Genomic DNA, 223912 nt, shown 5'->3' with positions numbered 1-223912 from the left:
CACCGCGGCGAAGATCGTGCAGCCGACCACGTTGGTGTGCAGAAGCCCCCCCGGCAGCCGCGCCATCCAGGGGCTGAGCCCGCGGAACATGTCCTCGGACAGGCGCGTGCGGTAAAGGATCTCGCCCATCCAGATGAACAGCGGCAGCGCCGTCAGCGTCCAGCTCGATGCGCCGGTCCACACGGTGGTGATCATCGCGTCGCCCGCCGGGCGCGTGGTGAACAGCGCCATGCCCGCCCAGGCCGCGCCCATCAGCGCCAGCCCCACCCACACCCCCGCGCCCAGCAGCCCGAAGAGCGCGAAGAGGAACACCGCCGTCAGCGCCAGATCGCCGCTCATGGCTCAAGCCCCTCGGGCGCGTCGGCGGCGGGGTCGCCCCCGGCCGCGATCCAGATCAGCCGGTCCCACAGCGCCAGCGCCAGCAGGATCGTTCCCGCCGACATGGCCAGCTGCGGGATCCACAGCGGCGTCGCGTCCTGCCCCTGGCTGACGTCGCCCAGCTTCGCGCTCCAGATCGTGGCCTTGACCGCGTAGCGCGCGAAGAAGGTCGCCACGATCGCGCCGATCAGCGTGCAGGCCAGCTCGCCCCAGCGCCGGCGCGGCCCCAGCGCCCCCAGCAGGATCGAGACGCGCACATGCGCCCCGCGCCGCAGCGCATAGGCCAGCGTCAGAAAGGACGAGGCCGCCATGCAATAGCCCGCATAGTCGGTCGCGCCCGGAAAGGTCTGGCCCGTCCAGCGCGCCAGCATCTGCAGCACGATCAGACACAGAATGGCCAGCAGGAACATCGCCCCCAGCGCGCCCGCGGCCAGATAGAGGCCGTCCAGCGCCTTGCGCAGCGCCTTCATCGCATCGCTCCCGATCATTGCCCGGCGGATCGTTCGGGGGCGGCGCCGCCGCGCCCCGCAAGGTGGCGCGCCCGCCGCCGAGGGCGGGCGCGGCGGCCGTCACCTGGCCGCGGCGAAGGCCTCGAGGATCGCCTTGCCGTCGGCGCCGGCGGCCTCGGCCCACTCGGCGGCCATGGTCTTGCCGATCTTCTCGAGATCCGCGGCCAGCTGCGGGCCGGGCGCCTGCACCTTCATGCCGTTCGCGGCCAGCTGCTGCAGATACCAGCCCGACAGCTCGCGCGCGCGGGTGGTGCCGGCGACGCGCGCCATCATCGCCGCCGAGCGCAGGCAGTTGCGGTTGTGCTCGGACAGCCCGTCCCAGGCGTCCTTGTTCACGAAGACCGTGTTGCGCGGCAGCCAGGCCTGGGCGTCGTAGAAGTGGCTCAGATGCTCCCACACCTTGCGGTCATAGCCCGTCGATCCCGACGAGATGAACGCCTCGGCCACGCCCGTGGCCAGCGCCTGGCTCAGCTCGGCCGCCTCGATCTGCACCGGCACCATGCCGGCCAGCTCGGCCAGCCGCGCCGTCGCGGCGTTGTAGGCGCGGAACTTCAGGCCCTTGAGGTCGGCCAGCGACTCGACGGGCTTGTTGACGTAAAGCCCCTGCGGCGGCCACGGGACCGAGTAGAGATAGACCAGGTTCTGCGCCTCGAGCGCGGCCTCGATCCTGGGCAGCGCCACGTTCCACAGCTTGTCCGACGCCTCGAAGCTGGTGGCCAGGAAGGGCACGCTGTCGACGCCGAAGAGGGGGTTCTCGTTCTGATGGGCCGAGAGCAGCCGCTCGCCGATCTGCGCCTGTCCGGTCTGCACGGCGCGCTTGATCTCGTTGCCCTTGAACAGCGAGCCGCCGCCATGGACGGTGATCTTCAGATCGCCCCCCGTGCACAGCCCCACCGCCTGGGCGAAGAGCTTGCCGTTCTGGGTGTGATAGTTGCCGTCGGCATAGGCCATGGGCATGTCCCAGGTCTCGGCCGCGGCCGCCGAGGCCAGAAGCATCGCGCCTCCGGCGGCGAGAAGAATGCGCTTCATCGTCGTCTCCCTGTCGTTGTTCCGGCCTTTTCGGCCCTTGTCGCGAACCGCGCGCCCGCTGGCGGCGCGGCGGGCGCCTCAACGCTCATGGGCGCAGGCGCGCTTGTCAAGACGCGGGGCCGAAGCGCTCGGGCGCCAGCGCGCGCAGATCGGCGTTCGGCGCCCGCCCGGCGGCAAGGTCGGCCGCCATGCGCCCCAGCCGCGGGCCGATGGTCAGCCCCACATGCTGGCCGCCGAAGGCGCAGATGACGCGGGGCGCGCCCGGAACGGGGCCGAGCGCGGGCAGGCTGTCGGCGGTCGAGGGGCGGCGGCCCATCCAGCTGCGCGCCTCGTCCCAGCGCAGCTGCGGATACAGCCGCGCCGCCCCGCGCCGCAGCAGCCGCACGGGCGCGGCCGAGGGGGGCGCGTCGGCGTCGGCCAGCTCGACCACGCCCGCGCAGCGCAGGCCGCCCTCCATGGGCGTGGCGACGAACTTGCCGTCGGCGATCATGTAGGGGATCGGCGGCGCCGGGCGCGCGCCGCGCAGCTCCAGATGGTAGCCGCGCTCGGCGATCATGTTGATCTCGAGCCCCAGCCCGCGCGCCAGCTCGCGCGAGCGCACGCCCGCCGCCAGGATCACCCGGTCGGCGCGCAGCGTGCGCCCGTCTTCCAGCGTCACCGTGCCGTCGCGGGCGATGGCGCGCGCGCGCGCCTTCACATGCGCGCCGCCCTGGCGCAGGAAATGGCGCGCCAGCGCGGCGACGTAGCCGCCGGGCGACGCGATCCAGCCGTGATCCTCGAAGATCGCCGCGAAATCGTAGCGCGGGTTCAGCGCCGGATCGGCCGCGCGCAGCGCCGCGCCGTCGGCCTCGCGCCAGGCGAAGCCCAGCTCGCGGCGCAGGGCGAAGCCCCAGGCGTCCTTCTCGAAGGCGGCGCGCGAGGCGTAGAGATAGGCGTATTCCCCCGTGCGGATGAAGGGCGCGGCGGGCGTGCCCGCGGCCAGCTCCTGGTGCTGGCGCACGCTGTCCTCGGTCAGCATGGCCAGCGCGGCGGCGATGCGGCGGGCCTCGGCCTCGCGCCCGGCGCGCAGGAAGGGAACCAGCCAGGGCATGAGCCGCGGCAGGTCGCGCCAGCGCAGGAAGAGCGGGCTGCCCGGGTCGAGCAGCATGCGCGGCGCGCGCAGCGCCAGCCCCGGCGTCGAGACGGGCACGACCGCGCAGCGCGCCAGGATGCCGCCATTGCCGAACGAGGCCTGCTCGGGATCGCCGGGCTCGACCGGATCGACCAGCGTCGCCCGCCAGCCCTCGCGGCGCAGCCGCTCGGCCGCCGCCACGCCGGTGATGCCCGCCCCGATCACCAGCGCCGAGGGCGCTTCGCCGCCCCCCTTCGCCTCTTCGCGCATGTCTTCGCCCTCCTTCGCGCGGCCTTGCGCGCGCCGCGCGCCGCCGGCAGACTGCGGGCAGGTTTTCGCCGCCCGCGCGGCTTGTCAACGCGCCCGCCCGGGCGCCCCTGCACGATCGGGCCGTCCATGCCGTCGATCCCGCCTCCCGAGGCCGTCCGGCCGCCCGGCCCGGCCGCCGGCCCCCTTCCCGACGCGGCCGAAGGCGCGCCGGCGCTGGGGATCATCGTTCTCGACACCCGTTTTCCGCGCATTCCCGGCGATGTCGGCGCGCGCGCAAGCTGGCCCTTTCCGGTGCGCTTGGCCGTGGCGCGCGGCGCGACGCCCGAGGCGGCGGTGCTGCGCGGGGCGCGGGGCGCGCCGCCGGCCCTGCTCGAGGCCGTGATCGAGGCCGGGCGCGCGCTGACGGCGGCGGGCTGCGCGGGGGTGGCGACCACCTGCGGCTTTCTGTCGGTGTTCCAGGACGCGCTGGCGGCGGCGCTGGAGGTTCCGGTGGCCAGCTCGTCGCTCATGCAGGCGCGGCTCGTGGCGGCGACGCTGCCGCCGGGGCGCGTTCCGGGCATATTGACCGTCAGCGCGCGAAGCCTGACGGCGGCGCATCTGCGCGCCGCCGACGTGCCGCCCGGCGCGCCGGTGGGCGGGCTCGATCCGCGCTCGGCCTTCGCGCGCACGCTGCTCGAGGACCTGCCCGAGCTGGACCGCGAGGCCGCGCGGGCCGAGATGATCCGCGCCGCGCGCGCCCTGGTCGCGGCGCATCCGCGCGTCGGGGCGCTGGTCCTGGAATGCGCGAACATGTGCCCCTATGCCGCCGACGTGGCCGAGGCGACGGGCCTGCCGACCCATTCGGCGCATGATTTCCTGACCTGGTTCCATGCCGGGCTGCGCCCGCCGCGCTTTCGCGCGCCCTGAGGCGCGGCCCTCTTTTGCGCTGCGGCAAGCCGTGCTATGGCCCGCCCGGACGGCGCCGCGACCGGCTCGGGGCGCCCGCCCTCATCACCGCCTCGACAAGCCCCGCAGCGGGCCCGGACAAGCAGGAGCGAGCATGAACATCGACAAGATCCCCGCCGGCAAGAACCCCCCCTCGGACATCAACGTGGTGATCGAGATCACCGGCGGCGCGGGCGGCGGCGCGCCGGTGAAATACGAGATCGACAAGGACTCGGGCGCGGTCTTCGTCGACCGCATCGTCAACACGCCCATGTTCTACCCCTGCAACTACGGCTTCGTGCCCAACACGCTGCACGCCGACGGCGACCCGACCGACGTGCTTGTGCTGTGCGACTTCGACCTGGCGCCCGGCGTGGTCATCCGCTGCCGCCCGGTGGGCGTGCTCAAGATGGAGGACGACGGCGGCATGGACGACAAGCTGATCGCCGTCCCGGTCGAGAAGGTCGATCCCTTCCAGGCGGGCATCCGCGACCTCGAGGACATTCCGCTCAAGACCCGCGACCGCATCAAGCACTTCTTCGAGCACTACAAGGATCTCGAAGAGGGCAAGTGGGTGAAGGTCATCGGCTGGGGCGACCGGGCCGAGGCCGAGGCGATCCTGCAGGCCTCGGTCGAGGCCGCGCGCAAGTGACGCCCCGCGGGGCGCCCGGCCCGGCGCCCCGCGCGACCGCTGCAACGGCAAGGCCCCGCCGGAGCGCTCCGGCGGGGCCTTTTCGCATGCGCCTTGCGACGATGGGGCGGCTTACGAGCCCTGCAGCTTGACCAGCCGCAGATAGGGCAGCTTGGCGTCGAAGCCGCCGAACTTCTGGCGCGCCTCGTCGTCCGACAGCGACAGGGCGGCAATCACCTCCTCGCCCGGGCGCCAGTTGGCGGGGGTGGCGACGGGAACGCCCTCGGACAGCTGCAGCGCATCGACGGCGCGCAGGATCTCGTCGAAGTTGCGGCCCACGGACATGGGATAGATCATCATCAGCTTGATCTTCTTGTCCGGCCCGATGACGTAGACCGCGCGCACCGTGGCGGTGTCGGCGGGGGTCTCGGTCTTGTAGGCCTCGGCGGGCAGCATGTCATAAGCCTTGGCGATCTTCAGGTCGGGGTCGGCGATGATGGGAAAGTCCACCTTCGCGCCCGAGAAGGATTCGATGTCGGCCGCCCATTTGCGGTGCTCCTCGACCGGGTCCACCGACAGGCCGATCACCTTCACGCCGCGCGTCGCCCACTGCTGCGACAGGCGCGCGACGGCGCCGAACTCGGTGGTGCAGACCGGGGTGAAATCCTTGGGGTGCGAGAACATGATGGCCCAGCTGTCGCCGATCCACTCGTGAAAGCGGATGCGGCCCTGGGTGGTGTCCGCCTCGAAATCGGGGGCGATGTCGTTGATGCGAAGGCTCATGACTCTCTCCTTGTCTGCGGCGCTTGTCTGCGGCCCGGCTTCGCAGGCCTCGCCTGCGTCGTCCGGCAGAAGATGGGCCGCGGCGCGCCCGGTTGCAACCGCCCGCGCGCGCCACGTCGCCGCACGACCGCCGCGCCGCCGGCGCGCCGCCGCCATGCGCCTGAAGGGCGGACGCGCCCCCTCGCCCTTGGCGGCGCGCGAGGGTAGGATCGCGGCCCGACTCGGAGCACGCCATGCACGACGACATTCCGCCCCCCGCCGCCGACCCCATGGCCGGCGCCTATCCCGATCCCGCCGGCGCCGGCGACGCGGGCGCGCGGCCCCACGACGATTCGGCCCCCGATCCGGCGGCGGTTCCGGCGCCCCCGGCCGCCGCGGCCGCGCAGGGCCTGCCCGCCCCGTGCAACATCGAGGCCGAGCAGGCCGTTCTGGGCGCCCTGCTGGTCAACAACGAGGTGTTCGACCGCATCGCCTCGATCATCGAGCCGCACCATTTCTACGACCCGGTGCACCAGCGCATCTACGAGCTGATCGCCAGCCGCGTGAACAAGGGCATGCTGGCCACGCCGGTCACGCTCAAGGCCTTCATCGAGCAGGACGAGGGCATCCGCGAGATCGGCGGCGCCGAATACCTGCTGCGCCTGGCGGGGGCGGCGGTGTCGGTCTCGGCCGCGCCCGACTATGCGCGCACGATCCATGACCTGGCGGTGCGGCGCGACCTGATCCGCATCGGCGAGGAGATCCGCTGGAAGGCGGCGCGCATGGACCTCGAGACCGAGCCGCGCGAGCAGATCGTCGAGGCCGAGCAGGCCCTCTACGCCCTGGCCGAGAAGGGCAAATACGAGGGCGGGTTCAAGAGCTTCCTGTCCGCCTCGATCGAGGCGATCCACGTCGCCAACCAGGCCTATCAGCGCGACGGGGGGCTGGCGGGCATTCCCACCGGGCTGATCGACCTGGACCGCAAGCTGGGCGGTCTGCACCCGTCGGACCTGCTGATCCTGGCCGGGCGCCCCTCGATGGGCAAGACGACGCTGGCCACCAACATCGCCTTCAACGTCGCCCGCGCCTTCCGCGAGGGCGAGCGCCCCGACGGCACCTTCGGCACGATCGACGGCGGCAAGGTGGGGTTCTTCTCGCTCGAGATGTCGGCCGAGCAGCTGGCCACGCGCATCCTTTCCGAGGCCGCGCGCGTGCCCTCCGAGAAGATCCGCCGCGGCGACATGGAGGAGGAGGAGTTCCAGCGCCTCGTGGACGCCAGCCGCGAGCTCGAGCGCATGCCGCTCTACATCGACGACACGCCGGCGCTGCCCATCTCGACCCTGGCGGCGCGCGCGCGCCGGCTCAAGCGCCAGCACGGGCTGGACCTTCTGGTGATCGACTATCTGCAGCTGGTGCGTCCGGCCAGCGCCAAGGACAGCCGCGTGAACGAGGTGTCCGAGATCACCCAGGGCCTGAAGGCCATCGCCAAGGAGCTGAACATCCCGGTCATCGCCCTCTCGCAGCTTTCGCGCCAGGTCGAGGCGCGCGAGGACAAGCGCCCGCAGCTGTCGGACCTGCGCGAGTCGGGCTCGATCGAGCAGGACGCGGACGTGGTGATGTTCGTCTTCCGCGAGGAATACTACAAGGAGCGCGAGAAGCCCTCGGAGCACGACGTGGAGGCGATGATGAAGTGGCAGGAGGTGATGGAGCGCGTCGCGGGCAAGGCCGAGGTCATCATCGGCAAGCAGCGCCACGGCCCCATCGGCACGGTCGAGCTGGCCTTCGAGGGCCGCTTCACCCGCTTCGGCAACCTGGCCCGACCCGAGCAGGCGCCCGATGGCGGATTCTGATCCCGAGGCCCCCTGGTCGCAGACGGCGCGGCTGACGATCGACCTCGACGCCATCGCGCGCAACTGGCGCGCCCTGGCCGCGCGCGCGCCCGGCGCCGAAACGGGCGCGGTGGTCAAGGCCGACGCCTACGGGCTGGGCATGGCGCGGGTGGCGCCGGCGCTGGCGCGGGCGGGGGCGCGCAGCTTTTTCGTCGCCAATGCGCGCGAGGGCGCGGCGCTGCGGCGCATCCTGGGGCCGGGGCCCGACATCTGGATCTTCAACGGCTTCACCCCGGCCGAGCGCGAACTCTTCGCCAAGGCGCGCCTCTTCCCGGTGCTGTGCTCGCTGCGCCAGCTGCGCGAGTTCCGCGCCGCCCTGCCCGATCTGCCCGAGGGGCTCGAGGTCGGGCTGCACATCGAGACCGGCATCAACCGCCAGGGCTTCGGCATGCACGAGCTGGACGCGCTGCGCGCCGAGGGGATGGGCGAGGCGCGCGCGACGCTGCTGCTCTCGCACCTGGCCTGCGCGGACGAGCCCGAGCACGGCATGAACCTGCGCCAGCGCGGCGCCTTCGCGGGGCGCTCGGCGCTGCTGGCGGCGGCGGCGCCGGGGGCGCGCATGTCGCTTGCGGCCACGGGCGGCATCCTGCTGGGCGAAAAGTTCCACTTCGACCTCACGCGCCCGGGGATCGGGCTTTACGGCGGCCTGCCCTTCGGCCAGGCCGAGCCGGTGGTGCGGCTCGAGGCGCCCATCCTTCAGGTCCGGCGCATCCTGCGCGGCGAATCCGTGGGCTACGGCGCTAGCTGGACCGCGCCGCGCGACAGCATGATCGGGGTGCTGCCGGCGGGCTACGCCGACGGCCTGCCGCGCGCGCTGCGCGGGGCGAAGGTGTGGCTCGACGGGCGCCCCGCCCCGCTGGTCGGCCGGGTGAGCATGGACATGCTCACCGTCGATCTGACCGACCATCCGCGCGCCGCCCCCGGCCGCATGGTCGAGATCCTCGGCCCCAATCAGAGCGTCGACCAGCTGGCCGCCGCCGCGGGCACGATCGGCTACGAGATCCTCACCTCTCTTGGCGCGCGCTACGAACGCCGCTACACAGAGGCCGATCCGCACGAGGCGGCGGGCTGAGCCCCGCCCCAGGCAAGAAAGGACGCGGCGCGCGCATGACCGTGATGACCTCGATCCAGGGCTTTCTGGCCGCCATCGGCGCGGCGACGCTCGAGCTGTGCCGCGCCATCGGCGCGCTGGCGCTCTTCGCCGTCTCGGCCGTCGCCCATGCCGCGCGCCCGCCCTGGTATCCGGCCGAGCTGGGCCGCCAGATCCTGCGCATCGGCTATTTCAGCCTGCCTGTCGTGGGGCTGACGGCGCTGTTCACCGGCGGCGCGCTGGCGCTGCAGATCTATCTGGGCGGCTCGCGCTTCAACGCCGAGTCGGTCGTGCCCTCGATCGTCGCCATCGGCATGGTGCGCGAGCTGGGCCCGGTGCTGGGGGCGCTGATGGTGGCCGGGCGCGTCTCGGCCTCGATCGCGGCCGAGCTGGGCACCATGCGCGTGACCGAGCAGATCGACGCGCTCACCACCCTGTCCACCGACCCGATGAAATACCTGGTCGCGCCGCGCATCCTGGCGGCCGTCATCGCCATGCCCATGCTGGCGGCGGTCTCGGACGTGATCGGGGTGATGGGCGGCTATCTGGTCGGGGTCGAGCGGCTGGGCTTCAACCCCGGCGCCTATCTGCGCAACACCGCCGACTACCTGCTGCTTCAGGACGTGACCTCGGGCCTGATCAAGGCCGCGGCCTTCGGCTTCATCGTCGCGCTGATGGGCTGCTATCACGGCTACAATTCGGGCCGCGGCGCGCAGGGCGTCGGGCGCGCGACGACCAACGCGGTTGTTTCGGCCTGCATCCTGATCTTCGCGGCGAACTACATTCTGACCGAGGCGCTGTTCTCCTCATGAGCGACGCAGGCACCCCCATGATCGAGCTGCGCGGCGTCTCGAAAAGCTTCGGCGCCAAGCATGTGCTGCGCGGCGTGGACCTGGCGGTGGCGCGGGGCGAAAGCCTGGTCGTCATCGGCGGATCGGGCACGGGCAAGTCGGTCACGCTCAAATGCATCCTCGGCCTGATCCCGCACGATTCGGGGCAGATCCTGCTCGAAGGCCAGCCCCTGACGCCCGAGCGGCGCGCGCGCATGCTCGAACGCTTCGGCATGCTGTTCCAGGGCGGCGCGCTGTTCGACAGCCTGAGCGTGTGGGAGAACGTGGCCTTCCGGCTGCTGCGCGGCCCCGCGCGGCGCCCGCGCGCCGAGGCGCGCGCGCTGGCGGTCGACAAGCTGCGCCGCGTGGGGCTGGGGCCGGACGTGGCCGACCTTTACCCGGCCGAGCTGTCGGGCGGCATGCAAAAGCGCGTCGGCCTGGCGCGCGCCATCGCCGCCGATCCGCAGATCATCTTCTTCGACGAGCCCACCACCGGCCTCGATCCCATCATGGCCGGCGTCATCAACGACCTGATCCGCGAGCTCGTGACCGAGATGGGGGCCACGGCCATCACCATCACCCACGACATGACCTCGGTGCGCGCCATCGCCGACACGGTGGCCATGCTGCACGAGGGGCGGATCCGCTGGCGCGGCCCGGTCTCGCGGCTGGACGACAGCGGCGATCCCTATGTGGACCAGTTCATCCACGGCCGCGCCGAGGGTCCGATCGAGGCGGTCAGATGAGCCCGCGCGCCGCCGCGCCGCGCGCGCGCCCGCGGGGCTGAGGGCGATGGCCAAGGCCCGGACCCCCGCCGCCTTCGTCTGCCGCGAATGCGGCGCGGCGCACCGCAAATGGGCCGGGCGCTGCGACGCCTGCGGCGCGTGGAACGCGATCGAGGAGGAGACCGCCCTTTCCGCCGCCGGGCCGGCCTCGCGCTCGCTGGGCGGGGCGCGCGGGCGGGTGCTCGAGCTGTCGGCGCTGAGCGGGACCGAGCCCGACCCGCCGCGCCTCGCCGTCGGCGTCGAGGAGCTGGACCGCGTGCTGGGCGGCGGGCTGGTGCCGGCCTCGGCGATCCTGGTCGGGGGCGATCCGGGCATCGGCAAGTCCACCCTTCTGCTGCAGGCCGCCGCCGCCTTCGCGCGGCGCGGGGCCAAGACGATCTACGTCACGGGCGAAGAGGCCTCGGCGCAGGTGCGCATGCGCGCCGCGCGTCTGGGCCTGGCCGAGGCGCCGGTGCTGCTGGCGGCCGAGACCAATCTGCGCGACGTGCTGACCACGCTCGAGGCCGAGCGGCCGGCGGTGGCCATCGTCGACTCGATCCAGACCATGTGGGCCGACAACGTCGACAGCGCCCCCGGCTCGGTCAGCCAGGTGCGCGCGGCCGCGCACGAGCTGACCAGCTTCGCCAAGCGCCGCGGCGTGTCGGTGATCATGGTCGGGCATGTGACCAAGGACGGCCAGATCGCCGGCCCGCGCGTGGTCGAGCACATGGTCGACACGGTGCTCTATTTCGAGGGCGAGCGCGGCCATCAGTTCCGCATCCTGCGCGCGGTCAAGAACCGCTTCGGCCCTGCCTCCGAGATCGGCGTCTTCGAGATGACCGGAAAGGGGCTCAAGCAGGTGCTCAACCCCTCGGCGCTGTTCCTGTCGGACCGCGAGACGACCGCGCCCGGCTCGGCGGTGTTCGCCGGGCTCGAGGGCACGCGCCCGGTGCTGGTCGAGTTCCAGGCCCTGGTCGCGCCGGCGCAGCCCGGTTCGGCGCGGCGCGCGGTGGTGGGCTGGGATTCGAGCCGCCTCGCGATGCTGCTGGCGGTGCTCGAGGCGCGCTGCGGGGTCTCGCTGGCGCAGCACGACGTCTATCTGAACGTGGCCGGCGGCCTGCGCGTCAGCGAGCCGGCGGCCGACCTGGCCGTGGCGGCGGCGCTGCTGGGCGCGGTGCGCGGCGCGGCGGCGCCGGCCGATGCGGTGGTGTTCGGCGAGATCAGCCTGTCGGGCGCGCTGCGTCCGGCGCCGCAGCCCGACCTGAGGCTGCGCGAGGCCGAGAAGCTGGGATTTCGCACCGCGCTGACGCCTTCGCAGGTGAAGCTGGCGGCGAAATCTGGCATGACGGTCCGGCGATTCGACGACCTGGCCCAATTCGTCGGCCAGGTCTTCGCCGAGGGCTGAGGCGCGGCGCGCGCGTGGCGTTGAAAGGCATGGGGGCGACCTGATGGAGTATACGATCGCGGACGGGGCGGTTCTTGTGGTGACGCTGGTCTCGGGGCTGCTGGCCTTCACCCGCGGCTTCACGCGCGAGGCGCTGGCCATCGGCGGCTGGATCCTGGCCGCGATCCTGGCCCTTTACGGCGCGCCGCTGGTCGAGCCCATCCTCAAGGAGACCCCAACCGTCGGCGACATCCTGCAGCGCAACTGCAACCTGTCCAAGCTGGTGGCCTTCGCGGTCGTCTTCGCCATCGCGCTGATCTTCCTGTCGATCTTCACGCCGCTCTTTTCCTCGGCGGTGCGCGAGTCGCCGCTCGGCGCGGTGGACAAGGCGCTGGGCTTCCTGTTCGGCCTGGCGCGCGGCGTGGCGCTGGTGGCCGTGGCCTGGCTGATCTACGCGCAGATCATGCCGCCCTCCGAACGCCTGCCCGCCATCGAGAAGGCGCGCTCGGTCGCCCTCATCAAGGAGGCCGCCGCCATCATCGAAAGCAACGCCCCGCGCACCGTGCCCGACTGGATCCGCCGGCCCGTCAACCAGCTGACGGCCGAGTGCGGCGGCTTCTTCGAGCTGGACGCCCCCGGCGCCGGCGGCGGCGCGCTGACCCCGAACGGCCGCGCCGCGCCCGCCGAGCGCTGAGCCTGCGCCCGCGGCGGGTGACAGCGCCGCGGGCGGCCGATATAAGGCCACCGAACCTTCCCCGCGCCCGCGCCGCGGGCCGCCCGCCAACGCCGACCGAGGGCGCATCGACCATGACCGACGCCGACATCGCCTCCCGCTTCCCGCGTCACCCCTTCGACGGCGACGACCCGGACAAGCTGCGCGAGGAATGCGGCCTGTTCGGGGCGTTCAACGTCGCCGACGCCGCCAGCTTCGTGGCGCTGGGCCTGCACGCGCTGCAGCATCGCGGACAGGAGGCGGCGGGCATCGTCACCTACGACCCCGAGATCGGCTTCAGCTCGGTGCGCCGCCTGGGCTATGTGCGCGACAACTTCACCCAGCGCGAGACGATCGAGGCCCTGCCCGGCCGCAGCGGCATCGGCCATGTGCGCTACTCGACCTCGGGCGCCAAGGGGCAGACCGCCATCCGCGACGTGCAGCCGCTTTACGCGGACCTGGCCATGGGCGGCTGCGCCGTCGCGCACAACGGCAACCTGACCAACGCCCGCGCCATCAAGAAGGAGCTGATCGAGCGCGGCTCGATCTTCCAGTCCTCGTCGGACACCGAGGTCATCATCCACCTCATGGCCCGCAGCTTCCAGAAGAACATCCCCGAGCGCATGAAAGAGGCGCTGCGCCGCGTCGAGGGCGCCTTCTCGATCATCGCCCTGACGCGCTCGAAGATGATCGGCGTGCGCGACCCGCTGGGCGTGCGCCCGCTGTCGCTGGCGCGTCTGGGCGAGGGCTGGGCGCTGGCTTCCGAGACCTGCGCCTTCGACATCTGCGGCGCCGAGTTCGTGCGCGAGATCGAGCCGGGCGAGATGGTCATCATCTCGGAGAAGGGCGTCGAAAGCTTCCGCCCCTTCGAGCCGGCGCGCCCGCGCTTCTGCATCTTCGAGCATGTGTATTTCTCGCGCCCCGACAGCGTGATCGGCGGCCGCTCGGTCTATGAGAGCCGACGCGCCATCGGCGTCGAGCTGGCGCGCGAGGCGCCGGTCGAGGCCGATCTGGTCTGCCCCATCCCCGACAGCGGCACCCCCGCCGCCATCGGCTACAGCCAGGAAAGCGGCATTCCCTACGCCATGGGGATCATCCGCAACCAGTACATGGGCCGCACCTTCATCGAGCCCTCCGAGCAGATCCGCAACATGGGCGTGCGGCTCAAGCTCAACGTCAACCGCGCGCTGATCCGCGGCAAGCGCGTGGTGCTGGTGGACGATTCGGTGGTGCGCGGCACCACCTCGCGCAAGATCCGCGAGATGATCGTGGACGCCGGCGCGGCCGAGGTGCATTTCCGCATCGCCTCGCCGCCCACCGCCTGGCCCTGCTTCTACGGCGTGGACACGCCCGAGCGCGACAAGCTTCTGGCCGCGCGCATGACCGAGGAAGAGATGCGCGCCTATCTGGGCGTGGACAGCCTGCGCTTCATCTCGCTCGACGGGCTTTACCGCGCCGTGGGCGAGGAGAAGGGCCGCGACCCCTCGGCGCCGCGCTATTGCGACGCCTGCTTCTCGGGCGAATACCCGGTGCCGCCGTCGGACGCGCTGGCCGAGGGCGCGCTGACGCTGGAGGACGCGCGATGAGCGCGCCGCTGGCCGGCAAGATCGCCCTGGTCACGGGCGCAAGCCGCGGGCTTGGACGCGCCCTGGCCGAGGAGCTGGGCGCGCGCGGCGCGCATGTGATCGCGCTGGCGCGCACCGTCGGCGGGCTCGAGGAGCTGGACGACGCCATCCGCGCCCGCGGCGGCGAGGCGACGCTGGTTCCGGCCGACGTGTCTGACGACGACGCCCTGCCCCGCCTCGGCGCCGCGATCCATCAGCGTTGGGGCAAGCTCGACCTGTGGGTGAACTGCGCCGTCCATGCGCCGCCGCTCACCCCCGCCTCTCATCTGAACGTCAAGGACTGGGACCGCGCCATGGCGGTCAATGCGCGCGCGCAGGCGCAGCTGGTGCGCATGCTCGAGCCGCTCTTGCGCGCCGCGCCGTCGGGCGTGGCCGCGCTGATGGACGATCCGCGCAATGACGGGGCCTTCCACGGCGCCTACGCCGCCTCGAAGGCGGCGGCGCGCGCGGCGGCGCTGTGCTGGGCCGAAGAGTGCCGCCGCCTCGGGCCGAAGGTGCTGCTTCTGACGCCGCCGCTCATGGCGACGGCGGTGCGCGCGCGCTTTCGCCCCGGCGAGGACCGCGCCGCGCTGGCGACGCCGGCGGCGGCGGCGGCCCGGCTGTTGCCCGAGATCCTCGACGCGCTGGGCTGAAGGCGGGCGCGCGGGCGAAGGCGGCGCGGGGCCGGCATCCCGGCCCTGCGGCCCGGCCCCCCGAGGTTCAATCCTGCGGCGGCCTCAGGTAGTCGTCCTGCGAGACCTGCTCGAGCCAGTGCGCGGTCACGCCGTCGACGGCCTCCTGCATCGCCAGATGCGTCATCGGCTGATCGGGCGCGGCGCCGTGCCAGTGCTCTTCGCCCGGGGCGAAGCGCACCACGTCGCCCGGCCCCAGCTCGCGCACCGGACCGCCGCGGCTTTGCACCCGGCACCGCCCCGACAGGATCAGCAGCGTCTGCCCCGCCGGGTGCGTGTGCCAGGCCGTGCGCGCGCCCGGCGCGAAGGACACCGTCAGCGCCGACAGGCGCGAGGGCGCCTCGGGCGCGGCGACGGTCTGCATCCAGACCTCGCCGACGAAATAGTCCTCCGGCGCCCGGCGGGCGGCGCGTTCGCGCAGGGTCTCGATCTTCATGGCGTCCTCCTTCTGGCCGGCCGGCGGGCCGGCGGTCAGCCGCGCGGTTTGCCGCGCGCGCGCGCCTTGCCCTCGAAGGGGTTCTCGCCCTTGCGGTAGGTCAGGCGGATGGGCGTGCCCTCAAGCCCGAAATCGCGCCGCAAGCCGTTGATGAGAAAGCGCGTGTAGCTTTCGGGCATCTCGTCGGCGCGCTGGCAGAAGGCCAGGAAGCTGGGCGGGCGGCTCTTGATCTGCGTCATGTAGCGCAGCTTGATCCGCCGTCCGCCGGGCGCGGGCGGGGGGTGGGCCTCGGTCTGCTCGCGCAGCCACTGGTTCAGCTGCGAGGTCGAGATGCGCGCGTTCCAGACCTCGTGCGCGTCCAGCACCGCCTGGCGCAGCTTGTCCAGCCCCTTGCCCTGGATGGCCGAGACCGCCACCAGCGGCGCGCCCTTGAGCTGGGGCAGAAGGCGGGCGAACTGCTCGCGCAGCTCGCGCAGGCGCCGGTTCTTGTCCTCGACCAGGTCCCACTTGTTCACCGCCACCACCACCGCGCGCCCCTCGCGCTCGGCCAGGTCCGCGATGCGCAGATCCTGCGTCTCGAAGGGGTTCTGGGCGTCGACCAGCAGCACCACCACCTCGGCGAAGCGCACTGCGCGCAGGCCGTCCGAGACGCTGAGCTTCTCGAGCTTCGAGACCACGCGCGCCTTCTTGCGCATGCCCGCGGTGTCGAAGATGCGAAAATCGGTCCCTCCCCACGACACGTTCACCGAAATGGCGTCGCGGGTGATGCCGGCCTCGGGGCCGGTCAGCAGCCGGTCCTCGCCCAGTATGGCGTTGACCAGCGTCGACTTGCCGGCATTTGGGCGCCCGACCACGGCCAGCTGGATCGGGCGGTCGGGGCGCGGCGCGTCCAGCTCGCGCGCGGCGTGCTCGGCCACCAGCGGCTCGAGAGCGGCGTAGAGGTCGCCCATGCCCTCGCCATGCTCGGCCGACAGGCCGATGGGCTCGCCCAGCCCCAGGCGCCAGGCCTCGAGCACGCCCGCCTCGCCCTGCGCGCCCTCGGCCTTGTTGACGCCCAGGATCACGCGCCCGTTCCTGCGCCGCAGGATGTCGGCGAAGACCTCGTCCTGCGGGGTCACGCCGGCGCGCGCGTCCAGAAGGAACAGGCAGGCGTCGGCCATGTCCACGGCGCGCTCGGTCAGCGCGCGCATGCGCCCGGGCAGGCTTTCGGGGTCGGCCTCCTCGAGGCCGGCGGTGTCGATGACCGTGAAGGTCAGATCGCCCAGCCGCGCCTCGCCCTCGCGCAGGTCGCGGGTGACGCCCGGCTGGTCGTCCACCAGCGCCAGGCGCTTGCCCACGAGGCGGTTGAAGAGGGTCGATTTTCCAACGTTCGGTCTTCCGACGATCGCCAGCTTGAATGACATGTCATGCTCCATCCGCGCTGCGCGCGGAACCAGTTCGCGGCCCGCGCCCGGCGGGCGGGGCCCAATGCGGCGGCGGGCCGCGCCGCCCGCGCCTTGCGCGGCGGGGCGGCCCGCGGCGTGTCTTGCGCGCGCTTCAGCGCAGCGCGGTCAGGCGACCGTCGGCGGTGTGCACATAGATCGCGCCGCCCGCCGCCAGCGGCTCGGAATACGCGCCGCCGCTCAGCCGCGTCTCGGCCAGCTGGGCGCCAGTGACCGGATCATGCGCCAGCATGCGCCCGTCGGACGAGACGGTCAGCAGCCGCCCGCCGGCCAGGATGGGGCCGCGCCAGGCGATGGGCCCCTCGCGGTCGTCGGGGTCGGCGTAGCCCGGCAGCTCGACGCGCCACAGCGTGCGGCCCGTCTGCGCGTCGAGGCGCATGAGCGCGGGTTCGGTCGAGGCGACGAAGACGCTGTCGCCCGCCGGCCAGACCGGCGAGAGCGCGCCGAAGGCGCGTGTCCACTTGCGCCGGCCCGTGCGTCCGTCGATGGCGGTCAGCTGCGCGCCCGCCCCGCCGGCATAGATGTCGGTGCCCACGATCACCGGCGCCGAGGTCACGTCGGGAAAGGCCGCCAGCCCCGAGGCGCCGAGCCCCCCCGCCGCCAGGTTCGCCGTCCACAGCTGCAGCCCGCCCGAGGCGCGCGCCAGCGTCAGCTCGCCCGAGCCGAAGGGAAGAACCACCACCGAGCGCAGCGTCGCCGGCGGCGCGCCCGCCAGCGCGCCGGCGCGGGCGCTGGCCGCGTCCATGCGCCACAGCTCGGCGCCGTCCTCGCCGTTCAGCGCGTGGGCCGTGTTGGCGCGCGTGACGACGAAGACGCGCCCGTTCGCCGCCGCGGGCGCCACCCGCACCGGCCCGTCCACCCGCCGGCGCCAGACGATGCGCCCGTCCCGGGGGTCGAGCGCCAGCGCCTCGCCAAAGCCGGTCGTGGCGTAGACGCGCCCGTCGGCCGCGACGACGCCGCCGCCGAAGCCGGCCTCGGGGTCCTCGCCCTCGGGGGTCAGGTCCACGCGCCAGAGCTGCGCGCCAGAGGCGGCGTCGAAGGCCAAGAGGGCCGCCTCGCCGTCGCGCACGAAGACGCGCCCGCCCGCCGCGGCCGGCTGGCCGGGGGCGGGCATGTCCTCGAAGGCGGCGCCGGCGTCGACGCTCCAGACCGCGCGCGGCGCGGCGGGCGCGGCGACGTGACCGGCCCCGTCGAAGGCCGAATGGGCCGCGTCGCCGTTCACATGCGTCCAGTCGGCGACCGAGATGGCGGGCGGGATCGGGCGCGTCTCGGGGCTTGCGGGCGCCTGCTCGGCGGCGCCGGCGGGCAAGACGGGCAGCCGCTCGCCGGCAAGGCGCGCCTCGTCGTCGGACGCGCACGCGCCCAGCGCCGCAAGCGCGCAGGCCGCCCCCCCGATGCGCAGCGCGCGGCGAGCGAGATCAAGGCGACGGGTCATGCGTATCCTCCTGACTGCAAGGCGCGGCGCGCGGCGCGCTCAGGCGCCGTCCTCGCCAGAGGCGGGCAGCGCCTCGGCCAGAGCGCCCAGCCGCTCGCGCAGCTCGGCGGTGGCGCGCGGGTCGGACATCGCGGCGGCCATGTCCTCGCGCGCGCCCTTGGCGTCGCCCGCGCGCAGCCGCGCGACGGCGCGCGCCTCGAGCGCCAGCGGCCGCAGCGTCGCCCCCTCGGCGGCGAAGGGCGCGATCGCTTCGGCCAGCGCCTCGGGCTTCATGTCGGGGGCGCGCAGCATCAGCGCCTTCCAGCCCGCGAGATCGCGCCAGAGGGGATCGGCGCCCGCATCGGCGGCGATCGCGTCGAGCAGCCGCGCCGCCTCTTCGGGCTTGCCCGCATCGGCCAGCGCGCCCGCCTCGCTCATGCGCGCCAGCAGCGCGGCGCCCGGGGCGGCCGCTTCGGCGACGGCGGCGAAGGCTTCGGCGCGCCGGGCGGGGTCGTCGATGCGCGCGGCGGCGATCAGCCGGCCGCCGGTCTCGCGCGCGGCCTCCTCGCGCCGGTGCTCGCGCCAGCTGAACACGGCCGCGGCCAGGACGATCAGCGTCAGCCCCGCGATCACCGCCGGGCCGAAGCGCCGCCACAGCCGCAAGAGCCGGTCGCGGCGCAGCTCTTCGGTGACCTCCTGGATGAAGCTGTCGGTGTCGCTCAACTGCCTGCACTCCCGTCTCGCGCCGCGCGCGGGCGGCTGCGCGAAAAAATTCCGTCTGTCCTGCGACCGAAAGGCGCTGATCGGGCGTATATTGTCAAGGCCGCCCGCGCGCAACCTTGCCGCCCCGCGCGTGCAGGCCATATTGTGCCCCCGCATGCGCCGCCGCGGCCGCATGCGTCGAACGGAGCTGGTCATGCGCCTTGCACATCTTCTGACCGCCGCGCTGGTCGCGGCCGGGCTTTACTGGTGGGTCGTCGCCACGCCCCCCCGCGGGCAGGAGCCGCCGACCCCCGCCGGCGCCGCCCAGGCCGCCCCCCGCGCCGAGGAGAAGCCGATGCGCGTGGCCGGCTTCCTGTCGCGCGCGCGCCCGGTGGAAAGCGAGATCGCGCTGCGCGGACGCACCGAGGCGCAGCGCCGCGTCGAGGTGCGGGCCGAGACCTCGGGGCTGGTGATCTCGGACCCGCTGCGCGCCGGCGCCGAGGTGCGCAAGGGCGACGTGCTGTGCCGCATCGAGATGGGCGCGCGCGCCGCCCAGCTGGCCGAGGCCGAAGCCGCGCTGGCCAGCGCCGAGGCCGACGACCGCGCCGCGCAGACCCTGTCGCGCAAGGGCTACGCCTCGGACATCGTGGCCGCCGCGCGCCGCGCCCAGCTCGAAGCCGCGCGCGCGCGCCTGGCCGCGATTCGGCGCGACATCGAGAAGCTGGTGATGACCGCGCCCTTCGACGGCTTTCTGGAAACGGACGCGGCCGAGACCGGCGCGCTCCTGCGCAACGGCGACGTGTGCGCGACGGTCATCGCCCTCGATCCCATCAAGCTGGTCGGCTTCGTGCCCGAGGTGGACGTCGACCGCCTGGCCCCCGGCATGGAGGCGCGCGGGCGCCTGGCCTCGGGGCGGCCGCTGGCGGGGCGGATCAGCTTCGTCTCGCGCTCGGCCGATCCGGCCACGCGCACCTTCCGCGTCGAGGTCCAGGCCCCCAATCCCGACGCCGACATCCGCGACGGCATGACCGCCGAGATCGCCGTGCCGCTGACGGGCGAGCGCGCGCACATGCTACCGCAGGCGGCGCTGACGCTGGACGATTCGGGCCGGCTGGGCGTGCGCGTGGCCGAAGGCGGGCGCGCGCGCTTCGTCCCCGTCGAGATCCTGCGCGACGAACCGGTGGGCGTGTGGGTGCGCGGGCTGCCCGACGAGGCCATGGTCATCGTCGTCGGCCAGGAATATGTCGGCGAGGGCCGGCCCGTCCTGGTCACCGAGGTGAGCTGGACGCCCGAGGACGGGGGCGTGGTCTCGCCGCCCGCGCACGCGCTGGCCGGCGACGCCGCGCGCGACGCCGCGGGCGCCGAGGCGGGCGACGCGCGATGACGGGCATGGTCGACTGGGCCGTCGCGCGGGCCCGCATGATCCTGGCCTTCATCGCCCTGTCGCTCGGCGCGGGCTGGATCGCCTATGTCTCGCTGCCCAAGGAGGGCGAGCCGGACATCGACATCCCGATGATCTTCGTCTCGGCGCCCTTCCCCGGCATCTCGGCCGAAGACAGCGAGCGGCTTCTGGTCAAGCCGCTCGAGCAGGAGCTGCGCGGGGTCACAGGTCTCGACAAGATGACCTCCTTCGCGGCCGAGAACTACGCCGGCGTGCTGCTGCAATTCGAATTCGGCTGGGACAAGAGCGCCACCATCGCCGCCGTGCGCGAGGCGGTGGACAAGGCCCGGACCGAGTTCCCCGCCGGCGCCGAAGAGCCCAGCGTCGACGAGTTCAACTTCTCGGAATTCCCGATCCTCGTGGTGGCGCTCTCGGGCGACGCGCCCGAACGCACCATGCTGCGCCTGGCCAAGGACCTGCAGCGCGACATCGAAAGCCTGCCGCAGGTGCTCGAGGCGGGCCTTGCGGGCCAGCGCGACGAGATGCTCGAGGTGGTGATCGACCCGCTCAAGCTCGAGGCCTACGACATCACCGCCCAGGAGCTGACGCGCGTGGTCACCGCCAACAACCGCCTGGTGGCCGCCGGCGCGCTCGAGTCGGGCTCGGGGCAGTTCTCGATCAAGCTGCCCGGCAGCTTCGAGACCCCGCGCGACGTCTACGCCCTGCCGGTCAAGACCAACGGCGACCGCGTGGTGACGCTGGGCGACGTGGCCGCCATCCGCCTGACCTTCGAGGACGCCAAGGGCACCGCCCGCTACAACGGCAAGCCCACCGTCGCGCTGCAGATCGTCAAGCGCAAGGGCCAGCCGGTGATCGACACCGTCGCGGCCGTGCGCGCGCGCGTCGGGCAGGCCGTCGCCGCCTGGCCCGAGCCGTTGCGCCAGGCGGTCAAGGTCAGCTACGCGATGAACGAATCGACCAAGGTGGCCGGCATGGTCAGCCAGCTCGAAGGCTCGGTGCTGACGGCGATCGCGCTGGTGATGGTGGTGGTTCTGGGGGCGCTGGGGCTGCGCTCGGCGCTGCTGGTGGGCTTCGCCATCCCGACCTCGTTCCTCCTGACCTTCGCCTTCATGGCCATCTTCGGCATGTCCATCACCAACATCGTGATGTTCGGCCTGATCCTGGCGGTGGGCATGCTGGTGGACGGCGCCATCGTGGTGGTCGAATACGCCGACCAGCGCATCAAGGAGGGGACCGGCCCCATGCGCGCCTACGCCGAGGCGGCGCGGCGCATGTTCTGGCCCATCGTCTCGTCCACCGCGACGACGCTGTGCGCCTTTCTGCCCATGCTGTTCTGGCCGGGCATTCCGGGGCAGTTCATGGGCAACCTGCCGGTGACGCTGATCTTCGTCCTGTCGGCCTCGCTGGTGGTGGCGCTGATCTACCTGCCCGTCCTTGGCGGCGTCGCCGGACGCATGAGCCGCGCGGTCGAGCGCGCGGGCGCGGGCCTTTGGGCGATGCTGGGGCGCGCGCCGCGCCGCGCGCCGCGGCCCGTTCCGCAGGCGGGCGTGCGCCGCACGCCCTTCGGGCGCTTCACCGCCTTCATCGTCGGCAACCCGGTCATGCCCTTCGTCGCCATCGCGCTGACCTGCGCGGCGGTGTTCTCGGCCTTCACCTGGTATGGCGCGAACAACAAGGGCGTCGAGTTCTTCGTCAAGACCGAGCCCGAGCGCGCCAACGCCTATGTGCGCGCGCGCGGGAACCTGTCGCTGGCCGAGCGCGACCGCCTGGTCAAGGCGGTCGAGGACCTGATCATCGGGGTCGACGGCGTGGCGTCGGTCTTCTCCTTCGCCGGCGAGGGCGGGCTGAACCAGCGCGGCGGCAACAAGCCGCTGGACGCGGTCGGGCAGATCCAGATCGAGCTGGCCCCCTGGGGAACGCGGCGCCCGGGCGACGAGATCCTGGCCGAGATCAACGAGCGCATCTCGATCTATCCCGGCGTCTTCGCCGAGATCGAGCAGCAGCGCCAGGGCCCGCAGCAGGGCAAGCCCGTGCAGCTGCGCCTGACCGGGCAGGACTGGGACGCGCTGCTCGAGGCCGCGCGCATCGCCCGCGCCCGCTTCGAGGCCACCCCCGGCCTTGTCGAGATCGAGGACACGCGCCCCCTGCCCGGCATCGACTGGAAGCTGGACGTGGACGTGGCCACCGCCGGCCGCTTCGGCGCCGACGTCAGCACCATCGGCGCCATGGTCAGCCTGGTGACGCGCGGCGTGCTGCTCGACACCATGCGCCCCGACGACTCGGACGACGAGATCGAGATCCGCGTGCGCTACCCAGAGGATCAGCGCACCCTGTCCACGCTCGACGGCATGCGCGTGCGCACGCCCCAGGGGCTGGTGCCGCTGAGCAACTTCGTCTCGCGCGCGCCCGAGCCCAAGCTGGGCCAGATCCAGCGCTACAACGGCGAGCGCTTCTTCTTCGTCAAGGCCGACGTGGCGCCGGGCGTGAACGCCAACCAGAAGATCGCCGAGCTGAACGAGTGGCTGAAGACCAACCCGCTGCCCGCGGGCGTCTCGGCCGCCTTCGCCGGCGATCAGGAAGAGCAGGCCGAAAGCCAGCAGTTCCTCATGAAGGCCTTCGTCGGCGCGCTGGGGCTGATGTTCGTGATCCTGCTGGCGCAGTTCAACTCGTTCTACAACTCGACGCTGGTGCTGACGGCGGTGGTCATGTCGGTGGCCGGCGTGCTTGTGGGCATGATCGTGATGGAGCAGCCCTTCTCGATCATCATGACGGGAACGGGCATCGTCGCGCTGGCCGGGATCGTGGTGAACAACAACATCGTGCTCATCGACACCTACCAGGAATTCTCGCGCATCATGCCGCCGATCGAGGCCATCGTGCGCACGGCCGAGCAGCGCATCCGCCCGGTTCTGCTGACCACCATCACCACCATGGCGGGCCTGACGCCGATGATGTTCGGCGTGTCGGTCGATTTCCTCAACGGCGGCTACACCATCGACGCGCCGACGGCGCTGTGGTGGAAGCAGCTGGCCACGGCGGTGGTGTTCGGCCTGGGGCTGGCGACGGCGCTAACGTTGATCTTCACCCCCGCCGCCCTGGCCGCGCGGGTGTGGGTCGGGCGCGGGCGCGAGGCGGCGGCGCTGCGGCTGCGGGCCCTGTTCTCGGCGCGCGCGCGGGACGATCTGCGCCTGGCGCGCGCGGCCCGGCGCGCCGGCGCCGGCGATCTGATCTGGAGCGCCGCGGCCCCCCTGGGCGCGGCCGCCATCCGGCCCGACGCGCCCCCCGCCCCCGCCAGGGCGCCGCGCCGCCCGACATCCGAAGCGACCCCGGAAACGACCCCCGAACCGGGGCGCGACAAGGACGGCGGCCCTCCGGCCGAGGCCGCCGAGTAGGCCCGCCAGGACGCGGCCGGGGCGCCGCGCCGCCCCTTGGCGCGGGGGCGGCGGGGAGATCGCCGCCTCGCCGGGCGGCCTCGGCGTCGCAAGCGGCCCGATGGGCCGCCCATCCGCGACGCGACGGCTTGACCCGGGGCGCGCGAAGGAACCCGAGGGGACCCCGGCAGGCGGCTCCGGCATGTCGCCCGAGGCATCGGACGGATCGCCAACCAGGCTGACATCGCGCCGGGCGCCTAATGGCGCCGAGTGCCCAGCCAGGCTGGCATTCCGGCGGGCGCCTCAGGGCGCCGAGTGCGCCGTCCAAAGGCGGCGCGAGGGGTTGAGCCGGCGCGCAAGTGCGCCGGGCGGGTTCTGCATGGCTTGGGCGGCGCGTCGTCGCCGACGCGCCGCGCTCAGCGCGCCTCGTCCGCCGGGGCGGCTTCGGCGTCGCCCTCGCCCTCGCCCTCGCCCTCGCCGCTTTCCTGACGCTTCCACAGCTGCGCGTAGCGGCCGCCGCGGGCCAGCAGCTCGGCATGGGTTCCGCTTTCGACCACCTCGCCGTTCTCGAGCACCACGATCCGGTCCGCATCGACCACGGTCGAAAGCCGGTGCGCCACCACCAGCACCGTGCGCCCCCGGCTCAGCCGCCGCAGGCTGTCCTGGATCTGGCGTTCGGTCTCGGTGTCGAGCGCCGAGGTCGCCTCGTCCAGGATCAGGATCGGCGGATTCTTGAGGATGGCGCGCGCGATCGCCACGCGCTGCTTCTCGCCGCCCGACAGCTTGAGCCCCCGCTCGCCCACCATGGTCTCGTAGCCCTGGGGCAGCGAGGCGATGAAATCGTGGATCTGCGCGGCGCGCGCGGCCTCTTCGATCTCGGCCTGGGTCGCGCCCTCCTTGCCGTAGCCGATGTTGTAGCCGATCGTGTCGTTGAACAGCACCGTGTCCTGCGGCACCACGCCGATGGCGCGGCGCAGGCTGTCCTGCGCGACCTCGCGCACATCCTGCCCGTCGATGGTCACGCGCCCGCCCTGCACGTCGTAGAAGCGATACAGAAGCCGCCCCAGCGTCGACTTGCCCGAGCCCGTCGGCCCGACCACCGCCAGCGTGCGCCCGCCCTCGGCGCGCAGGCTCACGCCCTTGAGGATCGGCCGGTCGGGCTCGTAGCCGAAGCGCACGTCCTCGAAGGCGACCTCGCCGCGGGTCACCTTCAGATCGGGCGCGCCGGGGCGGTCGACGATCTCGGGCGGCTGGTCGAGCAGTTCGAACATCTCGGACATGTTGGTCAGCGCCTGGCGGATCTCGCGATACACCGTGCCCAGAAAGTTCAGCGGCATGGTGATCTGGATGATGAAGGCGTTGACCATCACGAAGTCGCCCACCGTCAGCCGCCCCTGCATCACCCCATGCGCGGCCATCGCCATCACGACGCCAAGCCCGGCGGTGATGATCAGGCTTTGCCCCAGGTTCAGGAAGGCCAGCGAGACGCCCGTGCGCACGGCCGCGCCCTCATACGCCGCCATCGATCGGTCGTAGCGCGCGGCCTCGCGCCGCTCGGCGTTGAAATACTTGACCGTCTCGTAGTTGAGCAGGCTGTCCAGCGCCTTCTGGCTGGCGCTGGCGTCCTGGCGGTTCATCTCGGCGCGGATCTTCACGCGCCATTCGGTCACGGCGAAGGTGAACCAGACGTAAAGCGCGATGGTCGCGGCCACCACCAGGAAATAGCGCAGGTCCAGCTCGACCGCGAACACCGCCGCGACCATGGCCAGCTCGAGCGCCAGCGGGCCGATCGAGAAGACGAGAAAGCGCAGCAGGAACTCGACGCCCTTCACCCCGCGCTCGATGATGCGGCTGAGCCCGCCCGTGCGCCGCGAGACGTGGTAGCGCAGGCTGAGCGCGTGAATGTGCGAGAAGGTCTCGAGCGCCATGCGCCGCAGCGCCCGTTGCGCCACCCGCGCGAACAGCGCGTCGCGCAGCTGGGCGAAGCCCACCCCCATCAGCCGCGCCATCGCATAGGCCGCCACCAGCCCGATCGGACCGACCGCCAGCGCAAAGCCCACGGCCTGGGGCGCGTCGGGCGCCGGCGCCAGCGCATCGACCGCCGCCTTGTAGAAGAACGGCGTCGCCACCGTCGCCACCTTGGCCAGCGCCAGCAGGATCAGCGCCGCGACCACGCGCCGCCGCACCCATGGCGCATCCGCCGGCCACAGATAGGGCGCGACGCGCGCGATGATGCGCAGGCTGGCGCGCCGACGCGCCTTGCCCGAGGCGGGATCTTCGGCCGGGGGCCGGGCGCGCGCAGAGCGGCGGAATGCGGACATGAGGGCGGCTCCTGCCAGAATGCGGGGTTGCGGGCGGCCCGGGGCCGATGGCGCAAAGGAAGGGCGGCGCGCTCAGCGCGGCGCGCCGGGCAGGTCGAACACCTGCCCCGGATAGATCAGGTCGGGGTCGCGGATGCGCGCGCGGTTGGCCTCGTAGATGACCACATAGCTTGCGCCCGCGCCGTAATGCGCGCGGGCGATGCGCCAGAGGCTGGCGCCCGGCTGCACGACCACCTGGCCGGGGGTCAGCGCCTGGGCGGGCTCGCGGCGGAAGGGGGTCTCGAGGCGGCTGCGCACCTTGCCCGCGCGGTCCACCTCATCGACGCGCAAGGTGTAGTCGCCCGGCGCGTCCAGCGCGTCGAGCTGCGCGCTCCACGCGCCGGCGCCGTCCACCGCCGCGTCGCCCAGATGCGCGCCGTCGGCGTAGACGCGCGCGACCGCGCCCGGGCTGCCCCTGCCCGAGACGGTGACCGCGCCCTTCTCGTCATAGCTGACGAGGTCGAGCGTCACCGCGCCGTCGGCCGGCGCCTGCGGCTGCACAAGTCGCGCGCCCTCGGGGCCGAGCGCGACCACCGCGGGCGCAGCCTCGGCCTTCGCGGGGGGCGGCGTCGGGGCGCCGCCCGCGACCGCCGCCGGCTCGGCGCCGGGCGCGCCCGCGCGTGGCGCGTCCTCGCGGCCGGGGGCGGCGGGGGCCGAGGGGGCCAGAACGATCACCTCCTGCGCGCCGGTCGCGGCCGTCCCGTCCGGGCCGAAGGCGCGCAGGCCCAGCCGCAGCGCCCCGCCGGGCGCGCGGACGGGCAGATCGGCCATCAGCACGAAGGCGCCGTCGGCGCCGGCGCGCGCGCGGGCCACGGGCGCGCCGTCGGCCGTCAGCTCGACCTCGGCGCCCGGCGCGGCGCGGCCGGCGATCAGCGCGGCGCCGTCGGGCTCGACGCGCGCGATGTCGAAGCTGGGCGCGGCGGCGGCTACGCGCCCTTCGGCCGGCACGGCCTCGGACCCCGTGGCCAAGGTCGAAGCCGGGGCCGATTCAGCGGCGGACTGATCGGGGGCGGGAGCGCTGGCCGGAGCCGGCGCCGGCGCGGCGGGCGATGCCGCGCCCGGTTCGGGGCCTGGTCCGGGACCCGGTTCGGCGGCGGGCGCGGCGGCCTTTTCGGGCGCCGCCGCGCGCTCGGGCGCGGACGCGGTCTCGACGGCCGAAGGCGCGCCCCCGGCCGGCCTGTCCGGCGCGGCCAGGCGCAGTTCGGGCGGCGCGCAGCCGCGCAGCCCCGCCGCGCCAACCGCCGCCAGCGCCGCCAGGACGACCGTCGCCCGCAGCGCGCCCCGTCTCATCGCGCCCTCATCGTCTGGAAAACCTTCATGACACCGATATATAGTCGCCGCCGCGCGCCGGCAATCGGCGCCCTTCGCGGAGCCTCCCCATGACCGACAGCCCTGCCCTTTCCATCTGCGTCTATTGCGGCTCGCGCATGGGCGACGACCCCGCCTATGCCGAGGCCGCGCGCGCCTTCGGCGCCGCCCTGGCGCGGCGCGGGCACCGTCTGGTCTATGGCGCGGGAGATGTGGGCCTGATGGGCGAGGTCGCCCGCGCCGCGCAGCAGGCGGGCGGCTGGACGCTTGGCGTCATCCCCGAGCATCTGCGCGCGCGCGAGGTGGGCAAGGCCGATCTTTCGGCGCTCATCGTCACCGAGACCATGCACGAGCGCAAGAAGGTGATGTTCATGAACGCCGACGCGGTCGTCGCCCTGCCCGGCGGCGCCGGAACGCTGGACGAGCTGTTCGAGGCGCTGACCTGGCGCCAGCTGGGCCTGCACCGCAAGCCGATCGTGGCGCTGAACGTGGCGGGGTTCTGGGATCCGCTGCTGGCGCTGATCGCGCATCTTCACGCGCGCGGGTTCTGCGGCGCGGACGTGCCGGCCTCGCTGGCCGCCGCGCCCGACGCCGAGGCCGCGCTCGACCTGGTCGAGGCGCAGGCGCGCTGAAGCTCGGCCACCGCGCGGCGCGCGCGCCGCTCCTGCGCCAGCCCGTCACGGGTGTAGATCGCCAGGCCAAGCCAGATCAACGCCAGCGCCGGACCATGCCAGGGGCTTAGCGGCTCGGCGAAAAGCAGCGTTGCGCAAAGGAATTGCAGCGTCGGATTGAGGTAGCTGATCAATCCCACCGTCGCATAGCGCAGCCGCCGCGCCGCCAGCGAGAACAGGATCAGCGGCGCGCCCGTCAGCACGCCCGAAAAGGCCAGCATGGCGCTGTCGCGCCAACCCTCTGCGAACAGGCCGCCCGGCTTGCCCGTGAAGTCGCTCCACCCCCACAGATGCGCCCCCGCCAGCCACAGCGCCGCGATCGGCGCCAGCAGCGCGACCTCGGCCGCCACGCCCGCGATCGGCCCGACGGAAAGTCCCTTTTTTGCAATGCCGTAGAGGCCAAAGCTGAAAGCCAGCGCGAGGGCGATCCAGGGCGGGCGCCCGATCCCCCAGGTCAGCAACCCCGTCGCCGCCAGCGCCAGCGCCAGCGCCGCCGCCTGGGCGCGGTTGAAGCGCTCGCCCAACCACGCCGCGCCAAGCCCCGCCGCCACGAGCGGAAAGATGTAATAGCCGAGGCTGGCCTCGACCGCGCGCCCCGACTGCACCGACCAGATGAACAGCAGCCAGTTGACCGAGATCATCGCCGCCGCGAAGGCCAGCGCCCGCGCCGAGGCGCACTCGGCCAGCGCGCGCAGCGCCTCGGGGCCGCGCCCGCTCAGCGCCGCGAAGCCGCCGATGAAGAACAGGCTCCAGAGCGTGCGATGCGCCAGGATCTCGATCGGCGGCACATGCGAGAGCGCCTTGTAGTAGATCGGCGACAGCCCCCAAACCGTGGCCGCCGCCACGATCGCCGCCGCCGCCGCGCCGGGGCGCGGAGGCTGGGCGTCGCGTCGCCGACTCGTGCCCGCGCTCATGGCCGTCCTCGCAAGAAAGGCCCCCGCGATGGGCGGGGGCCTTGCGTCTTTGCGCCGTCCGCGTCAGCCGCCGGCGGCGGCCAGACGCTCGGCGACGTTCTCCCAGTTCACCAGGTTCTCGAGGAAGTTCTGCAGATAGGCCGGACGCCGGTTGCGGTAGTCGATGTAATACGAGTGCTCCCACACGTCGCAGCCCAAGAGCGCGGTCTGGCCGAAGCAGAGCGGGTTCACGCCGTTCTCGGTCTTGGTGACCTTGAGCGCGTCGCCCTCCTTGACCAGCCAGCACCAGCCCGAGCCGAACTGCGCGGCGCCGGCGGCGGCGAACTCTTCCTTGAACTTCTCGACCGAGCCGAAGGCATCCTTGAGCCGGGCTTCGAGCTCGGACGGCATCGCGCGGCCCTTCGGCCCCATCATCTGCCAGAACTGGGTGTGGTTCCAGTGCTGGGCGACGTTGTTGAAGATGCCGTTCTGGGCGACCGCGCCGGGCTGGTAGTTGCCGCGGATGATCTCCTCGATCGGCTTGCCTTCCCACTCGGTGCCGGCGACCAGCTTGTTGCCGTTGTCGACATAGGCCTTGTGGTGGATGTCGTGGTGGTATTCGAGCGTCTCGCGCGACATGCCAAGATCGGCCAGCGCGTCATGCGAATACGGAAGATCGGGAAGTTCGAAAGCCATCTTGGTCCTCCTCGGAGCGTTGTCGTCTTGAGCGGGCGCTGCGGAATCGGGCCGCGCCCCCGTCGCTCATCTAGTCCGACAAAAAGCGGATGGAAGCAAAAGGTTTCAACCCTTTCCCATCCGGCGGATCAAACGGGCAGGAGCGCCGCGGCCACCCGGCGCCCCTCGGCCAGCAGCACGTTGTAGGTGCGGCAGGCGGCGCCGGTGCCCATGATCTCGACGCCGATGCCGGCCTGCTCGAGCGCGGCGCGCGCCTCGTCCGGCAGGGGCGCGACGTCGGCGCCCATGCCGACCAGAAGAACGTCGATCTCGGCCGCCTCGGCCAGGACGGGCGCGAAGACCTCGCAGCTCAGCTGCGCGGCGGCGGCGGGCGCCTCGGGCCAGGGGCGCGGGCCCGAGGGCAGCAGCGCCAGCGCCCCCTCGTAGCGCGCGCCGCCGACGCGAAAGCCGCCGGCGCCATAGGCGTCGATGGGCTGGCGGTCCTCGAAGTCGATCTCGGTGATGCGCATCGCGCCCTCCGCTGCGCTCAGACCTGCGCGCCGTTGAAGTTCACCCCCGTCGGCCCCTTGGCCGCGCCGCCGGCGCCGCCCGACCAGTCGCGCTTGACGTCAAGGCGCAGCACCGCCGCCGCGGCGATGAAGATCGACGAGTAGGTGCCCACCACGATGCCCCAGATCATGGCGAAGGTGAAGCCGCGCATGGTCTCGCCGCCAAGGAAATACAGCGCCAGCAGCGCCAGGAGCGTGGTGCCCGAGGTCATCAGCGTGCGGCTCAGCGTCTCGCCGATGGACAGGTCCAGCAGCTTGTCGAGGGGCATCTCCTTGTATTTGCGCAGGTTCTCGCGCACGCGGTCGAACACGATCACCGTGTCGTTGAGCGAATAGCCGACGATGGTCAGCAGCGCCGCGATGGTCGACAGGTTGAACTGCAGCTGCAGCGCCGAGAACACGCCCATGGTCAACACCACGTCATGCACCAGCGCGATCACCGCGCCCAGCGAGAACTGCCACTCGAAGCGCAGCCAGATATAGACCAGCACCGACAGCACCGACAGCGCCACCGCCAGCGCCCCCTGCACGATCAGCTCGCCCGAGACCTTGGGGCCGACCACCTCGACGCGGCGGATCTCGACGCCGGGGATCTCGGCCTCGAGCGCCTCGCGCACGCGCTTGACGGTCTGCATCTGGTCGCCCTCGGCGTCCGAGGGCTGGGCCTCGACGCGCACGAGGATGTCGCGCGGGTCGCCGAACTCCTGCACCTGCACGTCGCCCAGCCCCAGCGCGCCGACCGCCGCGCGCACGCGCGCGATCTCGGCCGGCTGCGGGGTGCGGGCCTCGATCATCGTGCCGCCGCGAAAGTCGATGCCGAAATTCAGCCCCGCCGTGAAGAGCAGCACGATCGAGGCCAGCACCGCCGCCGCCGACAGCGTCACCGCAAGGCGCGTCCAGCGCATGAAGGGAAAGCGGACCTCGTCGGGAACCAGCTTGAGTCTCATTGCGCGCTCCTCAGACGGTCAGCGTTCGGGGACGCCGGGCGGCGAACCAGATCGAGATGATGAGCCGCGTCACCAGCACCGCGGTGAAGACCGAGGTCAGGATGCCGATGCCCAGCGTGACGGCGAAGCCCTTGACCGGGCCCGAGCCCATGGCGAACAGGATCACCGCCGCGATCAGCGTGGTGACGTTGGCGTCCACGATGGCCGAGAAGGCGCGCTCGTAGCCCAGCTCGATGGCGCGGGCGGGGCCCTTGCCGGCGCGCAGCTCCTCGCGGATGCGCTCGAAGATCAGCACGTTGGCGTCCACCGCCATGCCCACCGTCAGCACGATGCCGGCGATGCCGGGCAGCGTCAGCGTGGCCCCCAGCGCGCTGAGCGCGCCGATCAGCATGGCCAGGTTGAACATCAGCGCGATGTCGGCGAAGACGCCGAACAGGCCGTAGGCCAGCACCATGAAGACCAGCACGGCGACGAAGGCGACGACCACCGCCCGCTCGCCGGCGGCGATCGAGTCCGCGCCCAGATCGGGCCCGACGGTGCGTTGCTCGAGCACCTTGATGCGCGCGGGCAGCGCGCCGGCGCGCAGCAGGATCGCGAGGCGCGTGGCGCTTTCGACGGTGAACGAGCCCGAGATCTGCCCGGCGCCGCCGGTGATCGGCTCGCGGATCACGGGGGCGGTGATGACCTTGCCGTCCAGCACGATGGCGAAGGGCCGCCCGACATTGGCCGCCGTCACCTGGCCGAAGCGGCGCGCGCCGGCGGTGTCGAAGCGGAAATTGACCACCGGCTGGCCGGTCTGCTGGTCGAAGCCGGGCTGCGCGTCGGTCAGCCGGTCGCCGGTGATGAGCGCCTCGCGCTCGAGAATGTAGAAGCGCTGGGGATCGTCCGCGTCGGGAACCTTGATCTTTCCCGGGCCCGGGCGCGTGTTGGCGTCGGCCGAGGCGCTGTCGACCAGGTGGAAGGTCAGCTTGGCCGTGGTGCCGATCAGCGCCAGCACCTCTTCGGCCGAGCCGACGCCGGGCACCTGCACCAGGATGCGGTCGCGGCCCTGACGCTGGATGGTGGGCTCGCGCGTGCCGGCGGCGTCGATGCGGCGGCGGATGATCTCGAGCGACTGCGCCATGGTCGACTCGTCGATCTGGCGGCGCGCGGCCTCGGTCAGGCGCACCGCCACCTCGTCGCCCTGGGCCTCGACCTCGATGTCGGGCCCGCCGGCGCCCAGAAGCCCGCCGCCCACCGGCGTCGCCAGCGCCTCGAGCGCCTTGACCGCGTGCGGCATGCCCGCCGGATCGTTCAGGCGGATGCGCAGCTCGGGGCCGCCCTGATCGACGCGGCGAAAGCCGCCGATCAGGTCGCGGATCTCGCGCAGCGCCTTGCGCGCCTCGGGCCAGAGCGCGTCCATGCGCTCGGCATAGACGTCGGCCAGCTCGACCTCGACCAGCAGATGGGCGCCGCCGCGCAGGTCCAGCCCCAGATTGACCAGCCCCGAGGGCAGCCAGGCGGGCCACAGCGCCGCCTGTTCGGCCAGCCCCGGATCGGTCCGGCCCGCCTCGAGCGCCTTGCGCGCATCATTGGCGCGCTCGACCCGGTCGTAGAACAGGTTCGGCAGCGAGAACAGCACGCCCGCAAGGCATGCCAGGATCACGACCGCCTTCTTCCAGGCAGGGAAATAAAGCATGGGCGCCTTTCCTGAACGACGCGCGGCCCAACGCGCGGGCGCCGGGCCGCCAGATCGAGGCGCGGCCTCAGGCTTCCTTCGCCGGCTCGGTGCGCGAAACCACCGTGGCGATGGTGTTCTTGACCACGCGCACGCGCACGCCGTCGGCGATCTCGGCCTCGACCTCGTCGTCCTTGACCTTGACCACCTTGGCGATGATGCCGCCCTGGGTGATGATCTGGTCGCCGCGGCGCAGCGCGGCCAGCATCTCGCGGTGCTCCTTGGCGCGCTTCTGCTGCGGACGGATCAGGAAGAAGTAGAAGATCACGAAGATCAGGATCAGCGGGATGAAGGAGCCGAAGCCCCCCATCGGCGCGCCGCCCGCCGCCTGGGCGTAGGCCGGGGTCACGAACATGGTCTCTCCATATGCCGGGGGCGCTCGGGCCCCGCTTGCTTGAACTCGGCCGGACTATAGCCCCGGGCGCGGCCGATGCAAGGCGCGCCGCGTTAGCGCGCCCTTAAGGAAAGCGCGCTTAGCTGAGCGCGCAACCCGCCCACGCCCCTGTGCCGGAGCCCGCCATGCGCGCAAGCCTGATCGCCGCCGCGTCCGTCGCCATCGCCCTCGCCGCGCCGCTGGGCGCGCTGGTGGCGGCGCCGACGCCCGGCTCCGGCCCCTACGTCGCCGTCGTGCCGCCCTGGCGCGACGCGGACGCGGTCATCGCCAGGGCCGGCGGGGCGCCGCTTCTCCCCTTCCGGGCGCCCTTCGGGGCCTTGGTCGAGGGCGGCCCGGACCTGCCTCGCCGCCTCGTGGCGGCGGGCGCCTGGACGGTCCTCGACGGCGCGACGCTCGCCATGATCTGTGGAGTTTCCAAATGACGCACCCATCCGATTCCTCCTTCGCCGCCGGTCAGGAGCGGGCGGCGCGCAAGCTGGCCACCGCCAACTGGGCGCATGCGGCGCTGCTGCCCGCGATCGCCTGGATGGCCGGCGGCCCCGCGCTGTGGGTCGGCGCGGCGGCCGTCGCGCTCTGCCTCATGGCCGAGGGCGCGGCGCGCGTGGGCGGGCCGGCCGGCCGCGCGGCGCTGGCGCTGGCGATCATGGGCCAGGCCTGCGCGCTGGTCGCGGCCTTCACGGGCCATCCGTGGCAGATCGACGCGCACATGTATTTCTTTGCGCTCCTCGCCGCGCTCTCGGCCATGGCCGACGCGCGCGCCCTGCTGGCGGGCGCCGGTCTGGCCGCGGTCCATCACGCGGTCTTCGCGCTTGCCGCGCCTCAGCTCGTCTTCCCGGGATCGGCCGATCTTGCGTCCACTCTTGCCCGCGTGGGCGTGCACGCGGCGATTCTGGTCATCGAGACGATCGTCCTCGTCCTTGCCGCGATCGACCGCAAGGCGCTGCATGAAAGCGCGCAGCGGGCGCAGGCCGAAGCGGCCGAGCAGGCGCGCGCCGCCCAGACCGCGCATGAAGAGGCTCGCGCCGCCGAAGCCCGCGACGCCGCCCGCCGCGCCCAGATGCTCGAAACGCTCGAGAAGGAATTCTCGGCCGCGGTCGCGCGCGGCCTCGAGGGCGACCTTGGGGCAAGGATCAAGGCGCGCTTCGACGAAGAGACGCTGAACAAGCTGGCCGAGGGCCTCAACCAGCTCTACGCCGAGATCGACGGCGTGTTCGAGGACATCGAGACCCAGGCCGAGGCGATGGCCGCCGGCAACCTGAACGCGCGCATGGAGCGCCCGCGCCGCGGCCGTTTCGAAACCCTGCGCAACACCCTGAACCGCACCGCCGAGCGGCAGCGGGCCATGATCGCCGAGATCGTCCAAACCGTCGCCGCCGTCCGCGACGCCTCGCAGGAGATCGAGCAGTCGGCCACGGGCACCGCCCGCCGCGCCGAGGAGAACGCCGCCTCGCTCGAGGAGATCGCCGCCGCGATGGAAGAGATGGCCGCCTCGGTCGCCTCGAACGGCGCGCGCCTCGACGAGGCCGAGGGCATGGTGCGCGACGCCGCCTCGGCCGCCGAAACCGGCGAGCGGCGCATCGCCGACGCCATCGGCGCCGTGCGCCGCATCGAGGACGGCTCGGCGCGCATCGCCTCGATCATCGACGTCATCGAGGCGATCGCCTTCCAGACCAACCTGCTGGCCCTGAACGCGGCGGTCGAGGCCGCGCGCGCCGGCGAGGCGGGCAAGGGCTTCGCCGTCGTCGCCACCGAGGTGCGCGCCCTGGCCCGCCAGTCGTCCGACGCCGCGCGCGACATCTCGGCGCTGATCTCGGAAAGCTCGGCCAGCGTCGCCGACGGCGTGCGTCTGGTTGGCGAAACCGGCGACACCCTCAAGCTGATCGCCGAGCGCGTGCGAGGCCTCGCCTCCACCGTCAGCGCCATCGCCGAAGCCGGCCGCGAGCAGACCGCCAGCGTCGCCGCCACCTCGGCCTCGGTCTCGCGTCTCGATCAGGCCACGCAGGCCGACGCCGCCGAAGCGGAAAAGGCCGCCCGCGCCGCGCGCCATGTGCGCACCGAGGCGACGTCGCTGTCCGAGCTGGTCTCGGCCTTCGATCTGGGGGCCGGCGGCCGCGCGGCGGCCGCCTGACCGGCCCGCCCCCGCCGCGCGCCGGCGCGGCGGGGCTCTTTTACATTCGCGTCCGTTCGGGCATAACCGCGGCTCTCAGGAAACCACCGGAAACGCGAGCCATGCACGACATCCGCCAGATCCGCGAAAACCCGTCCGCCTTCGACGCCGCCCTGGCGCGCCGGGGGCTCGCGCCGGTCGCGGCGCGCATCCTCGAGCTGGACGCCGCGCGGCGCGAGAAGATCGCCGCCGCCGAAGCCGCCCAGGCCGAACGAAACGCCGCATCCAGACGCGTCGGCGCCGCCAAGGCCGCCGGCGACGAGGCCGAGTTCGCCCGGCTGCGCGAACTGGTGGCGCAGAAGAAGGACGAGATCGCGCGCCTGGAGGACGAGGCGCGCGCCTTCGACGAGCGCCTGCGCGCCATGCTGATGGAGATCCCCAACCTTCCCTACGACGACGTTCCGGACGGGACGGACGAGAACGACAATGTCGAGATCCGCCGCTGGGGAACGCCGCGCGCCTTCGACTTCGCGCCGCTCGAGCACTACCAGATCCCGGCGGCCGCAGCCGGCCTCGATTTCGAGACCGCCGCGCGGCTGTCGGGCAGCCGCTTCGTGATGCTGCGCGGCGCCATGGCGCGCCTGCACCGGGCGCTGGCGCAGTTCATGCTTGATCTTCACACGCGCGCGCATGGGCTCGAGGAAACCTGGACCCCGGTTCTGGTCAAGGACGAGGCCATGCTGGGCACGGGTCAGCTTCCGAAATTCGCCGAGGACAGCTACCGCACCGAGAACGGCTGGTGGCTCATCCCCACCGCCGAGGTGACGCTGACCAACACGGTCGCCGGGCAGATTCTGGAACCCGGCGCCCTGCCCCGGCGGCTGTGCGCGCACACCCAGTGCTTCCGCTCGGAAGCCGGAAGCGCCGGCCGCGACACCGCCGGAATGCTGCGCCAGCATCAGTTCGAGAAGGTCGAGATGGTCTCGATCGTCCGCCCCGAGGACAGCCGCGACGAGCTCGAGCGCATGACGCGCTGCGCCGAGGCCGTGCTCGAGGCGCTCGAGATCCCCTACCGCACCGTCGTTCTGTGCGCCGGCGACATGGGCTTCGGCGCCCGCCGCACGCATGACGTCGAGGCCTGGCTGCCCGGTCAGGGCAAGTATCGCGAAATCAGCTCCTGCTCGGACTGCGGCGACTTCCAGGCGCGGCGCATGAACGCCCGTTTCCGCCGCGAGGACGGCGCCAAGCCCGAGTTCGTCCACACCCTCAACGGCTCGGGCCTGGCGGTCGGGCGCACGCTCATCGCGGTGGCCGAGAACGGCCAGCAGGCCGACGGCTCGATCCGCCTGCCCGAGGCCCTGCGCCCCTACATGGGCGGCGCCGCCGTCATCCGCCCCGACGGCGCGCTGGCCTGATCCGGCCGCCCGCGCGCGGATCGGAGCCGAGATCGCCGCGGATCATCCTCGCCGCCCGCGCGCGGACCCGACATCCGCGCGCGGGCGCTGGACGCGCCCCGATCAAGCCGCTAAGTCTTCGCCGACAAGCGAAAAGAGGGCGCATGCGTATTCTCATCACCAATGACGACGGAATCACGGCCGAGGGGCTTGCCGCGGCCGAGGACATCGCGCGCGAGGTCGCCGGACCGAACGGCGAAGTCTGGGTCGTCGCGCCGGAAATGGAGCAGTCCGGCGTCGCGCACTGCATCTCCTACACCAAGCCCATGCGCCTCGTGCCGCTGGGCGCGCGCCGCTGGGCGGTCGACGGCTCGCCCGCCGATTGCGTGATCGTGGCGCTGCGCCGCCTGATGGCCGAGGCGCCGCCCGATCTGGTCATTTCCGGCGTCAACCGCGGCCACAACGTGGCCGAGGACGTGGTCTATTCGGGCACGGTCGGCGGCGCGATCGAGGCGGCGCTGCAGCGCGTGCGCGCCATCGCGCTCAGCCAGTATTACGGACCCGAGAACATCGACGCCGCCGATCCGTTCGAGGCCGCCCGGCGCCTTGGCCCGCGCGTGGTGCGCCGGATCCTCGAGCTGCCCTGGGACGAGAAGGCCGATTACGGCCTGTTCTACAACGTGAATTTCCCGCCCCTGCCCGCCGACAAGGTGCGCGGCGTGCGCGCCGCCCGCCAGGGCCGGCGCCCCGGCGGCGCCTTCGAGGTGCGCGAGCACATCGCCCCCAACGGGCGCACCTATTACTGGCTGGCCCATGGCCGCGGCAACCGCGAGGCCGCCGCCGGCGTCGACGCGCGCGAGGCTTCGGAGGGCTGGATCACCGTCACGCCCATGCGCGCCGATCTCACCGCCGCCGACCGGCTGGACGAGATCGCCGCCGCGCTCGGCTGAGGAGAGGGGTCCATGAGCGCGGCGCCCGAGCATGACGACGCCAACGCCCCCGACGCCCTGCGCGAGGGGCGCATGAAGCTGGTCTTCGCCCTGCGCTCGCGCGGGGTGACGGATGCGCGCGTGCTCGACGCCATCGAACGCACCCCGCGCGAGCTGTTCCTGGACCGGGCCTTTCGCGATCGCGCGCTCGAGGACGTGGCGCTGCCGATCGCCTGCGGGCAGACCATCTCGCAGCCCTCGATCGTGGGGCTGATGACGCAGGCGCTCGAGGTCACGCCGCGCTGCAAGGTGCTCGAGGTCGGCTGCGGCTCGGGCTATCAGGCCGCGGTTCTGGCGCGCCTGGCGCGGCGCGTCTACACGATCGAGCGCCACCGCCCGCTGGCGCGGCGCGCGCGCGCCCTGCTCGAGCGCGAGCTCGACCTGCACAACGTCACCGTCATCGCCGGCGACGGCGCCTCGGGCCTGCCCGCGCAGGCGCCCTTCGACCGCATCATCCTGACCTGCGCGGCCGAAGACACGCCCTCCGAGCTGCTGGCGCAGCTCAGGGTGGGCGGCGTCATGGTGCTGCCCGTCGGGCAGAGCGACGAGATCCAGCAGCTGATCCGCATCCGCCGCACGCCCGAGGGGCTGGACTATCAGGACCTTGCGCCCGTGCGTTTCGTGCCCTTGCTCGAGGGCATGGCCGAAGACCCGGACGAGGGCTAGACCGCGGCCGCGGCCCGCACCCAACCGAACGAGGACGCCATGACCAAGCCCAACGCCTTTTCGCTGCGCGCCGGCCCCGTGGCGCTGAGCCTGCTGGCGCTGACCGCCTGCGGCTGGGACGAGCCGCGCGCGCCCGTTCCCGGCGCGCCGACCGCCGTCGCGCCAAGGCCCGTCGCGCGCCCCGAGGCGCCTCGCCCCCAGCCCTTGTCCGAGGCGCCCGCCAGCGATTCGCGCGGGGTGATCGACTATGGCGACTACGCCGTGGTGCAGGCCCGGCCCGGCGACACGCTCGAGGCGATGGCCGCCCGCGTGGGCCTGCGCCCGTCCGAGCTTGCCGCCTATAACGGCCTGCCGACGGGCTATCGCCCCCGCCCGGGCGACGAGCTGGTCTTGCCGCCCCGCGCCGAGGGCTATGCCGCCGCCGCGCCCGCGCCCGAACCGGCGCCGGCGCCCGCCGCGGCGGCGCCCGCGCCCGAACCCGCCCAGGGCTGGAACCCCGCCGCCATCGGCGCGGCCATCGAACGCGCGCCGGGCCCCGACGCCTCGGGCCAGAGCGCCCCGGCCGCGAATGCGCCCGGCGCGGCGCCCGCCGCCGACGTCTCGGATGGCGGCACGCGCATCGTCTACCGCACGGTCAAGCCGGGCGAGACCGTCTATTCCATCGCGCGCGAGACCGGCGTGCCCGCCGATGCGATCATCTCCTGGAACGGGCTGCGCGCGCCCAGCTACGCGGTCATGCCCGGGCAGGTGCTGGCCCTGCCCGCCGACGCGCCGCAAAAGCCCCGCGACGAGGCGCCGGCGCGCGTTGCGGCGCCCGGCGCCGGCGCGGGCGCGCCGCCGCCCGCCGTAGCGGGCGCGCCGCTGCCGGCCGACACGGTTCCGCCGCCCAGGCTGAAGTCGCCGCAGCTCAGCCGCTACCAGACCCCGGCCGAGCGCGCCGCCGAGGCGGACGCCCGGCCCGAGCCGGCGCCGGCGCCGCGGCCGGCGGCCGAGGCGCCCCCCGAAGCGCCGGGCGCGACGCCGCCCAAGACGGCGAGCGAAACCGCCGCGCCGGGCGCCTCGCAGACCGCCAAGGCCGCCGAGGGCAAGCTGATGCGCCCCATCGACGGTCCGATCGTGCTGCGCTTTGGGCAAGGCGGCCCGGCCGGGCGCAATGACGGGATCGAGATCGCCGCCAGGCCGGGCGATCCGGTGCGCGCCGCCGCCGATGGCGAGGTGGCGCTGGTGTCCAAGTCGCTGGGCGATTGGGGCACCATCGTGCTGGTGCGCCATCCCGACCGGCTGATGACCGTCTATGGCCGCCTGGCCGATGCGCGCGTCTCGAAAGGACAGCGGGTGACGCGGGGGCAGACCATCGGCACGGTGGCCGAGGGCGATCCGACGACGCTGCATTTCGAGGTGCGGCGCGGCGCCTTCTCGGAAGATCCCGAGAAGTTCTTCTGACGCCGCGCCGCAACCCGCGCGCCCGCGTCAGGCGGCCGGGCGCGCGGCCCGCGCCGCGGCAAGCCGCTCGGCCGCCATGCGCTGGGCCACCTCGTCGGTCGTCAGCCCCTCGGCTTCGGCGCGGGCGAAGATCGCGTCCAGCGTCGGGCCGATCCCCTCGATCCGCCGCATGGCCGCCGCGCGATCGGGGCCGCCCCAGATCGGGGCCGAGGCGCCGATCACGCCCCCGGCATTGGCGATGAAGTCCGGCGCGTAGAGCACGCCGCGCGCCTGCAGGGCCTGCGCGTGGCGCGGCGCCTCGAGCTGGTTGTTGGCAAGGCCGCAGACGGCGCGCGCGCCCAGCTCGGGGATGGTGCGGTCGTTCAGCACCCCGCCAAGCGCGCAGGGCGCGAAGACGTCGGCGGGCGCGGCGTGAATGCGCGCGGGATCGACGGGCTCGGCGCCCAGCTCCTCGACCACGCGGCGCAGGGCGGCCTGGTCGATGTCCGCCACGACCAGATCGGCGCCCGCCTCGCGCAGCAGGCGGCACAGCTCGCGCCCCACGCCGCCAAGACCCTGAACGGCGATGCGCCGCCCGGCGGGGCTTTCGTCGCCGAACAGGCGCCGCAGGACGGCCTTGACGGCGACGAAGCCGCCCCAGGCCGTGAAGTTCGAGGGATCGAAGCCGTCGGGATATTCCGACGCCTTGCAGAAGACGTAGTCGCAGCTGCGCGCGATGGCGTCGGCGTCGCGCGGGCTCACGCCCACGTCGATCGCGGTCCAGTAGCGCCCGCCAAGCGCCTGCACATGCCGGCCCATGGCCTCGAGCAGGCGCGCCTTGTCCGCGCGGGCGGGGTCGGCGACGATGACGCATTTGCCCCCGCCCAGAGGCAGGCCGGCGGCGGCGTTCTTCAGCGTCATGCCGCGGCTCAGGCGCAGCACGTCGCGCAGCGCCTCTTCATGCGAGGCGTAGGGCTGCATCCGGCAGCCGCCCGCCGCCGGGCCCAGCGTCGTGTCGTGCAGCGCGATGATGCCGAACAGGCCGACCTCGGCGTCGCGCACGAAGATCACCTGCTCGTGATCGTCGAATTCGGGATGGTCGAAGGGCGTCATGGCGTTCCTCCCTCTTTCGCCTTTACCTAGCGTAAAGGGTAACGCCGGCGTCCGAGGCCGGTTTTGCGCATCCGCCGCCCCGGCGGGCCGGGCGTAGGATGCGCGCCCCGCTGCGGGGCCATCGGCGCAATCCTGTCCCAATTCTCGCGCCGGCCGGAAAATGCGCCGATTCGCGTCGCCCGCCGCCGCGCGGCTCAGCCCGGCAGGCGCACGCCCTTGCGCCCGGCCAGGTCGGTGATGAACTGCCAGGCCACGCGCCCCGAGACCGCGCCGCGCGTCTGGCGCCACTCGATGGCCTCGGCGCGCAGCGCCTCGTCGTCGATCTCGATGCCCAGCGCGTCGCGATAGCCGCGCACCATCTCGAGGAACTCGTCCTGCGAGCAGGGATGGAAGCCCAGCCACAGCCCGAAGCGGTCCGAGAGCGAGACCTTCTCCTCGGTCGCCTCGGAGGGGTTGATGGCCGAGGAGCGCTCGTTCTCGATCATGTCGCGGGGCATCAGGTGGCGGCGGTTCGAGGTGGCGTAGAAGATCACGTTCTCGGGCCGCCCCTCGACGCCGCCGTCCAGAACGGCCTTGAGCGACTTGTAATGGGCGTCGTCGTGGTCGAAGCTCAGATCGTCGCAGAACAGGATGAAGCGGCGGTCCCCGGCGCGGCGCAGCAGCTGCATCAGGCGGCCGATCGAGGGGATGTCCTCGCGCTGGATCTCGACCAGGATCAGCCGCGGCGGCGTCGCGCCGGCGTTGACCGCGGCATGCGCCGCCTTGACCAGCGAGGACTTGCCCATGCCCCGAGCGCCCCACAGGAGCGCGTTGTTCGCCGGCAGACCCTGCGCGAAGCGGCGCGTGTTCTCGAGCAGCGTGTCGCGCGCGCGGTCGATCCCGCGCAGCAGCGCCAGATCCACCCGCGCCACCCGGCGCACGGGTTCGAGCCGGTCGGGCGAGACGTGCCAGACATAGGCCTCGGCGCTCCAGTCGGGCATGGCGGCGGGCGGCGGGCTGATGCGCTCGAGCGCCTCGGCGATGCGCGTCAGCGCGTCGGCGTTCGCGAAGGCGGCTTCGCTCATGCGTCGTCCTCGTCCTCGGGGTCGATGAGGCCGTCGGCGATGTCCTGCTCGCGGCGTTTGCGCTCGGCGGCGCGGACCAGGAAGATCGAGATCTCGTAAAGCAGGTAGATCGGGATGCCCAGGCCCAGCTGGCTGATCGGATCGGGCGGCGTCAGCACCGCCGCCGCGGCCGCGATGCCGACGATGGCGTAGCGGCGCATGTTGGCCAGCCCGTCGGCCGTCACCAGCCCCGCCCGGCCCAGCAGCGTCAGCAGCACCGGCAGCTGGAAGCAGATGCCGAAGGCCAGGATGAAGGTCATGACGAGGCTCAGATACTCGTTGACCTTGCCCAGGAACTCGATGCCCGTATCGGCGTCCGACCCCGGCGCCTGGAAGTCCAGGAAGAAGTCGATGGCCATGGGCATGACCAGGAAATACACCAGCGAGGCGCCCATCAGGAACAGCACCGGCGTGGCGATCAGGAAAGGCAGGAAGGCGCGCTTCTCGTTGGCGTAAAGGCCCGGGGCGACGAAGCGCCAGACCTGCATGGCGATGACCGGGAAGGCCAGGAAGAACCCGCCCCACACGGCGATCTTCAGATGGACGAAGAACTTTTCGTAAAGCTGGGTGTAGATCAGCTTGGCGTCCTGCCCGCGCGCGATCAGCTCGTGGCGCAGCGGCGCGGTGAGGAAATCGTAGATCTCGCGCGCGAAGATGCCGCAGATCACGGCCGCCACCGCCAGCGCGATCAGCGAGTAGATCAGCCGCTGGCGCAGCTCGGCCAGGTGCTCGATCAGGGGCGCGGTCGAGGCGTCGATGTCGTCGTCGGTCATGTCTTGCGTGGCCTTCAGGGCGAGCGGCGGGCGAAGGGCCGCGCCCGGCCGGCCGCCGGGGCGACGGCGCGGGCCTGGCGGGCGGTCAGGCGTCGGGCGCAGCGGGCGGAACGGCGGGGCGCGCGCCGGACGGGTTGTCGGCCGGGGCCCGCGGGGCGGCGTCGCGCGCGGGCGCGGGGGGCGTTTCGCCCCTGGCCTCGGCCTCGAGCGCGGCGGCGTCCGCCTCGATCTGCGCCAGCTTCTCGGCGCGGGCCTTGCGCGCGGCCTGCTCGGCCTGCCAGGCGGCGTTCTCGGCCTCGTCGGCGGCGTCGAGCGAGCCGGGGGCCGGCTTGGCGGGCTTTCTGTCCTCGCCCAGCCGGTCGGCATAGGCGCGCGCGCTCGAGCCGATGTCGCGCGACAGGCCCGAGACCTGCCGCTGCACGTCGCGCAGCTCGGGCAGGTCGGCCTCGCGCGCGGCGTCCTCGAGCGTGCGCTGGAACTCGCGCGCCATGCCCCGCGCCTTGCCCACGTAGCGGCCCAGCGTGCGCAGCATGACCGGCAGGTCCTTGGGACCGACCACGATCAGCGCCAGCGCGCCGATGACCAGCAGCTCGGACCAGCCGATGTCGAACATGCGCGGACCTCCGTGGCGGCGGCTGGGGCGGCGGCCCGATCAGCCTTCCTTCTTCTGCGCCTCGGCGCTGGGGGTGACGTCGATCACCTTGCCGTCCTCGGCGCGGCGCTCGTCGGCCACCTTCTGCGGCTCGTCATCCTCGGCCAGGCCTTTCTTGAAGCTCTTGATGCCCTTGGCCACGTCGCCCATCAGGCCGGAGATCTTGCCCCGACCGAAAAGGACCACGACCAGAAGGACGACGATGAGAATCTGCCAGATGCTCGGGCTCATGCCGGATACTCCCAATTCCGCGGGCGCCTCGCGCCCGGCTCCGCTTCACACATATTGAATGCCGCGCCCGGGCGAAAGGGCCAAAACGGCGCGCGGGCGCGACCGGGCGTCCCGGCGCGCCCTCACGCGCCCGCCCTGGGGCGCGCGGGGAACAGAAAGCAGCGGTCGCGGCGCATCGACAGCCACAGCCCCGTTCCGCGCTCGGGCAGGAAGGCGCCGGGCGTGGTGGCGCGCAGGATCGCGCCGTCATGCTCCATCCGCGCCTCGATCAGGCTTTCCGAACCCATGAAGCGCGCGCGCTCGACGCGGCCATAGGCGGGCACGCCATGCTCGGCGCTTTCGCGCGGGGCGGGCTGGCCGCGGTCGAGCTCGATGCGCAGGTGCTGCGGGCGGATGACGATCTCGACCTCGGCCCCGTCGGGCAGGTCGGGCGTCAGGAACAGGCCGAAGGGCGTGTCCGTCTGGCGCGAGCGCACCACCGCGCGGATCACGTTGACGTCCGAGAAGAAGGCCGCCGCCTCGAGATCGGCCGGGTGGTTGTAGATGTGATAGGGCGCGCCCACCTGCACGATGCGCCCCCCGCGCATCAGCGCGATCCGGTCGGCCATGCGCATGGCCTCTTCAGGCTCGTGGGTGACGAGCAGCACGCCCGTCCCCTCTTCCTTGAGCACCGACAGCGTGTCGTCGCGGATCTCGTCGCGCAGGCGCTGGTCGAGGCCCGAGAAGGGCTCGTCCATCAGCATCACCCGCGGCCGCGGCGCCAGCGCGCGCGCCAGCGCCACGCGCTGCTGCTCGCCGCCCGAAAGCATGTGCGGGAACTTGTCGCCATACCCGCCCAGGCCCACGCGGCGCAGATAGGTCTCGGCCTCGGCGGCGCGCGCGCGCGGCAGGCCGAAGGCCACGTTCTGCGCCACCGTCAGATGCGGAAACAGCGCGAAATCCTGGAACATGAGCCCGATCGATCGCGCCTCGGGCGGCGCGTGCCGGACGCCGTCGGAAACGACGCGCCCGTCCAGCGCGACCGTGCCCGCGTCCTGCCGCTCGACGCCGGCGGCGATGCGCAGCGTGGTGGACTTGCCGCAGCCCGAGGGGCCGAGCAGGCAGACGAGCTCGCCCGGCTCGACCTCGAGCGAGACGTCGTCGACCACGCGCCGCCCGTCGTAATCCTTGCGCAGGCCCGCCAGCGCCAGGCGCGGCGGCGCCAGAAGGGGCGGCGCCGCGGGGCGGGCGGGCCGCCGGGGGGCGAGCTCGTGCGCCGGCTTGCGCGCGGGGGGCTCGGGGCGCGGATGCGCGCGCGTCTGCGGCCCCGCTTCGGAGCGCGCGCGGGCGGCGGGCGCCTCGTCCGCCCGCGCGTCCTGCGCCTCGCGCTCGACCGCGCGGGCCGCCGCGCCCGAGGCGCCGCCGGTGTTCTCGATGTCGTGCGTCACGGCCGCTCCCGCCTCGTCGCTCGGCGACGATATTGCCGATGATTTCTCTCAGGTTGACATGGCAGATAGCAATCCGAGGGCCCCGGGGCAAGGCGCGAGCGCGCAAGCGACGTCATCGCGCCTCCAGATCGCGCCGCATCGCGATGCGCGCCGAGGCGTCCAGCCCCGCGCGGCGCAGCGCGGCGAGGTCGGCGCGGCATTCGGGGGTCCACTCCTCGGGCGGGATCGGCGCGAAGCCCAGGCGCGCATAGACCGGCGCGTTCCAGGGAACGTCGGCATAGGTGGTCAGCGTCAGCGCGGCGCGGTCCATGGCGCGCGCGCGCCGGGCCAGCGCCGCGATCAGCGCGCGCGCCACGCCGCGGCGCTGGAAGGCGGGGTCCACGTCCAGCTCGCACACATGCAGGCTGTCGCGCTCGACCTCCCAGACCAGGAACCCCGCGACGCGGCCGCCGATGCGCGCCACCAGGAGCCGCCCGGCCTCGGCGCAGTCGGCGAAGGCGGCGGCGGGGGCCGGCCCCTCGGCCGCGGCTTCGGGATGGGGGCTGTCGAGGAACATGCGCGCGCAGGCGTGTTCGATGCGCGCGCAATCGGCGCCGTCGGCGCGCCGGCCCGCCTCGACGCGCGGCGCGCCTCGGCCGGGGCCGGGGCCGCTCATCGGGCGCTCACATCGTCAGATTGGCCGCGCCGCCGTCCAGAAGGATGTTCTGGCCGACGATGAAGCCCGCATGCTCGGAGCACAGGAAGGCGCACATGGCGCCGAACTCGCGCGGCGTGCCGTAGCGGCGGGCGGGGATGGTCGCGGCGCGGCGCGCGCGCGCCTCCTCGATGGTGATGTTCTCGGCCGCCGCCACGGCCGCGTCCAGCGCGTCGGCCCGGTCGGTGGCGTGGATGCCCGGCAGCAGGTTGTTGACGATGACCCCATGCGGCGCGACTTGGCGCGCCGTCCCGGCGACGAAGCCCGTCAGCCCCGTCCGCGCCCCGTTCGACAGGCCCAGCTGCGGGATCGGCGCGCGCACCGACTGCGAGGTGATGTTGACCACCCGCCCCCAGCCGCGCGCGATCATGCCCGGCATGAGCGCCTTCATCAGCATGATGGGCGTCAGCATGTTCGCCTCGATGGCGGCCAGCCAGTCCTCGCGCTCCCAGTCCGACCACAGGCCCGGCGGCGGCCCGCCGGCGTTGGTGACGAGGATGTCCACGCCCTCGGCCGCCGCGATCAGCTGCGCGCGCCCCTCTTCGGTCGTGACGTCGCAGGCCACCTCTTCGACCTTCACGCCATGGGCGGCGCGGATCTCTTCGGCCGCGCGCGCCAGCGGCCCCGGGCTGCGCGCGTTCATGATCAGATCGACGCCCGCCTCGGCCAGCGCCTCGGCGCAGCCGCGCCCCAGACCCTTCGACGAGGCGCACACCAGCGCCCGCCTGCCCCTGATGCCCAGATCCATGACTCGCTCCCTGCCTGGCGATGCTTCGGGCGCCGAGCCTAGGCCGCGGCGCGCGCCTTCGCAACGCCCGGCGCGCTTGGCCCTTTCCAGCGGCGCGGCGCGGCGCTACATAGCCGCCATGCTGGACCAAGGACACATATCGCCCCATCTGCCGCCCGAGATCGCCCGGCGCCGGACCTTCGCCATCATCTCGCACCCCGATGCGGGCAAGACGACGCTGACCGAGAAGCTGCTGCTTTACGGCGGCGCGATCCAGATGGCCGGCCAGGTGCGCGCCAAGGGCGAGGCGCGGCGCACGCGCTCGGACTTCATGAAGATGGAGCAGGAGCGCGGGATCTCGGTCTCGGCCTCGGCCATGTCCTTCGAGCATGAGGGCCACTGGTTCAACCTGGTCGACACCCCCGGGCACGAGGACTTCTCCGAGGACACCTACCGCACGCTGACCGCGGTGGACGCGGCGGTGATGGTCATCGACGGCGCCAAGGGCGTGGAAAGCCAGACGCGCAAGCTGTTCGAGGTCTGCCGCCTGCGCGACATGCCCATCCTGACCTTCTGCAACAAGATGGATCGGGAAAGCCGCGACACCTTCGAGATCATCGACGAGATCCAGGAAAGCCTGGCCATCGACGTCGCCCCCGCCAGCTGGCCCATCGGCAAGGGGCGCGACTTCATCGGCTGCTACGACCTCATCTACGACCGCCTGGCGCTGATGGACCGCGCCGACCGCAACGTGCGCGCCCAGGCGGTGCAGCTCGACGGGCTGGACGATCCGCGCGCGGCCGAGCATGTGCCCGCCGACCTGCTGGCCGAGCTGCGCGAAGAGGTCGAGATGGCCCGCGGCCTGCTGCCCGCCTTCGACCGCAAGGCGTTTCTCGAGGGCACGCTGACGCCGATCTGGTTCGGCTCGGCCATCAATTCCTTCGGCGTGCAGGAGCTGATGCGCGGCCTTGCGCAATACGCCCCGCCGCCGCGCCCCTGCCCCGCCGCCTCGCGCGAGGTGCGCCCCGAAGAGCCCGCCGTCACCGGCTTCGTGTTCAAGGTGCAGGCCAACATGGACCCCAAGCACCGCGACCGCGTGGCCTTCCTGCGCCTGTGCTCGGGCCATTTCCGGCGCGGGATGAAGCTGCGGCACGTGCGCTCGGGCAAGACCATGACCATCGCCAACCCGGTGCTGTTCATGGCCGCCGAGCGCGAGCTGGCCGACGACGCCTGGGCCGGCGACATCATCGGCGTGCCCAATCACGGCCAGCTGCGCATCGGCGACGCGCTGACCGAGGGCGAGGAGCTGCGCTTCACCGGCATTCCCGCCTTCGCGCCCGAGCTGCTGCAAAGCGTGCGCGCGGGCGATCCGATGAAGGCCAAGCATCTTGAAAAGGCGCTGACGCAGTTCGCCGAGGAAGGCGCGGCCAAGCTCTTCAAGCCCGCCGTCGGCTCGGGCTTCATCGTCGGCGTGGTCGGCGCGCTTCAGTTCGAGGTGCTGGCCAGCCGGATCGAGCAGGAATACGGCCTTCCCGTGCGCCTCGAGCCGACCCAGTTCAACGGCGCGCGCTGGATCTCGGGCCCGCGAGAGGCGGTCGAGGCCTTCATCAAGGCCAATCGCGGACACATGGCGTATGATCACGACGGCGACCCGGTCTACATGACCCGCATGCAGTGGGATCTGGACCGGGCGGCCCGCGACCATCCCGAGGTGCGCCTGTCGGCCGTCAAGGAAACCCATGCCTGACCCGCGCGCCCGCCGCTGGGCGACGCGCACGAGCGACGAAAGGAGCAAGACATGATCCGAGCAGCAGCGATCCTGACCGCGGCGCTGGCCCTTGCCGCGTGCAACACCGTCGAAGGCGCCGGCAAGGACATCCAGGCCGGCGGCAAGGCGATCGAGAAGGCCGCCGAGAAGACCAGCAAGGCCATCTCGCAGTGACCCGCCGCCCCGCCCCGCACGGGGCGGGGCGCTTGCCGGGGCGGCGCGATTCGCAAGGATTCTTGACTTGCGCCGCCATCGGCGTATGGTGCGCCGCAGCGCCGCGCCGATCCGGGCGCGCAGGACGCGGCCGCCTGAGAGTTAGCGGCCGACATGGACCGCAGATCCGCATGGATCCTCTCACGCAAGGACCTACATGAAGTTTTCCGACCTCGACCTTGATCCCAAGGTCCTTCAGGCCATCGAGGAGGCCGGCTACGAAACGCCGACCCCCATCCAGCAAAAGGCCATCCCCGAGGCGCTCAAGGGCCGCGACGTTCTGGGAATCGCCCAGACCGGCACCGGCAAGACGGCCGCCTTCACCCTGCCGATGATCTCGATCCTGGCGCAGGGCCGCGCGCGCGCGCGCATGCCCCGCAGCCTGGTGCTGTGCCCCACGCGCGAGCTGGCCGCCCAGGTGGCCGAGAATTTCGAGATCTACGGCAAATACCACAAGCTGAGCATGGCGCTGCTGATCGGCGGCGTCAGCTTCAAGGATCAGGACCGCCTGATCGACCGCGGCGTGGACGTGCTGATCGCCACGCCCGGCCGGCTTCTGGACCATTTCGAGCGCGGCAAGCTCATGCTCACCGGCGTGCAGATCATGGTCGTGGACGAGGCCGACCGCATGCTCGACATGGGCTTCATCCCGGACATCGAGCGCATCTTCTCGCTGACCCCGTTCACGCGCCAGACGCTGTTCTTCTCGGCCACCATGCCGCCCGAGATCACGCGCCTGACCGAGCAGTTCCTGCACGCGCCCGTGCGCGTCGAGGTGGCGCGCCAGTCCACGACCGGCGAGAACATCGAGCAGCGCGTGTGCGAGCTGACCCCCTCGCGCAAGGACCGCGCCGATTCGGAAAAGCGCGCCGCGCTGCGCGCCCTGATGCGCGCCGAGGGCGAGGCGCTCAAGAACGCCATCATCTTCTGCAACCGCAAGCGCGACGTGTCGGTCCTGCACAAGTCGCTGCTCAAGCACGGCTTCAACGCCGGCGCGCTGCACGGCGACCTCGACCAGTCGGTGCGCATGCGCGTGCTCAACGGCTTCCGCGACGGCGAAATCCAGATCCTCGTCGCCTCGGACGTGGCCGCGCGCGGGCTGGACATTCCCTCGGTCAGCCACGTCTTCAACTTCGACGTGCCCATCCACTCCGAGGATTACGTCCACCGCATCGGCCGCACCGGCCGCGCCGGGCGCAAGGGCGTGGCGGTGACGCTGTGCCTGCCGCACGAGCAAAAGCACCTCGACAAGATCGAGGAGCTGGTCAAGGCCACGATTCCGCGCGTGCCCTCGCCCCTTGCCGCGCCGGCGCCCGCGCCCGAGGGCGAAGCGCCCGAGGCCGAGGCGCGCCCGCGCCGCCGCGGCCGCCGCAAGAGCGCCGCCGAGGCCGCGGCCGAAGCCGCGCCCGCGCCGCCCCCCGCGGCCGAACGCGCGCCCGAACCCGACGCCGCGCCCAAGGCGGCCGCGCCCGAGGCGCCCGCCCCGGATGCGCCCTCGCCGCGCCCCGCCCGCGCCCGCCGCGGCGAGGGCAAGCGCGCCGAGCCTTCGGCGCAGCAGGACGAGGCCCCCGCCCCCCGCGCCCGCCCCGAGCGCCGCCGCGGCGGGCAGGTGGTGGGGTTGGGCGATCATGTGCCGGCCTTCCTGCTGCAGCCGATCAACGTGGACGAGCTGATCGCCGCCAGCGCCCGCGACGAAGACCCCGAGGAGGAAGAGGCCGACGCCCCCTCCCCCGCCGAAGGCGGCCCCTCGGGCGAAGGCGCGGCGGTCTGAGCGGGGTCGACGCGCCCGCGCCGCCGGCCTATCATCGCGCCATGAAGCCGCTGCGCGCATTCCTGGCCCTCGCCGCCCTCGCTGCGGCGACGGCGCCCCGACCGCCCCTCGCCGATCTTGCGCAGCGCGCGGACGACGCTGCCCTGGCGCAGCGCCTGACGCGATCGGGCGGCTGTCCGGGCTGCGATCTGCGCGCGGCGGGCCTGCGCGCGATCGTGCTGCGCGGCTGCGATCTGTCCAGGGCGATCCTGCGCGAGGCCGATCTGAAGGAGGCCCGGCTCGACGGCTGCACCCTTGCGGGCGCCGACCTGCGCCGCGCCGAGCTCGAGCGCGCCAGCCTGCGCGACGCCGATCTGCGCGGCGCGCGCATGCGCGGGGCCGACATCGAGAAGGCCGAGCTGAGCGGCGCGGATCTGCGCGGCGCGGATCTGCGCGAGGCGGACGCGGCGTCCTGCGTGCTGACCGGCGCGGATCTGCGCGACGCCGACCTGCGGGGCGCCGAGTTCAGGCGCGCCGACCTTACCGGCGCGCAGCTGGCCGGCGCGCTGGCCGACGAGGCCATGCTCGAGCGCGCCGAGGCGGCGGGCGCGGACCTGTCGCAAACCCGCCTGCGCGGGGCCGACATGGACCGCATCCACGCCGCCGGCGCGATCCTGCGCGGCGCCGACCTGACCGACGCGCGCCTGTCCAGCGCCGACCTGCGCGGGGCGGATCTGCGCGGCGCGCAGCTCGAGGGCGCGCTCTTGCGCCGCACCCGCCTGAGCGGCGCCGACCTGCGCGGCGCGCGCGGCCTGACCGAAGAGCGGCTGCGCATGGCCTGCGGCGACGAAACGACCCGCCTGCCCGAGGGATTCTCGATCGACCCCTGCGACTGACGGGCGCAAGCCTTGCCAAGCGCGGCGCCGGCGGGGATGATGACCGCATGAACGCCCCGCAGCCGACCGGGCCGATCGCGCGATGAGCAAGCCGCCGCCCTCGCCCCCCGACGACCGCCTCGCGCGCCTAGCGCATGAGGCGCGCGCGGGGCTGCTCGACCGCCGCAGCTTCATGGCTCTGGCCACCATCTTCGGCGCGGCGCCGGGGCTGGCGCGTGCGTTGGCCGGGCTGCCGGCCGCCGCGCAGCAGCCGCCCGCGCCGCCCGGCGGCGTGCTGCGCTGCCAGATGCCGGTGCGCGCCGCCGGCGATCCGCGCCTGTTCGACACGCCCGAGCAGGCCAACCTTGCGCGCGGAACCTGCGAGACGCTGGTGCGATACACGGCCGACTACGCCTTCGAGCCATGGCTGGCCGAAAGCTGGAGCGTCTCGCGCGATGCGCGGCGCACGGTTCTGCGCCTGCGCAAGGGCGTGCGCTGGTCGAACGGCGACCCGTTCGATGCGCGCGACGTGCTGTTCAACCTCGAACGCTGGTGCGACCGCGCCACGCCGGGCAACTCGATGGCCGCGCGCATGGCCTCGCTGATCGATCCGGCCGAGGGGCGCCTGGCGGCCGGCGCCGCGCGCGCGATCGACGCCCACACCGTCGAGCTGCGCCCCCTGGTTCCCGACGCCACCCTCGTCGCCGGCATGGCCGACTATCCGGCCCTGCTGGTTCATCGCGACTTCGACCGCGCGGGGGGCGATCTGATGGCCCATCCGGTCGGAACCGGCCCCTTCGCGCTGGCCGCGCTCGAGCCGGGGCGGCGCGCGACGCTGATCCGCCGCGAGGGCTGGTGGGGCGGGCGCGTCGCGCTCGACCGGATCGAATACCTGGACCTGGGCGCCGATCCCTCGGACTGGGCCGAGGCCTTCGCCCGCGACGAGATCGACATGACTCACGAGACGGGCGCCTCGTTCGTGGCCCGCTTCGACGAGATGGGGCTCAACCGCTCGGACGTGATCTCGGGCGCGACGGCGGTGGCGCGCATGCGGGTGGACGCGCGCCTGGGCGCGCTGCGGCCCTATGCCGACCCGCGCCTGCGCCGCGCCTTCCAGCTGGCGGTGGACAACGCGGTGGTGCTCGAGCTGGGCCACGCCAATCGCGGCTGGATCGCCGAGAACCACCATGTCGGCCCGATGCATCCCGACTATTTCCCCCTGCCGCGGCGCGCCCCCGACCCGGCCGAGGCGCGGCGCCTGATCGCGCAGACCGGCCTGGCCGATTTCGAGCACGAGCTGATCTCGCTGGACGACGACTGGCGCCGCGACACCGGCGACGCGGTGGCCGCGCAGCTGCTGGATGCGGGGATCCGGGTGCGCCGGCGGCTGCTGCGCGCCGACGCGTTCTGGCGCGACTGGACGCGCCATCCCTTCTCGATCACCGACTGGACCATGCGCCCGCTGGGCGTGCAGATCCTGGCGCTGGCCTATCGCAGCGGCGAGGCGTGGAACGAGACCGGCTTCTCGGACCCCGAATTCGACGCCCTGCTGGCCGAGGCGCTGGGCATGCCCGACGCCGAGCGGCGGCGGCTGATCATGGCCCGGCTCGAGCGCATCCTGCAGGACAGCGGGGTCATCATCCAGCCCTACTGGCGCACGCTTCAGCGCCACTTCACCGCCCGCGTGCGCGGCGCATGGATGCACCCCATGCTCGAGCATCACCACGATCTGTGGGGGCTGGTGCCGGCGCCCTGAGCGCCGGGGTCAGATGGTGCGCCCGCCATCCACCTCGAGGACCACGCCGGTGATGAACTCGGCTTCGTCCGAGCACAGCCACAGCGCCGCGTTGGCCACGTCGCGCGGGGTCGAGAAGCGGCCGAGCGGCACCGTCGCCAGGAAGGCGGCGCGGCGCTCGGGCGTGTCCTCGCCCATGAAGCTGGCCAGAAGCGGAGTCTCGCCCGCCACCGGCGCCAGGGCGTTGACGCGCACCTTGTCCGGCGCCAGCTCGAGCGCGAGCGAGCGCGTGGCCAGGTTCGCCGCCGCCTTGGTGGCGTTGTACCAGGTCAGCCCCGGGCGCGGGCGGATGCCGGCGGTCGAGCCGATGTTGAGCATCACCCCGCCCCCCTGCGCGCGCCAGATCGGCGCGACGGCGCGGGTGAAGTGATAGATCGACTTGACGTTGACCGCGAACAGGCGGTCGAACTCGTCCTCGGTCACCTCCAGCACGGGCTTGTTGCGGTGGGTCCAGCCGGCGTTGTTGACCAGAACGTCGATCCCGCCGAAGGCCGCCTCGACGGATGCCGTCGCGGCCTCGACCGCGGTGCGGTCCGACACGTCGCACCAGAGCGGCAGCGCCGCCTCGCCCATCTGCTCGGCCGCCTCGCGGGCGGCGTCCTCGCGGATGTCCAGAATCGCCACCCGCGCGCCCTCCTCGACGAAGCGGCGGGCGATGCCCAGCCCGAAACCCGACGCGCCGCCGGTGACGATGCAGCGCTTGTCCTTCAGCCTCATGTTCTCCTCCCCTGTCCCGCGCGCGGCGCGCGAAGCCGACGATGGCGCAGGCGAGGGCGGCGCTCAACCCCCCGCGGGGGCGGCGGTCAGCGCGTCCTTCACGGCCTTGCTGAGTTCGTTGAGCGTGAAGGGCTTGGGCAGGTAGCTGAAGTCGGTCAGATCGTCGAGGCTGCGGCGGAAGGCGTCCTCGGCATAGCCCGAGACGAAGATCACCCGCAGATCGGGCCGCGTCCTGCGCGCGATGCGGATCCAGCTGGGCCCGTCCATGCCCGGCATGACCACGTCCGAGACCACCAGGTCGATGCGCCGCCCCGGCTCGCGCACGATCTCGAGCGCGGCCTCGGCGCTGTCGGCCTCGATCACCTCGTAGCCGCGCAGCCGCAGCGCCCGCGCCGCGAAGGAGCGCACCGGCGCCTCGTCCTCGGCCAGCAGCACCACCCCCTCGCCCCCGAGATCGGGCGCGGGGCGGGCGGCGGCGGGCTGGTCGGGCTCTTCGGCCTCTTCGTCGAGCCGCGGCAGGTAGATCGAGAAGGTCGCCCCCTGGCCCGGCGCGCTGTCGGCGAAGATGAACCCGCCCGTCTGCTTGACGATGCCATAGGCGGTCGACAGGCCCAGCCCCGTGCCCTCGCCCGGCTTCTTGGTGGTGAAGAAGGGCTCGAAGATCTTGCCGATCTTGTCGGGCGGAATGCCCTGCCCGGTGTCCGAGACCTCGATCAGCACATAGTCGCCGGCGGGCACGGCGGCGCGGTCGCGGCGGAACTCTTCGCTCACGGTCACGTTGCGCGTGCGGATGCGCACGTCGCCGCCCTCGGGCATGGCGTCGCGGGCGTTGACGACCAGGTTCATGATGACCTGCTCGAACTGGCGCTCGTCCACGCGCACGCGGCCGATCTCGCCCTCGTGCTCGAGATGCAGGCGCACGCGCTCGCCCAGCAGGCGGTTGAGCATGTGCGACAGCTCGGTCAGCGTGTCGACCAGCGAGATCACCTTCGGCCGCAGGGTCTGCTTGCGCGAGAAGGCCAGCATCTGCCGCACCAGCGCCGCCGCGCGGTTGGCGTTCTGGCGGATCTGCATCAGGTCGGCATGGTCGGGATCGTTGGTGTCGCGGCGCATCAGCAAGAGGTCGCAATGGCCGTTGATCGCCGTGAGCAGGTTGTTGAAGTCGTGCGCCACCCCGCCGGCCAGCTGACCCACCGCCTGCATCTTCTGGCTCTGGACGAACTGCGCCTCGAGGGTCTTGAGCTCGGTCGCGTCGGACAGCACCGCGATCAGGGCCGGCTCGCCCTCGAACGTCACGCGCGTGAGCGACAGCTGCAGGAACACCTCGCGGTCCGGATCGCGGCCGCGCGCCATCTCGGCCCGGCCCGACGAGCGCCCCGCCGCCGCCTCGCGGATGCGCGCCGAGACCGGCCGACCCAGCCCTTCGACCAGCGCGTCGAGACGCGCGCCGGGCGTCGCGCCGGGGCCCAGCAGCCGCCGCGCGGGCGCGTTGGCCGAGACCAGCGTGCCGTCAAGCCTGAGCCGCGCCAGCGCGACGGGCAGATGTTCGAGCAGATCCTCGCCGCCCTCCGCCTCGGGTTCGTCCTCGGGAAGGGGCTGAACCAGCCAAACGCGCGGCGCGTCGGCGCCGCGGCGCGCCGCGTCGAAAAAGACCCGCACCCGCGCGCCGGGTTTTCGGGGCCGCGCCAGGCGCACCGTCTGGCCCGGGCGCTCGGGGACGGTTTCGAACAGGTCCTCGAGCCGCTGCACGGGGCCCTCGACCATCTCGGCAAGGCAACGGTTGACGATGACGCGCCCGTTCGATTCGCGCGCCACGCCGAAGCCCCCGGCGATGGCCAGATCGCCCGCCCCGCCCTCGGACGCCGGGCGCAGGCGCCACAGCGCGCCGCCGGCGGCGGGGGCGGCCTCGGCCTCCCACACCGCGCCGCCATGGGGAAGGGTCTCGGTCGCGGCGCGCCGTTCGCGCAGCGCGGCGCGCAGCAGGCGGTAGACGACGCGGCGCGCCAGCGTCTGGGCGGCCGGATCGGCGGCGGCCAGACGCTCGTCCAGCATGCCGGCGCCGGGGCCAAAGGCGGCTTCGAAGGCGCCGTTCGCGGCCAGGATGGCGCCGTCGTCGTCGGTCAGCGCGGCGGGCTGGGGGGTGTCGGCGAAAAGGGCGTCGAAGGCGGCGCGGGCGCGATCGGCGCGGCGCGCGGGCAGCGTCGCCGCCGCGACCGTCGCAAGCAGACCTCGGCGCGGCGCGCCTTCGCCGTCTTCGGGGGTGAACATGCCTGCCCGTTCCTTCCTCACGCCTCGCGCGCCGCCGCCATCGCGCCCGATCAGAGCCCAGAAAGGCTAACAGATCGTAAACCCGCGCTCACCCCTCCTGCGCGACGCGGCGCAGCAGCGCGGCGTAGAAGCCGTCGCCGCCGTCGCGCGGGGTGAAGGCGCGCTCATCCTCGAGCGCGAAGCCCCCCTCGGCGAGGAAATCTTCGACGACGTCGCGATTCTCGGCCCGCAGCAGCGAACAGGTGGCGTAGAGCAGCCTTCCGCCGCCGGCCACGTTGCGCGCCGCCGTTCGCAGCACGCGCGCCTGCAGGGCGCGCAGGGCCTCCAGCCCGGCCGGCGTCAGCGCCCATTTGGCGTCAGGGTTGCGCCGCCACGCGCCCGAGCCCGAACAGGGCGCGTCCACGAAGACCAGATCGTAGCGCCCGCGCGGCGCCTCATGCAGCGTCCGCACCCGCGCGCCGGCGCGGCGCGCCCGGGCGGGCAGGTCGGCCATGCGGCGAGGATCGGCGTCATGCGCGTCGATGGGACCGCCGGTCATGGCCGCCAGGGCCAGCGCCTTGCCGCCGCCGCCGGCGCAGAAGTCGAGCACCTGCTCGCCCGGGCGCGCGCGCGACATCAACGCCGCCGCCTGGCTGGCGGCGTCCTGGATCTCGACCAGCCCGTCGCGATAGGCGGCCGCGGCCCGCAGACGCCGCGCGCCCTTTTCCACGCGCAGGCACCAGGGCGAGAGCGGGCCGGGGGCGGCCTCGACTCCGTCCGTGCGCAGCGCCTCGATCGCCTGTTCGGGGGTCGCGCGCAGCGCGTTCACGCGCAGGTCCAGCGGCGCGCGCGCGCGCATCGTCGCCATGGTCTCTTCCAGGCGCGGGCCGAAGGTGCGGCGCAGTTCCGGCTCGAGCCAGTCGGGAAAGTCCAGCCGCACCGGCGCCGGCGCGGGCGGCGGCGGCGCCGCCAGGCGCGCGCGCTCTTCGTCCGAAAGCGGGGCCGGCGCAAAGCGCCCGCCGTCGCACAGGGCCGCGATCTGCGCGACGCTCAGCCCCTGCTCGGCCAGCAGCGCCAGAACCAGCGCCCGCCCGCCCGCCGCGCCGGGCCCCATCCGCCAGGCCAGCGAGCGGCGCCGGCGCAGCGCGTCATAGACCAGATCCGCCACCGCCGCCCGGTCGCGCGCGCCGGCGTAGCGGTTCTCGCGCCCCCAGCGGGCCAGCAGCCGGTCGACGCCGCGCGCCAGGCGCGGATCGGACGGCCCCGCTTCGGGCCCCGCCCCCGGCGCCGGCGCCAGCGCCGCCTCGATCGCGTCCAGAAGCGCCATGGCGGCGGAGAGGCGGGCGGCGGGGGTCATGTCAGGCTCATCCGTTTGCGCTAGGGTCGGGCTCTGGATCAGGGCGGGCTTACCCGCCGCGACGGAAAAGGACAAGCGCATGACCTTTCGCACCGCCCGCCCCGCCGCGCTGGCCGCCGCGCTGGCCGCCGCGCCGGCCCTTGCCGCGCTCGGGCCGCTCGGCCCCGCCCCCTTGCGCGCGCAAGAGGCCGTCCAGCCCGAGGACACCCACGCCCGCGCCGTCATCGCCGCCCCCGCGCGCGCGCGCAGCTTCATGGTCGCGGCCGCCCATCCGCTGGCCGCCGAGGCCGGGCGCGCGGCGCTGGCGCGGGGCGGATCGGCCGCCGACGCGGCGCTGGCCATGCAGATGGCGCTGAACGTGGTCGAGCCGCAAAGCTCGGGCCTGGGCGGGGGCGCGTTCATCGTCTACTGGGACGCCTCGGCGCGGCGCCTGCTTACCATCGACGGGCGCGAGACCGCCCCCGCCGCCGCGGGCCCCGACTACTGGCTGGGCCCGGACGGCAAGCCGGTCGCATGGTGGGAGGCCGTGGTGGGCGGGCGCTCGGTGGGCGTGCCGGGCGTGCTGCGCGCGCTCGAGACGCTGCATCGCGCTCATGGCCGCCTGCCCTGGGCCGAGGGCTTCGCCCCCGCCGTCAGGCTGGCCGAGGAGGGGTTCGCCGTCTCGCCCCGCCTGGCCGCCTCGATCGCGCAGGCGGCCGGGCGCGGGCTGGACCCCTTCGCGGCCGCGCGCGCGCTGTTCTTCGGCCCCGACGGCGCCCCGCTCCGGGCGGGCGCGCGCATGACCAACCCCGACCTTGCGCGCGCCATGCGCCTGATCGCGGCCGAGGGCGCGGACCCCTTCTATGAGGGCGCGCTGGCCGGCGACATCGTGGCGGCGGTGCGCACGCCCATCAACCCCGGCATCCTGAGCCCGCAGGACCTGGCGGGCTACCGCGCCGTGCTGCGCGATCCGGTCTGCGCGCCGTATCGGGGATACGAGGTGTGCGGGATGGGTCCGCCCTCGTCCGGGGGGCTGACGGTCGGGCAGATCCTGGGGATGCTGTCGCATTTCGACCTGCCCGCCATGGGGCCCTCGGCCCGGGCCTGGCATCTGTTCGCCGAGGCGTCGAAGCTGGCCTATGCCGACCGGGCGCTATACATGGCCGACGCCGATTTCGTGAAGATGCCGGTGCGCGGGCTGCTGGACGCCCGGTATCTGGCCGCGCGCGCGCGCCTGATCGACCCCGCCCGCGCGATGGCAAGCGCCGCGCCGGGCGCGCCGCCCTGGGACGACGCCGCCCTGCGCGCCCCCCAGATCCAGATCGAGCGCCCCGGCACGAGCCACCTCGTCGCCGTCGATCGCCATGGCGACATGGCGTCGATGACGACGACCATCGAGACCGGCTTCGGCAGCCGCGTCGTCGCCAACGGCTTCCTGCTCAACAACGAGCTGACCGATTTCTCGCGCGCGCCCGAGCGCGACGGCCGCCCGGTGGCCAATCGCGTCGAGGGGGGCAAGCGGCCGCGCTCGTCCATGGCGCCGACCGTCGTGCTGCGCGAGGGGCGGCCCGTGCTGCTGATCGGCTCGCCGGGGGGCTCGCGCATCATCGGCTACGTCGCCGGCGCGCTGGTGCGCATCCTCGACTGGGGCATGGACCTGCAGGCGGCCGTTTCGGCGGGGCATGTGATCAGCCGCGGCGGACCGGTCGAGCTCGAGCGCGGAACCGAGGCCGAGGCGCTTGCGGACGCGCTGCGGGCGCTGGGGCACGAGGTGACGATCCGCGACCTCAATTCGGGCCTGCATGCCATCGCGCTGACGCCCGAGGGCCTGCTTGGCGCGGCCGACCCGCGGCGCGAGGGCGTCGCGCTGGGCGACTGAGCGCGCCGCCCGCCCCTTGCGCGCAGCCGCGCCGCGGGGCGGGCGCCCGATCCTCGCGGCCGGCGCGCGCCGCGCCGGGGCCGCGCGCACGCCCCTGCCGCGTGCGCCCGCCGCCGGATCGGGCGATCAGCCGCCCAGCCGCGCGCGAATGAAGGCGTCCTCGGCCGCCTGATAGTCGCGCGCGATCTTCAGATCGAACATGTTGAAGGCATGCACCCCGCCCGGATAGACGCGCAGATCCGCCTCGGCGCCCGCTCCGACCCAGCGCGCGGCCATCATCAGCGTGTCGTCCAGCAGCGGGTCCCAGGTTCCGACCTGGAACAGCGCGGGGGGCATGCCCTCGAGCGCGGCCAGAAGCGGCGACACGCGCGGATCGGCGCGCAGCGCCCGGTCAGAAACGAAGTTGTCCACGAACCAGGCGATGGTCGGGGTGGACAGGACCAGCTGCCGCGCGCCCCAGTGCGCCGCCGAGGGCGTCATGCGCAGATCATACATGCCATAGTTCAGGATCGCGCCGCGCACGCGCTCCATCCGTCCCGCATCGCGCAGCGCCAGAAGGGTCAGCGCCGCCAGATGCGCGCCCGCCGACTCGCCGCCCACGATCATGGGCGCGTCGTCCCCCGCCCCGAGCGCCCGCGCGCCCTCGTCCAGCGTCCACAGCGCCGCCGCAAGGCACGCCTCGGGCGCCGCCGGCCAGGGATGCTCGGGCGCCAGCGGATAGGCCACCGAAACCACCGCCGCGCCCGTGCGCCGCGCGATGCGCTGGTTGTGCAGGTCGTAATGCGCCGGGCTGCCCAGGGTCCAGCCGCCGCCATGGATGTGCAGATAGACCCCCCGCGGCGCGCCCTCGGGCGCCGAGACGCGCACCCGCCCGCCGCCGGGCAGCGCCAGCCAGCGCGACCCCTCGAGCGGGCCGGCGGGCGGGAACAGGCCGCGCCCCTCCTCGCGCGCGCGGCGGGTCTCCTCGACCGGCACGGCATGCGTGGGCGGGACGGCGCGCAGCGCCTCCTCGAGACGGGCGTTGAAGGCGAGGGTTTCCTCGTCGGCGGCGGCGGGCGCGAACAATGCGGGGTCCAGCGTGAGCATGCCCGCATGCTAGCAAATCGCCGGCGCGCGAAAAGCCCCCGCGACCCTCGGCCGTGCGCAAGTCATGCCCCGGCGGCGCGCGAGGCGGAACGACGTCCCGCGCGGGGAAACGCCAGGCGCGCCGGGCGGAACGGCGGTTTGACGAGCGACCACCCCTCGCAGGCGAGGGAACGGCGAAGCCAGATCGCGCGCGGCGCCCGGCAGACGTCCCCTCGCGCGCGTGGAGACGCCCCGGGCCGCGCGCGTCATTTCAGCTTGATGACCGACGTCCCCCCGCGCGCGTGAAGGCGCCGCAAGCTCGGCCGGAGCGCCGACGTCCCTGCGCGCGGAAAACGCGGCACGATCGGCGCGACTTTGGCGCGGATGACGCCGGCGCGGCGGACGCGCTGGCGCGGCGCGATGACATGCGTGCCGTCCCGACGCCCGTGCGAGCGCCGGAAGACGCCAGCCATGCCACGCCATGACGGGCCGCCAAGGCGCCGACGCCCCCGACGCGCGCGCAACGCCCGGCGGCCGCGATCGACGCCGCGTCGATCCCATCCGGCGGCGCCGCGCCCCGCGCACAAGCGCGTGACCGGCGCGCGCGCGCATTGACAGCCCCCGCGCGGGCGGAAAACCTGCCGCAAGCGCCCAGACGGGCGCGCGGTTCCAGCAGAAGAAGGAAAGCCGATGAAGGACCACGCCGCCGGCCCCGCACCGGGCAAGTTCGTCGACCCCGAGCTGGCCCTGTCCGGGCGCCCGCGCGCGCGCGTCGCGCCGGTCGGGCTCGAGACGCTGTGGTTCAACACGGGCACGCTGTGCAACATCGAGTGCCTGCGCTGCTACATCGAATCGAGCCCCACCAACGACGCGCTGGTCTATCTGACCGAGGCCGAGGTGCGCGCCTATCTGGACGAGGCCGAGGCGCTGGGGCTCGAGCTGCGCGAGGTCGGCTTCACGGGCGGCGAGCCCTTCATGGCGCCCGAGATCATCGGCATGATCGGCGCCGCGCTCGAGCGCGGGCGCGAGGCGCTGGTGCTGACCAACGCCATGCGCCCGATGATGCGGCCGCGCGTGCAGGCGGGCATCCGGCGCCTGGCCGCCGCGCATGGCGCGCGGCTGACGCTGCGCGTCTCGCTCGATCACCACGAGGCGCGCCATCACGACGAGGAGCGCGGCGCGGGCGCGTTCGAGATCGCGCTGGCCGGTCTGCGCTGGCTGCGCGAGGCGGGCGTGCGCACGGCGGTCGCCGGCCGCACCCTGTGGGGCGAGGACGAGCGCGACGCGCGCGCCGGCTACGCCGCCCTGTTCGCGCGCGAGGGGCTCGACATCGACGCCTGGGACCCCGCCCGCCTGGTGCTGTTCCCCGAGATGGACGAAGGCGGCGACCCGCCCGAGATCACCGAGGATTGCTGGGCGATCCTGAACAAGCGCCCCGAAGAGGTGATGTGCGCCAGCTCGCGCATGGTCGTGCGGCGCAAGGGCGCCGACGGCCCGAGCGTGGTCGCCTGCACGCTGCTGCCCTACGATGCGCGATTCGAGCTCGGGCGCACCCTGGCCGAAGCCCTGCGCCCGGTGCCGCTCAACCACCCGCATTGCGCGACCTTCTGCGTCCTGGGCGGGGGCAGCTGCTCGGCCTGAGCCGGGGCTGGCCGGCGACGACCGCCCCCCTGCCCCATGACCGGGCCTCGCGGCGCGCGGCGCTCGGGCGTGCGCATCGCCGCAGCCTGGCGCGCGGCCGCCCGGACATCCCCGGCCATGACCATGCGCCGCGCTGCGCGATGGACGGCAGGCCCGGCGGTCGTCGGCCCCCGCCGGGGGGCCGACGCTCCGGCATCTGGCGCCCCCGGCCCCGCGGCCCCGATCCGCGCACGGCGCGGGCCGGGGGCGGCGACGCGCGGCGGCCTCAACCCGGCGCCGAGCCCTCGGCCGCCTGCGCCCAGGCGCGCAGGGCCGGGCCGGCCTTGGCGGCGCGCTCCTCTTCGCTCAGCGCCGGCAGCGCGCGCCCGAGGCCGCGGCGCTGCGCAGGGGTCAGCGCCTCGATGGGGGAAAGAAAGGTTCGGATCGCGAAAACCACCGCCCCGCTGCGCGCAAGGCGCAGGATCGTCTGCCGCTCGACCCGCAGCCAGCGCTCGGGCGCGCGCGGCGCGCAAGGCCCGGACGCGGCGGCCATCTTCTCGGCCTCGGAAACCGGAGTCCACAGGGCGCGTTCGCTCTGGAAATTCCAGTTGGCGCGCACCAGCGGCCGCCCCGCCCGCACGCCTTCGAACAGACGCTGCACGCGCCGCGCCAGCTCGCCCTCGTATCCCGGGACCGGGCGGTGGATGCGCACCAGCGGACGGCGGAACTTCTCGGCCAGCGTCCAGTGCGCGGGAAAGCACACCGCCGCCGACAGCAGCACATGCTCGGCCGCCCCCGCCGGCCGGTCGAGAATGACGAAATCCTCCTGCGCAAGCCGCGCCGCGACGGCGATGGGCGGCCCCTGCTCGAGCGGCACGCGCACCCCGTCCGCGCGCCGCGCCGCGCCGCCCTGAGCCCGCAGCCGCCCGCGCGCGCTCTGATGGGCGATCACCAGCTCCAGCAGCTCTTGCGCCGCCGCGTCGGCCGCCGGGTCATGGGCCAGCACCCGGTCGGGCATCGCGGCGATCAGCGCATCGCGCGCGGCCATCTGCGCGTCATGATCGGCCGCAGCGACCAGCCAATCGGCGGGATCGAGGGGCCCCACGCCCGGCGCGCCGGCCGTGCGCGGATCCATGAAAGGCGTCAGCGGCGCGTGGTCCAGCGCCACCCCCGGCGCCGCCGCCAGCGCGATCGCGGCGCGCGCGGCGGCCTCGGGCGCCGTCTCGAACCAGCCCTCGGCGCTCATTTCAACCCGCGCGACAGCCGCAGCAGGTTCGCCGAGGTCAGCGCCCGGTGCAGCGGTGCGTAGCGCTGGCCGAAGGCCAGCCAGTCCAGCCCCAGCGCCTGCGCCACGCGCCCCAGCGTCAGCCGCCCGTCGAGCCGCGCGGCGATGGGCGCGGCCTCGCGCGGGATGGGCAGCTCGATCCGCACGCCCGAGAAGTTCACCCGCAGCCGCCCGCGCTTGTGGATCTCGCGCGCCAGGGCGTCGGCGCGCAGGGCGTTGAGATGGGGCGTCATGTCGGGCGCGGGCCGGGCCACGCGCGCCTCGGCGCGCTCGCGCGGCGCGACGTAGAGCACATGCGCGCGCATGTTCCCGGCCAGCCGCTCGGCCAGCGCCCAGCGTTCGGGCTCGGACAGGCGCGCGACGCGGGCGGCGAATTCCTCGCCCTCGGGCAGGTAATGGCGCGGATCGTAGCGCGCCGGCTCGACGAACGAGACCGGGGCAAGGCCCGCCGCCTCGAGCAGCGCGAGCAGCGCGGGCACGTCATAGGGGCGGTCGCGCCCGTGCAGCAGCAGGTCGTAGAACCCGGTATCCCCCGTTTCGTGATCGCGCAGATGCTCGTTGCGCAAGAACCAGTTGGTCGGCGGCAGCGCGCCCAGCGCCGCGCGCGCAAGGCGCAGCTTCTCGGCCGGCGGATCCTGGCCCAGAAGCTGGGCGAAGGCCTCTTGCAGCGGATAGACGCCCGTGCGCCCATAGGGGGCGTAGAGCATCAGCCCCATGCCCCCCTCGGGCGCAAGCGCGCGCGCCAGCGCGGTCAACCCCGCCTCGGGATCGGGCAGATGGTGCAGAACCCCGCAGCAATCGACATAGTCGAAGGCCCCGCCCTCTTCGGCCGCCAGCTCGGGGGCGCGCGCGATGTCGCCGGTCTCGAAGCGGATCATGTCGCTCAGCCCCCGCCGCGCGGCGCGCGCCTCGGCGACCTCGCGCGCGGCGCGCGACAGGTCCAGATAGACGATCCGCGCCGGGCAGCCGGCGTCGCGCAGGCGCTGCGCCAGCAGGATCAGCCCGTCGCCCGTGCCGCCCCCCGCGACCAGCGCGCGAAAGGGCTGCGACCAGTCGCGCCCGCCCCGGAACAGGAAGTGGTCGACCTCGACCAGCTCCGAGGGCGAGCCGACGATCAGGCGGCGATCCTCGTCGGCGGGGTCGCGCGCGGGATAGGGAAGGAGCTCGTATTGCTCCTGGACGGGGTCCATGACGCGGCCTCCTGAATGCGCGCCGCATATGGGCGCGGCGGCCCGCTCGCCCCGGGCGGGCGGGACGCAACGATGATGATACCATGCCCGCGCCCCCGGCGCACGGAATCGGCCCGGACGGAGCATCTGTCGGGCGCCGCGCGGGCCGATGCAAGCCCTGCGCCGCCGCAAGCATCGAAAGGAGGCGCGCATGCGCACGCAGACCATCCGCATCGACGCGGCCGAGGCCGCGCTGGACCTGCCCATGGAGGCGCCCCGCGGCGCGGCGCTGCTGGCGCATCAATTCGCCGCCTCGGGCGCCGATCGCCGCATCGCGGGCGCGCTGGCCGCGCGCGGTCTGGCGACGCTGCGCCTTGACCTGAGCGCGCCGCCGACGGGCGGCGGCGCCGATCCCGCCGCGCTGGTGGCGCGCGCGGCGCAGGAGATGGCGGCGCGGGGCCTCGCGCCGGGGCTGATCGCGGGGCATGGGCTGGGCGGAACGGCCGCGGCCGCCGCGGCGCATCGGATCGGATCGGCGCGCGCGCTGGCGCTGATCAACGCCTTTCACGACGGCGCCGCGGTCATGGGGCCGGGGGCCCCGGCCGGTCTGGACGGGCCGTCGGTGGACCAGGCGCTGCGCGCGCTGCGCCGTCCGCTGCTGATCCTGCACGCCCCGCGCGACGCGACCGCCGCCATCGACAACGCCACCGCGCTGTTCCTTGCCGCGCGCCATCCCAAAAGCTTCCTCTCGCTCGACGACGCCGACCATGTCCTGTCCGATCCGCGCCATGCGGACGACGCGGCCGAGATGATCGCCGCCTGGGCGGGGCGGCGCCTGCCCCCGCCCCCGGCCCGCCCCGACGAGCCGCCCGCCGCCGAGGGTCCAGTCCTGGTCGCCGAAGCCGCGCCCGACCGCTTCGCCCAGCACGTCTTCGCCGCCCCCGACGCCGCCTTCATGGCCGACGAGCCGCCCTCGCTTGGCGGCGGCGGGCGCGGGGCGACGCCCTATCAGCTGGTGGCGGCGGGGCTGGGGGCGTGCACCTCGATGACCATCCGCATGTATGCGCGGCGCAAGGGCTGGCCGCTGACCCATGTCGAGGTCGAGCTGCGCCACGACCGCATCCATGCCGGCGACTGCGCCGACTGCCCCGAGGGCGCCGGCAAGCTCGACCGCTTCCGCCGGCGCATCGCGCTGCACGGCCCGCTCGACGCGGCGCAGCGCGCGCGGCTGATGGAGATCGCCGACCGCTGCCCCGTGCACCGGACGCTGACGGGCCGCATCGCGATCGAGACCGAGCAGGCGCCGCCGCCCGCGGATGAGGGCTGACGCCGCGCCCCCCTTGACGGCGCGGCCCGCCTCGTGCCCCGATCGCCCCCGACCCGGCGCCGTGCCGGAATCCGCAGGAGCACGCCATGTCCGACGCGCAGTTGCGCCACGAATTCGTCCGCGTCCGCGATCTGATCTTCCGCTGCCTGACGGCGGGTCCGCGCGACGCGCCCATGATCCTGATGCTGCACGGCTTTCCCGAGTATTCGGGCGCATGGGAAGAGATGATCGCGCGCCTGTCCGATTCCTTCTTCTGCGTCGCGCCCGACCAGCGCGGCTATGCCGGCTCGTCCAAGCCCGAGGCGGTCGAGGCCTATGCCGGCGGCAAGCTGGCCGGCGACGCGCTGGCGATCCTCGACCATTTCCGCCCCGGCGGGCGCGCCGCGGCGGTGTTCGGCCATGACTGGGGCGCCTCGGTGGCCTATGCACTATCCTTCCGCGCGCCCGAGCGCATGGAGCGGCTGATCATCGCCAACGGCGTGCACCCGATCCCCTTCCAGCGCGAGCTGGCGCGCGGGGGCGCGCAGTCCGAAGCCTCGCAATACATCGAATGGCTGCGCGCCGAGGGATCGGAGAAGCGCCTGGCCGAGGACGACTTCAACGGCATGCTGCGCCTGTTCTCGGCCAAGATGGACCTGAGCTGGCTCTCGGGCGCGCGGCTGCAGCGCTACAAGACCGCATGGGCGGCGCCGGGGGCGTTGCGCGGCATGGTCAACTGGTATCGGGCGACGCCCCTGCGCGTCGCCCGCCCCGGCAGCCCCATCCCGCCCGAAGAGCTGCCCGCCCTGCCCCCCGAGGCGCTGCGCGTGCGCGTGCCGCATCTGCTGCTGTGGGGGCTGAAGGACACGGCGCTGCTGCCCGAAACGCGCCAGGGGCTGGACGCGCTGTGCGACGATCTGACGGTGCGCGAGTTCGCGAAGGCCGATCACTGGATCCTGCACCAGACGCCCGACGAGGTGGCCGAAGAGGTCCGCGCATTCCTGTCCCGCCCGGCCCCGGCCGCGGGCTGACGGCGCCGCGCGCGCAAGGGCCGGCCGCCGCGGCGCGTCGCGGCGGCGCCTGCGGGCATCCGAAGACCCGATCAAGGCCCGCGAAGCGCCGCGCCCGCGCTCGAGCCCCGGAGCGCCCCCGGCCCCTCGGCGACGGGTCAGATCAACGGGGCGTTGATCCCGCCCCCCAACCCCTGCGATAGTGCGCCCTCGCCGAGCAGAACCGGAATCGGGAGAACGCAGCCGCATGGCCACCCCCAACGCCAACCCCGCAGCGCGGGCCGACGAGGACGAGGATCTTTTCCAGGCGCGCGAGGATGCGGCCAGCGGCGCCTACGACGCCTCGGCCATCGAGGTGCTCGAGGGGCTCGAACCCGTGCGCAAGCGGCCGGGCATGTATATCGGCGGCACGGACGAGCGCGCCCGGCACCACCTGGTCGCCGAGGTGCTGGACAACGCCATGGACGAGGCCGTGGCCGGCCACGCCACCCGCATCGAGATCGAGCTGGACGCCGATGGCTTCGCAACCGTGCGCGACAACGGCCGCGGCATCCCGGTCGATCCGCATCCGCGCTTTCCGGACAAGTCCGCCCTCGAGGTGATCCTGTGCACGCTGCATGCGGGCGGTAAGTTCGGCGGCAAGGCGTATCAGACCTCGGGCGGCCTGCACGGGGTGGGCGTGTCGGTGGTCAACGCGCTGTCGGAATCGCTGGTCGTCGAGGTGGCGCGTGGGCGCACGCTCTACCGCCAGCGCTTCGCGCGCGGGGTTCCGCTGGGCCCGCTCGAAACGGTCGGACCGGCGCCCAACCGCCGCGGCACCAGCGTCTCGTTCCGCCCCGACCCGCAGATCTTCGGCGAGCGCGCCCGCTTCAAGCCCGCGCGCCTGCTCAAGATGGCGCGCTCGAAGGCGTATCTGTTCTCGGGCGTCGAGATCCGCTGGAAATGCGCTCCCGAGCTGCTGCGCGAGGGCGACGAGACCCCGGCCGAGGCCGTGTTCCATTTCCCGGGCGGGCTTGCGGACTACTTGAACTTCACCCTGCAAGGCGCTGCGACGTTCAGCGAAAATCCCTTCGCCGGCAAGGTCGTCTTCGCCGAGAAGTTCGGCCCCGACACCGTCGGCTCGGTCGAATGGGCCGCCAACTGGACGCCGGCGCGCGACGGCTTCGCGGCCTCGTATTGCAACACCGTCCCCACTCCCGAGGGCGGCACGCACGAGGCCGGATTCTGGGCCGCGCTGACCAAGGGGCTGCGCGCCTATGGCGAGCTGACGGGCCAGAAGAAGGCCGCCCAGATCACGCGCGAGGACGTGATGGCGGGCGGCTGCGCCATGATCTCGGTCTTCATCCGCGAGCCGGAATTCGTCGGCCAGACCAAGGACCGCCTGGCCACCGCCGAGGCGCAGCGCCTGGTCGAGGGCGCGGTGCGCGACCATTTCGACAACTGGCTGGCGGCGGATCCGGCGGCGGGGGGCGCGCTGCTCGATTTCGTCATCCAGCGCGCCGAAGAGCGCCTGCGCCGCCGCGCCGAGAAGGAGACCCAGCGCAAGACCGCGACGCGCAAGCTGCGCCTGCCGGGCAAGCTGGCCGACTGCTCCGACGCCTCGCGCGCGGGGTCCGAGATCTTCCTGGTCGAGGGCGACTCGGCCGGCGGCTCGGCCAAGCAGGCGCGCGACCGGCGCACCCAGGCGGTGCTGCCGCTGCGCGGCAAGATCCTGAACGTGGCCAACGCCTCGATCGAGAAGCTGACCCAGAACCAGGAGCTGCAGGATCTGTGCCAAGCGCTCGGCGTGCAGCCTGGCGCGCGCTTCCGCCTCGAGGATCTGCGCTACGAGCGCGTCATCATCATGACCGACGCGGATGTGGACGGCGCGCACATCGCCTCGCTGCTGATGACCTTCTTCTACCGCCAGATGCGCCCGCTGATCGACGCGGGGCGGCTGTTCCTGGCGCAGCCGCCGCTCTATCGCATCACGCAGGGGGCGACGTCGGTCTATGCGCGCGACGACGCCCACAAGGACGAGCTGCTGGCCACGCGCTTCAAGGGCCGCGGCAAGGTCGAGATCGGCCGCTTCAAGGGCCTGGGCGAGATGATGCCGCGTCAGCTCAAGGAAACGACCATGGACCCGGCCACGCGCACCCTCGTGCGCGTGATGATCGACGAGGACGAGCCCGGCGAGACCGACGATCTGGTCGAGCGGCTGATGGGCCGCAAGGCCGAGACGCGCTTCCGCTTCATTCAGGAGAACGCCCGCTTCGCCGAGGCGCTGGACGTCTGAGCCCGCCGGAAAGGGAAAGCTCATGCGCGCCCGCCGCCGCGCCGCCATCGCCGCCCTGGCTTCGCTCGCCGCCGCCGGCTGCGTCGGGGGCGGCGTCGGCGTGGGCGTGGGCGACGGGCCGGCGCAATGGCTGGCGGGCGAACGCGGCTTTGCGATTCACACCGTCCGGCACGACCTGATCTATGACCCGGCCCTGATCCGGACGCTGCCCGGCCCGGTTCCGCTCTCGGTCTTCGGCGCCGCGCCGGGCGGCGCGGGGGCCGAGGCGCTGGCGGCGCAGCTGCGCCTGCCGGCGCGGCTGGGGGCGAAGGGGCTGCGACCCGCCCCCGCCGCCATCGCCGGCCCGCGTCTTGCGCTGGCCTTCGCCCCGCTGGCCCCGATCTTCGAGGACCGTCTGTGCGCGCTGGGCCGGGACGGCGGCGCGGATGGGCGCGGCGACGGCCCCGACCCGGCCGCCGTTGCTCGCGCGCAGGCCCCGCGACCGAACCCCGAGGGCCGCGCGGACGCCGCCCGGAACACCCGGAACGGCGCCGGCAAGACCGTCTGGGCCGACGTGGCGGCCAGGCCCCCGACCGGCGCCGGCGCCGCGAAGGCCTCGCCCGCGCGGGTCCGCGTCGCGGCCGCGCTGTGCATCGGCGCGCGGCCGATCGCTTCGGCGCAGATGATCGGCCCGCGCGCCGCCGCGCCCGACGATCCCGCCCTGCGGCGCGCCATGAGCGCGCTGCTGTCGGTCCTGCTGCCCGAGCGCAACCCCGAGGCGCCGCGCCCGCCGCGCCTTTTGCCGCCCTTCCCGGCCGAGGACTGAGCCTTGCCCCGCCCCTTGCGCCGCCCCTTGCGCCGCCGCCGTCGCGCCGCCTTGCCGCCGCCGCTTTTCTCGCCCAGCATGGCCGCCGCCTCGCGCCCGCAGCCAGGAGACTCCGCATGACGTCACCGCGAATCGCGCGCCCGCCCGCGCCGGCATGGGCGCTCCTGGCGCCGGTCATGGCCGCGGCGGCCTGCGCGCCGCTCGCCGACCGGATGGGGGCCAGCCTGGTGCACGATCTGCGCATCGGCGCCGCGTATGATCCGGCCATGCTTCGCGCGGGCGCGCCCTTGCGCGTGATCGGAACGCCTCCCGACGGCGCCGCCCCCGAAGAGACGGCGCGCGCGGCAAGGCTGCCGGCGCGGCTGGGCGGCCGGGCCCCGGCCCTGCTGGCGCCCGGAGCGCCGGCGCCCGCGGTCTTCATGGCGCTGTCCTTCGCGCCCGGCGTCGGCGCCGAGGCCGCCTGCGCCAGGACGCCGCCCACGCCCCAGCCGTCAACGGCGCCGCAGTCAACCGCCCCGCAATCAACGGCCGCTCGGCCCGGACCGCTGCGCGCGCTGTTCGCGCTGTGCGTGGGCGGGCGCCCGGCGGTCGAGGCGCGGCTGCGCAGCGCCGCCACGCGCGGGCCGCGCGACGCGGGCTTCTCGCGCGCCATGACGCAGCTCTTCCTCGCCGCCCTGCCCGAGCGAAACCCCGCGCTGACGAGGCCCCCGCGATGAGCGCCCCCACGATGCGCGCCCTGTGGCGCGCCGCGCTGGCCGCGGCGGCGGTGGCGCTGGGCGGGTGCGATCCCCATGGCGACGAGGTCGTCATCACGCACCAGCAGCGCGACGCGGCCTATGCGCCGTCGATCTTCACGGCCTCGGGCGTCATCGGGGTCGAGCTGCATGGCGCGCCGCTGGCGGGCATGCGTCCTGAAGAGACGCTGCCCCTTCTGGCCGCCCCGCAGCGATTTCCGACGGGCATGCGTTTTCGCGCGCTGCCGCCGGGCGGCTTCGATCCGCGCAACCCGGCCCATGACTCGCGCCACCGCCTCGTGCTGGTCTTCAACGCCGCGCCGCCCGCGGACCCGCAGGCCATCTGCCGCACCGCGCGGCCGCTGGGCGGGCCGCCGGCCGGGGCGCGCGGCTTCGCCGTCGACATGGCCGTGTGCCGCGACATGGAGCCGATCGTCTTCGCGCGCATGCGCGCCGTCGCCCGCGAGCGGGCCGACCGCGATTTCGCCGCGCGCGCCCTGCGGCGGCTTCTGACGCAGATGCTCTGAGCGCGCCGCGCCCCTTGAACGCGGCCCGGGAACGGCCGCGCGGCGGCGCCGGCCTACGGACCGCTCAGCCCCCCTCGAGGCTTTCGCGCAGGGCTTCGAGCTCGAGCCACTCTTCCTCGGCCGCGGACAGCGCCGCGCGGCGCGCCTCGAGCGCCGCCGCCGCCTTGTTGAAGCGCGCGGGGTCGCGGGCGAACAGCTCGGGATCGGCCAGCAGGGCCTCGAGCCGGGCGATCTCGTCGCCCAGGCGCTCGATCTCGGCGGGCAGCCGCTCGAGGCGCAGGGCCTGCTTGTAGGACAGGCGCGCGGCGGGCCTGCGCGGCTCGGGCCGCGCGGCGTCCTCGGGCGCGGGCTTGCGCGCGGGCGCCGACGCGGCGGGGGCGGCGGGGGCGGCGGGCGCGGCGTCGGGGGCCAGCGCCTTTTGCGCCTGCATGTCGCTCCAGCCGCCGGCATAGATGCCGGCCGAGCCGTCGCCGGGCAGCTCGACGCAGACGGTCGCGGTGCGGTCGAGAAAGTCGCGGTCGTGGCTGACCAGCAGCACCGTGCCATCGTAGTCGGCGATCAGCTCCTGCAACAGGTCCAGCGTCTCGATGTCCAGATCGTTGGTCGGCTCGTCCAGGATCAGCAGGTTCGACTCGCGCGCCATCAGCCGCGCCAGAAGCAGCCGCGCGCGCTCGCCCCCCGACAGGGCCTTGACCGGGCCGCGGGCCTGGCGCTCGTCGAACAGGAAGTCCTTCAGATAGCCGACGACGTGACGGGGGCGGCCGCGCACCAGGATCTGGTCGTTCTTGCCCGACACCCCCAGATCGGCGTCGCCGGTCAGGGTCTCCCACAACGACTTCTCGGGGTCGAGCTGGGCGCGGTTCTGGTCGAAATAGGCCTCGACCAGGTTCGCGCCCAGGCGCACATGCCCCGAATCGGGCGCCTCGCGGCCGGTGAGGATGCGCAGCAGCGTCGTCTTGCCCGCGCCGTTCGGCCCGACCAGCGCCACGCGGTCGCCGCGCATGATGCGCAGCGAGAAATCCTTGAGGATGCTGCGCCCCGCATAGGATTTCGAGACGCGCTCGGCCTCGATCACCAGGCGCCCGGACTGCGGCGCGCCCTCGAACGCCATCGCGGCCGCGCCGATGCGCGCGCGCTGGGCGGCGCGGGTCTGGCGCAGCTCCTGCAGGCGGCGCACGCGGCCCATGTTGCGCTTGCGCCGGGCCGAGATGCCCTCGACCGCCCAGCGCGACTCGGCCTTGATCAGGCGGTCGAGCTTGCGCCGCTGGGCCTCTTCCTCTTCCAGCAGCTTGTCGCGCCAGTCCTCGAAGCCGTCGAAGCCGCGCGACACCCGCCGCACCTGTCCGCGGTCGAGCCAGAAGGTCTGGCGCGTGAGCTTGCGCAGGAAGGCGCGGTCATGCGAGATCAGCATGTAGGCCGCGCGCGTGCGCCCCAGCTCGTCCTCGAGCCAAGCGATGGTCTCGATGTCGAGATGGTTGGTGGGCTCGTCCAGCAGCAGCAGATCGGGCGCCCCGGCCAGCGCGCGCGCCAGCGCCGCGCGCCGCCGCTCGCCCCCCGAGGCGGTGGCGGGGTCGGCCTCGGCGCGCACCTTCAGCCCCTCCATGGCGATCTCGGCGCGATAGCGCTCGGCCGGGTCCAGCCCGGCGGCGGCGTAGTCGCCCAGCGTCGCGTGGCCCGAAAGGTCGGGGTCCTGCGGCAGATGGCCGATGCGCGCGCCCGGACGCACGAAGCGCTCTCCCGCATCGGGTTCGATAAGCCCCGCGCAAAGCCGCATGAGCGTGGACTTGCCCGCGCCGTTGCGGCCGACGAGGCAGATGCGCTCGCCCGGATGGATGGCGAGCGAGAGGTCCGAGAAAAGCGGCTCGCCGCCGAAGCCGAGCGAGACGTCCGAAAGGGTGAGAATGGGTGGTTCGGCCATGGCAGAGCGGGTAGAGCGCCCGGCGCGCCGCGTCAAGGCGCGCCGGCGGCGCGTGCAGGGCCGGGGCGAACCGCGGGACGGGGCGCGACGGCCGGCGCGAACGGCGGCGGGGGCGCCGGCGCGCGCGAGACCGGCGCGCGCCGGGCCGGGACGCCTGCGGCTGTCCGGCCTGGCGCGTTGCGCGGCGCAGGGCGCGCGCCGACGCGAGGTCGGCCGTGACGCCAAGGCCGTTTCCGCCAGGGGGGGGCGCGAGCGGGCGCGCCAGCGCGACTTGGCGTCGGGCAGGATAGGGCGCATGGCGGGCGGGGCGCCCGCGTGCGCGCCGGCGCCTGAGCCTGAGCGAAGGCGTCCGCATCACGCCCTATGCCCCCCGCGCCGCCCCGCGCGCAGAGCCGCCGATTGCGCTGGCGGTGGTGCGGGTGTCGCCGGCTCCGCTCCCCGCGCACGGGGAGTCGCGGCGCAGCCGCGCGCGGGACGGCGTATGCGCTTCTCCCACTCCCCGCGCGCGGGTCGTCGCGCCGATCAGGTCGCGGACGGCGGCACGCCTCTCGCCCCACTCCCCGCGCGCGGAGAGCTGCTGCTACGCCGCCGACTGGCCGGAGTGTTTCGGCCCCACTCTACGCGCGCGGGAAGTCGCTGCACGATCGACGAAGGGGCGCCGCAACCGCCATCGCGCCCCGCGCGGGCGGGACGCGCCGGGGCGCGACGGGCGTGCGGGGCGCGAAGCCGGGCGCCGCGCGCAGCTGCACGGCGGGCGAAGGCGGGGCTTTCATGCGCGCGCGCGCGCCGCTATCGTCGCGCCATGACGCAGCCCGCTTCGCCCTCCGCCCCCGTCCGCGCCCCGGCCCCCGGCGCCTTTCTCAACCCGCTTCTCGCGGCGGTCGCCCCCAGCCCCGTCGTCGAGGCGCGGCGCTGGATCGCCGGGCGCGTCTTCGCGCCCGAGCGCCCGCTTCTGAACCTGAGCCAGGCCGCCCCCGCCGATCCGCCCCCGCCCGAGCTGCGCGCGGCCATCGCCGAGGCGCTGGACCAGCCGCGCGCCCATGTCTACGGCCCCGTCCTTGGCCTGCCCGAGCTGCGCGAGGCGGTGGCCGAGCGCTGGTCCGAAGACTATGCCGCAAGGATCTCGGCCGACGAGGTCGCCATCGCCGCCGGCTGCAACCAGGCCTTCTGCGCGGCCATGGCCACGCTGGCCGGCCCCGGCGACGCGGCGATTCTGCCCACGCCCTGGTATTTCAACCACCGCATGTGGCTCGAGATGAGCGGCGTGCGCGTCCTGCCCCTGCCCTGCGGCTCCGACATGCTGCCCGACCCCGAGGCCGCCGCGCGCCTGCTCGAGGCCGAGCCGCGCGTGCGCGCCATCGTGCTGGTCACGCCCAACAACCCCACCGGGGCCGAATGCCCGCCCGAGCTGGTCGCGCGCTTCTTCGACGTCGCCCGCGCGCGCGGCGCGGCGCTGGTGCTGGACGAGACCTATCGCGACTTCCGCGCCGCCGAGGGGCCCGCCCACGGCCTGTTCGCCCGTCCCGACTGGCGCGAGGGGCTGATCCATCTCTACAGCTTCTCGAAGGTCTTCCGCCTGACCGGGCACCGGGTCGGGGCGATGATCGCCGCGCCCGAGCGGCTGCGCGAGGCCGAGAAGTTCCTTGACACCGTGGCCATCTGCCCGCCCGCCATCGGGCAGATCGCCGCGCTCGAGGGGCTGCGGCGCCTGCGCGCCTGGACGCGGGGCGAGCGCGCGGCGACGCTGGCCCGGCGCGCCGCGCTCGAAGAGGCCGCGCCGCGCCTTGCGCCGGGCTGGGAGGTGCTCAGCGCCGGGGCCTATTTCGCCTGGCTGCGGCATCCCTTCGCCGAAAGCTCGGCCGATCTGGCGCGCCGCATGGTCGAAGAGGCGGCGGTGCTGATGCTGCCGGGCACGATGTTCCACCCCGAGGGCGACCCGGCCGGGCGCGCGACGCTGCGCATGGCCTTCGCCAACGCCGACGAGGACGGCGTGCGCGAGGCGCTGGCGCGGCTGGGGCGCATGGGCCCGCCCCGAGAGGGAGGCTGAGCGCATGGCCCGCCGCGCCTTCTACGAGTTCTTCGCCGGCGGAGGCATGGCGCGCATCGGCCTCGGCGCGGGCTGGCGCTGCCTGATGGCCAACGACAACGACCCGGTCAAATGCGCCGCCTACCGCGAGAATTTCGGCGGCGCGCATCTGATCGAGCGCCCGGTGGCCGAGCTGTGCGCGGCCGATCTGCCCGGGCGCGCGGATCTGGCCTGGGCCTCGTTTCCCTGCCAGGACCTGTCGCTTGCGGGCCTGCGCCGCGGGATGAGCGCGGCGCGCTCGGGCGCGTTCTGGGGCTTCTGGTTCCTGATCGAGCAGCTTCTGCGCGAGGGGCGCGCGCCGCGCGCCCTGATGATCGAGAACGTGGTGGGGCTGGCCTCGTCGAACGACGCGGCGGATCTGGCGGCGCTGACCGGCGCGCTGGCGCAGGCGGGCTACAGCTATGACGCGCATGTGGTCGATGCGGCCGGCTTCGTGCCGCAGTCGCGCCCGCGGCTGTTCATCTTCGCCTGGCTCGGGCCGACGCCCGCCCACATGATCGACCCCGCCCCCGTGCGCCCCATGCCGCTGTTCCGCGGGCTGATCCGCATCGGCCCCGACAGCGACCGCGCCTTCGTGCCGCTGCGCCTGGCGCCGCCGCCCGGGCGCAGGGCCGATCTGGGCGACCTGCTCGAAGATCGCCCCGCCGATCAGCGCTGGCGCAGCGCCGCCCAGACGCGCGCGCTGCTGGCGCTCATGACCCCCCGCCACCGCGCCCGCGTCGAAGAGGCGCGCGCGCGCGCCCGCGCCGAGGGGCGGCGCGTGGCCGGGGGCGTCTATCGGCGCACGCGCCCGGACGGCAAGGGCGGCACGGTCCAGCGCGCCGAGGTGCGCTTCGACGTGGCCGGCTGCCTGCGCACGCCGGCGGGCGGCTCGTCGCGGCAGACGGTGCTGGCGTGCGAACCCGACGGGCGGCTGCGCTCGCGCCTTCTGAGCGCGCGCGAGGCGGCGCGGCTGATGGGCCTGCCCGACGATTACCGCCTGCCGCCGACCTACACCAACGCCTACAAGCTGGCCGGCGACGGCGTGGTTCCGCCCGTGGTGCGCCATCTGGCGGCGCATCTGATCGAGCCGCTGCTCGACGCGCAGGACGCCGCCGGCGCCGCCCCCCAAGGCCGCCCGCGCGCCGCGACGGTTGTCACCGGCGCCGGCGCGCCGTAATAGGCGAAGGCCGGACCGACACGGCGCGCCGCGCGCGCCCGCTTCACGCTCGCATCGAGGGAGCCAGATGCTCAATTTTCTCCGCAACGCCGCTCGCACCTGGGTCTTCAAGGCGCTGTTCGCCCTGCTCGTCGTCAGCTTCGCCATCTGGGGCATCGGCGACGTGACGCTGAACACCGCCGGCAGCCGCGTGGCGAAGGTGGGCGACCGGGTCATCGAGACCGACGATTTCGCCCTGGCCCTGCAGCGCGAGATCCAGTCCCTGTCGCGCCAGATGGGCCGCCGCATCACCGTCGAGGAGGCCGAGGCCGCCGGCGTGCACCGCGCGCTGCTGGCGCGGCTGGCGCGCGACGCGGCGCTGGATGAGGAGGCGCGGCGCCTGGGCGTGTCGGCCCCCGACGAGGCCGTGCGCGACGCGATCGTGGAATCGCCCTCGTTCAAGGGGCTGGACGGGCGCTTCGACAGGCAGCAATACGAGTTCATCCTCAACCAGCTGGGCTTCAAGCCCGCCCGCTTCGAAGAGGACATGCGCCGCTCGCTGGCGCGCGACGTGCTGCTGGGCGCGGCATCGGCCGGCGCGCGGGCCCCGGCGGGCTATGCCGAGCTGCAGCTCGCCCCCCGGCTCGAGAAGCGCGAGCTGGCGCTGGTCATCCTCGACCCGGCCGCGCTTCCCGCCCCCGCGGCGCCCGACGAGGCCGCCCTGCGCGCCTGGTTCGACGCGCGCAAGGACGCCTATGTCGCTCCCCGTGCGCGCGACCTGACCTATGCGCTGATCGACCCGGCGAAGCTGGCCGCGCAGGTCGAGATCCCCGAGGACGAGCTGCGCGCCGACTACGAGGCCGACGCCGAGCGCTTCAACATCCCCGAGCGCCGCGTCATCGACCGCCTGCCCTTCCCCGACGAGAACGCCGCGCGCGCCGCGCTGGCGAGGATCGAGGCGGGCGAGGCGACCTTCGAGGACCTGGCGCGCGAGCGCGGGCTGACGCTCGAGGACGTGACGCTGGGCGCGCTGTCGCGCGAGGCGGCCCCGCCCGAGCTGGCCGACCTCGCCTTCTCGGACGGGACCGGCGTCAAGGGCCCGGCGTCGACCCCGCTCGGCCCGGCGCTGATCAATGTGCGCGCCATCCTGCCCGCCAGCGTCACCCCCTTCGAAGAGGCGCGCGAGACGCTGCGCGCCGAGCGGGCGGGCGCGCGCGCCCAGGCGCTGGCCTCGGACATGGCCGAGCAGCTGGCGGACCTGATCGCGGCGGGCGCGCGGCTCGAGGACGCCGCGGCCGAGCTCGGCCTCGAGCTGCGCAAGGCCAAGGGCGTGACGCTGAGCGGCGAGGGGGTCGAGGGGCCGGCGGCCTCGTCCGAGTTCCTCGCCGCCGCCTTCGCCGCCGAAGAGGGGCTCGAAAGCGACCCGTTCTCGCTGCCCGGCGGCGCCTGGGCGGCGCTGCGGGTGGACGGCGAGCGCCCCGAGCGGCCGCTGTCCTTCGAAGAGGCGCGCGAGCGCGTCCTGCGCGACTGGACCGCCGAGGCGCGACGCAAGGCGCTGGCCGACAAGGCGGCGGCGATCGCCGATGCGCTGGCCGCGGGCGCCGACGCGGACGAGCTGGCGCGCATCTACGCCGCCAGGGCCGTGCGCACCGGCCCCGTGACCCGCGACGCCGCGGTCGAGGGCGCGCCCGACGGGCTGATCGCCGCGCTCTTCCGCGCCGCCAAGGGGCAGGCCCGCTCGGCCGTGGCCGAGGATGGCTCGGCCGCGGCGGCGGGCGTGGTGCTGAACGTCATTCCCGCCGATCTGGCCGATCCGACCTACGCGCAGATCCTCGCCCGCTGGCGCGAGGCGCTGGACCGCTCGACCGGGCGCGATCTGCAGGCGCTTTACGCGCAGGCGCTGTTCTCGCGCGCCGAGGTGACGGTCAACGAGGCGGCGCTGCGGCGCGTGCTCAACGGGCTGCGCTGAGCCGCGCCCCCGGGCCTGCGCGCCGCCGCGCGCGCAGGCCGCCCCGGGCCGCGGCCCGGACGAACAGCAGGATGCCGAGCGATGCGGATTGAACCCGATTTCGACGCCTTCGCCCGCCGTTTCGAGGCCGGCGAGAACCAGGTGCTGTGGACCACGCTGCCCGCCGACCTGGATACGCCGGTGTCGCTGATGCTCAAGCTGGCGCAGGCGCGGCGCGACAGCTTCATGCTTGAAAGCGTCACCGGCGGCGACACGCGCGGGCGCTACTCCTTCATCGGCTTCAAGCCCGACCTCGTGTGGCGCTGCCGCGACGGGCGCGCCGAGATCAACCGCGCCGCGCGCTACGACCCGCACGCCTTCGAGGCCGACCCGCGCGACGCCCTGACCAGCCTGCGCGCGGTGCTCGAGGAGAGCCAGATCGACCTGCCGCGGGCGCTGCCGCCGGGCGTGTCGGGGCTGTTCGGCTATCTGGGCTACGACATGGTCCGCCTGGTCGAGCGGCTGCCCGACGTCAACCCCGACCCGCTGGGCCTGCCCGACGCGGTGATGATGCGCCCGACCATCGTCGCCGCCGTCGACGCGGTGAAGGACGAGGTGACCATCGTCACCCCCGTCTGGGCCGGCTCGGGCGAGAACGCGCGCGCCGCCTATGCGCGCGCGGCCGAACGTCTGTCGGACGTGGTCATGGATCTGGACCGCGCCGTCGCGCACGAGACCGCCGCCCCGGGCGCCGCGCCGGGCGAGCCGGTCTCGAACACCGGGCGCGCGCGCTACCTGCAGATGGTCGAGAAGGCGCGCGAATACATCCGCGCCGGCGACATCTTTCAGGTCGTGCCCTCGCAGCGCTGGACGCTGGACTTTCCGCTGCCGCCCTTCGCGCTCTATCGCGCGCTCAGGCGCACCAATCCCAGCCCCTACATGTTCTTCTTCAATTTCGGCGACTTCCAGATCGTCGGCGCCTCGCCCGAGATCCTGGTGCGCGTGCGCGACGGCAAGGTCACCATCCGCCCCATCGCCGGCACCCGCCCGCGCGGCGCCACCCCCGAAGAGGACGAGGCCCTGCGCAAGGACCTGCTCTCCGATCCCAAGGAGCTGGCCGAGCATCTGATGCTGCTGGATCTGGGGCGCAACGATGTGGGGCGCGTGGCGCGCATCGGCACGGTGAACCCGAACCAGCAGTTCACGGTCGAGCTTTACTCGCATGTGATGCACATCGTCTCGAACGTCGAGGGCGCGCTGCGCGAGGACGTCGACGCGCTGGGCGCGCTGCTGGCCGGTCTGCCGGCGGGGACGGTGTCGGGCGCGCCCAAGGTGCGCGCCATGGAGATCATCGACGAGCTAGAGGTGCACAAGCGCGGCGTCTATGCCGGCGCGGTCGGCTACATCTCTTCGGCGCAGGAGATGGACACCTGCATCGCCCTGCGCACCGCCGTCATCAAGGACGGCAAGATGCATGTCCAGGCCGGGGGCGGCGTCGTTCACGACAGCGACCCCGAGGCCGAACATCAGGAAACCGTCAACAAGGCCAAGGCCCTGATGCGCGCCGCGCAAGAGGCCGCGCGCTTCGCCGGACGCGGCGGCAACTGAGCGCGCCCCCGCCCCCGCCCCCGACGCCGCTCCCGACCCGGGTCGCCAGGGGCCGGGGGGGAAGGCCCTGGCGCGGAAGGCCGGCGGCGGCCGGCGCGGCAGGCGGGCGGGCCGGCGCAAGCGCGTCCCTCGGCGCGGGCGGCGGGCCGATCTCCACGCGGCAAGGGGCGGCCACGGTCCCGCCCGGCGGCGGGCGCGGACAGGCGCAGACGGGCCAAGCCGGGCCGGCGCGCAGGCGCGGCCGCCCCGGTCAGCCGCCCGCGCCGATCCAGATTTCCATCATGTTGCGCGGCAGGTTGCGAAAGCGTTTGGCCAGCGAGGCCACGGCCGGCGCGGGACGCGGCGCGCCGCGCGCGGCGCTGGCCTCGGCCTGCAGCGCGCGCGCCAGCTCGGCGGCGGCGACCGCGTCTTCGTCGCGGTAGTAGCGGATCTCGTCGCCCGGCTGGTCGAAAGGCACCACCTTGACCAGACGCACGCGGTAGCCGCGCGCCTCGAGCCCGGCGATGGCGCGATCGACCCAGCTCCGATCGGCGCCGCGGGCGATGTGCACAAGCAGCTCGGGCAGCGCGCCCGGGGCGGCGACGCGCCGCGGCGCGAACCCGCCCTCCTGCCCGGCGGAACGCTGGCGCAAGGCGGCAAGCGGGCTGGCTGCGTCGGCCTGCGCCCGGGTCTGGCCGGGCGCAAGCGCCGTGCCGGGCGCGGCATCCTCCGCGCCGCCTGCGCCGGTCGCGGGGACGGGGGCGACCGCGCCTGCCGCCGCGCGCGCGGGCGGCTGGGCCGCCGCGCGCAGCGCCGCCGCCGCTTCGGCCAGGTCCAGCGCCCGCCCGGCCGGCGCCGCGGGAGCGGATCGCGCGACCGGGGCCGCCGCGCCCGCCTCGGGCGAACCTGCCGGCATGGACGCGGGCGCCGGCGCGGCATCGGCCGGCGGCGCGGCCGGCGCAGGGTCCGCGCCCGTCCCCGGCGCAAGGGCGGCGGCGCCCAACGCGCCAGGCCGCGCGCCATCGGCCGCCTTGGGCGCTTGCGCCGGGGCGGCCGCCGGGCCTTGGGGCGCGCGCGCCGCGGCATCTGACGCGGCCTCGCCCTTGGGCGCCGCCGCCCCCGCTCCCGTTCCGGCGGCCGACCGCAAAACGGCGGCGGCTTGGGCCAGATCCAGAACCGGCGCCGCGTCGGGCGCGGCGGGCGTCGCGGGCGTTGCGGGCGCGAGGGGCGGCGCCGCCGCTGCGTCGGGCGCCGGGGGCGAGGCGGCGGCGCCGAGAGTCGGCGCGGATGCTGCCGAAAGCCCGGCGGGCGCGGCGGCCTCGGGGGGCGTCGGGGAGGCCAGCGCTTCGACCACGGACGCCGCCGCGGGTTCGGCCGCCGAGGGGGACGCGGCCGCGATGCCCGCCGCCTTCTTGCCGCCGGGGACAGGCCGCGCGGCCGACGGATCTTCGGCCTTCGGCGCGGGCGGCGTTTCGGCCGCCTCCAGGTCCTCGGGGGCCGACGCCCGGCCCGGACCGGCTGCGCCGTCGGCGGGGGGAATGGCGGCGGCCTGCTCGGGCGCGGGGATCGGGCGCGAGGGCGCGGGCGGCGCCTCGGCCGCGGGCGGGTTCGCCGCCGGCGCCATGGCGGGCGCCGCCGGAGCGCGGTCGAGGATGGGCGCCGCGCCCACTGCCTCGGCCGCCGAAGGGGCGTCGGCGACGGCGCCGGGAAGGGCCGCGGGGCGCGCCTTGTCGACGGCGATGGGCCCCTCGGGGCCCGCCTCGGGACCGGCCGCGGCGCCCGGCGCCGCGCCCGAGGCCGGGGCCGCGGGGGCGGCTGGCGTAGCGGCGGGCGGCGCCATGGAAGGCGCCTCGGGGGGCGGCGCGATCAGGGCCGCCAGCGCGGCCGCCGTTCCCACCGCCAGCGCGCCGGCGACGAAGCCCCTTGCGAAACCTGCAACGCCATAGGCCATACGCCATCCTCCGTGATGCAACGCGGCGCAGGGCGCGCTTGACGCCGCCCCGCCCTTCCTCGCATGTATTAGCCCCGATCGCGCCGCGGAACCAGCCCGCGCGCCCCGCCGACGCCCGCGCCCCGGCCACCGCCGCCCGGAGGCCCGCCGACAAGGACATGCCGACATGCTGCTGCTGATCGACAATTACGACAGCTTCACCTATAACCTCGTCCACTATTTCGGCGAGCTGGGCGCGCAGGTCGAAGTGCGCCGCAACGACCAGATCTCGGTCGCCGAGGCGCTGGAGATGGGCCCCGAGGCGGTGGTGCTCTCGCCCGGGCCGTGCGACCCGGACCAGGCCGGGATCTGCCTCGATCTCGTCGCCGCCGCCGCCGAGCGGCGCCTGCCGCTTCTGGGGGTGTGCCTGGGGCACCAGACCATCGGCCAGGCCTTCGGCGGCAAGGTCGTGCGCTGCCACGAGGTGCTGCACGGCAAGACCTCGACCATCCGCCACACCGGCAAGGGCGTGTTCGCCGGCCTCGCGCAGGACTTCACCGCCACGCGCTACCACTCGCTGTGCGTCGCGCGCGAAAGCCTGCCGGACGCGCTCGAGATCACGGCCGAGACCGGCCAGGGCGACGAGGCCGTCATCATGGGGCTTCAGCATCGCGAGCTGCCCATCCACGGCGTGCAGTTCCACCCCGAGTCGATCCGCTCCGAGCACGGGCACGACATGCTGGCCAACTTCCTGCGCATCGCCGGCATCCCCGTGCGGCCGCTGACGAGGGCCGCCTGATGTCCGAAGCGCTCAAGCCCCTGATCGGCAAGGCCGCCGACGGCCCGCTGACCCGCGACGAGGCCGCGCGCGCCTTCGACGCCATCATGTCGGGCGAAGCCACCCCCGCGCAGATCGGCGGCTTCCTGATGGCGCTGCGCACGCGCGGGGAAACGGTCGACGAATACGCCGCCGCCGCCTCGGTGATGCGCGCGAAGATGGCCCGCGTGCGCGCGCCCGAGGGCGCGATCGACATCGTCGGCACCGGCGGCGACGGCAAGGGCACGCTCAACATCTCGACCGCGGCCGCCTTCGTCGTGGCCGGGGCGGGCGTGCCGGTGGCCAAGCACGGCAACCGCAATCTGAGCTCGAAGTCGGGCGCCGCCGACGCGCTGGGCGAGCTGGGGGTCAACGTCATGGTCGGCCCCGCCGTGGTCGAGGCGGCGCTGGCCGAGGCGGGCATCGCCTTCATGATGGCGCCCATGCACCATCCGGCGATGCGCTATGTCGGCCCCGCGCGCGCCGAGCTGGGCACGCGCACCATCTTCAACATCCTCGGCCCGATGACCAACCCCGCGGGGGTCAGGCGGCAGCTGACGGGCGCCTTCTCGGCCGACCTGCTGCGCCCCATGGCCCAGACGCTGGCCGCGCTGGGAACCGAGCGCGCCTGGCTGGTGCATGGCGGCGACGGCACGGACGAGCTGTCGATCTCGGCCCCCAGCAAGGTGGTCGAGACCCATGACGGCGCGCTGCGCGAGTTCGAGGTGGCGCCCGAGGACGCGGGGCTCCCGGTCCACCCCTTCGAGGCCATTCTGGGCGGCACGCCGGCGCAGAACGCCGCCGCGCTGCGCGCGCTGCTCGAGGGCGCGCGCTCGGCCTATCGCGACGCGGTGCTGCTGAACGCGGCCGCGGCGCTGGTGGTGGCGGGCGTGGCGGCCGATCTGCGCGAAGGCGCCGAGCGCGCGCGCGAAAGCATCGACTCGGGCGCGGCCAAGGCGCGGGCCGAGGCGCTGGCCCGCGTCACATCCGCGGCCGGCTGAGCGCCGCCCCGGCAAACGGAGAGTTTCGCGTGACCCAAACCGTTCTGGACCGCATCAAGGCCTACAAGCTCGAGGAGATCGCCGCGCGCAAGGCCCGCACGCCCCTCGCCGCCGTCGAGGACATGGCCCGCGCCGCCCCCGCCCCGCGCGGCTTCGCCGCCGCGCTGCGCCGCGCGCTGGCCGAGGGGCGCTACGGGCTCATCGCCGAGGTCAAGAAGGCCAGCCCCTCGAAGGGCCTGATCCGGGCCGATTTCGACCCGCCGGCCCTGGCGCGCGCCTATGAGCGCGGCGGCGCCGCGTGCCTGTCGGTGCTGACCGACGAACCCTCGTTCCAGGGCGCGGACGCGTATCTTCGCGCCGCGCGCGCGGCCGTCTCGCTGCCCGCGCTGCGCAAGGATTTCCTCTACGATCCCTGGCAGGTGGCCGAATCGCGGGCGCTGGGCGCGGACTGCATCCTCATCATCATGGCCAGCGTCTCGGACGCCCAGGCGCGCGAGCTCGAAGACGCCGCGCTGGCCTGGGGCATGGACGCGCTGATCGAGGTGCATGACGAGGCCGAGCTCGAACGCGCGCTGGCGCTGCGCTCGCCCCTGATCGGGGTCAACAACCGCGACCTGCGCAGCTTCGTCACCACGCTCGAGACCACCGAGCGCCTCGCCCCGCGCATCCCGGCCGAGCGCATCGCGGTGGCCGAGTCGGGCCTGTCCTCGCCCGCCGATCTGGCGCGGCTGGCGCGGGCGGGGACGCGCTGCTTCCTGATCGGCGAAAGCCTCATGCGCCAGCCCGACGTCGAGGCCGCCACGCGCGCGATCCTCGCCGATCCCCTGCCCGCCCAGGACCCGCAAGGAGCCGCCCGATGAGCGACGCCGAACCCCGCCTGACCCATTTCGACGCCAAGGGCGCGGCGCAGATGGTCGACGTCTCGGCCAAGCCCGCCACCGTGCGCACCGCCGTCGCCCGCGGCGCGGTCGAGATGGCGCCCGCCACGCTGGCCATGATCGTCGAGGGGCGCGCCGGCAAGGGCGACGTTCTGGGCGTGGCGCGGCTGGCGGGCATCATGGCCGCCAAGCGCACCTCCGAGCTTATCCCGCTGTGCCACCCCTTGCCGCTGTCCAAGGTGGCGGTCGAGCTGACGCCCGATCCCGCCCGCAACCGCGTCGAGATCGAGGCCACCGTGCGCACGACCGGCCCGACCGGCGTCGAGATGGAGGCGCTGACCGCCGTCGCCGTCGCGCAGCTGACCGTCTATGACATGGTCAAGGCGGTGGACAAGGCCATGCGCCTGACCGACACGCGCCTTGTCTTCAAGGAGGGCGGCAAGTCGGGGCGCTATCAGGCCGATTGACGCCGGGGCGGGCGCTCGGACGCTTGACGCGGATCAAGTCGCCAGACGGCGCGGCGCGCGATAGTGTGTGGCGAAAGGCGCCGCAGGGGGCGCCGCAAACCGGAGTCCGCCATGACCTACAAGACCATCCTCACCTGCACCGACGGCGAAACCGACGGGCGCGGGCGCATGTCCGCGGCCATCGCGCTCAGCCGCCGCTTCGACGCGCATCTGTCGGTGGTCGCGCTGGGCTACGAGCCCGACCTGCCCGCCTACGCCTATGGCGAGGCGCCGTCCCTGGCGATGACGCAGTGGTATGAGGAATCGCGCAAGCGCGCCGAGACGCTGGCCGAGGCCGCCGCCGAGCGGCTCGAGCGCGAGGGCGCGCGCGGCGACGCCGCGCCCCTGGTCGCCACCTATGCCGGCGCCGGCCCGGCCTTCGGGGCCCGCGCCCGCTTTTCCGAGCTGGTCGTGCTGGCCGGCGGCGACGGCCAGGGCGGAGACGGCGCCGAACTGTCCGAGGCGCTGCTCGAGGGCGCGCTCTTCGACGGCGACGCCGCGGTGCTGCTGGCCCCGCGCGAGCTGCCCGAGAAGGTCGGCTCGACGACGCTCATCGCCTGGAACGACAGCCGCGAGGCGCTGCGCGCCGTGCGCCATGCCATGGGCTTCCTGTCCGAGGCCGAGAAGATCGAGATCGTCATGATCGACCCGGACGAGGACATGGCCGCCTCGGGCGAGGCGCTGGCGCTGATGCTGTCGCGCCACGACCTGCCGGTCGAGCTGGCGCCCCTGCCCGACGAGGGTCTGGGCGCAAGCGGGGCGCTGCGCCGGCGCGCGGTCGAGATCGGGGCGGACCTGATGGTCATGGGCGCCTATGGCCGCTCGCGCTTTCGCGAACTGATCCTCGGCGGCGTGACCCGCGACATCATCCGCGACACGCCCCTGCCCGTGCTGATGGCGCACTGAACGCGGCGGGCGCGGCACGGGCGCCCGACAAGCGCCGGGCGCGCGCGGCCGCGGCGCCCGGGCGCCGATGCCCCGCGCCGGCGGGCGGCGCGCCCGAAGGCGGCGAATCGAACAACGCGCCCGCCCCGCCGGGCCGCGCCTTGCCGCCCCCGCCGCATGACCGCGCCAGAGGCGTCATGCGAGCTTTCGCTCGGGCCAAACCGCCCGTCGTGGCGGCGGCGGCCCCGAACGCTCCGCGCCGACCGCCCCCGTCCGCCACGCGTCGCACGCCGGCGGGTGGGCCGCCTCGCGCCCGGCGGCGGGGCCGCGCTCAGCCGCCCCCCTCGGCCGCCGGCGCAGGCAGCTCGACCTGCCGGCCCGAGATCCTGAGCGCGCCCGCCTCGCACAGCCGGCGCAGGCGCCGCGTCACGGTCTCGGGCGCCAGGCCCAGCGCCGCGGCCATGTCCGCCCGCGACAAGGGCAGGCGAAAGCGCACGACCCCGTCCGCGTCGGGCGCCTGATCGGCCGACAGATCGCGGATCAGCCGCAGCAGGCGGCCGCCGGCGTCGCCGCGGCGCGAATGGGCCCGCAAGTCGCGGCTGCGGCGCAGCTCGATTGCGCAGCGCAGCGCCAGCCCCCCGAGCACCTGCGGCGAGCCCTCGACCACCTCCCTCGCCTCGCGCGCGGCCACGACGCACACCCGCGCCGCCGTCAGCGCGCGCGCCTCCGTGTCGTGCGGCTGCCTTGCCAGGAACGAGCGGAAGCCGAAGATCTCGCCCGGCCGGACGAGGCGGACGAAGCTGTAATGGCCGTCCTCGCGCGTCGTGCGCAAGGCCACGAGCCCGCGCGACAGGCAATAGACCGTGTCGGCCGGCGCGCCTTGCGCATAGATCGCCTCGTCGCGGGCCAGCTGGCGGCGGCGAAACCCCTGCGCCAGCCGCGCCCGCAGCTCGGGCGCGACCGGACGCCAGACGCTGGCCTCGCCGAAGGCGCAGGCGCAGGCGCCGCAGGGATGGCGCGGTGGGTCGGAATCATCGCTCGGGCTTGTCATGGGCGCGATGATCGCCCCTTCGCCGCGCCGTGCCAAGGCGATGCGACCGCCGATGTCCGGCGCGCGACGAAGTGCGGCGGATCTTGACCATCGTCAGTTTTTCGCCGCCCGCGCGCTGCTACAGAGCCCCGGAATCGCGCAAGAGCCCGCCGAAGCCGCAAGCGCCCAGGCCGGCCGCGGCCCGAGGAGAACGCACATGTCCAGACCGACGACGGCCGCCGAAGACGAACTTCCCGCCATCGCCGCCCTTCCCATATCGGGCGACGGCCGCACCGACGCCTTGCTCGAGCGGCTGCACGCGGCCCTGATCGCGCGCGGCTTCCGCGTGGCCGGCGCGCTGCGCAGCCCCGCCGCCGCGCCCGCGCATTGCGAAGCGGTGCTGCGCGTGCTGCCCGACGGGCCCGAAGAGCGGATCACGCAGGATCTGGGCGCGTGCTCGACCGCGTGCCGCCTCGACGCCGGAGCGATCGAGCACGCCGCCGGCCTGGCCATGGCCGCCTTCGAGCGCGGGGCGGACATCGTCCTCCTCGACAGGTTCGGCGTCAGAGAGGCCGAGGGCCGCGGCTTTCGCGCGCTGATCGGCGCGGCGGTCAGCAGGGGCGTTCCGGTCATGATCGGGGTCTCGGAGATTCGCCGCGCCGCCTTCGACGCCTTTTGCGGCGGCTTGGCCGAGCAGGTTGCGCCCCGCGAGGAAGCCGCGCTCGGCTGGTGTCTGGCCGCGCTCGGAACAGGCCGCCCGGCGCTTGCCGGCGCCAGCGCGGCGCGTTGACGATGGAGAACGCGAAGATGTCCGAAATCGCGACCCGAATCGAAGCGGGACCGCCGACGCCGGGCGGGGCGCTCTCGCGCGTCGCCTGCCTGGTGGCGCAGCCCTTCCTGACGCGGATCGTGCGCCGCATCGCGCAGCGCCATCCCGCGCTGTTCGCGCGGCTGGGCGCGCACTGCAGGACCGACTACGTGATCGATCCCGTCGAGCTGCCCTTCGCGCTGCACCTGCGCCCCGATCCCGAACGGCTGATCCTGAGGGCGACGCCGCGCGACCGGCTGCCGCCGGCGGGCGCAAGCATTCGGGGGCGTTTCCTGCTGCTGCTCGAACTGATCGACGCCGAACAGGACGGCGACGCCGCCTTCTTCTCGCGCGATCTGGAGATCGGCGGCGACACCGAGGCGGTCGTTCGCCTGCGCAATGCGCTCGACGACGTGGACGGCTCGATCGCCGAGGAGGCGGCCGACATGTTCGGCCCGCCCGGCCGCGCCATCCTTGCGCAGCTTCGCCGGCGCTATCGGCACGTCGAACCCCGGGGAGACGGGCGATGAGCGTGGCCGAGCTGATCTGCCCGGCCGGAACGCCCTCGGCCCTGCGCACGGCCGTCGACGCGGGGGCCGACGCCGTCTATTGCGGCTTTCAGAACGCCACCAACGCGCGGAACTTTCCGGGGCTGAACTTCACGCCGCAAGAGCTGGAAGAGGCCGTCGCCTACGCGCATGGCCGCGGCGCCAAGGTGCTGCTGGCGCTGAACACATACCCGCCGGCCGGCCGGACGGCTCTGTGGCGCGAGGCCGCCGGGATCGGCGCGCGGGTCGGGGTCGACGCCTTCATCGTCGCCGACATGGGCGTGGCCGACCACATCGCGCGCGCCCATCCCGGGATCCGGCTGCACCTGTCCGTGCAGGCCGCCGCATCCTCGCCCGAGGCGATCCGCTATTATTGCGCGCATTTCGGCGTGAAGCGGGTGGTGCTGCCGCGCATCCTGACGATCGCCGAGATCCGGCAGATCCGCAAGGAGATCCCCTGCGAGATCGAGACCTTCATCTTCGGCAATCACGGCCTGATGGTCGAGGGGCGATGCAGCCTCACCAACTACCTGACCGGCCAGTCCACCAACATGGACGGCGTCTGCTCGCCGGCGTCGCATGTCGAATACGTGCGTCACGAAGACGGCGCGATGACGTCGCAGCTGGCCGGGTTCGCCATCGACCGCTTCGGGCCCGACGAGAAGGCCGGCTATCCCACCATCTGCAAGGGCCGCTACAACGCGCCCCATCGCCCCGAGGGATACTACGCCTTCGAAGAGCCGATCAGCCTCAACCTCGCGCCCATGCTGCACCAGCTGATCGAGGCGGGCGTTCACGCCTTCAAGATCGAGGGGCGGCAACGGTCGAAAAGCTATGTGCGCACGGTCGTCTCGGCCTTCCGCAAGGCGGTGGACGAGATCCGCGCGGGGCGGCGCGCCGACCTTGACGGCCTTGTCGCGCTGACCGAGGGCCGCAAGCAGACCCAGGGCGCCTTTGCCACGAAGAAATGGCGGTGAGAGCATGACGAAGCTGACGCTGGGACCGATCGCCTATCATTGGCCGCCCGAGCGGCGGCGCGACTTCTACGCGCGCATCGCCGACGAGGCGGCGGTGGACGAGGTCTATCTGGGCGAGGTCATCTGCTCCAAGCGCGCGCCCTTCCACGAGCCCGACCTTCCCGAGACGATCGAGCGTCTGCGCCGCGCGGGCAAGACCGTGATCCTCTCGACATTGGCCGAGGTGATGCTCGTGCGCGAGCGCAAGGCGACCGCCGAGCTGGCGTCGCTGGAGGCGCCCGAGATCGAGATCAACAACGCCGCGGGGTTGTTCGCCCGCGGGCGGCGGCCCCATCGCATCGGCCCGTTCATGAACGCCTACAACGAGGCGACGATCGCCTGGATGGCGTCCCAGGGGGCGACGCATGTCTGCCTGCCCGTCGAGCTGCCCGGCCCGGCCGTCGCCGTCGCCGCCGGCGCGGCGCGGGCGCTGGGGATGGGGGTCGAGGCGCAGGTGTTCGGGCGCGCCTCGCTGGCGGTGTCGGCGCGCTGCTACCACGCGCGCCCATGGCCGGACCAAAGACAATTGTCGCCATGTGTGCGAGGAGCATCCCGACGGAATGCCCCTGCGCACCACGGACGACCGACCGATCCTTCGCGTCAACGGCATCCAGACCCAATCGGAATCCTATCTGGCGTTGATCGACGAGATCCCCGAGCTCGTCGCCGCCGGAGTCACGCATCTGCGCCTGATGCCGCAGGCGGTCGACATGGCGGCGGCGGCGAACCTGTTCCGCGCGCTTCTTGACGCAAGGCTGAGTGCGGCCGAGGCCGAGGCGCGCCTGCGCGAAATCTGCGGCGACGCGCCTCTGAGCAACGGCTTCTACCACGGCAAGGCCGGCTACCGCCGCATCGCCCGCGCCCCGGCCGCGTGAACGCGACGCCGGCGCGGCGGGGTCCCGTTCCCGTCGGCGGGGGGATTCGGCGCTCGCCGCTTCGCTGCGAAGAAGGCAAGGGCCGGAACCGGACAAGGCGCCCGCGCCTCCCGGCCTGCGGCCGCCGCGAAGGCCCTGCCCTGCGGCCGCCGCGAAGGCCCTGCGCGCAGCTCGGCGCACATCGCCGGGGCGCTCGCCGAAATCCCCTTGGCAGAGCAGGTCGCACGCGCAGACGGAAGCGATGGACGGCACGCCCCTCGCGCGTCGCGATCGGCTCTTCCGGCAACGGATTTTCGAGGGAAGATCTGGTAGCGGAGGAGGGACTCGAACCCCCGACACGCGGATTATGATTTTGCCTTACAATCCATACACTTGATTTTAGGACCGCTCATCTCGCTGCATTATACCCTGAAATCATTTCCTTTTTCGCGTGGCAAGTCGCTTCGGCCCATCTCGCACCATTTCATTCAAGCAAGCTTCTCTTGCTACCCGAGTGAAACCCGAGGGCATCGAAGACCACACGGGGTTCTCAGTTCGGTGCAGCCTGATCCAAAACCCTGCGCACCATCTAGGGTTGTCCCTGACGAGGCATCTTTGTCCGTCTTAATGTCGGGGCATGAAACAGAAACTCACCACGAAATTCATCGAAACGCGCAAGCCCGATCCCACGAAACGGATCGACTTTCGCGACACGATTGTGCCGGGTCTCGTGCTGCGCGTCAGCGTAACGGGCACCAAGACATTCAGCTTTCACAAGCGCATCGATGGGAAAATGAAGCGCCTCACCATTGGACGGTTCGGCGTTTTCACGTTGACGCAGGCACGGGACCGGGCGCGGCAAATTCTCTATGAGATCGAGACGGGACGGTTTGAAGCCAGCACCGGCATCGAGGTCGAGACCAAGCCGACGCTGGGCGAGGTGATCCCCGACTACGTCGAGAAACACGCCAAGGTTCACAACCGCGACTGGAAAAACAAGGCGCGACTGCTTGGCAAGTTTACGACCCTGCACGGCAAGCGGATCGACGAGATCAAGCGCGCCGATGTCGTGAAAGCCTGTGACACGATCCACAAATCCACGCCCGTCAGCGCCAACCGCGCGCTGGCCCACCTCAAGCACCTCATGGGCTGGTGCGTCGAGCGTGTATGATCGATGCCTCCCCCATCGCCGGGATGAAACCGCTGTCCAAGGAACGGTCGCGCGAGCGTGTCCTGACCGACGACGAGCTGGGCGCGCTGTGGACGGCCTGTGACGCCGAAGGCTATCCTTTCGGGGATTGCATGAAACTGTTGATCCTGAGCGGCCAGAGGCGCGCCGAGGTCGCCGAGATGCGTTGGTCGGAACTTGACCTCGAAAAACGCCTGTGGACCCTGCCTTCGCAGCGCGCGAAGAACGGCAGGCAGCACACCGTGCCGATCACCGACGCGATGCTGGACGTGCTGCGCCGGGTGCCGAGGTTCATCGGATCGGACTACGTGTTCACGACCACCGGCAAATCGCCGGTTTCGGGGTTCGGTCGCCTGAAAGACCGGCTCGACAAGGCTCTGCCCGATGGCACCGAGGGTTGGACAATTCACGACCTGCGCCGAACGATGTCCACCAACATGGCGATGCTGGGCGTCCCGCAGCCCGTGACCGAGGCGCTGCTGAACCACAAGACGGGTGTGGTCTCAGAGTGGCCGCTATTTACAATGTCTATTCATACGCGGACGAGAAGCGCGAGGCATTGGAGCAGTGGAACCGCCATCTGACCAAGATGACACAGGGCCATTCGGACCGGCATGCCGGAAGGATGTCGGCGCAATTCTCGGCCTGAAAGACGACCCGCGTTTTCCAGAATTCTGGGAAAAGATCAGTGCATCGGGCAAGGTAAAACGCCGGGCGCTGCATATGTCGCCGTCCGCCTTCGCGGTGTCACCTTTCGACATGTCGGCGACACAGCGCATCACTTGGCTGCAACGGAACGTGCTGCATCCCATCGAGAGATTGGAAAACGCGCTGGCAAGTGCGAGCCGACCAAACTTTGTGCACTGGGAAGAAGAGCTTCTGCGTCACCGTGGCCCATTCATGCCGAACGACATTGACAGGACCTTGGCTGGATTAGCCGCGCTCAAGGCGCAGGCCAATGACCTGATCGCGAAACTCGAACTCGATCTGGGAATGAAGGTTCAGACCACGGACGAAGTCCGTTTCACCATCGTCCATGACGCCATTTGGGACCTGCACGAATTCTTTCCAGATTTTTCCCTGTCGAGGGGCAATTGGGACGCCGATCTCAAGCGGATGATCGGCGTTCTACCCGATTACGTTCGGCGTGTACTCTTGGAGACCACGGGGCAACATGAACAGCTTGATGGCCCCATCCAACTCGCCCTTCAAGATGTAAGAAGATCCCAACGCAAAACGACCTGACGCTTTCAGGACCTTCGCTCGAAACGGATCACGATCTGCGCCATCTTTCTCCTTGTTGGAGCGCTCCTTCGCAAACCGTAACTTGCTGAAGGAAAAGACAGATGAAGATTGCAGACGGTCGCAAGACCTTGGCCACGCGCGCCGACCTCAAGCGCCTTGGCATTAACGTGAGCAACACGACCCTGCTGCGTTGGGAGGCCCGTGGGCGCTTTCCACGGCGTATCAGGATGGCCGGGATCACCGTTGCGTGGTTCCTGTCCGAGATCGAGGACTGGCTCGCTGAACGCGCTGCCGAGCGCGCCCGTACGCATTACGCCGAATACTGACCGGCGCTTTTCCTAACCGCCACCACTGATTTGCCGCGCGTTCCCGCGTGTGCCCCGTGGTGCGCCCAAATGAAGGTCACGAAAATGAGGACCACTCGCAAAACAAACAACTACCGAGCGCTCGCTTCTGAAGGCTCAACCAAACGTGCAATCGTGTGCGCTCAATCTCTCTTTCTTGAGGCGATCTGGGGTCATTCCCATCACCCGAACCAAAAGATTTTCGTCAATCTATGTTTTCGAAAGACAGGCACCCGACGAATGCTTGACCGGTTCTTCGACCTTGGGACACCGGCTTCAATTCGTGCTGTCCTGCTGCGCTTCGACCGGCACAACTTCGATCAGTACTTCAGCCCCAACGAATACACGCGGCCAAGCCGGAAAGTCGGTTGCGTCCAGAACACGCGGCTTGGCTGGTGCGACGTGGACAAGGCTGATCCTTTCGCCTTCGATCCGAAACCCTCCGTGGTCTGGGAGACCTCGCCGGGACGCACGCAGGCGCTGTGGTTCTGGGACCGGCCGCACGCGCCAGCGCAGGCGTCGGCCTTTTCCAAGGCGCTGACCTACCGTCACGGGGGCGACAGGGGCGGTAGCGCGCCGAACAAGCTGCTTCGGCTACCGGGTTCGTTCAACCACAAGCCAGAATACGACACGCCGTTCATTCGACTGGTTCATTTCGACCCAAGTCCGATCACGGCTCGCCCTAAGCTGTTGAGGAGTCAACACGGCGTAGGCGCGGCAGAACCCGAGGCGTTGGACATAAGCCCCCATGCGCATGATCGACTCGCCGTCCTAAGGAAATATCGCTCGAAGCTGGACACCTCGACCCGACACCTGATCCGGCACAACCGCGTGCAGGCACCGGATCGGTCCAGCAGGATCTTCGCCATGGTCGCTGGGCTTCATGAGGCAGGCGCAACGCTCGACGAGATCGCCAGTGTGATCTGGTCCAGCCCGTACTTCCGCGACAAGTACGGCGACGACCAGAATGCGCTTGAGACCGAGGTATCGCGCATCATCGCGAGAGTGAGGATAGCGCAATGAAGAAGGACGACCCGTTCCGCACACTCGCCGAGATCGAGGCCAAGGAGATTGACTGGCTCTGGAAACCTCTGATCCCCTACGAGAAGACGACGATCCTCGAAGGCGACCCCGAACTCGGAAAATCCTATTTGTGTATGCATATCGCCGCGATTGTGACGCGGGGCGCAAAGCTGCCCGATGGTTCACGGGTCTCAAAGGGAAATGTGCTCTACATCAGTTCGGAGGACGACGCCGCCGACACGATCAGGCCGCGCATGGAGCAAATGGGGGCGGACCTGAAACGGGTCCGCGTTCTCGACGATTTCATCGTGTTTGACGACAAGGGGCAACGGCGTCTGCGGGATGAACTGGAAGACCACACCCCGGACCTCGTCGTGATCGACACGCTGTATTCCTTCTTGTCGGACAAAGTGGACCTCGGGAAGCCTACCTCGATCCGCGCGGCATTGCACCAGCTCGATAAGCTGTTCAAGGAATACGGCCCGGCGGTCATCGCCATCCGGCATTGGACGAAAGGCGGCAAGGGGAAAGCCATCTACCGGGGCGTTGGGTCAATCGACGTGATCGGAGTGGCGCGGACGGCGCTCGCGGTCGCCAAGCACCCTGAGAACGAAAACCTGCGCATCCTCGCGCAGGTCAAGAACAACATAGGCGCGAAACCCCGGAGCTACGTCTATGAGATCGTGGCGCAGCCTCAGGGCCTGCCGGTGATCGAATGGCGGGGCACCACCCACTATTCCGCCGATGATCTGGAGCGACAGGGGCAGGATGATCAGAGCGAGGAAGCCCGTGCTGTCGAGTTCTTGCGCGAAGTGCTGGCAAAGGGGCCTCTGCCCTCGGCGGAGGTCTTCATACGAGCGGCCGATGTCGAAATCTCGCGCCCGACCCTGAACCGGGCAAAGCGCGAGGCGGGCGTTAGGTCCGAGAAGAAAGGGAAGACTTGGTTTTGGAAGCTCGCCGAGACCTAGAGCCGAAGATGCTCAAGCTGATCAACTTTCTCAGACATATCGTGAGCAACATCGAAATCCAAGGTTGTCACGTAATCGGTGAGAAAGATGAGAAGCTTGAGCATCTTCATTTCGAGGGGCGGCAGCGGCTCAGGGCCGAAAATCCCGGCAGTCGTTATGATCCCTCGTCTGCCCGCAGGGTGCGCGCCGTTAAAAAAACGCCTCCCCCCATCCCCCTGTGGTCGCCCTGTGACAGCGCCGCGCGGAGCGCCTCGGACCGACCCGTTGAGTATGTATCAGACTTTCGGGCGTGAGCCGGAGCCGAAATGCCGAGTCTTTTCTGCGGTCCGCATTCGCGCCGGGTTTCGGCAGCGCCCGCCGGGTTCCACTCGGGTGGCAAACCGCTTGGGCGGAGGTGCTGCCGGTCATTCCTGCACCCAGCCCTTGCGATGGTAATGGCGCAGTACGATGGCGCGGTTGAACAGGGGGAAGCCGATCCACAGGCCGTTCGCGGTCAGCAGCGACAAGATCGCCCACAGGAACATGCCCTTGAACAGGTAGTAGAACGGGCCGAACAGCAGGCACCAGAGACGGTGCCAGTTGCCCAAGATCGTTTTCGTCTGGCCGTTGAAGGTCCATGTTGCCTTGATCGTCATCGCCGATCTCCTTGCTGGCTGGTTTCGATGCCAGCGCAATAAGATCGGGGACCATCGCCCGTCAGGGTAATTCCCGCGCGGCCTATGGAGACCACAGGGGTAGCCGGGTCCGTGCAGATGCCGGGATGATCGCCGTGAGCGCGGTGCACAGCGCGCCAGCCGGGATTGCGGCGGGATCACCATGCACGAGGCACGCCCCGGCGCTCCTGGCTCAATACAACGCCGCCGCGCGCGCGTTTCGCTCTCGATCCTCGGGGTTGTTTGCAGGCGCGGTCAGTTTCGCCCCAGCGCACGTCGCAGGTCGCTAAGCGTCGATTTGAACGGATGCCGGGACATGCTCAGGTTCAGGGGCAAGGGTGGCCCGTTCCTGACCAGAGTTTCCTCAAGGGACCACGGTTCGTCATGCTGCGCGACCGAGATCGCAGCGTGCTTGCTGATCCAATCTGACAGACTGTCCTCGTGGTGACGATCCATGCGAACGCGGTTCCGCTTGTCGCGCCAGAACGCCAATTCAAGCTCTTGTTCGAGAAGGGCAGCAAGGGAAAGCCGCAAGGTCGAGGAGCGCACCGTCCCGCGTAGGTGGTTTCTCCAAAGTCGGCTTTTCACAGGTGTTGGCCCACCTCGGCGCACTGGCCGATCTTTCGGAGGTGCGATGCCGATGTAGAGCAGGTGTTTCCCGTCTCGCTCGATGCAACCGTCCCTCGGCACCAGAGGCAGGTAATGGTCGAACCACCAGCCATAGACGCCGTGCGTGACCGCGTGCCGGTCGATGAAATCCAAGACATGATCGGGCAGCAGGAGGGCATCGGGCGACAGAACAGCCCTCGACTTGAAAATTTAGACTATGCGTCAACCACGAGGGCGCACATCCCCCTGCCTGTTCCTGCATTACTGAATGTCGCCAGTGACTTCGGGCCTTCCGCCAGCCTAAGTCGATTATGACTTATAGTCTATGGCCGTGATGGCGGGCGCCATGCGCCATGCGCCGCATGTCCGTCCAAACGCGCGTTTCAATAGATATCCAGAGGATCAGAAGGGAGAAGAACCTTTCGCAAGAAGAGGTCGCCCATCGCGCGGATATTCACCAGACCTACCTGAGCGGCGTCGAGACCGGGAAGCGCAACCCGTCTATCTTGGTGGTCGAGCGCATCGCCAAGGCCCTCGGCGTGGACGTCTCAGAGGTGGTTCGGGGAATCTGAACGACTGAGTTAGGTGGATTTTCCGCTCCTGATCCGGCAGCGTTGCCGGGATGAAAGGAGCGAAGATGACGAGACGACCGAGACGGAACCACAGCCCCGCGTTCAAGGCGAAGGTCGCACTGGCGGCGTTGAAGGGCGACCGCACGATGAGCGAGTTGGCGACGCAGTTCGACCTGCATCCGAACCAGATCAAGCAGTGGAAGGACCAGCTTCTTGAGGGCGTCGCGGGCGTGTTTGACGACAAGCCCGGGAGCAAGGAACCGGAGATCGACATCACTTCGCTGCACGCGAAGATCGGCCAGCTCACGCTGGAGAACGATTTTTTGTCCGGTGCGCTCGACAAGGCCGGTCTGTTGCCGGGCGCAAAGAAATGACGGATCGAGATCACAGGCTGAGCCTGACCCGTCAGGCCGAACTTCTGGGGATCAGCCGGGGCAGCCTCTACCATGTCCCGTGTCCGACCGGTGCGGACGATCTCAAGCTGATGCGCCGGATCGACGAGCTGCACATGGACTTCCCCTTCGCAGGCAGCCGGATGATGAAGGGACTCTTTCGCCAGGAAGGCTTCATCGCCGGGCGGCTGCACATCGCCACGCTGATGAAGAGGATGGGCATCGAGGCGCTCTATCGCCGCCCCAACACCTCGAAACCGGCGCCGGGCCACAAGATCTATCCTTACCTGCTCAGGAAGCAGGCCGTGAGCCGTCCGAACCAGGTCTGGGCGATGGACATCACCTATGTGCCCATGGCCCGGGGCTTCGTCTATCTGACGGCGGTCATCGACTGGTTCAGCCGCAAGGTGCTGGCCTGGCGGCTGTCGGTCACGCTGGAAACCGGCCCCTGCCTGGAAGCGCTGGACGAGGCCATCGCCCAACACGGCGCGCCGGAAATCATGAACACGGATCAGGGCTCGCAGTTCACATCCATCGACTTCATCAGGGCGCTGAAGGACGCCGATATCCAGATCAGCATGGACGGCAAGGGCGCCTGGCGCGACAACGTCTTAGTCGAAAGGCTCTGGCGCAGCGTCAAATATGAAGAGGTCTATCTGCGCGCCTATGACAGCGTGACCGCCGCCCGGGAAGGCCTCGCCCGCTACCTGGCCTTCTACAACACAAGGAGACCGCATTCATCGCTGGACGGGCGGACGCCCGATCAGGCATATCTCACCCCGCCACGACCAATCCCGGTCGCGGCATAACCGAGCGGAAATCCACTTACGAAACGGCTCGAAACTGTTCAGACAAACCGAGCCACATCTCTCGGAAATCTTCAAGCCGAACTAGGGTTATCCCTGACACGCTCTCGCCTTGCGTCTTATCGATCTTCATCAGCAACTTAGGAGATCGACATGACCGATATCGTGTCGCTCAAGGCCATCTGCGACGAACTCAAGATCGACCCGCGCGAAGCTCGCGAACGCCTGCGCGCCGCCGCCAGCGATGCCAAGGCAAACCCGGAACTGGCGAAGGCGCGGAAGCCGCGCACACCGTGGCAATGGGTGAAAGGGTCGAAGGCGCTTGAAGAAGCAAAGCGCGCCCTGAAGCCGGGATAGGCAACTGCTACCATCGCAATTAATGAAAAGGGGGGCGACGTGCCTCCCTTTACTTTGGCGAAAAATCCCTGCTTATCGGGAGCAAGTTGTGTAGAACACGACTGCGCAAACCAAATCCAATTAAGTCCTGAGCCCGACCATGAATAACTATGCAGCCTGGTGTTTAGCAAGCTTGCCCATCCATACGGAATACGAGGCTTGCAGGGCCGTCGGGATATTCGCGCCCTCTAACAATCCAACCAGTTCTGCAAAACGCTTTCTGCATGCTGGAAACGACGCAATCTTGTTCCCAACGAGGGTTTTACTGTCGGGTATAGCAAACATTATCTCCAAGGCTTTTGGTGAAAAATCTTTAACCATGCTTTCGTAGTGAGGCCTTGCAGCCCAAGAAACACCATACTGATTTCCAACGGCACATGAAACTACCGTCTCTACAAATTTCCGACGTACCGACTCTGGAACAGCAGACGCTCCAACAATTTCATGGAGTCGGGCTGCGAATGGCGGCTCATTATAGAAATTATTCATTCCTTGGTGGGCTGCGTTCAAACGATCACATGCAGTCGAGATTATTGAATGCCTCTCGGCTTCCGAGAGTAGCCCCAGCATCTTAAACTTCGTGAAGAAATCGCGAGATGCACTTGCCTTGGCTTGCTCACCTTTCCCAACATACCGTTGATGTTGGTCGATTATCGCAGACGGAATTCCATCCAGTTCGACTGCCGGTAAGAACAGCGTTGCACAGTTGCTGCGCGCACTCTGGCCAAGCGCTTCATCGCAGTACATGCCATGCAGCGCGGTAGCGATCAATTCACGTTGTGCCGAGTGCGTACCCTTGATTGCAGCAGTCCAATACGCCTCTTGATCCCCATTGAAATGTCCTGCCTTGATCGCAGAAATCAATTCATTGAAATTAACGCCTGCAGGAACATTGACATCGCTGAGAGCAGCGCGAGCGCAACGACTTATGAAATTGACAACTTCATCCTCATCCAACGCACCAACTGCAGGATGTGCCGCTGAAAAACTATTCCGAATTGCCCTGCATTGATCGAGCTTGAAATATCCCTCTTCTGTGATGAGGTTTAACTCAAGGCACAACTTGAGAAGTTCATGATCCATCATCTCCAATAGCTTACTTTCATCGAGAGCTTTTGATGTAAGTTGAGCAACAATTGGCAAGCCGAAGCGAATGACCTTTTGGCGCAGCTCCACGATTGTAGAATTCCAAATATAGTTTATTGCGCTGTCAAACAAACCTACCGAGTCAGCAACGCACAGACGGACCATTCTTTCGTCACGCAACTCTGCAGGTATTTTGCTCAACAGTCGGGGTAAGTTCTCCCAAGTGTGATCTATCTGGGCCTTTGCCGGAAGAACATCGCGTGGCACGCCCAGCGAGTTCGTGATTTGCGTCAGCAAATCGTCGGTTCCTTCGATAATTGCAGGTAGGCCTTCGATCTTCTGGGGCACCAAGTCTGACATATTTACTCGCTCTGGCTGACCCTTGCCCAATATCTTGTGATGAAAAATATCAGTGAGTGGCTCACACGTAAAGGGCGAAAGTCATGGTTTGATGACAATCTGTTGACAGCTACGCCAGCGTAGCATTCTGCATGGCCAAGAGGCTCGTCGCGGAAACCTGTTTCTCGACCAAACCACCTTGGGGGTTCAACGAACATCCTGAGCCGTGGGGAACCCGTGAATGCTACCCAAGCGATACCCACAGCACACCGCTCATTTTTCGCAGGCAAGGAGGACGCCACTAAGTGACGGTTGTTATTTGATTTTAGTGGTGCCCGGGGGCGGAATCGAACCACCGACACGAGGATTTTCAAGCCTAACAACTGTTGGAATGGCCCCAGAGTGCCGAGTCTCCGTTACGCTACCCGAGCGATACCCTAGGTAAACCGGTCGCGCACCGCACAAACACGATGCAGTCACACCCCTTTGAAAAACATGAGAAATTTTGGTAGCGGAGGAGGGACTCGAACCCCCGACACGCGGATTATGATTCCGCTGCTCTAACCAACTGAGCTACTCCGCCGCTCGCGAGGGGGCTTTTATCCATGCGGCCGGGGGGCGTCAAGCGCGAAATCGCGCGAAAATCCGGCCGGCCCTTCCCCGCATTCCCCCGCGCCCGAACCGCCTTGCGCCGCGCCCTTCAGGCCGCGCCGCGCTCGGCCAGGGCCTCGTTCAGAACGGCCCTCACGGCCTCGGGATCGACGTCGCGCGCGACGAAAGCGCGGCCGATTCCGCGCGCCAGGATGAAGGTCGGGCGTCCGGCCTTGACCTTCTTGTCCTGCGCCATCACGGCCATCAGCCCTTCGGCGTCGGGCAGCGGGCCGGGAATGTCGGCAAGGCGCGTGGGCAGGCCCATGCGCGACAGATGCGCCGCCACGCGCGAGGGCTCTTCCTGCGCGCACAGCCCCAGCCGCGCCGACAGCGCGAAGGCCAGCACGCAGCCGATCGCCACGCCCTCGCCGTGCAGCAGGCGCTCGCCATAGCCGGTCGCGGCCTCGAGCGCATGGCCGAACGTGTGTCCCAGATTGAGCAGCGCGCGTTCGCCCCGCTCGGTCTCGTCGCGCGCGACGATGCGCACCTTGGCCTCGACCGAGCGGCGCACCGCCTCGATCCGCGCCGCGTCGTCGCCGTCGCGCAGCGCCGGGCCGCGCGTCTCGAGCCAGGCGAAGAAGTCGGCGTCGCCCAGAAGCCCGTATTTCGCCACCTCGGCATAGCCGGCCAGCAGCTCGCGCCGCGGCAGCGTGCGCAGCGCGTCGGTGTCGGCCAGCACCAGGCGCGGCTGGTGGAAGGCGCCGATCAGGTTCTTGCCCTGGGGCGCGTTGACCCCGGTCTTGCCGCCGACCGAGCTGTCCACCTGGGCAAGGAGCGAGGTCGGGATCTGCACGAATCCCACCCCCCGGCGCAGGATCGCGGCGGCGAAACCGACCAGATCGCCGATCACGCCGCCGCCCAGCGCGATGATCAGATCGTCGCGCTCGATGCGCCGATCGAGCAGCCACTCGACCACGCGCGTCAGCTCGGCCATGGACTTGCTGCCCTCGCCCGCCGGCACGATCAGCTCGTCGGCCTCGATGCCGGCGGCGGCCAGACCCGCGCGCAGGGCGGGAAGCTGGGCGCGGGCGACGTTCTCGTCGGTGATGACGGCGGTGCGCGGGCGCGGCAGCAGCGGCGCCGCATGCGCGCCCGCCTCGGCCAGCAGGCCGGGGCCGATCTCGATGCGGTAGCTGCGCGCGCCGAAGGGCGCCTCGACGGTGCTGCGCTGGGGGCTCATGCGGGCGTCTCCTGGCTCTGGGGGGCGTCGGGGCCCTCTTCGATCACGTCGCCGAGCGCGCGCAGACCGTCGAGGATGCGGGCGGCGACGGCCTCGTGCTTCTCGCCGCGGCGGCTGTCGACGACGACCGCGGCCTCGGCGTAGACGGGGTGGCGGCGGGCCATCAGCTCGGCCAGGACCCGGCGCGGATCGCCGCCGGCCAGCAGGGGGCGGGTGTTCTTGCGCCCCACGCGCTCGACCAGCGTGTCGAGCTCGGCGCGAATCCACACGGTCGCGGCGCGGCTCAGCAGCAGCGCGCGGGTGTCGTCGTTCATGAAGGCGCCGCCGCCGGTTGCGATCACCGCCGGGCGCGACTGGCGCACAAGGCGCGCGATGACGCGGCGCTCGCCCTGGCGAAAGGCGTCCTCGCCCATCGAGGCGAAGATCTCGGCCACGCTCATGCGCGCGGCGGCCTCGATCTCTTCGTCGCTGTCGACGAAGGGCGCGTCGAGCATGGCGGCGAGCCGCCGGCCGACGGTGGTCTTGCCCGCGCCCATCAGCCCGACCAGCGCGACCGGGCGCAGCAGCCGGGGCCGCGCGGCGGGGGCCCGGGGGCCGTCCGGCAAGGCGGCCGGCGCGTCGTCTGGGCTGGGCGGCGTGTCGGGCGTGCTCACGATCGCGCGGCGTCCTTCGGCTGGCCGCGGCTCCGAAGGCCGGCGGCATGGGGCTGCGCCCGGCCCCGCGCCATTGCGGCGCGGCGCGGCCGGCGCTAGGGTCGCGGCGCGCGACGCGCCGACGCTCGGGGCTGGGCGGGTTCCTCGTTACACCAGCCGCGGGCGCGGCGCCAAGTCCGCATCGCTCGGGCCGCGGGACAAGGAGGAAGACGTCATGCGCACCGCGCTCAAATACCTTCTATACCTTGCCGTTCTGGGCGCGCTGGCGCTGGCGGGCTATGCGCTGGTGGCCGATCTGCCCGCCCCGCGCGCAACGGTGACGATCGATGCGCCCGCGCCCGGCGACTGAGCCCCTGCGCCGCGCCGCGCCCGGGGGCGGCATGAGCGCGCGCGCGCCCGCCGATCCCGTCGCGCGCTTTCTCGAGGCGATGCGCGCCGAGCGCGGCGCGGCCGACAACACGATCGCGGCCTATGCGCGCGATCTGTCCGACCTGGCCGAGCATGGGGGCGGCGATCTGCTGGCGCTCGGGCGCGCGGACATCGCCGCGTGGATGGCGGCGATGGAGGCGCGAGGGCTGAGCCGGGCCACGCGCGCGCGGCGCCTGTCGGCGGCGCGGCAGTTCTACCGCTTCGCCTGCGAGGAGGGCTGGCGCGAGGACGACCCCGCCGCGCGTCTTCGCGGCCCCGGCGCGCGCCGCCCGCTGCCGCGCACGCTGTCGCCCGAGCAGGTCGAGGCGCTGCTCGAGGCCGCGCGCCGGCCCGCGGGCCCCGGCCCGGCGGCGCAGGCGGCGGCGCTGCGGCTGAGCTGCATGCTCGAGCTGCTCTACGCCACGGGCATGCGCGCGAGCGAGCTTCTGGACCTGCCCGCCGCCGCCGCGCGAGGCGATCCGCGCATGTTGCTGGTGCGCGGCAAGGGCGGGCGCGAGCGCATGGTTCCGCTGTCCGAGCCCGCGCGCGCGGCGCTCGCCGCCTGGCTGGCCCATCGCGACGCGGACCCGCGCCTGCGCGGCGCGGCGGCGCTGTTTCCCTCGCGCGGGCGCGCGGGGCGGCTGACGCGGGCGCGCTTCTTCCAGCTGGTGCGCGAGACGGCGGCGCGGGCCGGGATCGACCCGGCCAGCGTCTCGCCGCACACGCTGCGCCACGCCTTCGCCACGCATCTTCTGGCGGGGGGCGCGGATCTGCGGGCGATCCAGACCCTGCTGGGCCATGCCGACATCTCGACCACCGAGATCTACGCCCATGTCATGCAGGCGCGGCTGCAGGCGCTGGTGCTGTCGGGTCATCCGCTGGCGGCCGGCGGGGACGGCAGCGCGCGCCCCGCGGACGAAGGCGCGGCCCTCGCCGCCGGGAAGGGCGGCGGCGGCCCGGCCGACCCCGACGGCCCCGGCGCCGATCGCGCCGCGCCCCGTCTCGACAAGCGCCCGCCGAGGCGGTAGAAACCGCCGCCAGACCCGCCGCCCGGCTTGGGCGCATTCAGGAAGGCCGACCCGATGGAAAACGTTCTGCTCATCGTCCACCTCATTCTTGCGGTGTTCCTGATCGGGCTGGTGCTGCTGCAGCGCTCGGAAGGCGGCGCGCTGGGCATCGGCGGCGGCGGCGGCGGCCTCGTCACCGGGCGCGGCGCGGCGACGGCGCTGAGCAAGGCGACCTGGATGATCGCCGCCGGCTTCGTCGCCACCAGCCTGGCGCTGACCATCCTGGCCGCGCAGAACGCCGCTTCGCGCTCGGTGCTCGAGAAGGTTCCCGCCGCCGAGGCCCCGGCCCCCGACGCCGCGCCGCTGGCCGACGATCTCAAGGGCCTGCTGGTCCCGCCGCCGGCCGAGGACCCCTCCGCGCCGCCCGCGGCCGACTAACGCCCGCATGGCCCCCGACCCCGAGCGCGGGCGCCTGCGACGCGCGCTGTCGGCGCTGGACGGGCGCGCGCGCGCGGCCGCGGCCTTGCTCGACCGCGCCGCCTGGCGACAGGTCGCGGCGCTGGCGCTCTTGTGCCTGGCCATGTTCGCGCCGGGGCTGGACGCGCTGCCCGTGACCGACCGCGACGAGGCGCGCTTCGTGCAGGCCTCGCGCCAGATGCTGCAGAGCGGCGACTACGTCGACATCCGCTTTCAGGACGCGCCGCGCTGGAAGAAGCCCGCCGGCATCTACTGGCTTCAGGCGGCGTCCGCGGCGGCGGCGGCCAAGGCGCTGGACGTGCCGGTCGAACGGGTGGGGATGTGGGCCTGGAGGCTGCCCTCGGCGCTGGGCGCGACGCTGGCGACGCTGGGGCTGTTCTGGGCGCTGACGCCGCTTGCGGGCCGGGCGGCCGCCTTTCGCGCGGCGGCGATGACGGCCACGGCGCTGGTGGTCGTGGCCGAGGCGCATATCGCCAAGACGGACGCCGCCCTTCTGGCCGCGATCGTGCTGACCATGGGCGCCTATGCGCGCGCGCTGGCCGGCGGGCGCGGCGCGGCGCTGGGCATGTGGGCGGCGCTGGCGGCGGGGGTCGCGCTCAAGGGCCCCATCGTGTTCATCCCGCTCGTCGGCTGCATGGCGTGGCTGGCGGTCGCGCAGCGCAGCCTTGCGCCGCTGCGCGCGCCCGACTGGCGGCGCGGGCCGCTCCTGTTCCTTGCGCTGGCCGCGCCATGGTATGCGCTGATCGCGCTGCGCACCGAGGGCGCCTTCTTCCGCGAGGCGCTGCTGGACGATCTGCTGGGCAAGGTCGCGCAGGGGCGGGAATCGCACGGCGCGCCGCCGGGGACGTATCTGGCGGCGTTCTGGGCGATCTTCTGGCCCTGGGCGGCGCTGGCGCCGGCGGCGGCCGCCGCCGTCCGGCGCATGCGCGCGCGGCCCGAGGCGCGCTTTCTGCTCGGATGGGCCGTTCCGACCTGGCTGGTCTTCGAGCTCACCGCGACCAAGCTGCCCCATTACGTCATGCCCGCCCTGCCCGCCCTGGCCGGACTGCTGGCCCTGTGGCTGACCCAAGAGGCGCGCCGCAACGCCGCCCCCGCGCGCGCGCCGGGCCTGCCGCATGACATCGTCCCCTCGGCGCGGCTGGCCGCGGACCCGCTTCGCCCGCCGCGCCGCTGGACGCTGCGGGCGGGCGCGGCGCTGTTCGCGCTGGTCGGCGGCGCGTTGGCGCTGGCCAACATTGCCGGGCCGCTCTGGCTGGGCCAGGCGCCCGCGCCCCGGGGCGCGGCGCTGGCGCTGGCGGGGCTGGCGGCGACGGCGCTGGGGGCGGCGGCGCTGGGGGGCGGGCGGCTGGCGGCCTTCGGCGCGCTTGGCGCGGCAGCCAGCGCGCTGCTGTCGGCGGCCACGCTGTCGCACACGCTGCCGGCGGCGCGCTCGCTGTTTCCCAGCGCGCTGATGACCCAGGCCGCCGCGCCGCTGGCGCGCTGCGCGGCGCCGCCGCCGGCCTCGGTCACCTATCGCGAGCCGAGCCTCGTCTTTCTGACCGACGGCGCGGTCGCGTTCCTGAGCCACGAGGACGCCGCGCGGCGGCTGATCGCCCTGCCCGGCGCGTCGGTCTGGGTCGAGGACCGCGCGCGCGCGCGCTTCGATCGCGCCCTGGCCGAGGCGGCGGGCGGCGCTGCGCCGGCGCTGCGCGAGCTGGCGCGGGTCGACGCCTTCAACCCGAACCGGGGCAAGGCGACCACGCTGCGCCTGCTGGCCCGCGCCGACGACGCGCTCTGGAGCGCCTGCCTGGGCCCGGCGGCGCCGGCGTCCGCCGATTCGCCCGCGAATCCCGACCCGTCGCGAGCCGGTTAATCGCAGGTTCAGCCCGGCCCGCGCCATGCGGCGCCGGCTTCCGCCAGATGAAACAGGTGCGGCGAATCGCCACGTCGCCGCCCCCCTTTTCCGTCACGGCGCCTTACGATGCCCCGGCCGCGCGAAGCGGCGCCGCGGGCGCGCGCCCGCGCGACAAGGGTCAAGGGAGGGAAGAATGCGCACGATCATCGCCATGAGCGCCGCGCTGGGACTGGCCGCGCAGGCGCAGGCGGCCGACAATCTCGAGAAGCTGAGTCAGTTCAAGGTCACAGGCGGCGCCGGCTTCACCTATGTCGAACAGGGCGGCGCCAAGGCCGAGGCGATCCGCCGCACGCTGGAACGCATCCGCCTGCCCGAGGGCTTCCGCATCGGGCTTTACGCCATCGTGCCCGACGCGCGCCACATCGCCGTCGGCCCGCAGGGCATCGTCACCTTCGTCGGCACGCGCAAGACCAAGGTCTGGTCCGTGACCGACCGCGACAAGGACCGCGTCGCCGACGAGGTCAAGGACTTCGCGCCCTCGATCGACATGAAGATCCCCAACGGGCCGTGCTTCTCGCCCGACGGGTTCCTCTACATCGCCGAGCAGAACCGGGTGCTGGTCTATCCGGCGGCCGAGTTCTTCTACGAAAGCCCGGACGTGGCGGCCTTCAACGTCGTGCCCGAGGGCGAGCTGATCCCGCCCGATGAGGTCAGCTACAACCACACCGCGCGCGTGTGCGACGTGGGGCCGGACGGCAAGCTCTACATCTCGCTCGGCCAGCCCTTCAACGTGCCGCCCAAGTCCAAGCGCGAGCTTTACGCCAAGTGGGGCATCGGCGGCATCATCCGCATGAACGCCGACGGGTCCGGGCGCGAGGTCTTCGCCTCGGGCATCCGCAACTCGGTCGGCATGGATTTCCAGCCCTCGACCGGGCATCTGTGGTTCACCGACAACCAGGTCGACGGCATGGGCGACGACATCCCGCCGGGCGAGCTGAACCGCGCCACCGAGGCGGGCCAGAACTTCGGCTTTCCCTGGTATGGTGGCGGGTCGGTGCGCACCAACGAATACAAGGACGAGGAGCCGCCCGCCGACGTCGTCTTCCCGGTGGTCGAGACGGTGGCGCATGCGGCCGATCTGGGCATGGTCTTCTACGACGGCAAGCAGTTCCCCGCGCGCTATCGCGGCGCGATCTTCTCGGCGCAGCACGGCTCGTGGAACCGCACCGAGCCGGTGGGCGCGCGGGTGATGGTCACCTTCGTCGACGAGGAAGGCGGCGCGCGCATGGAGCCGTTCGCCGAGGGTTGGCTGGACGAGGAGACCGGCGAGTATCTTGGCCGCCCGGTGGACGTGGCGCAGCTGCGCGACGGCTCGCTGCTGGTGTCCGACGACCTCGCGGGCGCGCTCTACCGCATCTGGTATGAGGGCGCGCAATGACGGCGCGGCTTCTTCGCGGGGCGGGCGGGGCTGCGGCCCCGGTCCGCGCCGCGGCCGCGCTGCTGGCGCTGGCGCTGGCGGCGCCGGCGCCCGCTTCGGCGGCCGATCCGGCGGCCGGGCGCGAGAAGGCGCGCAAATGCAAGGTCTGCCACGGCATCGACGGCATCGCGCGCATTCCCATCGCGCCCCATCTTGCCGGCGAAAGCGCGATCTACCTTGAAACGCAGCTCAAGGCGTTTCGCTCGGGCAAGCGCGAGCACGAGATGATGAGCGTGGTCGCGCGCGGCCTCAGCGACGAGGACATCGCCGATCTGGCCGCCTGGTACAGCGCGATTCGCATCGAGGCGCATCCGCCCGATCTTGCGCAGAAGTGACCGCGCGGCCCGGCGCGACGCTGCGGCAACCTGTCAAGGGGTTGAACGAACGGGCGCTGGCGCGCATTGTTGATCCGTGGATCAACAAAAAGCCGCCCCCTCGGGCGGCGGACAGGGAGAACAAACGCAAATGAGCCGCGAACTCGAGGATCTGGCGCGCCGCGCCGCGCTCAACCTGGTCAACCGACGCGACTTTCTGGGCCGGGCGGCCGCGCTTGGCGTGACGGCCGCGGGGGCGAACGCGCTGCTGGCTTCGGCCGTGCGCGCCGCCGGACCGGTCAAGGGCGGGCATCTGAAGGCCGGCCTTCAGGGCGGCGAAAGCACCAACTCGCTCGATCCGGCGCTGGCGGCGTCGAACGTGCCCTTCTCGGTGCTGCGCCATTTCGGCGAGACGCTTGTCGAGGTCGGCCCCGACAACCGCCTCATGCCGCGCCTGGCCGAGGAATTCTCGTCCAGCCCGGACGCCGCGACCTGGAGCTTCAAGATCCGCAAGGGCGTCGAGTTCCACAACGGCAAGACGCTGACGGCCGAGGACGTGCTCGAGACCATGCGCCGCCACTCGGACGAGAACTCGAAATCCGGCGCGCTGGGCATCATGCGCGGCATCAAGGAGATGAAGGCCTCGGGCGACACCTTCACCGTCACGCTCGAAACCCCCAACGCCGACCTGCCCTATCTGATGGCCGACTACCATCTGGTCATCCAGCCGGGCGGCGGGCGCGACGATCCGGCCGCGGGCGTGGGCACCGGCCCCTATGTGGTCGAGGTGAACGAGCCGGGCGTGCGCCACGGCTTCCGCCGCTTCGCCAATTACTGGGACGATTCGCGCGGCCATGCCGAGACGACCGAGATCCTGGTCATCAACGACGCCACCGCCCGCACCTCGGCGCTGCAGTCGGGCCAGGTGCACATGATCAACCGCCTCGAGCCCAAGATCGTCAGCCTGGTCAAGCGCGTGCCCGGCGTGCAGGTGCGCAACGTGTCCGGGCGCGGGCACTACGTGTTCATCATGCACTGCGACACGCCGCCCTTCGCGAACAACGACCTGCGGCTGGCGCTGAAATACGCCATCAACCGCGAGGAGATGGTCGACAAGATCCTGCGCGGCTATGGCGGGCTGGGCAACGACATGCCCATCAACGCGGCCTATCCGCTGTTCGACGACACGATCCCGCAGCGCCGCTACGACCCGGACAAGGCGCGCTTCCACTACAAGAAGTCGGGGCATGACGGCTCGCCCATCGTGCTGCGCACCTCGGACGTGGCCTTCCCCGGCGCGGTGGACGCGGCGCAGCTGTTCCAGCAGAGCGCGGCCGCCTGCGGCATCCCGCTCGAGATCAAGCGCGAGCCGGGCGACGGCTACTGGTCCGAGGTCTGGAACAAGCAGCCCTTCTGCGCCTCGTATTGGGGCGGGCGTCCGACGCAGGACCAGATGTATTCGACGGCCTACCTGTCGACCGCGGACTGGAACGACACGCGCTTCAAGAACGAGGAGTTCGACCGCCTGCTGCTCGAGGCCCGCGCCGAGCTGAACGAGACGCGCCGCAAGGAGCTTTACAGCCGCATGGGCCGCATCGTGCGCGACGAGGGCGGTCTGATCTGCCCGATGTTCAACGACTTCATCGACGCCACCGACGCCCGCGTGCAGGGTTGGGAGAAGGATCCCAACGGCGAGATGATGAACGGCTTCGCCATGGTGAAGTGCTGGCTGGCCTGAGGCGGCCATGCTGCATCCCATCGTCAAGCTCCTGGTCCAGCGCATCGCGCTGGGCCTCCTCCTTCTTTTCGCCGCGTCGGCGCTAATCTTCGCGGGCACGCAGCTGCTGCCCGGCGACGTGGCGCAGTCGATCCTGGGCCAGTCGGCCACGCCCGAGGCGCTGGCCAATCTGCGCGCCGAGCTGGGCCTGAACGACCCGCCCGTGCAGCGGTATTTCAACTGGCTTTTCAGTGCGTTGCACGGCGATCTTGGCACGGCGCTTTCGAATGGCGAGGACATCGCCCAGTCGCTGGGCAAGCGCCTTGGCAACACGCTGTTCCTCGCGGCCTGCGCGGCGGCGGTGTCGGTGCCGCTGGCGCTGATCCTGGGCATCGTGTCGGTGCGCTATCGCAACCGCTGGCCCGACCGGCTGATCTCGGCCGTCTCGCTGGCGTCGATCTCGATCCCCGAATTCCTCATCGCCTATGTGCTGATCTTCTACGTCGCCGTGCAGCTGCGCTGGTTCCCCTCGGTGGCGATGATCAGCGACGCGATGACGCTGGGCCAGAAGCTGTCGGCCATCGCGCTGCCGGTGGCGGTGCTGACGCTGGTGGTGCTGGCGCACATGATGCGCATGACCCGCGCGGCCATCCTGAACGTGATGCAGTCGGCCTATATCGAGACCGCAGAGCTCAAGGGCCTGGCGCCGATCCGCATCATCGCGCGCCACGCCCTGCCCAACGCGATCGCGCCCATCGTCAACGTGATCATGCTGAACCTGGCCTATCTGGTGGTCGGGGTGGTGGTGATCGAGGTGGTCTTCGTCTATCCCGGCATGGGCCAGTATCTGGTCGATCACGTGGCCAAGCGCGACGTGCCCGTGGTGCAGGCCTGCGGGCTGATCTTCGCCGCCGTCTACATCGGGCTCAACACCGTGGCGGACGTGGTTTCGATCCTGGCCAATCCGCGGCTGAGGCATCCCAAATGATCCAAATTCCCCTTTCCGCCCTGCTTGGGCTGACCGTGACGGCGCTGTTCTTCGCCGGGGCCGCGCTGGCGCCCTGGATCGCGCCCTATCCCATGACCGAGATCGTCGGCGACGTGTGGGAGCCGGCCTCGGCCGAGCACCTTCTGGGCACCGACAGCATCGGACGCGACCTGCTCAGCCGCATGATCTATGGCGGGCGCACCACCATCTGGATCGCGACCATGGCGACGGCGCTCAGCTTCCTCACCGGCTCGGTGCTCGGGCTGACGGCGGCGGTGGCCGGCGGCTGGGTCGATCAGGCGCTTTCGCGGCTGGTGGACCTGGTCATGTCCATCCCGACGCTGATCTTCGCGCTGGTGGTCCTGTCGGTGCTGCCGACCACGGTCACCACGCTGGTGCTGGTGATGGGCCTTCTGGACAGCACGCGCGTCTATCGCCTGGCGCGGGCGGTGGCGGTGGACATCACGGTCATGGACTTCGTCGAGGCCGCGCGCCTGCGCGGCGAGGGGCGCGGCTGGATCGTGTTCCGCGAGATCCTGCCCAACGCCCTGTCGCCCCTGGTGGCCGAGATGGGGCTGCGCTTCATCTTCATGGTGCTGTTCCTGTCCACCCTGTCCTTCCTCGGCCTTGGCGTGCAGCCGCCCAACGCCGACTGGGGCGGCATCGTGAAGGAGAACAAGGAGGGCATCGTCTACGGCATCTCGGCCGCGCTGACGCCGGCGATCGCGATCGCGGCGCTGGCCATCTCGGTCAACCTCGTGGCCGACTGGATCCTGACCCGAACGACCAGCCTGAAGGGAGGCCGTGGTGAGTGACCCGAACCCCGCCATCCCTGCGCCCGAGGCGCCCGGGGACGAAGCCCCGCTGCTCGACATCCGCGATCTGCGCATCGAGGCCACCGTGCACCCGCCCGGCGAGCGACCCCGCACGCAGCAGATCGTCAAGGGCGTCTCGGCACGCCTGCGCAAGGGCCGCGTTCTGGGCCTGATCGGCGAGTCGGGCGCGGGCAAGTCCACCATCGGCCTTGCGGCGCTGGCCTATGGGCGCGGCGGGGTGCGCATCAGCGGCGGGCAGGTGCTGCTGAACGGACGCGACATCCTGCGCCTGCCTGCGCGCGGCCTGCGGCGCGTGCGCGGCAAGGAGGTGACCTACGTCGCCCAGTCGGCGGCGGCAGCCTTCAACCCGGCCATCCGCCTGATGGACCAGATCGTGGAAAGCGCGCTCGAGCATGGCGTGGCCTCGCGCGCCGAGGCCGAGGCGCGCGCGGTCAGCCTGTTCGAGCAGCTGGGCCTGCCCGATCCGGCCAATTTCGGGCGCCGCTATCCGCACCAGGTCTCGGGCGGGCAGCTGCAGCGCGCCATGACCGCCATGGCCCTGTGCCCCGAGCCCGACCTCGTGGTGTTCGACGAGCCCACCACCGCCCTTGACGTCACCACCCAGATCGACGTTCTGGCGGCCATCAAGCGCGCCATCCGCGCCACCGGCGTCGGGGCCATCTACATCACCCACGACCTGGCCGTGGTCGCGCAGGTGGCCGACGACATCATGGTTCTGCGCCATGGCGAGACGGTCGAATACGGCCCCACGGCCCAGATCATCGAACGCCCGCGGCAGGAATACACCCGCGCCCTGGTTTCGGTGCGCGCCATCGAGCACCCCGAAAAGCCCCCCGAGGGCGCGCCGCTGCTGAGCGTGCGCGGGGTCAGCGCGGCCTATCCGGGCGTGCCGGTCGACGTGCTCCGCGACGTCAGCGTCGATCTGCACCCCGGGCGCACGCTGGCGGTGGTGGGCGAGTCGGGCTCGGGCAAGTCGACGCTTGCGCGGGCCATCGTCGGCCTGCTCCCCCCGCGCGAGGGCGAGGTGCTGTTCGACGGCCGCCCCCTGCCCCCGCGGCTCAAGCAGCGCTCGCGCGAGGATCTGCGCCAGCTGCAGATGATCTACCAGATGGCCGACACCGCCATGAACCCGCGCCAGACGGTGCGCACCATCATCGGCCGGCCGCTCGAGTTCTATTTCGGCCTGCGCGGCGCCGAACGCGACAAGCGGGTGAACGAGCTGCTGGACGCGATCGAGATGGGCCGCGGCTTCGCCGACCGCTATCCGGCCGAGCTGTCGGGCGGGCAGAAGCAGCGCGTGTGCATCGCCCGCGCGCTGGCGGCCAGGCCCCGGCTCATCATCTGCGACGAGGTGACCAGCGCCCTCGATCCCCTGGTGGCGGACGGCATCCTCAAGCTGCTGCTCGATCTGCAGCGCATCGAGGACGTGGCCTATCTGTTCATCACCCACGATCTGGCCACGGTGCGCGCCATCGCCGATTCCATCGCCGTGATGCATCGGGGCAAGGTGGTGCGCTACGGGACCAAGACCCAGGTGCTGACCCCGCCCTTCGACGACTACACCGACCTGCTGCTGTCCTCGGCGCCCGAGATGAAGCTGGGATGGCTGGAAGAAGTCCTGGCCCATCGGCGCATGGAAAGCGCGGGGCACTAGGGGCGGCGCATGGAAAGGCGACTCAAGCTCATCATCCTCGACGGCGTGCCCTGGCGGGCATGGCGGCGGCTGTTCGGCAATCTCGAAGGCTGGGTCGAGTCGGGCGAGGCGCGGGTGTGGCGCATGCGCGCGCGCCTGCCCTCGATCTCGGCCTCGTGCTACGCCACCATCCATACCGGGGCGCCGCCGCAGGTGCATGGGGTGACCTCGAACGAGACCATCTTCCGCATTCCCATGCCCGACGTGTTCTCGCAGGTGCGCGCGGCGGGCGGAACGACCGGCGCGGTGGCCCATTCGTTCTGGTCGGCCTTCTTCAACCGCGCGCCTTTCGATCCGGTGCGCGACATCGAGTATGACGAGCCCGACTCGCCCGCCATCAACCACGGCCGCTTTCACACCATGACGGGCTACGGCCATGCGAACCAGATGACGCCGTGCGACCTTGACCTGTTCGCCACGCTGACCAGCCTGTCGCGGCGCTTCGGCCTGAACTACGGGCTGCTGCACAGCTGCACGCTCGACAGCATGGGCCACCGTTTCGGCCATGACTGCGTCGAGATGGACCATGCCTGCGCGGCCGCCGACGCCATGCTGGCGCCCTTCCTGCGCATGTGGCGCGAGGCGGGGGACGAGGTCATCGTCACCGCCGATCACGGCCAGAGCGACCGCGGCCATCACGGCGGGCGCGGGGCCGATCAGCAGGATTTCGCGCTTTACTATTTCGGCCCGGCCGAGGGGCCGCCCGAAGGCGCGCTTCTCGATCAGCTTCAGCTGGCGCCGACGATCCTGACCCGGCTGGGCGCGCCGATTCCCCCCGGCATGGGCGCCGCGCCGTTCCTGAGCGCCTGACCGCGCCCGACAGGCCGCCGCTCAGGGCAAGGGCGGCCAGCGCCCTTCGGCCAGCGCGCCGATGGCGGCGAGGATGCGCGCAAAGGCGTCCGCCGCCCGCCCCGACATGCGCCGCGCGCGCAGATAGCCATGCACCAGCCCCTTTTCCTCGACCGCCAGCGCCCGACCGCCCGCGGCCAGGATGCGCGCGGCATAGGCGGGGCCGTCGTCTGAGAGCGGGTCGCACTCGGCATGGAACACGACCGTCGGCGGCAGGCCCGAGAAATCGACGTCGCGGAGCGGCGCCGCATCCGGCCCCGGCGCCGCGGGCGGGGCGCCGCCATGGCGCAGGGCGTTGCAGGCCAGCGCCTCGTCGCGCGTGAGCAGGGGCGCATGGGCGTGCCGCACCCATGATCCCGAATCCGTCTCGCCGCCCAGCCCCGGATAGATCAGCGCCATCCCCGCCAGCGGCGCCTCGGCGCGCAGCGCATGGGCGGCCGAGGCCGCCAGCGCGCCGCCGGCGCTGTCGCCCGCCAGGATCAGCGGCAGGTTGAAGCGCGCCAGCGTCCAGCGCGCGGCGCTCAGCGCGTCCTCGTAGGCGGCGGGGTGCGGATGCTCGGGGCACAGGCGGTAATCGGCCGCGACCACGGGCAGCCCCGCCCCGGAGCAGATCTCGGCGCACACGTCGTCATGGCTCTCGAGCCCGCCAAGGAAGAAGCCGCCGCCATGCAGGAAAAGCACGGCCGCGGGCGCCTCTTGGCCGCCAGGCGGCAGGTAGATGCGCGCGCCCATGTCCCCGATCCGCACGTCGCGCGTCGTCACGCCGGGCGGCCGTCCGGCGTGAAAGGCGCGGCACATGGCGTCGTAGAAGGCCCTCTGCTCGGCGATGGGCCGCGTCGCGGCGTCGGCGGGATAGAACTGCTCGGTGCGGCGGACGAAGGCCAGCACCTCGGGGTCGAGGATGCGCCCGTAATCGGTCATGCGCCGCATGATCGCCCCGCCCGCCGCCCGGCGCAAGGGCGGGGCGCCGGCGGGCAAGCGGCGCGCAGGCCTCGCCGCCAGGGCGCGCGCTCCGGCGCGGGCGTCTCGGCGGCTTCACGCCTCGTCCGACGGATGCGCGCCCCGGACAGGGCGCCGCGGCGGGCCCCGCGGCGCGGCTTCGATCGCGGATCTGCGGATGGGCTGGTGCCGCAGGAGAGAATCGAACTCTCGACCTCTCCCTTACCAAGGGAGTGCTCTACCTCTGAGCTACTGCGGCGTCGGGGGGCCTTTTACCCGATGGCGCGGCGAACGCAAGGGGGAATTTCGGCCCCCAGCGCCCCTCCCGACGCCCATCCCGACGCCCGTCCCCGCGCCCGGCTCCGCGCCCGGCTCCGAGTCCCGCCGCCGGCCCCGCGCCCGCGCCGCCCGGGGCGCGCCGCGGGACCGGACCGCGAGACTCGAAGAGGGCCGGACCGGGACATGGACGGCGGCGCGCCGGCGCGCTATCACCGCGCCCATGAGCAAGACCGACGACGACCGCCCCCTGACCCCGGCCGAGGCGCGCGCCCGCCGCCTGGCCGAGGCGCTGCGGGCCAATCTGCGCCGGCGCAAGGCGCAGCTGCGCGCGCGCGCGGCCGAGGACGGCGCCGCGCCCGACGCCGCGGCCGCGGGCGGGCCGCCCGACGACGCGCCGCCGCAGGACGGTCATTGAACCGCACGGCCCGCGCCGATAGACCCACCGACGACGCAGCGCGCCGAGCACGGGAGCAGCCATGGACAGAATCGCGATTCGCGGAGGAGTTCCGCTCAAGGGCCGCATCGCCATCGGCGGCGCCAAGAACGCATGCCTTGCGCTCATGCCGGCGGCGCTGCTCACCGACCAGCCGCTGACGCTGACCAACGCGCCGCGGCTGTCGGACATCCGCACCATGACCCAGCTGCTGGAATCGCTGGGCTGCGAGGTGGCGGCGCTGCAGGGCGGGCGCGTTCTGGCCATCGGCGCCGAGCGCATCGCCAGCCACCGCGCCGATTACGAGATCGTGCGGCGCATGCGCGCCTCGATCCTGGTGCTGGGCCCGCTGCTGGCGCGCGAGGGTCGGGCCGAGGTCTCGTTGCCCGGCGGCTGCGCCATCGGGGCGCGGCCGGTCGATCTGCATCTGCGCGGGCTCGAGGCGCTGGGCGCCGAGCTCGAGCTGCGCGACGGCTATGTGCATGCGCGCGCGCCCAAGGGCCTGCGCGGGGCCGAGTTCGAATTCCCGGTGGTGTCGGTGGGCGCGACCGAGAACCTGCTCATGGCCGCGTCGCTGGCGCGCGGCACGACCGTTCTGCGCAACGCCGCGCGCGAGCCCGAAATCGCCGACCTCGCGCGCTGCCTCAACGCCATGGGCGCGCGCATCGAGGGGGCGGGCGGCTCCGAGATCGTCATCGAGGGGGTCGAGGCGCTGGGCGGGGCGACTCATGCGGTCATTCCCGACCGCATCGAGCTGGGCACCTACATGCTGGCCCCGGCCATCACCGGCGGCGAGGTCGAGCTGATCGGCGGCTCGCGCGAACTGGTCGGAGCGCTGTGCGACAAGCTCGAGGAGGCGGACATCGCCGTCGAGGACACGCCCGAGGGGCTGCGCGTGCGCCGGCGCAACGGCGCCATCCGCCCGCTGCGCGTGGTCACCGAGCCCTATCCGGGCTTTCCGACCGACCTGCAGGCGCAGATCATGGCCATGCTGACCCTGGCCGACGGGGTCAGCGTGCTCGAGGAGCGCATCTTCGAGAACCGCTTCATGCATGCGCCCGAGCTCATGCGCATGGGCGCGCGCATCGAGGTCCATGGCGGGACGGCGACGGTGACGGGCGTGCCCAAGCTGCGCGGCGCGCCGGTGATGGCGACGGATCTGCGCGCCTCGGTCTCGCTGATCCTGGCGGGCCTGGCCGCCGAGGGCGAGACGGTGGTCAGCCGCGTCTACCACCTCGACCGCGGCTATGAGCGGGTCGAAGAGAAGCTGTCGGCCTGCGGCGCGCATATCGAGCGCCTGTCGGACAAGGCCGAGGCGGACTGAGGGCGCCGCCCGCGCGGCCGGCAGGAGCGAGGTTGGCCGCTGGATCGGCGCGGCAGGAAGGGCGCTGCCCGCGCGCGGCCGCCCGCCCCCGCCCCAGGCTGCGCCCGCCCCCGCCCAAGGCTGCGCCCGACGCCGCGGCGCCTGCGCGCGGCGCGCCGTGGCGGCGAAGCGCGCCCTTGCCTGCGCGCCGCCCTGCCGGGTTCGCCGCGAAGGCAAGCGCGACGGCGCCGCCCCGGGGCTTGCCCCCGGCCCGGCGCCCGCTTGCGCCGACCCGCGCTTGCGCGCGGCATGCAGGGGCGGCGCGCGCCGCGCGCCCTTGCCTTCGCGCCCCCCGCGGGCCTATCTGAACCGCGACGCAACGCGACGGACCGCCGAAGGAGGACCGCCATGCAAGACGCCCGCTTCGAGGACGCCGCCGAACGGCCGCTGCGCCTTCTGGCCGCCGACGCCGAGGACCTGAAGGTGATGGCCGCCCTTCTGCAGGACGCGGTCGGCAAGCCCGCCGACATCGCCTGGACGCCGGCGCAGCGGCGCCTGTCGCTGCTGCTCAACCGCTTCCGCTGGGAGGATCGCGCGCGCGCCGCCCGCCAGGGGCGCCCCTTCGAGCGCGTGCGCGCCCTGCTGGTGATCGAGGACGTCTCGCGCGTGCGCGCGCTCGCGCTCGATCCGGCCGACGGCGAACGTCCCTTCAACCTTCTGACCATGACCTGGGAGCCCGCCGAGGACGGCGCGGGCGCGCTGCGCCTGGTGCTGTCGGGCGGCGCCGAGCTGGCGGTCGAGGCCGAGTGCCTGAACCTGCGCCTCGACGACGTCACGCGCCCCTACGCCGCCCCTTCGGGCAAGGCCCCCGCCCATCCCGCCGACTGACCCGCCCGCCGCGGCCCGCGCCGCGCCGACACGCAAGGATCCGACATGCCCGTTTTCCTTTCCGCGCAGGAGCCTGATTTCGAGGACCGCTTCGCCGCCCTTCTGGCCGCCAAGCGCGAGGCGGACGCCGATGTGGACGAGGCCGCGGCGCGGATCCTGGCCGATGTGCGCGCGCGCGGCGTGGATGCGCTGATCGAGCTGACCGAGCGTTTCGACCGCCTGCGCCTGACCCCCGAGACGCTGGCCTTCTCGGAAGAGGAGATCGACCGGGCCGTCGCCCGCGTGCCGCCCGAGGAACGCGCCGCGCTCGAACTGGCGGCCGAGCGCATCGCCGCCTACCACCGCCGCCAGCTGCCGCGCGACGAAAGCTGGACCGACCGCGCCGGCGCGACGCTGGGCTGGCGCTGGACGCCGGTCGACTCGGCGGGGCTTTACGTGCCGGGCGGGCTGGCCTCGTATCCGTCCTCGGTGCTGATGAACGCCATCCCCGCGCGCGTGGCGGGGGTGCGGCGGCTGACCATGTGCGCGCCCACGCCCGACGGGCAGGTCAATCCGCTGGTGCTGCTGGCCGCGCGCCTGGCCGGGGTGGACGAGGTGTTCCGCGTGGGCGGCGCCCAGGCCATCGGCGCGCTGACCTGGGGCGCGGGACCGATCCGCCCGGCCGACAAGATCGTGGGCCCCGGCAACGCCTGGGTCGCGGCGGCCAAGCGGCGGGTCTTCGGCACGGTCGGGATCGACATGATCGCCGGCCCGTCCGAGATCCTGATCATCGCCGACGGGGCGCAGAACCCGGACTGGATCGCGCTCGACCTGCTCAGCCAGGCCGAGCATGACGAAAGCGCGCAGGCCATCCTCATCACCGACGACCCCGCCTTCGCCCGCGCCGCCGCCGCGGCGGTCGAGGCGCGGCTGGCCACGCTCGAGCGGCGCGAGATCGCCCGCGCCAGCTGGCGCGACTTCGGCGCGGTGATCGTGGCGCGCGACCTCGACCACGCGGCCGAGCTGTCGGATCGCGTGGCGCCCGAGCATCTGGAGCTGTGCGTGGCCGATCCCGACGCGTTGGCGGCCAAGGTGCGCCATGCGGGCGCGATCTTCCTGGGCGCGTGGACGCCCGAGGCCATCGGCGACTATGTGGGCGGCCCGAACCATGTGCTGCCGACGGCGCGCTCGGCGCGCTTCTCGTCCGGGCTGTCGGTGCTGGACTTCATGAAGCGCACCACCATCGCGCGCATGAGCCCGGGCGCGCTGGCGGCCATCGGCCCGGCGGCGCGCACCCTGGCGCAGTCGGAAAGCCTCGAGGCGCACAGCCTGTCGGTTGCCGCCCGGCTCGAGGCCCTCAACCGCGGCGCGGAGGGCGAGGAATGAGCGCCCCCGAACCCGCGCGCGAGCGCCTGATCGCCGTCGAGCTCGAGGAAGAGGGCCTGCCCGCCCCCACCCCCGAGGTGCGCCAGGAGCGCGAGGTGGCGATCTTCGACCTGCTCGAGAGCAACCGCTTCGCCCTGCCGCGCGAGGGCGCGCCGCCGGGCCCCTACCGCCTGCGCCTGGGCATCCGCGAGCGGCGGCTGGTCTTCGACGTGCGCGACGAGACGGACGCGCCCGCCGCCCAGTTCCACCTGTCGCTGTCGCCCTTCCGGCAGATCATCAAGGACTACTTCCAGATCTGCGAAAGCTATTTCGACGCCGTCAAGCGCCTGCCGCCCAGCCAGATCGAGGCCATCGACATGGGCCGGCGCGGCATCCACAACGAGGGCTCGCGCATCCTGCTCGAACGGCTCGAGGGCAAGGTCGAGACGGACATGGACACCGCGCGCCGGCTGTTCACGCTGATCTGCGTCCTGCACTTCAAGGGCTGAGATGGCGCAGCTTCCCTCCTCGGTGCTGTTCTGCTGCGACCACAACGCGGTGCGCTCGCCCATGGCCGAGGGGATCATGAAGAAGCTGCACGGCGACAAGGTCTTCGTGCAATCGGCCGGGGTGCGCGCGGACATGGAGGTGGACGGCTTCGCCATCGCGGTCTGCGCCGAGATCGGGGTCGAGCTGTCGCGCCACCAGGCACGCAGCCTCGACGATCTCGAGGCGCTGGGCGAGGCCGAGGGATACGACCTGATCGTCGCCCTCTCGCCGGCGGCCAAGCGCGCCGCGCTCGAGCGCGCGCGCTGGTCGGCGGTCGAGGTCGAGTTCTGGCCCGTCCTGGACCCGACCGGCATCGGCCGCACTCGCGACGAGCGCCTGGCGGCCTATCGCATGACCCGCGATCAGATCATCGCCCGCATCCGCGCGCGCTTTCCGCCCTTCTGACCCGCCCGGACGGGCGCCGACGAGCGGATCCTTCGCCGCGCGGAGGAGCGACGCCCGCGCCGCAAGGGCGGGACCCCGGAATCAGGCGCGGCTTCGCGCCGGGGCCTGGGATGGGCGGCCAGCCGGCGGGGCGGCTGATCGGCGGGGCGGCGCGGTCGGGACCGGTTCGCCCGCGCCAGAGCGGGCGCGACAGCCCCGCCCCAACCCCGCCGCGGGCCGCGCCCGGACAGGCCCTTGCCAATGCCTGCGCCGCCCGACCCGCGCCCGCCCTTGCGCTTGCCAGCGGGGCGCGCGCGCCTGTATCGTCGCGCCGCGGCGACCTGCGCGCCGCGCAACGGAGCCCACCCATGGAGAGCACGGCGATGAACGACGGCGACCGCCCCGGCCAGCCCCCTTCGCGCAAGGAGATGGCCCGCGCATGGGCGGTGCACGCCTTCACCGCGTCGGGAATCGTGCTTGGCTTCCTGGCGCTTCTGGCGATTCTGGAAGGCGACCGCGTGGCGGTCTTCATGTGGCTGGGCCTGGCGCTGTTCGTGGACGGGATCGACGGCACGCTGGCCCGGCGCGCGCGCGTGCACGAGGTGACGCCCCAGTTCGACGGCGCCACGCTGGACAACGTGGTGGACTATTTCACCTACGTCGCCGTGCCGGCGATGATGATCTACTGGTTCGACCTCGTCCCGCAGGGGTGGGAGACCGCCACCGCCGCCGCGGTCATGCTGGTGTCGCTCTACACCTTCGCCAATCAGGGGGTGAAGACCTCGGACTATTACTTCTCGGGCTTTCCGGCGGTGTGGAACATCGTCGTGCTGGCCTTTCACATCATGCAGACCGGACCGTGGACGAACCTTGCGGTCATCGCCGCCTGCCTCGTCCTGACCTTCGTGCCGCTCAAATACGTCCACCCGTTTCGCGTGCGCGCCATGCGCCCGGTCACCATTCCCATGACGGTGCTGTGGTTCGCCACCACGCTGCGCCTCGTGCTGGTCGATCCGCACGCCGCGCAGGCGCGCGAGGCGCACCCGCTGGTCTTCGCGCTGTGGGTGGCCAGCTCGCTCTATTTCGTCGCCATCTCGGCCTGGCGGTCGCTGCAGCCCGACCCTTCCGAGGACTGAACGCGGCGCCCTCTTGCATTCGCCGCGCAATCGGGCCATACCGCCGTCGCCGCCCGGCGCGTTCTCCGGGCGGGCGTTTCGTTCGCGACGACGCGCCGACCAGACGACGGAGCAGGCATGGCCAAGGAAGAGACCCTCGAATTCCCCGGCGTCGTTGTCGAGCTTCTGCCCAACGCGACTTTCCGGGTGCAGCTCGAGAACGGCCATGAGATCATCGCCCACACGGCGGGCAAGATGCGCAAGAACCGCATCCGCGTGCTTGCGGGCGACAAGGTGCAGGTCGAGATGACCCCCTACGACCTGACCAAGGGCCGCATCACCTACCGCTTCAAGTGACGCCTTGAGCGCCGAGCGGCCCACGGTCCCGAGGCTGGTGCTCGGCTCGGCCTCGCCGCGCCGGCTCGAGCTGCTTGCGCGCATCGGCGTCGCGCCCGACGCCGTCATCCCCGCCGAGATCGACGAAACCCCCGCCCGCGCCGAGCTGCCGCGCGCCTATGCGCTGCGCCTGGCGCTTGAAAAGAACGCCGCGCTGGCCGCGCGCGTCGGGCCGGAGGACGCGCTGCTGACCGCCGACACGGTGGTCGCGGCCGGTCGGCGCATCCTGGGCAAGCCCGAGGACGCGGCCGAGGCCGAGCGCTTCTTGCGCCTGCTCTCGGGCCGGCGCCACCGGGTCATCACCGCCGTGGCGCTGCGCCGGGGCGCGCGGCTGTGGCGGCGGCGGGTCGAGACGCAGGTGCGCTTCAAGCGCCTGAGCGAGGACGAGATCGCCGCCTATCTGCGTTCGGGCGAGTGGCGCGGCAAGGCGGGCGGCTACGCCATCCAGGGCGCGGCGGCGATGTTCGTGCCGGCGATCAACGGCTCCTACACCAACGTCGTCGGCCTGCCGCTGACCGAAACCGCCGGAATGCTGGCCGCCGCCGGCATCGCGCCCGATCCGGGCCACGCCGCCGCCTGACGCCGCCCTGCCCCGCCAAGCCCTGCCCCGCCAAGCCCCGCCCCGCGCCAGCGGCGCCCACGACCAGAACGCCCCCGCGCTCCGCCGCCAGAGCCAGGCGCCGCGCCCGGAGCGCGCCAAGACCGGAGAGACGCCCATGAACGGCCGCGCCATCGTCATTCTCGACGACCCCGACCTGCCCGCCATGGCGGCGCTGACCGAAGGGGGCCGCCTGATCGACCTCTTGATCGACCCGCCCGAGGACGACCCGACCCCGCGCCCCGGCGCCATCCACATGGCCCGCGTCACCCGCCTTGCGCCCGCCATGGGCGCGGTCTTCGTCGATCTGGGCGAGGGGCGCGAGGGTTTCCTCAAGGGCGTCAAGGGGCTGCGCGCGGGCGACTGGCTGGCCGTCCAGATCTCGCGCCACGCCGAGCCGGGCAAGGCCGTGCCCGTTAGCGCCGAGCCGCTGTTCAAGGGCCGCTACGCCATCGTCACGCCCCACGCGCCGGGGCTGAACGTGGCGCGCAAGATCCGCGACCCCGAAGAGCGCGCCCGCCTGACCCGCATCGCGCAAGAGGCGCTCGAGCGCGCGGGGCTGTCCGCCGGGCTGGTGGTGCGCACCGCCGCCGAGGGCGCCGCCGAGGCCGAGATCGCCGAGGACGTCGAAGAGCTGGCCGCCCTGGCCCGGCTGGTCGAGGGCGCGCCCGCCGACGCGCCCGCCGAGCTGGTCGCCGCCCCCGACGCCGAGGTTCTGGCCTGGCGCGACTGGGTCGATCCCGAGCCTGAGCGGGTGCTGCGCGGCGACTCGGGGCTGTTCGACGATCTGGGCCTGCTCGACCAGATCGAGGCCCTGCTCTCGCCCCGCGTCCCCCTGCCCGGCGGCGCGTGGATGACCATCGAACCGACCGCGGCCATGGTCTGCGTGGACGTCAACACGGGCGCGGACTTCTCGCCCGCCTCGGCGCTCAAGGCCAATCTGGCCGCGCTCGAGGACCTGCCGCGCCAGCTGCGCCTGCGCGGGCTGGGCGGGCAGATAACGGTCGACGCGGCGCCGTGCTCGAAACGCGACCGGCCCAAGCTCGAGGCGGCGCTCAAGCGCGCGCTCAAGAGCGATCCGGTCGAGACCACCGTGGCCGGCTGGACGCCGCTGGGCAATCTCGAGCTGCTGCGCAAGCGCGAGCGCCGCCCCATCGCCGAGCTGCTGCGCGCCCCGCTCGAGCGCACGGCGCGCGGGCGCGGGCGGCGCTGAACCGCGCGCCTCGTCCGCGCGGGGGCCGCATGCTCGGCGCCGGCGACGCGCGCCGCCCGAGCCGGCCCTGCCCCCGCCGATGCGGTCGCCCCCCGCCGATACGGCCGCAAGGCCCGGCGATCGCGGATGCGGGGCGCCGGGGCCGCCGTCGTCGCGAGGACGGACGCCCCGCACCCCCGGGCGGGCGCCGGCGCACGGCGCCGAGCCTTGCCGCGCGGGGCGCGGACGCATACATCTGCCCCATGAGCTGTCCGATCTGCCGCGCCCCGACCTCGCCCCGCTACCGCCCCTTCTGTTCGCGCCGCTGCGCGGATGTGGACCTCGGGCGCTGGCTTTCGGGCGCCTATGCGATCCCGGCGCAGGAAAGCGACGATCCTGACGCGCAGGAGCTGGCGGCGCCCGCCCGTCCCGCGCCCGAGGACGACCGCTGAGCGCGCCCCGGCGGCCTTGGACGCGGCGCGCAAAATCCCTCTGGACAGGCGCCGATTCATCCCCTAAACACCGCCCCACCAGCGGCAAGCCGCGCCGCCCGGGTAGCTCAGTTGGTAGAGCAGCGGATTGAAAATCCGCGTGTCGGTGGTTCGAATCCGCCCCCGGGCACCACTCATCTTCGCAACATCGCCGATGCGCCCGACCTTGCCGCCCCTGCGCGCGCAGCCCCGCTTTCGCTTGCCTCCGTCCGCGCGGCTTCGCCCGATGCGCAGGCGCGCGGAAGGCGCCTTGTCCCCCGCCGCCCCCGCGCGCTATGACCGCGCCACGCGCCGCGCGGGACGAGCCGCCGCGGCCGGGGCCTTGGCGCAGGACGCCTGCCAGCATCAGGAGCGAGCCCAATGAGCAAGGACGACGCACACTCCGCCTCCGGCGCCCGCGGCGCGGGGCGTCCGCTGACCTACAAGGAGGCGGGCGTCGACATCGACGCCGGCGCCGCGCTGGTCGAGCGCATCAAGCCCGCCGCCGCCGCGACGGCGCGGCCGGGAACCATGTCGGGGTTGGGGGGCTTCGGCGCGCTCTTCGACCTCAAGGCCGCGGGATATCGCGATCCGGTCCTGGTTGCGGCCACGGACGGCGTCGGCACCAAGCTGCGCATCGCCATCGACACCGGCCGCGTCGATGGGGTGGGCCAGGATCTGGTGGCGATGTGCGTGAACGATCTGGTCTGCCAAGGCGCCGAGCCGCTGTTCTTTCTGGACTATTTCGCCACCGGGCGGCTGTCGGTCGAACACGGCGCGCGCGTGGTCGAGAGCATCGCGCGGGCCTGCGCCGAGGCCGGCTGCGCGCTGATCGGCGGCGAGACGGCCGAGATGCCCGGCATGTATCCCGACGGCGATTTCGACCTGGCCGGCTTCGCCGTCGGCGCGGTCGAGCGCGACCAGGTCCTGCCCGCGCCCTGCCTGCCGGGCGACGTGGTGCTGGGGCTCGAATCCTCGGGCGTGCATTCGAACGGCTATTCGCTGGTGCGCCGCATTGTCGCGCGCGAGGGGCTGAGCTGGGACGCGCCCGCCCCCTTCGACCCCGAGCGCAGCCTGGGCGAGGCGCTGCTGGCGCCCACCCGGCTTTACGTGCGCCCGGCGCTGGCGGCCATGCGCGCGGGCGGCGTGCGGGCGCTGGCCCACATCACGGGCGGCGGGCTGATCGAGAACCTGCCCCGCGTGCTGCCGCCCACGCTGGGCGCGGACATCGCGCTGGACGCCTGGCCGCTGCCGCCGGTCTTCCGCTGGCTGATCGACGCGGCGGCGCTTGATCCGGCCGAGGCGCTCAAGACCTTCAACTGCGGCATCGGCATGACGCTGGTGGTCGCGCCCGACTCCGTCGCCGGGGTCTTGGCCGCGCTCGAGGCCGAGGGCGTGCGCGCGCACCGCATCGGCGTGATCTCGGAAGAGGCGGGGCTGCGCTGGTCGGGGGCGCTGGCATGAGCGCGCAGGCCAGGCGGCGCGTCGCGATCCTGATCTCGGGGACCGGCTCGAACATGGAGGCGCTGCTGGCCTCGATGGACCCGGCGGCCGACCCCGAGCATCCCGCGACGCCCGTCCTGGTGCTGTCGAACGATCCGCGCGCGGCGGGGCTGGCCAAGGCCGCGGCGCGCGGCGTGCCGGCGCTGGCGGTCGATCACAAGCCCTATCGCGGCGACCGCGCCGCCTTCGAGGCCGCGCTGGACGCGGCTCTGGAGGAAGCGGGCGCCGAGCTGATCTGTCTTGCCGGCTTCATGCGCATCCTGACCCCCGCCTTCGTCGCGCGCTGGCAGGGGCGGATGCTGAACATCCACCCCTCGCTGCTGCCGCGACACAAGGGCCTGCGCACGCATGAGCGCGCGCTCGAGGCGGGCGACGCCGAGCATGGCTGCACCGTGCACGAGGTGACCGCCGAGCTCGACGACGGCCCCATCCTTGGCCAGGCGCGCACGCCCATCCTGCCCGGCGACACGCCCGACCTTCTGGCCGCGCGGGTGCGGCGGCTCGAGCATCGGCTCTATCCGCTCGTGCTGCGCCGCTTCGCGGCCGGCGACCGCACGCCGGTGATGCTGCAGGACGACTGAGCCCGCCGTCGCGCCGCGAAAAAGGGCCGCTCCCTGCCGGGAGCGGCCCTTCGCGGCCCGAAACGGCCCCGGAAGGGGTCTTTGCGTCAGCCCACGATCTCGAGCTGCGAGAAGAAGAAGGCGATCTCGGCCGCGGCGGTCTCGGGAGCGTCCGAGCCATGCACCGAGTTCTCGCCGATCGACAGGGCGAACTCCTTGCGGATGGTGCCCTCGGCGGCCTCGGCGGGGTTGGTCGCGCCCATCACCTCGCGGTTGCGCGCGATGGCGTTCTCGCCCTCGAGCACCTGCACCACGACGGGGGCCGAGGACATGAACTCGCACAGCTCGTCGTAGAAGGGGCGCTCCTTGTGCACCTCGTAGAACTTGCCGGCCTGCTCCTTGGTCAGCTTGATGCGCTTTTGCGCCACGATGCGCAGGCCGGCGGCCTCGAACTTGGCGTTGATGGCGCCGGTCAGGTTGCGGCGGGTGGCGTCGGGCTTGATGATCGAGAGCGTGCGCTCGATGGCCATGTGATCTTCCTTTCGGCGGGTGTTGAGCGCGCCTTGGCGCGCGGACGTCGATGCGCGGGCGGCGAGGGGCCGACCGGCAAGCTCCGCGCGCCCGATAGCATGTCGGCGCGGCGCATGGAAGGGCGCGCGGCGCGCCGGGGAAACGGCGCGCGGGGCCGCCATCGGCGGCGGCGGGCGCGCCGGCATGGCCGTCGCGCATCGCGGCGATGCCGCCCCGCCTACCGCGGAGGCGGGGGCGCGTCGCGCCCTGCACGGCCACGTCCGGCCCCGGGCGCCCGACGCAAGCGGCGCAAGAGGCGCGTCATGCGTTCCGGCGCGTCGCAAGGGCGACAACCCCGCATCCGCGCCGGCGGGGGCGCCCTGGCGGCGCCGCCGCCTCCGGCCGTCCGACTCCCGCGCCCGCCCCGCGACCGCCGAGGCGCTCAACCCGCCATCCGCGCCGTCGGGGGCGTCGCCTCGCCCGGCGGGAGCGCGCGCAGCATGTCCGACGCCCCGCCGCCCGGGCGCGCGCCGCCGCGGATCGCGAAGGCGCGGGCCCCGCGCAGAGGCGCCCATCCGCCCGTGGGGGCGGACGATCGCGCCCGGGACCGGCCGCCGCGCTTGACCCGCGCGCCGCCGGGCGGCTAGGACCAAGCCGAAGCCCCAGCAGCCGGAGCCGCCATGCCCGCCCACGCGCCGCCGACCCGCCAAGCCACGCAGGGCGCGCGCTGGCCCGGCGTGGACGCGCTGCGCGCGCTGGGCATCGCGATGGTGGTCGTCTATCACTATTTCGACCGCTGGGACTGGACCTATCTGGGCTTCTCGGCGCCGCGGGGGTTCTCGTTCCCCGGATGGCTGGGGGTGGACCTGTTCTTCATCGTCTCGGCCTTCTGCATCGCCTCGACTCTGGGGCGCGCGCGCACGGCGGCGCGCTTCGTGGCGCTGCGGCTGGCGCGGCTGTGGCCGGCCTATGCGGCCGCTGTCGCGCTGACCACGGCGGTCTGCTGGGCCTTCCCGCTGCCCGGGCGCACGCCCGAGCTCTGGCAGGCGCTGGCGAACATGCTGTGGCTCAACGCGCTGTCGCCGCTGGTTCCGCATGTGGACGGGGCCTATTGGAGCCTGATCGTCGAGCTGCAGTTCTACGTTCTTCTGGCGCTGGCGCATTTCCGGCTGGGCGCGCGCGGCGGGCTGATCTTCTGGTGCCTATTCACGCTGGCCGGCGCCGGGGCCGAGGCGCTGTCCGAGCCGCTGGCGCGGCGGGCCCTGATCTTTCCCTACTCGGCCATGTTCCTGTTCGGGCTGATCCTCTGGCGCTGGGACGAGACGGGGCCGCGCCTGCGCCTCGCGGCGCTGGCGATCGCGCTGGGCGGCGCGATGATCTCGAGCCGCTATGCGGGCGTCGAGGCCCCGCTTGCGGCGCTGATGGCGCTGGCCGCGGCGACGATGCGGCGCGGGCGCCGGCTTGGCGCCGCGCCGCTGACGCTGATCGGGCTGACCAGCTACACCTGGTATCTGACGCATCAGAACATCGGCCTCGTCATCATCCGCGAGCTGAACGCCGCCGGCCTCGAACGGATTTCGGTTCCCGCCGCCGCGGCGGGCACCTTCGCGCTGGCGCTGGCGCTGTCGCGCCTGATCGAGCTGCGCTGGCGCGCGCCGCTGGCGAATGCGCTCGAGGGCGCGCTGGCGCGCCTGCCCTTCTTCAGCGATCCCGCGCCCGCCGAGGCGCGAGCCAGACACGGAGCACGCCCATGACCATGCCTTTCGCCCGCCGCGCCGCGGCCCTTGCGCTGGCCGCGCTGACCGCGGCCGCCGCCTGCGGCGCCCCGCCGCCGCCGCCCGTGCACATGGTGCGCGTCACGCCCCAGACCACCCATCTGATGCTGGGCGAGTGGCGCGGCCCCTTCGTTCCGGTCGATCCGGGCGGGCGCGGGGGCGAAGCGGTGCTGCGCGTGACCGAGGTCGAGGGCACGCTCATGCGCGGCACGATCGAATGGTTCCGCGACGGCCAGCTGTGGGACAGCCGCCCCGTCACCGCCGCGCTGGCCCAGGGCGGCGCCGGGCATTACAACTTTCTCAGCTCGCACGCGATGATGCACGCCCAGGGCCCCGAGACCTTCATCGAGGTCACCACCTATCTCAAGGACGGGCGCCGCTACCGGCACCATCTGGCGCGCACCGACATCGCGCTCGAGCGCGCAGGCGAGATGGGGGCGCATGGCGGCTGAGCGGCGGCGCTTTCCGAATCCCGGCGGGCAGGCTAAATCCGCGCCATGCTGGTGATTCGCGACCTGTCCTTCTCGCTTGCCGGGAACCCGCTTTTCGACTCGGCCTCGGCCACGATCCCCGAGGGCCGCAAGGTCGGCGTCGTCGGGCGCAACGGCGCGGGCAAGACGACGCTGTTCCGCCTGATCCGCGGCGAGCTGACCCCCGACGCGGGCCAGATCGAGGTTCCGCGCGGCGCGCGCATCGGCGGCGTCGAGCAGGAAGCGCCCGCCACCGCGGACAGCCTGCTCGACACCGTGCTGGCCGCCGACGCCGAACGCGCCGCCCTGCTGGCCCGCGCCGAGGTCGCGCAGGACCCGGCCGAGATCGCCGCCATCCAGACGCGCCTCGCCGACATCGGCGCCCATTCGGCCGAGGCGCGCGCCGCCGCGATCCTGAACGGGCTGGGCTTCGACGCCGCCGCCCAGGCGCGCCCCTGCGCCGAGTTCTCGGGCGGCTGGCGCATGCGCGTGGCGCTGGCGGCGGTGCTGTTCTCGCGCCCCGACCTGCTGCTGCTGGACGAGCCGACGAACTATCTCGACCTCGAGGGGGCGGTGTGGCTCGAGGGATTCCTGGCGAACTATCCGGCCACGACGCTGGTCATCTCGCATGATCGCGGGCTGCTGAACCGCGCGGTGCAGAACATCCTGCATCTCGAGCATCGCAAGCTGACGCTTTACGGCGGGCGCTACGACCAGTTCGAGCGCGAGCGCCGCCTCAAGCTCGAACAGACCGCCGCCATGGCCCGCAAGCAGGAGGCCCAGCGCGCGCACATCCAGTCCTTCGTGGACCGCTTCCGCTACAAGGCCTCGAAGGCGCGCCAGGCGCAGGCGCGGCTCAAGATGCTCGAGCGCATGGAGCCGATCGCCGCGGTGGTCGAGACCGAGGTGCGCGGCTTCGTCTTCCCCTCGCCCGACCAGCTGCCGCCGCCGCTTCTGGCGATGGAGGACGTGGCCGCCGGCTATGACGGCGCGCCGGTGCTGCGGGGGCTGCGGCTGCGCATCGACCAGGACGACCGCATCGCGCTGCTGGGCGCGAACGGACAGGGCAAGTCGACCCTCTCGAAGCTGATCGCCGGCCGGCTGGCGCCCATGTCGGGCGAGCTGCGCCGCGCGCCCAAACTGCGCGTGGGCTATTTCGCGCAGCACCAGGTGGACGAGCTGACGCTGAGCGAGACGCCGCTTCAGCACCTGCAACGCCTGCGCCCCGACGAGCCGCCCGCGCGGCTGCGCGCGCTGCTCGCGCGCGGCGGGATCGACGCCGCCCAGGCCCAGACCGAGGTCGCAAGCCTGTCGGGCGGGCAGAAGGCGCGGCTGACCATGCTGCTGTGCGCGCTCGACGCGCCGCATCTTCTGGTGCTGGACGAGCCGACCAACCATCTGGACATCGAAAGCCGCCAGGCGCTGGCGCAGGCGCTGGCCGAGTATGAGGGCGCGGTGATCCTGGTCAGCCACGACCCCCATCTGGTCGAAAGCGTGGCCGACCGGCTGTGGCTGGTGCGCGACGGCGCGGTGCGCGAGTTCGACGGCGACATGGACGACTACCGCCGCCTGCTGCTGTCCGAGCGCGGCGGCGCCTCGGGCGGCAAGGGCGGCGCGCGGGCCGCGGCCGAGGCCGACCGGCGCCGCGAGGCCCGCCGCGCCGCCGCCGAGGCCCGCCGCGCCCTCGCCCCCCTGCGCGACGAGGTGCGCCGCTGCGAGGCGCGCGTGGCCAAGCTGGAGGAGATGCGCGCGCGCATCGACGCGCGGCTGATGGACCCGGACTTCTACATGAACGACAGCGCCCTGGGCGCGGGCGGCGAGGTCGAGCGGCTGCAGATCAAGCGCGGCGAGATCCTCGAGGCGCTCGAGCGCGCCGAGGCGCTGTGGATGGACGCGCAGGAGCGCCTCGAGGAGGCCGAGCGCAGGGCCGAGGCCGGCTGAGCGCCGGGCCAGACGGATGGGCCGCGCGAGCGGGCCCGGCGAGCGGGACCGGCGAGCGGGTCCGGCGGACGGGCCCGGCGAGCGGGCCGGGAGGGCGGGATGACGGCGCAGATCGACGCGGACGCGGCCGCGCGCATCCTTTACCTGGCGCTGCTGGGCGGGGCCCTGCTGGCGGGCCTGATCCTGCGCCGACGGCGGCGGCTGTCGGCGCTGGCGCGCGACGGGCTGGCCTGGGCGGCGATCCTGTTGACGCTGGCGCTGCTCTATGCGCTGCGCGAGCCGTTGATCGCGGCGCTGCGCCCCGACCTGCCCGCGCCGGCCGAGGCGGGCGCGCTGACGCTGCGGCGCGGCGCCGACGGGCATTTCCGCATCGCCGCCGAGGTCAACGGCGCGCCCGTGACCTTCCTGCTCGACACCGGCGCCAGCGGCCTTGTGCTGACGATGCGCGATGCGCGCCGCGCGGGGCTGGATGTCGACGCGCTGACCTGGAGCGGGCGCGCGCGCACCGCGAACGGCGTGGTGCGCACGGCCCCCGTGCGCATCGAGACGCTGCGCATCGGCCCCCATGTGCTGCGCGACGTGCCGGCCCATGTGAACGAGGGGGCGCTTTTCTCGTCGCTGATGGGAATGAGCGTGCTGTCGCGCTTCAGCAAGGTGAGCATCGAGGGCGACACGCTGACCCTGGTTCCCTGACCGGCCCGCCCCCGACCATGTCCCGACCATGCCCAGCCCCGCGCCGCCCGCGCGCGGCAGCTCGCCGCCGGCGGCGACGGACGCCGGATGAGGAAAGCCCTTGGCCCGGCCCCGGCCCCGCGCAAGCCGTTCGCGGGCGATCGCCCCGCCGCCGCTCGCGCCTGATCGGCGGGCTCGGCGCGATCCGCGCCGCGCGGGGTCGCCCCGACGCCGCCTAGCCCTGGTTCGCGTCGCCCCTGTCCGCCTCGCGGTCCTGCTGCGCTTGCGCCTTCGGCGCGGCGCTTGCGGCCGCCGCCCCGCCGGCGGGCGAGGCGGCGCGGCGCGTCCAGCGGCCGTCCTCGGTCTGCGCCCAATAGACCGCCGCCAGCCCCGCCGCCGTCGCCGCGCGCCAGGCGTCGCGCGCGCGCGCCACCGCCTCGGGATCGCGGCCGTCGAACAGGATGGCGGTGCGTTGATGGCGGGCCATCTCGTCGATCGAGGCCTTTGCGCCGTCGGCCAGCATCAGCAGCTGCGGATCGTTCGGGATCTCGTCGCCCGCGGTCAGATAGACCGGCTGCGTTGCGGGATCGCCCTCGCCCGGGCCGCCATGGGGCAGGAAGGATTCGGGGTCGTAGGTCCACAGCCGATCGTCCAGCGCCGCCGCGCGCGCCTCCGAGCCCAGGCGCACCGTGGCGCGCCAGCCGCGCGCGACGCAGCGCTCGAGGATCTCGGGCGCCGCGTCCTCGAGCGCGCGGACGGTCAGATGATAGAACCAGACCTCGGCCATGGCGCGCGGCGGCTCGCCGCTCAGCCCTTCTCGCGCGCGCGCACCAGGCGGTCGAGCGTCATCACCCCCCAGCCGCTGGCGCCGCGCGGATGCAGGTCGCGGGCCTCCTTGCTCAGCGCGACGCCGGCGATGTCGATATGCGCCCAGGGCGTGCCCTTCTGCACGAAGCGCTGCAGGAACTGCGCCGCCGTGATCGCGCCCGCCGCGCGCCCGCCGGTGTTCTTCATGTCCGCGAGGCGCGACTTGATGAGCTTGTCATAGGCCGGCCCCAAAGGCAGGCGCCAGATCGCCTCGCCCTCGGCGCGGGCGGCGGCCTCGAGCGCGCCGGCAAGCGCGTCGTCATTGCTGAAATAGCCCGCCGTCTCGTGGCCCAGCGCGACGATCATCGCCCCGGTCAGCGTCGCCAGGTCGATCATGGCGGCGGGGCGGAAGCGCTGCTGCGCATACCACATCACGTCGGCCAGCACGAGGCGCCCCTCGGCGTCGGTGTTGATGACCTCGATCGTGTCGCCCTTCATCGAGCGCACGATGTCGCCCGGGCGCTGCGCCTTGCCGTCGGGCATGTTCTCGACCAGGCCGACCAGGCCGACCACGTTGGCCTTGGCGCCGCGCAGCGCCAGCGCGCGCATCACGCCCGCGACGACGGCGGCGCCGCCCATGTCCATGGTCATTTCCTCCATGCCGGCCGCGGGCTTGATCGAGATGCCGCCCGTGTCGAACACCACCCCCTTGCCGACCAGCGCCAGCGGCGCCTCATCGCCGCCGCCCGGCCAGCGCATCACCGCCACCTTCGAGGGCGAGGCGCTGCCCTGCCCGACCGCCAGCAACGCGCGCATGCCCAGCCGCTCGAGCTCGGGCTCGTCCAGGATCTCGACCTCGAGCCCCAGCTCGGCCATGGCGGCGATGCGGGCGGCGAAATCCTCGGTCGTCAGGACGTTGGCCGGCTCGTTGACCAGATCGCGGGCGAAGAACACGCCCTCGGCCAGCGCCGCGCGCGGGCGCGAGGCCTTGGCGGTCTGCTCGGGCGCGTCGCAGGCCATGGCGACGCCTTCGGGGGCGTCGTCCTCGTCCTCGTCGCCCGAGGCGGTCTTGTAGACGTCGAAATCATAGCCGCGCAGCGCCAGGCCGAAGGCCAGCTCGGCCGTCAGCTCGGCGTCGCCCATGCCGCCGGCGAACACCGCGCCGCGCCGCCCGCCCAGCGCCCGCGCCGCCGCGCCGCCGGCCTTGCGCGCGGCGTGGGCGTCGGTCGACTCGCCGATCGAGACCAGCGTCAGCGCCTCGGCCTTCATGCCGGGGGGGAAGGGAATGGTCGCCGAGCCGCCGGCTTCGGCCTTCCAGCGCTTCGAGGCCACGAGCCGCGACAGCGCGCCGTCCAGCGCCTTGTCGGCGGCCTGCGCCGCGGGCAGAAGCCGCGTTCCGGCGGCCAGCACGACGACGGCGCCCTCGGCCTCGGCGACGGCGGAGGGGTCTTCGGCGATGAAGTCGATCTCGACGGGTGCGGTCATGGATGTCTCCGGTTCGGGCGCGGCCGCGCGGGGCGGCCGGCGGATCGGCGGGCGGGCGGGCGGTCGGCGGTCGAAGGTCGGCGCCGCCGCGGCCGGGGCCCGGTTTCGGGATCAGGTTTCGCGATCAAGAGGTAACGGCGCGCGCGCGGCGCGTCCAGCGCCCATCGGCGCGGCCCATGCGCGCGGCGCGCATCGGCAGTCGCCCGTCCGGCGCGACCTTGGACGCCGGCGCGGCGCTCGGCCGCCTCCCAGCCCGGCGGAGGCGGCGAAGCGGCGCGCGCCCACGGTCCCGTGCGGCGCAGGCGCCGGGGGGCTTCGGCGCGCGTTCATCGGCCCCGAGCTCCGGCTGGGGCCGCGGCGCAGAGGGGGGCGCACGCGCCATCCGGTCGGCGCGTCCCGCGACCGGCGCCGGCCCGCGCCGCCGGCCATCGGGCGGCGCGCCCATGGGCGCGGTCGCCCCCGGCCCGCGGGCCGCGTCCCCGCGACCGGGCGCCGCTGCGCGGGCGCAAGGGCCGCCGGCGCTTGCGCCGGGGCGCGCGACGGGCGATTGTCGCGCCGTCCGGGGCCCCGCGCCCCGCGCGACAGGCAAGTGCGGAGCGAGGATGCGCAGCGTCATCGGCAAATACGTGATCGGGCAGATCCTGGGCCCGTTCGGCATGTTCTCGCTGATCTTTCTCGGCGTGGTGTGGCTGACCCAGTCGCTGCAGGTCATCGAGACCGTCGTCTCGAGCGGCCAGTCCGCCGCGATCTTCGCCGAGTTCACGCTGCTGCTGCTGCCGGCGGTGATGAGCATGGTCCTGCCGGTGGCCGCCTTCGCCGGCGCGCTCTACGCCGTCAACCGGCTGTTCCTGGAATCGGAGCTGGTGGTCATGCTGGCCGCGGGGATGAGCCCGCTGCGCCTTGCGCGCCATGTGGCGACCTTCGGCGCGCTGGTGATGGCGGCGATGTTCGTCATCACGCTGCAGCTGGCGCCCGCCGCCTCGCGCGAGATGCGCGAGCGCATCGCCACCCTTCAGGCCGACCTTGCCGGCGCGCTGCTGCGCGAGGGGCAGTTCCTGCATCCGGCCAAGGGCGTGACCGTCTACATCCGCCGCGTGGACGGCGCCGGGCGCATGGCGGGGCTGTTCGTGCAGGACGACCGCGACCCCGAGGCGCGCGTGACCTACACCGCCGAAGGCGCCGCGCTCATCCGCACCGAGGACGGGCCGCGCCTGGTGATGTTCAACGGCGCCGCCCAGCGCCTGACCCCGGGCGAGAAGGAGCTGACCGTCCTGGGCTTCGAGCGCCTGGTCTACGATCTGGGCCAGCTCGCCGACCGCGCGCAGGAGCGGCGGCGCAAGCCCTCGGAATACCCGGCCTGGGAGCTGGTCGCCCCCTCGGCCGAGGTCCTGCAGGGCCGTCCGCCGCACAAGTTCGTGGCCGAGGGGCACGAGCAGCTTTCCGCCCCGCTCTACGCCGTCGCGCTGCCCCTTGTGGGGCTGGCGGCGCTGCTCGGGCCGGGCTGGCGGCGACGCGGATACGGCAAGCGCCTGGCGGCGGCGCTGGCGCTGGCGGCGGCGACGCGGCTGGCGGGCGTGGCGGCGAAGTCGGCGGTCAGCGGCCAGGCCGATCTGTGGCCGCTGATGTATGCGCCGCCGATCCTGGCGACGGCGCTGGCGCTGGCGGCGCTCTCGCGCGGGTTGCCGCGCCCGCGCGGCGCGGCGGCGCGCGGGGCCGAAGCGGGGGGCGAGGCATGATCTTCTCGACCCTCTCGCTTTACGTCGCGCGGCGCTTCGGCGCCTATTTCGCCATGGCCTGCGGAACGGTGTTCCTGCTGGTCATGCTGATCGACACGGTCGAGCTTCTGCGCAAGAGCGCCAACAGCGGCGCGACCTTCGACCAGGTGCTGCTGCTGGCGGCGCTGCACGCGCCTTCGCTGATCCTGACCATCCTGCCCTTCGTCACGCTCCTGTCGGCCATGGCGTGCTTCGCCTCGATGGCGCGCAGCTCCGAGCTGGTGGTCACGCGCGCGGCCGGGGTCTCGGCCTGGCGGCTGACGGCGCCGACGCTGGTCGCGGGGGCGGTGATCGGGGCGGCGTCCTTCGCGCTGCTCAACCCCATCGCGGCCGGCGCGCTGCAACGCTTCGAGACGCTCAAGGCCCGCTATTTCGACGAGGCCGCCTCGGTCCTGTCCATCTCGCCGCAGGGGCTGTGGCTGCGCCAGCGCAGCGCGCAGGGGCAGGAGGTGATCCGCGCCTGGCGCGCCGACCGCACGGGCGCGCAGCTGTGGGATGTGAGCGTGTTCCGCTTCGACCATCAAGACCGGCTGGCGGCGCGCATCGAGGCGGCGCGCGCCGTGCTCGAGCCCGGCGCCTGGCGGCTGCATCAGGTGCGCGCCTGGCGCTTCGATCCCCTGCGCCGCGACGCGCCGCCGGCCGAGACGCGCGCGGCCAACATGCGCATCGAGACCGAGCTGACGCATGAGCGCATCCTCGAAAGCTTCTCGCCGCCGCAGACGATCTCGTTCTGGGACATGCCCGCCTTCATCGACACGATGGAGGCCGCCGGCTTCGCCGCCGACCGCCACCGCATGCACTGGCACTCGCAGCTGGCGCAGCCGGTGCTGATGGCGGCGATGGTGCTTCTGGGGGCGGCCTTCTCGATGCGGCATGCGCGCTTCGGCGGGCTGGGCTGGATGGCGCTGAGCGCGGTGCTGGCGGGGCTGGGCTATTTCATGCTGTCGAACGTCGCGCAGGCCTTCGGCTCGATCGGCGCCATCGCGCCCGTTCTGGCGGCCTGGGCGCCGCCAGTGGCGATGATCCTGATCGCGAGCGGCTTGCTGCTGCATCTGGAAGACGGCTAGAACGGGATCGACAGCGGCCCGCGCGCCGCGCCCCCAACGCGTTGGATCGCAGCCCAAGGAGCGCCCGCTTGCGCAGATCGCCCCAGCCCTTCCTCCGCCCGTGCGCCGTCGCCGCGCCGCTGGCGCGCGCGCTTGCGCTTGGCGCGCCGCTGATCCTCGCCGGCTTGAGCGCGCAGGCCGCCGCGGCGGGCGGCCCCGGCGCGCCGCTGCGCCTGGCCCCGCCGGCGCCGCGCCCCGAGGCGCCCGGCGCCGCGCTTGCGCCAAGGCCGGCGCCCGAGGCCAGCCCGATTCCCGCCCGCGCCCCGCGCGCCGCGCGGCGGGCGAGCGAGCGGGGCGGCGCCGCGTTCGCGTCCGTGGCGCAGAACCTCTCGGCCCCCGCCCGCGCCGCCCAGGCGGCCCCCGCCCCGAACGCGGACACCGCGACCGGGTCGGGGGCGGGCCCCCTCTCGCGCGCCCTGGCCTCGGTCGCGCCCGATCCCGACGCGCCGGTCGCCCTGTCGGCCGATCGCGTGCGCTACGACAACGCCGCGGGGCTGCTGATCGCCGAGGGCGCGGTCGAGGCCCATTACGGCGCCCGCACCCTGACCGCCGAGCGCATCATCTACGACGCGCGCGCCGACCGTGTGCGCGCCGAGGGCGAGGTGACGCTGCGCGGCCCCGAGGGCGCGGTCATCGTCGCGGATCTTGCCGATCTGGACGCGCAGCTGCGCGAGGGCCTGATCCGCGGCGCGCGCGCCTCGCTCGGCGCCCATGCGCGTTTCGCCGCCCGCGCCGCGCGGCGCATCGACGGGCGCTTCAACGTGCTTTCGCGCGCGGTGTTCAGCCCCTGCGCCGTCTGCCCCGAGGACCCCACCCCGCTCTGGCGCATCCGCGCGCGGCGCATCGTCCATGACGAACGCGAGGGCGTGGTCCATTACGAGGACGCCACCTTCGACATCCTGGGCGTGCCGGTGGCCTGGACGCCCTATTTCCGCCACCCGGACCCGGACCGCAAGCGCGCCACGGGCTTTCTGGCCCCGGACTATCTGCAAAGCTCGATCCTGGGCCATGCGGTCAAGCTGCCCTGGCACTGGGCGATCGACGACTCGTCGGACGCGACGCTGGCCGCCTTCGTCACCTCGGACGAGGGCGTGGTGATCGAGGGCGAGCACCGCCGCGCCTATTCGCGCGGCGCGCTGCGCCTGGCCGGATCGGTCACGCACAACGACTACGACGGCGAAAGCCGCCTTCGCGGCCATCTCGACGGCGCCGGGCTGTTCGCGCTGGGATCGGGCGCCGAGGCGGGCTTCCAGCTGGCCATGGCCTCGGACGACGCCTATCTGCGTCGCTACGAGTATTCCGAGAAGGACCGCCTGACCTCCGAGGCCTTCCTGCGCCATGGCGACGCGCAGGGCTATGCCGAGGCCTCGGCCGTGCGCTTCCAGAGCCTGCGCGACGACGAGCCCTTCGGCCAGATCCCCATGGCGCTGCCCGCCTTCGAGGGGCGGCGCAGCTGGGACGAGGGGGTTCTGGGCGGCGTGATCTCGGCCGATCTGTCGGGCTACGCGCTGCGGCGCACGGCGGGGCAGGACACGGCGCGCATCGGCCTTGGCCTCGAATGGGAGCGGCGCGGCGTCGAGCCCGTCACCGGGCTGAGCCTGGCGGCCCATGTCTCGGCGCGCGGCGACGTCTGGCGCGTGGCGGACGGCGCCGACGGGGCCGACGACGCCGCCCGCTTCGCGCCCATGGCCGCGGTCGAGGCGCGCTGGCCGCTGGCGCGCCATGACGGCGCCGACGGCCCCTTCGGCGCGGCGACCCACATCCTCGAGCCGATCGCGCAGCTCATCGCCGCACCCTATGCCGACGACGACGGCCTGCCCAACGAGGACAGCGTGCTGACCGAGTTCGACGAGACCTCGCTCTTCTCGCTGCGCCGCCATGCGGGCGACGACGGCTTCGAGGAAGGCCCGCGCATGAATCTGGGCCTGCGCTACAGCGTCGCGACGCCTTCGGGCGCGTCCTTCTCGGCCTCGGGCGGGCGGGTGCTGCGCGCGCGCGCCATCGACAGCTTCGCCGGCGGCCAGGGCCTGAACAAGCGCGAATCCGACTTCGTCGGCGCCTGGTCGCTGTTCCTGCCCGGCGCGTTCAAGATCGACAACCGCCTGCGCGTGACCGACGACCTCGAGCTGCGCCGCAACGAGCTTTACCTGGGCGCGGACTGGCGCGGGCTGCAGCTGAACGCCTATCACGTCTATCTGGCCAAGGACTCGGTGACGCCCGACGACCGCCAGGAGGCCGCCGTCTCGGCGCGCTACGCGCTGACGCGCGCATGGAGCGTCGGCGGCGAGGCGCGGCGCGACCTGCAGGCGGGCGACTGGGTGCGCGCGCTGGGGCGCATCGGCTATCGAAACGAGTGCGTGGATGTGGAATTCTACGCCGGGCGCCGCTTCACCTCGTCCGACGACGCGCCGGCCGCGACCTTCTTCGGCGCGCGCCTGCGCCTGTGGGGACTGGGCGGCGGCGCCGAGCCCGGCCCCGTGCAGGGGGCTTGCGCGCCGCGCATCCGATAGGCCAAACCAGGTCAAGCGACCAACCGCGCCGCCCGGCGGCGCCGAAACGGGAAGATCCGATGCCATTCACTCGCCTGCGCGCCGCGCTCGCCGCCGCGCTCGTCGCCGCAGCCGCGCTGGCCGCCCCGGGCCCCGGGCCCGCCGCCCAGACCGCCGGGGCCGGCGCGCCCCGCGCCGCCTTCCAGACCGTCGCCTTCGTCAACGGCAAGGCCATCACCAATTACGACCTCGACCAGCGCATGCGCCTTCTGCGCCTGACCGGCGCGGCGCGCGGCGCCGACGAGGCCGAGCTGCGCGAGCGCGCGCTCGACTCGCTGATCGACGACGCGCTCAAGCGCGAGGCGGCGAGCGCGGCGGGCATCAGGGTGCCGGCCGAGAACCTCGACGCCGCGCTGGCCGCCTTCGCCCGCGGCGCCGGGCTCGACCCCGCCCGGCTCGACGCGCAGCTGCGCAAGGCGGGCGTCTCGCGCCGGGCGCTCGAAGAGATGATCGAGACGCAGATCGCCTGGGCCTCGCTCATCCGCCGCGACTATGGCCCGCGCGCCGAGGTCTCCGAGGCCGAGCTGGACGACGCCATCGCCGACCAGGGGCTGGACCGCCGCGTGGTCTACGATCTGGGCGAGATCGGCCTGCCCGCCGGCAAGGATCGCGACGCGGCGCTCGCGCGCATCGAGGAGCTGGCCGCGCGCATCAACGCCGGCGAGGACTTCGCCGCCCTTGCGCGCCGATACAGCCGCACCCCCAGCGCCGCGCGCGGCGGGCGCATGGGCAAGGTCCCCTCGGACCGCCTGCCGCCCGCCCTGGCGGACGAGCTTGCGCAGCTTGAGCCGGGCAAGGTCACCCGCCCGCTGGGCGTGCCGGGCGGCGTCGTGCTGCTGACCGTTCTGGGGCGCGAGGAGCAGAAGATCGACCTGACCCCCGAGGATCGCGAACGCATCCGCCAGAACCTGCTCGAGCAGCGCCTGCAGCGCTATGCCGAAGGCCGCCTGCAGGAGCTGCGCGCGCAGGCGCATATCGAGCGCAAATGACACCCGCCGAGCACGCGCGGCCCGGCGGCGCCCCGCCCCCGATCGCGGTCAGCGGGGGCGATCCGGCCGGCATCGGCCCCGAGATCGCCGCCGCCGCGTGGCGCGCGCTCTCGGCCGCCGGCAGCCCCGTCTTCGCCGCGATCGGCGACGCCGCGCTGTTCGAGGCGCAGGGCGCCCCCTGCGCGCGCATCGCCCAGCTGGCCGAGGCGCCGGCGGTCTTCGCCCGCGCCCTGCCCGTGCTGCACCGCCCGCTGGCCGCGCCGGCGCGGCCCGGCCGCCCCGATCCGGCCAACGCGCCATGCGTCGTCGCCTGGATCGAAGAGGCCGTGCGCCTGGCGCTGAGCGGCGCCGCCTCGGCGGTGACGACGCTGCCCATCAACAAGAAGGCGCTCAAGGACGGGGCCGGCTTCGCCTTTCCGGGCCACACCGAGTTCCTGGCCGATCTGTGCGGAGCGGGTGCGCCGACGATGATGCTGGCCGGCCCGACGCTGCGGGTGGTGCCGGTGACGATCCACGAGCCGCTGGCGTGCGTGCCCGCGCTTCTGAGCGCCGAGGCCATCGAGCGCGCGGCGCTGCACGCGCATCAGGCGCTGCGGCGCGATTTCGGCCTGCGCGCGCCGCGCCTGGCGGCGGCCGGGCTCAATCCCCATGCCGGCGAGGGCGGCGCCATGGGCCGCGAGGAGATCGAGCTGATCGCCCCCGCCCTGGCGCGCCTGCGCGCGCGCGGCGTCGACGTCGCCGGCCCGCTGCCGGCCGACGCGATGTTCCACCCGGCGGCGCGCGCGCGCTGGGACGCGGCGCTGTGCATGTATCACGACCAGGCGCTCATCCCGTTCAAGACGCTGGATTTCGACGAGGGCGTGAACCTGACCCTGGGCCTGCCCATCGTGCGCACCTCGCCCGATCACGGCACGGCCTACGACATCGCCGGGCGCGGCGTCGCCTCGGCGCGCAGCCTGATCGCGGCGCTGCGCATGGCCGCCGCCATGGCGCGCGCGCGCCGCGCCGCCGCCGAGGACGCGACGCAAGACGGGTCGGACGGCGCGGACGGGGAACCCGATCGGGAACCCGATGCGGGGACGGGTTCGGGGCCGGGTTCGGCGCGGCGCGCGGGGTCCGGCGCGCCGACGCGCCCGGACCGCGGCTCGGCGCCCGGGGCCGGGGACGCACGCTCATGACCCTGGCCGAGGACGGGCTGCCGCCCCTGCGCGAGGTGATCGCGCGCCACGGGCTGGCGGCGAAGAAGGCGCTGGGGCAGAACTTCCTGCTCGATCTGAACCTGACGCGGCGCATCGCGCGCGCGGCGGGCGATCTGTCGGGCTGCGACGTGCTCGAGATCGGCCCCGGCCCCGGCGGCCTGACCCGCGCGCTTCTGGCCGAGGGCGCGCGGCGCGTGGTGGCGGTCGAGCGCGACGCGCGCTGCCTGCCGGCGCTCGACGAGATCGCCCGGCGCTGGCCCGGCCGGCTCGAGGTTGTGCACGGCGACGCGCTCGAGCTGGATCCCGAGGCGCGTCTGAACGCGCCCTGGCGCATCGTCGCCAACCTGCCCTACAACGTGGGCACCGAGCTGCTGGTGCGCTGGCTGACCCCCGAGCGGCGCGGCGGCGGCTGGCCGCCCGGCTGGTCGGGGCTGACGCTGATGTTCCAGCGCGAGGTGGCCGAGCGCATCGTCGCCCGCCCCGGCGCCAAGGCCTACGGGCGCCTGGCGGTTCTGGCGCAATGGCGGGCTGAGGCGCGCATCGCCTTCGACGTGTCGCCGCGCGCCTTCACCCCGCCGCCCAAGGTGTGGTCCTCGGTGGTCGATCTGCGCCCCCTGCCCGCGCCGCGCCACCCGGCCGAGCCCGACGCGCTGGCGCGCGTCACGGCCGCCGCCTTCGGCCAGCGCCGCAAGATGCTGCGCCAGAGCCTGCGCACCCTGCGCCCCGACGCCGCCGAGATGTGCGCCGAGGCCGGAATCGATCCGACCCTGCGCGCCGAGGCGCTGGACATCGCCGATTTCTGCGCCCTGGCCCGCGCGCTGCGGGCGCGCGAGACGGCCCGCAGCTGACCCGGCGCCCGGGCCTTCGTTCCCCCGGACGCCGCAAGGCCCCGCGCGCCCCACGGCCCGCGGTCCGCGGCGCGGCCGGCGCCATCGAGGCGCGCGGCCCGATCGCTCGCGCCCCCGCGGGCCTGCCCGGGGCCGCATCGACGCCTCGCGCCCCCCGCGCGCCTGCTCAGCCCTTCGCCATGGCGCAAAGCCGCGCCGCGGCGTCGGCGATCACCGATTCCTCGTCCGCATGGATCACGAGCGTCTGAACCCGCGCGCCCGGCGCGCCGATGCGCGCCGCCCCGGCCGCGTTCGCCTCCTTGTCGAGCGCGACGCCCAGAAAGGCGAGATCCTCGCAGATCATGGCCCGCACGGGGGCCGAACGCTCGCCCACCCCGCCGGTGAAGACCAGCGCGTCGATGCCGCCCATCTCGGCCGCCAGCGCGGCGATCTCGCGCCGCGCGCGCAGGGCGAAATGCGCGACCGCCTCGCGCGCCTGGGCGGGGGCGTCGGGCGCCAGAAGGCGGCGCATGTCGCCGCTCAGCCCCGACAGGCCCAGAAGACCCGAACGCTTGTAGAGCAGGGCCTCGACCTCATCGACGCTCATGCCCTCGGCGCGGATCATGTGCAGGACCACGCCCGGGTCGAGCTGCCCGCAGCGCGTCGCCATCACCAGCCCGTCCAGCGCGGTGAAGCCCATCGAGCTGGCGACCGAGCGCCCGCCGCGAATCGCGCAGGCCGACGCCCCCGCCCCCAGATGCGCCGCCACAACGCGCCCGCGCGCCAGCTCGGGCGCCTCGCGCGCCAGGGTGCGGGCGATGTGCTCGTAATTGAGGCCGTGAAAGCCATAGCGCAGCACGCCCCGCGCGTGCCATTCGCGCGGCAGGGCGTAGGTCTCGGCCACGAAGGGGCGGCCGCGGTGAAAGGCGGTGTCGAAACAGCCCACCTGCGCCGCCTCGGGAAAGGCGGCGCGGGCGGCGCGCACGGCGGCCAGATTGTGCGGCTGATGCAGCGGCGCGAAGGGGATCAGGGCCTCGAGCGCGCGCATCGCCTCATCGTCCAGCAGCGTCGGCGCGGCGAAATCGCGCCCGCCATGCACGATCCGGTGCCCCACCGCGCGCACCTGCGCCATGGCCTCGGGCGCGGCCCGGCGCAGCGCCTCCAGCGCGACCCCGAGCGCGGCGGCCTGCCCCCCCGCCCCCGCCCCGGCCGGGGCGAGCGCGCCGCGCGCCAGCTCGCGCCCGTCGGCGGCGCGCAAGAGCAGCTCGGGCGCTTCGTCCAGGCGCGACACCTCGCCGCGCAGGACAAGCCGCGGCGGCCGGCGCGCCTCGAACAGCGCGAATTTGAGCGAGGACGACCCCGCATTGAGCGTGATGAGCGTCATGAACCCCTTCCCTGCTTCGCGTCCTTCTAGCAGCCGCCGCGCGGCGCGTCATGCGGATCGCTCTTGCGCCGGGCGCGCGGGCGCGGCATCTGGCGCGGATCGCGCAACCAGAGAGGAGCTTCGCGGGTGACGCCCTTCGCCCCTTCCGACAAGGATGACCCGGCCCCCCTGCGCCTTGCGGTCTGGTCCGGGCCGCGCAGCCTGGCCGCCCCCCTGATGCGCAGCTTCGCGCAGCTGCCCGGCTGCGTGGTGCTGGACGAGCCGCTCTACGCCGCCTTCCTTGCGCGCACCGGCGCGCGCCACCCCTTGCGCGAGCGCATCCTCGCCCAGGGCGAGCCCGAGCTCGACCGCGCCATCGCCCGCTGCCTTGCGCCGGCGCCGGGGGCGCGCCTGATCTACCAGAAGCACATGACCCGCCACCTGCCCGAGGGCGCGGACCTGGAATGGACCGACGCGCTGACCAACGTGTTCCTGATCCGCGACCCCGCGCGCGTGCTGGCCAGCTACGTGGCCAAGGGAATCGTGCCCGAGCTGTGGGAGCTGGGCATTCACCAGCAGCTCGAGATGTTCGAGCGCGCCTCGGACATGCTGGGCCGCGCCTGCCCGGTGGTCGACGCCGAGGACCTGCGCGCCGATCCCGAGCGCGTCCTGCGCGCGCTGTGCGAGCGGGTCGGGATCGCGTTCGATGCGCGCATGCTCCGCTGGGCGCCGGGGCGGCGCGCCTATGAAGGGCCGTGGGGCGCCTTCTGGTATGACGCGCTCGAGGAATCGACGGGCTTCATCGGCCCCTCGGCCCCGCCCGCCGCGCTGACCGACGAGGCCGCCGAACTGGCCGAGGCCTGCCGGCCCGCCTACCGGATGCTGCGCGCGCACGCGCTCTAGCCCGCCGCGCCGAACCCGGCGCCCGAACCCGCCCTCAGACCCCCAGCGCCAGCGCCAGCGCCAGGAGCGCCGCCCAGCCGCGCCAGAGCATGTCGGCCGCCCGCTCGACGTCCTGCGCGCCCGGGGCGCGCCCCTCGGGGTGGACGAAAGGCTCTTCGCTCAGCCGTCCGTCATAGACCCGCGGCCCCGACAGCGACACGCCCAGCGCCGCCGCCATGGCCGCCTCGGGCCAGCCGGCGTTGGGCGAGCGGTGAAGGCGCGCGTCGCGCAGCATCACCCGCGCCCCGCGCAGCCCCCCGCCGACCAGGCACAGGATGACCCCCGACAGGCGCGCCGGGATCCAGTTGGCCGCGTCGTCGGCCCGCGCCGCCGCCCAGCCGAAGGCCGCGAAGCGCGCATTGCGGTGACCGATCATGGAATCCGCCGTGTTCAGCGCCTTGTATGCCGCCATGCCCGGCAGACCGGCCACCGCGAACCAGAAGGCGGGCGCGACGACGCCGTCCGAGAAGTTCTCGGCCGCGCTCTCGATCGCGGCGCGGGCCACCCCCGCCTCGTCCAGCGCGCGCACGTCGCGGCCGACGATCATCGCCACCGCCGAGCGCCCCGGCCCCAGGCCCTGGCGCAGCCCGCGCGCCACCGCGCGCACATGATCGACCAGGCTGCGCTGGGCCAGCAGCACGGCCGCGCCCAGCGTCTGCCACAACCAGCCGCCCGGCGCCCATGCGGCCAGCGCGCCCAGCGCCGCCCAGGCGGCCGTCACCGCCAGCGCCGCCGCCGCGCCGCGCGCGCGCCGGGTCCGCTCGGGATCGGACGGGCGGTTCCAGCGGCGCTCGAGCGCGTCGATCATCCGCCCCATCAGCACCGCGGGATGGGGGACGCGCCGCCACAGCGCCTCGGGCTCGCCCAGCAGCGCGTCCAAAATCAGCGCCGCCCACAGCATCGCGCCGCGCGCCCGCTCAGCGGCGGGCGGCGGCGAAGGCGCGCGCGGCCTCGCCGAAGGCCTCGAACAAGGGACGCGAGACCGGGTCCTGCGCCGCACGCCACTCGGCATGCCATTGCACGGCAAGCGCGAAACCGGGCGCGTCGCGCACCGCCAGCGCCTCGATGGTGCCGTCCTCGGCGCGGCCCTCGACCACGATGCCCTCGCCGACGTCCAGAATCCCCTGCCCGTGCAGCGAGTTCACCATCACCTCGCGCTTGCCCAGAAGCCGCTCGAAGCGGCCGCCGGGCGACAGCAGCACCTTGTGGCGCAGGGCGAACTTCTCTTCCAGCGTGCCCTCGGGCGGCATGCGGTGGTTCATGCGCCCGGGCAGCTCGCGGATTTCGGGATGCAGGGTGCAGCCGAAGGCGACGGCGATCTCCTGAAAGCCGCGGCAGATGCCGAAGATCGGCCGCCCCTCGGCCACGCAGGCGCGGATCAGCGGCAGCGTCACCGCGTCGCGCGCCGGATCGAAGGGGCCGTGGGCCTCGGTCTCGGCCATGCCGTAATGCGAGGGATGCACGTTCGGCCGCCCGCCGGTGAACACGAACCCGTCGCAGACCTCGCGCAGCGCGTCGAGATCGACCGCGCCCGGCATGGCCGGCACCATCAGCGGCAGCCCCCCCGCGGCCTCGGCCACCGCCGAAAGGTTGATCTCGCCGGCCGCCTGGACGGGATACTGGTCGTTGATCAGATGGGCGTTGCAGATGACCCCGATCACGGGCTTGCGGTCAGAACGCGAAGGCATGCGCGGCTTCCTGCTTTGCGGCGTCGCGGCGGGCCCGGCGCCCGCCCCGGCCGGACAATAGGCCGCCGCGCGCCCGAGGTCGAGCGCGCTTGATCCAGCGCAAGGCGCGGCGCGCGCCGGGGCGTTAGCGAGGGGGCACGACGCTTTCGCATCGCAACAAGGAGCGATCCATGACCCACGTCCCCCACGAGCTGCACGAAGAGCTGCCGGAATTCGCCGAGCGCATCCACGCGCTCAAGCTGTCGGACGCCCACTTCGCCCGGCTGGCCGAGCGTCATCACGAGCTCAACCGCGCCATTCACCGCGCCGAGGCCCTGGTCGAGCCCATGGACGACATGGCCCTGGAAACGCTGAAGAAAGAGCGACTGGCGCTTCTGGACGAGATCCGCGCGATCCTCAAGCGCGACGCCGCGGACGCCGTCTGAGGCGAGCGGGCGCTTCCTGATTCGCTTTGTCGCGCCGTCCGGGCGTGGTATGGTGCCTTCCCTTGGGGAAAGGGTGCGCCATGCTCCCGCAGACCGACGACGCCGCCGCGGGCGGCGCGACATCCGAACGCCTCAGGCGCGATTTGCGCGACCGCATCGTGCGGCTCGAGCTTGCGCCCGGCGCGCGGCTTTCCGAATGGGCGATCTCGGCCGAATATGGCTGCAGCCGCCAACCCGTGCGCGAGGCGTTCATCATCCTGGCCTATGAGGGTCTGCTCGAGGTCCGCCCCCAGCGCGGCACCTTCGTGCGCCTCTTGTCCGAGCAACGCATCCGCGCCATGCGCTTTGCGCGCGAATCCATCGAAGCGGGGCTTGCGCGCCGCGCCGCCCACGCGGGCAGGGACCTGCGCGCGAAGGCGGCCGAGGCCATGCGCCGCGCGATCGCCGTTCAGCGCGCCGCGCCCGACGAAGCGGCGTTTCTTGCCGCGGACCGCGCCATGCATCGCGAGCTGGCGCGCGTTCTGGACGCGACTCACGCATGGCCGCCCTGCGCGGTGGCCAAGTCGCAGACCGACCGCGTGCGCTTCATCGCCGGCCGCCCCGATCCGCGCGCCGAGGCCCTGGCCGAGCATGAGGCGCTGGCCGACGCCCTGGCCGCCGGCGACGCCGAGGCGGCCGAGCGGACGGCGCGCGCGCATCTGCGCCGGATCCTTCCTCTGCTGCCGCTCGCCAGGGCCGCCCGCCCAGACTGGTTCGAGCACGGCGAGGACGGCCCGGGCATCGACCGCATCGCCGCCGCGCTCTGATCGCGGGTCCGGCCGCGGGCAAGGCGGACGGCGGGAACCCACCGGCCATGCGCGCGGCTTTTCCCGATCGAAGCGATCGATTCGCCGCGCGGCGTCGGCGCGGCCCGGGATGCGCGGCGCGCCGGGCGGGCCCGGGCAGGACGGCGGCGACAGGACGGCGGCGCGCTGCGGCGAGGCGGTCAACGCCTGCTCATGCGTGGGCGGCGCGGTGCGCGCGACGGATCGGCCGAGGGGCGCGGGGGGCGTCCGATCGGCCATGCGGGAGACGGCGCCGGGAAGGCGCCCGACCGGCCGAGTGGGGTGCGGGGCGCCTCTGATCCGCCGAGGCAGGGCGCGGCGGATCCGCCGGGGGGACGGGGCGCGGCGCGACGGACCCGGCGGCGGCGCCACGTCCGGCGCGGGGGAAACGGCGCGCCGGGCCCGCCCGCGCGCCTTGCCCCCGCGCGGATGGGGCCCCGCGCATCCGCCCCGCCCCCGGCGCGCCTCGGCGCCCACGGACCGACCGGCGTGCCGACCACGCGCCGGGCGGGCAAGCGAAAGGCGCCCCCGATCGCTCGGGGGCGCCTGCGGCGTCAGCTCGGCGCGCTCACTTCAGCGCCTTGTCCGTGACGGCATGCGTCCAGGCGCCCTCGGGGCGACGGGTGATGACCGGGTCCGAGCCGCCCGAAAGCAGGATGTCCACCGTGCGCTCGTAATCGGCCGGGTCCAGCTCGCCGTTCGAGCCGGCGGTCAGCTTGGCCACCTCGCGCATCATGCGCCGCTGATGCTTCTCGGTCTGGGCGCCCGTCGCGTCGTTCTCGAGCACGATGTCCGCGGCCTCGTCGGGATGCGCCTCGGCCCATTTCCAGCCCTTCATCGAGGCGCGCACGAAGCGCACCATGCGATCGAGGAAGGCGGGGTCCTTGAGGTTCTCCTCCAGCACGTAAAGCCCGTCCTCGAGCGTGGCGACGCCCTGGTCCTCATACTTGAACACGACCAGCTCCTCGGGCTTGAGGCCCGCGTCGATGATCTGCCAATACTCGTTGTAGGTCATGGCCGAGACGCAGTCGGCCTGCTTTTGCAGCAGCGGATCGACGTTGAACCCCTGCTTGAGCACGCGCACCCCCTCGGGGCTGCCGTCGGTGGGGATGCCCAGCCGCGCCATCCAGGCCAGGAACGGATACTCGTTGCCGAAGAACCAGACGCCCAGCGTCTTGCCGCGGAAATCCTCGGGGCTCTTGATGCCGGTATCCTTGCGGCACACCAGCATCATGCCCGAGCGCTTTAAGGGCTGGGCGATGTTGACCAGCGGCACGCCCTTCTCGCGGCTGGCCAGGGCCGAGGGCATCCAGTCGATGATGACGTCCGCCCCGCCGCCCGCGATCACCTGCGGCGGCGCGATGTCGGGGCCGCCGGGCTTGATCTCGACCTCGAGCCCCTCTTCCTCGTAGAAGCCCTTGTCGGCGGCGACGTAGTAGCCGGCGAACTGGGCCTGGGTGACCCATTTGAGCTGCAGCGTCACCTGGTCGGCCGCCTGGGCCAGGCCCGCGGCCAGCGCCATGGCCGACGCCGCGGCCCCCGCGATCCAATTGCGCATGGGATATACCTCCTTGTCGTTTCCCTGTGGTTCTTGTCGTATCGCCGCCGCGCGCCTTGCTCAGCGTCTTTGCGACGGATGCCAGAACGTGACCGCCCTTTCGATCAGGGCGATCGCGCCGTAGAAAGCCGAGCCGGCCAGCGCCGCCACGGCGATCTCGGCCCACACCATGTCCAGGTTCATGCGCCCCACCTCGGTCGAGATGCGAAAGCCCATGCCCACGGTGGGCGTGCCGAAGAACTCGGCCACGATGGCGCCGATCAGCGCCAGCGTCGAACAGATTTTCAGACCGTTGAACATGAAGGGCGCCGCGGCCGGCAGGCGCAGCTTGCCCATGGTCTGCCAGTAGCCGGCCGCATAGGTGCGCATCAGGTCGCGCTGCATGCGCTCGGCGGATTTCAGGCCCTCGACCGTGTTCACCAGCATGGGGAAGAAGACCATGATCACCACCACCGCCGCCTTGGACGGCCAGTCGAAGCCGAACCACATGACCATGATCGGCGCCACGCCCACGATCGGCAGCGCCGCGACCATGTTGCCCACCGGCAGGAGCCCGCGCTGCAGGAACTCGGAGCGGTCGATAAGCAGCGCCGTCGCCACCGCCGCGCCGCAGCCCAGCGCGTAGCCGATCAGCACCGCCTTCAGGAAGGTCTGCGAGAAGTCGGCCCAAAGGATGGGCCAGCTGTCGGCGATGCGCTCGGCGATCATGCTGGGCGGCGGCAGCAGAACCGCCGGCACGCCCGCGCCGCGGGTGACGGCCTCCCACAGGAACAGCACGGTCAGCCCGAACACGGCCGGCGCCGCCAGCCCGGCATGGCGCCAGCCGCTGCGGGCCAGGCTTTCGACCAGCGCCCAGGCGCAGGCCCAGGCGCCCAGCGTCGCGGCCCAGCCCCAGGGCGGCATGCCGTCGGGCGCATGCGCCGCGCCCAGCGCCAGCCAGGCCAGCGCCGCCGCGGCCGCGGCCAGCGGCAGGGGGGGAAGCTGCGCGATTCGTCCGATCATGCCGCCGCCCCCATCCGCCGCAGCACCCTGCGGTGCATCGCCCCCACGATCGCCACCAGCGCCGCGGCCAGGATCGAGGCCGTCACCAGCGCCGACCAGATCTGGATGGTCTGCCCGTAATAGCTGCCCGCCAGCAGCCGCGCGCCAAGGCCCGCCACCGCGCCGGTCGGCAGCTCGCCCACGATCGCGCCCACCAGGCTGGCGGCCACCGCCACCTTGAGCGAGGCGAACAGATAGGGCATCGAGCTGGGCAGCCGCAGCTTCCAGAAGGTCTGCGCCGTCGTGGCCGACCAGGTGCGCATCTGGTCCATCTGCATGGCGTCGGGGCTGCGCAGTCCCTTGACCATGCCCACCGCCACCGGGAAGAAGCTCAGATAGGTCGAGATCAGCGCCTTGGGCAGCAGCCCCGAGATCCCGACCGCGTTGAGCACGACGATGATCATCGGCGCGATGGCCAGGATCGGGATGGTCTGCGAGGCGATGATCCACGGCATCAGGCTCAGATCCAGCGCGCGGCTGTGCACGATCCCCACCGCCAGCAGCACGCCCAGCAGCGTGCCCATGGCGAAGCCCAGCAGCGTCGCCGAAAGCGTGACCCACGAGTGATAGACCAGGCTGCGCTTCGAGGTGATCTTCTTGTCCACGGTCGTCTTCCAGATCTCGACCGCCACCTGATGCGGCGCGGGCAGGACCGGGCGGTCCTGGCTCATCGCCGCGCTCAGCATCTGCGTCAGCGAGGGGGCGCGCCCCGCGCGTTCGGCCTGGTCGCGCTCCCATTGCAGGTTGAGCGCGGCCGCGGCCGCATACCAAAGGACCAGGATCGCCATGAGCACGCACAGCACCGGTCCCGCATCGCCCGCCGCGCGCCTCATCGCGCCGCCTCCCGGCCGGGCCGCCGCTCAGTCCTCATAGCTGTGCCCCGCCTTGAGCCCTTCGCGCACGCGATGGGCGATTTCCAGGAATTCGGGCGTCTCGCGGATGTCGAGCGGCCGCTCGCGCGGCAGGGTCGACTCGATCACGTCGATGATCCGCCCCGGGCGCGGGCTCATCACCACGATGCGGGTCGACAGATACACCGCCTCGGGGATCGAGTGGGTGACGAAGCCGATGGTCTTGTCCGTCTTGGCCCACAGCTTGAGCAGCTGCTCGTTGAGATGGTCGCGCACGATCTCGTCCAGCGCGCCGAAGGGCTCGTCCATCAGCAGGATGTCGGCGTCGAAGGCCAGCGCGCGCGCGATCGAGGCGCGCTGCTGCATGCCGCCCGACAGCTGCCAGGGGAACTTGCGCTCGAAGCCCGTCAGGTTGACCAGCTCGAGCGTGCGGCGCACGCGCTCTTCCTGCTCTTCGCGCGGATAGCCCATGATCTCGAGCGGCAGGCGCACATTGGCCGCGATGGTGCGCCAGGGATACAATCCCGCCGCCTGGAAGACGTAGCCATAGGCGCGCGCCAGGCGCGCCTCGCGCGGGGTCATGCCGTTGACGCGCACCTCGCCCGCGGTGGGCTGCTCGAGATCGGCGATCACGCGCAGGAAGGTCGTCTTGCCGCAGCCCGAGGGGCCGATGAACGAGACGAAATCGCCCTTGCGGATCGTCAGATCGACGTCCGACAGCGCGTGCACCGGCCCGTCATCGGCCGGAAAGGTGAGCGAGAGGCCGCGCGCCTCGATCACGGCGGGGCGGGAGGCGGCGTCGTCCGACGCCGCCGCGGTCCGGCTGGCTTGCGCTTGCACGGGACCCCCTCCTCAGACGCCCGAGGGGATGTTGCGCGGGTCGCGCTCGATCTTGCGCGGGGCGGTCAGCGCCTTCCACTTCGACAGCGCCTTGTGCGCCGAGGGGAAGGCCGGGCGCGGCACGAAGCGCCCGCGCCCCGGGCGCGGCGGCACGTTCTGTCCCGCCGACCACACCACCTCGCCGCGCGAGAGGGTGAAGCGCGGCAGCCCCGTCACCTCCATGCCCTCGAAGACGTTGTAGTCGATGATCGACTTCTGCGTGGCGGCCGAGATGGTCTTGCGCGCCTTGGGGTCCCACACCACCACGTCGGCGTCCGCCCCCACGGCCACCGCGCCCTTGCGCGGGTAGATGTTGAGGATCTTGGCGATGTTGGTCGAGGTGACGGCCACGAACTCTTCGGGCGTCAGGCGGCCCGTCTCGACGCCCCTGGTCCAGAGCACCGAGAGCCGCTCCTCGAGCCCGCCGGTGCCGTTGGGGATGCGGGTGAAGTCGCCGTCGCCCATGTGCTTCTGCTCGGTGGTGAAGGCGGCGTGGTCGGTGGCCACCACCTGCAGCGAGCCGGCCATGAGCCCCGCCCACAGGCTGTCCTGGTGCGACTTGTCGCGGAAGGGGGGCGACATGACGCGCCGCGCGGCGTATTCCCAGTCCTTGTTGAAATATTCGGTCTCGTCCAGCGTCAGGTGCTGGATCAGCGGCTCGCCATAGACGCGCATGCCCTTCTGGCGGGCGCGGCGGATGGCCTCGTGCGCCTGCTCGCAGCTGACATGGACGATGTAGAGCGGCACGCCCGCCGCGTCGGCGATCATGATGGCGCGGTTGGCGGCCTCGCCCTCGACCTCGGGCGGGCGGGAATAGGCGTGCCCCTCGGGGCCGGTCACGCCCATGGCCAGGTATTTCTGCTGCAGCTCGGCGACGATGTCGCCGTTCTCGGCATGGACCAGCGGCAGCGCGCCGATCTCGGCGCAGCGCTTGAACGAGGCGAACATCTCGTCGTCCTGCACCATCAGCGCGCCCTTGTAGGCCATGAAGTGCTTGAAGGTGTTGACGCCGCGCTTCACGACCTCGGGCATCTCCTCGAAGATGCGCTCGTTCCAGTCGGTGACGGCCATGTGATAGCCGATGTCCACGCAGATCTGCGGGGCCGACTTGCGGTCCCACTCGTCCATGGCCGACAGAAGCGAGCCGTCCTCGCCCGGCAGGCAGAAATCGACCAGCATCGTCGTTCCGCCCGCGGCGGCGGCGTAGGTGCCCGACTCGAAGGTCTCGGCCGCGGTGGTGCCCATGAAGGGCATCTCGAGATGGGTGTGCGGGTCGATGCCGCCGGGAATGACGTAGGCGTCCGAGGCGTCGATGACCTCGTCGCCCTTCAGGTTCTCGCCGATCTCGACGATCTTCTCGCCCTCGATCAGCACGTCGGCCTTCCAGCTGCGGTCGGCGGTGACGATGGTTCCGCCCTTGATGACCTTGCTCATGACATGCCCCCTGCGTTGTTGCGTCTTGCGCGTTTGTTCTCGGGTTGATGCGCCGCGGCGCGCGGCTTGGGCGCCGGACGCGGAAACGGCCCGCCCCGGGGGGCGAGCCGCGCCTTCATTCGACGATTTCGGCGGTCTCGACCACCGCGTGGAACAGCACGTCGGCCCCCGCCGCGGCCCACTCCTTCGAGATCTCCTCGGCCTCGTTGTGGCTCAGCCCGTCCACGCAGGGGCACATGACCATGGCCGTCGGCGCCACGCGGTTGATCCAGCACGCGTCGTGCCCCGCGCCCGAGATGATGTCCATGTGCGAATAGCCCAGCCGCTCGGCCGCGCGGCGCACGGCGGCGACGCAATCCTTGTCGAATTCGACCGGGTCGAAGCCGCCCACCTTCTCGAAGGCGACCTCGAGGCCCATCTCGTCGCAGATCTTCTTCGCGCCCTCGCGCAGGCGGTTCTCCATGTCCTCGATCACCGCCTTGTCGGGCGAGCGGAAATCGATGGTGAACACCGCCTTGCCGGGGATGACGTTGCGCGAGTTCGGGTGCACCTCGATATGCCCCGCCGCGCCCACGGCATGGGGCTTGTGCGACCAGGCGATCTCGTCCACCAGCTCGAGGATGCGCGCCATGCCCAGCCCCGCGTTGCGGCGCATGGGCATGGGGGTCGAGCCGGTGTGCGCCTCCTTGCCCGTGACGGTGACCTGCGTCCAGCTCAGCCCCTGGCCGTGGGTGACGACGCCGATGTCCTTGCCCTCGGCCTCGAGGATCGGCCCCTGCTCGATGTGCAGCTCGAAGAAGGCCTTCATCTTGCGCGCGCCCACCGGCTCGTCGCCCTTCCAGCCGATGCGCTCGAGCTCGTCGCCGAAGCGCTTGCCCTCGGCGTCGGTGCGCTCATAGGCCCAGTCCAGATCGTGCACGCCGGCGAACACGCCCGAGGCCAGCATGGCGGGCGCAAAGCGCGTGCCCTCCTCGTTGGTCCAGTTGACGACGACGATGGGATGGCGCGTGCGGATGTTCAGATCGTTGAGCGTGCGGATCAGCTCGAGCCCGCCCAGCACGCCCAGAACGCCGTCATAGCGCCCGCCCGTGGGCTGGGTGTCGAGATGCGAGCCCACATAGACCGGCAGCGCGTCGGGGTCGGTTCCCGGGCGCATGGCGAACATGTTGCCCATCTGGTCGAGCCCCATCTGGCAGCCCGCCTCCTCGCACCAGCGCTTGAACAGGGCGCGGCCCTCGGCGTCGGCGTCGGTCAGGGTCTGGCGGTTGCAGCCGCCGGCGACGCCGGGGCCGATCCTGGCCATCTCGTGGATCGAGTCCCACAGGCGGTCGGCGTTGATGCGCAGGTTCTCTCCGGGTGCGGCCATGGCTTGCTCTCCTCAGTCCAGCGTCTTGAGCACGTCGCCCAGCGTGCCGATCAGCTCGTCGATCTGGGCCTTCGAGATGATCAGCGGCGGCGACATGGCGATGGTGTCGCCCGTGGTGCGGATCAGGATTCCCTTCTCGTAGGCCTTGAGGAAGGCCGAGAAGGCGCGCCGCGTGGGCTCGCCCGCGATGGGCTCGAGCTCGACCGCGCCGATCAGCCCCTGGCCGCGGATGTCGATCACATGCGGAAGGCCGCGCAACGAGAACAGCGCATCGAGCCAGTAGGGCTCGAGCTCGGCCGCGCGGGTCAGCAGCGCCTCGTCGCGGTAGGTCTCGAGCGTCGCCAGCCCCGCCGCCGCCGCGATCGGGTTGCCCGAATAGGTATAGCCGTGGAACAGCTCGATCATGTGCTCGGGGCCGGTCATGAAGGCATCGTGGATGCGCGCGGTGGTCAGCACCGCGCCCATGGGGATGACGCCGTTGGTCAGACCCTTGGCGGTGGTGATGAGGTCGGGCATGATGTCGTAATGCTGCGCCGCGAAGGGCGAGCCCAGGCGCCCGAAGCCTGTGATCACCTCGTCGAAGATCAGCAGGATGCCGTGCCGGTCGCAGATCTCGCGCAGGCGCTGCAGGTAGCCCTTGGGCGGCAGCAGCACGCCGGTCGAGCCGGCCATGGGCTCGACGATGACCGCCGCGATGGTCGAGGGGTCGTGCAGCGCGCACAGCCGCTCGAGATCGTCGGCCAGCTCGGCCCCGTGCTCGGGCTGGCCGCGGGTGAAGGCGTTCTTCTCGGGCAGATGCGTGTGGCGCAGGTGGTCCACCCCGGTCAGCAGCGTGCCGAAATGCTTGCGGTTGGCGACGATGCCGCCGACCGAGATGCCGCCGAAATTCACCCCGTGATAGCCGCGCTCGCGCCCGATCAGCCGCGTGCGCGCGCCCTCGCCCCGCGCCCGGTGCCAGGCGATGGCGATCTTGAGCGCGGTCTCGACGCTTTCCGAGCCCGAGTTGGTGAAGAAGACGTGCTCGAAGGGCTCGGGCGCGATCTCGGTCAGCCGCGAGGCCAGCTCGAACGCCTTGGGATGGCCCATCTGGAAGGCGGGCGCGTAGTCCAGCTCGGCGGCCTGCTTCTGGATGGCCTCGGTGATCTTCGGCCGGCAATGGCCCGCGTTGCAGCACCACAGCCCGGCGGTGCCGTCCAGCACCTGGCGGCCGTCCGAGGTGGTGTAGTGCATGTCGCGCGCGGCGACGAACATGCGCGGCGACTTCTTGAACTGCCGGTTGGCCGTGAACGGCATCCAGAAGGCGCGCAGGTCGTTGGGCGCGGAGGCGCTGCGATCCGACATGGTTCGGCTCCCTGTCATGGGGTCCGCGGCGCTGCGCGCGGCCCCGATTTCGGATTGTTCTTGCGGTCGCGTTGACCGTCTGGTCAAAATTCACGCTAGCACGGCCGCTTGGGCGGTCAAGACGAAAAAATACGCCATTCGGAGCCCCGCATGACGCGCGAAACCGACGCCCGCCCCGCGCCCGCCCCGCCCCCCCGCGCCAGGGCGCGCGCGCGCAAGAAGGCGCCCCCCGCCGCCGACGCCCCCGCCCCGCGCGCGGCGCGCACGCGCCGGCGCACCCGCATCCAGCGCGAGAACGAGCGCAAGATCCTGGCCGCGGCGCTGGACGTGTTCTCGGCCTACGGGTTCCGCGGCGCGACTCTCGACCAGATCGCCGAGCGCGCGGGCATGTCCAAGCCCAACCTGCTTTACTACTTCCGCCGCAAGGAGGACATCCGCGAGGCGCTGCTGACCAGCCTGCTCGACGCCTGGCTCGAGCCGCTGCGCGACCTGTCGGCCGAGGGCGACCCGATGCGCGAGATCGCCGCCTACATCCGCCGCAAGCTCGAGATGTCGCGCGACCGCCCGCGCGAAAGCCGCCTGTTCGCGGGCGAGATCATGCAGGGCGCGCCGGCGATGACGGCGCACATCAAGGGCGAGCTCAAGGCGCTGGTCGAGGAGAAGGCCGAGGTGATCCGGGGCTGGGCGCGGGCGGGCAAGATCCGCCCGGTCGATCCCATGCACCTGATCTTCGCCATCTGGGCGACGACCCAGCACTACGCCGATTTCGATTCGCAGGTGCGCGCGCTGCTCGACGTCTCGCCCGACTCGGACGGACACTATCACGACGCCGCGCGGTTTCTCGAAACGCTGTTCCTGAAGGGCCTCGCCCCCGAACCCGACGCGAAGCCCCATGCCGGACCGGGCGCCGGGCCCGCCCCGCGGACCGGCGGCGCCGAGGGCGAGGCGTGACCGCGCCCGCGGCCAATGCGCGCCCTCGCGCCCTTGCCCCGCGCCGGCGCAGGGCTCGCCCGCCCGGCGCCTTCGCCCCCTTGCGGGCGCCGCGCCTCAGCGGTCGATGACGTCGCGCAGCTCGACCATGTTCGCGCGGGCGCGGTAGATGGCCTCGGCCATGGCGGCCAGGTGGTTGGGCATCATCAGACCGTCCGAACGCCCGTTCGAGACGATCAGCGGCTCGAGCGCGGCCGCCTCGGCCACATGCGCCTCGAGCCGGTCCCACAGCTCGGCCAGGTCGCGGCGCTCGACCACCTGCGCGAAATCCTCGCGCAGCGCCTGCATCAGCCCGTGCAGCGCGAACATCTGCCCGCGCGCGCGGTGGAACAGGTTGTCGGCGCGGAAATCGAACCAGCCGCGATTGTTCCCCGGCCCGGGCACGAAGCGGTCGAGACGCGGGTCGTAGACCGTCCCGCGCGAGCGCTTGGACAGCTGGTCCGTGATCCCGCCGAGGAGCTTGCTCATGCGGTCGATCACCACGCGCAGATTGTCGGCGCGCGCGTCATACACCGCCGCGCAGTCGGCCAGCGCCTGGTTGTAGCGCAGATACGAGCGGATGGCGCCGCGATACGAGCCGGCGGCCGTGGTGGTGGCCACCAGCGCGTTGTCGCGGTCGAGCGGGCTGTTGAGCACCCAGGCCCGTTCGCTGATCTGCAGGCGCGACTGCGCGCCGATCAGATCCTGATGCGGGGCCGAGGTGCCGCGCACGCGCCCCAGCGAGTCGCGCAGCTCGATGGCGAAGGCGCGCAGCACGTCCAGCGCTCCCAGCTGGAAGGCGGCCTTGTTGTCGAACCAGGGCGTGTCCTCCCAGTCGATCAGCCAGAACACCCCGGCCTTGTAGAGCGGCGAGGCCGGCGCCCACACGTCCTGATTGACCATCATGTCGATGAGCGCCGCCTGCATGGCGACGGCGCGGCTGGGCGCGCAGACCCGCGCCGCGCCGGACGCGCCGGCGTCGGCCGGCTCGGCGGCGTCGGCCGCGTCGCCCGTCCCGGCGCCCGGCGCGACCCCCGCCGGCGCGCCCGTGGCCGCCAGCACCGCCTGCGGGTAGGACAGATCGCCCGCCCTGAGCCAGCCGAAGTTCCAGATCAGCGCGCCAAGCCACAGGGCAAGCCCCAGCAGGATCAGCGCCGGCGCGCGGCGCGCAAGGCCGCGCGCGCGCCCCTCGGGCAGGGTTTCGGGCGGCACGCCCAGCGGCGCGCGCCGACGCAGCCCCAGCACGCGAAGGAGCCAGTCCCAGAACTCCATGATGGCGTCGATGATGGCGGTCATGGCCCTGTCTCCGTGCTTGCGCGGCCCATGCGTCGGGCCCTCTTGCCCGCATTCCTACGCGCTGGCGCGGCGTGCGCCAAGGCGCGCGTCGCCGCGCCCGGCGCGAACCAAGCGCCGCGCCGCCCCCGCGCCGCGCGGATGCCGGCGCGGCGCACGGCCCGCGGGACCATGGCGGCCGGCGGCGCGCGAACGCGGCGCACGGCCCGCGGGACCATGGCGGGCGGCGGCGGGCGCCAGAGTCCAGCCTTTGACGCGCCTTTCTTGCGCGCCGCCCTGCGCTGGTCTCGGCGCAGCGCATGTCGCCCGGCTCCATGGGGTGGGCGCAGCCGGTCAACGCCCGGCCTTTCAAGGCGATTCTCCTGCGCATCGCGCTTGCGGGGCGCGATCGGCCGGGCCCTGCGCCACGCCGCGGCGAGGCCTGCGCCAGGCTCCGGCCGCGGGCCCGCGCCGAACCTCTGCCGCGCGCGGGCCCGGCGCGATTCGCCCGCCCGGGCGGCCCGGCGCGAGGCCGCGCGCCGATGTCGCGCATCCCGCCCCATCCGGCGCCCGGCCGCGTCGGGCGCCCGCCGGCAACCGGCGCCTGGCCGCCCGCGGCGCTCAGCCCTCGGCCCGGCCGCCGGCGGCGCCCTGTTTCGCGCCGGCCTCGTCCCCGGCCCCGTTGCGCGCCGGGCGGGCATGGGCGCGGAAGAAATCGGCGATGCGCCGCGCCATCCAATCCGAATCCAGCGGCGCGTCCATCCGCGCCAGCGCGGCGTCGGCCAGCGCGGGGTCGTAGACCGTGCCGCGCCGCGTCTCGATCAGCTCGCGCGAGAATTCGCGGCGGAACTCGGGATGCGGCTGATAGCTGATCGCCGGCGCGTCGCGATAGACCAACCCCGCATAGGGGCAGAACTCGGACGAGGCGACGACCTCGGCCGAGGGCGGCTTGCGCGTCACCTGGTCCTGATGCGAGGCGAGGATGGTGATGGGCCGCCCGGCCTCGACGCTGTCATAGGTCTGCGGGCCGATGCCCCAGCCGCGCTCGGACTTCTCGACCCTGCCGCCCAGCGCCTCGGCCATGATCTGGTGGCCGAAGCAGATGCCCGCCATGGGCGCGCGCGCCGCCGCCGCGCGGCGGATGAAATCCTTGAGCGGCTCGATCCAGGGCAGATCGTCATAGACCGCGTGCTTGGAGCCGGTGATCAGCCAGCCATCCGCCTCGGCCGGGTCGGCGGGCAGCTGCCCGTCCACCACCCGCCAGACGCGGAAGGCGAATCCCTGCCCCGCCAGAAGCCGGCGGAACATGTCCGCGAACGAGCCATGGCGCGCGCGCATCTCGGGCGCGACGTCGCCGGTCTCGAGAATGCCGATAAGCATCAGGCCGCCCTTTCCTTTGCGCCGAACGCAGGCAATATATGCCCGTCGCCGCCGAACGCCAGCGCCGCGACGGAAAATTGCGAACGGAAAGCATGTCATGACCAAGGCCCAGCCCCAGATCAGCCTCTCGGTGTCTCCGCATCTGGAGCCGCCCGACATCGAGGCCCTGCGCGACTGGGTGCGCGCCTTCAAGGTCGAGGAGATCGAGTGCGTCACCCCCGACTTCGCCGGCATCGCGCGCGGCAAGGTGATGCCCGCGGCCAAGTTCCTGCGCGAAAGCGAGGTGCGGCTGCCGATCTCGATCTATTTCGCCGTCATCACCGGCGACTACGCCGAGGCGCCGCATCCCGAGCTGCACTCGGACGGGGACATCACCCTGGTTCCCGACATCGCCACCGCGCGCGCCGTGCCCTGGGCGGGCGAGGCCTCGCTGCAGATCATCCACGACGTGGTCGACCGCCACGGCGCGCCCATTCCCTTCGCCCCGCGCAACGTGCTGCGCCGGGTGCTGGACGCCTACGCCGCGCGCGGCTGGACGCCCGTGATCGCGCCCGAGCTGGAATTCTACCTGACCAAGCCCAACACCGACCCCGACTATCCGCTCGAGCCGCCGGTGGGCCGCTCGGGGCGCCAGTCGACGGGCAGCCAGGCCTTCTCGCTTTCGGCGGTGGACGAATACGACGCGGTGATCGAGCACATCTACGACTACGCCGAGGCGCAGGGGCTGGAGATCGACACCATCATCCAGGAGGCCGGCGCCGCCCAGCTCGAGATCAACATGATGCATGGCGACGCGCTGCGCCTGGCCGACCAGGTGTTCTTCTTCAAGCGCCTGATCCGCGAGGCGGCGCTGCGCTGCGGCTGCTACGCCACCTTCATGGCCAAGCCCATGGCCGGCCAGCCGGGCAGCGCCATGCATGTGCACCAGTCGGTGCTGGACGCGCAGGGGCGCAACATCTTCACCCAGGAGGGGGGCGAGGCCTCGCCGCTTTTCGCCCACTACATCGGCGGGATGCAGAAATACCTGCCGGCGGCCACGGCGCTGATCGCGCCCTATGTGAACTCGTATCGGCGGCTGGTGAAGTTCATGTCGGCGCCGGTGAACCTGGAATGGGGCTACGACAACCGCTCGACCGGCCTGCGCGCGCCGCGCTGCGCGCCCGACGCGCGGCGCATCGAGAACCGCGTCATCGGCGCCGACGCCAACCCCTATCTGGCCATCGCGGCCTCGCTGGCGGCGGGGCTTCTGGGGATCGAGGAGCAGCTGACCCCGCGCCCGCCGGTCGAGGGCGGCGCCTATGACCACGAGCGCGACCTGCCCTATTCGCTGCTCGAGGCGGTGGACCTGCTCGAGGACTGCGCGCCGCTCGGGCGGCTGCTGGGCGAGGATTTCGTCAAGCTCTTCGTCGCGCTCAAGCGCTTCGAGCACGAGCAGTTCATGATCGTCATCAGCCCGTGGGAGCGGGAGCATCTCCTGTTGAACGTATGAGCCTTCTGCACCGGAACGACGCGCGCGGGCGCCACGCGCCCTCGTGGTATGCGCACAGCGCCGCCCCCTTTCCCGAGCTGCCCCCCCTGCGCGGCGAGGCGCGCGCGGATGTGTGCGTGATCGGCGGCGGATTCACGGGCCTTTCCACGGCGCTGCACCTGGCCGAGCGCGGCGCGCAGGTGACGCTGGTCGAGGCGCACCGCGTCGGCTGGGGCGCCTCGGGGCGCAACGGGGGCCAGGTGGCGGTCGGCCAGCGGCTGTGGCAGGAAGAGATCGAGCGCATGCTCGGCCCCGACGACGCCCGCGCCGCGTGGGAGATCGGCCGCGACGCGGCGCGGCTGGTGCGCGCGCTGATCGCGCGCCACGGCATCGACTGCGCCTGGCGCGACGGCATCCTGCACCCCAATCACCGGCGGCGCTTCGACGGCCCCGCCCGCGCCCATGTCGAGCGCATGCGCAAGGTTTACGGCTACGAGGGCCTGGAATGGCTCGAGCCCGACGAGATGCGCGCCGCGCTGGACGCGCGCGGCTATCACGGCGGCTATCGCGACCGCGAGGCGGGCCATCTGCACCCGCTCAACTATGCCCGCGGGCTGGCGCGGGCGGCGATGGCGGCGGGCGCGCGGCTTCACGAGACGACCGAGGCGCTGGCCATCGAGGACGGCGCGGTGCGGCTCGAGGACGGGATCGTGCGCGCCGAGACGATCGTGGTCGCGTGCAACGGCTATCTGGGCCGGCTGCTGCCCGAGGCGGCGGCGCGCGTTCTGCCGATCAACAACTTCATCATCGCCACCGAACCCCTGCCGCCCGAGCGCGTGCGGGCGATCATTCCGGGCGGCGAGGCGGTGGCCGACAGCCGCTTCGTGGTGAACTACTTCCGCTTCTCCGAGGACGGGCGCATGCTGTTCGGCGGCGGCGAAAGCTATGGCGACGCGTTCCCGCGCGACATCAAGGGCTATGTGCGCCGGCGCATGCTCAAGGTGCTGCCGCAGCTGGCGGACGCGCGCATCGATTTCGGCTGGGGCGGGACGCTGGGAATCACCATGACCCGCCTGCCCTTCTTCGCCGAGGTCCGGCCCGGCGTGTTCAACGCCTCGGGCTATTCGGGCTCGGGGGTGGCGATGGGCACCATGGCCGGCCAGCTGCTGGCCGAGGCGCTGAGCGGCGATCGCCGGCGCTTCGACGTGATGGCGCGCCTGCCCGCGCCGCCCTTCCCCGGCGGGGCGCTCCTGCGCCGGCCCACGCTGGTGGCGGCGATGCTGTTCGCGCGGCTGCGCGACATGCTCTGACGCCGCGGGCGCGGCCCGGCGCGGGGCGGGGCGGCGCCCGTTAACCGCTTCCCTTTACGGCGCGCTCATGCCTGCGCCCTATGCTGTCCGACGGGGTGAGCGGCCGCGGGGGCGGCCGCGGATGAGGGGAAGCATGATGAAGGACTGGCCGCTCTTCTTTCGCAATCTGGCGCTGGGAACGGGCGCCGCCTGCGCCGCCTTCTTCGCGGCGCTGTGGCTGCTCAGCGGGCGAATCGAGTTCCTGGGCGCCGTCGGGGGGGTGTGGGCGCTGGGGCAGCTCTTCGCGGCGCTGGCGGCCTTCGCGGGCCGCAGGGCGGCGATGCGCGCCGCGCCGCCGGCGCCGGCCGATCCGCAATGGCGCGGCGGCTGGCAAGGTTCGGCCGACGCCCGGCGCTAGGGGTCCGGCGCCGGGGTCCCGACCCGGGCCGCGGCGCGGGCGCAGCAGGCCCGCCCCTGGCGCGGACGCGCGCGCCATCGCGGGGCCCCGGACGGCGCGCCCGGAGCCGCAGTGTCGGCCCTCGGCGGCGCGCCCGGCATCGCCAGCCCGATGCACGGCGGCGCGCGGGGCGCCGACGGCGCGAAGCTCGAGGGCGCGCGGGGCGCCGATGGCGCGAAGCTCGAGCGCGCGCGGCTGACCGGTCGGCGGGTTTCCCGAAGCGTGCGCGACGCCCCCGGCGCAGGGGCGCGCCCCCATGGCGCGAGCAAGCGGCCTTCGGCGCCGGCGCGTGGCCGCCCGGGCCGGAGCCGGCGCCGGTCCGCCCCGCAAGGCGCGAATTCCTGCGCGGACCGGGCCTTTCGACGCCGGCCGCGCCGCGCTCCGCGCCCCCGCCGCCCGCCTTCGCCGCGCCTTGATCGGCGCCCGCGCCAAGGGGTTTGACATTTGCGCGCAAGCGCGTGACAAACCCCGTTCCGTCCTGCGTTCCGGCCGCGCGGGCGGGGCGACGGAGCAGGCCGGACAAGGAGCCCGAACGGTGATCTCGCCCGTCCTGCCGACCTATGCGCGGGCGCCCCTGTCCTTCGTGGAGGGGAGCGGCCCATGGCTCATCGACGAAAGCGGCCGCCGCCACCTGGACCTGTGCGCCGGGATCGCGGTCAACGCGCTGGGGCACGCGCATCCGCGCCTCGTCGCCGCGCTCGAGTCGCAGGCGCGACGGCTGTGGCACACCTCGAACCTCTACCGCATCCCGAACCAGGAGCGGCTCGCCCGCCGGCTGACCGAGGCGACCTTCGCGGACACCGTCTTCTTCGCCAATTCGGGAACCGAGACGATCGAGCTGGCGATCAAGATGGCCCGCCGCCGCGCCCACGCCGCCGGCGAGCGCGAGCGCACGCGCATCCTGACCTTCGAGGGCTGCTTCCACGGCCGCAGCACCGGCGCCATCGCCGCCTCGGGCGCGCCCAAGATGGTCGAGGGCTTCGGCCCGCTCATGCCCGGCTTCGACCACGCACCCTGGAACGATCTCGAGGCCGCGCGCGCCCTGGTCGGGCCGCAGACCGCCGCGATCCTGGTCGAGCCGATCCAGGGCGAGGGCGGCGTGCGCGTCGCCGATCCCGCGTTCCTGCAAGGGCTGCGCGCGCTGGCCGACGAGAGCGGCGCGCTGCTGATCCTGGACGAGATCCAGACCGGCGTCGGGCGCACCGGCAAGCTGTTCGCGCACGAGCATTACGGCATCCGCCCCGACATCATGACCGTGGCCAAGGGCATCGGCGGCGGCTTCCCGCTGGGGGCGCTGCTGGCCACGGAAGAGGCCGCCGCCGCCATGACCGCCGGCAGCCATGGCAGCACCTATGGCGGCAACCCGCTGGCCTGCGCCGTGGGCTGCGCGGTGATGGACGAGGTGCTGGCCGAAGGCTTCCTCGACCGCGTCGCCGAGGCCGGCCGGCGCCTGCGCGCCGGGCTCGAGGCGCTGGCCGCGCGCCATCCGGCCGTTCTGGGCGGCGTGCGCGGCATGGGGCTGATGCTGGGGCTCGAATGCCGCGTGCCGGTCGGGCGCCTGGTCGCGGCGGGATACGATGCGGGCGTGCTGGTGGCGCCGGCCGCGCAGGACGTGGCGCGGGTGCTGCCGCCGCTCATCATCGCCGACGAAGAGATCGACGAGGGCCTTGCACGGCTCGAGGCCGCGGCCGCCGCGCTCGAGGCCGCCGAAGCAAAGGATCAGGAGGCGCGCGCATGACGTCCCGTTTCGCTCCCCTCGACGCCGCCCTGCCCGCCGGGATGCGGCATTTCCTGGACCTGCACGCGGTCGCGCCCGAGGATCTGCGCGCCATGATCGACGCCGCCCACGCCGCCAAGGCCGCCCGCGCCGGGCTGCCGCGCGGCGCGACGGACCAGGGCGCGCCGCTGGCCGGGCGCATCCTGGGCATGATCTTCGAGAAGCCCTCGACGCGCACGCGCGTCAGCTTCGACGTCGGCATCCGCCAGCTGGGCGGGCAAGGCCTCATGCTGTCCTCGGCCGAGATGCAGCTGGGCCGCGGCGAGTCGATCGCCGACACCGCGCGCGTGCTCAGCCGCTTTCTCGACATCGTGATGATCCGCACCGGCCCGCACGAAAAGCTGCTCGAGCTGGCGCGCCACGCCGCGATTCCCGTCATCAACGGGCTGACCGACGCCTCGCATCCGTGCCAGCTGATGGCCGACGTCATGACGATCGAAGAGCGGCTGGGCCCGATCAAGGGACGCACCGTCGCCTGGGTGGGCGACGGCAACAACATGTGCGCCTCGTTCATCGAGGCGGCGGCGCAGTTCGGCTTCGCGCTGCGCATCGCCTGCCCCGAGCCGCTTTCGCCCCCGCGCGACGTGCTGGCCTGGGCGGCCGAGCGCGGCGCCGACGTGCACGTCACCCGCGATCCGCGCGAGGCCGTCTCGGGCGTGGACGTCATCGCCACCGACACCTGGATCAGCATGGGCGACACCGACCGCTCGCGCGAGAAGCGGCACGCCATGCTGCGCCCCTTCCAGGTCAACGCGGCGCTGGTCGAGCTGGCGGCGCCGCATGCGATCTTCCTGCACTGCCTGCCCGCCCATCCGGGCGAGGAAGCCAGCGAAGAGGTCATGTATGGCCCGCGCTCGGTCATCTTCGACGAGGCCGAGAACCGTCTGCACGCCCAGAAGGCCGTGATGCGCTGGTGCCTCGGCGCGCTCTGAGCCCCGGGCGGGCGCCGCGCGCCCATCCCCGCGCGCCAGGGGGGCATGGCGCGCCGCCGCCTCGCCCCGCCCGCCCGTTCCGAGCGGCGCCTCGGCGCGCCGAAGCGGGCGATTTGCGCCGGCCCGTCCGACGCACTATCTCAAGAGCCGAGCGGCGGCGCGCGGCGACGCGGCCCCGTCCCTTTCCTTTCCCGGCGCCCGCGCCGGGCCTGCAAGCGCGCCGGAGGCGCAACCCATGAGCACACATGACGACAACGCGGGCGCGGCCGTCGCCCGCCCCCTCGGCGCCGGCGACGACACCGTGCTGCCCTTTCAGCTCGACCGCAGCGACATCCGCGGCCGCGTCGCGCGGCTGGACGAGTCGCTGGCGCGGATGCTGGCCCAGCACGACTACCCGCCCGCCGTCGGCGCCCTGACGGCCGAGGCGGCGATGCTCACCGCCCTGATCGGCCAGACCATCAAGCTGCGCTGGAAGCTGAGCCTTCAGATCCGCGGCAGCGGCCCCATCCGCCTGATCGCCACCGACTATTACGCCCCCGAGACCGAGGGCGCCCCGGCGCGCATGCGCGCCTGGGCCAGCTTCGACCCCGAGGCGGTCGATCCCTCGGCCCCGGGCTTTGCGCAGCTGGGCGAAGGGGTGTTCGCGATCCTCATCGACCAGGGCCCCGGCACGACCCCCTATCAGGGCATCACGCCCCTGGCCGGCGGCTCGCTGGCGGCCAGCGCGCAATCCTACTTCGCCCAGTCCGAGCAGATCCCGACCCGGTTCGAGATCGTCTCGGCGCTGGCCTCGGCGCCCGGCGGGCAGCCCGCATGGCGCGCGGGCGGGGTGATGCTGCAGCAGCTGCCCGCCGAGGGCGGCGCCGGCGCGGCGCGCCCCGAGGCCGATGCGGACGGGCTGATGACCGCGCAGGGCGTCGCCGACATGGCCGGCCGCGGCGAGGACTGGAACCGCGTCAATCTGCTGCTCGGCACCGTGGACGCGCACGAGCTGATCGGCCCTCACGTCACCCCCGAGGCCCTGCTCTGGCGCCTGTTCCACGAAGAGACCCCGCGCGTCTACCCGGTCCAGCCGGTGCGCTTCGGCTGCTCGTGCTCGGGCGAGAGGGTGGTCGAGGCCCTTGCCAGCTGCTCGCCCGAAGAGATCGCCGCCATGACCACGCCCGAGGGCAAGGTCACGGCCGACTGCCAGTTCTGCGGCGCGCATTACGAATTCGCCCCCGAAGAGCTGGGCGCGCGCTCAGGCGGCCATTGACCGCCCCGCCCGGCGGGCGCTAAGCATCGCGCGCCGGGCCCGTAGCTCAACGGTCAGAGCAGACCGCTCATAACGGTTTGGTTGGGGGTTCGAATCCCTCCGGGCCTACCAGATCCCCCCAAGATCCCCCCAGATGCCCCGGCCATGCGCGCCGGCGCATGCGCGACGGCGCGGCCCCGCAGGGCCGCGCCGCGCCCGGGTCTCGGCGCGCCCTACCGGAAGGCGTCGGGCATCAGCAGCTGCGGCAGCCACAGCGCCAGCTGCGGAAACACGATCACCAGCAGCAGGATCAGCAGCATCGGCAGCAGGATGATCGCCACGTCGCGCAGCACCGAGACCACGTTCACCCCCCCGATCGCCGCCGAGATCAGCAGGCACAGACCGTATGGCGGCGTCACCAGCCCGAAGGCCAGCGAGATGATGCCGATGATCGCGAAGACGATGGGGTCGATTCCCGCCGACTGCGCGACGGGCATCAGCACCGTGCCGAGAATGATGATCGCCGGGATCGCGTCGATGAACAGGCCGAACAGCAGGAACAGCCCGGCGATCATCAGCGCCACGCCGAAGGCGCTCAGCTCCATCGCCGTCACCGTCGAAACCAGCAGCCGCGGCACGTTGAAGAAGGCCAGCATCCACCCGAAGGCCGAGGCCGTGCCGATGGCGAAAAGCGAGATCGAGGCGAAGCGGCCCGTGTCGTAGAGCACCGCGCCAAGGTCGCGCAGGCCGACGGTGCGGTGGACGAACATGCCCAGGAACAGCGCATAGCCCGCCGCGATGATGGCGCTTTCGGTCGGCGTGACCACGCCGCCGACGATGCCGCCGATCACCAGAAGCGGCGTCATCAGCGCCAGGATCGCGCCGCGCAGCGCGCGCCGGAACTCGGCCAGCGTCGGCCGCCCCGCGGTCGGATAGCCGCGCACCTTGGCGTAGCCGTAGACCGTCGCCATGAGCGCCAGCCCGATCAGGATGCCGGGCGTGGCGCCGCCCAGGAACAGCGCGCCGACCGAGATCTGCATCACGCCGCCCCAGACCACCATCAGGATGCTGGGCGGGATGATCACGCCCATCACCGACGAGCACGCGGTGATCGCGACCGAGAAGCGGCGGTCGTAGCCCTCCTTGACCATGGCCGGGATCAGGATCTTGCCGCAGCCCGCCGCATCCGCGGTGGACGAGCCCGAAATGCCCGCGAACAGCATCGAGACCGCCACGTTCACATGGCCGAGCCCCCCCGGCATCCAGCCGGTCATCGCCCGCGCCAGATCGATCAGCCGGTCGGTGACCTTGCCCGAGTTCATCAGGTTCGCTGCCAGCAGAAAGAACGGCACCGCCAGAAGAATGAACGAGTTGTAGGACTGGAACATCCGGTCCAGCACGATGAACGGCGTCAGGCGGATGTCGAGCAGCACCACCGGAACCGTCGCAAGGCCCAGCGCGAAGGCGACCGGCACGCGCATCAGGATCAGGAAGGCGAAGACGCCGAACAGGATCGCGCTGGCCGTGACTGTGGACAGGATCATCGCACGGCGCTCCGCGGCTGGGACCGGCGCCAGGCGTCGATGCGCTCCTTCAGCCGCCAGGCGGCGAAGATCGCCCAGACGGCGCCCGCGATCGGGACCGAGACATGGGTGAAGATCTTGTTCGCGCCCATCATCATCGAGCGCTGATTGGCGCCGAAGCGCGCGTAGTCCACGCCGTACCAGGCCACCATCAGCCCGAAGGCCAACACGCAGACCAGCACGAAGCCGTCCTGCAGCAGCGAGGCCAGCGGCCCGCGCGCATCGGGCAGAACGCGCACGTCGAAATGCGTGCCGTCCCAGACCGCCACCATCGAGCCGATCATCACGACCCAGATGAACAGGAACGTGGCCAGCTCCTCGGTCCACAGATAGTTCGGGATCAACCCCGTGTATCGGGCGATGACCTGCATCGCCACCGGCGCCGCCAGCGCGCCGACGAGGACGGCCAGAAGCCCCCGCAGCGCGGCGCAGAACCGCTCAAGCGCAACACCAAGCATGTTTTCCTCCCCAACGCCGCGCCATGCGCGCCGCCGCCTTGCGAAATGCGACGACGCCCCGCCGCGCGGGCGGGGCGCCGTCATCGCCCGCAGGTCACATGCCCCGGATCGCCGCCAGCAGATCCGACGCGCCCAGCTCCTGCGCATAGGCGTCCTGGACGGGCTTGACCATGTCAAGCAGCTTGTCGCGGTTCTCGAATTCGAGAATCTCGATCTGGCCGGCATCGGCCATCTGCTTGAGCTTGATCCCGTCCTCGCGCGATTCCAGCTCGCGGCCGAAGGCGCCCGCCTCGCGGCCGGCCCGCTTGACGGCCTCCTGCTGCTCGGGGGTCAGCTTGCGCCAGGCGGTTCCGCTCATGACCAGGGGACGCACGGTGATCGTGTGCTTGGTCAGCGTGACGTAGGGCGCGACCTCGTAGAAGCGCAGGTTCTGGATGCTGGCCGCCTCGTTCTCGAAGCCGTCGATGACGCCGGTCTGGATGGCGTTGTAGACCTCGTTGTAGGCGATGGCGGCGGGCGCGGCGCCAAGGGCCTTGAAGATGCGCGCCTGGATGGGCGCGCCCATCACCCGCATGCGGTGACCCTTGAGGTCCTCGAGATTGCGGATCGGCTTGCGCGAAACCAGGTTGCGCACGCCGCCGCCGGCATAGCCCAGCACGATGATGTCGGCCTTCTCGGCCAGCTGCCGCTCGAGCGGGGCGAGCACGTCGCTGGACAGGACCTTGTTCCAGTGCTCGGGATCGCGGAACAGGAAGGGCATGTCCATCAGCGGCGCCGAGGGCGCGAAGGTGGCCATGTTGGACGGCGCCATGATGGCGTAATCCACCGCCACGCCCTGGTTGAGATAGGTGACGTGGTCCTTCTCGACCCCGAGCTCGCCGTTCAGGCGCAGGTCGAAGTCCAGCGCGCCGCCGGTGTATTCCGTGGCCAGGCGCTCGAACTCGCGCAGCGTCTTGGTGAAGGCATGCTCTTCGTCGAACATGCTGGCGCCGCGCAGCGTCATGTCGGCCGCGGCCGCCGGCGCGGCGACCGCCGCGGCGAGCATGGCGCCCTGAACAAGGCGGGTCGCCTTCTTGAAGATGGTCATGCGTGTTTCCTCCCTTCGCATGGTTGCGCCGGAACCCCCGGCGGCATGGTCTTCGGCGGGCGGGGTCCGGCGGCGCGGCGCCCGCCCTACACCGAGTCGCGCGCTGCGCCGTCCTGTTCGGCCCTGCATTGCGTCAGTTTTTTAACATACTAGTATCCCAATTGGAAGCGCCTCACGCCGCCCCGCGCGCCCATTCCAGCCCCGCGAGAAGGCCGCACAGCTCGGCCAGCCCGCGCATGCGCCCGATCAGCGAATAGCCCGGCTGCCCGCCGCGCGAAGCGTCGTCCAGCAGCTCGTGCCCGTGATCGGGGCGGAAGGGGATCTCTTCGCCGCGCGCGCGCTCAGCCTCGAGCAGCGCCGCCGCCGTCGCCGGCAGATCCACGTCGCCGTCCAGATGCGCGGCCTCTTCGAACGAGCCGTCGGCGAAGCGGCGCACGTTGCGCAGATGCGCGAAATGGATGCGGTCGGCGAAGGCGCGGGCGATCGCGGGCACGTCGTTCCGCGCCGAGGCGCCCAGCGAGCCCGAACACAGCGTCAGCCCGTTGGAAGGCGAGTCCTCGGCGCCAAGGATCCAGGCGATGTCCTCGGCGCTCGAGACGATGCGCGGCAGGCCCAGAATGTCGCGCGGCGGGTCGTCCGGATGGATCGCCAGACGCACGCCAAGCTCGGCCGCGGCGGGCGCGACCTCGCGGATGAATCGCTTGAAGTTGGCGCGCAGGTCGTCGCGCGTCAGACCCGCCCGATCGGCCAGAACCGCCTTGAGCCCGGCGATGTCGTAGCGCGGAAAGGCGCCTGGCAGCCCGGCCATGATCGCCTCGAGCAGCGCGTCGCGTTCGGCCTGGCCGGCGGCGGCGATCCAGGCGTCGGCCGCCGCCACGGCCTCGGGGGCGTAGCGCGCGCGCGCCTCTTCCATGCCCAGCATGTGGATCTCGAAAGCGGCCATGCGCGGCGCGCTGAAGCGCAGGCAGCTGCCCCCGCGCGCGACGGGCGCGCGCAGATCGGTGCGCGTCCAGTCCAGCAGCGGCATGAAGTTGTAGCACACCGTGCGCACGCCCTCGGCCGCCAGATTGGCCAGGGACTGCCGGTAGTTGGCGTAAAGCGCGTCATGCGCGCCCTCGCCGACCTTGAGCGCGTCATGCACGGGCAGGCTCTCGACCACGTCCCACGAGAACCCCGCCCGCGCCAGGCGGTCGCGGCAGGCGGCGATGCGCTCGCGCGGCCAGACCTCGCCATAGGGAATCTCGTGCAGGGCGGTGACGATGCCCTGCGCGCCGGTCTGCGCGATCTCATCCAGCGTGATGGGGTCGAAATCCCCGAACCAGCGCCATGTCTCCTTCATTGCTCCCCTCCGTCGATGGCGGGCGCGCCCTCGGGCATGCCCAGATCGCGCCGCCAGCGCCCCGCATCCACCGGCGCCAGCGCGCCCTTGCGCGCGATGACCTGATTGGCGACCCGCGTCGCGGCGAGGATGCGCGTCTCGATGTCGGCCGCGTGATCGAGCCCGGCCAGGAACGCGGCGTTGAAGCTGTCGCCGGCCGAAGTGGTGTCGACGATGCGCCCGGCCGGCGGCGGCGCCGTGCGCCCCGCGCGCCCCTCGCACAGATGGGCCACCGGACCGCCCCCGTTCTTGACGACGACGATCCGCGCCCCCGCGTCGGCGTAGCGGGCGGCCGAGGCCTGCGGGTCCGGGTCGCCGAAGGCGGCGGCCTCGTCGTCGAACGAGGGCAGCACGATGTCGGCCAGCCCCGCGGCGCGCATCACGCTCTGGCGCATGAGCGCGGCGTCGGGCCACAGGCGCGGGCGGATGTTGGGATCGAACGCAACCGCCGCGCCGCGCGCGCGCGCGCGCTCGAGCGCGGCGAACAGGTTCTCGCGCCCCGGCCCCTCGAGAATGGCCAGCGTGATGCCCGACAGATACACAAGGTCCGCATCCGCGAAGGCGCGGTCGAGCGCGTCGGGCTCCTGCGCCAGCAGCCGCGCGGCCGAGCGCTCGCGCCAATAGGAGAAGCTGCGCTCGCCCGCCTCGAGCCAGATCATGTAGACCCCGATCGAACGCGCGGCGCAGCGCAGCACATGCCCGGTCTCGATGCCGGCGGCGCGCATGAAGGCCAGCATTTCGTCCGAGGGCCGATCCTGCCCGACGCGCGAGACGAAGCGCACCGCCCAGTCGGGCCGCAGCCGCCACGCATACCAGGCGGTGTTGAAGGCGTCGCCCGCGAAGCCCTTGCGCAAGAGCCCGGGCCGCGCGTCGGGCGCAAGCTCGAGCATGCACTCGCCGACCGACACGAGGCGCCGTGCGGGAGCGTTCGCGGATGGTGCGTCGAAGAAGATCATCGGCCGGGCCCGGATTTGCCGCATGGAGTGGCGACGCCGCCGGCCGCGCGAAGGCGGCCGGCCGCGGATCAGCTCATCAGCATGCCGCCGTTGATGTCGAAATTGGCCCCGGTGACGTAATCGCTGTCGGGCCCGGCCAGGAAGGCGACCATGTTGGCCACGTCCTCGGGCCGCCCCTGGCGCTTCAGCGGGGCGGCGTTCTCGACGAAGCGGCGCACCTCGGGGGCGGTGTGGATGTTGTGGAAGTCCGTGTCGATCATGCCGGGGCAGATGCCGTTGACGCGGATATGGGGGCCGAACTCCTTGGCCATGCCGCGGGTCATGGTCATCACCGCGCCCTTGGCCGTCGCATAGGCGACCGCGCCGGGGCCGCCGCCGTCGCGGCCGGCCTGGCTGGCGATGTTGACGATCGCGCCCGTCTTCATGTGCGGCAGGCAGGCGCGGACCATCAGGAAGGCCGAGGTGACGTTCAGCGTCATCACCGCGTTCCAGTGCTCGAGCGGCATGTCGGGGATCTTCTTGCGCGCGATCAGGCCGCCGGCGTTGTTGACCAGGATGTCGACGCGGCCGAACTCCTCGACCGTGCGCGCGACAAGGGCGGCTGCGCCCTCTTCAAGGCAAAGGTCGCCCTGCAGCGCAAAGGCCCGCCCGCCCGCGGCGCGGATCCGCTCGACCGCGGCCTGCGCGCCTTCGCCGCTGGCGGGGCTGTGATAGTTGAGCGCGACGCAGGCCCCCTCCTCGGCCAGCTTCAGCGCGCAGGCGCGCCCGATGTCGCGCCCGGCCCCGGTGACGATGGCGACCTTGTCCTCAAGCTTTCTCATCCTGCCGTCCTTCCTTCGCTCGCAGAACCCCTCCCTGCGCCGCGGGATGTGAATCGCGCGGCTTGCGGGTCGGCGGCACGCTAGCGCAGATGCCACTAGTATGCTAGTAGGTTATTGAGGGACCGGCGCTCGGCTTGCGCGGGCGGACGTTTCAAGGGATACTCCCCGCATCCGCGATCGCTCCGCGGCGCAGGACGCGGCGGAGCCTGGAAGAACCGGAAAAAAGGCGACGAGCGGAATGGTGACGGCTTCGAGACTGCCCGAGCGCAGGACCAACGTCGACTACGTGTTCGACACGCTTCACGACGAGATCCTCTCGCTCAAGCTCCGACCCGGCGACCGGATTTCGGAAGCCGAGATCGCTGCGCGGCTCGGCGTCTCGCGCCAGCCGGTGCGCGATGCGTTCAGCCGGCTCGAGAACCTGGACCTCGTGGTCATTCGCCCGCAGAGGGCCACCGAGATCAAGCGCTTTTCCCGGCTGGGCATCCGCAAGTCGCGCTTCATCCGCGCCGCGATCGAGGCCGAGGTGCTGCGCCTTGCCGCCGCGCGCTGCGACGCGCAGGGCCGGCGCGCCCTGGAGCGAAGCCTGGACGAGCAGCGCGCGGCGCTGCGCGCGGGCGATTACCGGCGCTTCGCGCAGCTCGACTACACCTTCCACCAGGCTCTGTGCGGCGTGGCGGGCGTGCCCTTCGCCTATGACGCCATCGCCGCCGAAAAGGCCAAGGTGGACCGGCTGTGCGTGCTGGGACTGTCGCGCGAGGACCGCATGCCCATGCTGCTGGGCGATCACGAGGAGATCGCCGCGCGCGTCATCGCGGGCGACGCCGAGGGCGCGGTGGCGGCGGGCAAGCTGCACCTGACGCGCCTTGACGACACCATCAACGCGATCGAGAAGCAGCACCCGGCCTATTTCGAGGACTGAGCGCCCGCGCGCCCTTGGCCCGCGCGCGCGGGGACCGGACCGGCGCAGCGCCCGCATGTCGTCGTCGCAGCTTCGCCCCGCGCCCGCGCGGCGAGCGGGTCGATCCGCCGCCGGGCGCAGCGGCGATGCTCGCCCGCCCCTGGCCCGCGCGCGCGGGGCCTGGGCGGAAAGCGCCGCGGCAACAGATCATCGCCCTGACCCGCGCGCGGGGGCCGGGCGCCGGCCATGCGACCGCCCGGCGCGCGGCAAGGGCGGCGCCTCAGTCCTCGAGGCGCGAGATCATCACCGACACGACCGGCTTCTTGCCCCACCAGCGCATGCAGGCGCGGCGCGCGGCGCGCGTGGCCAGCTCTTCGATCTGCTCGTCCGAGCGGCGGTTGGCGGGCGCCGAGTCCACCGCCTTGTCCACCGCCTCGTAGATCAGATCCTCGAGCGGGGCGGGCCAGCCCTCGGCCGTTTCGGGCGCGCCGCTGACGGCGATCTCGGGATCGGCCAGCAGCTGCCCCTTCTCGTCCAGCACAAGGCTGACGGCGACATGCCCCTGGCGGGCCATCTTCAGCCGCTCGCGCACCACGCCGTCGGTGGCGCCGATGATGACCGAGCCGTCCAGATAGAGCTTGCCCGTGGGGACCTGATCGACGATGCGCGGCCGCTCGCCCGCCAGCGCCACCATGGTGCCGTTGGGCGCGGCGATCGAGGCGACCTGAAGCGACTCAGCGAAGGCGGCGTGCTCGACCAGGTGGCGGTGCTCGCCATGCATGGGGATCGAGATGCGCGGACGCAGCGCGTCGTACATCACCTTCAGATCCTCGCGCCGGGCGTGCCCCGAGACATGGACGCGGCCGTTTTCCTCGTCATAGATGCGCACCCCCTGCTCGGCCAGCATGTTGTAGATGCGATAGACCGAGGATTCGTTGCCCGGGATGGTCTTGGACGAGAAGATCACCGCGTCGCCCGCGCGCAGCGACACCGTCGGATGCGTGCCCGAGGCGATGCGCGCCAGCGCGGCGCGCCCCTCGCCCTGGCTGCCGGTGACCAGGTAGAGCACCTCGCGCCGGGGCAGATCGGCGGCTTCGTCCTCGGTCAGCGTGTGCGGGAAATCGGTCAGCAGGCCGGTCTCGATCGCCGTCTCGATCATGCGGTTCATGGCGCGGCCGACCAGAACGGTCTTGCGCCCCGCATCGCGCGCCAGAACGGCGATGGTGCGCAGGCGCTCGACGTTCGAGGCGAAGGTGGTCGCGGCCACCGCGCCCTCGTTCTCGCGCAGGATCTCGGCGATCGGCTCGAGCACGTCGGCCTCCGAGCCGCCGCGACCGGGGGCGAAGACGTTGGTGCTGTCGCAGACCATGGCGTGCACGCCCTCGTCGCCAAGGCGCCGGAAGGCGTCAAGGTCGAAGGGTTCGCCCATCTGCGGCGTGTGATCGACCTTGAAGTCGCCCGTATGCACGACGCGCCCCGAGGGCGTGTCGATGATCAGCGAGGCGGCCTCGGGGATCGAGTGCGTCACCGCCTGGAAGCGCACCTGGAACGGGCCCGCCGCCACCGTGCCGCCGGTCACGGTCTTGATGGGCTTTTGCGACAGGCCCACCTCCTCGAACTTGCGGCGGATGATCTCCGAGGTGAAGGGCTGGGCGTAGATCGGCGCCTTGAGCCGCGGCCACAGCCGCCCCAGCGCGCCGACGTGATCTTCATGCGCGTGGGTGATGAAGATGCCCTCGAGCTTGTCGGCCTGTTCGGCGATGAAGGCGGGGTCGGGCATGATGATCTCGATGCCCGGGCTCGTCTCCATGTCGCCGAAGCTGACGCCGCAATCGACCATGATCCAGCGCCGCTTCGCGCCCCGGCCCGCGCCGTAGAGATACATGTTCATGCCGATCTCGCCCGCGCCGCCGAGCGCGACGAAAACCAGATCGTCGTCCTTCGTGGCTTCGGTCTTTTTCTTTCCAGCCATTCAACGGCCTTTCTTGTTCAATTCATGGATCGCGACCAGCCCGCGAAGCGTCAGGTCGCGATCGACGTGGTCGATCGCCGCGGCGCCGCGCGCGAAAAGCGGCGACAGACCGCCGGTGGCGATCACGGTCATCGGCTTGCCGCGCTCTTGCATGATGCGCCGGCAAAGCCCCTCGATCATCGAGACATATCCCCAGTAGATGCCCGACTGCATGCAGGCGACGGTGTTCGTGCCCACCACGCGCTCGGGCCGCGCGACCTCGACCTCGGGCAGCGCGGCGGCGGCCTCGTGCAGCGCGCGCAGCGACAGGTTCACCCCGGGCGCGATCACGCCGCCCTCATAGGCGCCGTCGGCGGCGACGACGTCAAGCGTGGTGGCGGTGCCGAAATCGACCACGATCAGCTCGCCCTCATAGCTGCGATGCGCCGCCACGGCGTTCACCAGGCGGTCGGCGCCGACGCGGGTGTGCGGATCGACCCGCACCTCGATGCCCAGCTCGCAGCCCGGGCGGCCGACGATGAGCGGCGTCGCGCCGAAATATTTCTCGCACAGGACGCGCAGGTTGAAGATGGCCCTGGGCGCGGTCGAGGACAGCGCCACATCGGTCACGTCCTCGGGCGTCAGCCCCGCATGGCGCATGAGCTGGTCAAGCCAGACGAAGTATTCGTCGCCCGTGCGCCGCACATCGGTGCCGCAGCGCCAGTCGGCCACGAAGCGTTCGCCGTCATGCACCGCGAACACGCAGTTGGTGTTTCCGACGTCGATGGTCAAGAGCATGGCTCGCCCCTCAGGCCCGGGTCATGGAAAATGCACCTCGGCGGCGGCGATGCGCACGGGCCCGTCGCCGGTGCGCAGCACCAGCGCGCCCTCGCCGTCCACATCCTCGAACACGCCGCGCAGGACGCGCCCGGGCAGGCGCGCCTCGATGGTCTGGCCCAGCCGCGCGGCGCGCGCAAGCCATTCCTCGCGGATCGGCGCGAAACCCTCGCGCGCCATGCGCGCGGCGCGCCGGGCGAAGGCGGCGGCCAGGATCTCGAGCGCCTCTTCGGGCCGCGGCGCCATCGCGCCCGCCGCGCGCAGGCTGGTCGGAGGGAAGGCGCCGCGCGCCTCGGGCGGCAGCTGGGGATGCGCGGCCAGGTTGACCCCCACCCCGATCGCCAGCCAGTCCAGACGCGGCCCCGCGCCCTCGCTTTCAAGCAGAACGCCCGCCACCTTGCCGCCGTCGAGCAGCGCGTCGTTGGGCCATTTGAGCGCCACGCGCCCGCCCGGCGCATGGGCGTCGAGCAGCTCGGCCACCGCAAGGCAGGCAGCGAAGCTGAGCAGCGCCGCCTGCGCCGCCGGCGCCTCGGGCCGCATCAGCAGCGTGGCGTTGAGGTTGCCCTCGGGCGCCGTCCATGGCGCGCCGCGCCGCCCGCGCCCGGCCAGCTGGCGGCGCGCCATGATCCAGAGCGGACGGCCGTCCCAGCCGCCCGCCGCCGCGCGGGAACGGGCGCGGCGGCGAGCCTCTTCGTTGGTGCTGTCGATCTCGTCCAGGATCAGGCGTCCGACGCCCTCGGGCCAGTTCATGCGTCAGTTGAACAGCGCCGCCGCGGCCGAGGCCGCCAGCTCGGGCACCCCGAAGCCGCTCAGCCCCGGCGCCCAGCCCAGCGACATCACCAGCGCCGCCGCCGTCAGCGCCAGCCCGTGCGCGAAGGGCATCGACCCGGTCAGCGACAGGCCCGGCTCGTCGAAATACATGATCTTGACGATGCGCAGGTAGTAGAAGGCGCCGATCACCGAGGCCACGGCGCCCGCCACCGCCAGCGGCGCCAGCCCCGCATCGACCGCGGCGACGAACACCATCCACTTGCCGAAAAAGCCCAGAAGCGGCGGCACGCCCGCCAGACTGAACATCAGCGCCGACACCGCCAGCGCCTGCCCGGGCCGCGTGCGCGCCAGCCCGGCCAGATCGCCGATGCCGGTCACCGGGGCGCCGTCGCGCTCCATGCACATGATGAAGGCGAAGGCGCCGACGTTCATGGCGACATAGATGCTCAGATAGACCAGCAGCGCCTCGACCCCCTGCTGGGTGCCCGCCGCAAGGCCCATCAGCGCGAAGCCCATATGGGCGATCGACGAATAGGCCATCAGGCGCTTGATGTTGGTCTGCACGATCGCCGCGATCGACCCCAGGAACATCGACGCGACCGCAAGGAAGGCCAGGATCTGCCGCCACTCGGCCGAGACCTCGCCGAAGGCGTCGAACAGCACCCGCGCGAACAGCGCGCCGGCCGCAACCTTGGGCGCAGTGGCGAAGAAGGCCGTCACCGCGGTGGGAGAGCCCTCGTAGACGTCCGGCGTCCACATGTGGAAGGGCACGGCCGAGATCTTGAAGGCCAGCCCCGCGCACAGGAAGGCGACGCCGAACAGCAGGCCCAGCGACAAGCCGCCCTCATGCACCGCCTCGGCGATGCCCGCAAAGCGCGTCGCGCCCGCATAGCCGTAGATCAGCGACGCGCCGTAAAGCAGCAGCCCCGAGCCGAGCGCGCCCAGCACGAAGTATTTCAGCCCCGCCTCGGTGGACTTCACGCTGTCGCGGCGAAAGGCGGCGACGACGTAAAGCGACAGCGACTGCAGCTCGAGCCCCATGTAGAGGCTCATCAGATCGCCGGCCGAGACCATCACCATCATGCCCAGCGTGGCCATGGCGATGAGCACGGGATACTCGAACTTCAGGATCCGGCGCCGGCGCAGGTAGTTTTCCGACAGCGCCAGCACGGCCGCGGCCGAGAACAGGATCAGCGCCTTGGCGAAGCGCGCGAAGCCGTCCGAGACGAAGGCGCCGCCGAAAGCCTCCTGCCCGCCGTCGCGGAAGCTCACGATCAGCCCCAGCAGCGCGAAGAAGGCGGCCGTCAGCCAGGTCAGCCCCGACGCCCAGCGGTCCTGGCCGCCGAAGGCGCAGGCCATCAGCGCCGCCATGGCGAACAGCGCCAGCAGGGCCTCGGGAAGAACGACGTAAAGATCAGCGCTCAGCATGTTCGTCTCGTCCCATCAATGCTGGAGAGCGGCGAGCGCCGATTTCGGCGCGGCCTCGTGATAGGCGGTCCGCGCCTCTTCGACCTGGCGCGCCAGCGCCTCGGTCGAGGCGCCGAACCAGTCGGTCGCCAGGCTCGGATAGACGCCGAACAAGAGCGTGCAGGCCACCAGCGGCGCGAAGATGAACTTCTCGCGCCGGTCCATGTCGGCGATGCCCGCCAGGCTCTGCTTGATCAGGTCGCCGAACACCACCCGCCGATAGAGCCACAGCGCATAGGCCGCCGACAGGATCACGCCCGTCGCCGCGCCGAACGCCGTCCAGGTCGAGACCTGGAACGCCCCGGCCATGGTCAGGAACTCGCCGACGAAGCCCGACGTGCCCGGCAGGCCCACATTGCCCATGGTGAACAGCATGAACACCGTCGCATAGACCGGCATGCGCACCGCCAGCCCGCCATAGGCGGCGATCTCGCGCGTGTGCATGCGGTCGTAGATCACGCCGACGCAAAGGAACAGCGCGCCCGAGATGAAGCCGTGGCTGATCATCTGGAACATCGCGCCGTCCAGCCCCTGGCGGTTGGCCGCGAAGATGCCCATGGTCACGAAGCCCATATGCGCGACCGAGGAATAGGCGATCAGCTTCTTGATGTCCTCCTGCATCAGCGCCACCAGCGAGGTGTAGACGATGGCCGCCACCGACAGGAAGAACACGAAGTCGCGCATCAGCTCGGACGCGACGGGGAACATGGGCAGGCTGAAGCGCAGGAAGCCGTAGCCGCCCATCTTGAGCAGGATCGCCGCCAGCACCACCGAACCGGCCGTGGGCGCCTGCACATGCGCGTCGGGCAGCCAGGTGTGCACCGGCCACATGGGCATCTTCACCGCGAAGGAGGCGAAGAAGGCCAGCCACAGCAGCGTCTGCATGCCGCCCATGATCTGCCAGCCCATGATCTCGATCGGACCGGCCGAGAACTCGTGCGACAGCAGCCGCGCGATGTCGGTCGTGCCCGCGTCGCGATACATCGCGACCATGGCCACCAGCATCAGCACCGAGCCGAGGAAGGTGTAGAGGAAGAACTTGAACGCCGCGTAGATGCGGTCCTTGCCGCCCCAGATGCCGATGATCAGGAACATCGGGATCAGGCCCGCCTCGAAGAACAGGTAGAACAGCACCAGATCCAGCGCGCAGAAGACGCCGATCATCAGCGTCTCGAGCGCCAGGAACGCGGCCATGTATTCCTTGACCCGCTCCTCGACCTTCCAGCTGGCCAGGATCACCAGCGGCATCAGGAAGGTGGTCAGCATCACGAAGGGCGCCGACAGGCCGTCCACGCCCATCTTGTAGGTCAGGCCGAACATCCACTCGCCTTCCTCGACGAACTGGAAGCCCGGATCGGACGGGTCGAAATTGGTCAGGATCACCAGGCTCAGCAGGAAGGTGGCCGTGGTGGTCAGGAGCGCGACGATGCGGGCGTTGCCGCGCGCGGCCTCGTCGTCGCCGCGCAGCGCCAGCATCAGCACCAGCGCGCCGAACAGCGGCAGGAAGGTGACCAGCGAAAGAATGTTGGGCATCAGTGCGCTCCTCCGGCAACGCCGGTGACCGAGATCCAGGTGATCAGCAGGGACACGCCGATCAGCATCGCGAAGGCGTAGTGGTAGACGTAGCCCGACTGCAGCCGCCCCGCGAGCCGCGCCAGCGCCGGCACGATCCCCAGCGCGACCCCGTTCACGACGCCGTCGATCGCCGCCCCGTCGCCCTTCTTCCACAGGAAGCGGCCAAGCCGCATCGCCGGGCGGACGAAGAGGAAGTCGTAGATCTCGTCGAAATACCACTTGTTGAGCAGGAACAGATACAGCCCGCGCTGGCTTTCGGCCAGGCGCCCGGGCAGCGACGGGTTCAGGATGTAGAACCAGATCGCCACGCCCAGCCCCAGCAGCATCGCCACGAAGGGCGCGAGCTTCACCCAGGCCGGAACCTCGTGCACGTCGTGCAGGATGTGGTTGTGCTCGGCCATGCCGATGGCGGCGCCGAAGAACTCTTCGGCATGATGGCCGATGAAGTCGCCATACCAGACCATGCCCGCCAGCACCGCGCCCGCGCCCAGGACGTAGAGCGGGATCAGCATGACGCGCGGGCTTTCATGCGCGTGCTCGAAGCGCTTCTTGTCGCGCGGCTTGCCGTAGAAGGTCATGAACATCAGCCGCCACGAGTAGAACGAGGTCATCGCCGCCGCGATCACCAGCAGCCAGAAGGCGTAGCCCGAATGGCCCGCATAGGCGCCCTCGATGATGGCGTCCTTCGACACGAAGCCCGCGAAGCCGATCGGCAGCCCGACAAGGTCGTAGGAGAAGGGAATGCCGACGCCGGTGATGGCCAGCGTGCCCAGCATCATCATCCAGAAGGTGACCGGGATCTTGGCGCGCAGGCCGCCATAGCGGCGCATGTCCTGCTCGTGATGCATCGCATGGATGACCGAGCCCGCGCCAAGGAACAGCAGCGCCTTGAAGAAGGCGTGGGTGAACAGGTGGAACATCGCCGCCTGGTAGAAGCCCACCCCCGCGGCCGCGAACATGTAGCCCAGCTGCGAGCAGGTCGAATAGGCGATCACGCGCTTGATGTCGTTCTGCACCAGCCCGACCGTCGCGGCGAAGAACGCCGTCGAGGCGCCGATCACCGCCACGAAGGTCAGCGCGCCGGGCGCATGCTCGTAGAGCGGCGACATGCGGCACACCAGGAACACGCCCGCCGTGACCATCGTCGCCGCGTGGATCAGCGCCGAGACCGGGGTCGGACCCTCCATGGCGTCGGGAAGCCAGGTGTGCAGGAACAGCTGCGCCGACTTGCCCATGGCGCCGATGAAGAGCAGGAAGGCCAGAAGCTCGGCCGCGTTCCACTCGCGCCACAGGAAGGCGATCGAGCTTTCGGCCAGGGTCGGGGCGGCGGCGAACACGTCGTCGAAGGCGATGCTGTCGACCATGTAGTAGATGCCGAAGATGCCCAGCGCGAAGCCGAAATCGCCCACGCGGTTGACGATGAAGGCCTTCATCGCCGCGGCGTTGGCCGAGGGCTTCTTGAACCAGAAGCCGATCAGCAGATACGAGGCGACGCCCACGCCCTCCCAGCCGAAGAACATCTGCACCAGGTTGTCCGAGGTCACCAGCGCCAGCATGGCGAAGGTGAAGAAGGACAGATAGGCGAAGAAGCGCGGCTTGGAGGGATCCTCCTCCATGTAGCCGATCGAGTAGAGGTGCACCAGCGACGACACCGAGGTGACCACCACCAGCATGATCTTGGTCAGCGTGTCGAGGCGCACCGACCAGTCGGCCCCCAGCGTGCCCGAGTCGAGGAAGCGGAACAGCGTCGTCGTCTCGGCGCCGTGATGGGCGTCGTAGGTGAAGAAGGTGATCCAGCTGAGCGCGGCGCAGACGAACACGATGGCCGTCGGCGCGATCATCGCCATGCGCTCGCCGATCAGGCGATGGCCGAAGCCGGCGATCAGCGCGCCGGCCAGCGGCGCGAGAAGAATGAACGTGGTCATGCGCTCAGCCCTTCATCACGTTGACGTCTTCCACCGCGATGGTGCCGCGGTTGCGGAAGAAGCAGACCAGAATGGCCAGCCCGATCGCCGCCTCGGCGGCCGCCACCGTCAGGACGAACAGGGTGAAGACCTGCCCCGCCAGATCCTGCAGATGGGTCGAGAAGGCGACGAAGTTGATGTTGACCGCCAGCAGCATCAGCTCGATCGACATCAGGATGACGATCACGTTCTTGCGGTTGAGGAAGATGCCGAAGATCCCGGTCACGAACAGGATCGCGGCGACGGTCAGGTAATGTTCCAGGCCCACGCCCGCAGCGGATTCCATGATCGGTTCTCCCCTCAGATGCCCTGGCCGGGCTTGACGTCCAGAAGCTCGACCGCCTCGTGGCGCTCGCGGTGGATCTGCTTGAGCACGTCCTGCCGCTTGATCCCCTCGCGGTGGCGCAGCGTCAGCACGATCGCCCCGACCATGGCCACCAGCAGGATCAGGCCGGCCGCCTGGAACAGGAACACGTAGTCGTCATAGATCAGACGCCCCAGCGCGCGCGCGTTGTGCACCTGCCCGACCGCCTCGGCCGGGGCCTCGCGCAGCGCGGGCGCGGCGTCGGAAAACGCCCAGCCGCCCAGCGCCAGCGCCAGCTGCGTCAGCAGCACGACGCCGATCAGAAGCCCCACGGGCAGATGCTCGGCCATGCCCGCCTTCAGCTCGGCGAAGTCCACGTCCAGCATCATGACCACGAACAGGAACAGCACGGCCACCGCGCCGACATAGACGATGACCAGCAGCATCGCCACGAACTCGGCGCCCATCAGCACGAACAGCCCGGCCGACGAGAAGAAGGCCAGGATCAGCCAGAGCACGGAATGCACCGGGTTGCGCGACAGGACGACAAGCGCCCCGGCCGCGACCGCCGTGCAGGCGAAGAGGTAGAACGCAAGGGTCGCTACCGCCATGTCCCCTTCCTTTCATGCGCCGCCGCGTCGCGGCGTCTTGGTTGCTGCGCGCCGCCGGGCGGCGCATGTCGTTGCGAATGGCCGGCGGCGCGGGCCGCCGGCGCCGTCACCGATAGGGCGCGTCCAGCTCGAGATTGCGCGCGATCTCGGCCTCCCAGCGCTCGCCGTTCTCAAGCAGCTTCTGCTTGTCGTAGAACAGCTCCTCGCGGGTTTCCGTCGCGAACTCGAAGTTGGGCCCCTCGACGATCGCATCCACCGGGCACGCCTCCTGGCAGAAGCCGCAATAGATGCACTTGGTCATGTCGATGTCGTAGCGCGTGGTGCGGCGCGAGCCGTCCTCGCGCGGCGCCGCCTCGATCGTGATCGCCTGGGCGGGGCAGATCGCCTCGCACAGCTTGCAGGCGATGCAGCGCTCCTCGCCGTTGGGATAGCGGCGCAGCGCGTGCTCGCCGCGAAAGCGCGGCGAAAGCGGCCCCTTCTCGAACGGATAGTTCACCGTCGCCTTGGGCTTGAAGAAATACTTCATGCCCAGCCGGAACCCCTCGATGAAGTCCAGCAGAAGGAACGAGCGCGCCGCGCGCTTGAGCGTCAAAGCCATCACCAGTTCTCCTTACCAGCGCGCATAGCCGGGAACGCCGTAATGGGCCAGCATCGACGCGATCACAACCCAGCCCAGGCTCATGGGCAGGAAAACCTTCCAGCCCAGCCGCATCAGCTGGTCGTAGCGGAAGCGCGGCACGATCGCCTTGACCATGGCGAACAGGAAGAACACCAGCGTCACCTTCGCCACGAACCAGAACACCCCGTCCGGCAGCCCCGGCACCGGGCTGAGCCAGCCGCCGAAAAACAGGATCGTCACCAGCGCGCACATCAGCACGATGGCCAGATACTCGCCGATCATGAACAGCAGGTAGGGCGTCGAGGAATACTCGACCTGATAGCCGGCCACCAGCTCGGATTCGGCCTCGGGCAGATCGAAGGGCGGGCGGTTCGTCTCGGCCAGGGCCGAGATGAAGAACAGCGGCACCATCGGCAGATGCGGCAGCCAATACCAGCTGAGGAAGCCATAGGCGCCGTCCTGCGCGCGCACGATCTCGGTCAGGTTCAGCGAGCCGGTCGAGATCAGCACGCCGACGATGATCAGGCCGATCGAGACCTCGTAGGAGATCATCTGCGCCGCCGAGCGCAGCCCCCCCAGGAACGGGTATTTCGAGTTCGACGCCCAGCCGCCCATGATCACGCCATAGACCTCGAGCGACGAGACCGCGAAGATGTAGAGGATGCCGACGTTCAGATCCGAGATCACCCAGCCATCCGCGAAGGGGATCACCGCCCAGGCGATCGCGGCCAGAACGAAGCTCATCAGCGGCGCCAGGAAGAAGACCGTCTTGTCGGCGCCCGCCGGGACGATGATCTCCTTGAACACGAACTTCAGGAAGTCGGCGAAGCTTTGCAGCAGCCCGAACGGGCCCACCACGTTCGGCCCGCGCCGCAGCTGCACCGCCGCCCAGACCTTGCGGTCCATGTAAAGCAGGAAGGCGAGCGCCACCAGAAGCAGCACGAGCACCAGCAGGCACTGGGCGAGGATCACGATGCCCGGCCAGGCGTAGGCGCTCCAGAAACCGGTCTCCATCACTTGGGTCCCCCGATGACGTCGTATTTGGGAATGGATGCGTTGGCGGCGCAGTCGCGCGCCATCAGCGCCGCGTCGAAGGCGCCCGCGCCCGCCTCGTTCGGCGCCGCGGGGCCAAGCGCGAAGCCATAGCGCGCCGCCGTCTCGACCGCGCGCGCGCCGTTCAGCGCGCCCTCGCGCGCCGACATGCGCCCGCCCAGCGTCCGCAGCCGCGCCGCGCCGCGCCCGACCGCGTAGTCGGCCGCCACGCAGCGCGCAAGCGCGAAGGGCATGGTCTGCGCCAGCGCCCGCGCCTTGTCGTCCGAAAGGCCGGCCACGACGAACGCCGCCTCGAGGGCGACGGACACCACCTCGCGCCCGTCCTCGCCGCGCGCGCCGGGCGCAAGGCGCGCCGCGCGCACCTCGCGCGGGGCCGACAGGAAGGCGGCGAAATCGTCGGGCGTGATCTGCGCCCGCGCCTCGGCCGCGCCCAGCGCCGCCAGCGCCGCCAGCGCGGCCGCGCCGGCGCGCGCGCGTCCCGATGTCGCTCGGCCCGGCCTCATTCCGCCGCCGCCTTCGTCTCGCGCTGGCGCTTGAGCCGGCTGAGCTCGGCCATCAGCGCCGAGGCGCGCAGGATCGGGTTCGTCAGATAGTGGTCGCGCACCGGGCTGCGGAAGACCGGCGTGCGCAGCTCGCCCTCGGGCAGCAGCGGGCCCTCGTTCGGCGCGACCAGGTCGATGGCGCGCAGATGCGGCGCGGCCTCGAACATGCGCGCGCGCAGCTGCTGGAGCGTGTCGAAGGGCAGCGGCTGGCCCAGCTTGCCCGACAGCGCGCGCAGGATGGCCCAGTTCTCGCGCGCGTCGCCCGGCGGGAAGTTGGCGCGGTTGGCCAGCTGCGGCCGGCCCTCGGTGTTGACGAAGATCGCCGATTCCTCGGTGTAGGCCGCCCCCGGCAGGATCACGTCGGCCCGATGGGCGCCGCGGTCGCCATGGCTGCCCTGATAGACGACGAAGGCGCCCTCGGGCATGTCGATCTCGTCCACGCCGAGGTTGAAGATCACCTCGGCCGACAGCGCCTCGTCCAGACCGCCCTCGGCCGTCAGGCCCAGATCCATGCCCGCCACGCGCCCCGCGGCCGTGTGCAGCACCAGAAGGCCGCCGCCCTCGCGCGCCGCCAGGCGCTGCGCGGCGGCCAGCACGGCGGCGCCGTCCTCGCCCGTCAGCGCGCCCTGCCCCACGATCACCAGCGTCGGCCCGGAGTCCTCGGCCAGCGCGGCGCGCAGCGCCTCGGCGCCCTCGCCCAGATGCGCGACCGGATAGGTCAGATCCGAGGGCGCGCCGATGCGCGCGATCTCGGCGCCGTTCAGCCAGGCCTTGCGGATGCGCGCGTTCAGCACCGGCGCCTCCTGGCGCGGATCGGTCCCGATCAGCAGGATGCGGCGCGCGCCGTCGATGTCCTCGATGCGCGCCGTGCCCGCATAGGCGGCGCGGTTGCCGGCCGGCAGCTTGGCGCCGTCCACGCGGCACTCGACCGCGCCGCCCAGGCCCTCGACCAGCAGACGCAGGGCGAACATCGCCTCGGCCGGCGCCAGGTCGCCCGCCACGCCCGCGACCTTGCGGCCCTTGACCGCCTCGGCCACGGCGGCGAAGGCCTCGTCCCAGCTGGCGGGTTCGAGCTTGCCCGCGCGGCGCACATAGGGCCGGTCGAGGCGCTGGCGGCGCAGCCCGTCCCACAGGAAGCGCGAGCGGTCGGCCAGCCATTCCTCGTTCACGCCGTCATGGTTGCGCGGCACGATGCGCATCACCTCGCGCCCGCGCACGTCCACGCGGATGTTCGAGCCGAGCGCGTCCATCACGTCGATGCTCTCGGTCTTGCGCAGCTCCCACGGGCGGGCGGTGAAGGCGTAGGGCTTCGAGGTCAGCGCGCCCACCGGGCACAGGTCGATCACGTTGCCCTGCAGCTCCGAGGTCAGCATGCGCCCCAGATACGAGGTGATCTCGCTGTCCTCGCCGCGGCCCGTCTGGCCCAGCTCGGGCACGCCGGCGACCTCGGTGATGAAGCGCACGCAGCGCGTGCACGAGATGCAGCGCGTCATGCAGGTCGCCACCAGCGGCCCCAGATCCATGTCCAGCACCGAGCGCTTGGGCTCGCGATAGCGGCTGAAGTCCACGCCATAGGCCATGGCCTGGTCCTGCAGGTCGCACTCGCCGCCCTGGTCGCAGATCGGGCAGTCGAGCGGGTGGTTGATGAGCAGGAACTCCATCACCCCCTCGCGCGCCTTCTTCACCATGGGCGAGTTGGTGCGCACCTTGGGCGGCTGGCCCTCGGGACCGGGGCGCAGGTCGCGCACCTGCATGGCGCAGCTGGCCGCCGGCTTGGGCGGGCCGCCCACCACCTCGACCAGACACATGCGGCAGTTGCCCGCGATCGACAGCCGCTCGTGATAGCAGAAGCGCGGGATCTCGATCCCGGCCTCCTCGCAGGCCTGGAGGATGGTCATCGCGCCATCCACCTCGATCTCCTTGCCGTCGATCTCGATCTTCCGAAGGTCGGTCATGATGGTCACTCCGCCGCCACGGCGCTTGCGCGGCCGGTCTTCTTCGCCTTGATGCGGTCCTCGATCTCGTCGCGGAAATGACGGATCAGGCCCTGGATCGGCCAGGCCGCCGCGTCGCCCAGCGCGCAGATCGTGTGGCCCTCGACCTGCTTGGAGACGTCGAGCAGCATGTCGATCTCTTCGATCTCGGCCTCGCCGCGCACGAGACGGTCCATCACCCGCATCATCCAGCCGGTGCCCTCGCGGCAGGGGGTGCACTGGCCGCAGCTCTCGTGCTTGTAGAACTTCGACAGCCGCCAGATCGCCTTGATGACGTCGGTGGACTTGTCCATCACGATCACCGCCGCCGTGCCCAGGCCCGAGCGCTGCTCGCGCAGCCAGTCGAAGTCCATGATCGCCTCGTCCGCGATCGACTTGGGCAGAAGCGGCACGGACGAGCCGCCGGGGATCACCGCCTTGAGGTTGTCCCACCCGCCGCGCACGCCGCCGCAGTGGCGCTCGAGCAGCTCGCGCAGCGGAATCGACATCGACTCCTCGACCACGCAGGGATTGTTCACATGCCCCGAGATGGCGAACAGCTTGGTGCCCGAGTTGTTCGGCCGCCCGAAGCCGGCGAACCAGGCCGCGCCGCGGCGCAGGATGGTGGGCGTCACGGCGATGCTTTCCACGTTGTTGACCGTGGTCGGGCAGCCGTAAAGACCCGCATTGGCCGGGAAGGGCGGCTTGAGGCGCGGCATGCCCTTGCGCCCCTCGAGGCTTTCGAGCAGCGCCGTCTCCTCGCCGCAGATGTAGGCGCCCGCGCCGTGATGCAGGTAAAGGTCGAAATCCCAGCCCGAGCCGGCCGCGTTGCGGCCCAGAAGGCCGGCGTCGTAGGCCTCGTCGATGGCGGCCTGAAGGGCCTCGCGCTCGCGGATGAACTCGCCGCGGATGTAGATGTAGCCGACATGCGCGCCCATGGCGAAGCCGGCGATCAGGCAGCCCTCGATCAGCGTGTGCGGATCGTGGCGCATGATCTCGCGGTCCTTGCAGGTGCCCGGCTCGGATTCGTCGGCGTTGACGACCAGATAGTGCGGGCGCCCGTCGCTCTCCTTGGGCATGAACGACCATTTCAGCCCGGTCGGAAAGCCCGCGCCGCCGCGCCCGCGAAGGCCCGAGTCCTTGATTTCCTGGATGATCCAGTCGCGCCCCTTGGCGATCAGGCCGGCGGTGCCGTCCCAATGCCCGCGCGCGCGCGCGCCCTTCAGCGAGCGATCCTTCATCCCGTAGATGTTCGTGAAGATGCGATCCTGATCCGCGAGCATCCTACTTTCCTTCCCCGGCATCCGCGCCGTCGGCGCGCCAGACTCTCAACAGCGTCCACAGCGCCCAACCGAGCGCGGCAAGGCACAGCATGTCCGCAAGGAAGGCGTAGCGCGCCGGCAGCCCCAGCGCGCCGCCCGCCAGGCTGACGCCCATCCAGGACAGGAACGCCGCCACGATGACGACGCTCGCCAGCCTGACCTTCGCCTTGCGCGCCTCTTGCGCCTGCATCTCGTCTTCGCCTTCCCTTCGGGCGTCGCCGCCCCGATGGTCCCGACCGGCCGGGCCGCGTCGCGCCCGATGGCCCGCCCGCGCCGCCGACCATGCCCCGCCCGCGCCACGGCGGGCGCGGCCCGGCATGTCTTCCGCCCCGCGCCCTCAGCCGCCCGACAGGGCCTGCGCCGCCCGCGCCGCCTCGGCGCGCGCGCGCGCGGCGGCCTCGGCCGCGGCATGAACGGCCGCAAGCTCGGGGTCCGCGGGCTGCGCGGCGGCGGCGCTCGGCGCGGCGGCGGCCGCTCCGGCCGCGCCGGCCAGCTGCGCGGCGGCGCGCGCCGCCTCGGCCCGCGCGCGCGCCGCAGCCTCGGCCGCCGCATGGGCGGCGGCCAGCTCGGCATCGGGCTGCGCGCCGGCCCCCATGCCGGAACCCGAGCCCGCCCCGGTCCCGGACGCGGCGCCCGCGGCCCGGGCCGCCTGCTGCGCCGGCGCCGCTGCGGCGGGCGCCGTTTCAACAGGCGCGGCTTCGGCGGGCGCGGCCTGCGCCTCGGCGCCCTGGCCCAGCGCGGAGGCCTCCTGCGCGCCGCTCATGCCGTCCGCAGCGGGCGCGGACGCCGCGCGCGCGCCCGGATCCTGCGCGCCGATCGGCGGCGATGCGGCCGCGCGCGTCGCCCCGCGCGCCCCGCACATGCGCCGCGCCAGCAGCGCCAGAACGACGAAGGCGACGACGAAGATCCCGGCGCTGGTCGCGACGCCGCCGCCGACGAGCCACGCCGCCGCCGCCGCGCCCAGCGCCGCGGCGGCCAGTCCGTTGCGCCCGCAGCGGCGCGCAGCCTGTTCCTTCTCGTCGCTCATCGTCGTGCCTTTCTGGCGCCGCGCGCCGCTTGCCGTCACTCGCTCGAGGGAACCTCGCCGCGTTCGACCCGCTCGGAAAACTCGGTCTTGCCGCCCTCGGCCAGCGTGCGCGCCTGCGCCACCCACTCGTCGCGCGCGACGCGGCCCTTGAAGCCCTCGAGGCGCGAGTCGATCCAGGCCGCATGGGCGGGCGTCCAGGCCGCGATCTGGCGGTAGAGATAGACGCCCAGATCGTTCAGCATTTTCTCAAGTTTCGGCCCGATGCCCTTGATCTTCTTCAGGTCATCGGCCCCTTCGGCGGGCGGCGCCGACATCAGCTCGGGCGCTTCGCCCTCGGCGGCGGCCGCGGGCGACGCCTCTTCCTCGCCGGTGATGCGCGCGATCGTGTCGCCCTTGGCCAGCGCCAGCGCCACCGAGGCGTTGGCCGCCTGCCGCTCTTCGGGCGGGATGATCAGCGTCGTGGGCCCGCCCTTGGGCTCGGCGGCGAAGCGGCCGTTCTGCGGGCCGGGGCGCGGAACCTCGCCGCGGGCGAAGGCGTCGAGAATGGCGGCGAAGCTTTCGGCCGTCAGATCCTCGTAGAAATCCTTGCCGATCTGCGCCATGGGCGCGTTGGCGCAGGCGCCCAGACACTCGACCTCCTCCCACGAGAAGCGCCCGTCCGCCGACAGCTGGTGCGGCTTGGGGGCGATCTTCTCCTTGCAGACGGCGATCAGATCCTCGGCGCCGCAGATCATGCACGAGGTCGTGCCGCACACCTGCACATGCGCCACGCTGCCCACCGGCTGGAGCTGGAACATGAAGTAGAAGGTCGCGACCTCGAGCGCGCGGATGTAGGGCATGCCCAGCATGTCGGCGACGTATTCGATCGCCGGCCGGGTCAGCCAGCCCTCCTGCTCCTGCGCGCGCCACAGGAGCGGGATGATCGCCGAGGCCTGGCGGCCCTCGGGATACTTGGCGATCTGCTTCTTCGCCCATTCCAGATTGGCGGGGGTGAAGGCGAAGCTGTCGGGCTGTTCGTGATGAAGGCGGCGAAGCATTCAATCCATCCTGTCACAGATCGCGGGCCGCAGCCCGTTCCAGAGAATCAGCGAAGCGGGCCGGGTCGCCGCAAACGTGACGACGACCGCCGCGGCCGCCAGCGCCGCCCCCGCCAGAAAGCGCCGGGGCCACCGCGCCGCCGCCGTCCCCGCGAACAGCGCCAGAACGAACGGCGCAAGCCCGATCGCAAGCCCCGCCAGACGCCATTTTTCGCACCAATCCATCCGCCGCGCTCATCGGTCGATCTCTCCGAACACGATGTCGAGCGAGCCGATGATCGCCGACACGTCCGCCAGCTGATGGCCCCGCGCGATGTGGTCCATGGCCGCCAGGTGCGCATAGCCCGGCGCGCGCAGCTTGACCCGGTAGGGCTTGTTCGTGCCGTCCGAGACCAGATAGACGCCGAACTCGCCCTTGGGCGCCTCGATCGCGGCGTAGACCTCGCCGGCGGGCACGTGGAAGCCCTCGGTGTAGAGCTTGAAGTGATGGATCAGCGCCTCCATCGAGGTCTTCATCTGCGCGCGGCGCGGCGGCGCGATCTTGCCGCGCGCCAGCACGTCCTCGCCCTTGCAGGCGTCGAGCTTCTCGATCGCCTGGCGCATGATCTTGACGCTTTCGCGCATCTCCTCCATGCGGCACAGATAGCGGTCGTAGCAGTCGCCGTTCTTGCCCACGGGTATCTTGAAGTCGAACTCGTCATACAGCTCGTAGGGCTGGGCGCGGCGCAGGTCCCAGGGCAGGCCCGAGCCGCGCACCATCACCCCCGAGAAGCCCCAGGCCTGGGCCTCTTCCTTCGAGACGACGGCGATGTCCACGTTGCGCTGCTTGAAGATGCGGTTGTCGGTCAGCAGCCCCTCGAGATCGTCCAGAACCTGCGGGAACTCCTCGGTCCAGGCCATGATGTCGTCGATCAGATCCTGCGGCAGGTCCTGATGCACGCCGCCGGGGCGGAAATAGGCCGCGTGCAGGCGGGCGCCGCAGGCGCGCTCGTAGAACACCATCAGCTTCTCGCGCTCTTCGAAGCCCCACAGCGGCGGGGTCAGCGCGCCCACGTCCATGGCCTGGGTGGTGACGTTGAGCAGATGGTTCAGGATGCGCCCGATCTCGGAATAGAGCACGCGGATCAGCGAGGCGCGGCGCGGGATCTCGACCCCCGCCAGCTTCTCGATCGCCAGGCACCAGGCGTGCTCCTGGTTCATCGGCGCGACGTAGTCGAGCCGGTCCAGATAAGGCAGGTTCTGAAGGTAGGTCCGCGCCTCCATCAGCTTCTCGGTGCCGCGGTGGAGCAGGCCGATATGGGGGTCGCAGCGCTCGACGATCTCGCCGTCCAGCTCGACCACCATGCGAAGAACGCCATGCGCCGCAGGGTGTTGCGGGCCGAAGTTGATGTTGAAGTTGCGGATGCGCTGCTCGGCGGCGCGGAAATCCTGTCCGTCCATCACGAAGCCCTCCGGTCGGCGCGCGCGGCCATGACCCAAAGAAGAACGATCAGCCCGAGCGGGATCGCGCAGATCAGCGCCCAGAGCGGGTTGATCCCGTAGCCGGGAAGCAGCTTGAACATCGGGATGACGACCAGCGCCGCCATGACGATGTAGAGCAGGCCCTCCATCACGCGCCCGCCCCCTTCTCGTCGCCGGGAAGGATGTATTCGGCCCCCTCCCAGGGCGACATGAAGTCGAAGCGCCGGTATTCCTGCGTCAGCTTGACCGGCTCGTAGACGACGCGCTTGAGCTCTTCGTCGTAGCGCACCTCGACATAGCCGGTCATGGGGAAGTCCTTGCGCAGCGGATAGCCCGTGAAGCCGTAATCGGTCAGGATCCGCCGCAGGTCCGGGTGCCCCGAGAACATGATGCCGAACATGTCGAACGCCTCGCGCTCGAACCAGTTGGCCGAGGGATGGATGTCGACGATCGAGGGCGCGATCTCGCCCTCGCGCACATGCGCCTTCACGCGCACGCGCAGGTTCTGGTGCATGGACAGAAGGTGATAGACCAGCTCGAAGCGCTTCTCGCGCTCGGGGTAGTCCACGCCGCAGATGTCCACCAGCGTGGTGAAGCGGCACGAGGCGTCGTCGCGCAGGAAGCGGATCGCCTCGGGGATGCGGTCGAGCGCGACGGTGATCGTCAGCTCGCCCCGCTCGATGCGCGACGCGACGAAGGCGTCGGGCTGGCGCTGGGCGACCAGTTCGGCGATTTCCTTGAGCGCCTCGTTCATGATGCGTGCCTCCGGGGTTCGGCCTCAGCGCGTGATGGTTCCGGTGCGGCGGATCTTCCGCTGCAGCTGGAGAATGCCGTAGAGCAGCGCCTCGGCCGTGGGCGGGCAGCCGGGAACGTAGATGTCCACCGGCACGATCCGGTCGCAGCCGCGCACCACCGAGTAGCTGTAGTGGTAGTAGCCGCCGCCATTGGCGCAGGAGCCCATCGAGATGACGTAGCGCGGCTCGGGCATCTGGTCATACACCTTGCGCAGCGCCGGGGCCATCTTGTTGGTCAGCGTGCCGGCGACGATCATCACGTCCGACTGGCGCGGCGAGGCGCGCGGCGCGAAGCCGAACCGCTCGGCGTCGTAGCGCGGCATCGAGGTCTGCATCATCTCGACCGCGCAGCACGCCAGGCCGAAGGTCATCCAGAACAGCGAACCCGTGCGCGCCCAGGTGATCAGGTCCTCGGCGCTGGTCAGCAGAAAGCCCTTGTCGGCCAGCTCGTCGGACAGGCGGCGGGTCATCGCCTCCTTGTCGGGGCCGGCCGCGACGGACAGCGCGGCGCTCGAGGCGGACTGCGGCGTCACTCCCATTCCAGGGCTCCCTTCTTCCACTCGTAGGCGAAGCCGACCGTCAGCACCGCCAGGAACACCATCATCGACCAGAAGGCCAGCTCGCCATGGTCGGGAAAGGCCGCCGCCCAGGGGAACAGGAAGGCCACCTCGAGGTCGAAGATGATGAACAGGATCGAGACGAGGTAGAAGCGCACGTCGAACTTCATGCGCGCGTCGTCGAAGGCGTTGAAGCCGCACTCGTAGGCCGAGACCTTCTCGGGGTCGGGGCGGCGCACCGCGAGCACCGCCGCGGCCAGGATCAGCACCAGGCCCAGCGCCACCGCCAGGGCCAGAAAAATCAGGATCGGGAGATACTCGCGAAGAAGGTCTTCCATCAGGGGCCCTCCGGCTGGCAACGGTCCCGAACGCCTGCGTTTCAAGACCTGCGGCGCTTCTAAACCCGCCCGCGGGCAAGGTCAACCAAGCGCGCCCTCGCGCGCGGGGCGATGTTGCGCCCGAAGGGCTCGCGCGGGAGACGGGCGCGGGGCGGGGCCGGACGTGCCGGACGACAGAGGGGGAGCGAAGAGAGTGGCGCGGTTGACGGGGCTCGAACCCGCGACCTCCGGCGTGACAGGCCGGCACTCTAACCGACTGAGCTACAACCGCGCATCGCGACGGGATTTCCGCTTGGGCGGCCCGGACGTCGCTCCGGGTGGGATGGCGGCGATGGCGCGGTTGACGGGGCTCGAACCCGCGACCTCCGGCGTGACAGGCCGGCACTCTAACCAACTGAGCTACAACCGCAGCCGCCGACACCGGGCCTCGGCCCGATGTGGGGCGGGTTTTAGGGCCGCCCCGCGCGGGCGTCAAGAGGCGATGTCGCCCCCGCGCGCGGAAATTCGCCCCGCCCGGGGCGCCCGCCGCCCGCGCCCCGCCCGCGCCCCGCCCGCGCCCCGATCGTCCCGCCGCGCCGCCCCTCGATGCCGCCCCTCGATGCCGCCACTCGATGCCGGGCCCTTGCATCGGCGCCGGCGCGGCGCGATGGTCGCCGGAAGCGGCGGATGCGAGGCGAAAGGAAAGGGCGCCATGTTCAAGTCGATCCTCGATCTTCTGAGCGGACGCGCGGCGCAGCCCCTGCCGCCCGAGGACGGGCGCGTGGCGCTGGCGGCGCTGCTGGTGCGCGCGGCGCGCGCCGACGGCATGTTCGACGAGGACGAGCGCCGCGCCGTCGCCGCCGCCCTGGCCGCGCGCCACGGGCTGGACCAGGCCGCCGCCCGCGCCCTGACCCGCCAGGCCGAGGAGATCGAGCGCGAAGCCCCCGACACGGTGCGATTCACCCGCGCGCTCAAGAACGCCACGCCATACGAAGAGCGCGCCGCGCTGGTCGAGGCGCTGTGGCGCGTCATCCTGGCCGACGGACGCCGCGCCCCCGAAGAGGATGCGCTGGCGCGGCAGGTCTGCGCGCTTCTGGGCGTGTCCGACCAGGACGGCGCGCTGGCCCGCCGCAGGGCCGAGGCCGCCGGCGGCCCGGACGCGCGCGGCCCCGGGCCCGGATCCTGACCCCCGCCATTGCCGAGTCGCGCCCACGGCCGACTCGCGCCCATGACCGACTCGCAAGGAGAACGCCCATGTCCCGCCTGCAAGACGCGCTGACGCGCGCCGACGCGAATCTCGACGCCGCGCTCGAGCGCCTGTTCGCGCTGCTGCGCTTTCCCTCCATCTCGACCGACCCCGCCCATGCGGGGGACGTGAACGCCGCGGCAAGCTGGCTGGTCGACGAGCTGGCCTCGCTGGGCTTCGCGGCCGAGCTGCGCCCGACCGCCGGCCATCCGATGGTCGTCGCCCATTGGCGCGGCGCGCCCGGCGGGCGGCGCGTGCTGTTCTACGGCCATTACGACGTGCAGCCCGTCGATCCGCTGTCCGAATGGCGTTCGGACCCGTTCGAGCCGCGCATCGAGACGCGCGACGACGGCTCGAAGCTGATCCGCGCGCGCGGCGCCTCGGACGACAAGGGCCAGCTGATGACCTTTCTCGAGGCCTGCCGCGCCTGGATCGAGACCGCGGGCGCGCCGCCGGTCGACGTCTCGATCATGCTCGAGGGCGAGGAGGAATCGGGCTCGCCCTCGCTCACGCCCTTCATGGAGGCCAACCGCGACGAGCTGAAGGCCGATCTGGCGCTGATCTGCGACACCGGCATGTGGGACGCGCGCACGCCCGCCATCACCACCATGCTGCGCGGCCTGATGGGCGAGGAGATCATCCTGCACGGCCCCTCGCGCGATCTGCATTCGGGCATGTATGGCGGTCCCGCGATCAACCCGATCCGCGTCCTGGCGCGCATCCTCGCCGATCTGCATGACGAGAACGGCCGCGTGACCCTGCCCGGCTTCTACGACGGCGTGCCCGAGGTTCCGCCCGAGATCGCGGCGCAGTGGGCGCGGCTCGACTTCTCGGCCGAGCGGTTCCTGGGCGAGGTCGGCCTGCGCGCGCCCGCCGGCGAGAAGGACCAGCCCGTGCTCAACCAGCTGTGGGCGCGGCCGACCTGCGAGTTCAACGGCATCCTCGGCGGCTATGTCGGCGAGGGGTTCAAGACCGTGATCCCCGCCCGCGCCTCGGCCAAGGTCAGCTGCCGGCTGGTGGGCGATCAGGACCCGCACGCCATCCGCGAGGCCTTGCGCGCGCATGTGCGCGCCCGCCTGCCCGAGGACTGCACGGTCGAGTTCGTCGAGCACGGCGCCTCGCGCGCCAGCGTCATGAACGCCGCCCTGCCCGCCTTCGAGGCCGCGCGCCAGGCCCTGAGCGACGAGTGGGAGAACGAGGCCGCCTTCATCGGCGGCGGCGGCTCGATCCCGGTGGCGGGGCATTTCCAGCGCATCCTGGGCATGGAGTCGATGCTGATCGGCTTCGCCCTTGACGACGACGCCATCCACTCGCCGAACGAGAAATACGAGCTGCGCAGCTTTCACAAGGGCATCCGCAGCTGGGTGCGGATCCTCGAGCGGCTGGCCTGAGGCGGCGCGGCCGCGACGCCCGGATCGGCGCGACGGGCTTGCGTCGCCGCGCCTGAAGCGACCGAGGGGAATCGCCGGCGGCCGCGCCGGAGCGCGCGGGGCCGCCGGCCTCGGCGCTCAGCCCTTCTTGCGGCCGCCCTCGGGGGCGCAGGCCCTTGCGCGGCGGCCGCCGCGGCGACGCACGGGCGCGCGCGCCTCTTCCAGCCCCGCGCGCAGGATCGCGGTCATGGGATGGTCCTCATTGCCCGGCCCGTGCCGCGCCAGCAGCGCCGCCACGGCTTCGGGCGAGCCCTCGGCCTCGGAACGGCCAAGCGCCCAGTCGAAGAAGATCGCGCGGCAATCCTCGATGGTGACGCCCTCGATGCGATAGGCCTCGCGGATCAACCCGCGCGGATCCAGCGGATCGTCGCCGCGCGCGGGCGGGGTCCTCGCCGGGGGCTTGTCCTTCATTGCGGCCTCGCTCGTTCGCTCCTGCGCGGCGAAATCTGGCGCGCCGCGGGGCGCTTGGCAACCGCAGCCAAGGCGCGCGGGGGCCATGAAACGGGCCGGAGGCGGCGGGCGAGCGCGCCGGCCGCCCTCCTTCGGCAGGTTCAGCCCGCGCGCCGGCCCAGCAGCGCGCGCGCCGCGCCCAGAAGCGCCAGGATCGCCGCCGCCGTCGTCACCACCGCCGGGCCCGCCGGCGCATCCCACAGCCACGAGGCCCGCAGCCCCCCCAGCGTCGCCGCCACCCCCGCCGCCGCGGCGCCCAGCGCCATCGTCTCGGGTGAGCGCGCCAGTGTGCGCGCCGCCGCCGCCGGCATGATCAAGAGCGCCGTGATCAAGAGCGCGCCCACCACCTTGATCGCCGCCGCCGTCAGCAGCGCCAGCGCCAGCGCCAGCCACCATTTCTCGACCCTTGGCGAAACGCCCTCGGCCGCCGCCAGGTCCTCGCTCAACGTCGCCAGCAGCATCCGCCGCCAACGCGCCGCCAGCACCGCCGCCGCCAGCGCCGAGGCCGCCCAGATCGCGACGAGATCGGCGCGCGAGACCGCAAGTATGTCGCCGAAGAGGTAGCCCATCAGATCGACCCGCACGCCCTCGAGCAGCGTCACCGCCACCAGCCCCAGCGCCAGCGCGGCGTGCGAGGCGACGCCCAGCATCGCGTCCATCGCCAGAAGCCGCTCGGGCCCCGCCGCCACCAGCGCCGCCATCAGGAGCGCCATGACCAGAACCCCGGCCATGGGCGCCGCGCCGCTCAGCAGGGACAGCGCCACGCCCAGCACCGCCGCGTGCGAAACCGCGTCGCCGAAATAGGCCATGCGCCGCCACACCACCAGGCACCCCAGCGGCCCCGCCGCCAGCGACAGCCCGATGCCGGCGAGCGCCGCGCGGGCCATGAAATCGTCCAGAAAGCTCATTCGCGCGGCGCCTCCTCGCGCGCCGGGGCCGGCCCGTCATGGGCGTGGCTGTGATCGTGCTCGTGCCGGTAAAGCGCCAGCGCCCCCTGCGTGCCCAGCCCGAACAGCGCCCGGTATTCGGGCGCGCGCGCCACCACATGCGGCGCGCCCGAGCAGCACACATGCCCGTTGAGGCAGATCACGCGGTCCGAGGCGCTCATGACCACGTGCAGATCATGCGAGACCATGAGCACCGCCGCGCCCGTCTCGCGGCGCAGATCCTCGATGAGGCGGTAGAAGGCGGCGACTCCGGGCTGGTCCAGCCCCTGGGTCGGCTCGTCCAGCACGAACAGGTTCGGCCGCCGCAACAGCGCATGCGCCAGCAGCGCGCGCTGGAACTGGCCGCCCGACAGCGCCGCCATCATCGCCCCGGCGCGGCCGCCGATTCCCACGCGCTCGAGCGCCTGCTGACGCGCCGCGCGGCGCGCCCCCGACAGCGCCAGAAAGCGATCGACGGTCAGCGGCATGGTCCGGTCCAGCGACAGGCGCTGCGGCACATGCCCCACGCACAGATCCGGGCTGCGGCGGATCTCGCCCGCATCGGGCGTCAGCGCGCCGATCAACGCGCGCAGAAGGGTCGTCTTGCCCGATCCGTTCGGGCCCAGGATGGTGACGATCTCGGCGGGGCGGATCTCCAGATCCACGTCGCGCAGAACGGTCCGCCCCTCGATGCGCACGCAAACGCCGCGCGCGGCGATCAGCGGGGCCGATTCGCGCGCGGCCGCGGGTTGGCGCCCGGGGGCGTTCACGGGGGCGCTCGGGGCGGCGCTCCGGGGGGCGGTCACGGCCTTTCCTCCTGGCGCGGGCCCTGGCGCGGGGCGCATTCGGGGCACAGGCCCTCGGCCTCGAGCGAGAGCGATTCGAGCGCGAATCGCGCCCGCCCGGCCGCCGCGTCCAGCTCGGCCACCGCGCCGGGCGCGGCGGTTTCGGCGACGCGCCGGCAGGCGCGGCACACCAGGAAGGCGGGCGCATGATCGCGCCCCGGAAAGGCGCAGGCGACGAAGGCGTTGAGCCGCTCGATCCGATGCACCAGCCCCTGCGCCACCAGGAAATCCAGCGCGCGATAGGCCGCCGGCGGGCGGGCGTTGCGCCCCTCGGCGCGCAGGCGGTCGAGAATCTCGTAGGCGCCGAGCGCGGCGTGGCTTTCGAGAAGGATCTCGAGCACGCGCCGGCGCGCGGGCGTCAGCCGCCCGGCGCCCGAACCCGCGCAGGCCGCCTGCGCGGCGCGCAGCGCGGCGGCGCGGCAGGCCTCGTGGTCATGAGCGCGAAAGGCGGCCGAGCGCGCGGGGGGCGCGCCTGCGGGGGGATGCGAGGCGGGCATGGCGTTCCAACTTGAAATGTTATCTCATTTCCTTTTAATGACGTCCGCGCGCGGCCGCAAGACCCCGCCTCCGGGGCCGCCATGCCGCATGACGCACGCCAAGGAAAGAGAGCCTCCATGACGCGAACGCCCCCCGCCCCCCCTGCGCGACCGGCCCTGAGGCTGGCGGCGGCCCTGATGCTGCTTGCGCCCGCCGCCCTGGCCGGGCCGCCGCGCGTGGCCGCCGACATTCCGCCCATCGCCGCGCTTGCGGCGCGCGCGATGGCCGGCGTGGGCGCGCCCGAGCTGATCCTGCCCCCCGGCGCCTCGCCGCATGACGCGGCGCTGCGGCCCTCGGACGCGCGACGCCTGGCGCAGGCGGATCTGGTGATCTGGGTCGGGCCGGCGCTGACGCCGTGGATGGCGAAGGCGCTTGACGCGCTCGCCCCGCAGGCGCGGCGTCTGACCCTGCTGGACGTGCCCGGCCTGCCGCTGCTGCCCGCGCCGCAGGGCCACGCCCATCACGGCCATGATGATCACGGCCATGACGACGCAGGGGGCGACGCAGGCGGGCGCCAAGCGCGCGGCGATGGCGACCACGACCACGACCACGACCACGACCATGACGGGCACGGGCATGACGAGCAAGCGCACGGCGACGATCGCGCCGGCCCGGACAGCGACCCGCAGCATGGCTTCGCGCCCGATCCGCACGCCTGGCTCGACCCGGCGGCGGCGAAGCTGTGGCTTCAGGCCATCGCGGCCGAGCTGGCGCGCATCGACCCCGAGAACGCCGCGCGCTATGCGGCCAACGCCGCCGCCGGCGCCGTCGAGCTCGAGGCCCTGACGGCGCGGGTCGAGGAGATCGTCGCGCCCGCGCGCGGGCGTCCCTACATCGTCTTCCACGACGCCTACCGCTATTTCGAGCGCCGTTTCGGCATCGCCGCCGCGGCCGCCGTCTCTCCGGGCGACGCGCGCAAGCCCGGCGCGCGGCAGGTCGCGCGGATCCGGCGGATCATCCGCGAGACGGGCGCCCGCTGCGTCTTCGCCGAGCCGCAATTCCCGCCAAGGCTGGTGGCGACGCTGATCGAGGGAACGGGCGCGCGCGCCGCCAGCCTGGACCCGCTGGGCGCGGGGCTGGCGCCGGGACCCGGGCTCTACCCCGCGCTGATCGAGGGGCTGGCGCGGGATCTGCGCGCCTGCCTCGCCCCCGAAGCGGGCTGATCGGCGCGCCGATCGCGGCGCGGCCGCCATGCGCCGGGGATAAGGCCGGCCTCGACCGCCGCGCGCGGTCCCATGGGCCCTGCGGCGGCTGGCGCGCCGCCCATGGCCGATTGCCGCGCGCGCGCCGGCCTTCTAGAGTTCGGCGCATGCGCAGCTCCGCCACCGCCCGACGCCGCCCGCCGATCCGCCATCCGGCCCTCCGCGCCCTTGCCCGGCGCGCGGCGCTGGCCGCGGCGGCGGCGCTTCTGGCCGCCCTGCCCGCGCGCGCGGCCGAGGCGCCCCCGACGCAAGAGCGCGCCCCCGCCGCGGCGCAGGACGCGGGCCCCGCCGCCGCGCCGCAGGGCGCGCCGCCCCCCCGTGCGCGCCCCGCGCCCGCGAACGCGGCGAATGTCGCGCCGGACTTCGCGCCGCCCGCGCAGGCGCTGCGTCCCGAGCAGATGAACGCCTTCGAGCAATGGCACTATTTCGAGCGCCTGCGCGCCGTCGCGCGCGCCTTCGAGGCGGGCGACGACGCGGCGACGCTGCGCATCCTCGAGGCGATGCTGGCGCGCTATCCGCGCATGCAGGCCCTGCACCGCAGCCGCGCGATGCTGCTGGCCGCGCGCGGCGACGCCGAGGGCGCGCTCCAAAGCCTGGCCGCCGCCGCCAGGCTGGGCCTGCGCGGGCGCGAGACGATCGAGGGCTGGCCGCCCTTCGCCGCGCTTGCCAGGGATGCGCGCATGGCGCCGATCCTGGCGCTGCTCGACTCGCCGCCGCCGCCCGAGGCGCTGCGCGCGCCGCCGCCGCCCGTCGCCGCCCGCCCCGAGGGTCAGGAGCTGCGCCTCGACGCGGCCAACGCGGCCTATGACCGCGAGGCGCACCTGGTGCGCTACGCGCTGGCGCTGCCGCCGCCCCCGCCCCCGCGAGCGCCCGCCATGATCGTGCGCGGCGACCCGCAGGGCGCGGCGGCCCGCACGGCCAGGCTCGTCAACCGCCTGTTCGCCGAGGGGCGCGCCGCGGGCAATGCGGGCGATCTTTACGACAACCTCGACCGCGACCATTCGCGCCTGCCGCTCGACATGTTCCCGCAGCTGACGCGCACGCGCTACGGGCCGGCGGCGCGGGCGGCGATGTTCGACTATTCGCCCCGCAAGCCCGCCGATTTCGGCGCGCCGACCATCGGCAACTCGTCCACCGCGCGCACATCCGGGGCCTTCTGGCGCTCGATGCCGCGCCTGGCGATGACCGAGCCCGAGGGCGCCGCGCGCGCGGCGCAGGCCTATGAGTCGAACCAGCTCTACGTCCATCCCGAGCACAGGGACCACGATCCCTTCTGGGGCGACGTCTTTCCGGCCAACACGCCGCACATGCTGATCAGCCAGGGCTCGTCGGGTTCGGACCGGCCGCTGCTGCGCGCCCTGGCCGCGGCCCTGGCGGCGCTGCGCCCCGAGACCAAGGCCCTGGCGCGGCGCGAGGGGCTGATCGGCCCGACCTTGCAGCTGCTGATCCGCTGGGGGCAGAATCACGTCTCGACCATCGACGACTATCTGAGCGGGCGCGCCCACCCGACCGTGTTCGAGGGCGACTCGCTCAACCTGCTCAAGATCGCCGGGCGCGCCCAGGCCATCGCCATGGACGCGCTGCCGCCCCTGACGCGCCTGCGCGTCGAGCGCGAAAGCGCCCCCGCCCCGGGCGTCGAGCTGTTCGGCGACGGGCTGAGCGAGCGGCTCTTCGACACGCCCTCGGCCATCGCGCGGATCTTCCGCGGCACGGCGCGCGAGCGGCGCATGATCGTCAGCGCCGCCGACACGCGCGACCCGAACGGGCGCAAGCTGCGCTTCAAGTGGGTCCTGCTGCGCGGCGACCCGGACAAGGTGCGCATCGTCCCGCTCGACCCGGACGGAACGCGCGCCGAGATCGTCGTCGCCTGGCACGAGCGCGTGCCCCCTCCGGGGCGGCCCGACATGGACGGCCAGCGCGTGGACATCGGCGTCTTCGCCGACAACGGCGCCATGCACGGCGCGCCCTCGTTCATCTCGATCGCCTTCCCGCCGCGGCAGAAGCGCGTCTATGCCGAGGACGGGCGCATCCTGTCGGTCGAATACGACGCCGACGAGCTGGCCGAGCGCTACGCCGACCCGATGCTGCACCCCTTGCGCGCCTGGCGCGACGACTACGTTTACGACCAACGGGGCCGGCCGCTGGGCTGGCGGCGCAGCTTCGCCGACGGGCGGGTGCAGGACTACACCCGCCACGGCGCGCTGATCGAGGCGCGCGACGCCCTCGGCCGGCCCGTGCGCGCGCGCGTCATGCGCTATCCCGCCGGCCCGCGCGACAAGCGCTCGGGCATGCGCGCCATCGCCCCCGTCCCGTCCGAGGCCGAGCTGATCTACGCCTATGACGGCCCCGACGACCGCTACGGCTACGCCGACCCCGCCCCGGCCGGGGCGGGCGAACCCGCCGCAGGGGCGCGCGAATGAGCGGCCGTCGCGCCGCCCGCCGCGCCGCCGCGCGCACGCGAAGGACCTTCCGATGACCGACCCCCGCTCCGGACCCGACGATCCCCGCCGCGAAGCCGGCCGCGAGGCCCAGGCCGAATCCGGCGCCGAGGGCCCGCCCGACCGCGCCGTCCCGCCCCCCGTCGACGAAGAGGCCCTGGCGCGCGCCTACGAGGCGGGTCTGGCGGCCGAGAAGCGCGGCGCGCCGGACGAGGCCGCGCGCTTCTACCGCGAGGCGCTGCGCCTCGATCCGGCCGACCGCTGCGGCGTCTCGGTGCGCCTTGCGGCCATCGGACGCGCCGATCCGCCGCCGGGCGCGCCGCCGGCCTATGTCGAGACGCTGTTCGACCAGCATGCCGAGATCTTCGACGCCGCGCTGGTGGGGGCGCTGTCCTATCGCGCGCCGATGCTGCTGCGCGACCGGCTCGAGCGGCTGGCCCCGGGCCCCTATGCGCGCATGCTGGACCTGGGCTGCGGAACGGGGCTTGCGGGCGAGGCGCTGCGCGACCTGTGCGCGCGCATCGACGGCGTGGACCTGTCGGCCGGGATGCTCGAGCTGGCCGACGAGCGCGGCGCGTATGACGAGCTTTACATGGGCGAGGCGGTCGAGTTCCTGCGCGCCCCCGACGAGGCGCCCGAGGACGAGTCGCAATGGGACCTGATCGTGGCGACCGACGTGCTGCCCTACATGGGCGACGTGGCGCCGCTGCTCGAGGCGGCGGCGGCGGTCGCGGCGCCGGGGGCGGTGCTGGCGCTGACCACCGAAACGCCGCCGCCCGATCTGGCCCCCGAGCGCGGCTGGCTGGTGGCGCCGAACCATCGCTATGCGCATCGCGAATCCTACCTGCGCGCCGCCCTCGCCGAAGCGGGCTTCAGCCCCTTCCATGTCGAGGACATCGTCGTGCGCACCAATGAGGGCCGCCCCGAGCCGGGGCAGCTGTTTCTCGCCCGCCGCGAGGGCTGATCCCCTTTTAATCCGCCAAGGAGACCCCGATGACCCCGCGACTTGACCGCCGCATGCTGGAGCTTCTCGACGCGCGCATGGCCGACTGGACGGCGCGCGGCCGCTATGGCGGCATCGAGTGGCTGATCGCCGACCCCGACGGCGCGCCCCTGCATGCCGGCCGCGCCGGCGCGCGCGAGATCGGCGGCGCGCCCATGCCCGCCGCGCCCATCTACCGCATCTATTCGATGACCAAGCCCATCGTCTCGATCGCGGCCATGCAGCTGGTCGAGGAATGCCGCCTGCGCCTGCACGAGCCCATCGCGCGCTGGCTGCCCGAATTCGCCCGCATGCAGGTGCGCGGCCCCGACGGCGCGCTGCGCCCGGCCGAGCGGCAGATCACGGTGCTGCACCTGCTCACGCACATGGCGGGGCTGTTCTACGGCTTCCGCGGCGAGCCGCTCGAGAAGGAGTTCGCCGCCACCGGCTTTCTCGACGCCGCCGTGCCGCTGCGCGAGGCGGTGCGGGCGCTGGCGGCGCTGCCGCTGGATTTCGAGCCCGGCTGCGGCTGGCGCTATTCGGCGGCGACCGACGTTCTGGGCGCGCTGCTCGAGGAAATCGAGCAAGAGCCCCTGCCCGACATCCTGCGCCGGCGGGTGCTGGGGCCGCTGGGCATGGCCGAAACCGGCTACTTCGTGCCCGAGGCCGAGCGCGGCCGGATCATGGGCATGCATCTGGGCCGCGACAAGGAAACGGGCGCGGCGCGGGTCATCGACGTCTCGCGCGCCTATCCCGCCGACCGGCCGGATTTCGCGCGCGGCGGGCACGGGCTGTTCTCGACGCTCGAGGATTACGCGCGCTTCTCGGGCGCGCTGCTGCGCCTGGCGATGGGGCGCGGACCGCAGCCCGGGCTGGTGGGGCGGCGGACGCTCGAATACATGACGGCCAATCACGTGCCCGAGCGCTTCCTGCCCCTGCGGCTCGAGATCCTTGATGAAAGCGCGCATCCGGGGCTGGGCGGCTACGGCTTCGGACTGGGCTTTCGCCGCGCGCTGGGGCCGCAGGGGCGGCGCATCCTGGCGGTCGAGGGCGAGTTCGGCTGGTCCGGCGCGGCCGAGACCTGGTTCACCGTCGATCCCGCATCGGGCCTGCACGCGCTGGTCATGGCCCAGAACCTGGACTGGCCGGGCGCGAGCGAGGATTTCCAGACCATGCTGACCGCCGCCCTGACCTGAGCGCGCAAGGCGGCCGCGCCCCGGCCGCGCAAGAGGCCGTCGCCGCCGGGCCCGGCGAGCCCGCAAGACGGGCCGCGGCCCGCCCGGATCAGGCGGACCCGCAAGGCTGACCGGGGCGTCGACGGCATCTCGCCAACCCGCTGGGCGGGCCGGGGCGTTTGCCGCATCTCGCCAACCCGCAGGGCGGGCCGGGACGCCTGCCGCATCTCGCCAGCCCGCAAAGGCGGGCCGGAGGCGTCGGCGACATCTCACTAATCCGCAAGGCGGGCCGGGGCGGTTGCCGCATCTCGCGGACCCGGAAGGCTGGCCGGGGCGTCGGCCGCATCTCGCCAGCCCGCAAAGGCGGGCCGGGGGCGTCGGCGGCACCTCGCCAACCCGCAGGGCGGGCCGGGGCGTTTGCCGCATCTCGCGGACCCGCAAGGCTGGCCGGGGCGTCGGCCGCATCTCGCCGATCCGCAAGGCGGGCCGAGACGCCGCCGAGACGGCGCGGGCCCCGAATGCAGGCGCTTTCCCGACCGTCTCCGGCCATCCCCGGCGGGCCCGCAGGCGCCGGCGCCCTCGCCCGCGCCGCCCCTTGCGCCGCGCGCCTTGTCCCGAGGGCGCGCCGGCGCCCCTTGCCGGGGGCGGCGCGCCGCTCTTGCCCGATCGCCGCCTTGCGCCTGCCCGGGCGCGAGCGCCCGCGCCGCCTGTCGCGCGCGCCGCCCCGCGCCGGCCCTTTCGCCGCGCGCCCGGGCGCGCTAACCCTGCTCCATGGAGTGGCGGGACGAAGGCATGCTGTTGACGGTGCGCCGCCTTGGCGAGGGGGGCGCGCTGCTCGAGGCGTTCACCGCCGCCCATGGCCGCCATGCGGGCGTCGCGCCCGGGGGCGGCTCGCGGCGCATGGCGCCGCTGCTGCAACCCGGCGCGCAGCTGGACCTGGTCTGGCGGGCGCGGCTCGAAAGCCATACGGGAACCTATCGCGCCGAGCTCATCCGCTCGCGCGCGGCGGCGATCATGTCGGACGGGCGCGCCCTTGCGGCGATGCAGGCGGCGGCGGCGCTGCTGCGCTGGCTGCCCGAGCGCGAGCCGCACCCGGCCCTTTACGCCCGCACGATCGAGATGGCCGACGCGCTGGGCGCCGATCCCGACTGGCCGCGCCGCTACGCGGCGTGGGAGCTGGCGCTGCTGGCCGAGCTGGGATTCGGCCTCGACCTCGAGCGCTGCGCGCTGACCGGCGCGCGCGAGGATCTGGCCTGGATCTCGCCGCGCACGGGACGAGCGGTCACGCGCGCGGCCGGCGCGCCCTGGGCCGATCGGCTGCTGCCGCTGCCGCCCTTCTTTCTGGGCCTGCCCGGAGGCGACGCGGCCGAGGGGCTGCGGGTGACGGGGCATTTCCTGGGCGCGCACGCCGCCGCGGCCTTCGGCCACAAGGGCCTGCCGCCGGCGCGCGCGCGCCTTGCGCAGATCTTCGCCGCCGGCTGAGGCGCAGGCGCCGCGGCCCTGCCGACGCGCCCCGGCGCCGGGGGCCTGACGAGCCGCCCTCCCGGCGGGCGCATGGCCCGTGGGCCGCGCCGCTTGCCGCGGGGCATGGGCGGCAGGCTCGGCGCCGATGCGAAGGCGGCCGGATTCGCAATCGTCTTCGCAACCATCCGCCCACTGCGAAGCGGCGAGGCGCCGCGCGCCCTTGCCGGCCCGCCGCGCGCCAGGCGGCGCAACCCGGCCAAGCCGCCGCTGCGCATTCCTCTCGCCCAGCGGCGCGCGCCAAGGGGCGCAGCCCGGCCCCGCCGCGCGCCCCACTCACCCGACGGCGCGCAGCGGGGCCGCCGCCGCGCCCGGCCCCGCCCGGGGGCGCCGCGGGACAGGCGCAGCCCAGCCGCATCCGCCCGCCCTTTTCGCGCGACGGCGGGCGGGCGGGCGCGCCGCCAGGCCGAAACGCCGCGCATCTTCCGTTCACCCGCCGCCGCAGGGAAGCGCAGCCACAAGGGGCCGCCGCGCGCCGCCCGGCCCCAGGGGCGCGCGACGGAGGAAGGCGCGGCCCCAGCAGCCCGGCGCCCCGCCCCCGCCGCCGGGGCCAGGCCGCGCGCGCCGCCCGCAGGCTCGACGAATTCCGCCCCCGTTCCGCCGCTTCGCGCCTGTTCCTCGGGCCGCGATGACGCTACATCTGCCCTCGCGCGCCCGCCCCCACGCAGGAAGGAATCACGCATGACCGCCCCCGCCGATCCCGACGCCCCGCAGGACATGGCTCGCGCCCAGGACGCGCTGGTCGTGTTCACGCCCTCGGGCAAACGTGGACGCTTTGCGCTGGGCACGCCGATCCTGACGGCGGCGCGCCAGCTGGGCGTCGATCTCGATTCGGTCTGCGGCGGGCGCGGCATCTGCTCGAAATGCCAGGTCGCGCCCAGCTTCGGCGCCTTCCCCAAGCTGGGCGTCGAGGTGCGCGAGGACGCCCTCAGCCCCTGGAACCAGGTCGAGGAGCGCTACCGCGCCAAGCGCGGCCTTGCGCCCGGGCGGCGCCTGGGCTGCCAGGCGCGGGTGATGGGCGACGTGGTCATCGACGTGCCGCCCGAAAGCCAGGTCCACAAGCAGGTGGTGCGCAAGCGCGCCGAAGCGCGCGAGATCGTGCTCGATCCCGCCACGCGGCTCTACTACGTCGAGGTCCCCGAGCCCGACATGCACAACCCCAAGGGCGACATGGAGCGCCTGCGCGACGCGCTGGCCGAACAGTGGGGCCTGGCGCATGCGCAGGGCGATCTGCGCACCCTGCAGGGGCTGCAGGCGGCGCTGCGGGCGGGCGAGTGGAAGGTGACGGTCGCCGTCCATCAGGGCGCGCAGACCGGCGGCGCGCGCATCATGCAGGTCTGGCCCGGCTATCACGAGGGGCCGATCCTGGGCGTGGCCTTCGACGTCGGCTCGACCACCATCGCCGGGCACATGGTCGATCTGGCCAGCGGCCAGGTGCTGGCCTCGTCGGGGCTCATGAACCCGCAGATCCGCTTCGGCGAGGATCTGATGTCGCGCGTCTCCTACGCCATGATGAACCCCGGCGGCGCGGCCGAAATGACCCGCGCCGTGCGCGAGGCCCTCAACGCCCTGATCGGCCAGCTCTGCGCCGAGGCGCGCGCCGACCGCGGCGCGGTGCTCGAGGGGGTGATCGTCGGCAATCCGGTGATGCACCATCTGCTGCTGGGCATCGACCCGCGCGAGCTGGGCTGGGCGCCCTTCGCCCTGGCCACCTCGGATTCCATGGAGCTCTGGGCCGCCGAGATCGACCTCGAGATGCACCCCGACGCGCGCCTCTACATCCTGCCCTGCATCGCCGGGCATGTGGGCGCGGATGCGGCGGCGGTGGTGCTGTCCGAGGCGCCGCACCAGTCCGACGACCTGGTGCTGATCGTCGATGTGGGCACCAACGCCGAGATCATCCTGGGCGACCGGCGCCGGCTGCTGGCGTGCTCGTCGCCCACGGGGCCGGCCTTCGAGGGCGCGCAGATCTCGGCCGGCCAGCGCGCCGCCCCCGGCGCGATCGAGCGCGTGCGCATCGACCCGCAGACCAAGGAGCCGCGCTTTCGCGTCATCGGCTCGGATCTGTGGTCCGACGCGCCGGACTTCGACGGGCGGTCGGTCACGGGGATCTGCGGCTCGGGCATCATCGAGGCGGTGGCCGAGATGCGCATGGCCGGCATCATCGACGAGGACGGGGCCATCGGCTCGGCCGAGGCGACGGGCAGCGCGCGCTGCGTGCCCGACGGGCGCACCCATGCCTATGTCCTGCACGACGCCTCGGCCGAGGGCGGGCCGCGCATCCTGGTCACCCAGGCCGATGTGCGCGCCATCCAGCTGGCCAAGGCGGCGCTGACCGCCGGCGCGCAGCTGCTGATGGACAAGATGGGCGTCGAGAAGGTGGATCGCGTGGTGCTGGCGGGGGCCTTCGGCGCGCATATCTCGCCGCTGCACGCGCTGGTGCTGGGCATGACGCCCGACTGCCCGGTCGAGAAGATCACCTCGGCGGGCAACGCGGCGGGCACGGGCGCGCGCATCGCGCTGCTCAACGCCGCCGCGCGGCGCGAGATCGAGACCGTGGTGCGCCGGATCGAGAAGGTCGAGACCGCCGTCGAGCCCCGCTTTCAGGAGCATTTCGTCAACGCGATCGCCATTCCCAACAAGGCCGCGCCCTATCCCGAGCTGGCCAAGGCGGTCACGCTGCCCAATCCGCGCTTCGGCGCCGGCGCCGAAGGCGAAGGCGGAAGCGAGGGCGGCCGCCGCCGGCGCCGGCGCCCGCGCGGCTGAGGGCGGCGCGGCATCGGCGCGCGCTCGGGCGCGCCGCGAGGCCCGCCCGCCGGCGGCCGGCGTCGGTCGCGCCCGATCCCGCTTCGGTCGCGCCCGGCCCGCCGCCGCGCGCGGCTGCGGCGGATCCGGCCGAGATTTGCCGCGCCCGGTTTTGCGCGCGGCGCCCCGGTGCGCGGGCCGCGGCCGGCGCGCGCTCAGAAGGCGCCTTCGACCGTGGTCAGGCCCAGCGCCAGCCAGTCCTGCATGCCGCCGCGATAGTAGTGCATGCGCTCGGGCGGAAAGCCCTCGCGCGCCATGGCGCGCAGCGCGGTCGGGCTTTGCGGGCAGACGGGGCCGTTGCAGAAGGCAACGACGTGACGGGCCTTGGCGCAGTCCCATCCCTGGCCCGCGCGCGCGCAGCCCAGCTCGTCGAGCCGCTGCGCGACCTCGGTGTAGGGAATGTGGATCGAGCCGGGAATGGTCGCCTTCACGCGCCATTCGATGGTGCGCATGTCGACGACGACCCAGTCGGGATCGCCGAGCGCCTCGAGCACCTCGATCTCGGTCGCCGGATGCGCGCCCTCGACCGGAACCAGCGGCTGCAGCCAGCCCTTGTTGAGCGCGCAATCGGTCATCACGCGGGTGATCTCGACGGGGCCGTCCTCGGTCTGGACCGTCACCGACTTGACCCCCTTGAAGATGTCGAGCCTTTCGGGCTGCTCGGCGGCGGCGGGCTGGACGGCGAGAGCGGCGGCGGCGATCAGCCAGCCGGCGATGCGGCGCATGGCGTTTCCTTTCCCTGGCGCGCGCGGGCGGCGCGCATAGTTGCTGATTTCACATTCATATATCGTTTTTTGCGCATCCGCCACGCCCGACTGCAGGATTTGCGCGCCCCCGCCAAATCGGCCATGATGAACGGACCGCATTGGGGGCCGCGCCGCGTTGGGTTGTGCGTCCTTGCTTCGACGCCTCCGTCAACGAAACCGCCATGCGCATGGCGCGCCGCGTGGCCCGAAAAGGATGCGAGCCATGAAACACCTTCGCGCCGCGGCCCTGGCGGCCGCCGTCGCTCTTGCGCCGCTGGGCGGCGCGGGCGCCGCCAATGTCGAGGCGGACAATCCCTGGCGCATCGCCCAGATCCTTCAGAAAGAGGGCTACAAGGCCGAGCTGGGCGTGACCTCGAAAGGGGCGCCCAAGATCGAATCCGCCGCCGAGGGCAAGAAGTTCACGGTCTTCTTCTACGGCTGCGCGAACGGCCAGGACTGCAAGTCGATCCAGTTCAGCTCGGGCTTTCGCAACAAGAGCCCCATCACCGCGGCCAAGGTGAACGAGTGGAACCTTGGCAAGCGATTCGCCCGCGCCGTGTCCACCGACAAGGGCGACGCCTTTCTGCGCATGGACGTGAACATGAAGAATGGCGGCGTCTCGCAGGCGACGTTCGAGAACTCGCTGGCGCTGTGGTCGCTTCTGCTGGCCGACTTCAAGCGCCATATCGGCTGGCGCTGAGGGTCAGAACTCCTCGACCTCGACCACCCCCTGCGCCGCCTTGATCGCCCCGGCGACCTGCGGCGACAGGGGGTATTCGCCCGGCAGCGCCAGCTCGACCTCGCAGGGCAGATCCGGGGCCAGAAGCACCAGGTTGACCGGCCCGCGCGCGCGGCCGCGGGCCGGCGCGGCGGCGCGGGCCTCTTCAAGGCGGGCGCGCAGGGCCGGCAGCGCCTCGGCGTCGTTGACGAACACCCGCAGCCCCATCGACGCGCCCCCCGCCACCGCCGCGTCGATGGGCTGGGCCGCGCGCACCAGCAGCTTGACCGCATCCTCGCCCTCGGCATGGGCCTCGACGGTCAGCACCACGTTCGAGCCGGGCTCGAGAATGTCGCGGTATTGCGCCAGCGCCTCGGAGAACACCGTCGCCTCGAACATCCCCGTCGGGTCCGAGAGCTGCACGAAGGCAAAGCGCGAGCCGCGGGCGCTCATGCGCTCCTGCCGGCCCAGCACCGTGCCGGCGATGCGCGCCGTCAGCCCCGCGCCGGTCGCCTTGCGCGCCAGCTCGGCATAGGTCATCACGCGCTGACGCTCGAGCGCGCCGCGGTAGTCGTCCAGCGGATGGCCCGTCAGGTAGAAGCCCACCGCCGCCTGCTCCTGCGTCAGCCGCTCGGTGGGCAGCCAGTCGTCGGTGCGCGCCAGCGGCGGCGGGGGCAGATCCTCGCCCGCCTCGCCGAACAGCGAGGACTGGTTCGAGGCGCGCTCTTCGGCGACGGCGGCCGACCAGGCGATCAGCCGCTCGAGGCTTTCGAAGACGCGGCGGCGGTTGCGCTCGAGCGCGTCGAACGCGCCGGCGCGCGCCAGGTTCTCGAGCGGGCGCTTGCCGACCTTCTTCAGGTCCACGCGGCGGGCGAAGTCGAACAGGTCGGCGAAGGGGCCGCCCCGGGCGCGCGCCTCGACGATCAGGCGCATGGCGTCGGCGCCGACGTTCTTGAGCGCGGCCAGACCGTAGAGGATGCGCCCGTCCTCGACGGCGAACTCCACCTCCGAGCGGTTCACGTCGGGGGCGATCACCTCGATGCCCAGCCGCTTCACCTCGCGCATGTAGACGGCCAGCTTGTCGGTCAGGTGGATGTCGCAGTTCATCACCGCGGCCATGAACTCGACCGGGTGGTTGGCCTTGAGCCAGGCGGTCTGGTAGCTGACCAGCGCGTAGGCGGCGGCGTGGGACTTGTTGAAGCCGTAATTGGCGAATTTCTCGAGCAGGTCGAAGACCTCGCGCGCCTTGGCCTCGGGCACGCCGTTCTTGCGCGCGCCCTCGATGAACTTGGGGCGCTCGGCGTTCATCGCCTCCTTGATCTTCTTGCCCATGGCGCGGCGCAGCAGGTCGGCGCCGCCCAGGCTGTAGCCGGCCATGACCTGGGCGATCTGCATCACCTGCTCCTGATAGACGATGATGCCCTGGGTCTCTTCCAGGATGTGGTCGATCAGGGGGTGGATGGATTCGCGCTTTTCCTTGCCGTGCTTGACGGCGCAGTATTTGGGGATGTTCTCCATCGGGCCGGGGCGGTAGAGCGCCACCAGCGCCACGATGTCCTCGATGCAGGTGGGCTTCATCAGCCGCAGCGCCTCGCGCATGCCGGCGCTTTCGACCTGGAACACCGCCACCGTCTGCGCCGAGGCGTAGAGCTCGTAGGTCTTGGGGTCGTCGATGGGAATGCGCGAGATGTCGACCTCGACCCCGCGCTTGCGCAGAAGGTTCACCGCGCCCTGGATCACCGTCAGCGTCTTGAGGCCGAGGAAGTCGAACTTGACCAGCCCCGCCTGCTCGACCCATTTCATGTTGAACTGCGTGGCGGGCATGTCCGAGCGCGGGTCGCGGTAAAGCGGCACCAGCTCGTGCAGCGGCCGGTCGCCGATGACCACGCCCGCCGCATGGGTCGAGGCGTTGCGCAGCAGCCCCTCGAGCTTGCCGGCGTAGTCGAGCATCTGCGCCACCACCGGCTCGCGCGCGGCCTCTTCGCGCAGGCGCGGCTCCTGCTCGAGGGCGCGCTTGATCGAGACGGGCTTGACCCCCTCGACCGGGATCATCTTGGACAGCCGGTCGCACTGGCCGTAGGGCATCTGCAGAACGCGCCCCACGTCGCGCACCGCCGCCTTGGACAGGAGCGCGCCGAAGGTGATGATCTGCGCCACGCGGTCGCGGCCGTATTTGCGCTGCACGTAGGCGATGACCTCTTCGCGCCGGTCCATGCAGAAGTCGATGTCGAAATCGGGCATCGACACGCGCTCGGGGTTCAGGAAGCGCTCGAACAGCAGCGAGTAGCGCAGCGGGTCGAGATCGGTGATGGTCAGAGCCCAGGCCACCAGCGAGCCCGCGCCCGAGCCGCGCCCCGGCCCCACGGGGATGTCGTGATCCTTGGCCCACTTGATGAAGTCGGCGACGATCAGGAAATAGCCCGGAAAGCCCATGCGCTCGATGATATCGAGCTCGAAATCCAGCCGCTTCTGGTATTCCTCGGGCGGGGCGGCGTGCGGCACGACCGCCAGGCGCGCCTGCAGCCCCTCATTGGCCTGGCGGCGCAGCTCCTGCACCTCGTCGTCGGCGAAGCGCGGCAGGATGGGCTTGCGCGTGCGCGCGCGATAGGCGCAGCGGCGGGCGATCTCGACGGTGTTCTCGACCGCCTCGGGCAGATCGGCGAAGCGCGCGCACATCTGCTCCTGCGTCTTGAAGTGGTGCTCGGGGGTCAGGCGGCGGCGGTTCTCCTGCGTGACATAGGCGCCCTCGGCGATGCAGATGAAGGCGTCGTGGGCCTCGAACATCTCGGGCGTGTCGAAATAGACGTCGTTGGTCGCCACCAGCGGCAGCCGCAGCTCGTAGGCCAAGGCGACCAGGCCGGGCTCGGCGGCCTCTTCCTCGGGGGTGCGCAGCGGGCCGCCCTGCTCGGGGCCGGGGCCGTGGCGCTGCAGCTCGACATAGAGGCGGTCCGGGAAGATCTCGGCCAGCCGCTCGAGCAGCGCGCGCGCCTGCGCGCGGCGGCCGCGGCGGATCAGCGCGCCGACCGGGCCGAGCGGGCCGCCGCTCAGGCAGATCAGCCCCTCGGCCCGCTCGGCGAGCTGGTCGAGCGTGACATGCGGCGCGGCGTCGCCCGATTCGAGAAAGCTGAACGAGACCAGCGCCATCAGGTTCAGATAGCCCGTCTCGTTCTGCGCCAGCAGCACGATGGGCAGCGGGTCCGGGTCGCGGTCGCCCGGGCGCTCGGCCTTCTCGAATGCCAGGGCCAGCTGCGCGCCGACGATCGGCTGGATGCCCGCCTTGGCCATGGTTTCCGAGAATTCGAGCGCGGCGAACAGGTTGCCCGTGTCGGTCACGGCCACGGCGGGCATGTTGCGCTCGGCGCACAGCTTGGGCAGCGCCTTGACGTGGATGGCCCCCTCGATCAGCGAGTAGGCCGAGTGCACGCGCAGGTGGATGAATCGGGGGGCGTCGGTCGCGGTCATGGCCTCACCTTACCAAGCCGCGCGCCGCCGCCGCCAGAGCCGATGCCAAGCGGGCCGCCGCTCAGGAGGCGGGAACCAGGCGCCCGCGCTCGAGCCGCAGCGCGCGGTCCATGCGCGCGGCCAGCTCCATGTTGTGGGTGGCGATCAGCGCGCCCTGCCCCTCTTCGCGCGCAAGGCGGGCCAGCAGGGCGAAGACGCGCTCGGCCGTGTCGGGGTCGAGATTGCCCGTCGGCTCGTCGGCCAGAAGGATGCGCGGGCGGTTGGCCAGCGCCCGGCAGATGGCCACGCGCTGCGCCTCGCCGCCCGAAAGCTGCGCCGGCCGGTGCGCCGCGCGCCCCGCCAGGCCGACGGCGTCGAGCAGCGCCATCGCGCGCTCGCGCGCGCGCCGGCGCCCCTGGCCCGCGGCCAGAAGCGGCAGCATGACGTTCTCGAGCGCCGTGAACTCGCGCAGCAGGTGGTGGAACTGATAGACGAAGCCGATCGCGTCGCGGCGCAGCGCGGTGCGCGCGCGCTCGCCCAGCGCGCCGGCGTCGCGGCCGCCGATCTCGACGCGCCCCGAATCGGGCCGGTCGAGCAGGCCGGCGATGTGCAGCAGCGTCGACTTGCCCGCCCCCGAAGGCGCGGTCAGCGCCACGGTCTCGCCGGGGGCGACCTCCAGATCCACCCCGCTCAGCACGCGCACCTCGCCCGGCAGCCCCTTGGCGTAGGTGCGGGCGATTCCCGTCAGCCTCAGGGCGGGGACGTCACTCATCGCGCAGGGCCTCCACCGGATCGAGCCGCGCCGCGCGCCGCGCCGGGCCCAGCGTCACCAGGAAGCTGAGCGTCAGCGCCAGCCCCGCCGCCCGGCTCACGTCCCAAAGGCGCAGCTCGGCCGGGAAACGCGACAGCACCCGCACCTGCGGATCCCACACGCCGCCGCCCAGCGCGCCGTTCACCAGGTCGAAGATCGGGTCGATGTAGATGACGAACAGCACCCCCAGCGCGACGCCGATCGCCGTGCCCGCCACGCCCACGCCCGCGCCGCACAGGAAGAACACGCGCATCACCGCCCCCTGCGACAGGCCGATGGTGCGCAGCACGCCGATGTCGCGCCGCTTGTTGCGCACCAGCATGACCAGGCCCGAGACGATGTTGAGCGCCGCGATCAGCACCACCATCGACAGGATCATGAACATCGTCGCGCGCTCCATGTCCAGGGCCGACAGGAAGGCGCCGTTGGCGTCCTTCCACGTCCACACCACCCCCTCGGCCCCCACCGCCGCCTGAATGGCCCCGTCCAGCGCGCCCGGCGCCTTGCGCGAGCCCAGCTCGTGCGGGCGCGCCACCTGCGCCTCGATCAGATCCGCCGCGTCGCCGCGGTTGAAGAAATCCTGCGCGGTCTCGAGCGGCATGTAGAGCCGCGTGCGGTCCACATCCGCCCGCCCGATGCGGAAGATGTAGGCGACGCGGAAGATCCCCTGCTTGGGCGCCAGCCCGAAGGGCGTCGCAAGGCCGTTGGGCAGGATCAGCGCCAGCTCGTCGCCCACGCGCACGCCCAGCTCGCGCGCCACGCCCTCGCCGATGGCCACCGACTTGCCGGTCACGTCGTCCAGCGCGCCCGCGGCCGCCTCGGGCCGCGCGATCCAGGGCAGCGCGCGCAGGTCCTCAAGCCGCATCCCGCGCGCGATCACCCCCGCGTTGCGCTGCCCGTGCGAGGCCAGAAGCTGCGCCTCGACCACCGGCGCGACATGGGTCACCCCCTCGATCCGGGCGATGCGCGCGGCCAGCGCCCCGGCGTCGCGCAGCGCGCGCTCGGCGCGCCCGTTCTCCCAGCGCGTGACGGGGTAGACGCTCACATGTCCCTCGGCGCCCAGAACGCGGCTGGTGAACTCCTCGCGAAAGCCGACCATCACCGCCATGACGACGATCAGCGTGCCCACCGCCAGCGCGATGCCCGCAAGCGCATACCACACGATCGCCGACACCCCGCCCTCGGCGCGGCGCGCGCGCAGGAAACGCCAGGCGATCAGCCACTCATGCGCCGAGAAGGGCGCCGTGGCGCGGGTCGCCCCCTCGGGCGCGCGGCCGCTCATGGCGCGCCGCCGCCCATCGGGGCGGCCGCGCCGCGGGGGGCTCGAAGCCCCGCGCGGCGCGCCCCCCGCGCCCCCGCCGCCGGGTCGGCGCCCGCCCCTGCCATCGCCCCGCCCATCGCGCCCGCCGCCGTCAACGCGCCGCGTAGATCTGCGCCAGGCGCGCGACCAGCGCGTCGGGGGTCATCTCCTCGCTGCGCCCGGTGCGCCGCTCGGTCAGCTCGACCACGCCGTTGGCCAGCCCGCGCGGCCCCACCGTCACGCGCCAGGGCAGACCGATCAGGTCCATGGTCGCGAACTTGGCGCCGGCGCGCTCGGAGCGGTCGTCGTAAAGCGGGTCCACCCCGGCCGCGCTCAGGCGCGCGTAAAGGTCCTCGCAGGCGGCGTCGGCGGCCGCGTCGCCCTGGCGCAGGTTCACGATGCCCGCGCCGAAGGGCGTCACGCCCTCGGGCCAGACGATGCCGCGCTCGTCGTGATGGGCCTCGATCAGCGCGCCGACAAGGCGGCTGACGCCGATCCCGTGCGAGCCCATGTGCACGGGCACGCGCTCGCCCGCCTCGTTGGTCACCAGCGCGCCCATGGGCTCGGAATACTTCGTGCCGAAGTAGAAGATCTGCCCCACCTCGATGCCCCGGGCCGAGCGGCGCCGCTCTTCGGGCACCTGGGCGAAGAGCGCCTCGTCATGCGTCTCGTCGGTGCGCGCATAGGGGGCGGTCCATTCCTCGCGGATGGCGGCCAGCTGCGCGCGGTCGTCATAGTCGATGGCCCGATCGCCCAGCGTCAGATCCTCGACGGCGGAATCGTAGAACACCTCGGACTCGCCCGTCTCGGCCAGGACCAGGAATTCATGCGTGTCGTCGCCGCCGATCGGACCCGAGGCCGCGCGCATGGGAATCGCCTTGAGCCCCATGCGCTCATAGGTGCGCAGGTAGCTGACCATGTGCCGGTTGTAGGCGTGGATGGCGTCCTCGGGGGTCAGATCGAAATTGTAGCCGTCCTTCATCAGGAACTCGCGCCCGCGCATGACGCCGAAGCGCGGACGCACCTCGTCGCGGAACTTCCACTGGATGTGATAGAGGGTCAGCGGAAGCTGGCGGTAGCTCGATACATGGGTGCGGAAGATGTCGGTGATCATCTCCTCGTTGGTCGGGCCGTAGAGCAGGTCGCGCTTGTGGCGGTCGCGGATGCGCAGCATCTCGGGGCCGTAGGCGTCGTAGCGCCCGCTCTCGCGCCACAGCTCGGCGGGCTGGAGCGTGGGCATGAGCATGGGCAGATGGCCCGCGCGCTGCTGCTCTTCATGCACGATCTGCTCGATGCGGCGCAGCACCTTGTAGCCCATGGGCAGCCAGGAATAGATGCCGGCGCTCGATTGCTGGATCATGCCCGCGCGCAGCATGAGCCGGTGCGAGGCGATCTGCGCGTCGGCGGGAGTTTCCTTGAGGACGGGAAGGAAGTAACGGGTCAGGCGCATGAGCGTCGTCTCTCCAGCAGCGCGGAAGTTGGGCCGAGGCGCGCGGGGCGCGAGCCCGCGGCCGGGGCTTGGTGTAGGCGATGCGCGGCGCGCGCGCAATGGCGCGCCGGGCCGGGGGCGGATGCGCGCCGCCTTGCGCCTGGCGCATGACGGGCTTGCATTGGCGGAAGATCTGCGCAATCTTCCTTCCGCCGGCGCGACAAAGACGCATCTTGGCTCAAGTCTAGGGGGGAACGGTCCGCGATCAGCGGACCGTTTTCTGTTCGGGCCGGGATCTTGCGGCGCCCGGGTCCGCGGCGCGCGGCCCGCGTCGGGCAAGGGAACGCCCGGCCGCGCGGGGCCTCAGCCTTCGGCCGGCTGCGCCTGCGCGGCGCCGATCGCGATCTCGGGGGCCAGCTTCAGCGACTGCGCCACCGCCGCCAGGCGCTTGCGCACCACCTCGCCGGCCAGATCGGCCAGGTCCTCGGGCAGCCGCAGACGCAGCGCCTTGTCCGCGCGCTCGAGCGCGACGCGCGGCAACACGCCGGGCGCCGAGGCCGCCAGCATGGCCCCGAGGCGCACGCCGCGGCCCAGCACCCTGGCCTGCGCAAGCTGCTCTGCGGTCAGCAGCTCGGCCGCGGGGGTCGCCTGGCGGCGGCTGCGCGCGGATTTGTAGCGATAGCCGAGCGCCGCGCCCATGAAGGCGCGCTCGGCATGGGTCACGCCCGAGATGTTGGCCCGATACACCGTCTCGAGGCAGGCCAGGTCGCGATAGTCGGGGTGGCTGTTCCACGCCACGTCGCTGAGCAGGCACACCGCCGTGATCAGCCGCGACATCGCCGGCGAGGCGTCGGGGAACAGCGGCCGCACCCAGGCGTCCAGCTCGTCGCCGAAGCCGGGGAAGCGGGCCTGGCGGCGCTCCATGTCGCGCGCGGCCGACAGGAGCGGATCCTCGGCCCGCTGGGCGGGGTCGAGATGCTCGTAGAGCACGCCCTCGCGCAGGCCGAAGGCCGAGACCGCCACGCGCCGGGGCGCGGCGGCGCGGATCAGCCGCGCCAGCACCCGCGCGCCCAGCGGCGTGACCGCAAGCCGCGCCGCCGAGGCCGAGATCTGCCGCGCCAGCGCCTTGGGGTCTTCCTCGGCCACGCGCTCGGCGGTGGCCAGCATGACCTCGGCGGGCAGCTCGAATTCGTGCAGCACCTGAAGGGGGTAGCGTTCGCGCGTCATGTGGATCTTGGCCAGGGCGCGCCAGGCGCCGCCGACCAGGAACAGGCGCTCGGGAGCGGGGTCGAGAATCGCGCGCGCATCGGCAAGCGCATGGTCGATCACCGCATCCAGCGCCGCCGCCCCGCCCTGCACCCCCGCCAGCCGCAGCGGGCCGAGCGGAAAGGTGCGGCCCATGCCCACGCGCCCCTCGCCCACGCGCGCCAGCTCGAGCGAGGCGCCGCCCAGATCGGCCACCACGCCGTCGGCGCCCGGCCAGCCCAGCAGCACGCCCTGCGCGGCCAGCCGCGCCTCGTCCTCGCCCGAGGCGATGCGCAGGCGCAGGCCGGTCTCGCGCTCGACCTCGTCGCGAAAGGCGGCGCCGTCGGCGGCCTCGCGCACCGCGGCGGTGGCGATTCCGTCCAGCGCCCGCACCCCCATCAGCCGCGCCAGCAGGACGAAGCGCCGGATCGCGGCCATGGCGCGCGCGCGCCCCTCGACCGAAAGCCGCCCCGTCGCGTGCAGATCCGCGCCCAGCCCGCACAGCACCTTTTCGTTGAAGAAGTAGGCCGGGCTGCGGGTCATGGCGTCGAACACCACCAGGCGCACCGAGTTCGAGCCGACATCGACGACGCCGATGCGTCGGGAGGACTGGGTCATGCGCTGTCTCCCGGGGCCGGGGCCCCCGTCCTGTTTCGTCGCAACCAGGGCTGGGGGTGACATGGGCCGCGGCGCGGGTCAAGCGGCGCGTGGCCGCGCGCGCCCCTCAGCCCTCGGCGGGGGTCTCGATCAGCCGCGGCGCGTCCTCGGCGCCGGCGCGCCCGCGCCCCGACAGCGAGGGATGGCGCATGAAGAACTCGTGGCAGCTGAAGGGCGTCTCGCCCGCCGGCGGGGCCGCGCGCACCCATGCGCCGTCGGGCTGCAGGACCCAGCTTTGCGCCTCGTCGCGCAGGTTGGCGGCCATGACCTGCTCGAGGATCTGGGCGTGCACGGTGGGGTTCTTGATGCGCACCAGCGCCTCGACCCGGCGGTTGAGGTTGCGCCCCATCCAGTCGGCCGAGCTGATCCACACCTCGGCGCGCGGGCTGGGCAGGCCGTGGCCGGCGCCGAAGCAGACGATGCGCGAATGCTCCAGAAAGCGGCCGACGATGGACTTGACGCGGATGTTCTCGCTCAGCCCCGGCACGCCCGGCCGGACGCCGCAGATGCCGCGCACCACCATGTCGATCTTCACCCCCGCCTGCGAGGCGGCGTAGAGCGCGTCGATGACCTCGGGTTCGATGACCGAGTTGAGCTTGACCCAGACCTGCGCGGGGCGGCCGGCGCGCGCATGGGCGATCTCGCGCTCGAGCCCGGTCAGGATGTGGCGCTTGAGCGTCTTGGGCGACAGGCGCACATCCTCGAGCCCGACCGGCTCGGCGTAGCCGGTGACGTAGTTGAACAGCCGCGCCGCGTCGCGGCCCAGCGCCTCGTCGCAGGTGAACAGGCTCAGATCGGTGTAGATGCTGGCCGTGATGGGGTGGTAGTTGCCCGTGCCCCAATGGGTGTAGATCACCAGCCGCTCGCTCTCGCGGCGCACCACCATCGAGACCTTGGCATGGGTCTTCCAGTCGATGAAGCCGTAGACCACCTGCGCGCCCGCGCGCTCGAGCTGGCGCGACTGGCGGATGTTGGCGGCCTCGTCGAAGCGGGCCTTGAGCTCGACCAGCGCGGTGACCGACTTGCCGTCCTCGGCCGCCTCGCACAGGGCGGCGACGATGGGGCTGTCCTTCGAGGTGCGGTAGAGCGTCTGCTTGATCGCCAGCACGTCCGGGTCGCGCGCCGCCTGGCGCAGGAAGTCGACGACGATGCCGAAGCTTTCGTAGGGATGGTGCAGCAGCATGTCCTTCTGGCGGATGGCCAAGAAGATGTCGCCGTTGTGGTCCTTCACCCGCTCGGGCACGCGCGGCACATAGGGCGGGAACAGCAGGTCCGGCCGGTCCTTGATGACCAGCTCGGACAGGTCCTTGATGCCGATCATGCCGGGGATCTCGATGACCTCCTCGCGCGCCACGCCCAGCTCGTCGGCGATCATCTCCTTCAGCCGCCGGGGCGCGCCGGCGGCGATCTTCAGCCGGATCACCTCGCCGCGCCGGCGCCGCTTGAGCGCGACCTCGAATTCGCGCACCAGGTCCTCGGCCTCTTCCTCGACCTCGAGGTCGCTGTCGCGCAGCACCTTGAAGGCGGCGTGGCCGACCATCTCGTAGCCCGGGAACAGCCGGTCCAGGAACAGCTGCATCAGCTTCTCGAGCGGCAGGAAGCGGATGACGTCCGAGCGCCCGCCGTCGAGGCGCACGAAGCGGCGCACCTGCTGGGGCACGGGCAGGATGGCGTCCAGCGTCTCGCCGTCCTCGACGCGGCGCAGCTGCAGCGCCAGGGCGAAGCCCTCGTTGGGGATGAAGGGGAAGGGATGCGCCGGGTCGATGGCCAGCGGCGTCAGGACGGGGAACACCTCGCGGATGAAGCGGTCCTCGAGGCGGTCGATGTCGGCCTGGGTCAGATCGGCGCGCGCCAGCACGCGGATGCCCTCGCGCGCCAGCTCGCGGCGCAGCTCGTCCCACACGGCCTGCTGGCGGTCCATCAGCACGCGCGCGGCGGCGTCGATGCGCTCGAGCTGCTCGCTGGGCGTCAGCCCGTCATGCGAGCGCGTCTCGACCCCGCCGCGCACCAGGCCGCGCAGGCCCGCGACGCGCACGGTGTAGAACTCGTCCAGATTCGAGCCCGAGATGGACAGGAAGCGCACGCGCTCGAGCAGCGGGTGGCGGCGGTTCTCGGCCTCTTCGAGGACGCGGCTGTTGAAGTCGATCCAGCTCAGCTCGCGATTGAAGAAGCGCGCGGGCGAGGCGTGATCGAAGGCGACGATCCGCTCGGGCTCGGGGGCGCAGGGGTGGTTGAGGAAATCGGCGCGCATGGGCTGTCTTCCGTCGCAGGCGTGGCGGGGCTCGGCGGTTCTAGCATGTCGCGGCGCGCGCGTCAGCGCCGGCGGGCCGATCCCGGGGCGGCGGCGCGCGCCGCCGGCCGGCCCGGACGCGGCCGGCCTCAGCCGCGGCCGGCCTGCGGCGGCCGTTCTTCCGGCGCGGCGGCGGGCTCGGCGGCCTCTTGCGGCGTCTCGGCGCAGGGGGGCTCGGGCGTCAGGCCCAGCGCCTCGGCCGCAAGGGCGCGGGTGATGCGCCGGTGCGCCCGCAGCGCCGCCTGGTCCACCGCCGCCACCGCCGCCTGCGCCGCGGCGAAGGATCGCTCGATCCGCGCGGCCAGAAAGCCCGGCACGGCGGCCGAGATGTCGACCTGCCGATCGCGGAACAGCTTGACGATCAGCGCCTCGAGCAGCGCGTCGTCCGGCGGCGCAAGCCGCGCCAGCGCCAGCGCCTGCAGCCGCGAGGCCAGGTCGGGCGTGCGCAGCGCCCAGCGCACCGGCGCCTCGCGCCCCGTCACCAGCAAGGCGCCGCCCGTCGCCGCCAGGCGGTTGTGCAGGTGAAACAGCGCCGCCTCGGCCGCGCGCGGGTCGGGCGCCTGGGTGATGCGGTCGGCGTCCTCGACCGCCACCGCGCCCGCCTCGGCCAGCGCGACCGGGTCCTCGTTCGCCAGATCGGCGGCGCGGCGGATCTCGGCGCCGCTGTCCTCGGCCCAGACATGGACGAGATGCGTCTTGCCCGAGCCCTGCGGACCGATCAGCGCCAGCCGCCCGCCGGGCCAGCCGCGCCAGCCGTCGATCATCGCCACCGCCGCCGCGTTGGCGCGCGAGACGAAGAACGCCTCGCGCCCGCGCGCGGCGCGCATGGGCAGATCCAGGGCCAGCTGACGGCCAAGGCGCGGGGCGCTCATGCCTCCGGCTCCGCATCATCGGCGCCGGGCGCGCCCTTGCGCGCCTGGCCCGGGCGCGCGGGCTGGCCGGCGCGGGGCGTTCCCTCGGCGCCGCCCCCGGCCCCGGCGCCGCTCTCGGCCCCGCCGCCCCCGGCCCCCGACTGCGCCCCCGCCTGCGCCCCCGCCATGGCCGCCAGCGCCGCCGCGCGCGCCAGCCGCTCGGCCGCGGCGCGCAGCTCGTCCTCGGCGATGTCGAGCGCGCGCTCGGGCGCCCCCTGCGCCAGCGCCGCGCGGCCCAGATAAAGCCGCCCGGCCTTGTATTGCTCGATCGCGAAGCGCGCCAGCACCCCGATCGCCGCCGCCGCCGGCACCGCGATCAGCAACCCCGTGAAGCCCATCAGCGCCCCGAAGGCGCTGAGCGCGAACATCAGCGCCACCGGATGCAGCCCCACCGAGCCGCCCACCAGCTTGGGCGTGAGCACGTTGCCCTCGATCGCCTGCCCCAGAACGAACACCCCCGCAACCACGGCGATCATCTCGGGCGCGTCCCAGAACTGGAACACCGCGACCCCCAGCGCCATGGCCCCGCCCAGGATCGAGCCGACGAAGGGGATGAAGCTGATGAGGCCGGCGAAGACGCCGATCATCAGCCCGAAATCCAGCCCCGCCGCCGACAGGCCGACCGCGTAGAAGGTCCCGAGAATGGCGCACACGGTCAGCTGCCCGCGCACGAAGCCCGCCAGCACCCGGTCCATGTCCCGCGCCAGGCGCCGCAGCGTGCCGACATGATCGCGCGGCGCCCATTCGTCCAGCCGCGCGACCATGTGGTCCCAGTCCAGCAGCAGGTAGAAGGCGACCACGGGCGTCACCAGCAGCAGCATCACGAAATCGATCAGCGCAACCCCGCCCGACCAGACGCTCTTGAGCGCGCTCACGCTCCACTCGTTCAGGTTGCGGCGGAAGGCGTCAAACCCCTCCTGCAGCACGCCGCCCTCGGCCAAGAGCTCGGGCCTGCTCGTCTGGATCCAGGCGCGCAGGGCCTCGGCATAGGCGGGCATGGCCTCGACCAGCTTGCGCGCCTGGTCGGCGATGGCCGGGATCAGCACCAGCATGGCGGCGACGAAGGCCAGCGCCATGAACAGCGTGATCAGCGCCGTGGCCAGCGCCCGGCTCAGCCCGCGCGCCTCGAGCCGGTCGGCGACGGGATCGAGGAAATAGGCCAGCGCCGCCCCGGCCAGGAAGGGCGTCAGCACGTCCGACAGCGCCCAGGCCGCGGCCACCGTCGCCGCCAGCCCGCCCAGCCACCATTTCGCCTGCTGCGCCGCGCTCAGCGCCATGCCTCGCCTCCCGTGACGGCCCCTGGCCCCCCGGCGCGCCCGCGCGCGCCGCCCCCCGTTCGTGCCTTGGCCGCGCGCGCGATGCAAGCGGGGCGCGGGGCTCAGGCGAACTGCTCGCGGATCAGCCGCTCTTCCAGCCCGTGGCCGGGGTCGAACAGAAGCTCGTGCGTCACCGCCGGCTCGATGCGCACATGCACCCGCGCCACGTCGCGCACCTCGGCGTTGTCCGCCGTGGCCGAGACCGGGCGGCGGCCGGGCTCGATGACCTCGAGCGTGACCTGCGCCGCCTTGGGCAGGATGGCGCCGCGCCAGCGCCGCGGGCGAAAGGCCGAGACCGGCGTCAGCGCCAGCACGTCGGCATGGATGGGCAGGATCGGCCCATGCGCCGAGTAGTTGTAGGCCGTCG

General features: G+C 72.6%; 207 protein-coding genes, 6 tRNA genes and 1 pseudogene (2 of these 214 only partly in view). 112 read left to right on the top strand and 102 right to left on the bottom strand.

The genetic code is table 11. The features are described 5' to 3' along the window. From BMW67_RS04320 to BMW67_RS04305, 4 genes are all read right to left on the bottom strand, one after another. A protein-coding gene (locus tag BMW67_RS04320; protein WP_072745780.1) for a TRAP transporter large permease crosses the window boundary here: on the bottom strand, window positions 1-339 show its 5' end (the start). The gene continues 975 nt to the left of window position 1, outside the view; the window shows 339 of its 1314 coding nt (coding positions 1-339); the start codon lies at window positions 337-339; its stop codon lies off the left edge, out of view. Further along, window positions 336-866: a TRAP transporter small permease gene (locus BMW67_RS04315; RefSeq protein WP_072745781.1), complete on the bottom strand. Its 531-nt coding sequence runs from the start codon at window positions 864-866 to the stop codon at window positions 336-338. Before BMW67_RS04315 ends, BMW67_RS04320 begins: the two co-directional genes overlap by 4 nt. A gap of 81 nt (window positions 867-947) precedes the next feature. Continuing rightward, entirely contained in the window at window positions 948-1916 is a 969-nt protein-coding gene (locus BMW67_RS04310) for a TRAP transporter substrate-binding protein (protein WP_072745782.1), read from the bottom strand. 106 nt (window positions 1917-2022) lie between these two features. Continuing rightward, a complete protein-coding gene (locus tag BMW67_RS04305; RefSeq protein WP_072745783.1) occupies window positions 2023-3297 on the bottom strand; it encodes an NAD(P)/FAD-dependent oxidoreductase in 1275 nt (424 codons plus the stop codon). 126 nt (window positions 3298-3423) lie between these two features. On the opposite strand from BMW67_RS04305, the gene BMW67_RS04300 reads away from it, so the two are divergent. After that, complete coding sequence (locus BMW67_RS04300) at window positions 3424-4203, top strand: aspartate/glutamate racemase family protein (protein ID WP_083581064.1); 780 nt, start codon at window positions 3424-3426, stop codon at window positions 4201-4203. A gap of 133 nt (window positions 4204-4336) precedes the next feature. Continuing rightward, window positions 4337-4873: an inorganic diphosphatase gene (gene ppa, locus BMW67_RS04295; protein WP_072745784.1), complete on the top strand. Its 537-nt coding sequence runs from the start codon at window positions 4337-4339 to the stop codon at window positions 4871-4873. A 111-nt stretch (window positions 4874-4984) separates the two neighbouring features. Here the strand turns inward: ppa and BMW67_RS04290 are convergent, their stop codons facing one another. Further along, window positions 4985-5635 carry a peroxiredoxin gene (locus tag BMW67_RS04290; protein ID WP_072745785.1) on the bottom strand — a complete coding sequence of 217 codons (651 nt, stop codon included), beginning with the start codon at window positions 5633-5635 and terminating at the stop codon, window positions 4985-4987. A gap of 233 nt (window positions 5636-5868) precedes the next feature. Here BMW67_RS04290 and BMW67_RS04285 point away from each other — a divergent pair, with 233 nt between their 5' ends. The 8 genes from BMW67_RS04285 (at window position 5869) to BMW67_RS04250 (ending at window position 14540) form a co-directional block, all read left to right on the top strand. Then, window positions 5869-7464 (top strand): replicative DNA helicase, encoded by a 1596-nt coding sequence (locus BMW67_RS04285; protein WP_245728449.1) that lies wholly within the window; start codon window positions 5869-5871, stop codon window positions 7462-7464. Continuing rightward, window positions 7451-8575: an alanine racemase gene (alr, locus tag BMW67_RS04280; RefSeq protein ID WP_072745786.1), complete on the top strand. Its 1125-nt coding sequence runs from the start codon at window positions 7451-7453 to the stop codon at window positions 8573-8575. The genes BMW67_RS04285 and alr overlap by 14 nt, the downstream gene beginning before the upstream one ends. A 44-nt stretch (window positions 8576-8619) precedes the next feature. Next, on the top strand, window positions 8620-9405 hold the full coding sequence (locus BMW67_RS04275; protein WP_072746088.1) for an MlaE family ABC transporter permease: 786 nt from the start codon (window positions 8620-8622) through the stop codon (window positions 9403-9405). Window positions 9406-9422: 17 nt separating this feature from the next. Continuing rightward, entirely contained in the window at window positions 9423-10169 is a 747-nt protein-coding gene (locus tag BMW67_RS04270) for an ABC transporter ATP-binding protein (RefSeq protein ID WP_072745787.1), read from the top strand. A 46-nt stretch (window positions 10170-10215) separates the two neighbouring features. After that, window positions 10216-11592: a DNA repair protein RadA gene (gene radA / locus BMW67_RS04265; protein WP_072745788.1), complete on the top strand. Its 1377-nt coding sequence runs from the start codon at window positions 10216-10218 to the stop codon at window positions 11590-11592. A gap of 43 nt (window positions 11593-11635) precedes the next feature. Then, the gene (locus BMW67_RS04260) at window positions 11636-12265 is read left to right on the top strand and encodes a CvpA family protein (protein WP_072745789.1); all 630 of its coding nucleotides are present in this window, start codon (window positions 11636-11638) and stop codon (window positions 12263-12265) included. A 113-nt stretch (window positions 12266-12378) separates the two neighbouring features. After that, a complete protein-coding gene (purF, locus tag BMW67_RS04255; protein WP_072745790.1) occupies window positions 12379-13869 on the top strand; it encodes an amidophosphoribosyltransferase in 1491 nt (496 codons plus the stop codon). Next, complete coding sequence (locus tag BMW67_RS04250; RefSeq protein ID WP_072745791.1) at window positions 13866-14540, top strand: SDR family NAD(P)-dependent oxidoreductase; 675 nt, start codon at window positions 13866-13868, stop codon at window positions 14538-14540. Before purF ends, BMW67_RS04250 begins: the two co-directional genes overlap by 4 nt. 67 nt (window positions 14541-14607) lie before the next feature. Here the strand turns inward: BMW67_RS04250 and BMW67_RS04245 are convergent, their stop codons facing one another. The 4 genes from BMW67_RS04245 to BMW67_RS04230 form a co-directional block, all read right to left on the bottom strand. After that, window positions 14608-15015 (bottom strand): (R)-mandelonitrile lyase, encoded by a 408-nt coding sequence (locus BMW67_RS04245; protein WP_072745792.1) that lies wholly within the window; start codon window positions 15013-15015, stop codon window positions 14608-14610. Between the two features lie 35 nt (window positions 15016-15050). Beyond that, complete coding sequence (der, locus tag BMW67_RS04240; protein ID WP_072745793.1) at window positions 15051-16418, bottom strand: ribosome biogenesis GTPase Der; 1368 nt, start codon at window positions 16416-16418, stop codon at window positions 15051-15053. A 133-nt stretch (window positions 16419-16551) separates the two neighbouring features. Beyond that, window positions 16552-17892: an outer membrane protein assembly factor BamB family protein gene (locus tag BMW67_RS04235; RefSeq protein WP_072745794.1), complete on the bottom strand. Its 1341-nt coding sequence runs from the start codon at window positions 17890-17892 to the stop codon at window positions 16552-16554. 39 nt (window positions 17893-17931) lie between these two features. Continuing rightward, a complete protein-coding gene (locus tag BMW67_RS04230) occupies window positions 17932-18594 on the bottom strand; it encodes a hypothetical protein (protein ID WP_072745795.1) in 663 nt (220 codons plus the stop codon). 193 nt (window positions 18595-18787) lie between these two features. Here BMW67_RS04230 and BMW67_RS04225 point away from each other — a divergent pair, with 193 nt between their 5' ends. After that, window positions 18788-19957, top strand: coding sequence for an efflux RND transporter periplasmic adaptor subunit (locus BMW67_RS04225; RefSeq protein WP_072745796.1), 1170 nt, complete (start codon window positions 18788-18790; stop codon window positions 19955-19957). After that, complete coding sequence (locus BMW67_RS04220) at window positions 19954-23367, top strand: efflux RND transporter permease subunit (protein ID WP_072745797.1); 3414 nt, start codon at window positions 19954-19956, stop codon at window positions 23365-23367. Before BMW67_RS04225 ends, BMW67_RS04220 begins: the two co-directional genes overlap by 4 nt. A 395-nt stretch (window positions 23368-23762) precedes the next feature. On the opposite strand, the gene BMW67_RS04215 is transcribed toward BMW67_RS04220, so the two are convergent. Both BMW67_RS04215 and BMW67_RS04210 read right to left on the bottom strand, forming a co-directional pair. Further along, window positions 23763-25667: an ABCB family ABC transporter ATP-binding protein/permease gene (locus tag BMW67_RS04215; protein ID WP_083581065.1), complete on the bottom strand. Its 1905-nt coding sequence runs from the start codon at window positions 25665-25667 to the stop codon at window positions 23763-23765. A 72-nt stretch (window positions 25668-25739) separates the two neighbouring features. Next, window positions 25740-26996 carry a LysM peptidoglycan-binding domain-containing protein gene (locus tag BMW67_RS04210; protein ID WP_083581066.1) on the bottom strand — a complete coding sequence of 419 codons (1257 nt, stop codon included), beginning with the start codon at window positions 26994-26996 and terminating at the stop codon, window positions 25740-25742. Window positions 26997-27085: 89 nt separating this feature from the next. On the opposite strand from BMW67_RS04210, the gene BMW67_RS04205 reads away from it, so the two are divergent. Then, entirely contained in the window at window positions 27086-27646 is a 561-nt protein-coding gene (locus tag BMW67_RS04205; protein ID WP_072745798.1) for an LOG family protein, read from the top strand. Here the strand turns inward: BMW67_RS04205 and rarD are convergent. The 6 genes from rarD to yajC all read right to left on the bottom strand — a co-directional run bounded on the left by rarD (window position 27547) and on the right by yajC (window position 32841). After that, a complete protein-coding gene (gene rarD, locus BMW67_RS04200; RefSeq protein WP_072745799.1) occupies window positions 27547-28599 on the bottom strand; it encodes an EamA family transporter RarD in 1053 nt (350 codons plus the stop codon). The two genes, BMW67_RS04205 and rarD, sit on opposite strands and share 100 nt — an antisense overlap. Window positions 28600-28662: 63 nt before the next feature. Next, a complete protein-coding gene (locus tag BMW67_RS04195; protein WP_072745800.1) occupies window positions 28663-29274 on the bottom strand; it encodes a superoxide dismutase in 612 nt (203 codons plus the stop codon). A 128-nt stretch (window positions 29275-29402) separates the two neighbouring features. After that, window positions 29403-29783 (bottom strand): Mth938-like domain-containing protein, encoded by a 381-nt coding sequence (locus tag BMW67_RS04190; RefSeq protein ID WP_072745801.1) that lies wholly within the window; start codon window positions 29781-29783, stop codon window positions 29403-29405. 17 nt (window positions 29784-29800) lie between these two features. After that, on the bottom strand, window positions 29801-30769 hold the full coding sequence (secF, locus tag BMW67_RS04185) for a protein translocase subunit SecF (RefSeq protein WP_072745802.1): 969 nt from the start codon (window positions 30767-30769) through the stop codon (window positions 29801-29803). 10 nt (window positions 30770-30779) lie between these two features. Next, window positions 30780-32447 carry a protein translocase subunit SecD gene (gene secD / locus BMW67_RS04180; protein WP_072745803.1) on the bottom strand — a complete coding sequence of 556 codons (1668 nt, stop codon included), beginning with the start codon at window positions 32445-32447 and terminating at the stop codon, window positions 30780-30782. Between the two features lie 67 nt (window positions 32448-32514). After that, window positions 32515-32841: a preprotein translocase subunit YajC gene (yajC, locus tag BMW67_RS04175; RefSeq protein ID WP_072745804.1), complete on the bottom strand. Its 327-nt coding sequence runs from the start codon at window positions 32839-32841 to the stop codon at window positions 32515-32517. A 164-nt stretch (window positions 32842-33005) separates the two neighbouring features. Between yajC and BMW67_RS15650 the strand changes: the two genes are divergently transcribed. The 6 genes from BMW67_RS15650 (at window position 33006) to BMW67_RS04145 (ending at window position 39479) form a co-directional block, all read left to right on the top strand. Next, on the top strand, window positions 33006-33302 hold the full coding sequence (locus BMW67_RS15650) for a hypothetical protein (RefSeq protein WP_072745805.1): 297 nt from the start codon (window positions 33006-33008) through the stop codon (window positions 33300-33302). Continuing rightward, window positions 33299-35008 carry a methyl-accepting chemotaxis protein gene (locus tag BMW67_RS04165; protein ID WP_072745806.1) on the top strand — a complete coding sequence of 570 codons (1710 nt, stop codon included), beginning with the start codon at window positions 33299-33301 and terminating at the stop codon, window positions 35006-35008. The genes BMW67_RS15650 and BMW67_RS04165 overlap by 4 nt, the downstream gene beginning before the upstream one ends. A 101-nt stretch (window positions 35009-35109) precedes the next feature. Continuing rightward, window positions 35110-36402 carry a serine--tRNA ligase gene (gene serS, locus BMW67_RS04160; RefSeq protein ID WP_072745807.1) on the top strand — a complete coding sequence of 431 codons (1293 nt, stop codon included), beginning with the start codon at window positions 35110-35112 and terminating at the stop codon, window positions 36400-36402. Between the two features lie 143 nt (window positions 36403-36545). Beyond that, window positions 36546-37331: a 5'/3'-nucleotidase SurE gene (surE, locus tag BMW67_RS04155; protein WP_072745808.1), complete on the top strand. Its 786-nt coding sequence runs from the start codon at window positions 36546-36548 to the stop codon at window positions 37329-37331. A gap of 12 nt (window positions 37332-37343) precedes the next feature. Continuing rightward, window positions 37344-38036 carry a protein-L-isoaspartate(D-aspartate) O-methyltransferase gene (locus BMW67_RS04150; protein WP_072745809.1) on the top strand — a complete coding sequence of 231 codons (693 nt, stop codon included), beginning with the start codon at window positions 37344-37346 and terminating at the stop codon, window positions 38034-38036. A 39-nt stretch (window positions 38037-38075) separates the two neighbouring features. After that, window positions 38076-39479 carry a LysM peptidoglycan-binding domain-containing protein gene (locus BMW67_RS04145; protein WP_072745810.1) on the top strand — a complete coding sequence of 468 codons (1404 nt, stop codon included), beginning with the start codon at window positions 38076-38078 and terminating at the stop codon, window positions 39477-39479. 27 nt (window positions 39480-39506) lie between these two features. On the opposite strand, the gene BMW67_RS04140 is transcribed toward BMW67_RS04145, so the two are convergent. From BMW67_RS04140 to BMW67_RS04105, 8 genes are all read right to left on the bottom strand, one after another. Then, window positions 39507-40571 carry a Leu/Phe/Val dehydrogenase gene (locus BMW67_RS04140; RefSeq protein WP_072745811.1) on the bottom strand — a complete coding sequence of 355 codons (1065 nt, stop codon included), beginning with the start codon at window positions 40569-40571 and terminating at the stop codon, window positions 39507-39509. Window positions 40572-40765: 194 nt separating this feature from the next. Beyond that, window positions 40766-41635 (bottom strand): ATP-binding protein, encoded by an 870-nt coding sequence (locus tag BMW67_RS04135; protein WP_072745812.1) that lies wholly within the window; start codon window positions 41633-41635, stop codon window positions 40766-40768. Then, on the bottom strand, window positions 41632-42447 hold the full coding sequence (gene tatC, locus BMW67_RS04130) for a twin-arginine translocase subunit TatC (RefSeq protein WP_072745813.1): 816 nt from the start codon (window positions 42445-42447) through the stop codon (window positions 41632-41634). The genes BMW67_RS04135 and tatC overlap by 4 nt, the downstream gene beginning before the upstream one ends. A gap of 85 nt (window positions 42448-42532) precedes the next feature. Continuing rightward, window positions 42533-43060: a Sec-independent protein translocase protein TatB gene (gene tatB, locus BMW67_RS04125; RefSeq protein ID WP_072745814.1), complete on the bottom strand. Its 528-nt coding sequence runs from the start codon at window positions 43058-43060 to the stop codon at window positions 42533-42535. Window positions 43061-43099: 39 nt separating this feature from the next. Then, window positions 43100-43330: a twin-arginine translocase TatA/TatE family subunit gene (locus BMW67_RS04120; RefSeq protein WP_072745815.1), complete on the bottom strand. Its 231-nt coding sequence runs from the start codon at window positions 43328-43330 to the stop codon at window positions 43100-43102. Window positions 43331-43452: 122 nt separating this feature from the next. After that, window positions 43453-44535 (bottom strand): ABC transporter ATP-binding protein, encoded by a 1083-nt coding sequence (locus tag BMW67_RS04115; RefSeq protein ID WP_091764151.1) that lies wholly within the window; start codon window positions 44533-44535, stop codon window positions 43453-43455. 334 nt (window positions 44536-44869) lie between these two features. Then, on the bottom strand, window positions 44870-45412 hold the full coding sequence (locus BMW67_RS04110; RefSeq protein WP_072745816.1) for a GNAT family N-acetyltransferase: 543 nt from the start codon (window positions 45410-45412) through the stop codon (window positions 44870-44872). Window positions 45413-45419: 7 nt separating this feature from the next. After that, complete coding sequence (locus tag BMW67_RS04105) at window positions 45420-46199, bottom strand: SDR family oxidoreductase (protein WP_072745817.1); 780 nt, start codon at window positions 46197-46199, stop codon at window positions 45420-45422. A gap of 118 nt (window positions 46200-46317) precedes the next feature. Here BMW67_RS04105 and BMW67_RS04100 point away from each other — a divergent pair, with 118 nt between their 5' ends. The 5 genes from BMW67_RS04100 to BMW67_RS04080 all read left to right on the top strand — a co-directional run bounded on the left by BMW67_RS04100 (window position 46318) and on the right by BMW67_RS04080 (window position 52540). Next, window positions 46318-47925 carry a peptide chain release factor 3 gene (locus BMW67_RS04100; RefSeq protein WP_072745818.1) on the top strand — a complete coding sequence of 536 codons (1608 nt, stop codon included), beginning with the start codon at window positions 46318-46320 and terminating at the stop codon, window positions 47923-47925. A gap of 51 nt (window positions 47926-47976) precedes the next feature. Beyond that, on the top strand, window positions 47977-48120 hold the full coding sequence (locus BMW67_RS04095; protein WP_072745819.1) for an entericidin A/B family lipoprotein: 144 nt from the start codon (window positions 47977-47979) through the stop codon (window positions 48118-48120). Between the two features lie 196 nt (window positions 48121-48316). After that, the gene (locus BMW67_RS04090; protein ID WP_072745820.1) at window positions 48317-49930 is read left to right on the top strand and encodes a DEAD/DEAH box helicase; all 1614 of its coding nucleotides are present in this window, start codon (window positions 48317-48319) and stop codon (window positions 49928-49930) included. A gap of 41 nt (window positions 49931-49971) precedes the next feature. Further along, a complete protein-coding gene (locus tag BMW67_RS04085; protein ID WP_083581067.1) occupies window positions 49972-50805 on the top strand; it encodes a pentapeptide repeat-containing protein in 834 nt (277 codons plus the stop codon). Window positions 50806-50887: 82 nt separating this feature from the next. Further along, window positions 50888-52540, top strand: a complete 1653-nt coding sequence (locus tag BMW67_RS04080; protein ID WP_072745821.1) for an ABC transporter substrate-binding protein — start codon at window positions 50888-50890, stop codon at window positions 52538-52540. 9 nt (window positions 52541-52549) lie between these two features. On the opposite strand, the gene BMW67_RS04075 is transcribed toward BMW67_RS04080, so the two are convergent. The 3 genes from BMW67_RS04075 to BMW67_RS04065 all read right to left on the bottom strand — a co-directional run bounded on the left by BMW67_RS04075 (window position 52550) and on the right by BMW67_RS04065 (window position 56900). Then, window positions 52550-53296 (bottom strand): glucose 1-dehydrogenase, encoded by a 747-nt coding sequence (locus BMW67_RS04075; RefSeq protein WP_072745822.1) that lies wholly within the window; start codon window positions 53294-53296, stop codon window positions 52550-52552. A gap of 63 nt (window positions 53297-53359) precedes the next feature. Beyond that, the gene (locus BMW67_RS04070) at window positions 53360-55564 is read right to left on the bottom strand and encodes a hybrid sensor histidine kinase/response regulator (RefSeq protein ID WP_072745823.1); all 2205 of its coding nucleotides are present in this window, start codon (window positions 55562-55564) and stop codon (window positions 53360-53362) included. 88 nt (window positions 55565-55652) lie between these two features. After that, window positions 55653-56900 carry an RsmB/NOP family class I SAM-dependent RNA methyltransferase gene (locus BMW67_RS04065; protein ID WP_072745824.1) on the bottom strand — a complete coding sequence of 416 codons (1248 nt, stop codon included), beginning with the start codon at window positions 56898-56900 and terminating at the stop codon, window positions 55653-55655. Between the two features lie 79 nt (window positions 56901-56979). Here BMW67_RS04065 and ggt point away from each other — a divergent pair, with 79 nt between their 5' ends. Continuing rightward, the gene (ggt, locus tag BMW67_RS04060; protein ID WP_072745825.1) at window positions 56980-58758 is read left to right on the top strand and encodes a gamma-glutamyltransferase; all 1779 of its coding nucleotides are present in this window, start codon (window positions 56980-56982) and stop codon (window positions 58756-58758) included. Window positions 58759-58884: 126 nt separating this feature from the next. Here the strand turns inward: ggt and BMW67_RS04055 are convergent, their stop codons facing one another. Both BMW67_RS04055 and BMW67_RS15810 read right to left on the bottom strand, forming a co-directional pair. Next, window positions 58885-59844 (bottom strand): alpha/beta hydrolase fold domain-containing protein, encoded by a 960-nt coding sequence (locus BMW67_RS04055; protein ID WP_072745826.1) that lies wholly within the window; start codon window positions 59842-59844, stop codon window positions 58885-58887. 245 nt (window positions 59845-60089) lie between these two features. Next, on the bottom strand, window positions 60090-60296 hold the full coding sequence (locus BMW67_RS15810) for a hypothetical protein (RefSeq protein WP_072745827.1): 207 nt from the start codon (window positions 60294-60296) through the stop codon (window positions 60090-60092). Window positions 60297-60513: 217 nt separating this feature from the next. On the opposite strand from BMW67_RS15810, the gene BMW67_RS04045 reads away from it, so the two are divergent. Next, a complete protein-coding gene (locus tag BMW67_RS04045; protein WP_072745828.1) occupies window positions 60514-61464 on the top strand; it encodes a radical SAM protein in 951 nt (316 codons plus the stop codon). A gap of 265 nt (window positions 61465-61729) precedes the next feature. On the opposite strand, the gene BMW67_RS04040 is transcribed toward BMW67_RS04045, so the two are convergent. Further along, entirely contained in the window at window positions 61730-62689 is a 960-nt protein-coding gene (locus tag BMW67_RS04040; RefSeq protein WP_072745829.1) for a heme-dependent oxidative N-demethylase family protein, read from the bottom strand. Beyond that, the gene (locus tag BMW67_RS04035) at window positions 62686-63918 is read right to left on the bottom strand and encodes a class I SAM-dependent methyltransferase (RefSeq protein WP_072745830.1); all 1233 of its coding nucleotides are present in this window, start codon (window positions 63916-63918) and stop codon (window positions 62686-62688) included. Before BMW67_RS04035 ends, BMW67_RS04040 begins: the two co-directional genes overlap by 4 nt. Window positions 63919-64108: 190 nt before the next feature. On the opposite strand from BMW67_RS04035, the gene BMW67_RS04030 reads away from it, so the two are divergent. The 6 genes from BMW67_RS04030 to BMW67_RS04005 all read left to right on the top strand — a co-directional run bounded on the left by BMW67_RS04030 (window position 64109) and on the right by BMW67_RS04005 (window position 70554). After that, window positions 64109-65224 carry a bifunctional alpha/beta hydrolase/OsmC family protein gene (locus tag BMW67_RS04030; RefSeq protein WP_072745831.1) on the top strand — a complete coding sequence of 372 codons (1116 nt, stop codon included), beginning with the start codon at window positions 64109-64111 and terminating at the stop codon, window positions 65222-65224. 86 nt (window positions 65225-65310) lie between these two features. After that, window positions 65311-66234, top strand: coding sequence for an alpha/beta fold hydrolase (locus BMW67_RS04025; RefSeq protein WP_072745832.1), 924 nt, complete (start codon window positions 65311-65313; stop codon window positions 66232-66234). 226 nt (window positions 66235-66460) lie between these two features. Then, window positions 66461-68488: a DNA topoisomerase IV subunit B gene (gene parE / locus BMW67_RS04020; RefSeq protein WP_072745833.1), complete on the top strand. Its 2028-nt coding sequence runs from the start codon at window positions 66461-66463 to the stop codon at window positions 68486-68488. 22 nt (window positions 68489-68510) lie between these two features. Further along, window positions 68511-69293, top strand: a complete 783-nt coding sequence (locus tag BMW67_RS04015; protein WP_072745834.1) for a hypothetical protein — start codon at window positions 68511-68513, stop codon at window positions 69291-69293. A 116-nt stretch (window positions 69294-69409) separates the two neighbouring features. Next, complete coding sequence (locus tag BMW67_RS04010; RefSeq protein ID WP_072745835.1) at window positions 69410-70009, top strand: hypothetical protein; 600 nt, start codon at window positions 69410-69412, stop codon at window positions 70007-70009. Then, window positions 70006-70554, top strand: coding sequence for a hypothetical protein (locus BMW67_RS04005; RefSeq protein WP_125458968.1), 549 nt, complete (start codon window positions 70006-70008; stop codon window positions 70552-70554). The genes BMW67_RS04010 and BMW67_RS04005 overlap by 4 nt, the downstream gene beginning before the upstream one ends. 64 nt (window positions 70555-70618) lie before the next feature. Here the strand turns inward: BMW67_RS04005 and BMW67_RS04000 are convergent, their stop codons facing one another. Further along, the gene (locus BMW67_RS04000; RefSeq protein WP_072745837.1) at window positions 70619-72472 is read right to left on the bottom strand and encodes an ABC-F family ATP-binding cassette domain-containing protein; all 1854 of its coding nucleotides are present in this window, start codon (window positions 72470-72472) and stop codon (window positions 70619-70621) included. An 802-nt stretch (window positions 72473-73274) separates the two neighbouring features. On the opposite strand from BMW67_RS04000, the gene BMW67_RS03995 reads away from it, so the two are divergent. The 4 genes from BMW67_RS03995 (at window position 73275) to trpE (ending at window position 79252) form a co-directional block, all read left to right on the top strand. Beyond that, window positions 73275-74519 carry an aminotransferase gene (locus BMW67_RS03995; protein WP_072745838.1) on the top strand — a complete coding sequence of 415 codons (1245 nt, stop codon included), beginning with the start codon at window positions 73275-73277 and terminating at the stop codon, window positions 74517-74519. A 4-nt stretch (window positions 74520-74523) separates the two neighbouring features. Further along, complete coding sequence (locus BMW67_RS03990; RefSeq protein ID WP_072745839.1) at window positions 74524-75717, top strand: DNA cytosine methyltransferase; 1194 nt, start codon at window positions 74524-74526, stop codon at window positions 75715-75717. A 67-nt stretch (window positions 75718-75784) separates the two neighbouring features. Further along, complete coding sequence (locus BMW67_RS03985) at window positions 75785-77665, top strand: peptidylprolyl isomerase (RefSeq protein ID WP_072745840.1); 1881 nt, start codon at window positions 75785-75787, stop codon at window positions 77663-77665. Between the two features lie 81 nt (window positions 77666-77746). Continuing rightward, the gene (gene trpE / locus BMW67_RS03980; RefSeq protein ID WP_072745841.1) at window positions 77747-79252 is read left to right on the top strand and encodes an anthranilate synthase component I; all 1506 of its coding nucleotides are present in this window, start codon (window positions 77747-77749) and stop codon (window positions 79250-79252) included. Window positions 79253-79502: 250 nt separating this feature from the next. Here the strand turns inward: trpE and BMW67_RS03975 are convergent, their stop codons facing one another. Beyond that, window positions 79503-81182, bottom strand: a complete 1680-nt coding sequence (locus tag BMW67_RS03975; protein WP_072745842.1) for a hypothetical protein — start codon at window positions 81180-81182, stop codon at window positions 79503-79505. A gap of 166 nt (window positions 81183-81348) precedes the next feature. Between BMW67_RS03975 and BMW67_RS03970 the strand changes: the two genes are divergently transcribed. The 5 genes from BMW67_RS03970 to BMW67_RS03950 all read left to right on the top strand — a co-directional run bounded on the left by BMW67_RS03970 (window position 81349) and on the right by BMW67_RS03950 (window position 85269). Continuing rightward, a complete protein-coding gene (locus BMW67_RS03970; RefSeq protein ID WP_072745843.1) occupies window positions 81349-81960 on the top strand; it encodes an anthranilate synthase component II in 612 nt (203 codons plus the stop codon). Then, the gene (gene trpD / locus BMW67_RS03965; protein ID WP_072745844.1) at window positions 81960-82979 is read left to right on the top strand and encodes an anthranilate phosphoribosyltransferase; all 1020 of its coding nucleotides are present in this window, start codon (window positions 81960-81962) and stop codon (window positions 82977-82979) included. The genes BMW67_RS03970 and trpD overlap by 1 nt, the downstream gene beginning before the upstream one ends. A gap of 29 nt (window positions 82980-83008) precedes the next feature. Further along, window positions 83009-83839: an indole-3-glycerol phosphate synthase TrpC gene (trpC, locus tag BMW67_RS03960; RefSeq protein WP_072745845.1), complete on the top strand. Its 831-nt coding sequence runs from the start codon at window positions 83009-83011 to the stop codon at window positions 83837-83839. Further along, a complete protein-coding gene (gene moaC, locus BMW67_RS03955) occupies window positions 83836-84324 on the top strand; it encodes a cyclic pyranopterin monophosphate synthase MoaC (RefSeq protein ID WP_072745846.1) in 489 nt (162 codons plus the stop codon). Before trpC ends, moaC begins: the two co-directional genes overlap by 4 nt. Before the next feature lie 111 nt (window positions 84325-84435). Next, window positions 84436-85269, top strand: a complete 834-nt coding sequence (locus BMW67_RS03950; protein ID WP_072745847.1) for a universal stress protein — start codon at window positions 84436-84438, stop codon at window positions 85267-85269. 310 nt (window positions 85270-85579) lie between these two features. On the opposite strand, the gene BMW67_RS03945 is transcribed toward BMW67_RS03950, so the two are convergent. After that, window positions 85580-86299: a Crp/Fnr family transcriptional regulator gene (locus BMW67_RS03945; protein ID WP_072746092.1), complete on the bottom strand. Its 720-nt coding sequence runs from the start codon at window positions 86297-86299 to the stop codon at window positions 85580-85582. A 196-nt stretch (window positions 86300-86495) separates the two neighbouring features. Between BMW67_RS03945 and BMW67_RS03940 the strand changes: the two genes are divergently transcribed. From BMW67_RS03940 to BMW67_RS15370, 12 genes and pseudogenes are all read left to right on the top strand, one after another. After that, the gene (locus BMW67_RS03940) at window positions 86496-87068 is read left to right on the top strand and encodes a DUF2478 domain-containing protein (RefSeq protein ID WP_072745848.1); all 573 of its coding nucleotides are present in this window, start codon (window positions 86496-86498) and stop codon (window positions 87066-87068) included. 17 nt (window positions 87069-87085) lie between these two features. Continuing rightward, entirely contained in the window at window positions 87086-87616 is a 531-nt protein-coding gene (gene ubiT, locus BMW67_RS03935; RefSeq protein WP_072746093.1) for a ubiquinone anaerobic biosynthesis accessory factor UbiT, read from the top strand. Beyond that, a complete protein-coding gene (ubiU, locus tag BMW67_RS03930; protein WP_072745849.1) occupies window positions 87613-88611 on the top strand; it encodes a ubiquinone anaerobic biosynthesis protein UbiU in 999 nt (332 codons plus the stop codon). The genes ubiT and ubiU overlap by 4 nt, the downstream gene beginning before the upstream one ends. 4 nt (window positions 88612-88615) lie before the next feature. Next, window positions 88616-89095, top strand: a pseudogene (locus BMW67_RS16225) (U32 family peptidase); the annotation flags it as partial. Beyond that, on the top strand, window positions 89016-89525 hold the full coding sequence (locus tag BMW67_RS16220; protein ID WP_342707596.1) for a U32 family peptidase: 510 nt from the start codon (window positions 89016-89018) through the stop codon (window positions 89523-89525). The pseudogene BMW67_RS16225 and the gene BMW67_RS16220, both read left to right, overlap by 80 nt. 616 nt (window positions 89526-90141) lie before the next feature. Further along, on the top strand, window positions 90142-90675 hold the full coding sequence (locus tag BMW67_RS15935; protein ID WP_245728446.1) for an Arm DNA-binding domain-containing protein: 534 nt from the start codon (window positions 90142-90144) through the stop codon (window positions 90673-90675). Beyond that, complete coding sequence (locus BMW67_RS15930; RefSeq protein WP_245728445.1) at window positions 90672-91277, top strand: site-specific integrase; 606 nt, start codon at window positions 90672-90674, stop codon at window positions 91275-91277. Before BMW67_RS15935 ends, BMW67_RS15930 begins: the two co-directional genes overlap by 4 nt. Next, window positions 91261-91938 (top strand): hypothetical protein, encoded by a 678-nt coding sequence (locus BMW67_RS15375; protein WP_125458969.1) that lies wholly within the window; start codon window positions 91261-91263, stop codon window positions 91936-91938. Before BMW67_RS15930 ends, BMW67_RS15375 begins: the two co-directional genes overlap by 17 nt. Before the next feature lie 101 nt (window positions 91939-92039). Next, the gene (locus tag BMW67_RS03915; protein WP_072745850.1) at window positions 92040-92264 is read left to right on the top strand and encodes a helix-turn-helix transcriptional regulator; all 225 of its coding nucleotides are present in this window, start codon (window positions 92040-92042) and stop codon (window positions 92262-92264) included. A 258-nt stretch (window positions 92265-92522) separates the two neighbouring features. Next, window positions 92523-93305: a DNA-primase RepB domain-containing protein gene (locus BMW67_RS03910; protein ID WP_245728444.1), complete on the top strand. Its 783-nt coding sequence runs from the start codon at window positions 92523-92525 to the stop codon at window positions 93303-93305. Then, window positions 93302-94273, top strand: coding sequence for an AAA family ATPase (locus BMW67_RS03905; protein ID WP_072745852.1), 972 nt, complete (start codon window positions 93302-93304; stop codon window positions 94271-94273). Before BMW67_RS03910 ends, BMW67_RS03905 begins: the two co-directional genes overlap by 4 nt. Before the next feature lie 8 nt (window positions 94274-94281). Beyond that, the gene (locus BMW67_RS15370; protein ID WP_125458970.1) at window positions 94282-94566 is read left to right on the top strand and encodes a hypothetical protein; all 285 of its coding nucleotides are present in this window, start codon (window positions 94282-94284) and stop codon (window positions 94564-94566) included. A 111-nt stretch (window positions 94567-94677) separates the two neighbouring features. Here the strand turns inward: BMW67_RS15370 and BMW67_RS03900 are convergent, their stop codons facing one another. Next, the gene (locus BMW67_RS03900; protein WP_072745853.1) at window positions 94678-94908 is read right to left on the bottom strand and encodes a hypothetical protein; all 231 of its coding nucleotides are present in this window, start codon (window positions 94906-94908) and stop codon (window positions 94678-94680) included. A gap of 273 nt (window positions 94909-95181) precedes the next feature. Continuing rightward, the gene (locus BMW67_RS15365; protein ID WP_125458971.1) at window positions 95182-95688 is read right to left on the bottom strand and encodes a GIY-YIG nuclease family protein; all 507 of its coding nucleotides are present in this window, start codon (window positions 95686-95688) and stop codon (window positions 95182-95184) included. A 200-nt stretch (window positions 95689-95888) separates the two neighbouring features. Here BMW67_RS15365 and BMW67_RS03895 point away from each other — a divergent pair, with 200 nt between their 5' ends. The 3 genes from BMW67_RS03895 to BMW67_RS03885 all read left to right on the top strand — a co-directional run bounded on the left by BMW67_RS03895 (window position 95889) and on the right by BMW67_RS03885 (window position 97662). Next, window positions 95889-96107: a helix-turn-helix domain-containing protein gene (locus BMW67_RS03895; RefSeq protein ID WP_072745854.1), complete on the top strand. Its 219-nt coding sequence runs from the start codon at window positions 95889-95891 to the stop codon at window positions 96105-96107. 65 nt (window positions 96108-96172) lie between these two features. After that, window positions 96173-97308, top strand: a protein-coding gene (locus BMW67_RS03890; protein ID WP_370426834.1) for an IS3 family transposase whose coding sequence is annotated in 2 segments (ribosomal slippage) — window positions 96173-96425 and window positions 96425-97308 — 1137 coding nt in all. Because the reading frame shifts where the segments join, the coding sequence is not laid out codon by codon here. A 150-nt stretch (window positions 97309-97458) separates the two neighbouring features. Further along, window positions 97459-97662, top strand: coding sequence for a hypothetical protein (locus tag BMW67_RS03885; protein WP_072745857.1), 204 nt, complete (start codon window positions 97459-97461; stop codon window positions 97660-97662). 147 nt (window positions 97663-97809) lie between these two features. Here BMW67_RS03885 and BMW67_RS15360 read toward each other — a convergent pair whose 3' ends face one another. The 4 genes from BMW67_RS15360 to BMW67_RS03870 all read right to left on the bottom strand — a co-directional run bounded on the left by BMW67_RS15360 (window position 97810) and on the right by BMW67_RS03870 (window position 101610). Then, entirely contained in the window at window positions 97810-99147 is a 1338-nt protein-coding gene (locus BMW67_RS15360) for a hypothetical protein (protein ID WP_072745858.1), read from the bottom strand. Window positions 99148-99632: 485 nt separating this feature from the next. Continuing rightward, window positions 99633-99709, bottom strand: a tRNA-Met gene (locus BMW67_RS03880). Window positions 99710-99826: 117 nt separating this feature from the next. Further along, on the bottom strand, window positions 99827-100957 hold the full coding sequence (aroB, locus tag BMW67_RS03875; protein WP_072745859.1) for a 3-dehydroquinate synthase: 1131 nt from the start codon (window positions 100955-100957) through the stop codon (window positions 99827-99829). After that, the gene (locus BMW67_RS03870) at window positions 100954-101610 is read right to left on the bottom strand and encodes a shikimate kinase (RefSeq protein ID WP_072745860.1); all 657 of its coding nucleotides are present in this window, start codon (window positions 101608-101610) and stop codon (window positions 100954-100956) included. The genes aroB and BMW67_RS03870 overlap by 4 nt, the downstream gene beginning before the upstream one ends. 214 nt (window positions 101611-101824) lie before the next feature. Between BMW67_RS03870 and BMW67_RS16140 the strand changes: the two genes are divergently transcribed. From BMW67_RS16140 to BMW67_RS03820, 11 genes are all read left to right on the top strand, one after another. Beyond that, entirely contained in the window at window positions 101825-101959 is a 135-nt protein-coding gene (locus tag BMW67_RS16140) for a hypothetical protein (RefSeq protein WP_256598358.1), read from the top strand. A gap of 31 nt (window positions 101960-101990) precedes the next feature. Next, window positions 101991-103046 (top strand): tyrosine recombinase, encoded by a 1056-nt coding sequence (locus BMW67_RS03865; protein ID WP_083581105.1) that lies wholly within the window; start codon window positions 101991-101993, stop codon window positions 103044-103046. A 54-nt stretch (window positions 103047-103100) separates the two neighbouring features. Further along, window positions 103101-103463, top strand: coding sequence for a preprotein translocase subunit SecG (gene secG, locus BMW67_RS03860; protein WP_072745862.1), 363 nt, complete (start codon window positions 103101-103103; stop codon window positions 103461-103463). 7 nt (window positions 103464-103470) lie between these two features. Next, complete coding sequence (locus BMW67_RS03855) at window positions 103471-105354, top strand: ArnT family glycosyltransferase (RefSeq protein ID WP_072745863.1); 1884 nt, start codon at window positions 103471-103473, stop codon at window positions 105352-105354. A 175-nt stretch (window positions 105355-105529) separates the two neighbouring features. After that, entirely contained in the window at window positions 105530-106774 is a 1245-nt protein-coding gene (locus BMW67_RS03850) for a PQQ-dependent sugar dehydrogenase (protein ID WP_072745864.1), read from the top strand. Continuing rightward, window positions 106771-107148, top strand: a complete 378-nt coding sequence (locus BMW67_RS03845; RefSeq protein ID WP_072745865.1) for a c-type cytochrome — start codon at window positions 106771-106773, stop codon at window positions 107146-107148. The genes BMW67_RS03850 and BMW67_RS03845 overlap by 4 nt, the downstream gene beginning before the upstream one ends. A 130-nt stretch (window positions 107149-107278) precedes the next feature. Beyond that, window positions 107279-108865, top strand: coding sequence for an ABC transporter substrate-binding protein (locus BMW67_RS03840; RefSeq protein ID WP_072745866.1), 1587 nt, complete (start codon window positions 107279-107281; stop codon window positions 108863-108865). Between the two features lie 10 nt (window positions 108866-108875). Continuing rightward, entirely contained in the window at window positions 108876-109832 is a 957-nt protein-coding gene (locus BMW67_RS03835) for an ABC transporter permease (RefSeq protein ID WP_072746094.1), read from the top strand. Next, window positions 109829-110647 (top strand): ABC transporter permease, encoded by an 819-nt coding sequence (locus BMW67_RS03830; RefSeq protein ID WP_072745867.1) that lies wholly within the window; start codon window positions 109829-109831, stop codon window positions 110645-110647. Before BMW67_RS03835 ends, BMW67_RS03830 begins: the two co-directional genes overlap by 4 nt. Next, window positions 110640-112322, top strand: a complete 1683-nt coding sequence (locus BMW67_RS03825) for an ABC transporter ATP-binding protein (protein ID WP_083581069.1) — start codon at window positions 110640-110642, stop codon at window positions 112320-112322. The genes BMW67_RS03830 and BMW67_RS03825 overlap by 8 nt, the downstream gene beginning before the upstream one ends. A gap of 9 nt (window positions 112323-112331) precedes the next feature. After that, complete coding sequence (locus BMW67_RS03820) at window positions 112332-113171, top strand: alkaline phosphatase family protein (RefSeq protein WP_072745868.1); 840 nt, start codon at window positions 112332-112334, stop codon at window positions 113169-113171. A 21-nt stretch (window positions 113172-113192) separates the two neighbouring features. Here the strand turns inward: BMW67_RS03820 and BMW67_RS03815 are convergent, their stop codons facing one another. Continuing rightward, window positions 113193-114140, bottom strand: a complete 948-nt coding sequence (locus tag BMW67_RS03815; RefSeq protein ID WP_072746096.1) for an alpha/beta hydrolase fold domain-containing protein — start codon at window positions 114138-114140, stop codon at window positions 113193-113195. A gap of 193 nt (window positions 114141-114333) precedes the next feature. After that, window positions 114334-114408: transfer RNA gene (locus BMW67_RS03810), tRNA-Thr, on the bottom strand. A gap of 240 nt (window positions 114409-114648) precedes the next feature. Between BMW67_RS03810 and BMW67_RS03800 the strand changes: the two genes are divergently transcribed. From BMW67_RS03800 to purN, 14 genes are all read left to right on the top strand, one after another. Continuing rightward, window positions 114649-114843 (top strand): hypothetical protein, encoded by a 195-nt coding sequence (locus BMW67_RS03800; RefSeq protein ID WP_072745869.1) that lies wholly within the window; start codon window positions 114649-114651, stop codon window positions 114841-114843. A 61-nt stretch (window positions 114844-114904) separates the two neighbouring features. Then, window positions 114905-116185: a UDP-N-acetylglucosamine 1-carboxyvinyltransferase gene (gene murA, locus BMW67_RS03795; protein ID WP_072745870.1), complete on the top strand. Its 1281-nt coding sequence runs from the start codon at window positions 114905-114907 to the stop codon at window positions 116183-116185. A 387-nt stretch (window positions 116186-116572) separates the two neighbouring features. Next, window positions 116573-117052, top strand: a complete 480-nt coding sequence (locus BMW67_RS03790; RefSeq protein ID WP_072745871.1) for a DUF2948 family protein — start codon at window positions 116573-116575, stop codon at window positions 117050-117052. A 45-nt stretch (window positions 117053-117097) separates the two neighbouring features. Next, entirely contained in the window at window positions 117098-118417 is a 1320-nt protein-coding gene (gene hisD, locus BMW67_RS03785) for a histidinol dehydrogenase (protein WP_072745872.1), read from the top strand. After that, window positions 118414-118905, top strand: coding sequence for a UPF0262 family protein (locus BMW67_RS03780; protein WP_072745873.1), 492 nt, complete (start codon window positions 118414-118416; stop codon window positions 118903-118905). The genes hisD and BMW67_RS03780 overlap by 4 nt, the downstream gene beginning before the upstream one ends. A 1-nt stretch (window position 118906) precedes the next feature. Further along, window positions 118907-119350, top strand: a complete 444-nt coding sequence (locus BMW67_RS03775; RefSeq protein WP_072745874.1) for an arsenate-mycothiol transferase ArsC — start codon at window positions 118907-118909, stop codon at window positions 119348-119350. Window positions 119351-119697: 347 nt separating this feature from the next. Beyond that, window positions 119698-120465: a CDP-alcohol phosphatidyltransferase family protein gene (locus BMW67_RS03770; protein ID WP_218139748.1), complete on the top strand. Its 768-nt coding sequence runs from the start codon at window positions 119698-119700 to the stop codon at window positions 120463-120465. A 117-nt stretch (window positions 120466-120582) separates the two neighbouring features. Then, window positions 120583-120801 (top strand): translation initiation factor IF-1, encoded by a 219-nt coding sequence (gene infA / locus BMW67_RS03765; protein ID WP_072745875.1) that lies wholly within the window; start codon window positions 120583-120585, stop codon window positions 120799-120801. A 4-nt stretch (window positions 120802-120805) separates the two neighbouring features. Beyond that, on the top strand, window positions 120806-121420 hold the full coding sequence (locus tag BMW67_RS03760; RefSeq protein ID WP_072745876.1) for a Maf family protein: 615 nt from the start codon (window positions 120806-120808) through the stop codon (window positions 121418-121420). A gap of 136 nt (window positions 121421-121556) precedes the next feature. After that, window positions 121557-122651, top strand: coding sequence for a ribonuclease E/G (locus tag BMW67_RS03755; protein ID WP_072745877.1), 1095 nt, complete (start codon window positions 121557-121559; stop codon window positions 122649-122651). A gap of 242 nt (window positions 122652-122893) precedes the next feature. After that, complete coding sequence (locus tag BMW67_RS03750; protein WP_072745878.1) at window positions 122894-123082, top strand: DNA gyrase inhibitor YacG; 189 nt, start codon at window positions 122894-122896, stop codon at window positions 123080-123082. A gap of 96 nt (window positions 123083-123178) precedes the next feature. Further along, a tRNA-Phe gene (locus BMW67_RS03745) sits at window positions 123179-123254 on the top strand. 227 nt (window positions 123255-123481) lie between these two features. Further along, the gene (gene purM / locus BMW67_RS03740) at window positions 123482-124564 is read left to right on the top strand and encodes a phosphoribosylformylglycinamidine cyclo-ligase (RefSeq protein WP_072745879.1); all 1083 of its coding nucleotides are present in this window, start codon (window positions 123482-123484) and stop codon (window positions 124562-124564) included. Further along, complete coding sequence (purN, locus tag BMW67_RS03735) at window positions 124561-125184, top strand: phosphoribosylglycinamide formyltransferase (protein ID WP_072745880.1); 624 nt, start codon at window positions 124561-124563, stop codon at window positions 125182-125184. Before purM ends, purN begins: the two co-directional genes overlap by 4 nt. 86 nt (window positions 125185-125270) lie before the next feature. Here purN and ndk read toward each other — a convergent pair whose 3' ends face one another. Further along, entirely contained in the window at window positions 125271-125693 is a 423-nt protein-coding gene (gene ndk / locus BMW67_RS03730) for a nucleoside-diphosphate kinase (RefSeq protein ID WP_072745881.1), read from the bottom strand. 660 nt (window positions 125694-126353) lie between these two features. On the opposite strand from ndk, the gene BMW67_RS03725 reads away from it, so the two are divergent. The 4 genes from BMW67_RS03725 (at window position 126354) to BMW67_RS03710 (ending at window position 130552) form a co-directional block, all read left to right on the top strand. Next, on the top strand, window positions 126354-127427 hold the full coding sequence (locus tag BMW67_RS03725) for an acyltransferase family protein (protein ID WP_072745882.1): 1074 nt from the start codon (window positions 126354-126356) through the stop codon (window positions 127425-127427). After that, window positions 127424-127900, top strand: coding sequence for a hypothetical protein (locus BMW67_RS03720; protein WP_072745883.1), 477 nt, complete (start codon window positions 127424-127426; stop codon window positions 127898-127900). Before BMW67_RS03725 ends, BMW67_RS03720 begins: the two co-directional genes overlap by 4 nt. A gap of 45 nt (window positions 127901-127945) precedes the next feature. Continuing rightward, a complete protein-coding gene (locus tag BMW67_RS03715) occupies window positions 127946-129859 on the top strand; it encodes an ABC-F family ATP-binding cassette domain-containing protein (protein WP_072745884.1) in 1914 nt (637 codons plus the stop codon). Window positions 129860-129958: 99 nt separating this feature from the next. Beyond that, window positions 129959-130552, top strand: coding sequence for a retropepsin-like aspartic protease family protein (locus BMW67_RS03710; RefSeq protein WP_083581070.1), 594 nt, complete (start codon window positions 129959-129961; stop codon window positions 130550-130552). Window positions 130553-130766: 214 nt separating this feature from the next. On the opposite strand, the gene BMW67_RS03705 is transcribed toward BMW67_RS03710, so the two are convergent. After that, window positions 130767-131318, bottom strand: a complete 552-nt coding sequence (locus tag BMW67_RS03705) for a DNA polymerase III subunit chi (RefSeq protein WP_072745885.1) — start codon at window positions 131316-131318, stop codon at window positions 130767-130769. Between the two features lie 20 nt (window positions 131319-131338). Further along, window positions 131339-132823, bottom strand: coding sequence for a leucyl aminopeptidase (locus BMW67_RS03700; protein WP_072745886.1), 1485 nt, complete (start codon window positions 132821-132823; stop codon window positions 131339-131341). Between the two features lie 602 nt (window positions 132824-133425). Between BMW67_RS03700 and lptF the strand changes: the two genes are divergently transcribed. From lptF to rsmA, 6 genes are all read left to right on the top strand, one after another. Beyond that, a complete protein-coding gene (gene lptF / locus BMW67_RS03695) occupies window positions 133426-134559 on the top strand; it encodes an LPS export ABC transporter permease LptF (protein WP_072745887.1) in 1134 nt (377 codons plus the stop codon). Then, entirely contained in the window at window positions 134556-135665 is a 1110-nt protein-coding gene (gene lptG, locus BMW67_RS03690; protein WP_072745888.1) for an LPS export ABC transporter permease LptG, read from the top strand. The genes lptF and lptG overlap by 4 nt, the downstream gene beginning before the upstream one ends. A 68-nt stretch (window positions 135666-135733) precedes the next feature. Then, the gene (locus BMW67_RS03685; protein ID WP_072745889.1) at window positions 135734-138214 is read left to right on the top strand and encodes an LPS-assembly protein LptD; all 2481 of its coding nucleotides are present in this window, start codon (window positions 135734-135736) and stop codon (window positions 138212-138214) included. Between the two features lie 59 nt (window positions 138215-138273). Next, window positions 138274-139242, top strand: a complete 969-nt coding sequence (locus tag BMW67_RS03680; protein ID WP_072745890.1) for a peptidylprolyl isomerase — start codon at window positions 138274-138276, stop codon at window positions 139240-139242. Next, complete coding sequence (gene pdxA, locus BMW67_RS03675; RefSeq protein ID WP_072745891.1) at window positions 139239-140420, top strand: 4-hydroxythreonine-4-phosphate dehydrogenase PdxA; 1182 nt, start codon at window positions 139239-139241, stop codon at window positions 140418-140420. Before BMW67_RS03680 ends, pdxA begins: the two co-directional genes overlap by 4 nt. Beyond that, window positions 140417-141289 carry a 16S rRNA (adenine(1518)-N(6)/adenine(1519)-N(6))-dimethyltransferase RsmA gene (gene rsmA, locus BMW67_RS03670; protein ID WP_072745892.1) on the top strand — a complete coding sequence of 291 codons (873 nt, stop codon included), beginning with the start codon at window positions 140417-140419 and terminating at the stop codon, window positions 141287-141289. Before pdxA ends, rsmA begins: the two co-directional genes overlap by 4 nt. A gap of 166 nt (window positions 141290-141455) precedes the next feature. Here rsmA and BMW67_RS03665 read toward each other — a convergent pair whose 3' ends face one another. Next, complete coding sequence (locus tag BMW67_RS03665; protein ID WP_072745893.1) at window positions 141456-142652, bottom strand: acetate/propionate family kinase; 1197 nt, start codon at window positions 142650-142652, stop codon at window positions 141456-141458. Between the two features lie 126 nt (window positions 142653-142778). Between BMW67_RS03665 and BMW67_RS03660 the strand changes: the two genes are divergently transcribed. After that, the gene (locus tag BMW67_RS03660) at window positions 142779-143534 is read left to right on the top strand and encodes a sulfotransferase-like domain-containing protein (RefSeq protein ID WP_083581073.1); all 756 of its coding nucleotides are present in this window, start codon (window positions 142779-142781) and stop codon (window positions 143532-143534) included. Window positions 143535-143568: 34 nt separating this feature from the next. Here the strand turns inward: BMW67_RS03660 and cbiB are convergent, their stop codons facing one another. Both cbiB and BMW67_RS03650 read right to left on the bottom strand, forming a co-directional pair. Beyond that, entirely contained in the window at window positions 143569-144474 is a 906-nt protein-coding gene (gene cbiB / locus BMW67_RS03655) for an adenosylcobinamide-phosphate synthase CbiB (RefSeq protein WP_072745894.1), read from the bottom strand. Between the two features lie 16 nt (window positions 144475-144490). Further along, on the bottom strand, window positions 144491-145261 hold the full coding sequence (locus tag BMW67_RS03650) for a gamma-glutamyl-gamma-aminobutyrate hydrolase family protein (RefSeq protein WP_072745895.1): 771 nt from the start codon (window positions 145259-145261) through the stop codon (window positions 144491-144493). A 170-nt stretch (window positions 145262-145431) separates the two neighbouring features. Here BMW67_RS03650 and BMW67_RS03645 point away from each other — a divergent pair, with 170 nt between their 5' ends. Beyond that, the gene (locus tag BMW67_RS03645; RefSeq protein ID WP_072745896.1) at window positions 145432-145686 is read left to right on the top strand and encodes an HP1242/YdcH family protein; all 255 of its coding nucleotides are present in this window, start codon (window positions 145432-145434) and stop codon (window positions 145684-145686) included. 80 nt (window positions 145687-145766) lie between these two features. Continuing rightward, entirely contained in the window at window positions 145767-146492 is a 726-nt protein-coding gene (locus BMW67_RS03640) for a GntR family transcriptional regulator (protein ID WP_072745897.1), read from the top strand. Between the two features lie 586 nt (window positions 146493-147078). Here the strand turns inward: BMW67_RS03640 and BMW67_RS03635 are convergent. The 7 genes from BMW67_RS03635 to aptA all read right to left on the bottom strand — a co-directional run bounded on the left by BMW67_RS03635 (window position 147079) and on the right by aptA (window position 154980). Continuing rightward, window positions 147079-148068, bottom strand: a complete 990-nt coding sequence (locus BMW67_RS03635; RefSeq protein ID WP_072745898.1) for an ABC transporter substrate-binding protein — start codon at window positions 148066-148068, stop codon at window positions 147079-147081. Window positions 148069-148128: 60 nt separating this feature from the next. Then, window positions 148129-148971, bottom strand: coding sequence for an ABC transporter permease (locus BMW67_RS03630; RefSeq protein WP_072746100.1), 843 nt, complete (start codon window positions 148969-148971; stop codon window positions 148129-148131). A 95-nt stretch (window positions 148972-149066) separates the two neighbouring features. Further along, window positions 149067-149942, bottom strand: coding sequence for an ABC transporter permease (locus tag BMW67_RS03625; protein WP_072745899.1), 876 nt, complete (start codon window positions 149940-149942; stop codon window positions 149067-149069). A 27-nt stretch (window positions 149943-149969) separates the two neighbouring features. After that, entirely contained in the window at window positions 149970-150800 is an 831-nt protein-coding gene (locus BMW67_RS03620) for an ABC transporter ATP-binding protein (protein WP_072745900.1), read from the bottom strand. A gap of 12 nt (window positions 150801-150812) precedes the next feature. Further along, a complete protein-coding gene (gene hydA / locus BMW67_RS03615) occupies window positions 150813-152273 on the bottom strand; it encodes a dihydropyrimidinase (RefSeq protein ID WP_072745901.1) in 1461 nt (486 codons plus the stop codon). Window positions 152274-152388: 115 nt separating this feature from the next. Further along, entirely contained in the window at window positions 152389-153639 is a 1251-nt protein-coding gene (locus BMW67_RS03610) for a Zn-dependent hydrolase (RefSeq protein WP_072745902.1), read from the bottom strand. A 12-nt stretch (window positions 153640-153651) separates the two neighbouring features. Then, a complete protein-coding gene (gene aptA, locus BMW67_RS03605; protein WP_072745903.1) occupies window positions 153652-154980 on the bottom strand; it encodes an omega-aminotransferase AptA in 1329 nt (442 codons plus the stop codon). Window positions 154981-155130: 150 nt separating this feature from the next. On the opposite strand from aptA, the gene BMW67_RS03600 reads away from it, so the two are divergent. Beyond that, window positions 155131-155931 carry a TetR family transcriptional regulator C-terminal domain-containing protein gene (locus BMW67_RS03600; RefSeq protein WP_072745904.1) on the top strand — a complete coding sequence of 267 codons (801 nt, stop codon included), beginning with the start codon at window positions 155131-155133 and terminating at the stop codon, window positions 155929-155931. 96 nt (window positions 155932-156027) lie between these two features. On the opposite strand, the gene BMW67_RS03595 is transcribed toward BMW67_RS03600, so the two are convergent. Continuing rightward, window positions 156028-157245, bottom strand: coding sequence for a DUF2333 family protein (locus BMW67_RS03595; protein ID WP_072745905.1), 1218 nt, complete (start codon window positions 157243-157245; stop codon window positions 156028-156030). A gap of 597 nt (window positions 157246-157842) precedes the next feature. After that, window positions 157843-158601, bottom strand: coding sequence for a glutamine amidotransferase-related protein (locus BMW67_RS03590; protein WP_072745906.1), 759 nt, complete (start codon window positions 158599-158601; stop codon window positions 157843-157845). 97 nt (window positions 158602-158698) lie between these two features. On the opposite strand from BMW67_RS03590, the gene BMW67_RS03585 reads away from it, so the two are divergent. The 7 genes from BMW67_RS03585 to BMW67_RS03555 all read left to right on the top strand — a co-directional run bounded on the left by BMW67_RS03585 (window position 158699) and on the right by BMW67_RS03555 (window position 165890). Then, window positions 158699-160090 carry a glutamine synthetase family protein gene (locus BMW67_RS03585; RefSeq protein WP_072745907.1) on the top strand — a complete coding sequence of 464 codons (1392 nt, stop codon included), beginning with the start codon at window positions 158699-158701 and terminating at the stop codon, window positions 160088-160090. Then, entirely contained in the window at window positions 160087-161379 is a 1293-nt protein-coding gene (locus tag BMW67_RS03580) for an NAD(P)/FAD-dependent oxidoreductase (protein WP_072745908.1), read from the top strand. The genes BMW67_RS03585 and BMW67_RS03580 overlap by 4 nt, the downstream gene beginning before the upstream one ends. Before the next feature lie 133 nt (window positions 161380-161512). Beyond that, a complete protein-coding gene (locus BMW67_RS03575) occupies window positions 161513-161776 on the top strand; it encodes a hypothetical protein (RefSeq protein ID WP_072745909.1) in 264 nt (87 codons plus the stop codon). A 574-nt stretch (window positions 161777-162350) separates the two neighbouring features. Then, on the top strand, window positions 162351-163553 hold the full coding sequence (locus tag BMW67_RS03570; RefSeq protein ID WP_072745910.1) for an aspartate aminotransferase family protein: 1203 nt from the start codon (window positions 162351-162353) through the stop codon (window positions 163551-163553). A gap of 41 nt (window positions 163554-163594) precedes the next feature. Further along, window positions 163595-164524, top strand: coding sequence for an ornithine carbamoyltransferase (argF, locus tag BMW67_RS03565; protein WP_072746101.1), 930 nt, complete (start codon window positions 163595-163597; stop codon window positions 164522-164524). A 235-nt stretch (window positions 164525-164759) separates the two neighbouring features. Further along, entirely contained in the window at window positions 164760-165779 is a 1020-nt protein-coding gene (gene hslO / locus BMW67_RS03560; protein ID WP_072745911.1) for an Hsp33 family molecular chaperone HslO, read from the top strand. 35 nt (window positions 165780-165814) lie between these two features. Beyond that, window positions 165815-165890 (top strand) — tRNA-Ile (locus BMW67_RS03555). A gap of 101 nt (window positions 165891-165991) precedes the next feature. Here the strand turns inward: BMW67_RS03555 and BMW67_RS03550 are convergent. The 6 genes from BMW67_RS03550 to BMW67_RS03525 form a co-directional block, all read right to left on the bottom strand. Continuing rightward, a complete protein-coding gene (locus BMW67_RS03550; protein ID WP_072745912.1) occupies window positions 165992-167302 on the bottom strand; it encodes a TRAP transporter large permease in 1311 nt (436 codons plus the stop codon). After that, the gene (locus BMW67_RS03545; RefSeq protein ID WP_072745913.1) at window positions 167299-167799 is read right to left on the bottom strand and encodes a TRAP transporter small permease; all 501 of its coding nucleotides are present in this window, start codon (window positions 167797-167799) and stop codon (window positions 167299-167301) included. The genes BMW67_RS03550 and BMW67_RS03545 overlap by 4 nt, the downstream gene beginning before the upstream one ends. 94 nt (window positions 167800-167893) lie before the next feature. Continuing rightward, the gene (locus BMW67_RS03540) at window positions 167894-168886 is read right to left on the bottom strand and encodes a TRAP transporter substrate-binding protein (RefSeq protein WP_072745914.1); all 993 of its coding nucleotides are present in this window, start codon (window positions 168884-168886) and stop codon (window positions 167894-167896) included. A 172-nt stretch (window positions 168887-169058) separates the two neighbouring features. Next, a complete protein-coding gene (gene uxuA, locus BMW67_RS03535; protein WP_072745915.1) occupies window positions 169059-170225 on the bottom strand; it encodes a mannonate dehydratase in 1167 nt (388 codons plus the stop codon). After that, window positions 170222-171220 (bottom strand): sugar kinase, encoded by a 999-nt coding sequence (locus tag BMW67_RS03530; protein WP_072745916.1) that lies wholly within the window; start codon window positions 171218-171220, stop codon window positions 170222-170224. Before BMW67_RS03530 ends, uxuA begins: the two co-directional genes overlap by 4 nt. Window positions 171221-171288: 68 nt before the next feature. After that, window positions 171289-172041 carry an SDR family NAD(P)-dependent oxidoreductase gene (locus BMW67_RS03525; protein ID WP_072745917.1) on the bottom strand — a complete coding sequence of 251 codons (753 nt, stop codon included), beginning with the start codon at window positions 172039-172041 and terminating at the stop codon, window positions 171289-171291. 238 nt (window positions 172042-172279) lie between these two features. Here BMW67_RS03525 and BMW67_RS03520 point away from each other — a divergent pair, with 238 nt between their 5' ends. After that, a complete protein-coding gene (locus tag BMW67_RS03520; RefSeq protein ID WP_072745918.1) occupies window positions 172280-172963 on the top strand; it encodes a GntR family transcriptional regulator in 684 nt (227 codons plus the stop codon). Between the two features lie 259 nt (window positions 172964-173222). On the opposite strand, the gene BMW67_RS03515 is transcribed toward BMW67_RS03520, so the two are convergent. From BMW67_RS03515 to BMW67_RS03405, 24 genes are all read right to left on the bottom strand, one after another. Next, on the bottom strand, window positions 173223-174914 hold the full coding sequence (locus BMW67_RS03515; protein ID WP_072745919.1) for a ribonuclease J: 1692 nt from the start codon (window positions 174912-174914) through the stop codon (window positions 173223-173225). After that, complete coding sequence (locus tag BMW67_RS03510) at window positions 174915-175691, bottom strand: type III pantothenate kinase (RefSeq protein ID WP_072745920.1); 777 nt, start codon at window positions 175689-175691, stop codon at window positions 174915-174917. It abuts the gene before it with no gap. 21 nt (window positions 175692-175712) lie between these two features. Then, window positions 175713-176480 carry a biotin--[acetyl-CoA-carboxylase] ligase gene (locus BMW67_RS03505; RefSeq protein WP_072745921.1) on the bottom strand — a complete coding sequence of 256 codons (768 nt, stop codon included), beginning with the start codon at window positions 176478-176480 and terminating at the stop codon, window positions 175713-175715. Between the two features lie 3 nt (window positions 176481-176483). Next, window positions 176484-177929, bottom strand: a complete 1446-nt coding sequence (nuoN, locus tag BMW67_RS03500) for an NADH-quinone oxidoreductase subunit NuoN (protein ID WP_072745922.1) — start codon at window positions 177927-177929, stop codon at window positions 176484-176486. 15 nt (window positions 177930-177944) lie between these two features. Continuing rightward, window positions 177945-179501 carry an NADH-quinone oxidoreductase subunit M gene (locus BMW67_RS03495; protein WP_072745923.1) on the bottom strand — a complete coding sequence of 519 codons (1557 nt, stop codon included), beginning with the start codon at window positions 179499-179501 and terminating at the stop codon, window positions 177945-177947. Further along, window positions 179501-181468 (bottom strand): NADH-quinone oxidoreductase subunit L, encoded by a 1968-nt coding sequence (nuoL, locus tag BMW67_RS03490; protein WP_072745924.1) that lies wholly within the window; start codon window positions 181466-181468, stop codon window positions 179501-179503. Before nuoL ends, BMW67_RS03495 begins: the two co-directional genes overlap by 1 nt. A gap of 4 nt (window positions 181469-181472) precedes the next feature. Next, entirely contained in the window at window positions 181473-181793 is a 321-nt protein-coding gene (gene nuoK, locus BMW67_RS03485; RefSeq protein WP_072745925.1) for an NADH-quinone oxidoreductase subunit NuoK, read from the bottom strand. Window positions 181794-181807: 14 nt separating this feature from the next. Continuing rightward, window positions 181808-182422 carry an NADH-quinone oxidoreductase subunit J gene (locus BMW67_RS03480; protein ID WP_072745926.1) on the bottom strand — a complete coding sequence of 205 codons (615 nt, stop codon included), beginning with the start codon at window positions 182420-182422 and terminating at the stop codon, window positions 181808-181810. 106 nt (window positions 182423-182528) lie between these two features. Further along, window positions 182529-183020, bottom strand: a complete 492-nt coding sequence (nuoI, locus tag BMW67_RS03475; protein ID WP_072745927.1) for an NADH-quinone oxidoreductase subunit NuoI — start codon at window positions 183018-183020, stop codon at window positions 182529-182531. Between the two features lie 12 nt (window positions 183021-183032). Then, the gene (nuoH, locus tag BMW67_RS03470) at window positions 183033-184055 is read right to left on the bottom strand and encodes an NADH-quinone oxidoreductase subunit NuoH (RefSeq protein ID WP_072745928.1); all 1023 of its coding nucleotides are present in this window, start codon (window positions 184053-184055) and stop codon (window positions 183033-183035) included. Then, on the bottom strand, window positions 184055-184597 hold the full coding sequence (locus BMW67_RS03465; RefSeq protein WP_072745929.1) for a hypothetical protein: 543 nt from the start codon (window positions 184595-184597) through the stop codon (window positions 184055-184057). Before BMW67_RS03465 ends, nuoH begins: the two co-directional genes overlap by 1 nt. Beyond that, window positions 184594-186591 carry an NADH-quinone oxidoreductase subunit NuoG gene (gene nuoG / locus BMW67_RS03460; RefSeq protein ID WP_072745930.1) on the bottom strand — a complete coding sequence of 666 codons (1998 nt, stop codon included), beginning with the start codon at window positions 186589-186591 and terminating at the stop codon, window positions 184594-184596. The genes BMW67_RS03465 and nuoG overlap by 4 nt, the downstream gene beginning before the upstream one ends. 5 nt (window positions 186592-186596) lie before the next feature. Then, a complete protein-coding gene (gene nuoF / locus BMW67_RS03455; protein WP_072745931.1) occupies window positions 186597-187892 on the bottom strand; it encodes an NADH-quinone oxidoreductase subunit NuoF in 1296 nt (431 codons plus the stop codon). A 1-nt stretch (window position 187893) separates the two neighbouring features. Next, window positions 187894-188121: a DUF5337 family protein gene (locus tag BMW67_RS03450; RefSeq protein ID WP_072745932.1), complete on the bottom strand. Its 228-nt coding sequence runs from the start codon at window positions 188119-188121 to the stop codon at window positions 187894-187896. A 147-nt stretch (window positions 188122-188268) separates the two neighbouring features. Further along, window positions 188269-188958: a hypothetical protein gene (locus tag BMW67_RS03445; RefSeq protein ID WP_072745933.1), complete on the bottom strand. Its 690-nt coding sequence runs from the start codon at window positions 188956-188958 to the stop codon at window positions 188269-188271. 35 nt (window positions 188959-188993) lie between these two features. Next, entirely contained in the window at window positions 188994-189995 is a 1002-nt protein-coding gene (gene nuoE / locus BMW67_RS03440) for an NADH-quinone oxidoreductase subunit NuoE (protein WP_072745934.1), read from the bottom strand. Next, window positions 189996-190220 carry a hypothetical protein gene (locus BMW67_RS03435; protein ID WP_072745935.1) on the bottom strand — a complete coding sequence of 75 codons (225 nt, stop codon included), beginning with the start codon at window positions 190218-190220 and terminating at the stop codon, window positions 189996-189998. 9 nt (window positions 190221-190229) lie between these two features. Further along, window positions 190230-191435: an NADH-quinone oxidoreductase subunit D gene (locus BMW67_RS03430; RefSeq protein WP_072745936.1), complete on the bottom strand. Its 1206-nt coding sequence runs from the start codon at window positions 191433-191435 to the stop codon at window positions 190230-190232. Next, window positions 191435-191608, bottom strand: coding sequence for a hypothetical protein (locus BMW67_RS15645; RefSeq protein WP_170258853.1), 174 nt, complete (start codon window positions 191606-191608; stop codon window positions 191435-191437). Before BMW67_RS15645 ends, BMW67_RS03430 begins: the two co-directional genes overlap by 1 nt. Then, window positions 191605-192210, bottom strand: coding sequence for an NADH-quinone oxidoreductase subunit C (locus BMW67_RS03425; protein ID WP_072745937.1), 606 nt, complete (start codon window positions 192208-192210; stop codon window positions 191605-191607). Before BMW67_RS03425 ends, BMW67_RS15645 begins: the two co-directional genes overlap by 4 nt. Window positions 192211-192234: 24 nt before the next feature. Next, complete coding sequence (locus BMW67_RS03420; RefSeq protein WP_072745938.1) at window positions 192235-192789, bottom strand: NuoB/complex I 20 kDa subunit family protein; 555 nt, start codon at window positions 192787-192789, stop codon at window positions 192235-192237. After that, complete coding sequence (locus BMW67_RS03415) at window positions 192780-193145, bottom strand: NADH-quinone oxidoreductase subunit A (protein WP_072745939.1); 366 nt, start codon at window positions 193143-193145, stop codon at window positions 192780-192782. The genes BMW67_RS03420 and BMW67_RS03415 overlap by 10 nt, the downstream gene beginning before the upstream one ends. A gap of 194 nt (window positions 193146-193339) precedes the next feature. Then, window positions 193340-193416: transfer RNA gene (locus BMW67_RS03410), tRNA-Asp, on the bottom strand. A 61-nt stretch (window positions 193417-193477) separates the two neighbouring features. Beyond that, a tRNA-Asp gene (locus BMW67_RS03405) sits at window positions 193478-193554 on the bottom strand. A gap of 282 nt (window positions 193555-193836) precedes the next feature. On the opposite strand from BMW67_RS03405, the gene BMW67_RS03400 reads away from it, so the two are divergent. Both BMW67_RS03400 and BMW67_RS03395 read left to right on the top strand, forming a co-directional pair. After that, complete coding sequence (locus BMW67_RS03400) at window positions 193837-194310, top strand: tellurite resistance TerB family protein (RefSeq protein ID WP_072745940.1); 474 nt, start codon at window positions 193837-193839, stop codon at window positions 194308-194310. Window positions 194311-194378: 68 nt separating this feature from the next. Further along, on the top strand, window positions 194379-195761 hold the full coding sequence (locus tag BMW67_RS03395; protein ID WP_072745941.1) for a dipeptidase: 1383 nt from the start codon (window positions 194379-194381) through the stop codon (window positions 195759-195761). Window positions 195762-195878: 117 nt separating this feature from the next. Here BMW67_RS03395 and BMW67_RS03390 read toward each other — a convergent pair whose 3' ends face one another. The 4 genes from BMW67_RS03390 to BMW67_RS03375 all read right to left on the bottom strand — a co-directional run bounded on the left by BMW67_RS03390 (window position 195879) and on the right by BMW67_RS03375 (window position 198518). Beyond that, a complete protein-coding gene (locus BMW67_RS03390) occupies window positions 195879-196211 on the bottom strand; it encodes a hypothetical protein (protein WP_072745942.1) in 333 nt (110 codons plus the stop codon). A gap of 140 nt (window positions 196212-196351) precedes the next feature. Further along, on the bottom strand, window positions 196352-197158 hold the full coding sequence (locus BMW67_RS03385; RefSeq protein ID WP_072745943.1) for a metal ABC transporter permease: 807 nt from the start codon (window positions 197156-197158) through the stop codon (window positions 196352-196354). Further along, window positions 197155-197898 (bottom strand): ATP-binding cassette domain-containing protein, encoded by a 744-nt coding sequence (locus tag BMW67_RS03380; protein WP_072746102.1) that lies wholly within the window; start codon window positions 197896-197898, stop codon window positions 197155-197157. Before BMW67_RS03380 ends, BMW67_RS03385 begins: the two co-directional genes overlap by 4 nt. An 80-nt stretch (window positions 197899-197978) precedes the next feature. Continuing rightward, window positions 197979-198518 carry a Fur family transcriptional regulator gene (locus tag BMW67_RS03375; RefSeq protein ID WP_072745944.1) on the bottom strand — a complete coding sequence of 180 codons (540 nt, stop codon included), beginning with the start codon at window positions 198516-198518 and terminating at the stop codon, window positions 197979-197981. 117 nt (window positions 198519-198635) lie between these two features. Between BMW67_RS03375 and BMW67_RS03370 the strand changes: the two genes are divergently transcribed. The 6 genes from BMW67_RS03370 to BMW67_RS03345 all read left to right on the top strand — a co-directional run bounded on the left by BMW67_RS03370 (window position 198636) and on the right by BMW67_RS03345 (window position 208642). Further along, window positions 198636-199721: a zinc ABC transporter substrate-binding protein gene (locus BMW67_RS03370; protein ID WP_083581077.1), complete on the top strand. Its 1086-nt coding sequence runs from the start codon at window positions 198636-198638 to the stop codon at window positions 199719-199721. 146 nt (window positions 199722-199867) lie between these two features. Then, the gene (locus BMW67_RS03365) at window positions 199868-202180 is read left to right on the top strand and encodes a tetratricopeptide repeat protein (RefSeq protein WP_072745945.1); all 2313 of its coding nucleotides are present in this window, start codon (window positions 199868-199870) and stop codon (window positions 202178-202180) included. 52 nt (window positions 202181-202232) lie between these two features. Further along, entirely contained in the window at window positions 202233-203162 is a 930-nt protein-coding gene (locus BMW67_RS03360) for a class I SAM-dependent DNA methyltransferase (RefSeq protein WP_083581078.1), read from the top strand. A gap of 29 nt (window positions 203163-203191) precedes the next feature. Continuing rightward, a complete protein-coding gene (locus BMW67_RS03355; RefSeq protein WP_072745946.1) occupies window positions 203192-204376 on the top strand; it encodes a serine hydrolase domain-containing protein in 1185 nt (394 codons plus the stop codon). 750 nt (window positions 204377-205126) lie between these two features. Further along, complete coding sequence (gene recO, locus BMW67_RS03350; RefSeq protein WP_072745947.1) at window positions 205127-205837, top strand: DNA repair protein RecO; 711 nt, start codon at window positions 205127-205129, stop codon at window positions 205835-205837. 720 nt (window positions 205838-206557) lie between these two features. After that, on the top strand, window positions 206558-208642 hold the full coding sequence (locus BMW67_RS03345) for an ASKHA domain-containing protein (protein WP_072745948.1): 2085 nt from the start codon (window positions 206558-206560) through the stop codon (window positions 208640-208642). 194 nt (window positions 208643-208836) lie between these two features. On the opposite strand, the gene BMW67_RS03340 is transcribed toward BMW67_RS03345, so the two are convergent. After that, window positions 208837-209406, bottom strand: a complete 570-nt coding sequence (locus BMW67_RS03340) for a rhodanese-like domain-containing protein (RefSeq protein WP_072745949.1) — start codon at window positions 209404-209406, stop codon at window positions 208837-208839. 244 nt (window positions 209407-209650) lie between these two features. Here BMW67_RS03340 and BMW67_RS03335 point away from each other — a divergent pair, with 244 nt between their 5' ends. Further along, window positions 209651-210127, top strand: coding sequence for a YbjN domain-containing protein (locus BMW67_RS03335; protein ID WP_072745950.1), 477 nt, complete (start codon window positions 209651-209653; stop codon window positions 210125-210127). 3 nt (window positions 210128-210130) lie between these two features. On the opposite strand, the gene dnaE is transcribed toward BMW67_RS03335, so the two are convergent. From dnaE to BMW67_RS03290, 9 genes are all read right to left on the bottom strand, one after another. Then, a complete protein-coding gene (gene dnaE / locus BMW67_RS03330) occupies window positions 210131-213607 on the bottom strand; it encodes a DNA polymerase III subunit alpha (RefSeq protein ID WP_072745951.1) in 3477 nt (1158 codons plus the stop codon). A gap of 61 nt (window positions 213608-213668) precedes the next feature. After that, window positions 213669-214358 carry an ABC transporter ATP-binding protein gene (locus BMW67_RS03325; RefSeq protein ID WP_072745952.1) on the bottom strand — a complete coding sequence of 230 codons (690 nt, stop codon included), beginning with the start codon at window positions 214356-214358 and terminating at the stop codon, window positions 213669-213671. Then, window positions 214351-215679: an ABC transporter permease gene (locus tag BMW67_RS03320; protein ID WP_072745953.1), complete on the bottom strand. Its 1329-nt coding sequence runs from the start codon at window positions 215677-215679 to the stop codon at window positions 214351-214353. Before BMW67_RS03320 ends, BMW67_RS03325 begins: the two co-directional genes overlap by 8 nt. Window positions 215680-215809: 130 nt before the next feature. Continuing rightward, complete coding sequence (gene proS, locus BMW67_RS03315) at window positions 215810-217147, bottom strand: proline--tRNA ligase (protein ID WP_072745954.1); 1338 nt, start codon at window positions 217145-217147, stop codon at window positions 215810-215812. 342 nt (window positions 217148-217489) lie between these two features. Beyond that, a complete protein-coding gene (locus BMW67_RS03310; protein ID WP_072745955.1) occupies window positions 217490-218989 on the bottom strand; it encodes a Ppx/GppA family phosphatase in 1500 nt (499 codons plus the stop codon). A gap of 106 nt (window positions 218990-219095) precedes the next feature. Continuing rightward, complete coding sequence (locus tag BMW67_RS03305) at window positions 219096-221279, bottom strand: RNA degradosome polyphosphate kinase (RefSeq protein WP_072745956.1); 2184 nt, start codon at window positions 221277-221279, stop codon at window positions 219096-219098. 128 nt (window positions 221280-221407) lie between these two features. Beyond that, window positions 221408-222190: a P-loop NTPase family protein gene (locus BMW67_RS15355; protein WP_072745957.1), complete on the bottom strand. Its 783-nt coding sequence runs from the start codon at window positions 222188-222190 to the stop codon at window positions 221408-221410. After that, a complete protein-coding gene (locus BMW67_RS03295) occupies window positions 222187-223506 on the bottom strand; it encodes an AI-2E family transporter (protein WP_072745958.1) in 1320 nt (439 codons plus the stop codon). The genes BMW67_RS15355 and BMW67_RS03295 overlap by 4 nt, the downstream gene beginning before the upstream one ends. A 101-nt stretch (window positions 223507-223607) precedes the next feature. Then, a protein-coding gene (locus BMW67_RS03290) for an NAD kinase (RefSeq protein WP_072746105.1) crosses the window boundary here: on the bottom strand, window positions 223608-223912 show its 3' portion. The gene runs 484 nt beyond the window's last position; only the last 305 of its 789 coding nucleotides appear in the window; its start codon lies off the right edge, out of view; its stop codon occupies window positions 223608-223610.

This window comes from Oceanicella actignis (assembly GCF_900111545.1).
GTDB lineage: Bacteria > Pseudomonadota > Alphaproteobacteria > Rhodobacterales > Rhodobacteraceae > Oceanicella > Oceanicella actignis.
This window is presented reverse-complemented; position numbering and strand designations above follow the sequence as displayed.

Bases quoted from the DNA above. Each gene is read 5' to 3' on its own strand.
- BMW67_RS04315 (WP_072745781.1), bottom strand. From the start codon at position 866: ATGATCGGGAGCGATGCGATGAAGGCGCTGCGCAAGGCGCTGGACGGC.
- BMW67_RS04310 (WP_072745782.1), bottom strand. From the start codon at position 1,916: ATGAAGCGCATTCTTCTCGCCGCCGGAGGCGCGATGCTTCTGGCCTCG.
- BMW67_RS04305 (WP_072745783.1), bottom strand. From the start codon at position 3,297: ATGCGCGAAGAGGCGAAGGGGGGCGGCGAAGCGCCCTCGGCGCTGGTG.
- BMW67_RS04300 (WP_083581064.1), top strand. From the start codon at position 3,424: ATGCCGTCGATCCCGCCTCCCGAGGCCGTCCGGCCGCCCGGCCCGGCC.
- ppa (WP_072745784.1), top strand. From the start codon at position 4,337: ATGAACATCGACAAGATCCCCGCCGGCAAGAACCCCCCCTCGGACATC.
- BMW67_RS04290 (WP_072745785.1), bottom strand. From the start codon at position 5,635: ATGAGCCTTCGCATCAACGACATCGCCCCCGATTTCGAGGCGGACACC.
- BMW67_RS04285 (WP_245728449.1), top strand. From the start codon at position 5,869: ATGCACGACGACATTCCGCCCCCCGCCGCCGACCCCATGGCCGGCGCC.
- alr (WP_072745786.1), top strand. From the start codon at position 7,451: ATGGCGGATTCTGATCCCGAGGCCCCCTGGTCGCAGACGGCGCGGCTG.
- BMW67_RS04275 (WP_072746088.1), top strand. From the start codon at position 8,620: ATGACCTCGATCCAGGGCTTTCTGGCCGCCATCGGCGCGGCGACGCTC.
- BMW67_RS04270 (WP_072745787.1), top strand. From the start codon at position 9,423: ATGATCGAGCTGCGCGGCGTCTCGAAAAGCTTCGGCGCCAAGCATGTG.
- radA (WP_072745788.1), top strand. From the start codon at position 10,216: ATGGCCAAGGCCCGGACCCCCGCCGCCTTCGTCTGCCGCGAATGCGGC.
- BMW67_RS04260 (WP_072745789.1), top strand. From the start codon at position 11,636: ATGGAGTATACGATCGCGGACGGGGCGGTTCTTGTGGTGACGCTGGTC.
- purF (WP_072745790.1), top strand. From the start codon at position 12,379: ATGACCGACGCCGACATCGCCTCCCGCTTCCCGCGTCACCCCTTCGAC.
- BMW67_RS04250 (WP_072745791.1), top strand. From the start codon at position 13,866: ATGAGCGCGCCGCTGGCCGGCAAGATCGCCCTGGTCACGGGCGCAAGC.
- BMW67_RS04245 (WP_072745792.1), bottom strand. From the start codon at position 15,015: ATGAAGATCGAGACCCTGCGCGAACGCGCCGCCCGCCGGGCGCCGGAG.
- der (WP_072745793.1), bottom strand. From the start codon at position 16,418: ATGTCATTCAAGCTGGCGATCGTCGGAAGACCGAACGTTGGAAAATCG.
- BMW67_RS04235 (WP_072745794.1), bottom strand. From the start codon at position 17,892: ATGACCCGTCGCCTTGATCTCGCTCGCCGCGCGCTGCGCATCGGGGGG.
- BMW67_RS04225 (WP_072745796.1), top strand. From the start codon at position 18,788: ATGCGCCTTGCACATCTTCTGACCGCCGCGCTGGTCGCGGCCGGGCTT.
- BMW67_RS04220 (WP_072745797.1), top strand. From the start codon at position 19,954: ATGACGGGCATGGTCGACTGGGCCGTCGCGCGGGCCCGCATGATCCTG.
- BMW67_RS04215 (WP_083581065.1), bottom strand. From the start codon at position 25,667: ATGTCCGCATTCCGCCGCTCTGCGCGCGCCCGGCCCCCGGCCGAAGAT.
- BMW67_RS04210 (WP_083581066.1), bottom strand. From the start codon at position 26,996: ATGAGACGGGGCGCGCTGCGGGCGACGGTCGTCCTGGCGGCGCTGGCG.
- BMW67_RS04205 (WP_072745798.1), top strand. From the start codon at position 27,086: ATGACCGACAGCCCTGCCCTTTCCATCTGCGTCTATTGCGGCTCGCGC.
- rarD (WP_072745799.1), bottom strand. From the start codon at position 28,599: ATGAGCGCGGGCACGAGTCGGCGACGCGACGCCCAGCCTCCGCGCCCC.
- BMW67_RS04195 (WP_072745800.1), bottom strand. From the start codon at position 29,274: ATGGCTTTCGAACTTCCCGATCTTCCGTATTCGCATGACGCGCTGGCC.
- BMW67_RS04190 (WP_072745801.1), bottom strand. From the start codon at position 29,783: ATGCGCATCACCGAGATCGACTTCGAGGACCGCCAGCCCATCGACGCC.
- secF (WP_072745802.1), bottom strand. From the start codon at position 30,769: ATGAGACTCAAGCTGGTTCCCGACGAGGTCCGCTTTCCCTTCATGCGC.
- secD (WP_072745803.1), bottom strand. From the start codon at position 32,447: ATGCTTTATTTCCCTGCCTGGAAGAAGGCGGTCGTGATCCTGGCATGC.
- yajC (WP_072745804.1), bottom strand. From the start codon at position 32,841: ATGTTCGTGACCCCGGCCTACGCCCAGGCGGCGGGCGGCGCGCCGATG.
- BMW67_RS15650 (WP_072745805.1), top strand. From the start codon at position 33,006: ATGCGCGCAAGCCTGATCGCCGCCGCGTCCGTCGCCATCGCCCTCGCC.
- BMW67_RS04165 (WP_072745806.1), top strand. From the start codon at position 33,299: ATGACGCACCCATCCGATTCCTCCTTCGCCGCCGGTCAGGAGCGGGCG.
- serS (WP_072745807.1), top strand. From the start codon at position 35,110: ATGCACGACATCCGCCAGATCCGCGAAAACCCGTCCGCCTTCGACGCC.
- surE (WP_072745808.1), top strand. From the start codon at position 36,546: ATGCGTATTCTCATCACCAATGACGACGGAATCACGGCCGAGGGGCTT.
- BMW67_RS04150 (WP_072745809.1), top strand. From the start codon at position 37,344: ATGAGCGCGGCGCCCGAGCATGACGACGCCAACGCCCCCGACGCCCTG.
- BMW67_RS04145 (WP_072745810.1), top strand. From the start codon at position 38,076: ATGACCAAGCCCAACGCCTTTTCGCTGCGCGCCGGCCCCGTGGCGCTG.
- BMW67_RS04140 (WP_072745811.1), bottom strand. From the start codon at position 40,571: ATGACGCCCTTCGACCATCCCGAATTCGACGATCACGAGCAGGTGATC.
- BMW67_RS04135 (WP_072745812.1), bottom strand. From the start codon at position 41,635: ATGAGCGAAGCCGCCTTCGCGAACGCCGACGCGCTGACGCGCATCGCC.
- tatC (WP_072745813.1), bottom strand. From the start codon at position 42,447: ATGACCGACGACGACATCGACGCCTCGACCGCGCCCCTGATCGAGCAC.
- tatB (WP_072745814.1), bottom strand. From the start codon at position 43,060: ATGTTCGACATCGGCTGGTCCGAGCTGCTGGTCATCGGCGCGCTGGCG.
- BMW67_RS04120 (WP_072745815.1), bottom strand. From the start codon at position 43,330: ATGAGCCCGAGCATCTGGCAGATTCTCATCGTCGTCCTTCTGGTCGTG.
- BMW67_RS04110 (WP_072745816.1), bottom strand. From the start codon at position 45,412: ATGAGCGGCCCCGGCCCCGGCCGAGGCGCGCCGCGCGTCGAGGCGGGC.
- BMW67_RS04105 (WP_072745817.1), bottom strand. From the start codon at position 46,199: ATGGATCTGGGCATCAGGGGCAGGCGGGCGCTGGTGTGCGCCTCGTCG.
- BMW67_RS04100 (WP_072745818.1), top strand. From the start codon at position 46,318: ATGCTGGACCAAGGACACATATCGCCCCATCTGCCGCCCGAGATCGCC.
- BMW67_RS04095 (WP_072745819.1), top strand. From the start codon at position 47,977: ATGATCCGAGCAGCAGCGATCCTGACCGCGGCGCTGGCCCTTGCCGCG.
- BMW67_RS04090 (WP_072745820.1), top strand. From the start codon at position 48,317: ATGAAGTTTTCCGACCTCGACCTTGATCCCAAGGTCCTTCAGGCCATC.
- BMW67_RS04085 (WP_083581067.1), top strand. From the start codon at position 49,972: ATGAAGCCGCTGCGCGCATTCCTGGCCCTCGCCGCCCTCGCTGCGGCG.
- BMW67_RS04080 (WP_072745821.1), top strand. From the start codon at position 50,888: ATGAGCAAGCCGCCGCCCTCGCCCCCCGACGACCGCCTCGCGCGCCTA.
- BMW67_RS04075 (WP_072745822.1), bottom strand. From the start codon at position 53,296: ATGAGGCTGAAGGACAAGCGCTGCATCGTCACCGGCGGCGCGTCGGGT.
- BMW67_RS04070 (WP_072745823.1), bottom strand. From the start codon at position 55,564: ATGTTCACCCCCGAAGACGGCGAAGGCGCGCCGCGCCGAGGTCTGCTT.
- BMW67_RS04065 (WP_072745824.1), bottom strand. From the start codon at position 56,900: ATGACCCCCGCCGCCCGCCTCTCCGCCGCCATGGCGCTTCTGGACGCG.
- ggt (WP_072745825.1), top strand. From the start codon at position 56,980: ATGACCTTTCGCACCGCCCGCCCCGCCGCGCTGGCCGCCGCGCTGGCC.
- BMW67_RS04055 (WP_072745826.1), bottom strand. From the start codon at position 59,844: ATGCTCACGCTGGACCCCGCATTGTTCGCGCCCGCCGCCGCCGACGAG.
- BMW67_RS15810 (WP_072745827.1), bottom strand. From the start codon at position 60,296: ATGGCTGGCGTCTTCCGGCGCTCGCACGGGCGTCGGGACGGCACGCAT.
- BMW67_RS04045 (WP_072745828.1), top strand. From the start codon at position 60,514: ATGAAGGACCACGCCGCCGGCCCCGCACCGGGCAAGTTCGTCGACCCC.
- BMW67_RS04040 (WP_072745829.1), bottom strand. From the start codon at position 62,689: ATGAGCGCCGAGGGCTGGTTCGAGACGGCGCCCGAGGCCGCCGCGCGC.
- BMW67_RS04035 (WP_072745830.1), bottom strand. From the start codon at position 63,918: ATGGACCCCGTCCAGGAGCAATACGAGCTCCTTCCCTATCCCGCGCGC.
- BMW67_RS04030 (WP_072745831.1), top strand. From the start codon at position 64,109: ATGCGCACGCAGACCATCCGCATCGACGCGGCCGAGGCCGCGCTGGAC.
- BMW67_RS04025 (WP_072745832.1), top strand. From the start codon at position 65,311: ATGTCCGACGCGCAGTTGCGCCACGAATTCGTCCGCGTCCGCGATCTG.
- parE (WP_072745833.1), top strand. From the start codon at position 66,461: ATGGCCACCCCCAACGCCAACCCCGCAGCGCGGGCCGACGAGGACGAG.
- BMW67_RS04015 (WP_072745834.1), top strand. From the start codon at position 68,511: ATGCGCGCCCGCCGCCGCGCCGCCATCGCCGCCCTGGCTTCGCTCGCC.
- BMW67_RS04010 (WP_072745835.1), top strand. From the start codon at position 69,410: ATGACGTCACCGCGAATCGCGCGCCCGCCCGCGCCGGCATGGGCGCTC.
- BMW67_RS04005 (WP_125458968.1), top strand. From the start codon at position 70,006: ATGAGCGCCCCCACGATGCGCGCCCTGTGGCGCGCCGCGCTGGCCGCG.
- BMW67_RS04000 (WP_072745837.1), bottom strand. From the start codon at position 72,472: ATGGCCGAACCACCCATTCTCACCCTTTCGGACGTCTCGCTCGGCTTC.
- BMW67_RS03995 (WP_072745838.1), top strand. From the start codon at position 73,275: ATGACGCAGCCCGCTTCGCCCTCCGCCCCCGTCCGCGCCCCGGCCCCC.
- BMW67_RS03990 (WP_072745839.1), top strand. From the start codon at position 74,524: ATGGCCCGCCGCGCCTTCTACGAGTTCTTCGCCGGCGGAGGCATGGCG.
- BMW67_RS03985 (WP_072745840.1), top strand. From the start codon at position 75,785: ATGCTCAATTTTCTCCGCAACGCCGCTCGCACCTGGGTCTTCAAGGCG.
- trpE (WP_072745841.1), top strand. From the start codon at position 77,747: ATGCGGATTGAACCCGATTTCGACGCCTTCGCCCGCCGTTTCGAGGCC.
- BMW67_RS03975 (WP_072745842.1), bottom strand. From the start codon at position 81,182: ATGGCCTATGGCGTTGCAGGTTTCGCAAGGGGCTTCGTCGCCGGCGCG.
- BMW67_RS03970 (WP_072745843.1), top strand. From the start codon at position 81,349: ATGCTGCTGCTGATCGACAATTACGACAGCTTCACCTATAACCTCGTC.
- trpD (WP_072745844.1), top strand. From the start codon at position 81,960: ATGTCCGAAGCGCTCAAGCCCCTGATCGGCAAGGCCGCCGACGGCCCG.
- moaC (WP_072745846.1), top strand. From the start codon at position 83,836: ATGAGCGACGCCGAACCCCGCCTGACCCATTTCGACGCCAAGGGCGCG.
- BMW67_RS03950 (WP_072745847.1), top strand. From the start codon at position 84,436: ATGACCTACAAGACCATCCTCACCTGCACCGACGGCGAAACCGACGGG.
- BMW67_RS03945 (WP_072746092.1), bottom strand. From the start codon at position 86,299: ATGACAAGCCCGAGCGATGATTCCGACCCACCGCGCCATCCCTGCGGC.
- BMW67_RS03940 (WP_072745848.1), top strand. From the start codon at position 86,496: ATGTCCAGACCGACGACGGCCGCCGAAGACGAACTTCCCGCCATCGCC.
- ubiT (WP_072746093.1), top strand. From the start codon at position 87,086: ATGTCCGAAATCGCGACCCGAATCGAAGCGGGACCGCCGACGCCGGGC.
- ubiU (WP_072745849.1), top strand. From the start codon at position 87,613: ATGAGCGTGGCCGAGCTGATCTGCCCGGCCGGAACGCCCTCGGCCCTG.
- BMW67_RS16220 (WP_342707596.1), top strand. From the start codon at position 89,016: ATGTCTGCCTGCCCGTCGAGCTGCCCGGCCCGGCCGTCGCCGTCGCCG.
- BMW67_RS15935 (WP_245728446.1), top strand. From the start codon at position 90,142: ATGAAACAGAAACTCACCACGAAATTCATCGAAACGCGCAAGCCCGAT.
- BMW67_RS15930 (WP_245728445.1), top strand. From the start codon at position 90,672: ATGATCGATGCCTCCCCCATCGCCGGGATGAAACCGCTGTCCAAGGAA.
- BMW67_RS03915 (WP_072745850.1), top strand. From the start codon at position 92,040: ATGAAGATTGCAGACGGTCGCAAGACCTTGGCCACGCGCGCCGACCTC.
- BMW67_RS03910 (WP_245728444.1), top strand. From the start codon at position 92,523: ATGCTTGACCGGTTCTTCGACCTTGGGACACCGGCTTCAATTCGTGCT.
- BMW67_RS03905 (WP_072745852.1), top strand. From the start codon at position 93,302: ATGAAGAAGGACGACCCGTTCCGCACACTCGCCGAGATCGAGGCCAAG.
- BMW67_RS15370 (WP_125458970.1), top strand. From the start codon at position 94,282: ATGCTCAAGCTGATCAACTTTCTCAGACATATCGTGAGCAACATCGAA.
- BMW67_RS03900 (WP_072745853.1), bottom strand. From the start codon at position 94,908: ATGACGATCAAGGCAACATGGACCTTCAACGGCCAGACGAAAACGATC.
- BMW67_RS03895 (WP_072745854.1), top strand. From the start codon at position 95,889: ATGCGCCGCATGTCCGTCCAAACGCGCGTTTCAATAGATATCCAGAGG.
- BMW67_RS03885 (WP_072745857.1), top strand. From the start codon at position 97,459: ATGACCGATATCGTGTCGCTCAAGGCCATCTGCGACGAACTCAAGATC.
- BMW67_RS15360 (WP_072745858.1), bottom strand. From the start codon at position 99,147: ATGTCAGACTTGGTGCCCCAGAAGATCGAAGGCCTACCTGCAATTATC.
- aroB (WP_072745859.1), bottom strand. From the start codon at position 100,957: ATGAGCCCCCAGCGCAGCACCGTCGAGGCGCCCTTCGGCGCGCGCAGC.
- BMW67_RS16140 (WP_256598358.1), top strand. From the start codon at position 101,825: ATGCGCACCGCGCTCAAATACCTTCTATACCTTGCCGTTCTGGGCGCG.
- BMW67_RS03865 (WP_083581105.1), top strand. From the start codon at position 101,991: ATGAGCGCGCGCGCGCCCGCCGATCCCGTCGCGCGCTTTCTCGAGGCG.
- secG (WP_072745862.1), top strand. From the start codon at position 103,101: ATGGAAAACGTTCTGCTCATCGTCCACCTCATTCTTGCGGTGTTCCTG.
- BMW67_RS03855 (WP_072745863.1), top strand. From the start codon at position 103,471: ATGGCCCCCGACCCCGAGCGCGGGCGCCTGCGACGCGCGCTGTCGGCG.
- BMW67_RS03850 (WP_072745864.1), top strand. From the start codon at position 105,530: ATGCGCACGATCATCGCCATGAGCGCCGCGCTGGGACTGGCCGCGCAG.
- BMW67_RS03845 (WP_072745865.1), top strand. From the start codon at position 106,771: ATGACGGCGCGGCTTCTTCGCGGGGCGGGCGGGGCTGCGGCCCCGGTC.
- BMW67_RS03840 (WP_072745866.1), top strand. From the start codon at position 107,279: ATGAGCCGCGAACTCGAGGATCTGGCGCGCCGCGCCGCGCTCAACCTG.
- BMW67_RS03830 (WP_072745867.1), top strand. From the start codon at position 109,829: ATGATCCAAATTCCCCTTTCCGCCCTGCTTGGGCTGACCGTGACGGCG.
- BMW67_RS03820 (WP_072745868.1), top strand. From the start codon at position 112,332: ATGGAAAGGCGACTCAAGCTCATCATCCTCGACGGCGTGCCCTGGCGG.
- BMW67_RS03815 (WP_072746096.1), bottom strand. From the start codon at position 114,140: ATGCGGCGCATGACCGATTACGGGCGCATCCTCGACCCCGAGGTGCTG.
- BMW67_RS03800 (WP_072745869.1), top strand. From the start codon at position 114,649: ATGAGCAAGACCGACGACGACCGCCCCCTGACCCCGGCCGAGGCGCGC.
- murA (WP_072745870.1), top strand. From the start codon at position 114,905: ATGGACAGAATCGCGATTCGCGGAGGAGTTCCGCTCAAGGGCCGCATC.
- BMW67_RS03790 (WP_072745871.1), top strand. From the start codon at position 116,573: ATGCAAGACGCCCGCTTCGAGGACGCCGCCGAACGGCCGCTGCGCCTT.
- hisD (WP_072745872.1), top strand. From the start codon at position 117,098: ATGCCCGTTTTCCTTTCCGCGCAGGAGCCTGATTTCGAGGACCGCTTC.
- BMW67_RS03780 (WP_072745873.1), top strand. From the start codon at position 118,414: ATGAGCGCCCCCGAACCCGCGCGCGAGCGCCTGATCGCCGTCGAGCTC.
- BMW67_RS03775 (WP_072745874.1), top strand. From the start codon at position 118,907: ATGGCGCAGCTTCCCTCCTCGGTGCTGTTCTGCTGCGACCACAACGCG.
- BMW67_RS03770 (WP_218139748.1), top strand. From the start codon at position 119,698: ATGGAGAGCACGGCGATGAACGACGGCGACCGCCCCGGCCAGCCCCCT.
- infA (WP_072745875.1), top strand. From the start codon at position 120,583: ATGGCCAAGGAAGAGACCCTCGAATTCCCCGGCGTCGTTGTCGAGCTT.
- BMW67_RS03755 (WP_072745877.1), top strand. From the start codon at position 121,557: ATGAACGGCCGCGCCATCGTCATTCTCGACGACCCCGACCTGCCCGCC.
- BMW67_RS03750 (WP_072745878.1), top strand. From the start codon at position 122,894: ATGAGCTGTCCGATCTGCCGCGCCCCGACCTCGCCCCGCTACCGCCCC.
- purM (WP_072745879.1), top strand. From the start codon at position 123,482: ATGAGCAAGGACGACGCACACTCCGCCTCCGGCGCCCGCGGCGCGGGG.
- purN (WP_072745880.1), top strand. From the start codon at position 124,561: ATGAGCGCGCAGGCCAGGCGGCGCGTCGCGATCCTGATCTCGGGGACC.
- ndk (WP_072745881.1), bottom strand. From the start codon at position 125,693: ATGGCCATCGAGCGCACGCTCTCGATCATCAAGCCCGACGCCACCCGC.
- BMW67_RS03725 (WP_072745882.1), top strand. From the start codon at position 126,354: ATGCCCGCCCACGCGCCGCCGACCCGCCAAGCCACGCAGGGCGCGCGC.
- BMW67_RS03720 (WP_072745883.1), top strand. From the start codon at position 127,424: ATGACCATGCCTTTCGCCCGCCGCGCCGCGGCCCTTGCGCTGGCCGCG.
- BMW67_RS03715 (WP_072745884.1), top strand. From the start codon at position 127,946: ATGCTGGTGATTCGCGACCTGTCCTTCTCGCTTGCCGGGAACCCGCTT.
- BMW67_RS03710 (WP_083581070.1), top strand. From the start codon at position 129,959: ATGACGGCGCAGATCGACGCGGACGCGGCCGCGCGCATCCTTTACCTG.
- BMW67_RS03705 (WP_072745885.1), bottom strand. From the start codon at position 131,318: ATGGCCGAGGTCTGGTTCTATCATCTGACCGTCCGCGCGCTCGAGGAC.
- BMW67_RS03700 (WP_072745886.1), bottom strand. From the start codon at position 132,823: ATGACCGCACCCGTCGAGATCGACTTCATCGCCGAAGACCCCTCCGCC.
- lptF (WP_072745887.1), top strand. From the start codon at position 133,426: ATGCGCAGCGTCATCGGCAAATACGTGATCGGGCAGATCCTGGGCCCG.
- lptG (WP_072745888.1), top strand. From the start codon at position 134,556: ATGATCTTCTCGACCCTCTCGCTTTACGTCGCGCGGCGCTTCGGCGCC.
- BMW67_RS03680 (WP_072745890.1), top strand. From the start codon at position 138,274: ATGCCATTCACTCGCCTGCGCGCCGCGCTCGCCGCCGCGCTCGTCGCC.
- pdxA (WP_072745891.1), top strand. From the start codon at position 139,239: ATGACACCCGCCGAGCACGCGCGGCCCGGCGGCGCCCCGCCCCCGATC.
- rsmA (WP_072745892.1), top strand. From the start codon at position 140,417: ATGACCCTGGCCGAGGACGGGCTGCCGCCCCTGCGCGAGGTGATCGCG.
- BMW67_RS03665 (WP_072745893.1), bottom strand. From the start codon at position 142,652: ATGACGCTCATCACGCTCAATGCGGGGTCGTCCTCGCTCAAATTCGCG.
- cbiB (WP_072745894.1), bottom strand. From the start codon at position 144,474: ATGCTGTGGGCGGCGCTGATTTTGGACGCGCTGCTGGGCGAGCCCGAG.
- BMW67_RS03650 (WP_072745895.1), bottom strand. From the start codon at position 145,261: ATGCCTTCGCGTTCTGACCGCAAGCCCGTGATCGGGGTCATCTGCAAC.
- BMW67_RS03645 (WP_072745896.1), top strand. From the start codon at position 145,432: ATGACCCACGTCCCCCACGAGCTGCACGAAGAGCTGCCGGAATTCGCC.
- BMW67_RS03640 (WP_072745897.1), top strand. From the start codon at position 145,767: ATGCTCCCGCAGACCGACGACGCCGCCGCGGGCGGCGCGACATCCGAA.
- BMW67_RS03635 (WP_072745898.1), bottom strand. From the start codon at position 148,068: ATGCGCAATTGGATCGCGGGGGCCGCGGCGTCGGCCATGGCGCTGGCC.
- BMW67_RS03630 (WP_072746100.1), bottom strand. From the start codon at position 148,971: ATGCCGCCCTGGGGCTGGGCCGCGACGCTGGGCGCCTGGGCCTGCGCC.
- BMW67_RS03625 (WP_072745899.1), bottom strand. From the start codon at position 149,942: ATGAGGCGCGCGGCGGGCGATGCGGGACCGGTGCTGTGCGTGCTCATG.
- hydA (WP_072745901.1), bottom strand. From the start codon at position 152,273: ATGAGCAAGGTCATCAAGGGCGGAACCATCGTCACCGCCGACCGCAGC.
- BMW67_RS03610 (WP_072745902.1), bottom strand. From the start codon at position 153,639: ATGGCCGCACCCGGAGAGAACCTGCGCATCAACGCCGACCGCCTGTGG.
- aptA (WP_072745903.1), bottom strand. From the start codon at position 154,980: ATGTCGGATCGCAGCGCCTCCGCGCCCAACGACCTGCGCGCCTTCTGG.
- BMW67_RS03600 (WP_072745904.1), top strand. From the start codon at position 155,131: ATGACGCGCGAAACCGACGCCCGCCCCGCGCCCGCCCCGCCCCCCCGC.
- BMW67_RS03595 (WP_072745905.1), bottom strand. From the start codon at position 157,245: ATGACCGCCATCATCGACGCCATCATGGAGTTCTGGGACTGGCTCCTT.
- BMW67_RS03590 (WP_072745906.1), bottom strand. From the start codon at position 158,601: ATGCTTATCGGCATTCTCGAGACCGGCGACGTCGCGCCCGAGATGCGC.
- BMW67_RS03585 (WP_072745907.1), top strand. From the start codon at position 158,699: ATGACCAAGGCCCAGCCCCAGATCAGCCTCTCGGTGTCTCCGCATCTG.
- BMW67_RS03580 (WP_072745908.1), top strand. From the start codon at position 160,087: ATGAGCCTTCTGCACCGGAACGACGCGCGCGGGCGCCACGCGCCCTCG.
- BMW67_RS03575 (WP_072745909.1), top strand. From the start codon at position 161,513: ATGATGAAGGACTGGCCGCTCTTCTTTCGCAATCTGGCGCTGGGAACG.
- argF (WP_072746101.1), top strand. From the start codon at position 163,595: ATGCGGCATTTCCTGGACCTGCACGCGGTCGCGCCCGAGGATCTGCGC.
- hslO (WP_072745911.1), top strand. From the start codon at position 164,760: ATGAGCACACATGACGACAACGCGGGCGCGGCCGTCGCCCGCCCCCTC.
- BMW67_RS03550 (WP_072745912.1), bottom strand. From the start codon at position 167,302: ATGATCCTGTCCACAGTCACGGCCAGCGCGATCCTGTTCGGCGTCTTC.
- BMW67_RS03545 (WP_072745913.1), bottom strand. From the start codon at position 167,799: ATGCTTGGTGTTGCGCTTGAGCGGTTCTGCGCCGCGCTGCGGGGGCTT.
- BMW67_RS03540 (WP_072745914.1), bottom strand. From the start codon at position 168,886: ATGACCATCTTCAAGAAGGCGACCCGCCTTGTTCAGGGCGCCATGCTC.
- uxuA (WP_072745915.1), bottom strand. From the start codon at position 170,225: ATGAAGGAGACATGGCGCTGGTTCGGGGATTTCGACCCCATCACGCTG.
- BMW67_RS03530 (WP_072745916.1), bottom strand. From the start codon at position 171,220: ATGATCTTCTTCGACGCACCATCCGCGAACGCTCCCGCACGGCGCCTC.
- BMW67_RS03525 (WP_072745917.1), bottom strand. From the start codon at position 172,041: ATGAGAAAGCTTGAGGACAAGGTCGCCATCGTCACCGGGGCCGGGCGC.
- BMW67_RS03520 (WP_072745918.1), top strand. From the start codon at position 172,280: ATGGTGACGGCTTCGAGACTGCCCGAGCGCAGGACCAACGTCGACTAC.
- BMW67_RS03515 (WP_072745919.1), bottom strand. From the start codon at position 174,914: ATGGCTGGAAAGAAAAAGACCGAAGCCACGAAGGACGACGATCTGGTT.
- BMW67_RS03510 (WP_072745920.1), bottom strand. From the start codon at position 175,691: ATGCTCTTGACCATCGACGTCGGAAACACCAACTGCGTGTTCGCGGTG.
- BMW67_RS03505 (WP_072745921.1), bottom strand. From the start codon at position 176,480: ATGAACTGGCCCGAGGGCGTCGGACGCCTGATCCTGGACGAGATCGAC.
- nuoN (WP_072745922.1), bottom strand. From the start codon at position 177,929: ATGCTGAGCGCTGATCTTTACGTCGTTCTTCCCGAGGCCCTGCTGGCG.
- BMW67_RS03495 (WP_072745923.1), bottom strand. From the start codon at position 179,501: ATGCCCAACATTCTTTCGCTGGTCACCTTCCTGCCGCTGTTCGGCGCG.
- nuoL (WP_072745924.1), bottom strand. From the start codon at position 181,468: ATGACCACGTTCATTCTTCTCGCGCCGCTGGCCGGCGCGCTGATCGCC.
- nuoK (WP_072745925.1), bottom strand. From the start codon at position 181,793: ATGGAATCCGCTGCGGGCGTGGGCCTGGAACATTACCTGACCGTCGCC.
- BMW67_RS03480 (WP_072745926.1), bottom strand. From the start codon at position 182,422: ATGGCGGTAGCGACCCTTGCGTTCTACCTCTTCGCCTGCACGGCGGTC.
- nuoI (WP_072745927.1), bottom strand. From the start codon at position 183,020: ATGGCTTTGACGCTCAAGCGCGCGGCGCGCTCGTTCCTTCTGCTGGAC.
- nuoH (WP_072745928.1), bottom strand. From the start codon at position 184,055: ATGGAGACCGGTTTCTGGAGCGCCTACGCCTGGCCGGGCATCGTGATC.
- BMW67_RS03465 (WP_072745929.1), bottom strand. From the start codon at position 184,597: ATGAGGCCGGGCCGAGCGACATCGGGACGCGCGCGCGCCGGCGCGGCC.
- nuoG (WP_072745930.1), bottom strand. From the start codon at position 186,591: ATGACCGACCTTCGGAAGATCGAGATCGACGGCAAGGAGATCGAGGTG.
- nuoF (WP_072745931.1), bottom strand. From the start codon at position 187,892: ATGCTCGCGGATCAGGATCGCATCTTCACGAACATCTACGGGATGAAG.
- BMW67_RS03450 (WP_072745932.1), bottom strand. From the start codon at position 188,121: ATGCAGGCGCAAGAGGCGCGCAAGGCGAAGGTCAGGCTGGCGAGCGTC.
- BMW67_RS03445 (WP_072745933.1), bottom strand. From the start codon at position 188,958: ATGAGCGACGAGAAGGAACAGGCTGCGCGCCGCTGCGGGCGCAACGGA.
- nuoE (WP_072745934.1), bottom strand. From the start codon at position 189,995: ATGCTTCGCCGCCTTCATCACGAACAGCCCGACAGCTTCGCCTTCACC.
- BMW67_RS03435 (WP_072745935.1), bottom strand. From the start codon at position 190,220: ATGGATTGGTGCGAAAAATGGCGTCTGGCGGGGCTTGCGATCGGGCTT.
- BMW67_RS03430 (WP_072745936.1), bottom strand. From the start codon at position 191,435: ATGGACGGACAGGATTTCCGCGCCGCCGAGCAGCGCATCCGCAACTTC.
- BMW67_RS03425 (WP_072745937.1), bottom strand. From the start codon at position 192,210: ATGAACGAGGCGCTCAAGGAAATCGCCGAACTGGTCGCCCAGCGCCAG.
- BMW67_RS03420 (WP_072745938.1), bottom strand. From the start codon at position 192,789: ATGGGAGTGACGCCGCAGTCCGCCTCGAGCGCCGCGCTGTCCGTCGCG.
- BMW67_RS03415 (WP_072745939.1), bottom strand. From the start codon at position 193,145: ATGGAAGACCTTCTTCGCGAGTATCTCCCGATCCTGATTTTTCTGGCC.
- BMW67_RS03400 (WP_072745940.1), top strand. From the start codon at position 193,837: ATGTTCAAGTCGATCCTCGATCTTCTGAGCGGACGCGCGGCGCAGCCC.
- BMW67_RS03395 (WP_072745941.1), top strand. From the start codon at position 194,379: ATGTCCCGCCTGCAAGACGCGCTGACGCGCGCCGACGCGAATCTCGAC.
- BMW67_RS03390 (WP_072745942.1), bottom strand. From the start codon at position 196,211: ATGAAGGACAAGCCCCCGGCGAGGACCCCGCCCGCGCGCGGCGACGAT.
- BMW67_RS03385 (WP_072745943.1), bottom strand. From the start codon at position 197,158: ATGAGCTTTCTGGACGATTTCATGGCCCGCGCGGCGCTCGCCGGCATC.
- BMW67_RS03375 (WP_072745944.1), bottom strand. From the start codon at position 198,518: ATGCCCGCCTCGCATCCCCCCGCAGGCGCGCCCCCCGCGCGCTCGGCC.
- BMW67_RS03370 (WP_083581077.1), top strand. From the start codon at position 198,636: ATGACGCGAACGCCCCCCGCCCCCCCTGCGCGACCGGCCCTGAGGCTG.
- BMW67_RS03365 (WP_072745945.1), top strand. From the start codon at position 199,868: ATGCGCAGCTCCGCCACCGCCCGACGCCGCCCGCCGATCCGCCATCCG.
- BMW67_RS03360 (WP_083581078.1), top strand. From the start codon at position 202,233: ATGACCGACCCCCGCTCCGGACCCGACGATCCCCGCCGCGAAGCCGGC.
- BMW67_RS03355 (WP_072745946.1), top strand. From the start codon at position 203,192: ATGACCCCGCGACTTGACCGCCGCATGCTGGAGCTTCTCGACGCGCGC.
- recO (WP_072745947.1), top strand. From the start codon at position 205,127: ATGGAGTGGCGGGACGAAGGCATGCTGTTGACGGTGCGCCGCCTTGGC.
- BMW67_RS03345 (WP_072745948.1), top strand. From the start codon at position 206,558: ATGACCGCCCCCGCCGATCCCGACGCCCCGCAGGACATGGCTCGCGCC.
- BMW67_RS03340 (WP_072745949.1), bottom strand. From the start codon at position 209,406: ATGCGCCGCATCGCCGGCTGGCTGATCGCCGCCGCCGCTCTCGCCGTC.
- BMW67_RS03335 (WP_072745950.1), top strand. From the start codon at position 209,651: ATGAAACACCTTCGCGCCGCGGCCCTGGCGGCCGCCGTCGCTCTTGCG.
- dnaE (WP_072745951.1), bottom strand. From the start codon at position 213,607: ATGACCGCGACCGACGCCCCCCGATTCATCCACCTGCGCGTGCACTCG.
- BMW67_RS03325 (WP_072745952.1), bottom strand. From the start codon at position 214,358: ATGAGTGACGTCCCCGCCCTGAGGCTGACGGGAATCGCCCGCACCTAC.
- BMW67_RS03320 (WP_072745953.1), bottom strand. From the start codon at position 215,679: ATGAGCGGCCGCGCGCCCGAGGGGGCGACCCGCGCCACGGCGCCCTTC.
- proS (WP_072745954.1), bottom strand. From the start codon at position 217,147: ATGCGCCTGACCCGTTACTTCCTTCCCGTCCTCAAGGAAACTCCCGCC.
- BMW67_RS03310 (WP_072745955.1), bottom strand. From the start codon at position 218,989: ATGACCCAGTCCTCCCGACGCATCGGCGTCGTCGATGTCGGCTCGAAC.
- BMW67_RS03305 (WP_072745956.1), bottom strand. From the start codon at position 221,279: ATGCGCGCCGATTTCCTCAACCACCCCTGCGCCCCCGAGCCCGAGCGG.
- BMW67_RS15355 (WP_072745957.1), bottom strand. From the start codon at position 222,190: ATGAGCGCCCCGCGCCTTGGCCGTCAGCTGGCCCTGGATCTGCCCATG.
- BMW67_RS03295 (WP_072745958.1), bottom strand. From the start codon at position 223,506: ATGGCGCTGAGCGCGGCGCAGCAGGCGAAATGGTGGCTGGGCGGGCTG.